General features: G+C 29.7%; 250 protein-coding genes, 2 tRNA genes, 1 rRNA gene and 2 riboswitches (2 of these 255 cut by a window edge). Of the genes, 98 read left to right on the top strand and 155 right to left on the bottom strand.

What is annotated here, in order from left to right; all coding sequences use genetic code 11:
• The 3 genes in view from AC5SL4_RS02175 to AC5SL4_RS02165 are tightly spaced (each overlapping or abutting the next) and all read left to right on the top strand, a layout consistent with a single transcriptional unit that may run on beyond the window.
• Positions 1–8 carry the 3' portion of a DUF3553 domain-containing protein gene (locus AC5SL4_RS02175; RefSeq protein WP_494587507.1) on the top strand. The gene continues 163 nt to the left of window position 1, outside the view, so only the last 8 of its 171 coding nucleotides appear in the window; its start codon lies beyond the left edge, outside the window; it ends in the stop codon at positions 6–8.
• The gene (locus AC5SL4_RS02170) at positions 5–775 is read left to right on the top strand and encodes a 3'(2'),5'-bisphosphate nucleotidase CysQ family protein (RefSeq protein ID WP_027306607.1); all 771 of its coding nucleotides are present in this window, start codon (positions 5–7) and stop codon (positions 773–775) included. Before AC5SL4_RS02175 ends, AC5SL4_RS02170 begins: the two co-directional genes overlap by 4 nt.
• Positions 775–921 (top strand): hypothetical protein, encoded by a 147-nt coding sequence (locus AC5SL4_RS02165; RefSeq protein WP_006997093.1) that lies wholly within the window; start codon positions 775–777, stop codon positions 919–921. The genes AC5SL4_RS02170 and AC5SL4_RS02165 overlap by 1 nt, the downstream gene beginning before the upstream one ends.
• Here the strand turns inward: AC5SL4_RS02165 and AC5SL4_RS02160 are convergent.
• The gene (locus AC5SL4_RS02160; RefSeq protein ID WP_027306608.1) at positions 913–1,467 is read right to left on the bottom strand and encodes a regulatory protein RecX; all 555 of its coding nucleotides are present in this window, start codon (positions 1,465–1,467) and stop codon (positions 913–915) included. The genes AC5SL4_RS02165 and AC5SL4_RS02160 overlap by 9 nt on opposite strands.
• Between AC5SL4_RS02160 and AC5SL4_RS02155 the strand changes: the two genes are divergently transcribed.
• A complete protein-coding gene (locus AC5SL4_RS02155) occupies positions 1,468–1,977 on the top strand; it encodes an ABA4-like family protein (RefSeq protein ID WP_494587506.1) in 510 nt (169 codons plus the stop codon).
• The gene (locus AC5SL4_RS02150) at positions 1,970–2,554 is read left to right on the top strand and encodes a 2-hydroxychromene-2-carboxylate isomerase (RefSeq protein ID WP_027306610.1); all 585 of its coding nucleotides are present in this window, start codon (positions 1,970–1,972) and stop codon (positions 2,552–2,554) included. The genes AC5SL4_RS02155 and AC5SL4_RS02150 overlap by 8 nt, the downstream gene beginning before the upstream one ends.
• Here AC5SL4_RS02150 and AC5SL4_RS02145 read toward each other — a convergent pair.
• Positions 2,551–2,934, bottom strand: coding sequence for a rhodanese-like domain-containing protein (locus tag AC5SL4_RS02145; RefSeq protein ID WP_027306611.1), 384 nt, complete (start codon positions 2,932–2,934; stop codon positions 2,551–2,553). The genes AC5SL4_RS02150 and AC5SL4_RS02145 overlap by 4 nt on opposite strands.
• A gap of 45 nt (positions 2,935–2,979) precedes the next feature.
• Between AC5SL4_RS02145 and AC5SL4_RS02140 the strand changes: the two genes are divergently transcribed.
• Together AC5SL4_RS02140 and bcp are read left to right on the top strand one after the other, a co-directional pair.
• The gene (locus tag AC5SL4_RS02140; RefSeq protein WP_027306612.1) at positions 2,980–3,999 is read left to right on the top strand and encodes a hypothetical protein; all 1,020 of its coding nucleotides are present in this window, start codon (positions 2,980–2,982) and stop codon (positions 3,997–3,999) included.
• 2 nt (positions 4,000–4,001) lie between these two features.
• Positions 4,002–4,469, top strand: coding sequence for a thioredoxin-dependent thiol peroxidase (gene bcp, locus AC5SL4_RS02135; RefSeq protein WP_494575556.1), 468 nt, complete (start codon positions 4,002–4,004; stop codon positions 4,467–4,469).
• 53 nt (positions 4,470–4,522) lie between these two features.
• Here the strand turns inward: bcp and AC5SL4_RS02130 are convergent, their stop codons facing one another.
• The 3 genes from AC5SL4_RS02130 to rseP form a co-directional block, all read right to left on the bottom strand.
• Positions 4,523–5,824, bottom strand: coding sequence for an ammonium transporter family protein (locus AC5SL4_RS02130; RefSeq protein WP_018414013.1), 1,302 nt, complete (start codon positions 5,822–5,824; stop codon positions 4,523–4,525).
• 146 nt (positions 5,825–5,970) lie between these two features.
• On the bottom strand, positions 5,971–6,246 hold the full coding sequence (locus AC5SL4_RS02125) for an HU family DNA-binding protein (protein WP_006997102.1): 276 nt from the start codon (positions 6,244–6,246) through the stop codon (positions 5,971–5,973).
• A gap of 140 nt (positions 6,247–6,386) precedes the next feature.
• A complete protein-coding gene (rseP, locus tag AC5SL4_RS02120) occupies positions 6,387–7,520 on the bottom strand; it encodes an RIP metalloprotease RseP (protein WP_011281967.1) in 1,134 nt (377 codons plus the stop codon).
• 118 nt (positions 7,521–7,638) lie between these two features.
• Here rseP and AC5SL4_RS02115 point away from each other — a divergent pair, with 118 nt between their 5' ends.
• The gene (locus AC5SL4_RS02115; protein WP_018414011.1) at positions 7,639–8,043 is read left to right on the top strand and encodes a carbonic anhydrase; all 405 of its coding nucleotides are present in this window, start codon (positions 7,639–7,641) and stop codon (positions 8,041–8,043) included.
• Positions 8,044–8,071: 28 nt separating this feature from the next.
• Here AC5SL4_RS02115 and AC5SL4_RS02110 read toward each other — a convergent pair whose 3' ends face one another.
• Genes AC5SL4_RS02110 through AC5SL4_RS02100 form a run of 3 tightly spaced genes read right to left on the bottom strand, consistent with a single transcriptional unit; the run spans position 8,072 to position 11,262 of the window.
• Positions 8,072–8,839: an ABC transporter permease gene (locus tag AC5SL4_RS02110; RefSeq protein WP_006997105.1), complete on the bottom strand. Its 768-nt coding sequence runs from the start codon at positions 8,837–8,839 to the stop codon at positions 8,072–8,074.
• Positions 8,829–9,764 carry an ABC transporter ATP-binding protein gene (locus tag AC5SL4_RS02105; RefSeq protein ID WP_006997106.1) on the bottom strand — a complete coding sequence of 312 codons (936 nt, stop codon included), beginning with the start codon at positions 9,762–9,764 and terminating at the stop codon, positions 8,829–8,831. The genes AC5SL4_RS02110 and AC5SL4_RS02105 overlap by 11 nt, the downstream gene beginning before the upstream one ends.
• 49 nt (positions 9,765–9,813) lie before the next feature.
• A complete protein-coding gene (locus AC5SL4_RS02100; protein ID WP_494587505.1) occupies positions 9,814–11,262 on the bottom strand; it encodes a sodium:solute symporter family transporter in 1,449 nt (482 codons plus the stop codon).
• Between the two features lie 153 nt (positions 11,263–11,415).
• Here AC5SL4_RS02100 and AC5SL4_RS02095 point away from each other — a divergent pair, with 153 nt between their 5' ends.
• On the top strand, positions 11,416–12,270 hold the full coding sequence (locus AC5SL4_RS02095; RefSeq protein ID WP_494587504.1) for an NAD(P)-dependent oxidoreductase: 855 nt from the start codon (positions 11,416–11,418) through the stop codon (positions 12,268–12,270).
• A gap of 12 nt (positions 12,271–12,282) precedes the next feature.
• Here the strand turns inward: AC5SL4_RS02095 and AC5SL4_RS02090 are convergent, their stop codons facing one another.
• From AC5SL4_RS02090 to aptA, 3 genes are read right to left on the bottom strand one after another with little or no spacing between them, the layout of a single operon-like run.
• Positions 12,283–12,786 (bottom strand): hypothetical protein, encoded by a 504-nt coding sequence (locus AC5SL4_RS02090; RefSeq protein WP_006997109.1) that lies wholly within the window; start codon positions 12,784–12,786, stop codon positions 12,283–12,285.
• A gap of 12 nt (positions 12,787–12,798) precedes the next feature.
• A complete protein-coding gene (ald, locus tag AC5SL4_RS02085; protein WP_006997110.1) occupies positions 12,799–13,911 on the bottom strand; it encodes an alanine dehydrogenase in 1,113 nt (370 codons plus the stop codon).
• A 42-nt stretch (positions 13,912–13,953) separates the two neighbouring features.
• Positions 13,954–15,300, bottom strand: a complete 1,347-nt coding sequence (gene aptA / locus AC5SL4_RS02080) for an omega-aminotransferase AptA (protein ID WP_006997111.1) — start codon at positions 15,298–15,300, stop codon at positions 13,954–13,956.
• Between the two features lie 205 nt (positions 15,301–15,505).
• Between aptA and AC5SL4_RS02075 the strand changes: the two genes are divergently transcribed.
• The 4 genes from AC5SL4_RS02075 to AC5SL4_RS02060 all read left to right on the top strand — a co-directional run bounded on the left by AC5SL4_RS02075 (position 15,506) and on the right by AC5SL4_RS02060 (position 20,276).
• Positions 15,506–16,447: an ABC transporter substrate-binding protein gene (locus AC5SL4_RS02075; RefSeq protein ID WP_018414008.1), complete on the top strand. Its 942-nt coding sequence runs from the start codon at positions 15,506–15,508 to the stop codon at positions 16,445–16,447.
• An 87-nt stretch (positions 16,448–16,534) separates the two neighbouring features.
• Positions 16,535–17,332: an ATP-binding cassette domain-containing protein gene (locus tag AC5SL4_RS02070; protein WP_011281960.1), complete on the top strand. Its 798-nt coding sequence runs from the start codon at positions 16,535–16,537 to the stop codon at positions 17,330–17,332.
• Between the two features lies 1 nt (position 17,333).
• Positions 17,334–19,247, top strand: coding sequence for an ABC transporter permease (locus AC5SL4_RS02065; RefSeq protein ID WP_011281959.1), 1,914 nt, complete (start codon positions 17,334–17,336; stop codon positions 19,245–19,247).
• Between the two features lie 18 nt (positions 19,248–19,265).
• A complete protein-coding gene (locus AC5SL4_RS02060) occupies positions 19,266–20,276 on the top strand; it encodes an Ldh family oxidoreductase (protein ID WP_271479879.1) in 1,011 nt (336 codons plus the stop codon).
• Here the strand turns inward: AC5SL4_RS02060 and AC5SL4_RS02055 are convergent, their stop codons facing one another.
• Positions 20,277–21,419, bottom strand: a complete 1,143-nt coding sequence (locus tag AC5SL4_RS02055; RefSeq protein ID WP_020169285.1) for an epoxide hydrolase family protein — start codon at positions 21,417–21,419, stop codon at positions 20,277–20,279.
• Between the two features lie 49 nt (positions 21,420–21,468).
• On the opposite strand from AC5SL4_RS02055, the gene AC5SL4_RS02050 reads away from it, so the two are divergent.
• Together AC5SL4_RS02050 and hisD are read left to right on the top strand one after the other, a co-directional pair.
• On the top strand, positions 21,469–22,380 hold the full coding sequence (locus tag AC5SL4_RS02050) for a bifunctional enoyl-CoA hydratase/phosphate acetyltransferase (protein WP_006997117.1): 912 nt from the start codon (positions 21,469–21,471) through the stop codon (positions 22,378–22,380).
• A 62-nt stretch (positions 22,381–22,442) separates the two neighbouring features.
• A complete protein-coding gene (gene hisD, locus AC5SL4_RS02045; RefSeq protein ID WP_011281955.1) occupies positions 22,443–23,729 on the top strand; it encodes a histidinol dehydrogenase in 1,287 nt (428 codons plus the stop codon).
• 1 nt (position 23,730) lies between these two features.
• On the opposite strand, the gene AC5SL4_RS02040 is transcribed toward hisD, so the two are convergent.
• The 11 genes from AC5SL4_RS02040 to AC5SL4_RS01990 all read right to left on the bottom strand — a co-directional run bounded on the left by AC5SL4_RS02040 (position 23,731) and on the right by AC5SL4_RS01990 (position 33,114).
• Positions 23,731–24,336, bottom strand: a complete 606-nt coding sequence (locus AC5SL4_RS02040; protein WP_006997119.1) for a LysE/ArgO family amino acid transporter — start codon at positions 24,334–24,336, stop codon at positions 23,731–23,733.
• A 9-nt stretch (positions 24,337–24,345) separates the two neighbouring features.
• Positions 24,346–25,851, bottom strand: a complete 1,506-nt coding sequence (locus AC5SL4_RS02035) for an ABC transporter permease (RefSeq protein ID WP_018414002.1) — start codon at positions 25,849–25,851, stop codon at positions 24,346–24,348.
• A complete protein-coding gene (locus AC5SL4_RS02030; protein WP_020169282.1) occupies positions 25,844–26,893 on the bottom strand; it encodes a quaternary amine ABC transporter ATP-binding protein in 1,050 nt (349 codons plus the stop codon). The genes AC5SL4_RS02035 and AC5SL4_RS02030 overlap by 8 nt, the downstream gene beginning before the upstream one ends.
• Before the next feature lie 82 nt (positions 26,894–26,975).
• Positions 26,976–27,938 carry an ABC transporter substrate-binding protein gene (locus tag AC5SL4_RS02025; RefSeq protein ID WP_006997122.1) on the bottom strand — a complete coding sequence of 321 codons (963 nt, stop codon included), beginning with the start codon at positions 27,936–27,938 and terminating at the stop codon, positions 26,976–26,978.
• Between the two features lie 101 nt (positions 27,939–28,039).
• Positions 28,040–29,521 (bottom strand): aldehyde dehydrogenase, encoded by a 1,482-nt coding sequence (locus AC5SL4_RS02020; protein ID WP_494587503.1) that lies wholly within the window; start codon positions 29,519–29,521, stop codon positions 28,040–28,042.
• A 42-nt stretch (positions 29,522–29,563) separates the two neighbouring features.
• Positions 29,564–30,517 (bottom strand): hypothetical protein, encoded by a 954-nt coding sequence (locus AC5SL4_RS02015; protein ID WP_027306624.1) that lies wholly within the window; start codon positions 30,515–30,517, stop codon positions 29,564–29,566.
• Between the two features lie 6 nt (positions 30,518–30,523).
• Positions 30,524–31,249, bottom strand: a complete 726-nt coding sequence (locus AC5SL4_RS02010) for a hypothetical protein (protein ID WP_027306625.1) — start codon at positions 31,247–31,249, stop codon at positions 30,524–30,526.
• 2 nt (positions 31,250–31,251) lie between these two features.
• The gene (locus AC5SL4_RS02005; RefSeq protein ID WP_027306626.1) at positions 31,252–32,127 is read right to left on the bottom strand and encodes an inverse autotransporter beta domain-containing protein; all 876 of its coding nucleotides are present in this window, start codon (positions 32,125–32,127) and stop codon (positions 31,252–31,254) included.
• Positions 32,128–32,225: 98 nt separating this feature from the next.
• Positions 32,226–32,357, bottom strand: a complete 132-nt coding sequence (locus AC5SL4_RS02000; protein WP_494574253.1) for a hypothetical protein — start codon at positions 32,355–32,357, stop codon at positions 32,226–32,228.
• Between the two features lie 17 nt (positions 32,358–32,374).
• Positions 32,375–32,695: a hypothetical protein gene (locus AC5SL4_RS01995; protein WP_494587502.1), complete on the bottom strand. Its 321-nt coding sequence runs from the start codon at positions 32,693–32,695 to the stop codon at positions 32,375–32,377.
• 8 nt (positions 32,696–32,703) lie between these two features.
• Positions 32,704–33,114, bottom strand: coding sequence for a VOC family protein (locus AC5SL4_RS01990; RefSeq protein ID WP_011281947.1), 411 nt, complete (start codon positions 33,112–33,114; stop codon positions 32,704–32,706).
• A 75-nt stretch (positions 33,115–33,189) separates the two neighbouring features.
• Here AC5SL4_RS01990 and epsC point away from each other — a divergent pair, with 75 nt between their 5' ends.
• The 5 genes from epsC to AC5SL4_RS01965 are packed head-to-tail and all read left to right on the top strand — an operon-like array spanning position 33,190 to position 35,713.
• Positions 33,190–33,768 carry a serine O-acetyltransferase EpsC gene (gene epsC / locus AC5SL4_RS01985; protein WP_494587501.1) on the top strand — a complete coding sequence of 193 codons (579 nt, stop codon included), beginning with the start codon at positions 33,190–33,192 and terminating at the stop codon, positions 33,766–33,768.
• Positions 33,768–34,772, top strand: a complete 1,005-nt coding sequence (locus AC5SL4_RS01980; protein ID WP_027306629.1) for a cysteine synthase A — start codon at positions 33,768–33,770, stop codon at positions 34,770–34,772. The genes epsC and AC5SL4_RS01980 overlap by 1 nt, the downstream gene beginning before the upstream one ends.
• Positions 34,773–34,786: 14 nt before the next feature.
• Positions 34,787–34,996, top strand: coding sequence for a hypothetical protein (locus AC5SL4_RS01975; RefSeq protein ID WP_027306630.1), 210 nt, complete (start codon positions 34,787–34,789; stop codon positions 34,994–34,996).
• Between the two features lie 49 nt (positions 34,997–35,045).
• Positions 35,046–35,381 carry a DMT family transporter gene (locus AC5SL4_RS01970; protein WP_027306631.1) on the top strand — a complete coding sequence of 112 codons (336 nt, stop codon included), beginning with the start codon at positions 35,046–35,048 and terminating at the stop codon, positions 35,379–35,381.
• Positions 35,382–35,386: 5 nt separating this feature from the next.
• Positions 35,387–35,713, top strand: coding sequence for a DMT family transporter (locus AC5SL4_RS01965; RefSeq protein ID WP_494575529.1), 327 nt, complete (start codon positions 35,387–35,389; stop codon positions 35,711–35,713).
• Positions 35,714–36,049: 336 nt separating this feature from the next.
• Here the strand turns inward: AC5SL4_RS01965 and AC5SL4_RS01960 are convergent, their stop codons facing one another.
• The 20 genes from AC5SL4_RS01960 to AC5SL4_RS01865 all read right to left on the bottom strand — a co-directional run bounded on the left by AC5SL4_RS01960 (position 36,050) and on the right by AC5SL4_RS01865 (position 56,343).
• The gene (locus AC5SL4_RS01960; protein ID WP_027306632.1) at positions 36,050–36,394 is read right to left on the bottom strand and encodes a DUF952 domain-containing protein; all 345 of its coding nucleotides are present in this window, start codon (positions 36,392–36,394) and stop codon (positions 36,050–36,052) included.
• A 219-nt stretch (positions 36,395–36,613) separates the two neighbouring features.
• A complete protein-coding gene (locus AC5SL4_RS01955; RefSeq protein ID WP_011281941.1) occupies positions 36,614–37,174 on the bottom strand; it encodes a DUF924 family protein in 561 nt (186 codons plus the stop codon).
• Positions 37,175–37,981 carry an inositol monophosphatase family protein gene (locus AC5SL4_RS01950; RefSeq protein ID WP_027306633.1) on the bottom strand — a complete coding sequence of 269 codons (807 nt, stop codon included), beginning with the start codon at positions 37,979–37,981 and terminating at the stop codon, positions 37,175–37,177.
• Entirely contained in the window at positions 37,981–38,562 is a 582-nt protein-coding gene (locus AC5SL4_RS01945) for an FMN-dependent NADH-azoreductase (RefSeq protein ID WP_011281939.1), read from the bottom strand. Before AC5SL4_RS01945 ends, AC5SL4_RS01950 begins: the two co-directional genes overlap by 1 nt.
• A gap of 23 nt (positions 38,563–38,585) precedes the next feature.
• On the bottom strand, positions 38,586–39,293 hold the full coding sequence (locus tag AC5SL4_RS01940) for a cytochrome c biogenesis CcdA family protein (RefSeq protein ID WP_011281938.1): 708 nt from the start codon (positions 39,291–39,293) through the stop codon (positions 38,586–38,588).
• A 1-nt stretch (position 39,294) separates the two neighbouring features.
• On the bottom strand, positions 39,295–41,982 hold the full coding sequence (gene ppc, locus AC5SL4_RS01935; RefSeq protein WP_494587500.1) for a phosphoenolpyruvate carboxylase: 2,688 nt from the start codon (positions 41,980–41,982) through the stop codon (positions 39,295–39,297).
• A 9-nt stretch (positions 41,983–41,991) separates the two neighbouring features.
• Positions 41,992–42,837, bottom strand: coding sequence for a fumarylacetoacetate hydrolase family protein (locus AC5SL4_RS01930; protein ID WP_494587499.1), 846 nt, complete (start codon positions 42,835–42,837; stop codon positions 41,992–41,994).
• Positions 42,834–43,703 (bottom strand): NAD(P)-dependent oxidoreductase, encoded by an 870-nt coding sequence (locus AC5SL4_RS01925; RefSeq protein ID WP_006997137.1) that lies wholly within the window; start codon positions 43,701–43,703, stop codon positions 42,834–42,836. Before AC5SL4_RS01925 ends, AC5SL4_RS01930 begins: the two co-directional genes overlap by 4 nt.
• Before the next feature lie 55 nt (positions 43,704–43,758).
• Positions 43,759–44,640, bottom strand: coding sequence for an SMP-30/gluconolactonase/LRE family protein (locus AC5SL4_RS01920; RefSeq protein ID WP_011281934.1), 882 nt, complete (start codon positions 44,638–44,640; stop codon positions 43,759–43,761).
• 1 nt (position 44,641) lies between these two features.
• Positions 44,642–45,484, bottom strand: coding sequence for a fumarylacetoacetate hydrolase family protein (locus AC5SL4_RS01915; protein ID WP_006997139.1), 843 nt, complete (start codon positions 45,482–45,484; stop codon positions 44,642–44,644).
• A 21-nt stretch (positions 45,485–45,505) separates the two neighbouring features.
• Complete coding sequence (locus tag AC5SL4_RS01910; protein WP_011281933.1) at positions 45,506–46,249, bottom strand: SDR family oxidoreductase; 744 nt, start codon at positions 46,247–46,249, stop codon at positions 45,506–45,508.
• 11 nt (positions 46,250–46,260) lie between these two features.
• The gene (locus tag AC5SL4_RS01905; RefSeq protein ID WP_027306636.1) at positions 46,261–48,036 is read right to left on the bottom strand and encodes an IlvD/Edd family dehydratase; all 1,776 of its coding nucleotides are present in this window, start codon (positions 48,034–48,036) and stop codon (positions 46,261–46,263) included.
• A 14-nt stretch (positions 48,037–48,050) separates the two neighbouring features.
• Positions 48,051–48,812, bottom strand: a complete 762-nt coding sequence (locus AC5SL4_RS01900; protein ID WP_006997142.1) for an SDR family NAD(P)-dependent oxidoreductase — start codon at positions 48,810–48,812, stop codon at positions 48,051–48,053.
• Entirely contained in the window at positions 48,813–49,913 is a 1,101-nt protein-coding gene (locus AC5SL4_RS01895) for an ABC transporter ATP-binding protein (RefSeq protein WP_006997143.1), read from the bottom strand.
• Position 49,914: 1 nt separating this feature from the next.
• Positions 49,915–50,817: a carbohydrate ABC transporter permease gene (locus AC5SL4_RS01890; protein WP_006997144.1), complete on the bottom strand. Its 903-nt coding sequence runs from the start codon at positions 50,815–50,817 to the stop codon at positions 49,915–49,917.
• Positions 50,807–51,679 carry a carbohydrate ABC transporter permease gene (locus AC5SL4_RS01885; protein WP_006997145.1) on the bottom strand — a complete coding sequence of 291 codons (873 nt, stop codon included), beginning with the start codon at positions 51,677–51,679 and terminating at the stop codon, positions 50,807–50,809. The genes AC5SL4_RS01890 and AC5SL4_RS01885 overlap by 11 nt, the downstream gene beginning before the upstream one ends.
• A gap of 63 nt (positions 51,680–51,742) precedes the next feature.
• Positions 51,743–53,002, bottom strand: coding sequence for an ABC transporter substrate-binding protein (locus AC5SL4_RS01880; RefSeq protein ID WP_006997146.1), 1,260 nt, complete (start codon positions 53,000–53,002; stop codon positions 51,743–51,745).
• A 200-nt stretch (positions 53,003–53,202) separates the two neighbouring features.
• Positions 53,203–54,105, bottom strand: coding sequence for an ROK family protein (locus AC5SL4_RS01875; RefSeq protein ID WP_011281931.1), 903 nt, complete (start codon positions 54,103–54,105; stop codon positions 53,203–53,205).
• Positions 54,106–54,108: 3 nt separating this feature from the next.
• Positions 54,109–54,855, bottom strand: a complete 747-nt coding sequence (locus tag AC5SL4_RS01870; protein WP_494587498.1) for an SDR family NAD(P)-dependent oxidoreductase — start codon at positions 54,853–54,855, stop codon at positions 54,109–54,111.
• Positions 54,856–54,900: 45 nt separating this feature from the next.
• Positions 54,901–56,343, bottom strand: coding sequence for an NAD-dependent succinate-semialdehyde dehydrogenase (locus AC5SL4_RS01865; RefSeq protein ID WP_011281929.1), 1,443 nt, complete (start codon positions 56,341–56,343; stop codon positions 54,901–54,903).
• A 57-nt stretch (positions 56,344–56,400) separates the two neighbouring features.
• Between AC5SL4_RS01865 and AC5SL4_RS01860 the strand changes: the two genes are divergently transcribed.
• Complete coding sequence (locus tag AC5SL4_RS01860; RefSeq protein WP_236608312.1) at positions 56,401–56,763, top strand: GYD domain-containing protein; 363 nt, start codon at positions 56,401–56,403, stop codon at positions 56,761–56,763.
• Between the two features lie 36 nt (positions 56,764–56,799).
• Here AC5SL4_RS01860 and AC5SL4_RS01855 read toward each other — a convergent pair whose 3' ends face one another.
• Positions 56,800–57,633, bottom strand: a complete 834-nt coding sequence (locus tag AC5SL4_RS01855; protein ID WP_011281927.1) for a phytanoyl-CoA dioxygenase family protein — start codon at positions 57,631–57,633, stop codon at positions 56,800–56,802.
• Between the two features lie 35 nt (positions 57,634–57,668).
• On the opposite strand from AC5SL4_RS01855, the gene moaA reads away from it, so the two are divergent.
• The 6 genes from moaA to msrQ are packed head-to-tail and all read left to right on the top strand — an operon-like array spanning position 57,669 to position 61,418.
• A complete protein-coding gene (gene moaA, locus AC5SL4_RS01850; RefSeq protein ID WP_011281926.1) occupies positions 57,669–58,661 on the top strand; it encodes a GTP 3',8-cyclase MoaA in 993 nt (330 codons plus the stop codon).
• Positions 58,662–59,207 (top strand): cyclic pyranopterin monophosphate synthase MoaC, encoded by a 546-nt coding sequence (gene moaC, locus AC5SL4_RS01845; RefSeq protein WP_011281925.1) that lies wholly within the window; start codon positions 58,662–58,664, stop codon positions 59,205–59,207. It begins immediately after the preceding gene.
• Between the two features lie 2 nt (positions 59,208–59,209).
• Entirely contained in the window at positions 59,210–59,479 is a 270-nt protein-coding gene (locus tag AC5SL4_RS01840) for a hypothetical protein (RefSeq protein WP_011281924.1), read from the top strand.
• Positions 59,479–59,922: a molybdopterin synthase catalytic subunit gene (locus AC5SL4_RS01835; RefSeq protein ID WP_011281923.1), complete on the top strand. Its 444-nt coding sequence runs from the start codon at positions 59,479–59,481 to the stop codon at positions 59,920–59,922. Before AC5SL4_RS01840 ends, AC5SL4_RS01835 begins: the two co-directional genes overlap by 1 nt.
• The gene (gene msrP / locus AC5SL4_RS01830) at positions 59,919–60,824 is read left to right on the top strand and encodes a protein-methionine-sulfoxide reductase catalytic subunit MsrP (RefSeq protein WP_011281922.1); all 906 of its coding nucleotides are present in this window, start codon (positions 59,919–59,921) and stop codon (positions 60,822–60,824) included. Before AC5SL4_RS01835 ends, msrP begins: the two co-directional genes overlap by 4 nt.
• A gap of 24 nt (positions 60,825–60,848) precedes the next feature.
• Positions 60,849–61,418 carry a protein-methionine-sulfoxide reductase heme-binding subunit MsrQ gene (gene msrQ, locus AC5SL4_RS01825; protein WP_011281921.1) on the top strand — a complete coding sequence of 190 codons (570 nt, stop codon included), beginning with the start codon at positions 60,849–60,851 and terminating at the stop codon, positions 61,416–61,418.
• On the opposite strand, the gene AC5SL4_RS01820 is transcribed toward msrQ, so the two are convergent.
• Positions 61,415–61,762 carry a DUF779 domain-containing protein gene (locus AC5SL4_RS01820; protein ID WP_006997157.1) on the bottom strand — a complete coding sequence of 116 codons (348 nt, stop codon included), beginning with the start codon at positions 61,760–61,762 and terminating at the stop codon, positions 61,415–61,417. The two genes, msrQ and AC5SL4_RS01820, sit on opposite strands and share 4 nt — an antisense overlap.
• A gap of 45 nt (positions 61,763–61,807) precedes the next feature.
• Positions 61,808–63,358, bottom strand: coding sequence for an aldehyde dehydrogenase (gene adh / locus AC5SL4_RS01815; protein ID WP_050748707.1), 1,551 nt, complete (start codon positions 63,356–63,358; stop codon positions 61,808–61,810).
• A 297-nt stretch (positions 63,359–63,655) separates the two neighbouring features.
• On the opposite strand from adh, the gene AC5SL4_RS01810 reads away from it, so the two are divergent.
• A complete protein-coding gene (locus AC5SL4_RS01810; protein WP_006997159.1) occupies positions 63,656–63,901 on the top strand; it encodes a DUF1244 domain-containing protein in 246 nt (81 codons plus the stop codon).
• On the opposite strand, the gene AC5SL4_RS01805 is transcribed toward AC5SL4_RS01810, so the two are convergent.
• Positions 63,902–64,402, bottom strand: coding sequence for a molybdenum cofactor synthesis domain-containing protein (locus AC5SL4_RS01805; protein ID WP_006997160.1), 501 nt, complete (start codon positions 64,400–64,402; stop codon positions 63,902–63,904).
• 18 nt (positions 64,403–64,420) lie between these two features.
• Between AC5SL4_RS01805 and AC5SL4_RS01800 the strand changes: the two genes are divergently transcribed.
• From AC5SL4_RS01800 to AC5SL4_RS01790, 3 genes are all read left to right on the top strand, one after another.
• Positions 64,421–65,167 carry a sulfite exporter TauE/SafE family protein gene (locus AC5SL4_RS01800; protein ID WP_006997161.1) on the top strand — a complete coding sequence of 249 codons (747 nt, stop codon included), beginning with the start codon at positions 64,421–64,423 and terminating at the stop codon, positions 65,165–65,167.
• A gap of 29 nt (positions 65,168–65,196) precedes the next feature.
• Complete coding sequence (locus AC5SL4_RS01795; protein WP_494587497.1) at positions 65,197–65,787, top strand: 2OG-Fe(II) oxygenase family protein; 591 nt, start codon at positions 65,197–65,199, stop codon at positions 65,785–65,787.
• 88 nt (positions 65,788–65,875) lie between these two features.
• A riboswitch (SAM riboswitch) is annotated at positions 65,876–65,939 on the top strand.
• Between the two features lie 9 nt (positions 65,940–65,948).
• Positions 65,949–66,857, top strand: coding sequence for a homocysteine S-methyltransferase family protein (locus tag AC5SL4_RS01790; protein WP_494587496.1), 909 nt, complete (start codon positions 65,949–65,951; stop codon positions 66,855–66,857).
• Here AC5SL4_RS01790 and AC5SL4_RS01785 read toward each other — a convergent pair.
• Together AC5SL4_RS01785 and AC5SL4_RS01780 are read right to left on the bottom strand one after the other, a co-directional pair.
• Positions 66,850–67,737: a DMT family transporter gene (locus AC5SL4_RS01785; RefSeq protein ID WP_494587495.1), complete on the bottom strand. Its 888-nt coding sequence runs from the start codon at positions 67,735–67,737 to the stop codon at positions 66,850–66,852. The genes AC5SL4_RS01790 and AC5SL4_RS01785 overlap by 8 nt on opposite strands.
• Positions 67,734–68,213: a YbaK/EbsC family protein gene (locus AC5SL4_RS01780; protein WP_494587494.1), complete on the bottom strand. Its 480-nt coding sequence runs from the start codon at positions 68,211–68,213 to the stop codon at positions 67,734–67,736. The genes AC5SL4_RS01785 and AC5SL4_RS01780 overlap by 4 nt, the downstream gene beginning before the upstream one ends.
• A 146-nt stretch (positions 68,214–68,359) precedes the next feature.
• Here AC5SL4_RS01780 and glnA point away from each other — a divergent pair, with 146 nt between their 5' ends.
• Positions 68,360–69,766: a type I glutamate--ammonia ligase gene (gene glnA / locus AC5SL4_RS01775; protein WP_011281912.1), complete on the top strand. Its 1,407-nt coding sequence runs from the start codon at positions 68,360–68,362 to the stop codon at positions 69,764–69,766.
• A gap of 6 nt (positions 69,767–69,772) precedes the next feature.
• Here glnA and AC5SL4_RS01770 read toward each other — a convergent pair whose 3' ends face one another.
• From AC5SL4_RS01770 to AC5SL4_RS01730, 9 genes are read right to left on the bottom strand one after another with little or no spacing between them, the layout of a single operon-like run.
• A complete protein-coding gene (locus AC5SL4_RS01770) occupies positions 69,773–69,943 on the bottom strand; it encodes a hypothetical protein (protein ID WP_006997167.1) in 171 nt (56 codons plus the stop codon).
• A gap of 58 nt (positions 69,944–70,001) precedes the next feature.
• On the bottom strand, positions 70,002–70,334 hold the full coding sequence (locus AC5SL4_RS01765) for a HesB/IscA family protein (protein WP_020169243.1): 333 nt from the start codon (positions 70,332–70,334) through the stop codon (positions 70,002–70,004).
• Complete coding sequence (locus AC5SL4_RS01760) at positions 70,334–70,630, bottom strand: iron-sulfur cluster assembly protein (RefSeq protein ID WP_011281910.1); 297 nt, start codon at positions 70,628–70,630, stop codon at positions 70,334–70,336. Before AC5SL4_RS01760 ends, AC5SL4_RS01765 begins: the two co-directional genes overlap by 1 nt.
• Before the next feature lie 3 nt (positions 70,631–70,633).
• Entirely contained in the window at positions 70,634–71,104 is a 471-nt protein-coding gene (gene sufU / locus AC5SL4_RS01755; protein ID WP_006997170.1) for a Fe-S cluster assembly sulfur transfer protein SufU, read from the bottom strand.
• Complete coding sequence (locus tag AC5SL4_RS01750) at positions 71,104–72,321, bottom strand: aminotransferase class V-fold PLP-dependent enzyme (RefSeq protein ID WP_006997171.1); 1,218 nt, start codon at positions 72,319–72,321, stop codon at positions 71,104–71,106. The genes sufU and AC5SL4_RS01750 overlap by 1 nt, the downstream gene beginning before the upstream one ends.
• Positions 72,318–73,562 carry a SufB/SufD family protein gene (locus AC5SL4_RS01745; RefSeq protein ID WP_006997172.1) on the bottom strand — a complete coding sequence of 415 codons (1,245 nt, stop codon included), beginning with the start codon at positions 73,560–73,562 and terminating at the stop codon, positions 72,318–72,320. Before AC5SL4_RS01745 ends, AC5SL4_RS01750 begins: the two co-directional genes overlap by 4 nt.
• Positions 73,563–74,297 (bottom strand): Fe-S cluster assembly ATPase SufC, encoded by a 735-nt coding sequence (sufC, locus tag AC5SL4_RS01740; protein ID WP_271480634.1) that lies wholly within the window; start codon positions 74,295–74,297, stop codon positions 73,563–73,565. It abuts the gene before it with no gap.
• Entirely contained in the window at positions 74,297–75,739 is a 1,443-nt protein-coding gene (gene sufB / locus AC5SL4_RS01735; protein ID WP_006997174.1) for a Fe-S cluster assembly protein SufB, read from the bottom strand. Before sufB ends, sufC begins: the two co-directional genes overlap by 1 nt.
• Before the next feature lies 1 nt (position 75,740).
• Positions 75,741–76,166 (bottom strand): RrF2 family transcriptional regulator, encoded by a 426-nt coding sequence (locus AC5SL4_RS01730; protein WP_006997175.1) that lies wholly within the window; start codon positions 76,164–76,166, stop codon positions 75,741–75,743.
• 136 nt (positions 76,167–76,302) lie between these two features.
• Between AC5SL4_RS01730 and AC5SL4_RS01725 the strand changes: the two genes are divergently transcribed.
• Entirely contained in the window at positions 76,303–76,959 is a 657-nt protein-coding gene (locus AC5SL4_RS01725; RefSeq protein WP_494587493.1) for an alpha/beta hydrolase, read from the top strand.
• Between the two features lie 2 nt (positions 76,960–76,961).
• Here the strand turns inward: AC5SL4_RS01725 and AC5SL4_RS01720 are convergent, their stop codons facing one another.
• Positions 76,962–78,089: an anhydro-N-acetylmuramic acid kinase gene (locus tag AC5SL4_RS01720; protein WP_006997177.1), complete on the bottom strand. Its 1,128-nt coding sequence runs from the start codon at positions 78,087–78,089 to the stop codon at positions 76,962–76,964.
• A 44-nt stretch (positions 78,090–78,133) separates the two neighbouring features.
• On the opposite strand from AC5SL4_RS01720, the gene tyrS reads away from it, so the two are divergent.
• Positions 78,134–79,363, top strand: coding sequence for a tyrosine--tRNA ligase (gene tyrS, locus AC5SL4_RS01715; protein WP_006997178.1), 1,230 nt, complete (start codon positions 78,134–78,136; stop codon positions 79,361–79,363).
• Here the strand turns inward: tyrS and AC5SL4_RS01710 are convergent.
• Genes AC5SL4_RS01710 through AC5SL4_RS01700 form a run of 3 tightly spaced genes read right to left on the bottom strand, consistent with a single transcriptional unit; the run spans position 79,360 to position 84,980 of the window.
• Entirely contained in the window at positions 79,360–81,552 is a 2,193-nt protein-coding gene (locus tag AC5SL4_RS01710) for a hypothetical protein (RefSeq protein WP_494587492.1), read from the bottom strand. The genes tyrS and AC5SL4_RS01710 overlap by 4 nt on opposite strands.
• Positions 81,552–82,601, bottom strand: coding sequence for a peptide chain release factor 2 (gene prfB, locus AC5SL4_RS01705; protein ID WP_494574383.1), 1,050 nt, complete (start codon positions 82,599–82,601; stop codon positions 81,552–81,554). The genes AC5SL4_RS01710 and prfB overlap by 1 nt, the downstream gene beginning before the upstream one ends.
• Positions 82,602–82,646: 45 nt before the next feature.
• Positions 82,647–84,980 carry a penicillin-binding protein 1A gene (locus AC5SL4_RS01700; RefSeq protein WP_494587491.1) on the bottom strand — a complete coding sequence of 778 codons (2,334 nt, stop codon included), beginning with the start codon at positions 84,978–84,980 and terminating at the stop codon, positions 82,647–82,649.
• Positions 84,981–85,082: 102 nt separating this feature from the next.
• On the opposite strand from AC5SL4_RS01700, the gene AC5SL4_RS01695 reads away from it, so the two are divergent.
• Positions 85,083–86,942, top strand: coding sequence for an Rne/Rng family ribonuclease (locus tag AC5SL4_RS01695; RefSeq protein WP_494587490.1), 1,860 nt, complete (start codon positions 85,083–85,085; stop codon positions 86,940–86,942).
• Here AC5SL4_RS01695 and AC5SL4_RS01690 read toward each other — a convergent pair.
• A complete protein-coding gene (locus AC5SL4_RS01690; RefSeq protein ID WP_006997183.1) occupies positions 86,939–87,712 on the bottom strand; it encodes a thiazole synthase in 774 nt (257 codons plus the stop codon). The genes AC5SL4_RS01695 and AC5SL4_RS01690 overlap by 4 nt on opposite strands.
• Before the next feature lie 2 nt (positions 87,713–87,714).
• A complete protein-coding gene (thiS, locus tag AC5SL4_RS01685; protein WP_006997184.1) occupies positions 87,715–87,933 on the bottom strand; it encodes a sulfur carrier protein ThiS in 219 nt (72 codons plus the stop codon).
• Between the two features lie 16 nt (positions 87,934–87,949).
• Here thiS and aroQ point away from each other — a divergent pair, with 16 nt between their 5' ends.
• The 3 genes from aroQ to accC are packed head-to-tail and all read left to right on the top strand — an operon-like array spanning position 87,950 to position 90,149.
• Positions 87,950–88,390: a type II 3-dehydroquinate dehydratase gene (aroQ, locus tag AC5SL4_RS01680; protein ID WP_494587489.1), complete on the top strand. Its 441-nt coding sequence runs from the start codon at positions 87,950–87,952 to the stop codon at positions 88,388–88,390.
• Positions 88,387–88,812: an acetyl-CoA carboxylase biotin carboxyl carrier protein gene (locus AC5SL4_RS01675; RefSeq protein ID WP_006997186.1), complete on the top strand. Its 426-nt coding sequence runs from the start codon at positions 88,387–88,389 to the stop codon at positions 88,810–88,812. Before aroQ ends, AC5SL4_RS01675 begins: the two co-directional genes overlap by 4 nt.
• The gene (gene accC / locus AC5SL4_RS01670; RefSeq protein ID WP_006997187.1) at positions 88,812–90,149 is read left to right on the top strand and encodes an acetyl-CoA carboxylase biotin carboxylase subunit; all 1,338 of its coding nucleotides are present in this window, start codon (positions 88,812–88,814) and stop codon (positions 90,147–90,149) included. Before AC5SL4_RS01675 ends, accC begins: the two co-directional genes overlap by 1 nt.
• Here accC and AC5SL4_RS01665 read toward each other — a convergent pair.
• Positions 90,146–90,553 carry a DUF2155 domain-containing protein gene (locus AC5SL4_RS01665; RefSeq protein ID WP_006997188.1) on the bottom strand — a complete coding sequence of 136 codons (408 nt, stop codon included), beginning with the start codon at positions 90,551–90,553 and terminating at the stop codon, positions 90,146–90,148. The genes accC and AC5SL4_RS01665 overlap by 4 nt on opposite strands.
• The gene (locus AC5SL4_RS01660) at positions 90,513–90,872 is read right to left on the bottom strand and encodes an NADH-ubiquinone oxidoreductase subunit NDUFA12 family protein (protein ID WP_006997189.1); all 360 of its coding nucleotides are present in this window, start codon (positions 90,870–90,872) and stop codon (positions 90,513–90,515) included. The genes AC5SL4_RS01665 and AC5SL4_RS01660 overlap by 41 nt, the downstream gene beginning before the upstream one ends.
• Before the next feature lie 115 nt (positions 90,873–90,987).
• On the opposite strand from AC5SL4_RS01660, the gene AC5SL4_RS01655 reads away from it, so the two are divergent.
• Positions 90,988–91,809, top strand: coding sequence for a TSCPD domain-containing protein (locus tag AC5SL4_RS01655; RefSeq protein ID WP_006997190.1), 822 nt, complete (start codon positions 90,988–90,990; stop codon positions 91,807–91,809).
• A 2-nt stretch (positions 91,810–91,811) separates the two neighbouring features.
• Here the strand turns inward: AC5SL4_RS01655 and aspS are convergent, their stop codons facing one another.
• The 3 genes from aspS to AC5SL4_RS01640 are packed head-to-tail and all read right to left on the bottom strand — an operon-like array spanning position 91,812 to position 95,335.
• Entirely contained in the window at positions 91,812–93,596 is a 1,785-nt protein-coding gene (aspS, locus tag AC5SL4_RS01650; protein WP_018413964.1) for an aspartate--tRNA ligase, read from the bottom strand.
• Positions 93,597–94,259 carry a P-loop NTPase family protein gene (locus AC5SL4_RS01645; protein WP_230454305.1) on the bottom strand — a complete coding sequence of 221 codons (663 nt, stop codon included), beginning with the start codon at positions 94,257–94,259 and terminating at the stop codon, positions 93,597–93,599. It abuts the gene before it with no gap.
• Complete coding sequence (locus tag AC5SL4_RS01640; RefSeq protein WP_006997193.1) at positions 94,256–95,335, bottom strand: hypothetical protein; 1,080 nt, start codon at positions 95,333–95,335, stop codon at positions 94,256–94,258. The genes AC5SL4_RS01645 and AC5SL4_RS01640 overlap by 4 nt, the downstream gene beginning before the upstream one ends.
• 11 nt (positions 95,336–95,346) lie before the next feature.
• On the opposite strand from AC5SL4_RS01640, the gene purM reads away from it, so the two are divergent.
• The gene (purM, locus tag AC5SL4_RS01635; protein ID WP_006997194.1) at positions 95,347–96,375 is read left to right on the top strand and encodes a phosphoribosylformylglycinamidine cyclo-ligase; all 1,029 of its coding nucleotides are present in this window, start codon (positions 95,347–95,349) and stop codon (positions 96,373–96,375) included.
• Entirely contained in the window at positions 96,353–96,931 is a 579-nt protein-coding gene (gene purN, locus AC5SL4_RS01630) for a phosphoribosylglycinamide formyltransferase (protein ID WP_006997195.1), read from the top strand. Before purM ends, purN begins: the two co-directional genes overlap by 23 nt.
• Here the strand turns inward: purN and ndk are convergent.
• Both ndk and AC5SL4_RS01620 read right to left on the bottom strand, forming a co-directional pair.
• A complete protein-coding gene (ndk, locus tag AC5SL4_RS01625) occupies positions 96,928–97,338 on the bottom strand; it encodes a nucleoside-diphosphate kinase (protein WP_018413963.1) in 411 nt (136 codons plus the stop codon). The two genes, purN and ndk, sit on opposite strands and share 4 nt — an antisense overlap.
• The gene (locus AC5SL4_RS01620) at positions 97,331–98,788 is read right to left on the bottom strand and encodes a leucyl aminopeptidase (RefSeq protein WP_018413962.1); all 1,458 of its coding nucleotides are present in this window, start codon (positions 98,786–98,788) and stop codon (positions 97,331–97,333) included. The genes ndk and AC5SL4_RS01620 overlap by 8 nt, the downstream gene beginning before the upstream one ends.
• Positions 98,789–98,849: 61 nt before the next feature.
• Between AC5SL4_RS01620 and AC5SL4_RS01615 the strand changes: the two genes are divergently transcribed.
• Genes AC5SL4_RS01615 through rsmA form a run of 6 tightly spaced genes read left to right on the top strand, consistent with a single transcriptional unit; the run spans position 98,850 to position 106,158 of the window.
• On the top strand, positions 98,850–99,986 hold the full coding sequence (locus AC5SL4_RS01615) for an LptF/LptG family permease (RefSeq protein ID WP_494587488.1): 1,137 nt from the start codon (positions 98,850–98,852) through the stop codon (positions 99,984–99,986).
• A complete protein-coding gene (locus AC5SL4_RS01610; protein ID WP_494587487.1) occupies positions 99,983–101,056 on the top strand; it encodes an LptF/LptG family permease in 1,074 nt (357 codons plus the stop codon). The genes AC5SL4_RS01615 and AC5SL4_RS01610 overlap by 4 nt, the downstream gene beginning before the upstream one ends.
• Positions 101,046–103,490, top strand: a complete 2,445-nt coding sequence (locus AC5SL4_RS01605; RefSeq protein WP_494587486.1) for an LPS-assembly protein LptD — start codon at positions 101,046–101,048, stop codon at positions 103,488–103,490. Before AC5SL4_RS01610 ends, AC5SL4_RS01605 begins: the two co-directional genes overlap by 11 nt.
• 6 nt (positions 103,491–103,496) lie before the next feature.
• Positions 103,497–104,414 carry a peptidylprolyl isomerase gene (locus tag AC5SL4_RS01600; protein WP_494587485.1) on the top strand — a complete coding sequence of 306 codons (918 nt, stop codon included), beginning with the start codon at positions 103,497–103,499 and terminating at the stop codon, positions 104,412–104,414.
• Positions 104,407–105,369: a 4-hydroxythreonine-4-phosphate dehydrogenase PdxA gene (pdxA, locus tag AC5SL4_RS01595; protein ID WP_011281885.1), complete on the top strand. Its 963-nt coding sequence runs from the start codon at positions 104,407–104,409 to the stop codon at positions 105,367–105,369. The genes AC5SL4_RS01600 and pdxA overlap by 8 nt, the downstream gene beginning before the upstream one ends.
• Positions 105,370–106,158: a 16S rRNA (adenine(1518)-N(6)/adenine(1519)-N(6))-dimethyltransferase RsmA gene (gene rsmA / locus AC5SL4_RS01590; protein WP_494587484.1), complete on the top strand. Its 789-nt coding sequence runs from the start codon at positions 105,370–105,372 to the stop codon at positions 106,156–106,158.
• Here the strand turns inward: rsmA and gmk are convergent.
• The 4 genes from gmk to fabD are packed head-to-tail and all read right to left on the bottom strand — an operon-like array spanning position 106,147 to position 108,737.
• Entirely contained in the window at positions 106,147–106,779 is a 633-nt protein-coding gene (gmk, locus tag AC5SL4_RS01585) for a guanylate kinase (protein WP_494587483.1), read from the bottom strand. The genes rsmA and gmk overlap by 12 nt on opposite strands.
• A 7-nt stretch (positions 106,780–106,786) precedes the next feature.
• The gene (locus AC5SL4_RS01580; RefSeq protein WP_006997205.1) at positions 106,787–107,026 is read right to left on the bottom strand and encodes an acyl carrier protein; all 240 of its coding nucleotides are present in this window, start codon (positions 107,024–107,026) and stop codon (positions 106,787–106,789) included.
• A gap of 48 nt (positions 107,027–107,074) precedes the next feature.
• Positions 107,075–107,812, bottom strand: a complete 738-nt coding sequence (gene fabG, locus AC5SL4_RS01575) for a 3-oxoacyl-[acyl-carrier-protein] reductase (RefSeq protein ID WP_494587482.1) — start codon at positions 107,810–107,812, stop codon at positions 107,075–107,077.
• Positions 107,805–108,737, bottom strand: coding sequence for an ACP S-malonyltransferase (gene fabD, locus AC5SL4_RS01570; protein ID WP_494587481.1), 933 nt, complete (start codon positions 108,735–108,737; stop codon positions 107,805–107,807). Before fabD ends, fabG begins: the two co-directional genes overlap by 8 nt.
• Positions 108,738–108,823: 86 nt before the next feature.
• On the opposite strand from fabD, the gene rpsF reads away from it, so the two are divergent.
• From rpsF to AC5SL4_RS01515, 11 genes are all read left to right on the top strand, one after another.
• Positions 108,824–109,189 carry a 30S ribosomal protein S6 gene (rpsF, locus tag AC5SL4_RS01565; protein ID WP_006997208.1) on the top strand — a complete coding sequence of 122 codons (366 nt, stop codon included), beginning with the start codon at positions 108,824–108,826 and terminating at the stop codon, positions 109,187–109,189.
• Positions 109,190–109,191: 2 nt separating this feature from the next.
• Positions 109,192–109,470 (top strand): 30S ribosomal protein S18, encoded by a 279-nt coding sequence (gene rpsR, locus AC5SL4_RS01560; RefSeq protein ID WP_271626478.1) that lies wholly within the window; start codon positions 109,192–109,194, stop codon positions 109,468–109,470.
• Positions 109,471–109,929, top strand: a complete 459-nt coding sequence (rplI, locus tag AC5SL4_RS01555; RefSeq protein WP_006997210.1) for a 50S ribosomal protein L9 — start codon at positions 109,471–109,473, stop codon at positions 109,927–109,929.
• 67 nt (positions 109,930–109,996) lie between these two features.
• Positions 109,997–111,415 carry a replicative DNA helicase gene (locus tag AC5SL4_RS01550; RefSeq protein ID WP_006997211.1) on the top strand — a complete coding sequence of 473 codons (1,419 nt, stop codon included), beginning with the start codon at positions 109,997–109,999 and terminating at the stop codon, positions 111,413–111,415.
• Between the two features lie 21 nt (positions 111,416–111,436).
• Entirely contained in the window at positions 111,437–113,821 is a 2,385-nt protein-coding gene (locus AC5SL4_RS01545; protein WP_494587480.1) for an efflux RND transporter permease subunit, read from the top strand.
• A gap of 7 nt (positions 113,822–113,828) precedes the next feature.
• A complete protein-coding gene (locus AC5SL4_RS01540) occupies positions 113,829–114,374 on the top strand; it encodes a CvpA family protein (protein WP_494587479.1) in 546 nt (181 codons plus the stop codon).
• Positions 114,328–115,809: an amidophosphoribosyltransferase gene (gene purF, locus AC5SL4_RS01535; RefSeq protein ID WP_018413952.1), complete on the top strand. Its 1,482-nt coding sequence runs from the start codon at positions 114,328–114,330 to the stop codon at positions 115,807–115,809. The genes AC5SL4_RS01540 and purF overlap by 47 nt, the downstream gene beginning before the upstream one ends.
• An 81-nt stretch (positions 115,810–115,890) precedes the next feature.
• Complete coding sequence (locus AC5SL4_RS01530; RefSeq protein ID WP_494587478.1) at positions 115,891–117,186, top strand: glutamate--cysteine ligase; 1,296 nt, start codon at positions 115,891–115,893, stop codon at positions 117,184–117,186.
• A complete protein-coding gene (gene gshB / locus AC5SL4_RS01525; protein ID WP_006997216.1) occupies positions 117,176–118,105 on the top strand; it encodes a glutathione synthase in 930 nt (309 codons plus the stop codon). Before AC5SL4_RS01530 ends, gshB begins: the two co-directional genes overlap by 11 nt.
• Positions 118,102–118,962 carry a DMT family transporter gene (locus tag AC5SL4_RS01520; protein WP_011281877.1) on the top strand — a complete coding sequence of 287 codons (861 nt, stop codon included), beginning with the start codon at positions 118,102–118,104 and terminating at the stop codon, positions 118,960–118,962. The genes gshB and AC5SL4_RS01520 overlap by 4 nt, the downstream gene beginning before the upstream one ends.
• A gap of 58 nt (positions 118,963–119,020) precedes the next feature.
• On the top strand, positions 119,021–120,343 hold the full coding sequence (locus AC5SL4_RS01515; RefSeq protein ID WP_011281876.1) for an MFS transporter: 1,323 nt from the start codon (positions 119,021–119,023) through the stop codon (positions 120,341–120,343).
• A 24-nt stretch (positions 120,344–120,367) separates the two neighbouring features.
• On the opposite strand, the gene AC5SL4_RS01510 is transcribed toward AC5SL4_RS01515, so the two are convergent.
• Both AC5SL4_RS01510 and AC5SL4_RS01505 read right to left on the bottom strand, forming a co-directional pair.
• Complete coding sequence (locus AC5SL4_RS01510; protein ID WP_006997219.1) at positions 120,368–121,549, bottom strand: BaiN/RdsA family NAD(P)/FAD-dependent oxidoreductase; 1,182 nt, start codon at positions 121,547–121,549, stop codon at positions 120,368–120,370.
• 16 nt (positions 121,550–121,565) lie between these two features.
• Entirely contained in the window at positions 121,566–121,772 is a 207-nt protein-coding gene (locus AC5SL4_RS01505) for a SlyX family protein (RefSeq protein WP_027306671.1), read from the bottom strand.
• A 90-nt stretch (positions 121,773–121,862) separates the two neighbouring features.
• Between AC5SL4_RS01505 and AC5SL4_RS01500 the strand changes: the two genes are divergently transcribed.
• Both AC5SL4_RS01500 and AC5SL4_RS01495 read left to right on the top strand, forming a co-directional pair.
• A complete protein-coding gene (locus AC5SL4_RS01500) occupies positions 121,863–122,348 on the top strand; it encodes a YajQ family cyclic di-GMP-binding protein (protein ID WP_494587477.1) in 486 nt (161 codons plus the stop codon).
• 10 nt (positions 122,349–122,358) lie between these two features.
• The gene (locus AC5SL4_RS01495) at positions 122,359–122,586 is read left to right on the top strand and encodes a hypothetical protein (RefSeq protein WP_006997222.1); all 228 of its coding nucleotides are present in this window, start codon (positions 122,359–122,361) and stop codon (positions 122,584–122,586) included.
• Here AC5SL4_RS01495 and AC5SL4_RS01490 read toward each other — a convergent pair.
• From AC5SL4_RS01490 to AC5SL4_RS01465, 6 genes are read right to left on the bottom strand one after another with little or no spacing between them, the layout of a single operon-like run.
• Complete coding sequence (locus AC5SL4_RS01490) at positions 122,579–123,631, bottom strand: threonine aldolase family protein (protein ID WP_494587476.1); 1,053 nt, start codon at positions 123,629–123,631, stop codon at positions 122,579–122,581. The genes AC5SL4_RS01495 and AC5SL4_RS01490 overlap by 8 nt on opposite strands.
• A 2-nt stretch (positions 123,632–123,633) precedes the next feature.
• Entirely contained in the window at positions 123,634–124,746 is a 1,113-nt protein-coding gene (locus AC5SL4_RS01485; RefSeq protein ID WP_006997224.1) for a serine/threonine protein kinase, read from the bottom strand.
• 3 nt (positions 124,747–124,749) lie between these two features.
• Entirely contained in the window at positions 124,750–125,967 is a 1,218-nt protein-coding gene (locus tag AC5SL4_RS01480; RefSeq protein WP_494587475.1) for an aminopeptidase P family protein, read from the bottom strand.
• A 6-nt stretch (positions 125,968–125,973) separates the two neighbouring features.
• Positions 125,974–126,879 (bottom strand): DMT family transporter, encoded by a 906-nt coding sequence (locus AC5SL4_RS01475; protein ID WP_006997226.1) that lies wholly within the window; start codon positions 126,877–126,879, stop codon positions 125,974–125,976.
• Between the two features lie 48 nt (positions 126,880–126,927).
• Positions 126,928–128,175 carry a molybdopterin molybdotransferase MoeA gene (locus AC5SL4_RS01470; protein ID WP_494587474.1) on the bottom strand — a complete coding sequence of 416 codons (1,248 nt, stop codon included), beginning with the start codon at positions 128,173–128,175 and terminating at the stop codon, positions 126,928–126,930.
• Positions 128,168–128,788, bottom strand: a complete 621-nt coding sequence (locus tag AC5SL4_RS01465; protein WP_494587473.1) for a molybdenum cofactor guanylyltransferase — start codon at positions 128,786–128,788, stop codon at positions 128,168–128,170. Before AC5SL4_RS01465 ends, AC5SL4_RS01470 begins: the two co-directional genes overlap by 8 nt.
• 43 nt (positions 128,789–128,831) lie before the next feature.
• Here AC5SL4_RS01465 and AC5SL4_RS01460 point away from each other — a divergent pair, with 43 nt between their 5' ends.
• Genes AC5SL4_RS01460 through AC5SL4_RS01435 form a run of 6 tightly spaced genes read left to right on the top strand, consistent with a single transcriptional unit; the run spans position 128,832 to position 136,513 of the window.
• Positions 128,832–129,230, top strand: a complete 399-nt coding sequence (locus AC5SL4_RS01460; protein ID WP_006997229.1) for an iron-sulfur cluster assembly scaffold protein — start codon at positions 128,832–128,834, stop codon at positions 129,228–129,230.
• Between the two features lie 2 nt (positions 129,231–129,232).
• The gene (locus tag AC5SL4_RS01455) at positions 129,233–129,709 is read left to right on the top strand and encodes an HPP family protein (RefSeq protein ID WP_020169192.1); all 477 of its coding nucleotides are present in this window, start codon (positions 129,233–129,235) and stop codon (positions 129,707–129,709) included.
• A gap of 4 nt (positions 129,710–129,713) precedes the next feature.
• Entirely contained in the window at positions 129,714–130,556 is an 843-nt protein-coding gene (gene fdhD, locus AC5SL4_RS01450; RefSeq protein ID WP_271616767.1) for a formate dehydrogenase accessory sulfurtransferase FdhD, read from the top strand.
• Between the two features lie 3 nt (positions 130,557–130,559).
• Positions 130,560–132,218, top strand: coding sequence for an NADH-ubiquinone oxidoreductase-F iron-sulfur binding region domain-containing protein (locus tag AC5SL4_RS01445; protein ID WP_018413938.1), 1,659 nt, complete (start codon positions 130,560–130,562; stop codon positions 132,216–132,218).
• Positions 132,218–134,986 (top strand): formate dehydrogenase subunit alpha, encoded by a 2,769-nt coding sequence (fdhF, locus tag AC5SL4_RS01440; protein ID WP_494587472.1) that lies wholly within the window; start codon positions 132,218–132,220, stop codon positions 134,984–134,986. Before AC5SL4_RS01445 ends, fdhF begins: the two co-directional genes overlap by 1 nt.
• A 51-nt stretch (positions 134,987–135,037) precedes the next feature.
• Positions 135,038–136,513: a protein adenylyltransferase SelO gene (locus tag AC5SL4_RS01435; protein ID WP_494587471.1), complete on the top strand. Its 1,476-nt coding sequence runs from the start codon at positions 135,038–135,040 to the stop codon at positions 136,511–136,513.
• 9 nt (positions 136,514–136,522) lie between these two features.
• Here AC5SL4_RS01435 and AC5SL4_RS01430 read toward each other — a convergent pair whose 3' ends face one another.
• Genes AC5SL4_RS01430 through AC5SL4_RS01420 form a run of 3 tightly spaced genes read right to left on the bottom strand, consistent with a single transcriptional unit; the run spans position 136,523 to position 138,667 of the window.
• A complete protein-coding gene (locus AC5SL4_RS01430; RefSeq protein ID WP_494587470.1) occupies positions 136,523–137,059 on the bottom strand; it encodes a class I SAM-dependent methyltransferase in 537 nt (178 codons plus the stop codon).
• A 28-nt stretch (positions 137,060–137,087) separates the two neighbouring features.
• Complete coding sequence (locus AC5SL4_RS01425) at positions 137,088–138,191, bottom strand: NAD(P)/FAD-dependent oxidoreductase (protein WP_011281860.1); 1,104 nt, start codon at positions 138,189–138,191, stop codon at positions 137,088–137,090.
• Between the two features lie 8 nt (positions 138,192–138,199).
• Positions 138,200–138,667, bottom strand: a complete 468-nt coding sequence (locus AC5SL4_RS01420) for a TspO/MBR family protein (protein ID WP_494587469.1) — start codon at positions 138,665–138,667, stop codon at positions 138,200–138,202.
• A 21-nt stretch (positions 138,668–138,688) separates the two neighbouring features.
• Here AC5SL4_RS01420 and AC5SL4_RS01415 point away from each other — a divergent pair, with 21 nt between their 5' ends.
• Positions 138,689–139,450, top strand: coding sequence for an SDR family NAD(P)-dependent oxidoreductase (locus tag AC5SL4_RS01415; RefSeq protein WP_494587468.1), 762 nt, complete (start codon positions 138,689–138,691; stop codon positions 139,448–139,450).
• Here AC5SL4_RS01415 and AC5SL4_RS01410 read toward each other — a convergent pair.
• The 10 genes from AC5SL4_RS01410 to AC5SL4_RS01365 all read right to left on the bottom strand — a co-directional run bounded on the left by AC5SL4_RS01410 (position 139,447) and on the right by AC5SL4_RS01365 (position 150,238).
• Positions 139,447–139,995 (bottom strand): DUF3833 domain-containing protein, encoded by a 549-nt coding sequence (locus AC5SL4_RS01410; protein WP_018413933.1) that lies wholly within the window; start codon positions 139,993–139,995, stop codon positions 139,447–139,449. The two genes, AC5SL4_RS01415 and AC5SL4_RS01410, sit on opposite strands and share 4 nt — an antisense overlap.
• A 13-nt stretch (positions 139,996–140,008) precedes the next feature.
• Complete coding sequence (locus tag AC5SL4_RS01405) at positions 140,009–141,187, bottom strand: class I SAM-dependent methyltransferase (protein WP_494587467.1); 1,179 nt, start codon at positions 141,185–141,187, stop codon at positions 140,009–140,011.
• Positions 141,187–141,954, bottom strand: coding sequence for a DUF1365 domain-containing protein (locus tag AC5SL4_RS01400; RefSeq protein WP_494587466.1), 768 nt, complete (start codon positions 141,952–141,954; stop codon positions 141,187–141,189). Before AC5SL4_RS01400 ends, AC5SL4_RS01405 begins: the two co-directional genes overlap by 1 nt.
• Positions 141,947–143,191 (bottom strand): NAD(P)/FAD-dependent oxidoreductase, encoded by a 1,245-nt coding sequence (locus AC5SL4_RS01395; protein ID WP_271564715.1) that lies wholly within the window; start codon positions 143,189–143,191, stop codon positions 141,947–141,949. The genes AC5SL4_RS01400 and AC5SL4_RS01395 overlap by 8 nt, the downstream gene beginning before the upstream one ends.
• 12 nt (positions 143,192–143,203) lie before the next feature.
• Positions 143,204–146,062 (bottom strand): aminomethyl-transferring glycine dehydrogenase, encoded by a 2,859-nt coding sequence (gene gcvP, locus AC5SL4_RS01390; RefSeq protein ID WP_494587465.1) that lies wholly within the window; start codon positions 146,060–146,062, stop codon positions 143,204–143,206.
• The gene (gcvH, locus tag AC5SL4_RS01385; protein ID WP_006997244.1) at positions 146,063–146,443 is read right to left on the bottom strand and encodes a glycine cleavage system protein GcvH; all 381 of its coding nucleotides are present in this window, start codon (positions 146,441–146,443) and stop codon (positions 146,063–146,065) included. It lies immediately after the preceding gene.
• Positions 146,440–147,546 carry a glycine cleavage system aminomethyltransferase GcvT gene (gene gcvT, locus AC5SL4_RS01380; RefSeq protein ID WP_494587464.1) on the bottom strand — a complete coding sequence of 369 codons (1,107 nt, stop codon included), beginning with the start codon at positions 147,544–147,546 and terminating at the stop codon, positions 146,440–146,442. The genes gcvH and gcvT overlap by 4 nt, the downstream gene beginning before the upstream one ends.
• Positions 147,547–147,623: 77 nt before the next feature.
• Positions 147,624–147,713: riboswitch (glycine riboswitch) on the bottom strand.
• Positions 147,714–147,737: 24 nt separating this feature from the next.
• Positions 147,738–148,619, bottom strand: coding sequence for a DMT family transporter (locus tag AC5SL4_RS01375; RefSeq protein ID WP_011281851.1), 882 nt, complete (start codon positions 148,617–148,619; stop codon positions 147,738–147,740).
• Positions 148,606–149,559: a 5-oxoprolinase subunit C family protein gene (locus tag AC5SL4_RS01370; RefSeq protein ID WP_494587463.1), complete on the bottom strand. Its 954-nt coding sequence runs from the start codon at positions 149,557–149,559 to the stop codon at positions 148,606–148,608. The genes AC5SL4_RS01375 and AC5SL4_RS01370 overlap by 14 nt, the downstream gene beginning before the upstream one ends.
• Positions 149,552–150,238, bottom strand: coding sequence for a 5-oxoprolinase subunit B family protein (locus AC5SL4_RS01365; protein ID WP_006997248.1), 687 nt, complete (start codon positions 150,236–150,238; stop codon positions 149,552–149,554). Before AC5SL4_RS01365 ends, AC5SL4_RS01370 begins: the two co-directional genes overlap by 8 nt.
• A 27-nt stretch (positions 150,239–150,265) precedes the next feature.
• Between AC5SL4_RS01365 and AC5SL4_RS01360 the strand changes: the two genes are divergently transcribed.
• Genes AC5SL4_RS01360 through AC5SL4_RS01350 form a run of 3 tightly spaced genes read left to right on the top strand, consistent with a single transcriptional unit; the run spans position 150,266 to position 152,190 of the window.
• On the top strand, positions 150,266–151,039 hold the full coding sequence (locus tag AC5SL4_RS01360) for a 5-oxoprolinase subunit PxpA (RefSeq protein WP_494587462.1): 774 nt from the start codon (positions 150,266–150,268) through the stop codon (positions 151,037–151,039).
• A 3-nt stretch (positions 151,040–151,042) separates the two neighbouring features.
• On the top strand, positions 151,043–151,534 hold the full coding sequence (locus AC5SL4_RS01355; RefSeq protein ID WP_494587461.1) for a tetratricopeptide repeat protein: 492 nt from the start codon (positions 151,043–151,045) through the stop codon (positions 151,532–151,534).
• Positions 151,535–151,575: 41 nt separating this feature from the next.
• The gene (locus AC5SL4_RS01350) at positions 151,576–152,190 is read left to right on the top strand and encodes a YjbE family putative metal transport protein (protein WP_006997251.1); all 615 of its coding nucleotides are present in this window, start codon (positions 151,576–151,578) and stop codon (positions 152,188–152,190) included.
• A 1-nt stretch (position 152,191) separates the two neighbouring features.
• On the opposite strand, the gene panB is transcribed toward AC5SL4_RS01350, so the two are convergent.
• From panB to AC5SL4_RS01305, 9 genes are read right to left on the bottom strand one after another with little or no spacing between them, the layout of a single operon-like run.
• A complete protein-coding gene (gene panB, locus AC5SL4_RS01345; RefSeq protein ID WP_494587460.1) occupies positions 152,192–152,965 on the bottom strand; it encodes a 3-methyl-2-oxobutanoate hydroxymethyltransferase in 774 nt (257 codons plus the stop codon).
• A 3-nt stretch (positions 152,966–152,968) separates the two neighbouring features.
• Complete coding sequence (locus AC5SL4_RS01340; RefSeq protein ID WP_011281839.1) at positions 152,969–153,388, bottom strand: VOC family protein; 420 nt, start codon at positions 153,386–153,388, stop codon at positions 152,969–152,971.
• 26 nt (positions 153,389–153,414) lie between these two features.
• Positions 153,415–154,980, bottom strand: a complete 1,566-nt coding sequence (gene guaA, locus AC5SL4_RS01335; protein ID WP_011281838.1) for a glutamine-hydrolyzing GMP synthase — start codon at positions 154,978–154,980, stop codon at positions 153,415–153,417.
• On the bottom strand, positions 154,970–155,407 hold the full coding sequence (locus AC5SL4_RS01330) for a tetratricopeptide repeat protein (protein WP_006997255.1): 438 nt from the start codon (positions 155,405–155,407) through the stop codon (positions 154,970–154,972). The genes guaA and AC5SL4_RS01330 overlap by 11 nt, the downstream gene beginning before the upstream one ends.
• Positions 155,407–156,483 (bottom strand): IMP dehydrogenase, encoded by a 1,077-nt coding sequence (gene guaB / locus AC5SL4_RS01325; RefSeq protein WP_006997256.1) that lies wholly within the window; start codon positions 156,481–156,483, stop codon positions 155,407–155,409. Before guaB ends, AC5SL4_RS01330 begins: the two co-directional genes overlap by 1 nt.
• A 37-nt stretch (positions 156,484–156,520) precedes the next feature.
• Positions 156,521–157,132 (bottom strand): RlmE family RNA methyltransferase, encoded by a 612-nt coding sequence (locus tag AC5SL4_RS01320; protein WP_006997257.1) that lies wholly within the window; start codon positions 157,130–157,132, stop codon positions 156,521–156,523.
• Complete coding sequence (locus AC5SL4_RS01315; RefSeq protein ID WP_011281836.1) at positions 157,133–158,044, bottom strand: glycosyltransferase; 912 nt, start codon at positions 158,042–158,044, stop codon at positions 157,133–157,135.
• Entirely contained in the window at positions 158,045–158,848 is an 804-nt protein-coding gene (gene pssA, locus AC5SL4_RS01310) for a CDP-diacylglycerol--serine O-phosphatidyltransferase (protein ID WP_494587459.1), read from the bottom strand.
• A 3-nt stretch (positions 158,849–158,851) separates the two neighbouring features.
• Positions 158,852–159,499 carry a phosphatidylserine decarboxylase gene (locus AC5SL4_RS01305; RefSeq protein WP_011281835.1) on the bottom strand — a complete coding sequence of 216 codons (648 nt, stop codon included), beginning with the start codon at positions 159,497–159,499 and terminating at the stop codon, positions 158,852–158,854.
• Between the two features lie 77 nt (positions 159,500–159,576).
• On the opposite strand from AC5SL4_RS01305, the gene AC5SL4_RS01300 reads away from it, so the two are divergent.
• The gene (locus AC5SL4_RS01300) at positions 159,577–160,791 is read left to right on the top strand and encodes an NADP-dependent isocitrate dehydrogenase (RefSeq protein WP_006997261.1); all 1,215 of its coding nucleotides are present in this window, start codon (positions 159,577–159,579) and stop codon (positions 160,789–160,791) included.
• Here the strand turns inward: AC5SL4_RS01300 and alaS are convergent.
• The 6 genes from alaS to AC5SL4_RS01270 all read right to left on the bottom strand — a co-directional run bounded on the left by alaS (position 160,784) and on the right by AC5SL4_RS01270 (position 167,970).
• Complete coding sequence (gene alaS / locus AC5SL4_RS01295; RefSeq protein ID WP_494587457.1) at positions 160,784–163,453, bottom strand: alanine--tRNA ligase; 2,670 nt, start codon at positions 163,451–163,453, stop codon at positions 160,784–160,786. The genes AC5SL4_RS01300 and alaS overlap by 8 nt on opposite strands.
• 97 nt (positions 163,454–163,550) lie before the next feature.
• Positions 163,551–164,702, bottom strand: a complete 1,152-nt coding sequence (recA, locus tag AC5SL4_RS01290) for a recombinase RecA (RefSeq protein WP_494587456.1) — start codon at positions 164,700–164,702, stop codon at positions 163,551–163,553.
• Between the two features lie 104 nt (positions 164,703–164,806).
• The gene (locus AC5SL4_RS01285; protein ID WP_494587455.1) at positions 164,807–166,105 is read right to left on the bottom strand and encodes a TolC family outer membrane protein; all 1,299 of its coding nucleotides are present in this window, start codon (positions 166,103–166,105) and stop codon (positions 164,807–164,809) included.
• Complete coding sequence (locus tag AC5SL4_RS01280) at positions 166,105–167,031, bottom strand: uridine kinase (protein WP_494587454.1); 927 nt, start codon at positions 167,029–167,031, stop codon at positions 166,105–166,107. The genes AC5SL4_RS01285 and AC5SL4_RS01280 overlap by 1 nt, the downstream gene beginning before the upstream one ends.
• Before the next feature lie 6 nt (positions 167,032–167,037).
• Positions 167,038–167,400: a GFA family protein gene (locus AC5SL4_RS01275; protein WP_018413915.1), complete on the bottom strand. Its 363-nt coding sequence runs from the start codon at positions 167,398–167,400 to the stop codon at positions 167,038–167,040.
• Entirely contained in the window at positions 167,401–167,970 is a 570-nt protein-coding gene (locus tag AC5SL4_RS01270; protein ID WP_018413914.1) for an SOUL family heme-binding protein, read from the bottom strand.
• 165 nt (positions 167,971–168,135) lie between these two features.
• Here AC5SL4_RS01270 and AC5SL4_RS01265 point away from each other — a divergent pair, with 165 nt between their 5' ends.
• Positions 168,136–168,531 (top strand): LexA family protein, encoded by a 396-nt coding sequence (locus AC5SL4_RS01265; protein WP_018413913.1) that lies wholly within the window; start codon positions 168,136–168,138, stop codon positions 168,529–168,531.
• Positions 168,509–169,789 carry a Y-family DNA polymerase gene (locus tag AC5SL4_RS01260; protein WP_006997269.1) on the top strand — a complete coding sequence of 427 codons (1,281 nt, stop codon included), beginning with the start codon at positions 168,509–168,511 and terminating at the stop codon, positions 169,787–169,789. The genes AC5SL4_RS01265 and AC5SL4_RS01260 overlap by 23 nt, the downstream gene beginning before the upstream one ends.
• Here the strand turns inward: AC5SL4_RS01260 and AC5SL4_RS01255 are convergent.
• Complete coding sequence (locus tag AC5SL4_RS01255) at positions 169,782–170,654, bottom strand: glycosyltransferase family 2 protein (RefSeq protein WP_006997270.1); 873 nt, start codon at positions 170,652–170,654, stop codon at positions 169,782–169,784. The genes AC5SL4_RS01260 and AC5SL4_RS01255 overlap by 8 nt on opposite strands.
• Positions 170,651–171,973 (bottom strand): glycosyltransferase family 39 protein, encoded by a 1,323-nt coding sequence (locus tag AC5SL4_RS01250; RefSeq protein WP_494587453.1) that lies wholly within the window; start codon positions 171,971–171,973, stop codon positions 170,651–170,653. The genes AC5SL4_RS01255 and AC5SL4_RS01250 overlap by 4 nt, the downstream gene beginning before the upstream one ends.
• 78 nt (positions 171,974–172,051) lie before the next feature.
• Here AC5SL4_RS01250 and AC5SL4_RS01245 point away from each other — a divergent pair, with 78 nt between their 5' ends.
• The gene (locus AC5SL4_RS01245) at positions 172,052–172,594 is read left to right on the top strand and encodes a TraR/DksA family transcriptional regulator (RefSeq protein WP_494587452.1); all 543 of its coding nucleotides are present in this window, start codon (positions 172,052–172,054) and stop codon (positions 172,592–172,594) included.
• A gap of 34 nt (positions 172,595–172,628) precedes the next feature.
• On the opposite strand, the gene AC5SL4_RS01240 is transcribed toward AC5SL4_RS01245, so the two are convergent.
• Positions 172,629–173,414 carry an MOSC domain-containing protein gene (locus AC5SL4_RS01240; RefSeq protein ID WP_006997273.1) on the bottom strand — a complete coding sequence of 262 codons (786 nt, stop codon included), beginning with the start codon at positions 173,412–173,414 and terminating at the stop codon, positions 172,629–172,631.
• A gap of 134 nt (positions 173,415–173,548) precedes the next feature.
• Between AC5SL4_RS01240 and AC5SL4_RS01235 the strand changes: the two genes are divergently transcribed.
• Positions 173,549–174,880, top strand: a complete 1,332-nt coding sequence (locus AC5SL4_RS01235; protein WP_494587451.1) for a pectin acetylesterase-family hydrolase — start codon at positions 173,549–173,551, stop codon at positions 174,878–174,880.
• Positions 174,881–174,884: 4 nt separating this feature from the next.
• Here the strand turns inward: AC5SL4_RS01235 and AC5SL4_RS01230 are convergent, their stop codons facing one another.
• From AC5SL4_RS01230 to AC5SL4_RS01215, 4 genes are all read right to left on the bottom strand, one after another.
• On the bottom strand, positions 174,885–175,511 hold the full coding sequence (locus tag AC5SL4_RS01230; RefSeq protein WP_006997276.1) for a glutathione S-transferase family protein: 627 nt from the start codon (positions 175,509–175,511) through the stop codon (positions 174,885–174,887).
• Positions 175,508–176,524, bottom strand: coding sequence for an NAD(P)/FAD-dependent oxidoreductase (locus AC5SL4_RS01225; RefSeq protein ID WP_494587450.1), 1,017 nt, complete (start codon positions 176,522–176,524; stop codon positions 175,508–175,510). The genes AC5SL4_RS01230 and AC5SL4_RS01225 overlap by 4 nt, the downstream gene beginning before the upstream one ends.
• Positions 176,525–176,845: a 2Fe-2S iron-sulfur cluster-binding protein gene (locus AC5SL4_RS01220; protein ID WP_011281820.1), complete on the bottom strand. Its 321-nt coding sequence runs from the start codon at positions 176,843–176,845 to the stop codon at positions 176,525–176,527.
• 83 nt (positions 176,846–176,928) lie between these two features.
• Positions 176,929–177,696 (bottom strand): bacteriorhodopsin-like, encoded by a 768-nt coding sequence (locus AC5SL4_RS01215; protein ID WP_011281819.1) that lies wholly within the window; start codon positions 177,694–177,696, stop codon positions 176,929–176,931.
• A gap of 216 nt (positions 177,697–177,912) precedes the next feature.
• Here AC5SL4_RS01215 and AC5SL4_RS01210 point away from each other — a divergent pair, with 216 nt between their 5' ends.
• Positions 177,913–179,808 carry a propionyl-CoA synthetase gene (locus AC5SL4_RS01210; protein ID WP_494587449.1) on the top strand — a complete coding sequence of 632 codons (1,896 nt, stop codon included), beginning with the start codon at positions 177,913–177,915 and terminating at the stop codon, positions 179,806–179,808.
• Entirely contained in the window at positions 179,808–180,140 is a 333-nt protein-coding gene (locus tag AC5SL4_RS01205; RefSeq protein ID WP_006997281.1) for a DMT family transporter, read from the top strand. The genes AC5SL4_RS01210 and AC5SL4_RS01205 overlap by 1 nt, the downstream gene beginning before the upstream one ends.
• Here AC5SL4_RS01205 and AC5SL4_RS01200 read toward each other — a convergent pair.
• Positions 180,137–181,441, bottom strand: coding sequence for a dihydroorotase (locus AC5SL4_RS01200; protein WP_027306699.1), 1,305 nt, complete (start codon positions 181,439–181,441; stop codon positions 180,137–180,139). The genes AC5SL4_RS01205 and AC5SL4_RS01200 overlap by 4 nt on opposite strands.
• 43 nt (positions 181,442–181,484) lie before the next feature.
• On the opposite strand from AC5SL4_RS01200, the gene ygfZ reads away from it, so the two are divergent.
• Genes ygfZ through nadC form a run of 3 tightly spaced genes read left to right on the top strand, consistent with a single transcriptional unit; the run spans position 181,485 to position 184,252 of the window.
• A complete protein-coding gene (gene ygfZ / locus AC5SL4_RS01195) occupies positions 181,485–182,372 on the top strand; it encodes a CAF17-like 4Fe-4S cluster assembly/insertion protein YgfZ (protein ID WP_018413901.1) in 888 nt (295 codons plus the stop codon).
• Between the two features lie 51 nt (positions 182,373–182,423).
• Positions 182,424–183,413: a quinolinate synthase NadA gene (gene nadA / locus AC5SL4_RS01190; RefSeq protein WP_494587448.1), complete on the top strand. Its 990-nt coding sequence runs from the start codon at positions 182,424–182,426 to the stop codon at positions 183,411–183,413.
• A gap of 5 nt (positions 183,414–183,418) precedes the next feature.
• On the top strand, positions 183,419–184,252 hold the full coding sequence (gene nadC, locus AC5SL4_RS01185) for a carboxylating nicotinate-nucleotide diphosphorylase (protein WP_494587447.1): 834 nt from the start codon (positions 183,419–183,421) through the stop codon (positions 184,250–184,252).
• Here nadC and ppdK read toward each other — a convergent pair.
• The 4 genes from ppdK to AC5SL4_RS01165 are packed head-to-tail and all read right to left on the bottom strand — an operon-like array spanning position 184,249 to position 190,658.
• Positions 184,249–186,912: a pyruvate, phosphate dikinase gene (gene ppdK / locus AC5SL4_RS01180; RefSeq protein WP_494587446.1), complete on the bottom strand. Its 2,664-nt coding sequence runs from the start codon at positions 186,910–186,912 to the stop codon at positions 184,249–184,251. The genes nadC and ppdK overlap by 4 nt on opposite strands.
• A complete protein-coding gene (gene glyS / locus AC5SL4_RS01175; RefSeq protein ID WP_494587445.1) occupies positions 186,909–188,978 on the bottom strand; it encodes a glycine--tRNA ligase subunit beta in 2,070 nt (689 codons plus the stop codon). The genes ppdK and glyS overlap by 4 nt, the downstream gene beginning before the upstream one ends.
• A complete protein-coding gene (locus tag AC5SL4_RS01170) occupies positions 188,978–189,862 on the bottom strand; it encodes a glycine--tRNA ligase subunit alpha (RefSeq protein WP_494587444.1) in 885 nt (294 codons plus the stop codon). Before AC5SL4_RS01170 ends, glyS begins: the two co-directional genes overlap by 1 nt.
• Positions 189,852–190,658, bottom strand: coding sequence for a S49 family peptidase (locus AC5SL4_RS01165; RefSeq protein ID WP_006997289.1), 807 nt, complete (start codon positions 190,656–190,658; stop codon positions 189,852–189,854). The genes AC5SL4_RS01170 and AC5SL4_RS01165 overlap by 11 nt, the downstream gene beginning before the upstream one ends.
• Positions 190,659–190,770: 112 nt before the next feature.
• Between AC5SL4_RS01165 and AC5SL4_RS01160 the strand changes: the two genes are divergently transcribed.
• Positions 190,771–191,784 carry a polyprenyl synthetase family protein gene (locus tag AC5SL4_RS01160; RefSeq protein WP_006997290.1) on the top strand — a complete coding sequence of 338 codons (1,014 nt, stop codon included), beginning with the start codon at positions 190,771–190,773 and terminating at the stop codon, positions 191,782–191,784.
• Here AC5SL4_RS01160 and pdxH read toward each other — a convergent pair.
• Entirely contained in the window at positions 191,781–192,407 is a 627-nt protein-coding gene (gene pdxH / locus AC5SL4_RS01155; RefSeq protein WP_006997291.1) for a pyridoxamine 5'-phosphate oxidase, read from the bottom strand. The two genes, AC5SL4_RS01160 and pdxH, sit on opposite strands and share 4 nt — an antisense overlap.
• Positions 192,408–192,440: 33 nt before the next feature.
• Between pdxH and aroC the strand changes: the two genes are divergently transcribed.
• Complete coding sequence (gene aroC / locus AC5SL4_RS01150; RefSeq protein WP_006997292.1) at positions 192,441–193,523, top strand: chorismate synthase; 1,083 nt, start codon at positions 192,441–192,443, stop codon at positions 193,521–193,523.
• Positions 193,524–193,531: 8 nt separating this feature from the next.
• Here aroC and dxs read toward each other — a convergent pair whose 3' ends face one another.
• The 3 genes from dxs to AC5SL4_RS01135 are packed head-to-tail and all read right to left on the bottom strand — an operon-like array spanning position 193,532 to position 196,552.
• The gene (gene dxs / locus AC5SL4_RS01145; protein ID WP_006997293.1) at positions 193,532–195,445 is read right to left on the bottom strand and encodes a 1-deoxy-D-xylulose-5-phosphate synthase; all 1,914 of its coding nucleotides are present in this window, start codon (positions 195,443–195,445) and stop codon (positions 193,532–193,534) included.
• Positions 195,445–196,317, bottom strand: coding sequence for a polyprenyl synthetase family protein (locus tag AC5SL4_RS01140; protein WP_006997294.1), 873 nt, complete (start codon positions 196,315–196,317; stop codon positions 195,445–195,447). Before AC5SL4_RS01140 ends, dxs begins: the two co-directional genes overlap by 1 nt.
• Positions 196,307–196,552 carry a hypothetical protein gene (locus tag AC5SL4_RS01135; RefSeq protein WP_006997295.1) on the bottom strand — a complete coding sequence of 82 codons (246 nt, stop codon included), beginning with the start codon at positions 196,550–196,552 and terminating at the stop codon, positions 196,307–196,309. The genes AC5SL4_RS01140 and AC5SL4_RS01135 overlap by 11 nt, the downstream gene beginning before the upstream one ends.
• A gap of 20 nt (positions 196,553–196,572) precedes the next feature.
• Between AC5SL4_RS01135 and AC5SL4_RS01130 the strand changes: the two genes are divergently transcribed.
• On the top strand, positions 196,573–197,505 hold the full coding sequence (locus tag AC5SL4_RS01130; RefSeq protein WP_494587443.1) for an L-threonylcarbamoyladenylate synthase: 933 nt from the start codon (positions 196,573–196,575) through the stop codon (positions 197,503–197,505).
• A 16-nt stretch (positions 197,506–197,521) separates the two neighbouring features.
• Here the strand turns inward: AC5SL4_RS01130 and AC5SL4_RS01125 are convergent.
• A tRNA-Arg gene (locus AC5SL4_RS01125) sits at positions 197,522–197,598 on the bottom strand.
• A 23-nt stretch (positions 197,599–197,621) separates the two neighbouring features.
• On the opposite strand from AC5SL4_RS01125, the gene AC5SL4_RS01120 reads away from it, so the two are divergent.
• Together AC5SL4_RS01120 and rpoH are read left to right on the top strand one after the other, a co-directional pair.
• Positions 197,622–198,602, top strand: a complete 981-nt coding sequence (locus tag AC5SL4_RS01120; protein WP_494587442.1) for an RluA family pseudouridine synthase — start codon at positions 197,622–197,624, stop codon at positions 198,600–198,602.
• Positions 198,603–198,656: 54 nt separating this feature from the next.
• The gene (rpoH, locus tag AC5SL4_RS01115; protein WP_006997298.1) at positions 198,657–199,538 is read left to right on the top strand and encodes an RNA polymerase sigma factor RpoH; all 882 of its coding nucleotides are present in this window, start codon (positions 198,657–198,659) and stop codon (positions 199,536–199,538) included.
• Here rpoH and AC5SL4_RS01110 read toward each other — a convergent pair.
• The 18 genes from AC5SL4_RS01110 to AC5SL4_RS01025 all read right to left on the bottom strand — a co-directional run bounded on the left by AC5SL4_RS01110 (position 199,535) and on the right by AC5SL4_RS01025 (position 215,251).
• The gene (locus tag AC5SL4_RS01110; protein ID WP_011281807.1) at positions 199,535–200,827 is read right to left on the bottom strand and encodes an adenylosuccinate synthase; all 1,293 of its coding nucleotides are present in this window, start codon (positions 200,825–200,827) and stop codon (positions 199,535–199,537) included. The genes rpoH and AC5SL4_RS01110 overlap by 4 nt on opposite strands.
• The gene (gene thiD, locus AC5SL4_RS01105) at positions 200,827–201,639 is read right to left on the bottom strand and encodes a bifunctional hydroxymethylpyrimidine kinase/phosphomethylpyrimidine kinase (protein ID WP_006997300.1); all 813 of its coding nucleotides are present in this window, start codon (positions 201,637–201,639) and stop codon (positions 200,827–200,829) included. Before thiD ends, AC5SL4_RS01110 begins: the two co-directional genes overlap by 1 nt.
• Before the next feature lies 1 nt (position 201,640).
• Positions 201,641–202,972, bottom strand: coding sequence for a phosphoglucosamine mutase (gene glmM / locus AC5SL4_RS01100; RefSeq protein WP_006997301.1), 1,332 nt, complete (start codon positions 202,970–202,972; stop codon positions 201,641–201,643).
• Complete coding sequence (folP, locus tag AC5SL4_RS01095; RefSeq protein WP_494574171.1) at positions 202,972–203,748, bottom strand: dihydropteroate synthase; 777 nt, start codon at positions 203,746–203,748, stop codon at positions 202,972–202,974. The genes glmM and folP overlap by 1 nt, the downstream gene beginning before the upstream one ends.
• A 280-nt stretch (positions 203,749–204,028) precedes the next feature.
• Entirely contained in the window at positions 204,029–205,915 is a 1,887-nt protein-coding gene (ftsH, locus tag AC5SL4_RS01090; RefSeq protein WP_006997303.1) for an ATP-dependent zinc metalloprotease FtsH, read from the bottom strand.
• 51 nt (positions 205,916–205,966) lie between these two features.
• Complete coding sequence (tilS, locus tag AC5SL4_RS01085; RefSeq protein ID WP_494587441.1) at positions 205,967–207,022, bottom strand: tRNA lysidine(34) synthetase TilS; 1,056 nt, start codon at positions 207,020–207,022, stop codon at positions 205,967–205,969.
• Complete coding sequence (gene ybgF, locus AC5SL4_RS01080; protein WP_278386482.1) at positions 206,982–207,956, bottom strand: tol-pal system protein YbgF; 975 nt, start codon at positions 207,954–207,956, stop codon at positions 206,982–206,984. Before ybgF ends, tilS begins: the two co-directional genes overlap by 41 nt.
• A gap of 86 nt (positions 207,957–208,042) precedes the next feature.
• Positions 208,043–208,585, bottom strand: a complete 543-nt coding sequence (gene pal / locus AC5SL4_RS01075) for a peptidoglycan-associated lipoprotein Pal (protein WP_494587440.1) — start codon at positions 208,583–208,585, stop codon at positions 208,043–208,045.
• Positions 208,586–208,609: 24 nt separating this feature from the next.
• Entirely contained in the window at positions 208,610–209,950 is a 1,341-nt protein-coding gene (tolB, locus tag AC5SL4_RS01070; protein ID WP_494587439.1) for a Tol-Pal system beta propeller repeat protein TolB, read from the bottom strand.
• A 2-nt stretch (positions 209,951–209,952) separates the two neighbouring features.
• The gene (gene tolA, locus AC5SL4_RS01065; RefSeq protein WP_494587438.1) at positions 209,953–210,762 is read right to left on the bottom strand and encodes a cell envelope integrity protein TolA; all 810 of its coding nucleotides are present in this window, start codon (positions 210,760–210,762) and stop codon (positions 209,953–209,955) included.
• Between the two features lie 5 nt (positions 210,763–210,767).
• A complete protein-coding gene (gene tolR / locus AC5SL4_RS01060; RefSeq protein WP_006997309.1) occupies positions 210,768–211,184 on the bottom strand; it encodes a protein TolR in 417 nt (138 codons plus the stop codon).
• A 1-nt stretch (position 211,185) separates the two neighbouring features.
• Positions 211,186–211,860 (bottom strand): protein TolQ, encoded by a 675-nt coding sequence (tolQ, locus tag AC5SL4_RS01055; protein WP_006997310.1) that lies wholly within the window; start codon positions 211,858–211,860, stop codon positions 211,186–211,188.
• 53 nt (positions 211,861–211,913) lie between these two features.
• Positions 211,914–212,408, bottom strand: a complete 495-nt coding sequence (locus tag AC5SL4_RS01050; protein ID WP_271485875.1) for a RuvC family protein — start codon at positions 212,406–212,408, stop codon at positions 211,914–211,916.
• Positions 212,408–213,133: a YebC/PmpR family DNA-binding transcriptional regulator gene (locus AC5SL4_RS01045; RefSeq protein WP_020169140.1), complete on the bottom strand. Its 726-nt coding sequence runs from the start codon at positions 213,131–213,133 to the stop codon at positions 212,408–212,410. Before AC5SL4_RS01045 ends, AC5SL4_RS01050 begins: the two co-directional genes overlap by 1 nt.
• Before the next feature lie 5 nt (positions 213,134–213,138).
• Complete coding sequence (locus AC5SL4_RS01040; RefSeq protein WP_494587437.1) at positions 213,139–213,945, bottom strand: TIGR00282 family metallophosphoesterase; 807 nt, start codon at positions 213,943–213,945, stop codon at positions 213,139–213,141.
• Positions 213,946–214,045: 100 nt separating this feature from the next.
• Entirely contained in the window at positions 214,046–214,489 is a 444-nt protein-coding gene (locus tag AC5SL4_RS01035) for a 5-formyltetrahydrofolate cyclo-ligase (RefSeq protein ID WP_494587436.1), read from the bottom strand.
• 4 nt (positions 214,490–214,493) lie between these two features.
• Positions 214,494–214,940: a cell division protein ZapA gene (locus AC5SL4_RS01030; RefSeq protein ID WP_494587435.1), complete on the bottom strand. Its 447-nt coding sequence runs from the start codon at positions 214,938–214,940 to the stop codon at positions 214,494–214,496.
• Complete coding sequence (locus tag AC5SL4_RS01025) at positions 214,928–215,251, bottom strand: 5-formyltetrahydrofolate cyclo-ligase (RefSeq protein ID WP_494587434.1); 324 nt, start codon at positions 215,249–215,251, stop codon at positions 214,928–214,930. Before AC5SL4_RS01025 ends, AC5SL4_RS01030 begins: the two co-directional genes overlap by 13 nt.
• Before the next feature lie 53 nt (positions 215,252–215,304).
• Here AC5SL4_RS01025 and tkt point away from each other — a divergent pair, with 53 nt between their 5' ends.
• The 13 genes from tkt to AC5SL4_RS00960 all read left to right on the top strand — a co-directional run bounded on the left by tkt (position 215,305) and on the right by AC5SL4_RS00960 (position 225,012).
• Positions 215,305–217,263, top strand: coding sequence for a transketolase (tkt, locus tag AC5SL4_RS01020; protein ID WP_494587433.1), 1,959 nt, complete (start codon positions 215,305–215,307; stop codon positions 217,261–217,263).
• 2 nt (positions 217,264–217,265) lie between these two features.
• On the top strand, positions 217,266–218,273 hold the full coding sequence (gene gap, locus AC5SL4_RS01015; RefSeq protein ID WP_494587431.1) for a type I glyceraldehyde-3-phosphate dehydrogenase: 1,008 nt from the start codon (positions 217,266–217,268) through the stop codon (positions 218,271–218,273).
• Positions 218,273–219,451 (top strand): phosphoglycerate kinase, encoded by a 1,179-nt coding sequence (locus AC5SL4_RS01010; RefSeq protein WP_494587430.1) that lies wholly within the window; start codon positions 218,273–218,275, stop codon positions 219,449–219,451. Before gap ends, AC5SL4_RS01010 begins: the two co-directional genes overlap by 1 nt.
• A 1-nt stretch (position 219,452) precedes the next feature.
• Positions 219,453–220,463, top strand: coding sequence for a class I fructose-bisphosphate aldolase (locus tag AC5SL4_RS01005; RefSeq protein ID WP_494587429.1), 1,011 nt, complete (start codon positions 219,453–219,455; stop codon positions 220,461–220,463).
• A complete protein-coding gene (gene thiE / locus AC5SL4_RS01000; RefSeq protein WP_494587428.1) occupies positions 220,450–221,073 on the top strand; it encodes a thiamine phosphate synthase in 624 nt (207 codons plus the stop codon). The genes AC5SL4_RS01005 and thiE overlap by 14 nt, the downstream gene beginning before the upstream one ends.
• On the top strand, positions 221,070–221,630 hold the full coding sequence (efp, locus tag AC5SL4_RS00995; protein ID WP_018413868.1) for an elongation factor P: 561 nt from the start codon (positions 221,070–221,072) through the stop codon (positions 221,628–221,630). The genes thiE and efp overlap by 4 nt, the downstream gene beginning before the upstream one ends.
• 5 nt (positions 221,631–221,635) lie before the next feature.
• Complete coding sequence (locus tag AC5SL4_RS00990; RefSeq protein WP_011281791.1) at positions 221,636–222,376, top strand: inositol monophosphatase family protein; 741 nt, start codon at positions 221,636–221,638, stop codon at positions 222,374–222,376.
• 35 nt (positions 222,377–222,411) lie between these two features.
• Positions 222,412–222,642 carry a 50S ribosomal protein L31 gene (gene rpmE, locus AC5SL4_RS00985; protein ID WP_006997324.1) on the top strand — a complete coding sequence of 77 codons (231 nt, stop codon included), beginning with the start codon at positions 222,412–222,414 and terminating at the stop codon, positions 222,640–222,642.
• Positions 222,643–223,230, top strand: coding sequence for a DUF1013 domain-containing protein (locus tag AC5SL4_RS00980; protein WP_011281790.1), 588 nt, complete (start codon positions 222,643–222,645; stop codon positions 223,228–223,230).
• 55 nt (positions 223,231–223,285) lie between these two features.
• Complete coding sequence (rpsU, locus tag AC5SL4_RS00975; protein ID WP_006997326.1) at positions 223,286–223,480, top strand: 30S ribosomal protein S21; 195 nt, start codon at positions 223,286–223,288, stop codon at positions 223,478–223,480.
• 6 nt (positions 223,481–223,486) lie between these two features.
• Positions 223,487–223,563, top strand: a tRNA-Met gene (locus tag AC5SL4_RS00970).
• Between the two features lie 7 nt (positions 223,564–223,570).
• Entirely contained in the window at positions 223,571–224,251 is a 681-nt protein-coding gene (locus AC5SL4_RS00965) for a methyltransferase domain-containing protein (protein WP_494587426.1), read from the top strand.
• Positions 224,252–224,283: 32 nt separating this feature from the next.
• Positions 224,284–225,012, top strand: a complete 729-nt coding sequence (locus AC5SL4_RS00960) for a methyltransferase domain-containing protein (protein ID WP_494587425.1) — start codon at positions 224,284–224,286, stop codon at positions 225,010–225,012.
• Here the strand turns inward: AC5SL4_RS00960 and AC5SL4_RS00955 are convergent.
• From AC5SL4_RS00955 to AC5SL4_RS00915, 9 genes are all read right to left on the bottom strand, one after another.
• A complete protein-coding gene (locus tag AC5SL4_RS00955; protein ID WP_494587424.1) occupies positions 225,009–225,707 on the bottom strand; it encodes a transaldolase family protein in 699 nt (232 codons plus the stop codon). The two genes, AC5SL4_RS00960 and AC5SL4_RS00955, sit on opposite strands and share 4 nt — an antisense overlap.
• 6 nt (positions 225,708–225,713) lie before the next feature.
• On the bottom strand, positions 225,714–227,108 hold the full coding sequence (locus AC5SL4_RS00950; RefSeq protein ID WP_494587423.1) for an NAD(P)(+) transhydrogenase (Re/Si-specific) subunit beta: 1,395 nt from the start codon (positions 227,106–227,108) through the stop codon (positions 225,714–225,716).
• Positions 227,109–227,110: 2 nt separating this feature from the next.
• The gene (locus AC5SL4_RS00945) at positions 227,111–227,419 is read right to left on the bottom strand and encodes a proton-translocating transhydrogenase family protein (RefSeq protein ID WP_494587422.1); all 309 of its coding nucleotides are present in this window, start codon (positions 227,417–227,419) and stop codon (positions 227,111–227,113) included.
• A gap of 4 nt (positions 227,420–227,423) precedes the next feature.
• Positions 227,424–228,512: a Re/Si-specific NAD(P)(+) transhydrogenase subunit alpha gene (locus tag AC5SL4_RS00940; protein ID WP_494587421.1), complete on the bottom strand. Its 1,089-nt coding sequence runs from the start codon at positions 228,510–228,512 to the stop codon at positions 227,424–227,426.
• A 9-nt stretch (positions 228,513–228,521) separates the two neighbouring features.
• Positions 228,522–228,632 carry an aa3-type cytochrome c oxidase subunit IV gene (locus AC5SL4_RS00935; protein WP_494587420.1) on the bottom strand — a complete coding sequence of 37 codons (111 nt, stop codon included), beginning with the start codon at positions 228,630–228,632 and terminating at the stop codon, positions 228,522–228,524.
• Positions 228,633–228,637: 5 nt separating this feature from the next.
• Positions 228,638–228,763, bottom strand: coding sequence for a type B 50S ribosomal protein L36 (gene ykgO, locus AC5SL4_RS00930; RefSeq protein WP_006997331.1), 126 nt, complete (start codon positions 228,761–228,763; stop codon positions 228,638–228,640).
• A gap of 12 nt (positions 228,764–228,775) precedes the next feature.
• Positions 228,776–228,890, bottom strand: a 5S ribosomal RNA gene (gene rrf, locus AC5SL4_RS00925).
• Positions 228,891–228,932: 42 nt separating this feature from the next.
• Entirely contained in the window at positions 228,933–229,829 is an 897-nt protein-coding gene (locus AC5SL4_RS00920; RefSeq protein WP_494587419.1) for an NAD-dependent epimerase/dehydratase family protein, read from the bottom strand.
• Positions 229,826–230,686: the 3' portion of a GDP-L-fucose synthase family protein gene (locus AC5SL4_RS00915; RefSeq protein WP_494587418.1), read on the bottom strand. It continues 75 nt past the right edge of the window; 861 of the gene's 936 nt are visible here — the last part of the coding sequence; its start codon lies beyond the right edge, outside the window; the stop codon is at positions 229,826–229,828. Before AC5SL4_RS00915 ends, AC5SL4_RS00920 begins: the two co-directional genes overlap by 4 nt.

Below are 230,686 nucleotides of genomic sequence, written 5' to 3'. Positions count from 1 at the left end.
ATAAATGAACATTGAAGAAAAGAAGAAAATTACTCTTTCACTGATAGAAACTTTTAATAAAGCAAGTCAGGTAGCCTTAGATTTAAGAGGAGCTGGTTTAAAAAAAGAAATTAAGTCAGACAATACTCCTGTAAGTAACGGAGATATTGAAGTTAATAAAATTTTAACCAGTAAGATCCAAGAAATAACTCCAAATATCCCTATTGTTTCAGAAGAGAGTGCAAACCATAAGATGGATAATGATTTAAATACTTTTTGGTTAATCGATCCAATAGATGGCACTAGAGATTATATTAATAACCGTGATGAATTTACTTTAAATGCAGCATTAATATTGGATAAAAAACCTGCTATTGGGATCATAACAGTTCCGGCAAAAAAAAGAGTTTTTTATTCTTACGGTTTGTCTCACAGTTACGAGTTAATTAACAATCAAGAAATTTCATTAATGAATAAAGAGAAAAACTATGTTGGACATACAGCGGTAAGTTATTCTAATGATCTTAAACCTGAAATTTTAAAAATTCATAAAAAATATAAAATAAGTTCTTTTCAAAAAATGAAAAGCTCACTAAAATTTTGTGTTATTGCAGCAGGTGAATTTGATATGTATGTTGCTGAACCAAGAGCTTGTGAGTGGGATATTGCAGCTGGTCATGCAATCCTTGAGCACTCAGGGGGGAAAGTGACTGACTTTAATTATAATGAAATACTCTATGGAAAAACTGAATTTAAAAACCCAAGTTTAATTTTAAAAAGTAAAAACATATTATAATGGATGAGCAATTAAGAATAATTTTAATAATTATAGTATCGGTTTCTATCTTTGGTTTATTAGTTTTTGTATTTGTTAAAAATGTTATTAGAAATAGAATTCAGTCTCTTGTTGAAGAAGAAGAGAAAGAAAAAAAATTAAAGTAATCTAATTATTTTCATATAGTCAGCTTGATCAATATCCATGATCCTTTTAGAGGTTTCAAAATCAAAACCATTTCTTGCTAGTAAAGCAATATCCTTTTTATAAAATAGGGCTCTATTATCCTCTACTCTCGCTGGTCCAATTCTCTTTTTTTTACATATTTTTATTCCAGAAAAAAAATCTTGGTCAGAGTTATCCTCTTTAATCTTATCTATTGTTTCTTTAATGTAGCGATCATTAATTCCTTTAGTCATTAAATAGTTTCTAATTTTATTAACCGAACTGCCTCTTTGGATTAAGCTTCTAGATTTACTTTCAGAATAGAATTTATCATTAATAAACTTAGTTTTTTCAAGATCTTGCAAAACAACATCTATTAAATCTGTAATATCTTGTTTTTTAATATTTTCTAAATTAGCTTTTAAATACTTCTTTAATAGATAGGTTCTAAGCTGTTGTTTAGATGGTGCGTATCTTTCGATATAGGCAAATGAGAAATTTCTCATTTCATCTACCGTTACTTGTAATGTTTTTTTTCTATTTCTCATATGAATCTTAATAGCATGTTGTATAATACACTAAAAATGATCGATCAAATCTATACATATTTTACAATTGAAATGATTTTTCTTTGGTTAAATCTGGGTGTCTTACCTTTTTGGTTAATATTAGTCCTCTTTCCGCAGTCACAAATATGTAGAGTTTTTATCACATCAATTTTTCCTTTTATTATTTTAAGTTTCGCCTACGGTTACTTAACATATTTGCTGTTTAACGAAGGCTATGACTTTGTTAGAAATTTTGAGCTATATTTAGGCTTAGATTCAATTAGTTATTTGTTTAACAATAAATCCTTCTTAATTCTATTTTGGACTCATTTTCTGTCTATTAATCTATTTTGTGGTGGATGGATTGTTAAGGACTCACAAAAATTTGGTATCAATAAAATAATAATGTCTTTTCCGTTATTAATAACATATTTTATTGGTCCTATTGGACTTACTCTTTATTGGATTATAAGAATTTTTTACGCAAAAAGAATTAATCTATATGATTAAGGAAATAGATTTCTATTTTGATTTTATTAGTCCTTACGCGTATTTAGCTTACAAAAAAATCCAAAAGTTACCAAAAGATATTCTAATAAATTATAAGCCAATTTTATTAGGTGGTCTTCATAATTTAGAAGGTATAACAGCACCAGCATTTATCAAACCTAAATTAAAACATATGATTAATGACTGTTTGTTAATTGCAAAAAAAAATAATTTTGATTTTAAATGGAACTCTAAATTTCCTTTAAACTCATTGAATATTATGCGTGGCTATTTAGATATTAGCTCATCAAATCAAGCACAATATATTAAAACAATGTTTGACGCTTATTGGAAAGATGATTTGGATATCTCTAAAGAAGAAATTTTAATATCACTACTTGAGCAATGTAAGATTGATAAAGATATTTTTTTTAAAACAATTAAAGATCCTGCTATTAAAGAAAAGTTAAAAAATGCCACTAAAAATGCCCATGAAAAAGAAGTTTTTGGAGCGCCCACTTTTATTGTTAATAATAAAATATTTTGGGGACAAGATCGATTGGAATTTGCCTTAGATGAATATAATAAAGTAGATTAAACTATTTTAAAATCACTTTGGCTAATTGCTGCAAAGCCACCCTCAATGTGAGAAACATTTTCAAAACCCATTTCTTTTAATGATTTAGCTGCAAGTGCAGATCTTAAACCACCAGCACAAAATAAGACAATTTCTTTTTCCATATCTAGCTTACCATTTTTAAAATAAGGACTCTCAGGATCTAGCCAAAACTCTAACATTCCTCTTGGTATATGGTGAGAATTTTCAACACGTCCTGATTTATCAAGTTCACCCTTTTCCCTAATATCAATTAAGTTACATTTGTTCTCGTTTGATAGTTTTAAAGCCTGCTCAGGACTTATAGTTTTAATTTCTCTTAAGGCTTCAGTTACTAGAGTGTGAGATGATTTTATATTCATATGATAATAATAATATATATAAATAAATAAAAAAATACAAAAATAGTGATCAAAAATTTTAAAAATAAAAATAAAATTAATTTTTTTAAAAAAAATTTTATTAAAATTACAAGAAAACTAGGTTTTGAAATTATCGATCAAAATAATTTCACAATTCCTACAAGCAATACATCTTTAAATAATAATATCAGTGTAATAAACAAAAGAAATATAACTCTACCACTTGGTGAAGTTAAAATTACAAGAAAAGTTAAAAGCTTTTTGATTATATTCAGATCTTTTACCAATGAAAATACACTGCTCAGTCAAAATAAAAAAAGATTATTTGAAAAGCAAAAAAAAGAATACAGTTTAAGATCTTTAAATTCCATATGTATTAATATTAAAAATGCTCAAAAAAAAATGAGTAATATTAAATTTTTTTTAAAAATTATAGATGATAACTCAAAACCTAGCGTAATTAAATTACAGAAAAAAATTGCAACTCAAAACAGTATTTTATTTGAAATATCTAATCTTGATATTAATAAATATAAAAACAAAATGAGATTTTCAAATAATAAAAGAATGCTCGCTCATAATTCACATATTTACCAATCAAAAGAATTTGCTCTTAATTCAAATTATGACTTAATATATTTTGTTGAAGACGACTATTTGCATCATCACGATGCTATTGAAGAAATGATTTTTAGTTATGAGAAATTCTCAACTATCTATAAAAAAGATATAATTATGTGTCCTGCTGATTATCCATTTTTATACAATAAATTTGAGCAAACAAATATTTTAGCTGGTCATAAAAAACATTGGCGTAGAGTAAACGAATCTCTTTGTACGTATTTAATTTCTCATAATATACTTAAAAAAAATTGGAAGACTTATGAAAAAATGTTTTTAAATAATTTTGATCCTTATGAAAAACCTCTTCATTTGCTTTATAAAAAAACACAATGTTTTTCACCAATACCCTCTCTATCACTGCATATGACAAATGTTAATTCTGCTTATGGATTATCACCAATGGTAGATTGGCTTGATGTTTGGAAAAAAAATAAATATTAATAATGTTTAAAATAAATTCTAAAGCACCTTTGTTTAAATTAAACTCAACAGATGGTGAGATTTATTCTTTAAAAGATTCACTTGGCAAATATGTAGTTCTTTATTTTTACCCTAAAGATGACACTCCAGGATGCACAATTGAGACTAATGATTTTAACAAATTATTACCTAAATTTAAAAAACTGAATTGTAAAATATTTGGGATTTCTAAGGATGATCTAAAAAGCCACCACAAATTTAAAGAAAAATTTAAAATCAAATTTGATCTTTTATCTGATGTAGAGCTTAATATTTTAAAAAAATACAAAGTTTGGGCTAAGAAGAAATTTATGGGCAGAGAGTTTATGGGAATAGTGAGAACAACTTTCTTAATTGATCCAAATGGTAAAATAGTAAAAATTTGGGATAATGTAAAAGTTAAGGATCATGCTAAAGAAGTGTTTGATACCCTAAAAAACTCTATAAATTAAAAAGGCCCCAATTAAGGGGCCTATTTTCTAACTATAAGAGAGATAGTTTTTTATTAGTCTCTGATTGCGTAAGCAATTACTCCTGTTTCAGTAACATCTGTACCTTTGGCTTGAGCTTCTTTACTCAATCTAATTCCAAAGAGACTATTCATAATCGACCAGACTATGTAAGCCACTACAAAAACAAAAATATTAATTGATAAAACACCAATTAACTGTGCTCCGAATGTTGCATCTGCATTTGTGATCGGTACTATTAAAGTTCCAAAAATACCCGCAAACATGTGAGCTGGAATTGCACCCACTACATCATCAAGTTTAAATGAAAATAGTAGTTTAGTTCCAAATACAACTATCACACCACCAACAGCACCAATTAATATTGCTGCTAATGGAGATGGTGCTAATGGTTCAGCTGTTATTGCAACTAACCCACCAATTGCACCGTTTAACATTTGTATTACATCAGTTTTACCAAACAATAATCTTGTAACTACGGCTGCAGCTAATACACCACCACAAGCTGCTAAATTAGTATTAATAAAGATTGTTGAAATAGCTACTGCATCAGCAAATGAACCTAACGCTAATTGAGAACCACCATTAAATCCAAACCAACCTAACCATAATACAAACACACCAATAGTTACTAATGGAATTGATGATGCTGCAAATGGTTGAATGGCTTTTGGATTACCTTTGCTATCAAATCTTCCAAATCTTGGACCAAGTATTATAATACCAGCAAGTGCAGCAGCACCCCCAGTTGAGTGAACTAGAGTTGATCCAGCAAAATCAGAAAATCCGATAGTTGCTAACCAGCCTCCACCCCATTGCCATCCCATTACTATAGGATAAATAACACCAGATAAAATTGCTGCAAATAAAAAGAATGGCCACAACTTAATTCTTTCAGCCATTGCTCCTGAACAAATTGAAACTGTTGTTGCACAAAATACCATTTGGAAAAACCAATCTGATCCAGCAGAGTAACCTGCCTCCAGTGAACTAGAGTCTGACCAAGGTGTAAAAGTACCTATATATCCGCCTTCTGGTATACCGTATGCTAAATTGTAACCAACTAACCAAAACATAATTCCTGAAATTGCATACAAACCAATATTTTTTGCACAAATTACAGAAACACTTTTAGAAGTAACCATTCCTGACTCAAGCATTGCAAAGCCTGCCGCCATGAACATTACTAAAAAACCACAAATTAAAAATAGGAGTGTATTAAATACAAACCCTACTTCAGCAGAAATAGTTGTTTCTGCTATTCCAGCACTACTCATGTTTATTAAAAAAAATAAACTAATAAGTGGAACTGATATTTTTTTTATTATTTTTATCATTAAGACCTCCATGTTTAAGTTTTCACTTATATTTTAGATGAACTTAAAAACTAATGTTGATTGGGAAATTTAGGTATGCAGTGATTGCATATAGTAACAGCCTTATTACATTTCTGTAAAAGGCTGTTAATGAATTTACTATTTAATTACTTATTAAATATTTCTTTAAGTGCCTTAGCTGGTAAGAACTTAACTTTTTGAGAAGCACCGATTTGGATTTGCTCTCCAGTTCTAGGATTTCTTCCAACTCTAGCTTTTCTTTTTGCTACTTTGTAAGTTCCAAATCCAGCAATTTTCACTGTATCGTCACCTTTTAAAGCATCTAGAATAGTGTTTGTAATAGTATCAAAAGTACGCTCAGCATCAGCTTTACTTAGGTTTAAAGAACCTGAAAGTTGTGCTATTAATTGTTTTTTGTTCATTTATTTAGCTCCGGTTTTATTGGTTATTTTCACATAATTGACATTAAACCTCATAAATCAAGCTTTTTATTAGTGTCTACTAAAATAAAAACCTCAATATATAGTGATTTGTTAAATAAATGTTGATTTTAAAGGATTATTTAAGAAATATAATTATTAAAAAACTTAAATAAACCAACGTCTTTTAGATCATTAAACGTTGTAAAAAACATCAATGATAGCAATAAAAACATTCCGATTCGAAAAAAACCTTCTTGAGTTTTTTGTGATAATGGACGCCCTAATACCTTTTCAATTCCATAAAACATTAAGTGCCCACCATCTAACATTGGAATTGGGAACAAGTTTATTAACCCTAAACTAATAGAAATATAAGCCATAAGGCTTATAAAAGGTAAAATTCCAAATTCTGCAACTTGTCCGCTAATTTTTGCTATTCGAATTGGCCCACCCAACTGTGAAGTATCACCATTTCCAGTGAGCATGCTTCCAATATATTTAAGAGAAGAAGTGCTTACATAATAAACTTCATTAACCGCATAAAACAGTGCTTTGGTAGGACCGAGTTTAACGTGATTTACCTCATTGTTATAAGCACCAAGTTTAATACCAACCATACGTTTGCTGATTTTGTTTCCAAGATTATCTTCGCCTTCAACAATATTCGGTTTTACTCTAAAGGTTAAATCTTGATCAAATCTATTTACTGTAAAATTGATAAATTCATCAGTAGACATCATAATATATTTTGAAACATCCATAATGCTTGTAACCTCGTTGCCATCAATAGAGACCACAATATCATTGTCTTTAAGACCAGCTACCATTGCAGGACTATCCTTTTGAACTTCGTTAATTACAGCTGGTGTAAAATCTTTTCCAAAAAAGGTATAAACTGAAAAAAATATCAGAATTGCTAATAAAAAGTTAGCTAAAGGACCACCAAATACAATTAAAGCTCGTTGATATAAAGGCTTTAGTACAAACAGTTTATCCTGATCTTCTTTACTATATTCTTTTATAATTTTGTCATTATCAGCTTGGCTATAAACATTTCTATCACCAAAAAACTTAACATATCCCCCAAGAGGTATGACACAAACCTTCCAACGAGTTCCTGATTTATCATTCCAACCAAACATTTCTTTGCCAAAACCAATTGAAAAATCAGTAACTCCTACACCGTATCGTTTAGCAAAATAATAATGTCCATATTCATGGATAAATACCACCACAACAATTAAAGCAATAAAAGGCAATATATAAGATAGCATAATAATTACACTCTAACTGACTTTAAGGCTGTTCTCAATAGTCAATTCATTTAAAAAATAAACAAATTAATGACAAATAAAAAAAAATTTTGTATTTAAATTTTATTAATTAATTTTTATGCAAAAAAAATTTAAAGCAATGGTTCTTTCTTGTATGGATCCAAGGTTCCAATCCCTAGTCTATAAATTTACTAAAAAAAAGAACTTAACTGGAAAGTATAGCTCATTTACTATTGCAGGTGGAGCTATCGGGGTTACTCATAATAAATTTAAAAAATGGCATCAAACATTTATTGATAATTTATCAGCTTCAATTGAGCTTCACAAAATAAGCAAACTCATTGTTATAAATCATGAAGACTGTGGGGCGATTAAAATTGCCGAAGGTAAAAAAGATTTAGATGAAGATGAAATTCACAAAACTTCTTATCAAAAACTAAAACAACTATTAAATAAAAAATTTCCTAAGCTTCGATTAGAATTTCATATCATGAAATTAAATCAAACAATTATAAAACTTTAGTAGTTATTAATCTTAAAATGAAAGCGAATTAACTTTTAATATTATAGCCTTTTTTAAGCAAGATAGACACAAGGGTAATACAAACAATTAAAAAGAAAACCATCGAACTAATACTAATCCAAATATCAAAATCAGAGACGCCGTAGAAAGAAAATCTTAAGCCATCAATTAGATAAACTACTGGATTAAAATATGAAATTGTTTGCCAAAATGGTGGCAGCATATCAAGAGAGTATAAACTGCCCCCTAAGAATACCATTGGAGTAATGACTAATGATGGAATAATCGACATCTGCTCAAAGTTTTTACTAACTACACCAATTAAAAATCCAAATAAAGCAAAAGTAAAAGAAACTAATACTAATAAAAATATCATTAACATTGGATGCATAACACTCACATCAGCAAAAAAAGAGGCGGTTGCATAAATTACAGCACCAACGACTAAAGTTTTAGTGGCTCCTGCCCCTACAAAAGCTAGAACGGTTTCAAGTGTTGAAATGGGTGCTGCTAAAATTTCATTAATAGTTCCATTAAATTTTGGAAAAAAGATTCCAAACGAAGTGTTACTAATTGATTGAGTAAGGAGTGTTAACATTAATAAACCTGGTACAATGTAAGACCCATAACTAACCCCATCAATTTTTTGAATATAATTTCCAATAACTGAACCAAAAACAACAAAGTATAATGATGTAGATATTACAGGTGAGAGAAGAGATTGACCTATAGTTCTTATAAATCTATTCATCTCATGAACATAAATAGCTTTAAAGCCGTAATAGTTAAATTTCATTATTCTCCTTTACTAAATCAACAAATATTTTCTCTAATGTACTTTGTTCTGTTTTTAAATCTTTTAACTTTAAGCCAGTATCTTTTATATCTTGCAATAAATCAGTAATACCCGTTTTTTCAGCCTGAACATTATAAGTATAAATTAATGACATCTGCTCTTCACTTATTTCAAGATTATACTTAGATAAATCTTCTGGAATTTCTGTAATTTTTTTTTGCAATTCAATGGTTAGTTTTTTGTGTCCCATTTTCTTAATTAATTCTTTTTTATCCTCAACTACAATAATTTCACCTTGATTAATTACAGCTACACGGTCCGCTATAGCCTCAGCTTCCTCAATGTAATGAGTAGTTAAAATAATTGTGACGCCTTTTTTTCTGAGGTCATCAACAACCATCCACATATCTCTTCTAAGCTCAACATCAACTCCGGCTGTTGGTTCATCAAGAAATAATATTTTAGGTTCATGAGATAAAGCTTTTGCAATTAAAACTCTTCTTTTCATTCCGCCTGATAATTGTCTTAATCTTTGATCTTTTTTATCCCACAAACTTAAATCTTTTAAAATTTTTTCAATGTGTTCTGGTTTAGGTGCTTTTCCATACAGCCCTCTTGAATAAGATACGGTATCAAAAACAGTCTCAAAAGATTCTAAATTTAATTCTTGAGGAACAAGCCCTATTCTTGATCTTGTCTCTCTATAATCTTTTATAATATCATAATTATCAATTGTGACAGTTCCTGAAGTAGGTTTAACAATTCCACAAATAATACTGATTAAACTAGTTTTGCCCGCACCATTTGGTCCAAGCATTGCAAGAATTTCACCTTGTTTTACTTTAAGGCTAACATTATTTAAGGCTTTAAAGCCATTATCGTAAACTTTTGATAAGTTGTTAATGGATATTTGAATCTCAGACATTTGTTAGGGTGTATATAATTACTTATACACCTTTTACAAATTATTAGGTCTATTTTTTAGATCCTTTTATTTTCCAAAATATTACAGGCAAAAAAGTTGCGATTATAAAAGATAAAAACAACAATGATTGAGAGACAAAAGCTGGAAAAGTATCTGCTGGTAAAATTATACCCACTAACAAACTCTTTGAAAAATCAGGAGCTGGGAATAAAAGAAACCCTCCAATTAACCCAATAATAATTGAAATATATGCCGTTTTTTCATTCAACTTTTTATTATAGAAACTATAAAAAACAGTAAGTACAAACGCACAACAAAATAAATCAGCAAGCAAAAATAAGTATAAAACACTGAATCCTTTTGAAGCAATTACAAAAGCTATAATTGAAAGCACTACTATAAAATATTTTGAAAAAGTTAAATAATTAGTTTTTTTATTTAAATTTAGAGTCGCTTTTCCATCAACCACTATTAAGCTTGATATTGCATTGACCAATGTATCAACAGTACTAATTGTCAATGATAAACCAAGAATTACAATTATTAATGATAAAAATTCTGTCTGTTCACTTAACAATAAAGAGAAGAAACCAAGATCAGGAATAACTTTTGGATTAGCTGATACTGCAACTAAACCACTAAAACCCATAAAAAAAACAATTGGAATAATAACGATGAACGCTACTATTAAACTTTTCTTTAAGACTTCATTATTTTTTGCAGCATAAACTCTTTGCCAATTTCCTTGATGAAAAAGATTAGTTGCAGCAACCGCGATAAAGAACGTTAATCCTGCAGTATAGTTTGGAATATAACTCACACTTAATAAGTGAGGACTTTTTTCTTTAATAAATGAGAAAGAAAACTGATCCCCTTTAAATGATGTTAGATAAAATACTGAAATTAATAATAAAGCTACAATTACTATCATTTGAATATTATCTGTAAAAATTGAAGCTCTTAATCCACCGTATAAGGTGTAAGCAAGCGTTGCGATCAGAATAATTAAAGAGGTGACCCAAAGTTCAGTTCCTGAAATATAATTTATCAATATTGCAACTGCAGTAACTTCAGCACATAAAAAGACGAACATATAAAATACTGTCATAAGCAAAATAAGTTTAAATAAACTCTTTCCAAATCTTTTTCTTAAAAATTCAATTAACGTTGAACCTTTTGGAAAGTCAGTTCTTATTTTTTTTCCAAGTGAAATTAAAAAGATCATAGGAAATGCTGTTCCTAATGCGTAACCAATCACAGCTCCTATCCCACCCCATGTTGCAGCAGATGCTGGACCAAATAAAATCCAAGCCCCAAGCGCAGATGCAATTAGGCTTGTTGTTAGTGAAAAGAAACCAATGTTTCTATTCGCAGTTAGATAATTGTTAATCCCTTGATATTTTTTAGAGTAAATTAATCCAACAATTGTAAAGATTAAGCTTATAGTTATGACAAGTGTTAATGATGTTGATTGACTTATAAAGTATGTTTTATCCATTGTTCTCCCTTTCTGAATTACCGGACAGGTTATTAGGGTTTAATCTCAGTCAGTTACGACACCCCTTTCCCAATACATACATCAGTTGATTAAAAAACAAAACACAAATATCTATTTGATATAATTTATAATTAAGCATAAATTTAATCATTCATGAAAAATGTTGGTTTCATTGGTGTTGGGTATATGGGTTATGGAATAGCCAAAAATATTCTAAAAAATAATAATAATTTATTTGTTATTGCTAATAAAAATAGATCTCCAATAGAAAAAATAGTTAATGAAGGTGCAGTTGAAGTTAAATCATATGACGAATTATGTTCAAAAGATTTAGACTGTCTTTTTTTATGTGTAACCAATACTCCTATTGCTCATTCAATTATTGAAAAAATATTACCTCTATTAAATTCAGATACTCTTATTATTGATATTACTACTCATGACCAAAATGGATCCATCGAAGCTAATAAAATTTTTAAAAGCAAAAATATAAACTACATAGAATGTCCTGTAATGGGAGGCCCCGTTCAAGCTGAAGAAGGTGTCTTAGGTGGTATTATTGGTGGTAGTGAAGAAAATTTTAAGAAAGCTGAGGTATTTTTAAAAGCGTTTTGCAAAGATTACTTTTATTTTGGAGAAGTTGGCATGGGAACTAAATCAAAACTTTTAAATAATTTTTTAACACTGGGTAACGCTACTTTAATTGTTCACATGATAAAAGGTGCAAAAAAATTTGATATTGATTTAAAGAAATTATACGATGTTGCTAAACTTGGCTCTGGAAATTCTGCAGCCTTAAGTAGAATTTTTGATAACCTTTTAAAAGACGATTATACAGGGTTTAAGTTTACTGCAAAAAATTCGCATAAAGATATGTCCTACATTCAAGATTTACTAAAAGATATGCCTGATGCTGAAAAATTAGCCAAAGATACAAAAGATTTTTATAAAGATGCCTTGGATAGTGGTAATGGCGAGCTTTTTATTAGTGAATTAATTAAAAAATAAAATTAATTTTTATTATAAAATTTCTAAAGGCAATGGAGCTTCAGGGTACTTTTGCTTACACAATTTTTCATAGTTTTTGCAAAGAGTACTTACCGTGTCATGTGCTTCATCTTTTGAAGTTAAAAATTTAATTAAAGTATCTCTCTCGAGTTCGATTTCTTTAATATCTGCTCCTCTTAAATATTCACCTGTTTCAACTTCCCAGTAAGTATCATTTAATTCACCAATATCTAAAGTATTAAGTTTATTCTGAAGTTCAATAATAATCTCATCGTCCGTTTTGCTATCTTTCATTGGAGAGTTAACTAATTTTCCTAAACATTTATCTTTAAGATCATCTAAAAAAGTATTGTAGGGTTTACCTTCAGCCAAACCTTGAAAGTGATTGCTTTCAAAGTACTTACTGATTGCAGCATTAGTTGAAATTTTATTTTTACCCTTAGCAACGGCTACTTGAACGTAAACTTCCTGGCTAATGTATTCGTTTAAATAATCTTTAATTTTATCCGATAACATTAGTTAAAAAAATTACAGAGTTTTTAAAGGATCGACATAATCATACCCAAAAACATCAGCCACTGCTTTATATGTTACTTGACCTTTACAAACGTTTAGTCCTGCAAGCAAATGTTTATCATCGCTTAGTGCTTTAGCGTAACCGTTATTTGCAATTTTTACTAGATGTGGAAGTGTTGCATTGTTCAACGCAATTGTTGAAGTTCTTGGAACTCCACCTGGCATATTTGCTACACAGTAATGAATAACATCATCAATAATATAAGTTGGATCACCGTGAGTTGTTGGTTTACTTGTTTCAACGCAACCCCCTTGGTCAATTGCAACATCAACAATAACTGATCCTCTTTGCATTAATTTTAACATTGGTTTAGTAATTAGTTTTGGAGCTTCTGCACCTGGTATTAAAACACCCCCAATTAAAAGATCAGCTTTTGCAACTAATTTATTTAAATCAATTTTATCACTTTGTTCTGGAATAATTTTATCACCAAACATTTCAACCAATTGTTTCAATCTTGCTTCAGACTTGTCAACGATATGAACTTTAGCACCCATTCCAGTTGCAATCACAGCAGCATTTTCACCAACAACACCGCCGCCTAAAATAACAACAGTACCTCCTTCAACTCCAGGAGCTCCTCCTAATAAAAGACCTCTACCATTTTGGTTTTTTTCCAAGCAATGTGCTCCAGCTTGAACTGACATACGTCCAGCAACTGCACTCATTGGTGCAAGTAATGGTAATCTGCCATTATCATCTGTAACCGTTTCATAGGCTATACAAACACCTTTAGATTTAACTAAACCTTCTGTTAATTCTTTAGCTGCTGCTAAGTGTAGATAAGTGTAGACGATTTGATTTTCTCTAATCATCTTAACTTCACCTGCTTGGGGCTCTTTTACTTTAACAATTATATCTGCATCATTGAAAATATCTTCAGCTTTATCAACAATTTTAGCACCTACACTTGTGTATTGATCATTTTCAAAACCAGCTTCAAATCCACCATTATTTTCAACTAAAACTTCATGACCTTCTGATATTAAAGTTTTAACACTTTCAGGGGTTAATCCAATACGATGCTCTTGTGGTTTGATTTCTTTAGGTACGCCGATTTTCATAACCTTCTCTCCTTAATTTAATACTTTAAAATTTTAAAGTTTTTAGTTTTTTTGATTTTTTTGATAGTTAGTGATACCAGTTCTTAACTTTTCAATAATCTCATCAATGTGTTTTTCTTCACAGATGAATTGAGGAGCTATAATTAAACAATCTCCTGTAGCTTTAAAGTTAACACCAGCTTCATAACAAGCTTTAAAACATTCATAACCAGCTTTACCTGGTTTAGTGTTTAGCTTCATGTCTATTCCGCCCATCATTCCATATCCTCTAATATTATCTACAGACTCTAGATCCTGAAGAGAGAATAATCCTTTTTGGAAATAAGGAGATAAATTTTTTGCTCTATTGAAAATATCATCTTTTTCAAAAATTTCCTGCACTGCAAGAGCGGCAGCAACTGCAACTGGAATTCCTGAATAAGTATAGCCATGAAACAATTCAACTGCACCTGTTGGTGAAGCATCCATTACCGCATCATAGATATAATCATTACATGCAACAACACCCATGGGAACAACACCGTTGGTTGTAGCTTTAGCCATTGTCATAATGTCTGGAGTTACTCCAAATTCATCTGCAGCGAATTTAGATCCTGTTCTGCCCCATCCTGTAATTACTTCATCAAAAATTAAAAGTATTCCATGCTTGTCACAGATCTCTCTTAGTTTTTGTAAATATCCTTTTGGTGGAACCAGTGTTCCAGTTGATCCAGCAATCGGTTCAACAATACAAGCAGCAATGTTTTCACCACCAAAATTTTGACAAATAGTTTCTAAATCATTTGCTAAATAGTCTCCAGTTTCTGGTTGACCACTCACAAACTTATGTTCTGGTAAATGTGTATGTCTAATGTGTTGGACACCTGGCATTAAAACGCTTGCAAACGTTTTAACATTATTTACCATTCCACCCACTGAAATACAGCCAATGTTCATTCCATGATAACCACGCTCACGTCCAACAAATCTAAATCTTTCTGCATGTCCTTTTGCTCTGTGATATGCAACAGCAATTTTAATTGCAGTTTCTACAGCTGTAGATCCACAAATTGTAAAAAACATTTTATTTAAATCACCTGGTGTGTGTTTTGAAATTTTTGTAGCTAATTCAAATGAACCACCAAAACCTTGTTGAAATGGTTGTGCGTAATCTAAAGTTTCTAATTGCTTTGTAACAGCTTCTGTGATTTCTCTTCTTCCATGGCCTAGTGGGTTACAAAATAACCCTGAGCTCGCATCTATTTGTGTTTTTCCATGGTGAGTTTTTAAGTAAACCCCCTTAGCTTCTGTAATTAGTCTTGGGTTTGCTTTGAAATCTTTATTAGATGTAAACGGCATCCAATGTTCATTTAATGAATTAGGTACTGAAGTTCTGTTTTCTGAGCTCATAAATATTCTCTCTCTAAGTATGTAGTGTTATAATTTTATTCCTAACTATTAGACTAAATCAAAAGGTTTTCTATAATTATTTTTTTCTTTAAGGCTTATAATTTTACAACTTATAGGTGTATAAAAATTAAAATTTGTTTTACATCAATTCCAAATTCTATTTAAATACAGATAATTTAATTAAATTACTAACAAAGGAATAATAATGAAAAAAATAATTAGTTTTATTCTTGGTGCTGTAGTTGCTCTTAACTTATCAATGTCAGTTGCTAACGCTGCTGCTAAAGAAGTTAGAGTTGCATTCTTTTTAGAATGGCCTACTCCAAACCAAGAAGACAAAGTTAAAAAGATGTTTGATAAAGCTCTAGGTGTTCCAGTTAAATGGACTAACTTTTCAAACGGTGGTGCAATGACTGATGCTATGTTAGCTGGAGATATTGATATTTCTTACTCACAAGGCTTAGTGCCATTTATCAATGCTGTTAAATCAAAAGCTCCGCTAAAACTTGTAGATATTGCTATGGAATACGGAATGGGTGGAACAACTTGTGTTACATCTAATGCTTCTGGAATTACAAAAGCTAACGCTTCTGAATTAGAAGGTAAAAAAGTTGCTGTTCCTCTAGGAACAATGGCTGAGTATGTTTTTGATGAAAGTATGAAAGTTGTTGGCGCTGATAAAAGTAAAATGACAGTTATTCAAATGGATCCTGAAGAAGGTGCTGCTGCACTAGTTTCTGGTGATGTTGTAATGGCATGTTTATTTGGTGGAAATTCTATTAAAGCTGCAACTGCAGTTGGAAGTAGATTACTAACAGTTCAAGAAGCGCGTGATGCTGGTATCTTAGGTATTGACATTACATCTGTTACTGACAAATTTATGAAAGAGAACCCAGGTATGCTGAGAACTTTCATAGAAGTAACTCATGAAGCAAATGCTAGATATGCAGCAGGTAAAAGTGATTTAAATGTTATCGCTAAAGATGCTGAGATGAAGCTTGGTGATATGAAAGAAACTTTAAGCGGATTTAAATTTCTTACACCTGAAGAGACTGAAAAATCTATGACTTCTGGAAATCTAAGTGGATTTTTAAAAGGAATGGGTACTCCTAACGGAGCAGTTGATACAAGCTTTTTACCTCTTTAATTTAGAGAGTTAAATAAATTTAAATAGGCGCCAATTTAATAAATTGGTGCCTATTTTTTTAAAAAAATTCTAATATAGTATTGTCTTATGAGTGATTTAATTTCTCAGAATTTAAACATGATCTTTAAAACTCCTAAAGGAGAAACAGTTCATGCATTAAAAGATGTAAACTTTACACTTAAAAAAGGTGAACTTTTAACTGTTCTTGGTCCTTCAGGATGTGGAAAAACAACTCTACTAAATATTACCGCTGGTTTTCTAAGACCCACTTCGGGCGCTATTGCTCTTAATGGTAATGAAATAGATGGTCCTGGTGTTGAACGAGGAATGGTTTTTCAACAAGGTGCTTTATTTGAATGGCTAACTGTTGCAGAGAATGTTGATTTTGGTTTGAGAATGAAAAAAGAAGACCCAGTTAAAACTGCAAAAAAAGTTGAAGAGTGGTTAAATATAGTAGGTCTACAAGGTTTTGGTAACACGCCTACTTATCAATTATCTGGAGGTATGCAGCAAAGGGTTGCTCTTGCTAGATGCTTGATTAATGACCCTGATCTAATTTTAATGGATGAACCATTAGGTGCATTAGATGCATTAACAAGAGAGAAGATGCAGTCTTTAGTTTTAAAAATTTGGAAAGAAACAGGAAAAACAATTATTTTAATCACCCACTCAGTTGAAGAAGCTTTACTACTAGGTGAAAGATTGTATGTAATGGCACCAAGACCAGGTCGTATCCATAAAGAATATAATCTTCCTTTTGCATCAATGGGTATTGATGGTGATTTAAGAGAGATAAAAAAAACACCTAACTTTGTAAGCACTAGAGAAGAAATTCTAACTATGATTTGGAATATGGAAGAAGAAATTATGGGTAAAGATATTTAGTATGCTAACAGGTATTATAACATTCGTAGTAATTTTTGCAGTTATTGGATCTATTTTGTATGGAAGAAAATTAGCAAAAACTGAAAAATTAGATGCTGTATTTGGTAATCCTGAAAGAGCTAAAGGTGGAGTTCATTGGGTTATTGTTGGTAGTAGTTTTTTACTATTAACTTGGCTTTACTATTCTTGGGATATGGCGAAATCATTTTATCCCCAGTCTGCAAATGAACTTTGTCAGGTTGCAAAAGTAAACGACTCTTTACTTTCGTTAAAATATTTATTTCCAATTGAAGAACGTGAATTTAAGAGTACTTCAATAATCAAAGGTGAAAACAAAAATATACAAAAACTAGCTAATGAAATTAAAAATTCACCCAATATAAGAGAGCAAGACAAAACTACTCTTTTAAAATTTATTGCAAAAACTCAACAATCAATTCCATTGTTAACCAATATTGACCTTTTAGAAGAAGAAACAAAAAGTCAAATTCGAGATTTAACAAATAGAATTACTTGGTTAACAGAAGATTTTCAAAAAATAAGCTATCCACCAATTAAAAGTATTGAAGAAGAGAACGCAAGAATTGAAGCTTTAAAAAAACAAGGGAAATGGGGAGCCTCTGCAACCGCTGTAGAAAATACAGTTGAAATACCAACTATTCCTGAAACAAAAATGGGTTTAAAATTTGATGCAGCTGCAAAAGAATTAACTCTTATTAGTAATGACTTTTTCAAAATAAGAAATCATAACTATAAATATAAACAGTTAATGAAAGAGATTAAGGATGAGATTAAAGCTTATCGATCTAGTTTAGATAATACCCAAGAAGTAGCTTCTGCATTAGCAAAAGATGTTTTAAAAATTGCTCGAAGAATCGAATACGCAAGTATTTTCCCACCTAATACTCTTGATGATATGCAAAAATCAATAATAGAGTTTGATGAAGTTCAAAAGAAAGAACAAGGTGTTTTAAGACTAGTTGATATTTTTTTATTTCCTGCTGGTACAATTGTTTCAAGTGGACCAAATTGTTCTGAACAAGGATCTGGAAGATGGTTACCAAAACCGTCTGATACCTTTAATAAATTTGTGCTACTCCTTAAACCCAGTATTGGATTTAAAAACGTACCTCTAATTTGGTATGAAATGATGGATGTAAGTAAAATAGTTGGTTTTATATTACCTGATTGGATTGCAGATGCTATGCCTGGGGCATATCCAATTCATAATGCTGATGGAACTGTTACTCCAAACTTTAAGAGTAAAGTCTTAAGTGTTGTTACAGGTGAGTTTAAATTATTTAAGATACCAGTTCCGATGGGTCATATCTGGGATTCTTTTTTAAGAGTTCTCCTAGGTTTAGTACTTGGAATTATTTTTGGTGTACCACTAGGATTATTTATGGGTTTAAACAGATTTGCTAAAGGATTTTTTGATCCATTAATTGAACTATATAGACCGGTACCCCCATTAGCTTGGGCTCCTCTAGTTATTACTGTATTTGGAATTGATAATGTTGGGAAAGTTTTCTTATTATTTATGGTTTCATTTTCAATTATGATCATCTCTGCTAGAGCAGGAGCTGCTGGTACGCAGTTGTCTAAAATTCATGCTTCACACTCACTTGGTGCATCTAAATGGCAAATATTAAGACATGTAATATTTCCAAACTCATTACCAGAAATTTTAACAGGGGTTAGAGTTGCTGTTGGAATGTGTTGGGGAACTTTGGTTGCAGCTGAATTTTTAGCCGGTACTACAGGTATTGGATTTGTTGAAAACGTTGCTAAAAAATACTTCCAATATGAAGTTATTTGGATAACTATTTTTGTAATGGGTATGTTAGGTTTATTATTTGATGTTGCTTTAAGAAAAATAATTGACAAAACAATTCCATGGCATGGTAAAGGTTAATCAAACTTTTATTAAACTATGAAATCTTCGAAATTAAAAAGAATTATTAAAGATATCTTTATTAAGTATAAATTAAACAAAGATCATGCCACTATTTGTGCTGAAGCCTTAATCAATGCAGAATTAGTTGGTGCTCCATCACATGGTTTATCTAGACTTAAGATGTACTGTGACCGTATTTCTAAAAAAGTTATTAATCCAAAAGCTAAAATTAAAGTTAAAAAAATTTCTCAATCCATTGCCCATGTTGATGGTAACAATAGTATTGGCTTTGTTGCAGCAGATACCGCTATTAAAACTGCTATAAACAATGCTAAGAAAACTGGAATTGGCTTAGTTGCAGTTAAGAATAGTGGTCATTATGGTTTATCTGGTTATTACGCAGAGCAAGCAGTTAAAAAAGGTTTAATGGTAATGGTATTTACTAATGCACCTCCAGCAGTTGCACCTCATGGGGCTTTAAAAAGTTTATTTGGAACAAACCCTATTTGTTTTGGAACACCTACTGGATCAAAGGTTCCTTTTATTTTAGATACTTCAATCTCAATGATTAATAGAGGAAAAATTAGAGTTGCAGCAAGAGAAGGAACTAAAATTCCTGAGGGAGTTGCTTTAGATAAATTTGGTAAACCAACAACGGATCCTAAAAAAGCATTAGAGGGTGTTCAATTACCAATAGCTGGTTTTAGGGGTTCTGGATTAGCTTGGATGGTTGATATTTTAAGTGGTGTATTAACAGGTGGTAATCATGCAGGTAGAGTTAAAGATCCATTTACTGATTTTAGTGGTCCACAAAATATTGGTCACCTATTTTTTGTTTTAAAGCCTAATTTATTTGTAGGAAATTCTTTCAATAAAAGAATAAAAGACAATATCAAAACTATAAAAAAACTACCTAAGATAAAAGGTGTTAAAGAAATTCTTTACCCAGGACAAAGTAAGTTTAATAGGTTTAAAAGTAATCTTAAAAAAGAAATTAATATTTCAAAAGCTGTTTTAAAAGACTTGGAATATTTACAAAGTATCTAACTATCGTACAGATCTTGAAAACTTTACAAGATCATTAACAAGAAGTTCAGGTTCCTCAAGGGCTGCAAAATGTCCACCCCTCGGCATCTCTGTCCATTGAGTAATATTAAACATTCTATCTACATAAGATTTTGGTGGCCACTCAGACATTTCTGCTGGAAAAATTGCTGCAGCTGTTGGAATTTCTATTTTTTTAAAATCTTTAGGAAAAAAACGTCCACCCTCTTCTCTTCTTCCGTAATAAATCCAAGTAGCTGTGTTGAAAGTTTTTGTAACTACATAAACCATAATATTAGCTAAGAGTGTATCTTTTGAATAAACACTTTCAATATTGTTATCTTTTAAATCAGACCATGAGTACATTTTTTCAATAATCCATGCTGCAATTCCAACAGGACTGTCCATCATTCCATAACTTAAAGTTTGAGGTTTAGTTGCTTGTTGAGTTCTATATCCATCCTGCATTGTTTGGTCTGTATTAAATCTTTGTTGCCATTCTTCCTCTTGTTTTGTTTGTGGACCATCAGGGTGGCGCATTGTTAAACAATTAATGTGAATTGCCTTACATGATTTTGAATGATCATAACCAATCCAGTTTGCAATAGTTGCTCCCCAATCACCTCCTTGTGCTAAATATTTTTTATAACCAAGGTTTTCTGTCATCAATTTATTTAAAGTATTGGCTATTTTTCTTGGTCCCATGGGTCTTGAAGGTCTCCCAGAAAAACCAAAACCAGGTAATGATGGGACCACTACATCAAAGGCATCGTCAATGTTTCCACCAAATTTTTCAGGGTGTGCAAGTCTTTCTATAATATGTAAAAACTCAATTACCGATCCAGGCCATCCATGCATAAGAAGTAAAGGTGTTGGGTTGGACCCACTTCCCTTTTCATGAATAAAATGTATTTCGATATCATCTACAATAGTTGTGAAATTTGGAAATTGATTTATTTCTGCCTCATGTTTTCTCCAATCAAAATCTTTAATCCAATAATTTGAGATCTCTTTCATATAATCAAGATTACTTCCATATTTCCAGCCACCATCATCTGGCATTTCATGCCATGGGTAATTTTTTACTTTAGTGTATATTTCTTGAAGTACTTTATCGGGAATATCTAATTTAAAAGGCTTAATCATTATCAATTTACAGTATATACTTTTTAAAAATTCAGACTAAATATACCTCATGCTTTCAAATAAAGAAATTGTTTGTCCTAATAACCTTCTGGATCATGCACATAAGAAAAAAGGTGTTAATGCTGCAATCGTAAATGCAGGGTTGCCTTTACCAATGCTTTCAGTTCAAGATGCTGTTAATGAAAATTTAATAACACCTATCTTTATAGGGAATAAAAAAGAAATTCTTAAATGTGCTGAAGATTTAAAATGGGATATTTCAAAATTTGAAATCATTGATGAACCTATTGAAAATAATACTGCTGCTATTGCTGCAAAACTTGCTAGCCAAGATAAAGTAAAAATTATTGTTAAGGGTCATATTCATACAGATGTCTTAATGAAAGAAATTTTAAAAAGAGATTACAATTTACTTGGTAAAACTAGACTTAGTCACATATGGCATATGACAAATACTAAAGACGGCAAGCCACTTATAATTACTGATGGTGCTTTAAATGTTTTACCCAACGTAAAAACAAAAATGCATATTTTAAGAAATGTAATTGATTTTTCAAACCGTATAGGAATTGAAAGGCCCAAAATTGCAGTTCTATCAGCAACAGAAGAAATTTTAGATAGTGTACCAAGCTCTATCGATGCAGATGAAATTACAAAACTTGCAAAAGAAGAAAATTTAAATGCTGATGTTTTTGGTCCCTTGGCATTTGATAATAGTATTTCAAAAAAATCTGCCGCTATAAAAGGTGTTAAAAATATTGTAGCTGGTAATGCAGATGTATTGCTAGTTCCAAGTGTTGAAACCGGAAATAGTTTGGTTAAAATGATGATTTATTTTATGGGAGCTTGTGCAGCTGGTGTAGTAGTAGGTGGTAAAGTTCCAATAGTAATTACTAGTAGATCTGATGAAGCACAAGCTAGATTAGCCTCTATTGCTGCAGCTGTTGTTGCTTTAGACTAATTCTTCATTGAAATAATGACATTAATGTTTTAAATAAAGCTTCAAAATTAGAGAGGGAAACAATGGCTATAACGTACTTAAAAAAATCACCAAAAACATCGTCAACAGACGATACTAAAACAACTGGAATTGTTCAGGATTTATTAAAAAATATCGAAACTACAAAAGAACAAGGTTGTATCGATCTTACAAAAAAATTTGATAAGTACGATGGAGAAATCATCGTTTCTAAAGAAAGAATTGAAGAAATTAAAAAAACATTAGATCAAAAAACAAAAGATGATGTTCAATTTTCATATGAAAGAGTTAGAAAATTTGCTGAAGCTCAATTAAAAAATTATGGTCAAGATTTTGAAGTAGAGCTTTCTGATGGACTTTTTGCTGGTCAAAAATTAATACCTGTAAATACTGCTGGATGTTATGTACCAGGAGGTCGTTATGCACACATTGCATCAGCTGTTATGAGTGTAACAACAGCAAAGGTTGCTGGTGTAAAAAACGTTATTGCCTGTAGTCCTCCAAAAGAAGGAGTGGGTGCACATCCAACAATTATTTATACCGCAGATCTTTGTGGTGCTGATGTAATTTTAAATTTAGGTGGTGTTCCTGCAATTGCAGCAATGACTAATGGCTTATTTAATAACCCTCCTGCAGACATTATCGTTGGTCCTGGAAATCAATTTGTTGCTGAAGCTAAAAGAATTTTATTTGGAAAAGTGGGTATTGACTTGTTTGCTGGTCCTACTGAGATTGGAATTATTGCTGACGCTAAAGCTGACCCTGAGATAGTTGCTGTAGATTTAGTGGGTCAAGCTGAGCATGGTTATAATTCACCTTGTTGGTTATACACAACGAGTAAAGAGCTTGCAGAAAAAGTAATGAAAAGAGTTCCAGAATTAATTGCTGAACTACCAGAAGTTCCAAGAACAAACGCAGATGCAGCGTGGAGAGATTATGGTGAAGTTATCCTTTGTGATACTGATGAAGAAATGGCAACTATTAGTGATGAGTATGCTCCAGAACACTTAGAAGTTCAGACAGAAAATTTAGAGTGGTTTCACAAAAGACTTACAAACTATGGTTCTTTATTTATTGGAGAAGAAACAACTGTTGCTTATGGAGATAAATGTTCAGGAACTAATCATATACTTCCAACTAAAGGTGCGGGAAGATATACGGGTGGATTATTCGTTGGTAAGTTTGTTAAAACTTTAAGTTTTCAAAGAATGACAAAAGAATCTACTGAATTAGTTGGTGCTGCAGCTGCAAGAATTTCTAGATATGAAGGAATGGAAGCACATGCAAGAACAGGCGACGTTAGGCTTAAAAAGTACGGTTATTCTAGTTAAATTATATAATTTCCATTAGCACTGTTAAAGCCAAAATAGACATAAAAAGAATAATCAAATAATTTATTCTTTTCCACACTGTTGCACTTTTAAGATATTTAGAAAAATATTTTGAAAGATATCCTATTATAAAAAAAAATAGGAATGAAGAAATGGCTGCCCCAGCACCAAAGTAATACTTATCCACTTGACTAAGGCTTTTAGAGAAGTTTCCAAGGAAAAACACAGTGTCTGAATAAACGTGTGGATTAAGAAAAGTAAAACCTAAAGTTTTAACTACAATGTTAGATAAATTATTAGTTTTACTATCCACATCAAATGAAGTTTCTGAAACTTTAGTTTTAATTTTTCCCCAAATAAAATGTAATAAAAATATTAAAAGTAAAATATTAAAAACTAACTCAATAGTTGGAGTAAAAAAATGATTTAGATACTGAAATAAAAAAATTCCTAAAAAAATTAATAAAAAGTCTGAAATTGAACAAATTAAACATACAATAAAAATATATTGTTTTTTTAAGCCTTGTTCTATGACAAATATATTTTGAGCACCTATTGCAAGAATTAAACTTAACCCAGTTAAAAAACCTAATATTAAATAATCCATTAAGTTTTATTAAACTCTTTTTTTACCCTGAACAACCCTATCAAGTATTAATGCAACAAATAAAATAGCTATACCCGCAAGTATACCTTGTCCAACATTAGCATATTGCAATGCCTCAAGAACATCTTGACCTAAACCTTTTGCACCAATTAGGGATGCTACAACTACCATGGCTAAACTTAACATTACTGTTTGGTTCACACCTGCTAAAATTGAAGGTGTAGCTAGTGGCAGATCTACTTTTCTCAGCAAATACCATTTAGTTGCACCGTATGCGATAGCAGCTTCTCGAATTGTTTCTGGCACTCCACGTAACCCTAAAACTGTAAGTCTTACAACAGGTGTACCACCAAAAATCATTGTAATAATTACTGCTGCAACCTTTCCAGTTCCAAAAAACGCTATTACTGGAATCATAAATACAAAAGCTGGCATTGTTTGCATGAAATCCATTATCGGTCTAATTAATGAATAAAATCTTTGTCGTCTTGCACAGAAAATTCCAAGCGGAATTCCTATTGCTATACTTAAAACTGCAGCAGTTCCTAATAAAGCAAGTGTGGTCATTGCTTTAACCCAGAAACCTAAAAAACCCATGTAACATAAAAATCCTGTAGAATAAATTGCAGCCCTGGGTCCTGCTGATAACCCAGTTAAAGTTACAATTGCAGTTATAATTACAATCCAAGGAGTTTTAACAAACAATAATTCTAAGAAATCTAATACGGACCTAATACCAATTGTTATAGCTGTAAAAATTAAATCTCCTTTAACAACGGCATAATCAAAAACAATTTCTATCCATTTAATTGAAAATAATCTTATTTCAGGATGTGTTGGGAACGTATCCATTATCTGAAGTAAGCCCGGAAAACTGTAATGGATAACTGTAAAAATCATTATAACAGTGGTAAAAACACCACTTAAAATGTAATTTTTCATCTGCATCCCTGGATGAATAGATTTATCGGATAACCATTCAGAATATTTCTTTTCTAAAATTGAATTTGCCAAAACACCCTGAACAATTTTAACTCCTATCAATAAAATAAAACCAAAAATTGCTATCCAAATTGCTGAAGCTTCTATTCTCGTAATTTCATCTAAATAACCTTGCATAGCATCCTCTAAGGATTTTATGTTTCTTTCAAAGACATCAATTTTGTCTGGATTATTTTCTATCGCAGCTTCTAATTGTTTATTTCTAAAGGCTATAGTGCCTTTTACTTGTTCAACTTTAGCAATGGCCTCTGCCGTAATATTACCAAATAAACCTCTGATTATTTGTACTACTGAAAAAGTTTCAATAATTAAAAAAGCTAAAGTCCAATTCCAAATATTACGCATTCCAAACCAAATTGGTCCAAATATGAATGCAAATAAATTAAATGAAAATGAGTAAGTAGGCTTGCTACCAATTTTTTTAAACTCTTTAATATAATAGTCTGGATTACTTTTTACAAAGTCAGTAATTAATTCATCTCTTGATGGGTTTCTGTTTGCTTTATTATCCATCACTGCCCTCTACAACAGCTTTTAATAAGTCTGCCTGTGTTATTATACCAATATTTTTATTTTCATTATTAATTACTAATATCGGCTCATCCTTAATAGAGGATTTTTCTATCAACTTATTTAGTAAATCATTTTCATGAACGCTTTCTAAATTTTTTGATATTAATCCAAATTCTTTTTCAAATTTATCAACAGGCTGCATAATAGATTTTGCTTGAATAATTTTTAATCTAGATATTCCTTTTACAAAATCAGCAACATAATCATCTGCTGGTTTCATTACTATTTCTTCTGGTGTTCCTATTTGGATAACTTTTCCATCTCTCATGATAGCAATTCTATGACCCACTCTTACTGCTTCATCTAAATCATGAGTTATAAATACTGTAGTCTTTTTCATTTGTTTTGAAAGTTTGATAAATTCTGCTTGAAGCTGTCTTCTTATTAATGGGTCTAGTGCACTAAAAGGTTCATCCATTAATAAAACATCAGGATCCGCTGCTAAAGCTCTAGCTAATCCTACTCTTTGTTGCATTCCACCTGAAAGTTCATGGGCAAATTTATTTCCCCAACCTTGAAGTTCCACAATATCTAAAATCTTATTAGCAGCATCCAATCTATCATTTTTACTAATACCTCTTATTTCAAGCGGCATTGCTATATTGTCTAAAACTGATCGGTGAGGCATTAGAGCAAAGTTTTGAAAAACCATGCCTATCTTTTTATTCCTTAAATCTTGTAAACTTTTTGGATCAAACTTCATTACATCTTCATTATCGATCAAAATTTGTCCTGAAGTAGGTTCTAGTAATCTATTAATATGTCTCACTAAAGTGGATTTACCACTTCCTGAAAGACCCATTACACAGAATATTTCTCCTTTTTTAACGTCAAAAGAGACATCTGATACACCAATTACTGAATTATATTTTTCTAAAGCTTCTTGTTTTGAAATACGATTATTTTGAATGGCATTTAATGCTTCCACAGAAGTGTTGCCAAAAATCTTCCAAACATTTTTTATTTCTATAGCTGAGTCCATCAAGTCCGTTCGAAAATTTAATAATTTTTTAAAGAAATATACCCGGCAACAAATTTGGTTGCCGGGTAAAATTTAGTTTAACTTAAAGGCCTAACCAACCATCAACTTTAGACTTATTGTTTTTCATCCATGTTCTAGCAACATCAGCTGGATCTTTTTTCTCAACTGAAATTTGAAAAGCCATTAATGAAACATCGTCTGCTGACAATTGAAAGTTCTTAAAGAAATCAACAATCGCTGGTGACTTTGCTTCTAAAGAAGTTCCCCAACCGATTTGGATTTGCTTAAGAGCATCTTTTGATGCAACATAAGATTTTTTGTACCAATCAGCATCTTCTTTAGGCTGAACCATTTTGTATTTTGCTTCATCGAACTTAGGTTCAGTTAACATAACTACATCAGCCATTCCCCAAATTGCATGTGGCTTGTAACAATAAAATGCATAACCTTCACCTTTTTTAATAGAGTCAAGCACTCTTGCATTTTTTACAGCTTCAGCAGCTCTGATTGCTTCAATGCCTGCATCGTATAAACCGTAATCTCTAAGTTTTACTTGGTTTACATTTGCAGAAGCCCATCCATCAGCACCAATCCAAAACTCACCTTTACCATTTCCGTCACTGTCCATTGCTTTAACAACTTCTGGTCTAGCTAAGTCTTCAATTGCTGTAATATTCATTTTTTTAGCAAATTGTTGAGACACACAATATCCTTGGTTTCCTTCATAAGGTTTTGAACTTAACTTAAGAGTTCCTTTAGGAACTAGATCGTTAGTATAAGCCTGTTGATTAGGTAGCCAGATATCAGGGTGAACTTCTATCTCACCTTTGCTTCTATCAATTGCTGCGTAGATTGCAGTATTATTTCCTGGAACTAATTCTGCTTCTCCACCCATTTTGTCATTAACAACTGCTGCTAATAAATTTGCAATAGCTGTTGCACCTGTCCAACCTGGATCTCCAATTTTAACTTTCTCAGCAAATGTTGAAAAAGTAGCAAATAAAGAAATCAAACCAGCTACAAGTGTAGTTTTTATTATTTTCATTATATCCCTCTCGATTAATTTAAAAAAACTAGCATAACTTAAAACTTTTGAGCAAGTCAAAGAAAATTATCTACTTATAATCCCTAATATTATTTATCTTTTTATGAATGACTAATCCAAATAGTCTTGGTTTGAAGGTATTGGTCCAGAGCTTCTGTACCTTGATCTCTACTTAAAGATCCAGATTGTCTGTATCCACCAAAGGGCGTTTTAATATCTCCTTCAGAAAAAGTATTAACAGAGACAGTTCCACAAGGTAAACTTTTTGCCATATGAAAAGCTCTATCAATATCTTGAGTAAAAACACTTGCGTGCAATCCATACTTTGAATTACTTGCAATTTTTAAAGCTTCTTCATCGCTATTAATTGTAAGAACTCCTAAAACTGGTCCAAAAATTTCTTCTTGAGCAATTGTCATGTTCTCTTTTAAATCATCAAATAGAGTTGGTTTTGCAAAAAATCCTTTTTGATCTTTACTTGAAACTCCTCCAAATAATAATTTGGCACCTTCATCAACTCCTTTTTGAATGTACCCATCAACAGTTGCTAGATGTTTTTTAGAAATCATTGATCCCATATTAGAGCTTGGATCTAATGGATCTCCAGCTTTAAGAGCTTTTACTTTTTTGGAAACTTTATCTAAAAATTCATCTTTAACTTTAGTGTGAATTATTTGCCTCATATTTGCAGAGCAGTTCTGTCCACCATTCCAAAAGGCAGAATTAATTGCATTATCAATTAAATTATCTGTAATCTTTGCATCTTCTAAAACGATGAACGGACTTTTACCACCCATCTCTAAACCAATTGTCTTTAAATTACTTTCACCAGAATATTTCATGAATAGTCCACCTACTTCTGTTGAGCCAGTAAATGAAACTGCATCAACATCATCATGTCTACCAAGTGCTTCACCAACATCACCAAAGCCAGGTAATACATTTAAAACTCCATCTGGAATACCTGCTTCTTTTGCAATTTGAGCAACTCTAATTGCTGTTAAAGGTGTATCTTCTGCTGGTTTAATTATAACAGAGCATCCTGCAGCTAATGCTGGTGCCATTTTCCAAACTGCCATCATTAAAGGGAAATTCCAAGGAACAACTCCTGCAACAACACCTATGGGTTCTTTAACAATTAAACTAGTTAGTGATGGTTCTGTTGGTCCAACTTTACCAAATACTTTATCTATTAATTCTCCATACCACTGAAAATGCATTGGCGCGTCATTTGCAACTTCATTAATACAATCTCCAATTAATTTTCCAGTATCCACACATTCAAGAACTGAATTTTCTTCACCAGTTTGTCTTAATAATTCTGCAAATTTCAGTAAGACATCTTTCCTAAACTCTGGAGATGTTCTGGACCAAATTCCACTATTAAAAGCTTTTCTTGAAACTTTAACTGCTAAATCAACATCTTTATGATTACATTTTGAAACTGCACAAAGGACTTCGCCTGTTGCAGGGTTTATATTTTCAAATTTTTCGCCATCAATGGCATCTACATATTTACCATCAATAAAGGCTCTACCTTCAAATTTTAGATTTTGAGAAATTTTTTTATAGTCGATTGTCATTTAAGATTTAAAGCTAATATCTTAAGTGTGCTAAAGCAAGATTTATTTCATCTCACCAAAGAAACCAAACTTTTTACCAGACTTTGCAAATTTTCCTGTCCAGTCTCTCCAATTACAAGTTGGTGCAATTCTATTTTTATACCACTTGTTAGATTTTTCAGCTTTCTTCATTATTTTAACTAACTTAGGGTGAGTGTATTTTCCAAGATTTCTTTCACACATTATCTCATAAGGATTGTATGGATCTTCTGAGGTTGGTGTTAGATAAACGCTATCTATAAGCTGAGGACATCCTTCAATATTATGGGTATATAAATTTTTATTTAACTTAGTTCCACTACTAAGCATATGATTATCACCACCATTTGAATGATTTGAATAATGAATTTTTCCCATGCCTTTAATACATTTAATTCCCATTAATTGAGTATGCAAAATCTCATGAAGGTTAATATTTAAAAAATCTTTTTCATGTTTCATTACATCTCCAGATCTACCATTACTTTTAACAAATATTCCACCTATTCCAACACCAGCATCTCCACCATGATTTCCTCTATCAACATCGGTCCATAGGAAATATGTTTTCTTTTTATTGTTAAAACCACCAACTTGATTGAAATAATGACCCATTTGAGTGTTAACACTTTTATCTTGTAATTCTTTCCAGTTTTTACTGGTTCTAATAAATGTGATATCTAGTTTTCCATCTTTTCTGTAATCATATCTGTATTTTTTACCTACCCCACCTGAACCCTTATTTGCTTTTGTAGCTTCAAACATTGTATTGTTTACTTTTTCTAAAATACTTTCCATGCTACCATTTATATCTAGCTCTCTGTCTTCACCATCAGATGGCAGTAAATAAATAAAGTGTATTTGATGGTCATCTGTTACATCAGGCTGGTCTTCAAAAAACCTTCCAGGTTTTTCGTCTGCTGCAAAAGTTAAATTAGAAAAAAAGAAGGTTAAAAAGAATACTAATAATTTTTTCAAAGAAAATTACTGACCTTGAACTGTTAGAGTTACTGTAGGTGGTGCAGCTTGAAGTCCAGCATCAGTACAACTTGCATCATCAACTTCATTTACGGCAACTGAAGTGTCAAATGCTACAAAAACTGTAGGGCTTGATCCAGCAACAGGAGTGTAAGGTGATGTTAAAATTTGTCTTGATCTAAAATGTGTATCAGTTGTTCTTACAGTTGCTAATGTAGCCAATGAACTACCGTCAGCATTTGATCCCTCCATCATAGAATAATTTGTAGTATCCTGCGTAAAGTGCGGAACATATAATATTGCAGAGCCCGCTGTACCAGTATGACCAACTGCTGCACCTCCTGCAGAACCACCTAAAGACCCGTTTATACCTGCTTTAGTTTTACAATTTCCTGCAGTTCCTGTTATCGTCATTGCTCTTGACATGGTTGTTTGAATATACGTATAAGTTTTTCCTAATGTAGCTTTTCCAAAATCTGCAACTGTTGCTGCTGTTACTCCAGCTTCTACTGAAGCTATGTCGGCTGTTGCACCATTACCAGTTGTTATATTTATAGGGTTTAAACAATTAGATATTGTGCTTCCAGTTTCACATAATTCAACTTTAGTCATTGTTATTATATATTCTGTTGCAGCTCCTTTAACATTTTCTGCTGCATATAAATTATTCGTAAAGATTAAACAAAAAATAATAATAAATATTTTTGAAATTAAATTTTTAATCATATTCATAATTATTTTTTAGTCATGACGACTGATCCTTGAATTTCCATTACTAATTTATTTCTTCTTCTAACTTTTTCTTTTAATTTTTGTTCCATGTTGCTTTTTTCATACATGTCATTTGATAAGCCGTCAGACATCACCATAGATTTTTCTTTTGGTGGATAAATATAATTAATACTTAAAGAAGTTTCATCATCCACACCATTTAGTGAAGATTTGTCTAAACTTGCAACAACTTCTACTGAGTTTGTTACATCTAGTTCTAGAGAATAAATATTACCTTTTTGATCAGCAGATCCTTTTTCAGCTTCCCATTTATAACCATTATAATTAATTCTAGCCCATGGTGCTCTTGGAATTTGAGATGTTAAGTTAAAATCCCAACCAGATAAAACTTGCTCTCTATCACCATTAACAACTTCAGAGTTTGAAATTTTTGTATAGCTATTTGCACTTAAATCTAAAATTGAACCTTTAGCTTCAATACCAAGGCCTAATCTGTCTTGACCATCTGTCAAATCTCTATCGTAGAAAGTATTTGCGCCAAACATAAAATTTTTATCTTCAGATAGTTTTCTATAACCTAAGCCTATGTTTCCAATAATTCTTCCAGAGCTATTTATCTCTTGGTTCATTAAGCTAAATTGAGTAAAAAAATTAGAATTATCTGTGGCTTCAATATCTCTTACCCCTAATATTGAAAAGTTAAGTTGATCCTCATCACCATCATTATAATCTAAAGATACTTCAGTAATTCCTTCTCCTGGGATTAAATTTGATATTTTTTCAGATACTTTATTTAAAGCTTGAGAGGCTACATCTGCATTAGCTACAGTTGTGATTATTAAACAGAGTGATGTTAAAAATATTTTTATAAATTTCATTAAAAGAATTATTATAAAAATAAAAAAAGATTGATATTAAAAAAAAACCCAGTTTAGGTTTTATAGACCCAAAATAGGTTTTATAGGTATTACAAATATTAGAAATTTAAAACTTTTTCTAAAGTGTTATTTTTTTTTAGATTTTTTAGAAATTTTGAAAGAGTTTTTAATTCAATTTCAGCAAAAGGTTTCATTATTTCTTCGGTTTTGTTTGTTGGTAAAAGACCCATTTTAGTTGAATGACTTATTAATTTTTTTTTTTTAAAATTTCTATTTTTCTTCTAACAGTTTCTTTTGGTAAATTTAAAATATTTGCTACAGCATAAATTGTTAACTTACGTGCTATATAAAACTCCTCTATTTTTGATGTTCTTAAATTTTCCCATACAGCTTCCCAATCTGATCCTAACTTATCACTATGTTTTAAATAATGGGCCCCCATAACAGAAAGTATCATGAAAGAATCGTAATCAATTCCTAACATCTTTTTTAATTGTTGGAATTGGTCTGTTCGAAAATTTATTAAATGATATAAAATTTCACTGTATGCAGCTACTTTTTTTGTCATTTAAAAGTTTAGCCAGGATTTGCAGTTAATGTTTTGATCTCTAAAATATTTTCATTAGGATCTTTTACAAAGAAAGTTTCTTGCTCATATTTTGTTCCTTTAAATCTTAAATAAGGCTCATCATAATATTTAGTATTTTTTTCTCTTAGTCTACTTTTAAGAGCATCAAAATTTTCTCTAGATAAATGTACACCGAAATGAGGAACAGAAACGTTACCCATATCAACATCATGTCTTTCGCTTTCAAGTTTATGCTCGCTTGCGTGAAGAGTTAATTCATTTCCCCAAAAATCTACATCTGCCCATTCTTGAGCCGAGTTATCTAATCGGCACCCTAATATTTCACTGTAAAAATGTTTTGCTTTCTCTAAATCGCCACAAGGTATTGCTAAATGAAAACAGTTGGTATTTTTGTACATGGATTTTCCTCTTTAAATTGCTTATTTAAAGCTTATATAAAGCAATATAAAATTATAATCAACACTAGCAAAAAAATGAACGACTTTTTACAATCTATAATTGACAGAGACCCTGCGGCAAAATCTAAAATAAGTTTAATTTTAACTTACCCTGGTGTTAAAGCAGTTTTTTTTCATAGAATTGCTAATTTTTTTCAACTAGCCAAATTTTATTTGGTTGCAAGAATGATTTCTCAACTCTCTAGGTTTTTTACTGGAATAGAAATTCATCCAGGAGCTAAGATTGGAAAAAATTTATTTATTGACCATGGTATGGGTGTTGTAATCGGTGAGACTTCAGAAATTGGAAACAATGTAACTATTTATCATATGGCAACATTAGGTGGTATTGCTCCAAGTATTAATTCAAATAATCAAAGACAAGTTAAGAGACACCCAACATTAAGCGACTGCGTGGTCGTTGGTTCTGGTGCACAAATATTAGGCCCTGTAATGGTCGGTGCTAATGCTAAAATTGGAGCTAACGCCGTTGTTACTAAAGATGTTCCTGAAAATGCAGTAATGGTTGGAATACCTGCTAAAAATGTTGGAACAGCGACTGAAGAATTTAAACCTTATGCTGTAGAAGAGGTAGATAAAAATACTTCAAACTAATGAAAAATATTCAAGACAACTTTATTTCTGGAATTGGTAATACTCCTTTAATCAAACTTAGAGCTGCATCAGAGATTACTGGTTGTAATATTTATGGTAAAGCAGAATTTATGAACCCTGGTGGTTCTGTAAAAGACAGAGCGGCACTTGCTTTAATTAGAGATGCAGAGACCAAAAAATTAATTTCCAAAGGTGGAACAATAGTTGAAGGTACTGCTGGTAATACTGGTATTGGCTTATGTCTACTTGGTAACTCACTTGGATATAAAACAATCATTGTAATGAATGATAACCAAACCCAAGAAAAAAAAGATCTTCTTAGAAACATTGGTGCTGATTTAAGATTAGTTCCAGCTAAACCTTATAAGGATGATGCAAACTTTGTAAAAGTTGCAGCAAAGCTTGCTGACGAATTAAGACCGTCAAATAACAATGGAGTTGTTTGGGCTAACCAATTTGACAATGTTGCAAATGCTAAGGGTCATTATGAAACAACAGGACAAGAGATTTGGGATCAAACTGAAGGTAAAGTTGATGGATTTGTATGTTCATCTGGAACAGGTGGAACAATTTCAGGAGTAAGTAATGCTCTTAAAGAAAAGAATAAGGATATTAAAATATTTCTATCTGATCCAAAAGGATCTGCTCTTTATAATTATATAAAAAATGGTGAATTAAAATCTGAAGGTGGTTCAATTACTGAAGGAATTGGCTCAAGTAGAGTAACAAAGAATTTTGAAAATGCTAAAATTGATGATGCTTATTCAATTGATGACCATGAAGCACTACCAATACTTTATGATCTAATTCAAAATGAAGGTTTAAGCCTTGGTACTAGTTGTGGAATTAATATTGCTGGTGCAATTAGATTAGGTAAAGAGCTTGGTCCTGGAAAAACTATTGTAACAATTCTTTGTGATAAAAGTGAAAAGTACGCTACTAAAATGTTTAACAAATCTTTTCTTGAAGAAAAAGGATTACCTTTTCCTAATTGGATTGATTAAATTTAAATAAAATTATGACTGGTCAAAGACGTTGGTTAAAAATTTGGGCAAGAACAGTTGGGATGCCCATAGGTATTAATGACAAAGACAAACCTGAATTTTTACCTATAAAACAAAACGATGTTAAAAAAGCATTAGCCTTTAGAACATTTTGGATTCTACTTCATGTCCTAACTTGCCTATTGATTATAGCTGGTAATGGTCGCGTAATGGGTTGGTGGTAATATCTAAATAATTATATACCTCTAACAATATTTCATTTAAGATATTTAGATGAATCTTGCTAGTGGTTACATATTTCTAGTGTTAGCAATAATACTTGGTATTTCCTCTAATGGTTTCTTAAAAGCTACAGAGGGCTTTACAAATATTTACCCTACTCTTTTTTGCATTATTACAATTGTTGCATGTATCTTTTGTTTATCTAAGGCAATGACCATTATACCCGTTGGCTTTACTTATGCTACTTACGGGGGGCTCACTATTACTGCTGTAACAATTTTTGGTGTTGTGAAATATAATCAAACACCAAACCTTTATGCTGTTCTTGGAATATCTTTAATTATTATTGGTGTTATATTATTAAATACAATGGGAAAAACTAATTAATGAATATGACAACTTCCTACTTATTTCTAGCTTTAGCAGTAGTACTAGGTGTTGCTTCAAATAGTTTTGCAAAAAGTGCTGAAGGTTTTACTCTACTTGTTCCAAGTATTATTACGGCAATTACTATAGTTTTATGCATGTATGCCTTATCAATGGTGATGAAAAATATTCCAATGGGAATTACTTACGCATCATTTGCGGGTCTTGCGATTATCTCAACTGTAGGTGTTGGCATAATCAAATATAATCAAGTTCCAAATCTTTATTCGATAGTTGGTTTATGTTTTATTATTGTGGGTGTACTAATGGTAAATCTTTTAGGTAATAATTAATAAAATTATTTAAATAAAATTAGTTAGAAGAATTTCTAAAATTATCGAAATCCTACAGTTTTGCTAGGTTGCATTCAATAAATATATTTAACATAAAGTGAAATAAATATTTTGAATAGAGTATTCAAAAATGCTAATATATGAATATCAATAAAGGAGGATGATTATGAATTTATCACCACCTGACACATAACTGGTGTGATTAAATAATCAAAGACTAGATAAGACCATAGAAAATAAAAAATCTATTATTATAGATTTTAGCGTAAACCGCTGACTTATAGGGGAACTCTTTTGGAGTTTACCGAAAGGGTGACCCCCTTAAAAAAAAAGCGGTCAAAAAATATTTGGCAACACATGATTGCCTTCATCATCTAAAGTAATATCAAATTCATTTACTACATTAGAAATATCTAGTGGTGAATATAAATGTGGAAACATATTTCCATCTGATGCTTGTTCCCAAACTAAATGATCTAGTTTTAAAGTATCTACCTTTAATAAAATTAAATCTTTTTGGTTTTGGTAAAATTTTTTAAGAGTTCCGGCAACTTGATCATCACCTGAAAAATGAATATAGCCATCTTCCAAATCTTTTTTAGAACCTGTTAATTGACCTTTGCTCTTAATTTCATGCCATTCAGATTTGGTACATATTTTATAAACAAATTTGAAATTCATTTAAAATTTATATTATTCAGTGGGGATATTAACAATAAGAAACTTCCCTCTTTCGAGGGAAGCTAATATTAACTATCTAATAGAGAGAGAAGATAATGTTAATTTTTGAATTTTGTAGGCTCCTTATAGACGGCACTTTAAGATATTAAAATGACTTATTGTCACTACAGCAATGCAGAGATTGAATAGCTTATTTTATTTGTTCATTTAGTGAACATTTTACCAGGATGAATTTGGTTGAGCTAGAAACTCTATTTCCTCAGGAGTAGATTTTCTAACTAACACTAAGTTTCGATGAGGATATCTATGAAATTTCTTTATTACTAAGGTGTGATCTTTCCAAGATTTTTTTATAGAGATTAAACCTGGATGATCTTTTAAGAATTTATCTAGTAGATAATAGGCCATATCATGATCTGTGATCTCTTCACTGTGAATTAGTGGTAATATCATAAACAATCTTTGATCTTGATCCATTTCATCTAAAAAGCCTGCATAAACAGAATCGTTAACTATCAACCTTGCTTTATGATCTTGGATAAAAGCTTTCGGATCATCTCTAAACATATTTCTTGAAAATTGATCAAATAAAATAACTAGAGCTAAAGAACCAAGGGGACTATCTTGCCAATCATCATACTCATTTGAACCTGCTAACTCATAATCTTTTAAAAAATTCTTTTTTATTAGCGCATCAAAATCTTTATGTCTTTGAAATCTTTTTTTTGGTGGGGTTTCTTTAAACCAAAAATCTAATATCTTTTTAGTTCTTGTATGCATTTATTTTGAAACTGGTTTTAAAAGCTTAAGCATTTTATTATGAATAGATTGATTAGCTGAAACTAAAATATTTCCAGCATTAACTGCGTCTCTATTATCCCATGTTGAAACAATACCTCCTGCAGCTTTTATAATTGGCATCAATGGGTGAATATCCCAAATTTTATTAGTAGCCTGAAAGACAACATCAATTTTCCCCTCACATAAATGGGAGTAACTTAATGCGTCTGCAGTTGGAAATTGCATTAATTTTAAAACTTTTGGAATTTTCATTTGTTGTTTAAGAGAGACCGCTCCATGAAATGCTCCTGATACTTTTATCGTACTAAATGGTATATTTTTTGAAACAGAGATTTTTCTTTTTTTACCCTTTTCAAAAACAAAAGAATTTTTATTATCAAAATTTAAATAATATTTATTTAGTATTGGAAAGTTTGCTAAACCAATAACGGGTATACCTTTAAAATTTAAAGATATCAAATTACTCCATGTTGGATTGCCTATTACAAATGATCTTGTTCCATCAATTGGGTCTATGACCCATGTGTAATCACTAGTTGATTTTTTGTGACCAAACTCTTCACCTATAACTTGATGACTTGGAAATTTTTTTTTTATCTTTAATCTAATAAATTTTTCAAATGCTTTGTCAGATGTTGTTACTGGGTCATAGCCTTTACCTTTAAGTTTGTTAGATATCATGAAAGTTTTATTAAGTTTTGAAAAATAAAATTTATTTAAGTCTTTTGCTAAGGTATTTAGAAAGTTAGAATATAACTTGTAATCCTTTTTATTTAATAAATTCATTAAATTATATTTTCAATTTGTTTTTCAGCTTCTTTAATTGATTTCTCATAATCTAACGCCATTTGATCAGCACTTATTACTTCAACTTTTTCAATTCCAAAGAAATTTAATATAAATTTTAACCATGGAGTTAAAAAATCCTCTGAGCTATTTAATTTAGTTCCACCTGAAGTAATTACTAAATAAGCTTGTTTATTTTTAAGTAATCCCTCTCTTCTCCCATTAGGTTTAAACTTGAAAGTTTCACCAATTCTTGCTGCTAGATCACACCAAGCTTTAAGAGTTGCTGGAGGGCCATAGTTATAAATTGGCGCTGAAATTATAATGATATCACTTTCTTTTAATTCACTTACAAGTTTATCTGATAGTTCAAACATTTTTTTATGCTCTTCAGTTTGGTCTTTTTCTGCAATCTTCATTCCAGACTCAGTTAAACCACTAACAAAAAGCATATCGTCATCTAAATCTCTATAAATTACTTCATCGCCTGGTTTTTTGATTTTATTTAATAATTTTTTTGCTAATGCTCTTGAACTTGATCCTTCTTTTCTGGCACTTGAGTCAATTTGATAAATTTTCATAAGTATAGATTGTTATTAACCTATTAACCGAAGTTTTGCAAAAAGGGTAAATAGTTTAAAATATAGTAGCCAAGAACTTGTAATTGATTTGTTAAAATTAAAATTCCTGTAATTAAAAGTATTATACCACCACCTTTTGTGACTAAATTAATATTTTTTTTGAAGTTTTTTGAAAATAATAAAAACTTTTGCATCAAATAACCTGATAAAATAAAAGGTATCGCTAACCCAAGTGAGTAAAAACTTAAAAGTAAAATTGCTTTGTAAATAGTTTCTTCTGTAGAGGCTAAGGCAAGTATCGACCCTAAAATAGGCCCAATACATGGTGTCCATCCAAAGCCAAATGCCATTCCCACAATAAATATAAAGAAAATATTATTTGATTTTTTTGTATAAAATTTCTTTTCAATGTTAAGAAATTTAATATTTAAAACACCAATTAATTGAAGAGAAAATATGATTATTATAACTCCAGCAATAATTCTTAAAATTTGAGAATTTTGTAAAAGAATTTGCCCCAAAAAAGAAGCAGTTGCACCAAAGATAATAAATACAAAAGAAAACCCTAATGAAAAAACTATCAACGGTAATAAATCAATTTTCTTTTTTTCTAGAATTTCACTTAATGTACTGCCAGTAATAAAGGAAACATAACCAGGTATTAAGGGTAAGACACATGGAGACAAAAAGCTGATTAAACCAGCCCCAAAAGCTATAATTAATTCAATCATATTACCCTGTGTTTTTCATGGCTGCAGATATACCAGCAATAGAAGTCATTAACGCATCATCAAGATATTGTTTTTTATTTTTATTTAATTTTTTTAATGTAAGTTTATTCATAACTATTGATTGAGTTATGTGTAACACCTCAGAATAGATATTTCTAATAATAACAGATGTTCTAAATACCTTTCTTTGTTTTCTTATTTGAGATGGCGTGATTACTTTATTTAATCTTTTTAATGTTTCAAATTGCAATCTTAACTTTTTTCCTACTATTTTAAGCTTTTTATCTGCTAGTTGGTTTTCATATACTTTTGATATTTCTGGATCAACTTTAGAAATTACCATATCTAAAATATCCATTGTTGAATTAAAAAAAGGCCAGTTTTTTTCCATATCTACTAATGTTTTTTTAAATACCTTGGATGACGCATAATTTAACGCTTCTGTTGTGCCAAGCCATGCAGGTAAAAATAATCTAATTTGTGTCCATGCAAAAACCCAAGGGATAGCTCTTAAACTTTGTATGTTATCAACATTTTTTCTTTTTGAAGGTCTAGAACCAATTGAAAGTTTACCCAAAGCTTTGTGAGGGGTTACAGTTCTAAAATATCTTATAAAATCTGATTTTTCATTAATGTTACTTCTGTAAGATTTCATAGAAATTTCTGACATTTTTTCAATTAATTGTTTCCATTTTACCTTAGGTTCTGATGGAGGGTTTAATGTTGCTTGAACCACCGCACCTATATAACTACATAAATTATATTTTGCTAATGGTTCATAACCATATTTTTGTTGGATAACCTCACCTTGGTCTGTAATTCTAATTTTTCCATTAACTGAATTTGCTGGCTGTGATTTTAATGTTGCTTGAATTGGTCCTCCACCACGCCCTGCAGATCCACCTCGTCCATGAAAAAAAGTAATGTCAATTTTATACTTCTTGGCCAATTTCAAAATTTCATCTTGTAATTTATATTGATGCCAACTAGCAGATAATTTACCAGCATCTTTACTCGAGTCTGAATAACCAATCATAATTTCTTGTTTATAATTGATCGATTTTCTATACCAAGGCAACGAAAATAAACTGTTCATTATTGATTTGGCATTTCTCAAATCATCCAAAGTTTCAAATAAAGGAACTACTCTTAATTTATTGACAATTTTGGCTTCTTTTTGCAAATAGGCAACAGATAATATATCTGATGCCGCTGAAGTCATTGAGATAACGTAAGCACCCAAACATTCTTTAGGTTGATCAACAAGTACATTAAATGTAGACCAAACTTCTTTATTTTCTTTGTTTTTAAGTAAAGAATTTTTTATTAAATTTTTTTTACTTTTAATTCTTGAAGAAAGAAAAGCAAGTTTTTCACTTTCATTCCATAAAAAATAGTCTTTATTGTATTTCTTTTTTACAATTTCTGAGATTAATTTGGTATGTCTTGATGATTCTTGTCTAATATCTAATTTAGCTAAATTAATTCCAAAACATCTAGCCCTTCTAATTAAGTCCAGTAAATCACCTTCAGCAATATTTTCACTTTGGTTTTGGATTAGTGAGTCTCTTACAACTCTAAGAGGTGTTAAAATTTCACCAGTATTAGATAAAAGTTTTTTATGATCCAATGGTTCTTTATTAACCAGATGTTCTTTTATCAAAATATGTGTTGCTCGTAATTTGTCCCTCAATGGTCTTAAAAAAACCCTATAGGGTTCAAATGTTTTACCTGTTATATTTAATATTTGTGTAGAGCACTTTTTCATAGACAATGAACGTATTAAATTCGTTAATTGTTTTTCATATAGTTTTGCAGCTTCCCATCTAGATAAAAGTAAGGCTTCGCTAGTAACTTCTGCTGTAACATTTGGATTGCCGTCTCTATCACCACCCATCCATGATCCAAATTCAATTGGATTAAAGTTTCTAGGAAGTGATTTTCCCATATTTTTAAGAAAGATGTTATTTAGTCTTCTATATACTTTGGGAATAGAGTCCCAAAGACTGTCTTCTATTACTGCCAATCCCCATCTTGCTTCTTCAGACGGTGTAGGTTTCGATCTTTTAAGCTCATCAGTGTTCCATATAATGGTTATTTCATTATATAAATCTTTATCTAAGGTTTTTAATTTTGATAGATTTTTTTTATATAAATCTCTTTGTTCTAAAATTTTTATAATTTTGTTATATTTTTGTATTAGTGTTCTTCTTTTAACTTCTGTTGGGTGTGCTGTTAAAACAATTCCAATATTTAGTTTTTTTGCAACATCATAAATTTTTTTATTGGTAATCTTTTTATCTTTAAAAAGTTTTTCAAATATTTCTTCAATAAAAATATTTTTATTACTGTTTTTTTTATTATTTTCATATTCATCAAGTTTTCTTGATGCATCTGTAGTTTCTGACAGATTTATAAAGTTCATGAAATGATTAAAAGCCCTTGCTAACTTAAAGGTATTTTCAGGGTTTAGATTTTTAATTTTATTTAAAATATTTTTAAAGGGATCTTTGACGTGCTTATTGGCTAAATTTGCCTTGGAAAGTAATCTCGTATCTTCTACTAATTTAAAGAAACTTGGCCCCTCTTGTTTTTTAATTACCCTACCTAAAACATCACCTAGATATCTAACATCTTCTCTTAGTGATTTTGTCGGAATTCTTTCGTAATAAAGGTCTCTTTTAATCATCTTACTTAATTATTGTTCTAGAATAACTTTAGAATTTTGCACACCCAAACTATCAACATTTAGTCTCATCTCGTCACCTTCCCTAAGAAAAACAGGAGGATCCATTCCAAGACCAACTCCAGGAGGGGTGCCAGTTGTAACTATATCACCAGGCATTAACGTTATAAAACTTGTAATATGAGCTACCAAAAAGTTAAAATTGAAAATCATCTGATTGGTGTTACCTGTTTGATGTCTGTGACCATTAACATCTAGCGTTAAATTTAAATTATTAACGTCTTGAATTTCATCTTTGGTCACCAAATAAGGTCCTAAAGGTCCAAATGTATCACCAGATTTACCCTTTACCCACTGACCTCCTTTTTCTTTTTGCCATTCACGTTCGCTGATATCGTTACAAATACAATAACCAAAAATATAATCTTGTGCATCTTTTTCTAAAACTCTTTTTGCTTTTTTTCCTATGACAAAAGCAATTTCAACTTCATGATCTAATTTTTTTGAAGTCTTAGGAATAATCACATTATCGTTTGGTCCAACTATAGAATGAACTGACTTATTAAATAGAACTGGGTTGTCAGGTGTTTTTGCTCCTGTTTCTTTTGCATGCTCAACATAATTTAAGCCAATTGCAAAAAAATTTCCTGGTTTAGAAATACAAGACCCTATTCTTTCATTTTGATTTACCTCTTCCAGGTTCTCTAAATTTATATCTTTAATTTTATCTAAAGTTTCAAAATTAATAGTTTTTGAATTTAAATCTTTAATAATCGATGATAGATTTCTATATTTTCCATTTCTATCTAGTGCTACAGGAATTTCTTGACCTGCCTTTCCAATTCTTAAAAATTTCATTTTTTATTTATTTTTTCTATTGCTTTATATAAAGAGCTATGATCTGTATTTCCCTGACCATCTGCTACTAAATCTTTATACATTTCTTTAACTAAACTAGAAATAGGCAAATGAGTTTCAGCTGCTTTTCCAGCATTAATAATGTTAGTCATATCTTTTAGTTGTGTTGTAGTTTTTCCTTTTGGGGTAAAATCTTTGTTGATCATTCTTTTTCCATGAGTTTGCAATATTTTACTATCAGCCCAACCCCCTGATAAAGCTTCAATCATTTTATTTGGGTTAGTGCCTGATTTCTCACATAATGTAACAGCTTCTGCTACAGCTCCAATGGTAACACCAACAATTATTTGATTTGCTAGTTTTGAAATTTGACCAGAGGAAACAGGTCCAACTAAAGTTGGGTTGCCTAATATTTTAAGAAGATCATAACATTGTTTAAATGTTTCTTCATCACCGCCTACCATAATAGCAAGAGAGGCTTCTTCTGCACCAATTGTTCCGCCAGATACAGGTGCATCTAAATAATTAATATTTTTTTCTTTTAAAATCTTAAAATATTTTTTTGTAATAACGGGGTTAACTGAGCTCATATCAATTACAGTCGCTCCCTCTTTAATATTAGATATAAATTCATCACTGCCCATTACCTTTTCTACTGCAGCATCATCTGTAAGCATCGTAATAATTACATCAGAATTTGTAACAACGTCTTTGATGGATGTGGATATTTCTGCTCCAAATTCTTTTAATCTATCTGCTTTATCTTGAGATCTATTATAAGCTCTTAAGTTAAAGCCTGATTTAAGAAGGTTTTTTGCCATTGGAAACCCCATAAGACCAATTCCAATAAAGCTAATATTCTGCATATGATTTATTATATCCTATAATATTTTTAAACTACACTTAATCACTTTGTAATTTTTATATTTTAAAGGATTTTGACTTAATCCCCTTAACATTTGTTTTAATTTTAAAAAAAGAGCCTGAAAGTTTATATTTCTTAATTTCATTTTTAGTCATACCCTTTAAGGCAGTTGATATATAAATTTCATTATTACTCAATCCACCAAACGTACAATTAGTAATATTTTTTGCTGGTAATTCAATTTTGTGAATTTTTTTACCTCTTGAATTATAAACAGAAATACATGCTCCACCATAATGACAAATCCAAACATTTTTTTTTGAATCAATTGTCATTCCATCGGGTGAGCCATCTATTTTTGAAAATTTTAAAAATTTTGTCTTTTTAATTATCTTGTGTTTTTTATTTATTCTAATTTTATAAATTGTTTTACTTCGACTATCAGTATGTAAGAAGTTTTCAGAGTTAATAAAAGCAGGACCATTTGTAATATAGTATTTTGTATCGACTTTATGAATATTAAGTTTTTTATCTAAGCAATATAAAGATCCATTTTTAATGTTTCTCTCAAGATTATCCATAGTACCAAACCACAATCTACCTTCAGGATCAATTTTTCCATCATTTATTCTATTTAGAGGTTTGTCTTCTTCAATTGGAATAGATCTAATAGTTTCTTTATTTTTTAGATTAACAATTCTAAGCTCTGATTGTAAACCAAGTATAAAGATATCTTTTTTAATGTGAGCTAGAAACCCAATTTCTTTATTAATCTTTATAATTCTTCTTTTATTAGTTTTAACATTTAAAGTAAAAATCTTTTTTTTCTTAATATCAACAAAGTAAATTGAATTATGTGATGGCACCCATAAGGTGCCTTCACCTAATATTGTTTTCGAATTCCATATAACTTTGGGCTTTGAAGTTATGATATTCAAATTATTCAGCTACAACTTTTGAGTTTTGTTCACCTAAATTATCAATTGATAATCTAATTGTGTCACCTGCTTTTAAAAATACCTGTGGTTTTTTTCCCATACCTACTCCTGGAGGTGTTCCAGTCGTAATGATATCACCCGCTTGTAACGTCATGTACTTACTTAAATATGAAACAATAAAGAACACATTAAAAATCATTTTATCTGTGTTTCCAGTTTGCATTCTTTGCCCATTAACATCTAAGCTTAAATTAAGACTGTTAATGTCGGAGATTTCATTCTTGGTAACTAAATAAGGTCCAATTGGTCCATAAGTATCATGTGATTTTCCTTTAACCCATTGTCCCATTTTTTTAAGTTGCCATTCTCTTTCACTCACATCGTTTACTAAACAATATCCAAGAATGTGATTTTCAGCCTCTTTTTCACTAATATTTTTAGTGTCTTTTCCGATAATTATTCCCAATTCTACTTCCCAATCAAGCTCTTTTGAATCTTTTGAAATTTCAATATCATCGTTAGGACCATTAATTGAGCTTGTCGCTTTCATGAATACAATAGGTTCTGATGGAGCATCCATACCAGATTCTGCTGCATGGTCAGAATAATTTAAACCAATTGCTACAAACTTTCCTGGCTTATTAATACAAGCTCCTATTCTCTCAGAATTTGAAATTTCAGTTAAACTTTCTAAATCTATACTTTCTAATTTTTTAATAGTTTCAAAATTTACAGTATCTGAATTTAAATCAGTAATATGAGAACTTAAATCTCTAAATTTTCCATTTTTATCTAATGCTGCTGGTTTTTCTTTTCCTTTAACACCTACTCTTAATAGTTTCATAATTTACCTTTTCTTAATTTATTAAATTGAAATTCCACCATCAACAGAAATTGTTGTTCCTGTAGTAAATGTTGCATCGTCTCCAGCTAAATAAACTGCTACAGCAGCTATTTCTTCTGCTGTTCCTAGTCTTCCCATTGGTTGTCTTGCTATAAAATCTTTCTTTGCTTGTACCGGGTCCGGGCTTTGATTAACTCTATCTTGCCAAGAAGGTGAAAATACTGTTCCTGGTGCAATAGAATTGCATCTAATATTTTGTTTTACAAAATCTGCAGCTATTGATTTAGTTAAGCCAATTACTGCTCCTTTTGTAGTTCCGTAAACAAATCTATTTGGAAAACCTTTAAGGCTAGAGGCGCATGACGAAACGTTAATTATACTTCCACCATTTTGCTTAACCATTAAAGGTAAAATTGCTTTACACATTTGATACATAGATTTGACATTTACATCAAAAGAAAAATCCCAATCTTTTTCTTCACATTCTAGAATAGTTCCATGATGAACAAAACCTACTGCGTTGAATAAAACATCAACTTTATCAACACTTTTCATAAATTCTGAAATAGCATTATTGTCTGTTGAATCTAAAGTTTGAACTTTAATTTTAGGATATTCTTTATTTAATTCAGCTAAAGTTTTATTATTTAAATCTGTTGCAGTTACATTTGCTCCTTCATTATGAAGTGCTATAGCCGTTGCTTTACCAATTCCCTGGCCTGCAGCTGTTACAATAATATTTTTACCTTCTAGTCGATTGCTCATGTTTTTCCTTTTTAATGTGAATGCCTGGGCATCCCTTTTGTGTTTGTTATATCTAAATATAAAGATTCAGTTTCTAGGCAAGCACCCGTTTCTAATTGACCTACCATTTTTCTGGAAATTTCCTGCCATGGTGTTTGGTTTGTTAATACTGGGATCTTGGTATTTTTTTTTCTATCTGAGATCTCAGTCTCTGATACTAATAAGTCAATTCTTCTATTGTTAAGATCAATCTTAATTTTATCTCCTGTTTGAACTATCAATAAATCCCCACCAATAGCCGATTCTGGTGAAACATTCAAAATAGATGGACTTTCTGAAGTGCCACTTTGTCTGCCATCTCCTAATGTTGGAAGAGTGTTAATCCCTTTTTTCAATAATCTATCTGGTGGCTGCATATTTACAACTTCAGCGGAACCTGGATAACCTACGGGTCCACAGCCTCTAATCATCAAAATTGATTTTTCATCTATATTTAACTTTTCGTCGTTTATTCTTGAATGGTAATCCTCTGGTCCTTCAAATACTACGGCATTAGCTTCAAATACATTTTTATTTTTTGGATCTGATAAATATCTTTTTCTAAACTCATCACTAATAACTGATGTTTTCATAACAGCAGAACTAAAAAAATTACTTCTCATAACGATATAACCTGCATTTTCTACTAGTGGATTTTCAAATGATTTAATAACATCACTATCTACATCTATTTTAATCTTTAAATTTTCTTCTACAGTTTTCCCTGATACTGTAAGTACGTTTTTGTGTAATTTATTATTTTTTAATAATTCTTGCATAATTGCAGGAACCCCTCCTGCTCTATAAAATCTTTCCATCAAATGTTCGCCAGCTGGCTGACAATTTACAAGTAATGGGATATCGTGACCTATTGTTTGCCAATTTTCTATATCTAATTCTAAACCCATATGTCTTGCTATTGCTGTGAGATGTGGTGGACAATTACTTGAAGCTCCTATTGCACTTGCAACTAATATTGCATTTTCGAATGCTTCTTTAGTCATGATTTTTGAAGGTGTTAAATCTTCATGAACCATATCAACAATTCTTTTTCCTGTTTCAAATGAAATTTGTGATCTTTCCCTGTATGGAGCAGGTATAACCGCACAGCCTGTTAAAGACATTCCTAATGCTTCTGCAATAGAGTTCATAGATGAAGCTGTTCCCATTGTATTACAATGACCTATGCTTGGTGCTGATGCAGCAACCATGTCCATAAATTCATCATATGTAATTTCTCCTTTTGCGTGCAGTTTTCTCGCTTCCCAAACTACAGTTCCAGAACCTACTTTTTTTCCTTTATAACTTCCATCAAGCATCGGACCACCTGATAAAACTATTGCTGGTATATTTACAGTTGCCGCAGCCATTAATGCTGCTGGCGTAGTTTTATCACAACCAGTTGTTAAAATTACTCCATCTATAGGATAGCCAAATAAAACTTCTACTAAAGACAAGTAAGATAAGTTTCTATCCAAACCAGCTGTAGGCCTTTTACCTGTTTCTTGAATAGGATGAGTTGGGAATTCAATGGGTATTCCTCCCGCCTGTCTAATCCCATCCTTAATTCTACTACTTAATTCTTGAAAATGTCTATTACATGGTGATAGATCACTACCAGATTGAGCAATTCCGATTATAGGCTTTCCAGATTGCAATTCTTGTCTTGTCATTCCATAATTTAGATATCTTTCTAAATATAGAGCAGTAAGAGCTGGATCATTTGGATTATCAAACCACTGTTTGCTTCTTAATTCTTTTTTTTTCATTTTTGTGAATTTTATTATAACCAACCTTTATCGACTACATAATCTTGATTAGTACATCCAGATGAAGCATCAGAACCAAAAAATAGAACTGTTTTAGCTATATCTGAGGGCATTAACTTATGTTTTAAACACTGTTTTTTTAACATATCTGCCTCAGACTCAGGTGTTAACCATTTCTCAACTTGTCTCTCTGTCATCACCCAACCAGGAACTACTGAATTTACTCTTATATCAAACTCACCAAGGTCTCTTGCAAAAGATCTCGTTAAACCCACAACGCCAGATTTAGCAGCAGTATAAGCAGCCATTCCACCTTGTCCAATCATCCATGAAACAGACCCAATATTTATAATGGAGCCACTTTTATTTGCTATCATTGCTTTTTTAACTGACTGAACTGTAAAAAAATAATGTCTTAAATTAATATTCATTCTTTCGTTCCAAAATTCCTCAGTTACTTCATCGATAGAATGTCTCTCATCATTTGCTGCATTATTTACCAAAACATCGATTGCTCCATTATTATCAATAATTTTTGATATAGTATTTTGTAAATCTTTTATATTTAATAGGTCACACTTTATAAAAGTAGGAACAGAAAAATTTTTATTTTTACATTCTAAAACTAATTTATTTGATGCTTTCTCATTTATATCTATAAAATATACTTCTGAACCTTGTTCACAGAAATGCTCTACGATAGAGGCACCAATACCAGAACCGCCTCCAGTTACAAAAACTCTTTTATTTTTTAAATCTTCATAAATAGCTGTCATTTAAATCCTCTTTTTTGAATCTTTATCAAATAAAGAAATTTGAGATGTATCAATATTTAATTTTAATTCTTTATTTATTTCTATATCAAATGTAGATGCAAACTTACCAAGAACTTGTTGTCCAAGATAATCAAACGTTACTATTTGCTCATGACCTGTGTATTCTAAAAGCTCCGACTTTAAATCAATTTCAAAACAATCAGGATTAATTTTATCAAAGTAAATGTGTTCTGGTCTAATTCCTAAATAAGTAGTTAGTTCAGTGTTTTCAAATTTATTTTTAAAAGAGTAGTTCCCAACTGGTATTTTAATACTATCATTTGAACCATTGGGCATAAAAATAATATTATTATCATGTTTCTTTAATTTACCTTCAATCAAATTCATTGATGGAGATCCAATAAAATCTGCAACAAAGACACTTTCAGGTTTATTGTAAATATTTTTAGGTGTATCACATTGTTGAATTAATCCATGATCCATAATTGCAATATTTGTACCTAAGCTCATAGCTTCCGTTTGATCATGTGTAACATAAACTATTGTAGTTCCAAGTTTTTGATGTAGTTTTTTTATTTCTCTTCTCATTTCAACTCTTAATTTTGCATCAAGATTTGATAACGGTTCATCAAATAGAAAAATTTTGGGGTCTCTTACTAACGCTCTACCCATTGCAACCCGTTGACGTTGACCACCAGATAATTGAGATGGTTTTCTGTCTAACAGTTGTGTTATTTGTAATAAATTAGAAACATCATTTAATGCTTTTTCTATTTTTTCTTTTGGAGTTTTTCTTTGTTCCAGTCCAAAGGTAACGTTTTTTCTAACAGTCATTGCTGGATAAAGAGCATAAGACTGGAACACTAAAGCAATATCTCTATCACTTGGCTCCATATTATTTACATTATGATCGTCTATCAAAATATCCCCGCTATTGGATGTTTCTAGACCTGCAATTGTATTTAACAATGTAGATTTTCCACACCCAGATGGTCCTAAAAGTACAAGAAATTCACCGTGTTTAATATCTAGATTAATTCCTTTTAAAACTTCAGTTTTTCCAAAGTTTTTATTGATGTCATTAATTTTTAAAGTTGCCATATTATCCTTTCACTGATCCTGCTGTTAGTCCTTTAATAAAATAATTTCCAGCAAGAATATAAACTATTAATGTTGGAACACCTGTAATAATTGCTGCTGCCATATCTACGTTATATCTTTTGACAGCTGTACTTGTTAATACCAAATTATTAAGGGCTACTTGAATTGGTGCTGCTTCCCCAAATGAAAAAGTAGCTCCAAATAAAAAATCATTCCATACTTGTGTGAATTGCCAAATGACAGTTACAACTAGTATAGGAATAGAAATTGGTAGGATAATTTTAAAAAATATTTTAAAGAATCCTGCTCCATCAATTCTTGCAGCTCTTACCATTTCATCTGAAATAGATACATAATAATTTCTGCAGAATAATGTTGTAAAACAAACTCCATATACTACATGAACTAATATTAGCCCACTTATTGAATTTGACATTCCTAGGACACCTAGAGTTCTAGCCATTGGTAATAATATTGCTTGATAGGGTATAAAAGTTCCAAATAAAAATAATAGAAATATATATGAATCTCCTTTAAATCTCCATTTTGTTAAAGCGTAACCGTTAATAGCTCCAAGTAAAGTTGATATTATAACTGCTGGGACTACTAACTTAATAGAATTCCAAAAATAAGGTTTAAGAACAACATCACCTCCTGTAAATCCAGCTCCATCCCAGGCCTGTTTCCAAGCATCAAACTTAATAGATTCTGGTAAAGAAAATAAATTACCCTGTCTAATTTCTGGCATAGTTTTAAATGATGTTACAATCATTACATATAGTGGAGTTAAATAATAAAATACAAAAATTCCTAATATAAAATATAAAATCCATCTATAGATAATATTTTTTCTTTTAGAATTTGCTTCTAATCTATTAAGATTTAATTTTTCTTTATCTTGCATTTTCCCTCTTTAATTCTGAATACAAATACGGCACAACAATTGCAGATACTGTTAAAAACATCATTATCGCACTTGCAGATGCTAGTCCCACTTCACTTCTATGAAAAGCCATAGCAGTCATAAACACTGCGGGCATATCTGATGAAATTCCTGGCCCACCTGAGGTTAGTGCTATAATTAAATCATAACTCTTGATTGATAAATGAACCAAAATTACTATTGCACTCATAAAAACTGGTCTCATCATTGGAAGAATAATTTTACTATAAATTGAAAAAATTCCTGCACCATCTATTTTTGCAGCTTTAATAATTTCATCATCAACCGATCTCAGGCCTGCTAAAAAAATTGCCATAATAAATCCGGAAGATTGCCATACACCGGCTATTACTATCGTGTAGATTGACATTTCTGGTGTTACTAACCAATCAAATTTAAAGGTTTCAAAACCCATATCATTAACAAACTTTTCAATGCCTAGTGTTGGATTTAGAACCCATTTCCAAGCTGTTCCTGTCACTATGAACGATAAAGCCATAGGGTATAAATAAATTGTTCTTAAAAAACCTTCTGCTCTAATCTTTTGGTCCAGTAATATTGAAAGAAGAATTCCAATAGCAATACATAAGATTATAAATAACACTGTAAATATTAGTAAATTTTCAACTGCTACATGCCATCTTGGCATATTCCATAATCTAATATACTGATCTATCCCCCAAATTTCGTACCTTGGTAGCATCTTAGATTTTGTAAAAGAAATATAAATCGTCCAAAAAATAAAACCATACACAAACCAAGATAAAATTCCAAGTGATGGTACTAGAACTAATTTAGGTAAATTTTTTTTTAACCAAAACATATTTTTAATTAGATCTGCGCTATCATTTTTATGAAAGCGCAGATTTTAACGTACTTTTTTTTATTATAGCGAAGCCTTAACTGCTGCAGCTAGTTTTTTAGCAGCATCAGATGAAGACATATTTGAATTGAAATGCTCAGTAACTACATCTTGAATAGCACCTTTTTGTGCAAGTCTTAATGCCATACCGTGAGCAAAACTTGGTAGTAATCCACCCTTAGAACCAGCAGTTTTTAAGTCTGCGTTTGATTTTTTAGCACACATATCAAACTCATCCATAGAAACATCTAATCTTGCAGGTATCGAACCTTTATAGATGTTGAAAACTTTTTGGAAGTTTTTTCCCATCATTAAGCTAGCAAGTAGTTTTTGACCTTCAACTTTATCTTTACCTTTAACTTTGTAGAAAATAAATGAGTCTACATTGTAAAGATATCCATTGTTAGATGGAGTTGGCGCACAGATATAATCTTTTCCTGGTGCCATGTTGTTAGCAGCAAATTCACCTTTTGCCCAATCACCCATGATTTGAAAAGCAGCTTTGCCTTCCATTACCATACCAGTAGCAACGTTCCAGTCTCTACCTGGAGAACCAGCATCAGTGTAACCTTTAAGTTTTCTCATTTGATCAAACACTTTAGTCATAGTTGATCCACCTAACGTAGCAGCATCTAAATCTACAAAAGCTTTTCTGTAGAAATCATTACCACCGACACCAAGAGCTACAGCTTCAAATACTGTTGCATCTTGCCAAGGTTGACTACCATGAGCTAAAGGAATAATTCCATTTGCTTGTAGTTTATCCGCAGCAGCATTAAACTCTGCCCAAGTAGAAGGCATTTTAATACCATTAGAATCTAGAACTTTTTTATTAGCCCAGATCCAGTCAATTCTGTGAATGTTTACAGGTGCAGCACAATACGCTTTACCATCATCACATTTCATATGACTAGCAACTTGCTTACTTAAAAGATTGTCCCAACCCTCTTTTTTTGCAACAGCATCAATGTTGTAAGGTGCAACTACACCCTCTTCATCGTACTCTTGAATTGTAGGACCTTTAATTTGAGCTGCTGCTGGTGCATCGTTAGCAACTATTCTAGCTTTTAGTGTTTGCATTGCTGCATCTCCACCACCACCAGAAACAGGCATGTCTAACCAAACTCCATTTTGTGCAGCAAACTCATCTTGTAATACTTTTAAAGCTTTTGCTTCACCACCACCTGTCCACCAGTGCAATACCTCAGCCTTAGGTGCTGCAAATGAAACACTTGGAGTAAGAGCTAGAGCTATTAAAGCAACTATCAGTTTCTTCATTTTCATTTTATTTTCCTCTTTTTAGTTAATATAATTAATCGATTAATTAATTTAAAAAATTAACTTATTAAAAAAACAAAAAAACCTAAACAAAAAACTTTTTCTACAACCTAAGATTGATTTAATTATTTTTAAATTAAACTATGTTTTATTTGAATAAAAAATTTTATAAAAAAAATTTTTTCACTTTTTAATAGATATAAAATTTAATAGCTTGATTTTCTACCTAATCTTGCCGCACCCCTAACTCCACTGGCATCTCCATATTTGGGTTTTAAGAAAACACCTTCATATTCTTTGCCTATAACATATTTTTTAGTTAAGTTTTCTATCTCATCAAAAAAATCTATTTCATTTGTAACACCACCACCAAATATAAAAACATCTGGGTCAAGAATATTAACTATAGTAGCTAAAGACATTGCAAGATTAGTCTTAAATTCCTCTATCATTTTTTCTGCATCTAATTCATGTCTTCTATAGAGTTCAAATATTTCATTAGCTTTCAAATTTTTTTTATACTTTTTATTAAATCTTTTAGCCAACCCTAATCCTGATACAAAACTTTCAACCTCTGCATCTCTTAGATTTAATGTCTTAAGCTCCTCTTTTTGGGCAGCCATAAATGGTAGCTGATTGTGACCCCATTCCCCAGCAACACCATTAGGTCCTGAAACAATCTGTTTATCTATAACCAATCCACCTCCCGCACCAGATCCAAGAATAATTCCATATACAATTTTATAATGTTTGCCAGCACCATCTATTGCTTCAGATAATGCAAAACAATTTCCATCATTTTCACAAAAAACTTCTCTATTTAGAGCTTCACGAAGACTTTTTTGAAAAGGTTGTTTTTCAATCCAAACACAGTTAGGCGCATTTTTAACTAGTCCTGTTTGTGGAGAATGAACGCCTGGATGACATACACCAACTGGTAATGTTTTATTATGTTTTTTTTCTAGCTCAACTACAACATCTTTTATGGTTTGAACTATTGAAAGGTAATCTTTTGGACAGTCTCTTCTACTTCTGTCAACTTCTTCACCGTTATCTTTTAAAATGACACTTTCTATTTTTGTGGCACCAACGTCAAATCCAATTTGCATAACTTAATAAGTTGCTCTTCCACCACTTAAATCAAAAACTGCAGCAGTTGAAAAAGAATTCTCTTCTGCAGCTAACCAAGTAACTAATGACGCTAACTCATCAACTTTAGCAAATCTATTTCTTGGAATTTTAGAGAGCATATAATTTATATGTTCCTCAGTCATTTGATCGAAAATTCTAGTCTTAGCTGCTGCTGGCGTTACAGCATTAACGGCAATATTTTTATCAGCTAATTCTTTACCTAACGATTTTGTAAGTCCTATAACACCCGCTTTTGCGGTGCTATATGCACTAGCATTCGGATTACCCTCTTTTCCTGCAATAGATGCAATATTTACTATTCTTCCATAATTATTCTTAATCATGTGAGGTGCTATTGCTTTACAGCAATAAAAGACTGAATTTAAATCTAAGTTCATTACTTTTAACCATTCATCATTTGGATAATTCCAAACTTGTGTATTTTTACCGGCCATACCCGCATTATTTACAAAAATATCTACATTTTTTTCTTTAGTACTTAGTTCAATATTTTTTGTTATGTCACCGAAGTTAGTGACATCAACTATTTGATGGCTACATTTTTCAGATGAAAGCTCTTTTAATGCTTCATCAACAGCTTTTTGATCAATATCCCAAATTATAACTTCAGCACCAGATTCTAAAAATCTTTTTGTAATTGCAAAACCAAAACCTTGTGCGCCACCTGTTACTATTGCTTTTCTACCCTTTAAATTATAATTATTCATAAATAAAACTTTTAATTTAGGATTTATTTAATTCAACCTTATTTACTAGCCCTTAATACCCATATGAGTATATTTAACATTTAGATAATCTTTAATTGCGTTAGAGCCACCTTCTCTACCATAGCCAGTTTGTTTTATTCCACCAAATGGAGCTTCTGCAACTGCTACAACACCAGTATTCACACAAGCAATGCCTGCTTCCATTAATTCAGAGGCTCTATAAGCTTTATCCATTGAATTAGTACAAATATAACTACAAAGACCTAAATCATTATCATTTGCTCTTTCAATAACTTCATCAAAAGATTTAAATGACAGCATTGGAACTAATGGCCCAAATGGTTCTTGTTTCATGATCGTAAAGTCATCTTTAACATCATCAAAAACAGTTGGCTCATAATAAAAACCTTTATTAAATCCTGCAGGCCTCTTACCTCCCAATAAAACTTTAGCTCCTTCTTGTTTCGTTTTTTCAACTAGCTCTTCAACTTCATTTAGTCTTTTTTGCGTTGTTAACGGTCCTAGTTGTGTATCTGGATCCATACCATTACCAATCTTAAGTTTTTTAGTTTTTTCAATAAATAAACCAACGAACTCATCTTTTTTACTTTCCTGAATGTAAAATCTATTAGGTGAAATACAAACTTGACCATTATTTCTAAATTTAGCAGCAATAGCTATGTCCGTTGCTTTATTTAAATCAGCATCATCAAATACAATGAAAGGAGAATGACCACTTAACTCCATTGTTACTCTTTGTAATTTATCTGCAGCTTGTTTTAAAATTATTTTACCAACTCTAGTTGAGCCTGTAACTGAGATTTTTTTAATAATATCAGATGAAATTAATTGTGACGCAATTGCAGGTGGATCACCTGACAAAAGATTAACTACACCAGCGGGTATTCCGCATTCCCTACAAATATCGACTAATTCCATAACCACACCTGGTGTAATTGTGTCTGGCTTGATAATTACTGAACAGCCCGCAGCTAATGCTGTAGAAATTTTTCTAGCAGCTAATACAAGTGGAAAATTCCAAGGTGACAAAGCAGCCACTACTCCAATCGGTTGATAATAAACATGCACTCTCGTGTCTTCAAATCTACTTTCTACAATTTGTCCATAAATTCTTTTTGTCTCTTCAGCATTCCATTCAAAAATATCTGCAGCACCATTCGTTTCACCAACACCTTCTGCTAAAGGTTTTCCATTTTCTAAAGTCATCCATTTAGCAAGTACATCTTTTTTTTCTCTTACCATGTCAGCAATTTTTCTAAGCGTATAAGCTCTTTGCCATGGTGGAGTTTTTCTCCAAATAGCTAATCCCTTTTCTGCAGATTTTAATGCTCTATCCACATCAACAGGTGTTGCTTTTGAAGCGTGGCCTAAAACTTCTTCTGTTGCAGGATTGATAACTTTATAAGTTTCCTTGTTAGAAGAGGGCGACCAATTGCCATCGATAAATTGTCCAAATTTTTCGTACATAATTTGCTAAACCTTGAGTTGATTTTTAAAAAATAAATTTTTAAATTTTTAACAAATATGATTAGATCTTACAAATTAATAAAGGAGAAAGTTATGAAAAAATATATTGTAATGGGTAATTATACAGCAAAGGCCTTCCAAGGTTTTATGAAGGACCCTAAGCAAGATAGATCAACTGCGGTAAAAGCATTAACTGAAGCAGTAGGAGGGAAATTTGAATCTTTTTATATTACGAGAGGTCCTTATGATTTCGTTGCTGTCACTTCAGGAGATATGCCTTATGAAAATTTTGCTGGTATAAAATTAGCTGTGGAAGCAAGCGGAACAGTAGAGAATATGGTTATTCTTGAAGAGATGAATATGAATAAAGCTGCCGAGATTGCCGCTAAAGCTATGGCTGGCTACAAACCTGCTGGTTAATTATTTATGTTAACTTCCAGTGTAAAAAGCTTGAAGTTAGCTAGTTTCAAATAAAGTTGGAAACATTTTTCCAGATAAATCATCACCATTTTTATAACCATTATCTTCCATAATAACTCTTTCTTCTCTGGCCCAATCTCCTCTATAAATAATTCTAGAATTTTCTTTTGCCATTCTTAGTGTGTATCTATGAATATCTTTTTTGGGTGTGACAGTATTTAATCCTCCATGTAGTGTTCTAATATCAAAATAAATACAGTCACCAACTTCCAGATCCCATTGTAGAAATTCATAATTATCTTTATTTTCTAATATGTTAGGAGTTAATTCATATTTTTTTCCATTAACAATCCCTGGTTCACCATCAACTTCATGGCCGTCATTAAACCGCGTTCTTAGGAATAATTTATCCCATAAATGTGAACCTTTAACCCATGCTATACCATCCTCTTTTTTTATTGGTTCAAGTGGTAACCACAATACACACATAGATCCTTCAAAATCGAAATATGATATATCATGATGAAAAGGTGGTGATGACTTCGACCCAGCTTCCCTGAAAAACCAATTATCCATCACTAAGTTAATCTTTTGTGCTTCTAAAAGTTCTGCTGCAATTTTTGGAGTTGGTGAATTAAATATAAAATCTTTGAATTCTTCATGTAAATTCCAGGTCCAAAAATCCTCATAATATCCTGGTAATTTTTGATCTTTTGTATGATTTACAAATCTTGGACTAGGACTTTCTTTACCTTTTTTGATTCCTTTTTTTAACTTTTCAATCCATGCGTTATCAAATTTACCTTTGATTAAGACAGCTCCGTCTTTTTTAAATAGATCCAGTTCCGATTTGGTAATAATTTTGCTCATATATTATTATTATAATATAATATAATAAATATAAGATGAAATTACTAAGTGATACTTTTGGAAGAAAATTTCCCTACATAAGACTATCGATCACAGACGTCTGTAATTATAAGTGCTCCTACTGTTTGCCACAAGGTTATAAAAAAACGCCTGGAGACACGAGAAGTTTTATGTCTGCTCAAGAAATATCCAGATTAACAAAAGCATTGTCTGAATTAGGTGTTTGTAAAATTAGATTAACCGGTGGAGAACCAACAGTTAGAAAAGACTTTTTTGATATCTTAAAAGATATGAAGCAAAATTCCAATATACCCAAAGTAACAATGACAACTAATGGTTATCGTTTGGACAAAATTGCAGAACAATTATTTGAAGCTGGTTTAGATGGAATAAATATTAGTATTGACAGTTTAAATAGAGAAACTTTTAAAAAACTAACAGGACATGACAGGCTTAATGAAATTTTAGAAGGCATAAAGATTTTACAAAAACTAGATTTTAAAAATATAAAAATTAATGCCGTTTTACTCAAAGGTATTAATGATACCCATGAAGAGTTTAAAAAATTTGGAAATTTCATAAAAGATAACAATATTGATTTTAGATTTATAGAATTGATGCAAACTGGTGATAATTTAGAATATTTTAAAAAAAATCATGTTTCCTCTAAATTATTCAAAGATTATTTAGAGAAAAATAACTGGATACCGCAAACTTATGGGAAAGATGCGGGTCCTTCATTAAATTTTATACATCCAAATTTTAAGGGTAAATTTGGATTAATTGCTCCTTATACTAAAGATTTTTGCCAAACTTGTAATAGATTAAGAGTTACCTCTAGAGGTGATTTAAGATTATGTTTGTTTGGTAATACCGGAATTAGCATCAGGCATTTATTGCAAGATGATGCTCAAAAAGATGAACTTGTAGATCTTATCATAAAACAATTGCATCTTAAAAAAGAGTCACATTATTTAGAACTTGGAGATACTGGAATTACTCCAAATTTATCTAGTACTGGAGGATAAATGGCAAACTTAAAAGTGATAAACGAAGAAAAATTAAAAGACTGGGCTAAAGAAATTTTTAAAAAAAATTCTTTTAACATGATTGATGTTTCATCAAAAAAAGAAACATTTAGAAGAGCGTTAGCTTCTGGTAAAATTTATGTAGGAAAAGAAGTTTTTAATCTAATTAGAAATAAAGAAATGCCTAAAGGTGATCCGATCACTTTAGCTGAAGTTTCAGCAATTTTAGGTGTTAAAAAAACTAGTGAATTAATTCCATTATGTCACCCACTTCCAATAGATCATACTGCAACAAAAATTATCATGCATGAAGATGATAGCTCTTTAGAGGTTTTTTGTGTTGTGTCAGCTGTTGCAAAAACTGGTGTTGAAATGGAAGCTATTATGGGAGTTAATGCTGCATTAATTACAATCTATGATCTTAGTAAAATTGTAAACCCACATCTTAGAATTGATAATGTGAAATTATTAATTAAAGAAGGTGGAAAAAGTGGTCTATGGATCAATCCTGATGGACTACCAGAGTTTTTAAAAGATATTTTTTAAACATGAAAATTAAACTTGAGTTATTTGGAGCAAGTAGAGATTTTAGCAATAAAGATTACTTAGAATTTGATCTTAAAGAAAAAATTGAAATCAAAGATTTAAGAAGAGAAATCATCGATTACTTGGATATTAATTTTAAAGGTAATGAAGATTTTATAAAAATAGTTAAAAGCTCTGCTTTTTGCTCTGAAGATAATAATATTGTTAATGATAATTTTAAAATTACAAAAGATCAAAAAATTGGGATTATACCTCCAATAGGCGGTGGCTGATGTTACATGCAAAAATTATAGATATTGAAAAAAATAAAATAAAAACTTCTGAAGCAGAAGCATTTATCAAATCATCTACATACGGAGCTTCAATTATTTTTACAGGAAATGTAAGAAATATTAATGAAAATAAAGAAGTTATTGGTATAGCTTATGATAGTCATGACGAACTAGTACTAAAAAGTTTTGAAGAAATTTATAAAGAGACTACAGAAAAACTTAAAATTATAGATAAAGCAGTCTTTATAGAGCATATAAAGGGCTATGTGGGGCTTGGAGAAACTAGTATAATTATCGCAGTTGCCTGCAAACATAGAGATGAAGCTTACGTATTATCTAGGTATATAATTGAAGAAATCAAAAAAAGATCACCTATTTGGAAAAAAGAACATTATAAAAATGATGAAAGTGAATGGTTAAAAGGTAATCCTATTAAAAAATGAAAAAATATAAACATTCAGAAATTACACCAGAATTAATTTACAATAAAAGAAGAAAATTTATTAAATCAATTGGGCTTGGTGTTGGTTCAATATCTTTGAGCAGTATACCATTCTTAAACAATGCTTATTCACAAAATAAAACTAAGCTAACATCATATGAAGATATTACGACGTATAACAATTATTATGAATTTGGTACCAGTAAAAGTGATCCTTATAGAAATTCACAAGAATTTATTACTAAACCTTGGAGTGTAACTATTGAGGGGGAAGTAGAAAATCCAGTTACGATTTCAGCTGAAGAAATAATTTCTTTATTTCCTTCGGAAGAAAGAATCTACAAACTAAGGTGTGTTGAGGGTTGGTCAATGGTTATTCCTTGGATGGGATTTTCTCTAAGTAGGTTACTTAGTAAAGTATCTATTAAAAATACTGCAAAATTTGTTGAATTTGAAAGTGTTTATGACCCTGAACAAATGAATGGCCAAAGATACCCTGTTCTAAATTGGCCTTATAGAGAAGGATTAAGAATTGATGAAGCTATGCATCCTATAACAACAGTTGTTACTGGGCTTTATGGAAAAACATTGCCTAATCAAAATGGAGCTCCATTAAGAATTTTTGTTCCTTGGAAGTATGGTTTTAAAAGTGCAAAAGCAATTGTTAAAATAAAATTAGTTGAAAATATGCCTACATCATCTTGGATGAGATCGTCCCCAAGAGAATATGGATTTTATTCAAATGTTAACCCAAATGTTTCTCATCCAAGATGGTCACAAGCAACAGAACGTGTCATAGGTGAAGGTATTTTAGCTCCTAGGATTGAGACTGAAATGTTTAATGGGTATGGTGATGAAGTTGCACATTTATATTCAGGTATGGATTTAAAGAAAAACTTTTAGATACATAAATTTGTTTTATAAAACATGCAGAAATATATAAAAATACCAATTTTCTTTTTTTGTTTACTGCCAATATTAATCATTGTTTATCAAATTATTTTTAATCAATTAGGTCCAGAACCTGTGAAAAAAATAACACATGTAACTGGTGAGTGGACACTTCGTTTTATCATAATAACTCTTGCAATGACTCCTTTACAAAAATTTACTGAATTAAATTTTTGGATTAGCTATAGGAGAATGTTTGGGTTGTTTGTTTTTTTTTATGCATCAGCACACATGATGACATATGTTGGCATAGATTATCGTTTTGATTGGTCTAGTATTGGAGATGATATTATAAAAAAAAAATTTATATTTGCTGGATTTTTAGCTTGGCTTTTATTAGTGCCACTTGCTCTTACTTCATCTAAACGAATGATAAGGTTGTTGAGAGATAAATGGAAAAAACTACACAAGCTTGTTTATATAATTTCTTTATTAGGAATTATTCACTACTTATGGTTAGTTAAAGTAGTTACAGTTGAACCCTTAATCTATCTTATTATTATAGTAATTTTACTTACACTAAGAGTTAAAATGAAATTTAATTAATTAATTGATTTTTTTTCAGGAACGCAAATCTCAGATCTTGTTAAAAATCTTCTGCCAGTTCCATTGTCTAAAGAAAACATTCCACCCATACCTTGAATGCAATCAATAATTAAATCTGTATTTTTCCATGCTTCATGTTGAGTTTCACTTATGTAAAAAGGAATACCACCAATTTTTCCAACTAAAACATCGTCATCACTTACTAAAAATTCTTTAACAGGGTAACACATTGGAGCACTTCCATCACAACATCCACCAGATTGATGAAAGAGTAATTCTTTACCATGATCTTTCTTTAGATCTTCAATTAGTTCTAAAGCTGAAGGGGTTGCTGAAACTTTCATAGTTATATGGCCTGTAGTTTAATACAGGCCATTATAATATATCTGTTAAAAGAAGCCTAATTTTTTCTCACTGTAAGACACGTGTAAGTTTTTCACCTGTCTATAATGATTAAGCATCATTTTATGTGTTTCTCTACCGATTCCAGATTGTTTGTATCCTCCAAAAGCAGCATGAGCTGGATAAGCATGGTAACAGTTAGTCCAAACTCTACCAGCCTGGATTCCTCTTCCCATTCTATAAGCAATATTCCCATTTCTAGTCCAAACACCTGCTCCTAAACCATAAAGAGTATCATTAGCTATTTCTAATGCATGAGCTTCATCTTTAAATTTAGTAACAGATACAACTGGTCCAAAAATTTCTTCTTGGAAAACTCTCATAGAGTTATTGCCTTCAAAAATAGTAGGTTGGATATAATTTCCTTTTTCCAAACCACTGTTTAAGTTAGCAACTTCACCACCACATAGAACTTTAGCACCTTCTTTCTTACCTAAATCTAAGTAAGATTTTATTTTTTCCATTTGTTCTAATGATACTTGAGCACCAATCATAGTTTCCATTTTTAGAGGATTGTCCTGCTTGACTGCTTTCGTTCTAGCAACTGCTCTTTCCATGAACTTATCATAGATAGATTCTTGGATTAACACTCTACTAGGACAAGTACAAACCTCACCCTGATTAAGGGTAAACATTGCAAAACCTTCAAGACATTTATCGAAGAAATCATCATCTTGATCCATGACATCCTCAAAGAAAACATTTGGAGATTTTCCACCTAATTCTAAAGTTATTGGAATTAAGTTTTGTGATGCATATTGCATGATTAAACGTCCAGTTGTAGTCTCACCAGTAAAAGCAATCTTTCTAATTCTTTTAGATGAGGCTAATGGTTTACCTGCTTCAAGACCAAAACCACTTACAACATTAACAACTCCTGGAGGCAATAAGTCTCCAATAAGCTCCATTAATAGTAAGATTGATGCCGGTGTTTGCTCAGCTGGTTTTAAAACTACACAGTTACCTGCAGCAAGTGCTGGTGCAAGTTTCCATGTTGCCATTAATAATGGAAAGTTCCATGGTATAATCTGTCCAACTACACCAAGTGGTTCAGGTATATGATAAGAATATTCACTATTACTTATCTCTGAAACCGAACCTTCTTCTGCTCTGATTACTCCAGCAAAATATCTCCAATGATCAACAACTAATGGTAAGTCAGCTGCCATACACTCTCTAATTGGTTTTCCATTATCTAAACATTCAGCAGTAGCTAATAGTTCAAGATTTTTTTCAATAACATCAGCTATTTTAAGTAGTATGTTAGATCTTTCAGTTATTGATGTAACTCCCCAAGTAGGAAAAGCAGCATGTGCAGCATCTAATGCAGCTTCAACATCTTTTGCATCTGACCTTGGAACGGAACATATAACTTCATTATTGATTGGACTTACGTTGTCAAAATATTTACCTGATTTTGGTTCAACGAATTTTCCTCCTATAAAATTTCCATATTTTTCTTTAAATGGAAATTTGACATTTAAGTGAGACGTATCTAGTAACGGAGATCGTCCACCTTTTACTGTTTCTGTGCTCATTTTTATCCTCTCTCTTTTATTATTATTCTTAAGCTTATTTTTTTTGATTGGTTTGTGTAACTTCTTTTTAGTCACACTCTTTTTAACTTTTTTAATAATCTTAGATTTTTTTTTAACTTTAGGTTTTGACTTTTTGGCTGTTTTCTTTTTTTTACCAGCCATCTTTTTTTTAATAGCCATAAAATATTTAAACAAAAAAAGATGATAATATCTATATTTTAAACATTAATTTTTCTACTTAAGATTGAATGCAACCTACATCTTGTGCTTAATTGAAATGTGTCTAATATTTTAATTATGAGAGAAGATAAAAAACAAGAATTACAGTCTGCTACATTTGAAAGATTGCTCAAACATCTAGATGAACGAAAAGATGTTCAAAATATAGATATTATGAACCTTGCTGGCTTTTGCAGAAACTGTTTATCAAAATGGTACCGAGAAGAAGCTGAAAAAAAAGGTATTGAAATTTCAGAGCTTGATGCACGCGAACATGTATATGGTATGCCTTATCCTGAATGGAAAGAAAAATATCAAAAATAATTATTTTTCCTTAAGTCTTGGAAATAGTTCTACAAAATTACAAGGTTTGTGATTTATATCTAACTGATGTTTTAAAATTCCATCCCAAGCATCAGTAACACCACCTGAAGATCCTGGTAGAACAAACACATACTTACCATTAGCTAGTACTGCACAAGCTCTAGATTGAATAGCAGATGTACCAACTGTTTTTAAACTTATTGTTCTAAACACCTCTCCAAAACCTGGAATATGCTTGTCAGCTATCTCGTTTACTGCCTCTGGTGTAATATCTCGACCTGTAAGCCCAGTGCCCCCTGTTGTAATTACAACATCTATTTCTGATTGATTAATCCAATCTTTAAGGATTTTAATGATGTCATCTTTGTTATCTTTACAAATTTTTCTATCTATTAATTTATGTTTAGCCTCTTCTATTTTTTTTACTAAGATCGCACCAGACTTATCGTTCTCAAAAGTTCTGGTGTCCGTAACAGTTAAAAGTGCTATATTTACAATCATAAATTTAAAATAATTATTATGATTATATTATCATTTTTATTTCTTCTAACAGCAACTTTATATTCAAGTGTTGGCTTTGGTGGTGGCTCTACCTATCTAGCCCTTCTATTAATTTGGGATATTCCTTACTTGATCTTTCCTGTAATTGCTCTCTTTTGTAATATTATTGTCGTATCAGGAAATTGTATAAATTATATTAAAGCTGGAAATATTAATTTTAAGATCCTTACCCCATATTTGATATCATCTGTGCCACTTGCATTCATAGGAGGATCTTTATCAGTAGATAAAGAAATTTTTGAAATTTTACTTTTTTTAGTCTTAGCACTAGCAGGAGTTCTACTTCTCATGAAATTTCAATCTTTTGATCAAAAAATTGAATTTTATAACAAGATACCAAAAATATTATCGATATTAATTGGTGCATCTATTGGATTTGTGTCTGGTGTGGTTGGAATTGGTGGTGGAATTTTCTTAAGCCCTATATTGTTATTAATTAGAGTAGATAAAGCAAAAAACATTGCAACAGCAGCATCATTATTCATACTGATTAATTCTTTATCAGGACTTGCTGGCCAATTTACAAAGGCATCAACAATAAATGGAATTTATGATTATTGGCCATTATTTCTGTTTGTTTTAATAGGCGGCCAGCTTGGAAACTATTTAAATCTTAAAATTTTTCCTGCAAGAATATTAGCTCTAGTGACATCGGGACTTGTCATATTTGTCGCTATTCGAATGGGACTGAAGTTGTTTGCATAACAGAAGTATTAAATTATTATAGAAAGATTATGAAAACATTTAGAGCATTTGGACCCACTATAGGAAAAACAAAGTTATCCAAAAAAATTATTACTATATTAAATAATCACATTGATAAGTCTCAATTATCTAAAAAAAATGATTATAGCCCTAAACTTGCAAGTCAAATTAAGAATGAAATTAAGATACCTAAAACTTTAATTAATAAGAATTTGTCTAAAGAATTAATAAAAAATATTAAAGTTTACCTTGATAAGTCAGGTGTTAAAAAAATTAAAGAAATTAAGATAATAAATCTATGGGTGGTTAGGCAATTAAAAAATGAATATAATCCAATTCATTATCATGAAGGACAACTGTCAGGTGTTGGCTATCTTAAAATCCCAAAAGATATGAATCAAAATAAATTAGTTAAGAATAAAAAGATTAAAACTAATGGAACTATTGATTTTATTAATGGTCAAAAAAACTTTTTAAGTAAAAGTATCTATAATTTAAACCCTAAATTAGGAGATCTATTGATTTTTCCAAATTATTTAATGCACACAGCTTATCCATTTAACGTTGATGGTGAGAGAAGATCCTTCTCATTTAATGCTAAAATATTATTCAAGAAGTGATTTACTAATCAGTCTAATAGATATATAAATATTTTACCGATTTGATCCATATTGCAGGTACTAACTGCTAAAAAGGAAATCATTATATAATTGGTAAAGGTAGTTGAACTGTATTGTGCACCTGGCATAGAGCCAAAGCACTAAAAAAGTAAGGAATAAAAATGGATATTAATTTTTTTAAAACAACACGAATTTTAGATGGTGGTATGGGACAAGAATTGTTGGCTCGTGGTATGAAGCCAAACGGCACATTGTGGAGTGCAAATGCTGTTTTAAAAGAAGAATACCATCAACTCTTACTAGACACACATTTAGACTTTATTAAAGCGGGTGCTGAAGTTATTGTTACAGCAACCTTTACTACTAGACGAATAAGATTACGTGATAATAAAATTGAAGATAAGTTTGAATACTTAAACAAAAAAGCTGGTGAAATAGCTCAGAAAGCTAAAGAACAACATCCTAATGTGTTAATTGCAGGCGGTCTTCCACCTCAATATTTAACATACGAAGAAGATACAAGACCAGATGATGAAATTAAGCAAAACTTTTATGATCAAGCAAAATTATTAGATCCTTATATTGATTTTTTTTACTTAGATGTTTTGTCTAGTGTAAAAGAGTTTAAATTAGCAATTGAAGCAATTAAAGAATTTAATAAGCCATACTTAATAGGTGCTCACATTTCTGAGGGAATAAATCTTCCAAGTGGTGAAAAAATATCAGATATTATTAACAATATTAATCATAATAATTTACTAGGATTAATTTTATCCTGTGTTTCTCCTGAAAACTTTTATGAAAATTTAGAAGAAGTAAAAAATTTAGGTGTTCCGTTTGGATTTAAGCTTAATGCTTTTGTGACAACTAATCCTAAAGATGGTTATACTAATAGTTATAATGTCAGTAAAACTGGTAACCCAAATGAATTTTTGGGTCAAAGAAAAGATTTAACACCCGAATTGATGGCAAATTTTGTTAAAAAATTTAAAAATGCTGGTGCTACTATTTTAGGTGGATGTTGCGAAACAAGACCATCTCATATTAAAGAAATGGTTCAGTTTAAGTAGTTTTTTTTTGATCTGCTTTTTTAACAAAGTAAATTCCAACAACAACTGCTAATAAAGATAATAAAATTTTAGGTGTTATTATTTCTTTTAAAAAAATATAACTCAATATAGTACCGAATATTGGAATTAAGTAAGAGACTTGTGATTGAAATATAAGACCATTATCTTTTAGAATTTTAAATCTTAGCAACCAAGCAACACCTGTTGAAACCATTCCTAAATAAACTACTGATATTGTAGATTCAATGCTTGGAATTAAATTCCATGGTTTTTCAATAAAATAAACAAATGGTATTAAGATTAGGACGGCCCAAATTAATATAGAACCTGTTACATTTTCATTCTTTTTCTTACTAATTTTAAGAGTTAAAACTCCTCCAATCACATAACAAGTTGACCCAAGTAATATTAATAACGCAGAAATAAAATTACTATCATTTATTAATAGATTATCTGAAAACAAATAAATAATTCCTGAAAAACCAATTAGTATTCCAAAAGTTTTAACTAAATTGAACTTTTCGTTTTTTGTATAAAAGTGACCCAATATTGTTGAACTCAAGGGTGTTGTTGACATTAAGATTGCTGCCAAATTACTTTGTACAGATTTCACACCGTAAGCTATTAAGAAAAAAGGTAATACTAAATTGACAAAACCTATTATAGCAAACCAATACCAATCTTTGGAAAATGCTTCTATCTTAATTTTTTTATAAAAGCATAATAATAATACTGGAATTGCTCCAAAAAAAACTCTCAAGAATGCAATTGTAATTGGTCCAAAAGATTCTGTTGCAATTTTGATATTAAAAAAAGCTGATGCCCATATTAAAGCTAAAACTACTAATAATGTATAATCAATTAACCTAGGTTGTCTCATTCAATTATATCTTCAACATTTCCATTCGTAATTTTTTGAATACCGTTATAGTTTATTTTAAATACACAGTTTGGATGTCCTGCTGCTGCAAACAATTCATTAAACCTTTCTAAAGAATTGTCTATTATAATTTCAATTTTTTCTAAATGCCCAACAGGTGAGACACCCCCTATTGTATAGCCAGTTTGTGTCTTAACTTCTTCTGGTGATGCCATTGAAATATCTTTTTTATCTTTAACTTTTTTTAGTTTATTTAATGAACACCTCTTATCGCCTGCTACTAAGCATAATATAAAAGTATTTTCCGCTTTAAATAATAAGCTTTTGACAATTGCACCTACATCACAAGCTAAAGCTGTTGCTGCATCCTGTGCTGTTCTTGCTGAATTTTCTAAAACTATTACCTCTAAGGATTGGTCAAAGTTTTTAAGAAATTTTTCAGCTCTTTTAACAGGTTCTTTATCTAATAAGCTCATATTTCAACTAATAATTGATTGATAATTTAACAAATAATGTTGTAATTCATATGTAAAAAACGCATAGGTGATATTTATTATTCAAGCAATATTATTAAAGAAACATTTGTTATTAATTGACCACAAAATTTAAAAAAGGAGAAACTATGACTGCTGCCAATGTTCTAAAATTCATGAAGGAAAAAGAAGTTGAATTTGTTGATTTAAGATTTACTGACCCTCGAGGAAAACTTCAACATTTAACAATGGATCACACTATCGTTGATGAAGAAATGTTAAATGAAGGTGTATTTTTTGATGGTTCATCTATTGCTGGTTGGAAGGCAATTAACGAGTCTGACATGATTTTAATACCTGATACTTCTAGAATGATTATGGACCCTTTTACATCTCATAATACTCTAATCCTTTTTTGTGATATTTTAGATGCTGTTAAAAGATCTCCTTATGAGAGAGACCCAAGAGGAACTGCTAAAAAAGCAGAAGCATATTTAAAAAAATCTGGCATTGGTGATAAAGCCTTTTTTGGTCCTGAACCTGAATTTTTTGTTTTTGATGATGTTAGAATTAATAATGATCCAAACAACACTGGTTTTAAAATAGATAGTAAAGAAGGTCCTTATAATTCTGGAACAGAGTATGCAAATGGAAATATGGGTCATAGACCTCCAGTAAAAGGTGGTTACTTTCCAGTCCCTCCAGTTGATAGTGAACAAGATATGAGAGGTGAATACTTAAAAAGTTTAAAAGAGGTAGGTATTAAAGTTGAAAAACATCACCATGAAGTAGCACCAAGTCAACATGAACTTGGTATGTACTTTGGAACACTTGTTGATCAAGCTGATAATGTTCAATTATATAAATATGTAGTTCAAATGGTTACACATTCATTTGGAAAAACAGCAACTTTTATGCCAAAGCCGATTGCAGGAGATAACGGTTCAGGTATGCACATTCATCAATCAATTTGGAAAGACGACAAACCAGTTTTTTCTGGTGATGCTTATGCAGGGTTATCTGAAACAGCACTTCACTATATTGGTGGAATTTTAAAACATGCAAAAGCAATTAATGCTTTTTCAAATGCTACAACAAATAGTTATAAAAGATTAATTCCAGGTTTTGAAGCCCCTGTTCTGCTTGCTTACTCTGCAAGAAATAGATCTGCTTCATGTCGTATACCAATTTCATTAAGTAAAAATGGTGCAAGATGTGAAATAAGATTTCCTGATGCTTCAGGAAATCCATATTTAACTTTTGCTGCTATGCTTATGGCTGGTTTAGACGGAATTAAAAATAAAATACATCCAGGCGAATCTTTTGATAAAGATCTTTATGAATTACCTCCCGAAGAAGTTAAAAACATTCCAACTGTTTGTGGATCATTAAGAGAAGCAATGGAAAGTTTAGATAAAGATAGAGAATTTTTAACTGAAGGTGGTGTATTTACTGATGATCAAATTGATGCTTACATTGCATTAAAATTTGAAGAGATACATAGATTTGAACACGCACCTCATCCTGTAGAGTTTGAGATGTATTACAGCAGCTAAGACTAATTACTGTCTAGTTGTTGCGATTGTATCTTTGTTAATTCCTTTTTTGACAACGTAATCCTGTGTGCCATTAGCACCAGTGTTTACTTCTTTTCTAAGAGTCTTGAAAAAAGTTCTTTCTTTCAGTGACTTTTCTAGAGATTTAACAAGATTTTTAAATTCAAATTTATTCATAACTAATTGATACCATAGATATGTGATATTTGCAATACTGATATGCGTTTAGGTAATGTTATACTTTAAATGACTCGCCACAACCACAACGTTCAGATTCATTGGGATTATTGAATACGAATGATGATGAAAATTCTTCTTTTTTATAGTCCATTTCAGTGCCTAATAAGTACATAACAGCTGCAGCATCAACAAAAACCTTAACACCCTTATCTTCAATTATTTCATCTGAAGGATTTATTTCTTTTGCATATTCCATTACATAAGACATGCCAGCACAACCACCAGATTTAACTGCAACTCTAACACCAATTGAATTCGACTCAACTCCAGACATAATTTCTTTAATACGACTTGCAGCATTATCACTTAATTTAATGATAGGGTTCATTATAGATTTAACTCCAATTTAGCAGCTTCAGACATCATTGATTTTTCCCAAGGTGGTTCAAAAACTAAATCTAGATCAACCTCTTCAATGCCTTCTACTTGCATTGCACTATCCTTAACTTCCTGCGGTAAGCTTTCTGCAACAGGACAATTTGGTGTAGTCAAGGTCATTATAATTTTAGCTTTAGACTCGTTTACTTTAACATCATAAATTAAACCTAATTCATAAATATTGACCGGTATCTCTGGGTCATAAATTTTTCTAATTTCTGCTATCACTTGTTCTCTTAAATCCATAATTTAATCTAATTTTTCAGTATTAATTTCTTCTTGAGTATTGTCAATTGCAGAAATTAAGGTATGCCATGATAAAGTCGCACATTTTACTCTCATTGGATATTGTTTTACTCCTGACAAGCACATTAATTTAGTTTTTTCATCTTCTTCTAGGTTTTTTGATTTTAGCTCAGGGTTTTCTTTAATCATACCTAAAAAGTCATTTACAATTTCTTTAACTTCCACTTCTTCTTTGCCTTTAATTAAATCAGTCATAATTGATGCTGAGGCCATTGAAATTGCACAGCCACTACCTTCAAATGAAATATCTTCTACTTTTTTATTTTCATCAAGTTTTAAAAATATATGTACATTGTCACCACATAATGGATTCTTACCCATTGCATCTTTATTAAAATTTTCAGTTTTTCTTAAGTTACGTGGATTTTTACCATGCTCTAAAATTATTTCTTGATAAAGTTCTTTTATATTCATTAGAGATTAAAAATTTTCTTACAGTTATTGATAGAATTATTAAGTTGATCTAAATCATCTTTTGTATTGTAAACACCTAATGAAGCACGTGCACTTGCAGGTATTCCTAATTTGTCATGTAGGATTTGACAACAATGATGACCTGCTCTAATAGCAACACCATCTTCATCCAATATTGTAGCTATGTCATGTGGATGAACACCTTCTATAGTAAAAGATAAAACTGCTGATCTATGTTTTGGGTTACCAATTAATTTAACTGAATTATTTTTTCTTAAAATTTCTTGACCATATTCGATTAATTCTTGCTCATGTTTAATCATGTTTTCAATTCCGATTTTTTCTAAAAATTTTATAGATTGATCAAATGCTATAACTTGTGCTGTAGCCATTGTTCCGGCTTCATATTTATTGGGTAAATCACCATATGAAATACTATCTTTTTTTACATCTTGAATCATTCCACCACCACCTTGATAGGGTGGTAATTCCTCTAGCCACTTTTTCTTTGCATATAAAACACCAAGACCTGTTGGCCCGTACATTTTATGGCAAGAAATAGCATAAAAATCACAGTCTATGTCTTGCATATCAAGTTTTAAATGAGGAGCACCTTGGCATCCATCTACTAAAACCGCAATACCTTTTGAATGAGCAAGTTCTGTTATTTCTTTAACTGGTAAAACTGATCCCGTTACATTTGATAAGTGTGTAATAGCAATTAATTTTGTTTTTGATGTAATTTTTTTTTCAATGCTTTCTAAAGTAATCTCTCCATCATCATTAATTTCTGCAAACTCAATCTTTATACCTTTAGATTGTCTTAAAAAATGCCAGGGCACGTAATTAGAATGATGTTCAAGTTCTGTTATAAGTATTTCATCCCCTTCATTTAAAAATTTTTGACCATAGGTATTAGCTACAAGATTAATTGCCTCAGTCGCACCTTTAGTGAATACAATTTCATTTTTATCTTTAGCATTAATATATTTTTGAACAGAAGATCTTGTATTTTCATAAAGATTAGTTGCAGCTACCGCTAAGTAATGAACGCTTCTACCTGTGTTTGAAAATTCATTTGTATAAAAATCATTAACTCTATCAATTACAGATTGTGGTTTTTGAGATGAGTTAGCACTATCAAGATATACAAGATCATTATTATGAACTTTATTATTAAATATTGGAAATTCTTTTTTAATATTTTCTATACTCACTCTACAACTCCCATCATCTCTTTGATTAAATTTTTGATTTCTAAATCAGTAATTTTTTCAACTGCATCCATTAGAAAACCATTAATCAATAATTCTTTTGATTGCTGATAACTTAGACCTCGAGACATTAGATAAAATATCGAGTCTTCGTCTAGGTTACCTGAAGTTGATCCATGTGAGCATTTTACATCATCTGCATAAATTTCAAGTTCAGGTTTACCATCGAATTCTGTATTTTCATTTAAAAGTAAAGCTTTACTTAGTTGGTACCCATTTGTTTTCTGTGCTTTTTGATCAACAAAAATTTTACCTTGATAGATACCTTTAGAATTGTCATTTAAAACCGTTTTGATTAATTGATAGCTTTTTGTATTTTCTGCTAAATGATTTATGTTCGTTTTAATTTCATGATGTTGTAAGTTTTTTAAATTTATCACACCATTAATAAATGCTGAACTGTATTGATCATTTAAATTACAATTTACTTCATTTTTGATAAATTTAGATCCTGTTGAAAAAATAAAATTTTCAGAAATACTATTTTTTTCAAGATTAATATTATTATAAAAATATTTAATATTAGAATTGGTTTTATGATCAATTTTGTAGCTTTTAAGGATTGCATCTTGAGCAATATCAAAATTTTGATTTATATTAATGAAATTATTTTGAGACTGATCATCGAATATAGTAACTAATTTCAAGTTACTATTTTTTTCTAACTTAATATCTGTTCTTAAATTGAGTGCAGTTGAATTAACATTCTCAGTAGTTATATTGTATAAAACTAGAGGTTTATTTAATGAATAATTCTCTTTAACGGTAATACCTATATGTGCGCTAGCAAGAGCATGATTTAATGATACTAATGGATTAATTCCATTGATATTATTACTTAAATCTAAACCATTATTAATTAATACTTTAGTGTCATCCTCGTACTTAATGTCTACTTTTGAAATAACTCCATTAATAAAAATTATCTTATTATGTTCAAACTTATTAATTAAAGATAATTGATCTTTAGGTTCGTAAGTTTTATCGTTATAAAAACTTAAATTTTTAATATTAGATGATATTATTTGATTTAAATCTGAAAATTTCCAATCTTCAATTCTTTTATTTGGAAAGCCTTTATCAATAAAATTTGTTAAATTTTTTTTTCTAAACTCAATATTGCTTTCAGAAAATTTTAAATTTTCTGTCATCTTATTGAAATCTGATTTTAGTTGTTCAATCATTTAACTAAGAGTTTCGTAACCTTTGCTTTCTAATTCCATTGCTAATTCAGATCCTCCAGATTTAACAATTTGACCATTAATTAAAACATGAACAAAATCTGGTTTAATATAATCAAGTAATCTTTGATAGTGGGTAATGATTAAAAAAGAACTATCTTTACTTCTTAATGCATTCACACCCTCAGATACTATTTTTAAAGCATCAATATCAAGCCCAGAATCTGTTTCGTCTAAAATAGACAGCTTAGGATTTAGGATAGACATTTGAAGTATTTCATTTTTTTTCTTTTCTCCACCAGAAAACCCTACATTTAATTGTCTGCTTAATATTTTTTCATCAAATTTTAATTCTCCAGCTTTTTGTTTAACTAATTTTAAGAATTCAATAGCATCTAGTTCTTTTTCACCTTTAGCTTTTTTAATTGCATTTAAAGATGTTTTTAAGAATATATTAGTATTAACCCCTGGTATTTCTAATGGATATTGGAATGCTAAAAATATTCCTTTATGAGCTCTTTCTTCAATCTCTAATTCTAAAAGATTTTCATTAAAATACTTTACTTCACCAGTTACAGTGTATCCTTTTTTCCCTGAAAGAACATTTGATAGAGTGCTTTTTCCAGATCCATTAGGCCCCATAATTGCATGCACCTCTCCTGGTTTAATTTCTAAATTTAAACCTTTTAAAATTTCTTTATTATCAATATTCGCTTTAAGATTTTTAATTGTTAACATTAACCAACACTCCCTTCTAAACTTATTCCTACTAATTTTTGAGCTTCAACAGCAAATTCCATTGGCAATTGTTGCAGAACCTCTTTGCAAAAACCGTTAACAATTAAACTAACAGCCTCTTCTTGATTTAAACCTCTTTGATTACAATAGAATAATTGTTCATCGCTAATTTTAGATGTGGTTGCTTCATGCTCAATATTTGAGCTAGAATTTTTATTCTTTATGTATGGAACAGTATGCGCTCCACACTTATTACCCATCAAAAGAGAGTCGCATTGAGTAAAATTCCTTGCATTGTCAGCATTTTTTGCAATATCCACTAAGCCTCTATAAGTATTATCTGCAAATCCAGCTGAAATACCTTTTGATATTATTTTGCTTTTTGTATTTTTACCCAAATGAATCATTTTAGTACCTGTATCTGCTTTTTGATGATTGTTTGTTATTGCTATTGAGTAAAATTCTCCTACAGAATTATCACCCATCAATATACAGCTTGGATATTTCCATGTAATTGCTGAACCTGTTTCAACTTGTGTCCAAGAAATTTTTGAATTTTTTCCTTTGCACAAACCTCTTTTAGTTACAAAATTATAAATTCCACCTTTTCCATCTTTGTCTCCAGGATACCAATTTTGTACAGTTGAATATTTTATTTCAGCATCATCTAGTGCAACTAATTCTACATTTGCTGCATGTAATTGATTTTCATCTCTCATTGGTGCTGTGCATCCTTCTAGATAACTTACATAACTTCCTTTATCTGCAATGATTAAAGTTCTTTCAAATTGACCTGTTTCAGTAGCATTAATTCTAAAATAAGTTGACAGTTCCATTGGACACCTTACTCCTTCAGGAATATATACAAATGAACCATCAGTAAACACTGCAGAGTTAAGTGTTGCAAAATAATGATCTGATATTGGAATTACAGACCCTAAATATTTTTTTACTAATTCAGGATGATCTTGTATAGCTTCTGACATAGAGCAAAAAATAATTCCTTTTTTATTTAACTCACCCTTAAAAGTGGTTGCAACAGAAACTGAATCAAATACAGCATCAACTGCTATTCCATTAAGTCTTGCTTGTTCTTGAAGAGGTATTCCAAGTTTATTATAAGTTTCTAATAATTTTGGATCTAATTCGTCTAAACTTTTTGGTTTGTCATCCATGCTTTTCGGTGCTGAATAATAATAAAGATCTTGATAATCTATTTTGGGATATTTAGGTTTTTGCCAATTGGGTTCTTTTAATTGCTTTAATCTTTCAAAGGCTTTCAATCTCCAATCAAGCATCCATTGTGGTTCTTTTTTAATATTTGAAATAAACTTAATTACTTCTTCATTTAAACCCTTGGGTGCTCTAGTATTTTCAATATCAGTTGAAAATCCATATTTATAATCTTTTAATTTTTCTATTTCTTTTTCTCTTGCATCCATTTTAATTTCTACTTTCTGAAGAATTGCTTATAAGATCTTTTAAATTTTTTTGTTCGAAAAAATGATTGATATGAACTTCAAGTTCGTCCCATAAATTATGAGTGATACATTTCGTAGTCTTACTATTGCATCCTTTTTTAGATTCCTTCTTGCATTGAACAGTTTTAACTTCTTCATCTACGGCACTAAGTATGTTTGCTAATTTAATTTCTTCTGGTTCTTTGTTTAAGATATAACCTCCATTAGTACCCCTAATACTTTTTACGATATTATATTTTTTTAACTTAGAAAAAATTTGTTCTAAAAAATCCAAAGAAATACCTTGTCTTAACGATATATCTCTTAAAGATACTGGATTAACACTATTGAACTTAGCAAGATCAGCTAAAGCCATTACTGCGTATCTACCTTTTGAAGTTAATTTCATATTATCCTTATTTAAGTAGGCTTTTTATACAAACCTGACTAAATTAGTCAAGTATACAATACATAAAAAAGATAACATATTGTCGCTCAGTTATGATATGTGTATTTTTTTTTGAGAATAATAATCAATATCATTTATGGACAATAAAATAGTTGAAGTTTTTATACCTGGGCCTGCTGGAAGAATGGAGGCAAAGTATTACAAAAGTGAAAAAATTACATCACCAATAGCGTTAGTATTACAACCTCATCCTCAATATGGAGGAACAATGAATAATAAAGTTGTGGTTGATACGTTTCATACTTTTATGGAAAATGGATTTTCTGTATGTAGAGTAAATTTTAGAGGTGTTGGAAAAAGTGATGGTGAATTTGATAATGGTCAAGGTGAGCTAGCTGATGCTGCTGCAGCATTAGATTGGTTAGAGCGTGAAAATTTTGATAACTCACAATGTTGGGTTTCAGGATTTTCCTTTGGGTCTTTAATTGCAATGCAATTGTTAATGAGAAGACCAGAAATAAATAGATTTATTGCAATTTCGCCACAACCAAATGTTTATGACTTTTCATTCTTATCTCCATGTCCAACTTCAGGTTTAATGATTTATGGAAAAAAGGATGAGTTAGTTCCCTTAGAACATATTACAGATCTAGATAAAAAATTGAGTGCCCAAAAAGGTATTAAAGTTGACTTTCAGGCTATAAATGATGCTAATCATTTTTTTACTAAAACAGAAGACGTATTAGTAAAATGTTTAGATAAATATATCAAAAAAGAATCTGCTTTATTTTAATCTTAATAGTTTTTAACTAAAACCCCACCTATTGACGGTTTTTTGACATTTGTAGTATTGGGGAATGAAATTACTTTTTTAAGTGCAGACCTAATTGCAAGATAAGCAAAAGCTTGAGACTCGATGAAATCACCATCAATTTTATAATCATCAATTATTTTTAAATAAATATTTTTTGGTAGTCTTTTTCTTATGCTCTCCATTAATGAAAGGTTTTTTCTTCCACCACCACAAACTATTATTAATAACTTTTTATTTTCTTCACTGTTGATTGATTTTAAAATTGATTGATAAATTATTATTGCTGTAAAATCTACTAATGTAGATAAGCCATCCTCATATGTGAGACCTTTTACAAAACTTAAATCAAAATCTTTTATATCAAATGAAAGTTTTTTTTGATTACTTATATTGTCAAAATTATCAATCGCTTGATTTAGAATAACTTCACTTGTTTTTCCTATATTTGATGCTTTTCCATTTTCATCATATTTCATTTGTGTGTGTCTTCTAACCCATTCATCTAAAAGACAATTACCAGGACCTACATCAAAACTTTTTAAATCTTCATTATTTTTTGAGATAACAAGAGTAATATTTGCGATACCTCCTATGTTTAAAACACAAGCAGGTTTCTCTATTTTATTCTGGTTTATAAGTAAGTTGTGAAAGATTGGAGCCAATGGAGCTCCTTGGCCTCCATTATGAATGTCATTTTCTCTAAAGTTATAAACTACATTTTTTTTTAAAAGACTTGATAGTAAATTGCCATCTCCTATTTGTTTTGATATTTTTTCCTGAGCATTGTGAAAAATTGTTTGACCGTGAAACCCAACTATATCTACATCTACTCCTGCATTCTTTATAATTTCTTTGCTAATTTTTGCATGAAATAAGGTAATTTTTCTCTCAAGCTCGTTAATTTGATAAGAATTATCTTGTAAATCTTTTATTGAATTTATTTTATCTCTTAGATTTAGTAAGTTTGAGTAAATTAACCCATCATACTCAAAATATTTATCAAATATAGGCTCATAGTTACTTTCACCATCTGATTTAATAATTGATGCATCAACCCCATCCATAGATGTGCCACTCATTAACCCTAAAGAAGTATAAAATTTTTCCATTCTTATTTTTAAAGTAAATATTGTATATTCTAGATAGCATATTTATGAATAAATTTTTAAAAGAATTTAAAGATCGTGGTTTCTTTTACCAGTGTACAGGTGAAGAAAATCTATCTCAATTATTAGATAAAGAAAAAATCAGAGCTTATATTGGTTTTGATTGTACAGCTGAAAGTCTTCACGTTGGTAGCTTACTTCAAATTATGTGTCTTAGATTGCTCCAAAAACATGGCCACCAACCAATTGTTTTATTAGGAGGGGGTACTACTAGAATAGGTGATCCATCCGGAAAAGATAAAACTAGGACAATTTTATCTGAAAAAGAAATAGAAAAAAATATAAATAATATTGAAAAAATTCTAAAAAATTTTTTAGATGATAAAGATCCAGAGACAAAACCTATATTTGTTAATAACTACACATGGCTTAAAAATTTAAATTATATTTCTTTTCTAAGAGATGTTGGAAAACATTTTACTATTAACAAAATGTTGAGTTTTGATAGTGTCAAAATTAGATTAGAGAGAGAGCAGTCATTAAGTTATATGGAATTTAACTATATGATTTTACAAGCATACGATTTTTTAGAATTAAACAAAAAAGAAAAATGTATGCTTCAAATTGGTGGCTCTGATCAATGGGGTAATATCGTTAATGGAGTTGATCTTATAAAAAGATATTCAAATAATCATGTTTACGGTTTAACGACACCTCTTATTACATTAGCCTCAGGTGCAAAAATGGGTAAAACTGAATCTGGAGCTGTTTGGCTAGATAAAAAATTTCTTTCATCATATGACTACTGGCAATTTTGGAGAAATATTGATGATCGAGATGTCTTAAAGTTTTTAAAAATTTTTACAGATATTAATGTTGATGAAATTGAAAATATTAAAGATGACAATATTAATGAGTTAAAAATTTTACTTGCCAACAAAGCTACTTCTATGTTGCATGGAGAAGATGAGGCAAGTAAATGCCAAGAAACAGCCAAACAAACATTTTCTGAAAATTCGTTAGGTGATAATCTGCCAACAACTCACATTAATAAAAAAATGTTAGATGATAATATAAGTATTCTAGATTTGGTAATTTTATCAAAATTAGAAAGTTCTAAAAGTGAAATTCGAAGATTAATTAAAGGGAATGGAATTAAAATAAATGGTCAGGCTATTTCTGATGAAAAGTTTTTAATTACTGAAGATTTATTTAAGAGTAGTTTAATTAAACTTTCACTTGGCAAGAAAAAACATATTAAAGTTGAGTTAATTTAGTTCTTTTTAATTTTTTCTAAAGTTCTTGTTATAAATCTAGGTGTTAGTGTTTTAATTGGATTAACTGTTGTTGATAAATTCTTTGGAGGTCCTTTTATTTTAAAACTTACACCAAAAACACCTTCTCCCGTTTTTTCTCCTATTAGTATTTTACCCAGTAGTGGAATTGAGGCTATAGATCTATTTATAGTTGTTGCTGGAACCAATGTTCCTCTTAAGCTAACCAATTTCTTTGATTTAATATAACCATCCATTAATATAGAAATAGCAGGTCCAATTGCATACATTTCTTCAATATTAGTAAGACCTTTTTGACTTGAATATCTCATTTCAAAATCGGTAAATCTTATTCCCTCACCCGTTAAAAGATCTGCAATACCTTGAAGTGACGCTAGGCTTAAAAGCTTAGCAAAAACAGGTACCTCTTTAACTTTAAAGTTATCAATAATTAATACAGAATTAGAAACACCATCTTTTTTTATAGAATTAAAATTTAGATAACCTTCTTCAAATCCTTTAATGAAATCATATCTTTTAATCAAAGGTTTTGGGTAGTTTGAAAAGAATTTTGTAATAGTTTCATTTTGGTTATTAGTTTCAATAGATAAGTTCATTTTTTTATTGTTAGAAAAAGTAGATGCTAGATTTAATTTATCTAATTTATTATTTTTAAAAGTGAAGTATCCAGCTAAATTTTTAGTATAATCGTTTTTATTTATATAAGTTGTACCTATTTTAATATTAAATTTAGAATTAAAATTTTCAAAAATTGTAGTACTTTCATCATCACTCATGCTCTTGTTAATTAACTGTGTTGCATCAAAACTTTTACCATTTATGGAAAAATTAGATTTATTTTTTTTTAGCTCTAAATTGTTAAGAAGATCATTTTTATTTCGATAATTAAGTTTAATGTAACTTAAATCTTTAACTTTAAAATTTTTACTAAACATTAAATCTTTAATTAAAATTTGATTATTCTTTTCTGTTATAGAAATATCATTTAATATCAATTCTTTATTTTTTTTGTAAATACCTTTTAATAAAATTTCTGAACTGTTTCCTTTTTTCTTTTTATAATCTAAAAAATTTATTGTTAATGGATTATTTTTAATATTAAGGTTTGTATTAAATGTTATTTTTCTATCATCTTTAATAACGTTGTAAGATAATTGTTCAGACTCGTCTCCAATATAGATATCTCCATCTCCCCTAATATCCAATATACCTTTTATTAATTTAATTTTAATTTTATGATCTTTAAATTTAATTTGCTCTGCATAATTAGGTAAAAAAGTTTTTAAATTAAGGGGATTTTTAACTATTTGAAAATTTTCTAAGTTCAAGATGGTCTCTAGTTTTAAATCTTTTAATTTTAATTTTTTGTTAATATTGAAAGAAAAAATATTTACAGAATTAAAGTCAATTTTTTCTATCTCTATATTGTTTGGTAAATCACCAAATATAGGTTTTAATTTTTTTATATCAAAATTTTGTTCTTTATTTGCCACTTCTCCATCAACAAAAAATATATCTTTCTTTTTTTCAATTTTGATTAAGGGCGATTTTAATTTTATACTATTAAGATTTGTTTCTATCTTTTTTAATGTTAGTTGATTGTTGCTTATATTAAATAAAAGGTTTAAATCATCAATTTCAACCTTGTTAAAAATATTAAATTTTGCTTTTTTGACAGTCCCATTTATTTGATAATTGTTTTTTATTTCTCCATCTGAATCAAATTTAAGATTTATTTCTGTAGAAATTAATCCCTCTTTAGTGATGTTGTCTAAAACAAAAAGTTGTGGTGATCCTTCAACTGTTCTTGTTAATGAGATTAAATCTTTGATTTTAATTTCTTTTGTTGAAATTTTTAAATCATCAATAGAAAACTGATTACTTATAAAAGATTTTAATGAAATATTGCTAGTAATGTCTTTTAAATCTAGACTTTTATCTTCCAATAATATTTTAGGGTTTTTTGTTGAAATATTGATACTAAAATTCAGTGGGTTTAATAGATAATTAACCTCATTTAATGAAAGGTTAATTTTTTTATTAATTTTTGAAACATTCTTTATAATTTCTTTATTAAACTTGTCAGTTTTTACTCCATAGAGGCTCAAGTAAATAACAATTGTTGCAAGCGTTAATATTAATATTACAAGAATTTTAACTATTTTTTTCATTATTTAACTTTATATAACGAACTTTCTAAAAAATCATCAATCTCACCATCTAAGATTTTATCAGGATTTGAGCTTTCAAAGTTAGTTCTATTATCTTTTACCATTCTGTATGGGTGAAGTACATAAGATCTAATTTGATGACCCCAACCAATTTCTGACTTGGAAGACTCTACTGTTTGGCTTTCTTGTTCTTTTTTTTTTAATTCAAAATCATATAGTCTTGCCTTAAGCATATTCATACAGGTATCTTTATTTTTATGTTGTGATCTTTCATTTTGACATTGAACTACTATTTTAGAAGGTAGATGGGTTATTCTTACCGCACTATCTGTAGTATTCACATGTTGCCCTCCTGCTCCACTTGATCGATAGGTGTCAATACGTAAATCTTTTTCATTAATTTCTATTTCAATATTTTCATCTATGACGGGATAAATCCAGATACTTGCAAAACTGGTATGTCGTCTAGCTCCAGAATCAAAAGGAGATATTCTAACCAACCTATGAATTCCTGACTCAGCTTTTAACCATCCGAAAACATAATCACCCTCAATTTTAATAGTTGATGATTTTATGCCTGCTTCCTCTCCCTTATGTTCGCTAATTAATTCTGATTTAAAATTCTTAATATCTGACCATTTTAAATACATTCTTCTTAACATTTCTGCCCAATCCTGGCTCTCTGTTCCACCAGCACCGGCATGAATTTCTATATAGCAATCTAAACTGTCAGTTTCATTTGACAAAAAACATTTAGTTTCATTTTTTTTAGCTAATTTTTTTAAATTTTTAATACTCTCAAGAACTTCGTTTATGACAGATTGATTTTTTTCTTCTAAAGCAAGTTCGTTCAATTCATCAAGATCAATTATCGATTTAGATGAATTTTCATATGAATTTATTAATTCTTCATATAATTTTTTTTCTTTAATAACTTTCTGAGAATTTGCTTTATCTTGCCAAAAATTAGTTTCTAATATTTTTTGGTTATTCTTTTCTAGTTTTTTATGAATATCATTTTTTTCAAAGGTACTCCTTAACTCTTTGATTGATTTTTTCTATTTCAGATTTGTAATTTAAATATTCATTGTCCATTAGTAGAACCTTAATATATTATTATTTTTTAATCTATTATTAATATCTTTATTTAATAAATTTTCTACTTTCACTTCTTTATAAGCTTCAATAATTGTTCTTCTTGTTCCAATTTCAGCTTTTTCTCCTGTAATAGGATCAATAACTTTCATTAAAATATTTTTTGCAACTTTAAACGGTCTTGCATCTTCTTTTTTTACAGCTTTTTTTACAAAGCTTTTAAAAATTGGTAATGCTGTTTTTGCTCCTGTTTCATACCTTCCAAGCGATCTTGGATTATCTGAACCTACATAAACTCCTATTACTAATTTTGAAGTAAATCCTATAAACCATGTATCTGTATTTCCATTTGTTGTGCCTGTTTTTCCAGCCAAATCCAAATTTAAATCTTTTAAATTTTTTCCTGTTCCATTTTGAACAGTTCCCTCCAATATCGAGGTCATTTGATATGCTGTTTCTGGGGAAAATATTTGCTCAAAACTGTCCTTTATATTTGGATAATTGTCACTTAAGTGAGATATTTGATCACAATTTATACACTCTCTCATTTCATTATTAAAAATTGTAATCCCTTCACTGTCTTGAATTCTATCTATCATTATTGGTTTAACTAATTTTCCTCCATTAATAAATGAAGAGTATGCTGATGTTAGCTTCAATAAAGTTGTCTCTGCAGAGCCTAATGAAATTGATAAAAGCTCGCTGGGATTTTCATAAATACCAAGTTTTTTTGAAAAATTAACAATTTTTTTAACTCCAAGATCTTGTGCAATTCTGACAGTCATCAAGTTTCTAGATTTTTCTAACCCCATTCTAAGTGTTGATGGTCCATAAAATTTTTTACCGTAGTTTTCAGGTTTCCACATTTTTAAATCAGATCCTTGCTCTAAAACTAGTGGTGCATCTAGAATTAAAGTTGATGGTGTATATCCATTCTCAAGAGCTAAAGCATAAACAAAAGGTTTGAAAGCAGAACCTGGCTGCCTTAGTGCTTGTGTGGCTCTATTAAATTCACTTTTTTTAAAGCTAAATCCACCGCTTAGAGCTAATACCCGTCCAGTAAAAGGGTCCATAACAACAATCCCTCCATTAACTTCTGGCAGTTGCCTTAAGGCAAATATATTTTTATTTATGTTTTCAGTATAAATAACATCCCCAATTTTCAATATTTCATCAAAATCTTTTTTTATCCACGAGATGTTTTCGTACTTAATAATTCCTTTTTTTTCATATTCCGATTCAATTTCTATTGAAAATTTATCTATCTTTTTAACTATTGCTAAATCCCAATTAATTGATCTTTCTAATCTAAATTTATCTAAATCTTTATTCCATTTTTCTAAATTTTTAATATTAGTCAATGGACCACGCCACCCTTTTCGTTTATCGTATTCGATAAGACCTTGTCTCAATGAGTCAGTTGCAATTTTTTGCAAGCTAATATTAATAGGTGTACTTATATTTAATCCTTGTTTGTAAACTTTATCAAATCCTAATTTTTCAACTACATCTTTTCTAATATCTTCTACATAATAGTTAGTATCTTCTGTAAATATTTTTTTTCTTTTTTTTAATATTATTTTTTTCGACAAAAGCTCTTTTTGATTTTGTTTGCTTATATAATTATTTTCAAACAAATTGTTTATAACTAAATCTCTTCTAAATTTTGCAAGTTCTATATTTTTATACGGGTTATATCTACTTGGAGCCTTTGGCAGAGCTGCTAATAAAGCTGCTTCTTCATAATTCAATTCACTAATTGATTTGTCAAAATATTCTAAGCTAGCAGATGCAACGCCATAAGTACCTTCACCCAGATATATTTGATTTAAGTATAGTTCTAATATTCTTTCTTTTGAAAGAGCTCTTTCTATTCTAAAGGCAAGAATTGCCTCTTTAATTTTTCTATTTAAACTTACTTCGTTTGTTAATAAAAAATTTTTTGCCACTTGTTGAGTTATTGTTGATGCACCTTCCAATCTTCTTGATGCAACTACATTGGAAATGTTATTAATTATTGCTCTTAACACTCCTTTGGCATCTACTCCTGGATGCGAATAGAAATTTTTATCTTCTGCAGATAAGAAAGCATTAATCACTTTTTCTGGTATTGATTTATAGGGTACAAATATTCGTTTTTCTGATGAAAAATCATTCACCAACTCACCATTCCCTGAGTAAACTTTACTAGAAACTGATGGTTTATAATTTTTGAGGAATTTATAATCTGGCAAATTGTTAGAAAAAGCCCACAAAACAGCTAATACAGAAAATGCAGATAACAAACCAACGCTTAAAACTACTATAAATATATTTTTAATTATTCTATGCATTTTAGTTTAATATATATAAGAATTTGTTAAAGTTAAGGCATCAGAATTCAAACAAAATTTAAAATTATTTAAATATAAAATGAAACAATTAATCAAAAATATATGGAAAAAAATTTATACATTGATGCTTCGCATCCAAATGAAACAAGAGTTGTACTTAAGTCAGGTGAAAACATTGAAGACTACGAGTACGAAGGCTTAAAAAACAATTTAATAAAAAATAATATCTACCTTGGCAAGGTAAGTCGAGTAGAGCCATCTTTACAAGCTGCATTTATTGATTTTGGAAGAGATAGACACGGTTTTCTATCCTTTAACGATATTCAATCTGACTATTATCAAATACCTCAGAGTGATTTAGCAAAAATAAAAGAAGAAGAAGAAAAAGCCAGAGAAGAACTATTAAAAAAAAGTGAGTTAGAAGAACAAAAAAATATTAACGAGGGTAATCTTGATATTAATGATCCAGTTGAAGTAAAACTTGAGTCTGAATTTGAAACCAATGATCAGGTAGCAGAAGGGAGTGATACTCCAATTACAGATACCACTCAAGTAGATGAAGATAAAGAGCAACCTTCGCCTGTATTACACGGTAGAAAACCTGAAACAAGATTTAGATCTAAAAGATATAAGATTCAAGAAGTTATAAAACCTAATCAAGTAATTTTAATACAAGTTTTAAAAGATGAAAGAGGACAAAAAGGTGCTGCGTTGAGTACTTTTATTTCTATAGCAGGTAAATATATTGTCCTAATGCCCAATACACCAAAAGGTGGTGGCATATCTCGTAAAATATTTAACCCAGGAGAAAGAAAAAAAATTAGAACTATTTTAAACGATATAGTTATTCCAAAAGAAATGGGGCTTATTGTAAGAACTGCAGGATCAAACAAAACAAAAAATGATATTGATCATGATCTTCAAACTTTGATTAAAACTTGGAATGAAATTAAAGAAAATGCATTAAACTCTATAGCTCCATCATTAATCCATCAAGAAAGTGATATTATAAAAAGAACTTTGAGAGATATGTATGATGAAAGCACAAATAGTATCGTCATTGAAGGTAATGAGGGTTACAAAAAAGCCCAAAACTTTATGAAGTTAATGATGCCCTCTCATGTAAAAAAAATAAAAAAATATAGAGAAAAAGTTCCTTTATTTTTTAAAGAGAACATTGAAGAAAAATTAAATCAAATTTATGACTCAGAAATAAAACTAAAATCAGGAGGTTACCTAGTTATAAATCCAACTGAAGCACTAGTTTCAATTGATATAAATTCAGGAAGCTCTATTAAACAAAAAAATGTAGAAAGTACTGCTTTAGACACTAATCTTGAGGCAGCAGAAGAGATATCTCGACAAATAAAAATAAGAGATCTGTCTGGTCTAATTATTATTGATTTTATTGATATGTTGAGTTTTGGAAATAGAAGGTTGGTTGAGAGAAAACTTAAAGAACAATGCAGAACTGATAGGGCAAGAATTCAAATTGGAAGAATTAGTACATTTGGACTTTTAGAAATGTCTAGACAAAGATTAAGGGAAAGTGCTGTAAAATGGAAAGTTACACTTACAGATGAGTCTTTTGCGATGAAGATTCTTAAATTAGTCGAGGTTAAAGCTGTTTTAACAAAAGCAAAATTTGTAGAACTTAAGATTTGCGAAAAGATATCGGACTTTATGAAAGAAAACTTTATTGAAGATTTAAAGTATTTTGAAGAAAAAAACTTAATTAAGATCGATATAATTGCAGATAACAGTCTTATTATTCCTGAATACATAATTGATCTTCAAAACAAAACTAAAAAAACAATAGAAATAGTTCAACATATAGAAAAGTTAAAAAACCTAGAAGAGCAAAAAAAAGAATTTAAATCTTTTGAAAGTCCTATTAAAAAAAAGCCTTATAAAAAAAAACCTTTTTTTAAAAAGAAATTTTTTAAAAAACCAGTAGCCTAGATAATTCCAGTTTTTGGAGAAGATGCGCTTCCATATATAGATTTTTCTATACGACCTGCTAAATAAGATTGTCTTCCTGCAATTACTCCATTTTTAAATGCCAGTGCCATTTGAAATGGTTTTTTAGCTTTGGCAATTGCAGTATTAGCCAACACTCCATCACAACCTAACTCCATGGCAATAGCTGCGTCTGACGCTTGTCCTAAGCCAGCATCAATTATCAAAGGAAGCTTTGTTTGGCTTCTTATTATTTTTATGTTTGTTGTATTTTGAATTCCAAGGCCAGATCCTATGGGTGCTGCGAGAGGCATAATTGCACAAGCTCCTACATTCTCTAATCTTTTAGCCATTAAAGGATCATCATTACAGTAAACCATTACTCTAAATCCTTCTCTAGTTAAAACTTCTGTAGATTTTAATGTTTCAATCATATCTGGAAATAAATTTTTTTTATCTCCTAAAACCTCAAGTTTTACCAGTTTCCATCCACCAATTTCTCTTGCTAAACGTAATGTTCTAAGAGCCTCTTCAGAATTAAAGCAGCCAGCAGTGTTTGGTAAGTAAGTTATTTTTTTTGGATCAATGTAGTCCATCAATAAAGGTTTTTTTTTATCAGAAATGTTTACTCTTCTCACAGCAACAGTAACAATTTCTGCTCCAGATAATTTAATAGCTTTCGCACATTCTGCCATACTTTTATATTTTCCAGTTCCAACTATTAATCTGGAATTAAATTTTTTTTTATCAATTATTAATTTATCGTTAACCAATTTTATCCACCTCCAATAAAATGAACAATTTCTATTTTGTCATTATTTTTTAGTTTTATAGTTTTTAGATTATTTTTATCTATTATTTCTTGATTTAATTCAATTGCTACTTTTTTAAGAGGTATTTTTAGTTCTTTTAAAAAAATTAAGAGGCTTAAATTTTCATTTATTGTTGAAAATTTACCATTTAATTTAATTTTTATTTTTTTTATTTTTTTCATAATGTATAAGAATTTGATGAGTAATAATATTATAATTATTAATGGTCCTAATCTTAATCTATTAGGTGAAAGAGAACAATCACAATATGGATCAATAACATTTGATAAGTTAAAAGAAAATTCTTTAGATAAAGCTAAAGATTTAAATATTAATTTAGAATTTTCCCAGTCAAATATAGAAGGCGAAATAGTTACAACCATCCAAGAGGCTAAAAGTAAATTTGATGGTATAATTATTAATGCTGCAGGTTTTACACATACATCTGTAGCTATCAGGGATGCTTTAGATATTTATAAAAAACCAATTATTGAACTTCACATATCAAATATATATAAAAGAGAAGAATTTAGACGCAAATCTTTAATCAGCGATATTGCTACTGGTGGAATTTTTGGTTTAGGTGATAATGGTTATATTTTAGCCATAATTGCAATGCAAAACATGTTACAGAAATGAAAATAGATAAAAATATCATTAAAGAATTAACAGACTACTTAAATGAATTCAATTTAACTGAAATTGAATACACTGATAAAGATACTAAAATAAAAGTATCAAAATCGAATCCAGCTAGTTCAAATCAAACTGTAAGTGTTTCTGCTTCAACACCAGCCCTTGATACAGTTAAGTCAACTGTTGTGTCTGGAACTGAAGTTAAATCTCCTATTATTGGTACAGCTTATCTTGCTGCAGAACCTGGTGGTAAAAAATTTGTAGAAGTTGGTAAAAAAATTAAAAAAGGTGAAACGGTTATGATAGTTGAGGCTATGAAAACTATGAACCACGTTCCATCAACAGCAGATGGAATTATAAAAGAAATCTGTGTAGAAGATGGCCAACCTGTTGAATACGGCCAAACTATTATCATCGTAGAGTAATGTTTAAAAAAATTCTAATTGCAAACCGAGGGGAAATTGCAGTCAGAGTTATAAGAGCTTGCAAAGAATGGGGTATAGCAACTGTCGCTGTTCATTCTGATGTTGATAAAGATAGTATGCATGTAAGACTGGCAGATGAAAGTGTATGCATTGGCTCACACCAACCTGCAAATAGTTATTTAAATATCCCAGCTTTGATGTCAGCAATAGAACTTACAAAAGCAGAAGCGGTTCACCCTGGATATGGTTTTTTATCTGAAAATGCAAATTTTGCTAAGGTACTAGAGGAAAATAATATTAAATTTATTGGTGCTTCTTCTAAACTCATAGAGATGATGGGAGATAAAATTCAAGCAAAAAAAATTGCAAAAGAACATGGTCTACCTGTTATTGAAGGTTCTGAAGGCGGAATAACAGACATAAAGGCAGCCAAAGAACTTTGTAAAAAAATAGGCTTTCCAGTTCTGATTAAAGCATCCGCAGGTGGTGGAGGCAAGGGAATGAAAATCGTTCGTAAAGAAGAAGAATTTGAAACATTATTTTCAACAGCAAAGTCTGAAGCACAAAAATATTTTGGTAATGATGAAATTTATATTGAGAAATTTTTCCAAGATCCAAGGCATATTGAAGTTCAGGTATTATCTGGAAAAAATAGAACAGTACATTTACATGAAAGAGACTGCTCAGTTCAAAGAAGACATCAAAAATTAATAGAAGAAACTCCTAGTCCAGTTTTAACAGATCAGATCAGAAAAGATCTTTTTGAAAGAACTGTAAATATGGTTAGTAAAATTGGTTATGAGGGGGCTGGAACTGTTGAATTTATATATGAAGATGGAAAATTTTATTTTCTAGAAATGAATACCCGAGTTCAAGTGGAGCATCCTGTAACTGAAATGGTAACTGGTATTGATATTATTAAAGAGCAAATTTGGATAGCATACACTGGTGAAACAGCTTTAAAACAAAGTGACATTAATCCTAGGGGGCATGCAATAGAATGTAGAATTAATGCAGAGGATGCGAGTAAAAATTTTCAACCTTCACCTGGAACTATAGGAATGTGTCACCAACCATCAGGTTTTAGAACAAGAGTAGATGGTGCAATTTTTCAAGGTTATAAAGTTACACCATTTTACGATAGTATGATTTGTAAAGTCATCACTCATGGCAGAAATAGAACTGAAGCAATACAAAGAATGAATCGATCTTTAGATGAATTTGTCATTGAAGGAATAACAACAACAATACCTCTTCATAAAATTTTACTAAATCATAAAAAATTTATTGAGTCAGACTTTAATGTTAGCTGGCTAGATAATGAAAAAGTATTCTAATAACATCTTGTTAACCAAATATCATATACTGGATGATCAAAAGGATTTACTGCAGGACTAGATGAAAAGGTCCACCCATTAAATATAAACACTTCGTTGTTATCATTATTAATCGTATCTTTAACCTGAATATAAGATGTAATTTCTGGGTTGTCATCAAATTCAGAGTTTTTGCATTTGAGACTTTTTATTAATAAACTTTTAAATCTTAGCTCCTCTCCTATCTTTAATTTTAAAAGATCGGTCTTTGAACTTACTTTATCTAAAATCTTTATTTCAACAAATTTTCCTTCACTATTTTCATTAGCTACTAGGGGTGATGATATGCTTGTTAAAAAAAAATAAATTAAAATAAATAAGAAACTAACTTTTCCAGATTGTATATTTTTTTTTAATAGGATCATTATTTTTATTAGGATGATAGGCATTCTCAGTACCCGTTTGATTTGATTGATGCGGTTTTTGCCAATCATATTTTTTCAATTCATGATTGTTTTCAATTCTATTATTAGTGAAATGCATCCAAGAGTACCATTCATTAGGGATTTTCGATGCATCAATTTCATCATTGTAAATCACCCATCGTTTTCCAGATTTACTTTCGTAATATTTGTTGCCACTAGAATCTTTTCCAGCAAGTTTTCCGTAAAAAATAGTTTTTAATTTTGTACCTAGTGTTTCTTGGTTCCACCAAATGAAAATTTTTTTTAAAAGTGTCAACATATTATTTTATTAATTCTTCAATCCTAAATTGTATTATTTAAATTAGACTAAAGTAAGGATTTGTATATAAATTAATTATCTTACGATTCAAAATAAAAAATTAATTAAAGGAAAAATGGCAAAATATTTAGTAGAAACTTATTATACTTGTAGCTTTAAAGTTAATCATTATCTGGATGATATTAATGAAACAGAGTTGGCAAATCTTGAAAAACGGGACGATGGAAAATTTGAAGTTTTAGACGTTAAACTTGATACAAGAAAAACAAAAAGTTTAGATGCAAATAATAAAGTAACCGAAACTAAAAAAATAGATATTATTACTGAGCAAAGCAAACCTAAGGTCATTTCAAAAGAAAATAATACTAATTTTGTTAAAAAAATTAACGAGGGTGTCAGTAAAAGATTTAGTATGCCTGATAGAAGAAAAGGTTACATCCAAAAAGCGACAATTGGTGACCATAAAGTTTATCTCCATACTGGTGAATATGAAGATGGTAAAATTGGAGAAATTTTCATAGACACAAGTAAAGAGGGTGAGCTGGTAAAAGCTTTGATGAACAATTTTGCAATAGCAATTTCACTTGGACTTCAATATGGCGTTCCTTTAGATGAGTTCATCAGTGCTTATGTTGATACTAAATTTGAACCATCTGGAAAAGTACACGGTAATGACAGAATAATGAGTGCTTCTTCAATACTTGATTATATTTTTAGAGAATTAGCAATTTCATATCAAAATAGAGAAGATCTTGCTCACACTCCATCAATTGGTGGATCAGATAGATCTTTACCTGAGGAAGAAAATACTGAGGATCAAAATCAATTACTTAAAATTATAAAAGATGTTACTAGCAAAGGTTTTGTTAGAAATAACTACAAAAAAAATCTTGTTGATTTATCTGACGTTAAGATAAGTTTAAAAGGTAAAAAGTAATATTATTTTTTCAGTTTTAAAGCTAAACCAAGCTCTTTAAGTTGCTCTTCGTTAACGTTTGATGGAGCGTTCATCATTAAATCTTGAGCATTTTGATTCATTGGAAACATTGTAACTTCTCTAATATTCTTTTCATTAGCTAATAACATTACAATTCTATCGATACCAGGTGCTATACCACCATGAGGTGGGGCTCCATAACTTAAAGCATTGATCATTCCACTAAATTTTTCATCAACTTGTTCTTTTTGATATCCAGCAATAGAGAAAAGTTTATACATCAATTCAGGCACGTGATTTCTAATTGCACCAGAAGATAGCTCTATCCCATTGCAAACAATATCGTACTGATAGGCTTTAATATTAAGTGGATTATCAAAATCAATATCTTTTAAGTCTCCTTGAGGCATTGAAAATGGATTGTGACTAAATTCGATTTTATTAGTTACTTCATTTTTTTCAAACATTGGATAATCAACAACCCAACAAAATGCGAAAGTATTTTCATCAATTAATTTTAAATCTTTAGCAATTTTATCTCTAGCTAAAGAGGTTATTTTTTCAACATCATTTATTTTTCCACAAGCAAAAAATATACTATCCCCTATTTCAGCTCCAGTGATTTTCATAATTTCCTCTAGTGCTTCTTTAGAAAAAAATTTTCCCACCGGTCCTTTTGCTGAAATATTTTCTTCTTTTTCAATTGTAAAATAAGCAAGACCAGACGCCCCTTGTTCTTTTGCCCACTTATCAATATTATCAAAAAAACTCCTAGGTTTATCTTTTGTATTTTTTGTTACTATACATCTCACTTTAGAACCAGATTTTACAAGCTTTTTAAATATCTCAAACGTAACATCATCACGTGTAAAAATGTTTGATAAATCTGAAATTATTAATGGGTTTCTTAAATCTGGTTTATCTGATCCATACTTAAGCATAGATTCCTCATAAGGTATTCTTGGAAATTTTTCATACATCAATTTTTTTTCAGAAAATTTTTTAAAAACATTGACTATTAATTTTTCAACAACTTGAAAGACATCTTCTTGTTCAACAAAAGACATTTCTAAATCAAGCTGATAAAATTCACCTGGACTTCTATCTGCCCTTGCATCTTCATCTCTAAAGCATGGAGCTATTTGAAAATATTTATCAAAACCAGAAACCATTATAAGTTGTTTAAATTGTTGTGGCGCTTGTGGCAGTGCATAAAATTTTCCAGGATTTAGTCTACTTGGTACTAAAAAATCTCTTGCACCTTCAGGGCTAGAGGATGTTAATATTGGTGTTTGGAATTCTAAAAACCCAAGTTTAGACATCTCGCCTCTAATAAAAGAGATAACTTTTGACCTTAAAATAATATTGTCATGAATTTTTTTTCTTCTTAGATCTAAGAATCTATACTTGAGTCTAATTTCTTCAGCATACTCTTGATCACTAAAAACTGGCATTGGTAACTCCTTGCAAGTACCCAACACTTCAAATGAATTTATATTAACCTCAATTTCTCCAGTTTGAAGATCGGTGTTAATAGTTTCTTTTGTTCTCTCTACAACCTTACCATTTATCTTAATTACGCTTTCTAATTGAATTTTTTCTAATGAATTAAAATTTTCGTTACTTTTATCTATGATGCATTGAGTCATTCCATAATTGTCTCTTAAATCTATGAATAGTAAATTTCCATGATCTCTTTTTTTGTTTATCCAGCCTGATAAAACAACATCTTTACCACTACTATCTATTGTTAACTCACTACATGTATGTGTTCTATATTTATTCACTTATTCCTCAAGAGCTTCATTAATAATTTTAAAATCGATAGATTTCTTTTTTTTTAAACTAATCTTGTCAATTTTATATATGAATTCAAATATTTTGCCATACGATCTCTCAATTCTTTTAATAATAAAGTTAATCAGCTTTTTATCTAAAGTAATTTGTCTGTCTGATAAATTTTTTAATATTAATGCAAACATTAGCTCATCGTCAGGGTTTTGAATATTTGCAAAAAGACAGTTCTTTGTTCTAGATCGAAGATCTTCAAGTTCAAAATTGATCTCAGATATTGGTTTCATTGATGTGACTATCAAAAACTTATTATCTTGATCTATTATATTAAAAAGTGAATAAATCAGCTTCTCATTTATATTTAAATTTAAATCCTCTAAAACAATATTTTGGTAAGGTTTAATGGATTTAATATTTTCGTCATTTAATGAATTAACATCAATCCTAATGCCATTAAATTTTTTCAAAAAAATATTAACCAGGTGACTTTTTCCTGAAAATTTTTCACCATTAATGTTTAAAAAATTTTTTTCCCACTTTGGCCATTTGTTAATCATTTCAAAAGCATAAAAATTACTCTTTCCAACATAAAAATCATCATCTTTAAAGTTTTGTTCATAATTAAAATCTAATAATAATTGATTTAAATTTTTCATTTTAATATCCACATATTATTCTTCATTTCTAATTCAAGGTTCTTTTCTTTCATGTCATTTAAAAATATATTAGGTGTGCCATTATAAGTAATTTTATATTGAATAATCTCACTATTAAAATTCAAAATACTAAAGTCAGAAACTAGATCTAAACTATAAAGCACCTGTTCCAACTCTATAATTTTTTTAGTTTTTTTGGAATTAATAGATATTGTTATAGGAAGTTTTATGGAAGTATTAATTTCATTATTTTTTTTCCATTGATCTTCATAAAGCTGTTTTAAATTTTCAACAATATTAGAAAAGTCATTATTATTCAAAATATCTAATTTGGGATAGTTCTTATTTTGAATTTTCAAGCTGTTATTTAAGTTAATTTTTGAAAGTGTTCTTATTCTGTTGCTTTCTTTGTATATTATTAAAATTATATTATCTCTAATATCATATTTATTAATTAGATTTGAAAAATCATAAGTTTCAATATCTTTTGAGATTTTTTGTAACTCTATCAAATCTTCAATATCTTCACTCGGTAATAAATAATCTAACAAATCATAAGAGTTTTTTTGTTCATTCCATTTATCGTAAAAAATATTGTTATTAAAAAGATATATATTGTTATTTTTAGTTTCTATAAGGATGGGAAATAATAAGACCTTATTTCTTTGGGGTATGGATGGAAAAATATTTTTATTTTCTAAAAATTTAAGAATTTTTTTTTTATTAAATGTTGTTTCTAAATTTGCAAAATACTCATTATTTATAAATTTTTCATCACTAATGGTGAAAGAGTCAATCATGCCCTTAATTTCTTTTATAGAAACATTTTTAATCTTTTTTCTATTACCAGAGGTTGTAATCATTGAAATCAAATCAGAAAAGGAAGTTTGAAATCCTTTGTCAATAACGTTATTTTTTTCAAAATTTAATTCAAATGGAGAGGATATTTCAATTTTAGATACCCTAAATGCATTTGCATTTGAATAAGTTGTGGAAAAAAATACTATTAATAGAGAGAATGAAATAAAATAAATATATACATTCAGTAATTTATAAAATTTATTAATTATTTGCATATACTATACTAATGAAAAAAGAAAAATTTACCTATGAAAAAAGTGGTGTAAACATAAATGCTGCTGATAATTTTGTTAAATTTATATCGTCAATATCATCAAACAAAAAAGGCCAAAAAAAGTTTAATAATATTGGTGGCTTTGGCTCTATAACTAATATTCCAAAAAATCTTAAAAATCCTAAAATTGTAGCTTGCACTGATGGTGTTGGTACAAAAGTAGAGATTGCCAATTTACTCAATAAATATGACACAATTGGCATTGATTTAGTTGCCATGAGTGTAAACGACCTAATTGTTCAAGGAGCAAGACCACTTTTATTTTTAGATTATATTTCTATTAATAAAATTGATTTAAATAAATTAAAATTGATCCTCAAAGGAATAGTAAGAGGCTGTAAAATTTCAAACTGTGAATTGGTTGGTGGCGAAACAGCAGAAATGCCAGGTACCTATGAAAAAGGTAAATTCGATATAGCAGGTTTTGCAGTAGGTTTGGTTGATGAAAAGAAAATACTATCAAAGAAGAATATAAAAAAAAATGACTTAGTGCTGGCTATACCATCTAGTGGTGTTCACTCAAATGGTTATTCTTTAGTTAGGCATGTGCTTAATAAAAAAAAGATTAATTTAAAAAAAAATTCATTTTTAAAAAAAGAATTACTAAGACCTACAAAAATTTATGTCAAAGAAGTTCTAAATTTAATTAATAACAATCTTTTAAATGGGTGTGCAAATATTACTGGAGGTGGACTAGCAGATAATATTAAGAGAGTTATTCCAGATAAATTAGTCGCTGATTTAGATTTAAATAAAGTTAGAACTAAAAAAATTTTTAAATGGTTGAAGCAAAATAACATTGATGACGAAGAAATGTTAAAAACATTTAACTGTGGAGTTGGTTTTTGTTTAATAGTTAATCCTAAAAATTTAAATAAAATTACTAAATTTTTTACAAAGGAATTTAAACCCTATGTTATTGGAAAAATAACTGCAGGAAAATATAAAGTTAAACTTAATGGTAAAATTGACTGGTCCTAAAAAGATTAAAACAGCAGTATTTATATCTGGAACTGGAAGTAATTTAAAAAATTTAATAAAATTTTCTAAAATAAAAAATTCACCTATATCCATAGATTTAATTTTTTCAAATACTTCAAAAGCCAAAGGTTTAAAGTTTTCAAATCAATTTAATATAAAAAAATATGTATCAAGCTTTAAAAACTATAAAATAGCTGAAACAAAAATATTAAATTTATTAAAAAAAGAAAATATAAAGTTTATTTGCCTTGCAGGCTTTATGAAGATTTTATCTAAAAGTTTTATTAAAAAATTTAATGGAAAAATAGTTAATATGCATCCTTCTTTACTGCCAAAATATAAAGGGCTTGATACTCATTTTAAAGCAATACAAAATAAAGATAAGGTAGCTGGTTGTACTGTTCATTTTGTAACAGCAAAGCTTGATTCAGGAAAAATAATTCTGCAAAAGAAAGTTAAAATTTCAAAAAAAGATACTTCTATTTCTTTAGCTAAAAAAGTTTTAAAACAAGAGCACAAGCTCTATCCAGCGGCTATAAAAAAATTATTTAATTAATCTTTAAAGAAAAAATTAATTTCAATTTTAGCGTTTTCAACACTATCAGAACCATGTACAGAGTTTTTATCAATAGAAATTCCATATTTTTTTCTTATAGTGCCTTCTGCAGCATCTTCTGGTTTAGTTGCACCCATTAATTCTCTGTTTCCTAAAACTGCATTTTCTTTTTCAAGTATCATCACGACAATTGGGCCTGAAGACAAATAAGCGCATAAATCATTATAAAAAGGTTTAGTTTCATGAACTTTATAAAATTGTTCTGCTTCTGCTTTTGTTATCTGAATTTTTTTATCTTTGATAATTTTAAAACCTTTATCTGCAAACATTTCTTTGATTTCGTTATCTAAATTTCTTTCAACAGCATCAGGTTTAATGATTGATAGTGTTTGTTCTATATTACTCATAATTATCCTCTATTAGTTGGTTTAATAATCTTACTCCATAGCTAGTTGCACCGCCTGAATTTAAAGCACCACCATATTTTGAAAATGCCATACCAGCTATATCTAAGTGAGCCCAAGGCGTTTTATTTAAAATAAATCTTTGTAAAAATTGTGCTGCAGTTGTAGATCCTGCACCACCTACATAATTAATATTTTGCATATCTGCATTTTTTGAGTCTATAAGTTTGTCAAAGTTTTTATGCAATGGCATTCTCCATAATTTTTCTTCAACTTTATCACCTGCTTCTAATAATTGTTTTGACAATTTGTCATCGTTTGAAAATAGTCCTGCATATTCAGAGCCTAATGAAACTATAATAGCCCCTGTTAAAGTTGCTAGATCAACCATAAACTTAGGTTTAAATTTTTTCTCAGTAAAAGTTAAAGCATCAGCCAAAACTAATCTACCTTCAGCATCTGTATTTAATACCTCTATTGTTTTACCACTATAAGATTTTACAATGTCTCCAGGTCTTTGTGCGTTTCCACTAACCATATTCTCAACAAGCCCTACAACACCAACAGCATTTATTTTTGCTTTTCTTATTGCTAAATTTTTCATTAAACCCACCACAGTAGCTGAGCCTGCCATATCATAAGTCATATCTTCCATAAACTTTGCTGGTTTTAAAGAGTAACCTCCAGTGTCAAAACAAACACCTTTTCCAACAAAAGCTAAAGGATTGGAATTATTTTTTGCTCCATTCCATTCCATTGTTACAAGATATGATCCTCTAATACTACCTTGCCCTACACCAAGTAACGCATTCATTCCAAGTTTTTTTAATTTTTTTTCATCATAGATATTTATTTTCAATCCAAATTTTTTAAGTGTATTTATTCTTTTTGCATATTCATCAGGGTGTAAAACATTTCCTGGTTCAGACACAAGGTCTCTTGCAAAAAAACTTCCTTCTTCTAGAGCTTTAAATCTTAAATGATCTTGAGTAGATATTTTATTTTTGTTTCCTATAACATTTATGAGAACAGTTTCTTTGTTTTTTTTAGATTTATAAATATTAAATTCATATGATTTTAATTTAAGTCCATGCAGAAAGTAACCAACAAAATTTTTAATTTTATTATTAATTGTATCTGAATTTACAAAGTATTCTTTTTTCTTATCATTATTAATATAACTATGAAATTTAGCTCCTAAATTTTCTATATCTGATATTTTTATATCTTTCTTAATGGATACTAAAAATACTGTCTTTTTTGAATTAACTTCAAAAGAAAGTAAATCTTTTTTCAAATCACTATTTTTTAATAAATCAGATATGTAAGAAAATTCTAAATTTGATAGATATTTTTTTAAATTGTTAATATTGAATTTTTCATCAACAAATAAGACAAGGTTGGCTAAGTCTTTTTTTGAACTTATTTTTTTGTAATTAATTTGAATAGTCATAAATTTTAAATACACTCTATGCGAGTTGAGTGGTATATAAGAGCTAATTTACTGTATTTCAATGAAAAAAATTGTTTATAAAAAATTATCTAAAGATTGTGTAAATTTTTTCTTATTAGTTGTATTTACCATCAGTATAATTATTTGGGTATTGCAGGCAGTTAATTATCTCGATTTTGTTATAGAGGACGGTCATGGTTTTCTTGTATATTTTAAATATACATTACTTAGCTTTCCTAAAATAATTAGTAGAATCTTTCCCTTTGCTATATTTTTGGCATTTTCATACATATTATTAAAGTATGAGAATAAAAATGAGCTAGTTATATTTTGGAATTTTGGAATTAAAAAAATTAATTTTATAAATTTTTTTATAAAATTTTCTCTCTGGTTCGTACTTATTAGTTTATTATTGAATGCTGTAATAACTCCTTTTGCTCAAGATAAAGCAAGATCCTTTATAAGATCATCTAACTTAGATTTTTTTGAAAGTGTTCTCAAGCCTAAAAAGTTTATAGATATTATTGGAAATTTGACAATTTACTTTGATGAAAAAAATAAAAAAGGTGAATTAATAAATATATTCTTAAATGAAAAAACAGATATTAATAACTCACAAACTACTTTTGCTAAAACTGCAATAGTAAATATAGACAATAATAAAAAGATATTAACATTATATGATGGTAAATCTATCAATGTCATAAATGGGAAAATTTCAGAATTTGAATTCTCAAAAATTGATTATAATATTTCAAAATTTAATTCTAACACAACTACCTACCAAAAGACACAAGAAACAAAAACAATAAATTTAATTAAATGCTCTTTATTTTTTAATGGTTCAATAATTAATTCTACAAATATAGAAATAGAAAATATTAAAAACTGTAGATTAGATAATTTAGAGAATGTCTATAAAGAGCTATACTCAAGATTGGTAAAACCTTTATATATAACTTTTCTAATTTCAATTTCACTTTTATTTATATTAAAATCTAAAAGTGACCATTCATTTAATATTAATAAATTTAAGATTTATTTATTTGCTTTTCTTTTTATTATTTTTTTAGAATCATCTTCAAAATTAATAAGTACGAATTTAATGCAGAACATATTTCTTTCAATTTTTCCATTAATCTTAACATTAATTATCTATCTCTATTTTGTAATAAAATTAAAAATTAATAAAGTATGAAAACCTATATTAAATTTTTAATTAACCTTTTTAACATTTCATTATTAAAAATTTTTATTACTTTTTTTATTATCATTTTAATTACAAATATCCTTGAACAAATTGAATTTTTTAAAAATATAGATTTAAGTTTTTTTTATCTTTTCTTTTTGTCTCTATTAAATACACCTTCGGTCTTATTTGAAATACTTCCTTTTATTTTTTTGTTGGGCACTCAAGTATTTTTTATTCATCTTATTGACAAAAATGAACTACAGATCTTTAAGTACTCTGGTTTAAATAATATAAAAATCATAAAAATTTTAGGTTTATATTCATTTATTCTTGGAATTATTATGGTTATTTTTTTTTATAACGGATCATCTATTTTAAAAAACTCATATCTATTAATTAAAAATAACTATTCAGATGATAATAAGTATTTAGCTGTTATCACTGAAAATGGTCTTTGGATCAAAGATGAAATAAATGACAATATAAACATAATTAATGCCCGCCAGGTCAACAATGAATTTTTACTCAATGTTTCCATAACAAAGTTCAATAAAGATTTTGATTTAGTCGAAGTATTACAAAGTGAAAGAGTTGATATTACATCAAAAAAATGGAAAATATTTAATCCAATAACTCTAAAAGGTAATTCACAAAGTACTTTGAATGAATTGATATTACATTCAAATTTTGACTTACAAAAAATAAATAGCTTATTTTCAAACCTTTCTTCTTTAAGTATAATTGATTTAATTACATTAAGAAAAAGTTATATGTCTTTAAATTATTCTGTAACTGATATAAATTCTCACTTATTGAAAATTGTCTCTTATCCGGTTTACTTAACTCTAATTACAATTTTTTCTGCTATTATTATGTTTACCATTGGCTACCAAAAAAATACCTTTTATAAGATTACATTAGGAATTTTTTTGTCTGTAATTATTTACTATATTAATAATTTTTTAAGTGTCCTAGGCACAAATGAAAAAATTCCTGTAACACTTTCAATTTTTTTGCCTTTAATTATATTATCAATAATAAATTTCATCTCTATAATAAAGTTAAATGAAAAATAAATTTATAACTTTCTTTCTTGTGATCTTATTTACTATATCTAACTTTAGTCGAGTTCTTGGAGAAGAATTTATTTTTGAAATTTCTGATTTAGAAATTACTGAAAATGGAAATATATATAAAGGCAATAACAGGGGTACAATTAGAACTGATAGTCAGCTTAAATTAATATCAGACAACTTTGAGTATTTAAAAGAAATCAACAGACTGGAAGCAAATGGTGATGTTCAGCTTTTTGATTTAAATAACAACATAACTATTAACGCTCAACAAATTTTTTATCTTAAGAATGAAGAAAAAATTTTCACAGTAGGTAAAACATTAATTAAAATTTCAAATAAATACGATATTGAAGGTTTTGATTTAATTCTTTTTAAAAATAAGATGATTTTATCATCTAAAAAAAATGCAATTATTACCGATAATGAGTCTAATACCTATAAACTTGAGCAGTTTCAATACTCTATTAATCAAGAAATTCTTAAGGGTGAAAATATAGTAGCTATAACTAGTGATAAAGAAAATAAAAGTGATGAATTTTTTCTTAAAACTGGTTTTTTTGACTTAAAAAAAAATGAATTTTTAGGAAAAGATATTATTGCAAACTTCCACAAAGATTTATTCGGGGATAACGAGAATGATCCAAGAATAAGTGCAGTTTCAGGATTTGGAGACAAGATTAATACCTACTTTAAAAAAGGTGTTTTTACATCATGTAAAAAAACAGATAAATGCCCCCCCTGGAAAATTACATCAGATGAAATTCACCATGATAAAATTAAAAAACAGATTAATTATAAAAATGCTTGGTTAGAAATATATGATTTTCCTGTTGTTTACTTTCCTAAATTTTTTCATCCAGACCCATCTGTAAAAAGACAATCTGGTCTTTTAATGCCTGAATTTGGTAGCTCAAATAATCTTGGTAGCTCAATTTATGTGCCGTATTTTTTGGCCATATCTGATGATAAAGATCTAACAATAAAACCAAGGCTCTTTGAAGATAACAAATTTTTATTACAAAATGAGTATAGACAAAAAACAAGGAATTCACTTACAATAGCCGATTTTAGCTTTGTTAATGGCCATGACTCTAGTTCTCAAGACACGGGAGGTACAAGGTCTCATCTTTTCACTAATACGTTAGTAGATTTGTCGTTGGACAACTTCAAAAAAAGTATGCTTCAAATTAACTATCAAAAAGTATCAAATGATAACTATTTGAAGTTATTTGATCTACAATCTCCTCTTCTACTAGATGACAACAGTGTGCTTGAATCTAAAATTAAATTTGATCTAGAGCATGAAAGTTATGATCTAACAACCTCATTTGAAATGTACGAAACTTTAAATGGCTCCAATAGCGATAGATATCAATATGTGCTACCTAGTTATAATTTTTCAAAAAATTTTAGTTTTAATAATATTGATGGCAGTTTTAATCTCAATTCATATGGAAATAACACTTTAAATGATACGAATGTTGTTGGATCTACAATTTCAAATGATTTAATTTACTCTGCTTTAAGTAAATTCTTTGATAATGGAATTAAAACAAATTTTGAAATTGCTTTGAAAAATATCAATACTGTTGGTAAAAATAACCCTACATATAAAAATAGTCCACAATCAGAATTAATGAGCGCATATACATATAATGCTTCATTGCCACTAATTAAAAAAAATTCCACAACATTTGATACTTTAGAACCAAAGCTGTCTTTAAGGTTTAGCCCCCATGAAATGAAAAACAATAAAAACGAGTCTAGAAGAATTGATATTAGTAATGTTTTTTCTTCTAATCGATTAAGTTTAGGAAACTCATTTGAGTCCGGTGAGTCTATTACATTGGGCTTAAACTTCAAAAAAGAAAAAGTTAACGTTGATAATAAAATAGATAAAATTGAAGAATATATTGATTTTAAACTTGCATCAGTTTTTAGATTAGATGAAGAAAAGAATATACCTACAAGTAGTACTTTAAATAAAAAAAACTCCAATATATTTGGGGAATTTAATTTTAAACCTACTAGAAATATTTCATTAGGCTACAATTTTTCTTTAACAGATGATTTGAATACTTTTGAATACAATTCTTTAATAACTAAAATAGAATTTGGAAATTTTATTACTCATTTTGATTATTTAGAGGAAAGAGGTGCTGTTGGCAGTACAAATATAATTGAAAATACAACAAAATATAACTTTGATGATCAAAATTCTATATCATTTAACACAAGAAGAAATCGAAAGCTTGATTTAACAGAGTACTATGATTTGGTGTATGAGTATAAAAATGATTGTTTGGTTGCAGGTATAAAATATAAGAAGAATTATTATAATGATGCTGATATTAAACCAGTTGAAGAATTATTTTTCTCTATAACTATTGTTCCACTTGGAACTTTTTCACCAGATAAAATGGCTTTAAAATAGGATTATATGAAAAAGAAAATTTTAATATTTTTATTTGTCATAATATGTTTTCATGCTCAATCAATTGAAACAAAAATAATTCATAATATTCAAGACGAAATTATAACTAACATTGATATTAAAAATGAATTTAAATATCTTGTGGCTCTAAATAATTCTTTAAAAGAGTTAGATCAAGAAAAGATATTAAATATTTCTAACGAATCAATAATAAGAGAGAAGATAAAAAAAATAGAAATATCAAAAAATTTTAAAGAAATAAAATTAAATGAAGACTATTCTGAACTTTTACTAAAAAATATTTATTCAAGGTTAAATCTAAAATCAATAAATGAATTTGAAATTTATTTAAAAGATTATGATTTAAAAATAAGTGATATCGAAAAAAAAATTACTATTGATGCTTTGTGGAATGAACTAATTATAAAAAAATATTCATCTAAAGTTGTAATTAATGAGGCTGTATTAAAAGAAGAGCTTCTAAAAAATAACAAAATTGAATCAAAAGAATATAATTTATCTGAAATTATCTTTGAAGTTAAAAACAAAGAAGAGATCGAAAAAAAATATAAAGAAGTTGTTAAAAGCATAAATGAAATAGGTTTTGAAAATAGTGCTGCAACATATAGTTTTTCTGATTCAGCTAAAATTGGTGGTGATATTGGTTGGATCAATGAAAATTCACTTAATAATAATATTAGAAAAAATATAAGCAGCTTAAAAGTGGGAGAATTTACAAAACCTATAATTTTATCAAACGGTATATTAATATTAAAATTAATAAATATAAAAAGTTCTGAAACTACTATTGATATTGAAAATGAATTAAAAAAAGCAATTAACTATGAACGTAACAGACAGTTGAATCAATATTCAAAAATTTATTATAACAAGATCAAAAAGAATCTAGATTTTAATGGGTAAGGAACCAATAATAATAGTGGGTGGAGAGCCCAACAGTATTTTTTTAGAAATTTTTTTTAAAAGTTTAAAAACTAATATTTATAAGTCACCCTTAATAATCATTATTTCTAAAAAATTACTTCAAGAACAGATGAAAAAATTAGATTTTTATTTCAAAATAAATGATATTGACAAGGAGTTAAAAGATTTCTCCAAACTTACTAATAAAAAAATTAATTTAATTAATGTTGATTATAAATTTAAAAAATGCTTTGAAAAAATTACTAGTAAATCTAATAAGTACATAGATGAAACTTTTAAAGTTGCTTTAAATTTTATGAAACAAAATAATTTATCCAAATTTATCAATGGTCCTGTTTCCAAAAAGTCTTTTTTAAAAGGTAAAACTTTAGGTATCACTGAATATCTTGCAAAGAAAACCAAAAAAAAAGATGTTGCAATGTTAATATTTAATAAAAATTTATCTGTTAGTCCTCTTACAACCCATCTTGCTTTAAAAGATGTTCATAAAAAAATAACAAAACAAAAAATATATACTCAAGTTAACCTGATTAATAAATTTTATAAAACAAAATTTAATAAACTACCAAGGATTGCAATAACTGGGTTAAATCCCCACTGTGAAAGTAATTTTCAAAATTCTGAAGAGGATAAAGTTATAATTCCAGCTATTAAGAAATTACGATTAAAAAATAATAAAATTAATGGTCCATTTCCAGCTGATACTATCTTTACAAAATTTTTATTAAAGAAATATGATGTAATTATTGGTATGTATCATGATCAAGTACTTTCTCCTATGAAGGCTTTATTTGGTTTTGATGCAATTAATATTACTTTAGGCCTACCATTTACTCGTATTTCTCCAGATCATGGACCAAATTATTCAATGCTGGGTAAAAATTTATCTGATCCAAAAAGCTTAATTCAGGCCTTAAAGTTTTTGGATAAATAAGTGTTCATAAAAGCAAAAAAAAGCCTTGGGCAAAATTTCTTAATAGATAGAGAAGTGCTTGAAAAAATTGTATCTATAACCGATATTACTAACAAGGAAGTCTTAGAAATTGGACCAGGTAGTGGAAATCTAACGACATATATTTTAAAAAAGAAACCAAAGAAACTCTATGTTGTAGAAAAAGATGATGATTTAGCCATATTACTAAAGGAAAAGTTTGATACGGAAATTAAAATCATCAATGATGATATCTTAAAAGTATCTGAAAGTACTATCTCGGATCAAAAACTATCTGTCTTTGGTAATTTACCTTATAACATTTCAACAGAAATCTTATCTAAATGGATTCTTAATATTGGATCAAATTTTTGGTTCGATAGTCTGGTTTTAATGTTCCAAAAAGAAGTTGCTGATAGAATTATATCTAAATTTAATAACTCTAATTATGGCAGACTATCAATTTTATCTAGCTGGAAATTAAATGTAAAAAAGATATTAGACATTAAACCACAAAGCTTTTCACCAAGACCTAAAATAGATAGTTCTTTACTTTTATTTACTCCCAAAGAAAATTTTTTTAAGTTGAAAGATCCTAAAAACCTTGAAAAAATTACTAGGATATTCTTCAGCCAAAGAAGAAAAATGTTAAAAAAACCCTTTAACCAAGTTTTTGATAATGGAAAAGAAGTTGCAGAAAAATTTGGTATTGATCTTAATCTTAGACCTCAAAACCTTGAGCCAGAAGTATATTTTAAACTTGTAAAAGAATATGAAGACTTAAAAGGTTAGTTTTTCAACATGTTTTCTAATGAAATCTTTATCGTAGTCTTTCGAGCCATTGTTAATTTCGGCATCAATTAAACTGCTAATTTTAGAATAACATTCTTCTAGATTGTCATTAATAATTACGTAATCATAATTAATCCAATGCAAAACATCTCTGCTAAACTCTTTCATGCGTTCTTCTACTATTAGTTTATCTTTCATGTCTCTATTTGATAGTCTTTCAAATAGTATCTCTTTGCTAGGAGGTAAAATAAAAAAAGTAATTAATTTATAATTTAATTTTTTATTCTTGATTTGATCAGCTCCTTGCCAATCAATATCAAATATTACATTTTTACCTTTTTCTAATTTTTCGATTACTGGTGTTCTGGTTGTTCCATAAAGATGATTAAATACTTTTGCGTACTCTAAGAATTCTTCATTTTTTATTAAATTTTCAAATTTATCATGATCAACAAAGTAGTAATCTTTGTCTGCAATTTCGTTAAGTCTAGGTTTTCTTGTGGTATGAGAAACTGAAATATGAAAATTTTTATTTTTAGAGAGGAGTTTTACTAAGGTTGTTTTACCTGCCCCAGATGGGGATGATAAAATTACCATTATCCCATCTTTTTTTATGGACATTTAATTTCTAGTTTGCTTTTCCTGCTATAAAGTTAACAGCGTCACCTACAGTAAGAATTTTTTCAGCTTCACTATCTGAAATTTCTGAACCAAATTCCTCTTCAAAAGCCATTACTAACTCAACTGTATCTAAACTATCTGCTCCAAGGTCATCTATGAAGCTTGAATCGTCTAATACTTTAGCTTCATCAATACCTAAGTGATCTGCTACAATTTTTTTAACTTTGCTTGAAATATCTTCTGACATAATGTTCCTTTTTGTTATATTTCGTTATTAGTTCAAAAAGTAGTTTTGTCAACCCAAATACATGCCCCCATTAATATGTAATGTTTCTCCATTAATATAGTCTGACTGATCTGAGCTTAAGAAATTAACTGCATTAGCAATATCTTCAGGTTTACCCAGTCTATTAGATGGAATTTTAGCAATTATTGTTTCTTTAAATTTTTCATCTATTTGATCTGTCATAGCAGTGCTTATAAAGCCTGGGGATATGCAATTAACATTAATATTTTTTTTTGCGTATTCAATAGCTAAGCTTTTTGACATTGCAACTATACCTGCCTTAGATGCAGTATAGTTTGCTTGTCCAACATTACCAGTATGTCCAACAACAGAGGTTATATTGATAATTTTTCCAGATTTATTTTTAAGCATCTTTTTAATCGAATATTTACACATTAGAAATGTAGAAGTTAAATTAATATTTATAACTTTTGACCACTCTTCTAAGCTCATTCTAATAGTTAAATTATCTTTTGTAATGCCTGCATTATTAACAATGCAATCTAAAGATCCACCTAGTTCTTTGGTAGCATTTTCTATAAATTCCTCGATTTTATCATGTTGAGAAATATCAAATTTAAGAATTTTTATATTACTAAATTTTTCTTTTAACTCTTCTAGTTTCTCAATTCTTGTACCCGTAGCTAAAATATTTGCACCATTATGGTTTAACTTCTCAACTATTGAATTACCAATTCCACCTGAAGCACCTGTGATTATAATATTTTTATCTTTTAAACTACTCATTGATATTAATTAACTTTATATCCTCTTCTGAATTTATTGCACTAACTTTAACATTTTTGTCAATTCTCTTTATTAATCCAGATAAAACTTTGCCTGGTCCTATTTCAATAAACTCTGTAACACCCTTCTCAATCATTAATAAAACACTCTCACGCCAACGAACACTACTTTCAATTTGTTTAACTAGTAATTCTTTTAGTTCATTCGAATTAGATATTTCTTTTCCTGTTACATTTGAAATAAGGATGTTTTTAGGTTCGTTAAAATTTAATTTTGCTATTTCTTCTTTCATTACAAGTGTTGCATTATTCATCAATTTACAATGAAACGGAGCACTAACCGGTAATTTGATATTTTTAATATTTGAAGCTTTCAAATCAACCATAATTTTCTCCAGGTCTTCAATTTTTCCACTTAAAACGATCTGACCTACAGAATTGTCATTTGCAATAAAGCATTCGTATTTATCTTTATTCTCATCAATAATTTTTTTTATTATTTTAATTTCAGAGCCCAAAACTGCAACCATTCCACCCACTCCTTTTGGAACAGAGTTTTGCATCGCACTACCTCTAATTTTTAATATCTTTAAAGTATCTGAAAATGACAATGACCCAGCTGCGGTCAATGCAGAGTACTCTCCTAAAGAATGTCCTGCATAAAATTTTGCTTTATCTAAATCAATTTTAAACTCTTCTTTGATTAACTTAAATATTGAATAACTGAGCAAAAATATTGCTGGTTGTGTATTTTCAGTTAAGTCTAATTCTTCCTTAGGACCATTTAAAATAAGATTTGATAGTGAGAAACCAAGAGTATCATTTGCTTCCTTGAATAGATCTTGAACTAAGCTATATTTGGCATGTAGGTCTTTACCCATTCCTACTAATTGTGAGCCTTGACCTGGAAAAATAACAGAAAACATTTAAATATCTAAAGTTTATTATGGTTTTAAGTGTTGTAATTCAATAATTATAATAGTATATCCTCACTTTTTATTAAAGAACAATTATGAATTTATACGAACACACAATAGTTGCTAGACAAGATACTAGCCCAGCGCAAGTTAAGCAATTAACTGAAAAATATTCTAAAATAGTTGAAAAAAATGAGGGAGAAATAGTACAAACTGAAGATTGGGGTTTGTTAAATTTAGCTTACATTATTAAAAAGAATAAAAAAGGCATCTATATGCACTTTAAGATTAAAGGTCCTGGAAAAATTATTGATGAATTGGAAAAAAATGAAGCAATTGATAAAAATCTTCTAAGATATATGACGGTTAAAGTTAAAAAATTTAATTTAGAAGCTAAATATTTTTCAAAGAAAGATGAGTACGAAAAAAAAGAATATAAAAAAGAATATAATAGAGACTAATTATGCCATCAAAAAAAAGAGCAGGAAATAAAAAAAAAGGTAGTCAAAGTAATTTTGCAAAACTAAGTATTTTTCAACCTAATAAATACAAATTTAAAAAAACTTGCCCTTTATCTACTAAGGGTGCTCCAGAGGTTGATTATAAAAACATCAGATTGTTAAAAAAATATATGTCTGAAAATGGTAAAATTTTACCATCAAGAATTACGAATGTTTCACAAAAAAAACAAAGAGAGCTTTCTCTGTCTATTAAGAGAGCTAGAAATTTAGCGTTAATTTAAATGAAAGTTATACTTTTAGAAAACTTAAGAAGAATTGGATCTATTGGAGAAATCATAGATGTTAAAAGAGGGTTTGCTAGAAACTTCTTAATATCAAATAAAAAAGCTCTTTATGCCTCAAAAGAAAATATTGCAGAAGTTGAAAAAATTAAATCTGAGCTAAGTAAAAAAGATACTGAAAAGAAAAAAGAAGCTCAAAAAATTTCTGAACAAATTAACAATAAAGAATACGAAATTAAAAAATTAAGCACTGAAAATAAAGAATTGTATGGATCAGTTAAACCAACTGAAATTTCAAAACTGATATTAGAAAATGACAAACTAGATATTAAACCTTCAATGATACAACCAATAACTGAAATTAAATCAATTGGTAAATTTAAGGTTAAAATTATTCTACACTCTGAAGTAGATTCTGAAATTACTATTAATGTAGTTACAGCTGATACTATTCAATAATTATACAATTTTTTCCCCAGCATATATTTGTTATTTTTTTAAATCTTAATTGAGATAAGATTTGTTCATGGAAAATAACCTCAGCCTAGTTAAAGATACTTTTAAAGAGCTTCCAAACAATATTGAAGCAGAACAGGCAGTAATTGGATCAATACTAGTTCAAAATGAAACATTTGATGAAATAAATACTATTGTTTCTAGTGTTAACTTTTATGACCCCATGCATCAAAGTATTTTTTCAGCAATTGAAAGCCTAATTTACAAAGGGATGCTCGCAAACCCCATAACTTTAAAAAATTATTTTGAAAATGAAAAGGACGAATTAAATGTTCCTGAGTATTTAGTAAAAGTTACAAAATTTTCTACTCCTCCAAGACAAGCAATAGAATATTCAAGAATAATTTATGATATGTTCGTGAGACGTGAATTAATTAAGATATCTGAAAATACTATTGACGCTGCAAAACTAAATGCACTTGATGTTAATGGCCAAAATATAATTGAAAATTCAGAAAGGTTATTATTTGATCTTGCTGAAAAAGGTTCTTTCAATTCATCACTTATTAAATTTGATGAAGCGATGAAACAAACTATTGAGATGGCCTCAGCTGCTTATCAAAATGATGAAGGCATTGTTGGTGTACCTACTGGTCTAAGAGACCTAGATGATAGACTGGGTGGGCTTCATAATTCAGATTTAATTATTATTGCAGGTAGACCTTCAATGGGTAAAACTGCTTTAGCAACAAATATAGCTTTTAATGCTGCTCAAAAACTACAAGAAAGTGGAAAGAAATCTGCAGTAGCTTTCTTCTCATTAGAGATGTCTTCTGAACAATTATCAACTAGAATTTTAGCAGAACAATCTAGAATTAAATCAAACGATATAAGACGTGGAAGAATTTCTGATGAGCAATTTGATAAATTTATTGAGACATCAAAGAATATTTCTGAACTTCCTTTGTATATAGACGAAACACCAGCTATCAGTATCGCTGCTATGAGCAACAGAGCAAGACGTATTAAAAGATTATTTGGTTTAGATTTGATTGTTGTAGATTACATTCAATTGATGAGAGGATCTGGAAATAATAGAGATGGTAGAGTTCAAGAAATTTCTGAAATCACTCAAGGCCTTAAGGCAATGGCAAAAGAACTTAAGCTTCCAGTAATTGCTCTATCACAGTTGTCAAGAGCAGTAGAACAAAGAGATGATCATAAGCCCCAGTTATCAGATTTAAGAGAGTCTGGATCAATTGAACAAGATGCTGACGTTGTAATGTTTGTATATAGAGAGGCCTATTACTTAGAGAGAAAAGAGCCTAGACCTGCAACTGTTGAGCATGCTGAATGGCAAGCAAAAATGAATGAAGTGTCAAATCTAGCAGAGCTTATTATTGGAAAACAAAGACACGGCCCAACGGGTAATGTTATGGTAGAATTTGAAGCAATGTTTACCAAATTTAAAGATACTCAAATTAACTAATATCCAATATATTAGCTGTGAATGTTGTCTCTATTTTATCAAAATATTGTTTTAAAAAATCCTAAATCAATTTTTATATTACTGTTAATTACTCTCTTAAGTTTTGGGTATTTTTCTAAAGATTTTAGACTAGATGCCTCATCTGATACTTTGTTAATTGAAGGGGATCCCGATCTTGAATACTTGAAAGAAGTCACTGAAAGATATGGCTCTAAAGAGTTTTTAATCCTAACTTATTCTCCTAATGAGGGAATGGTTACTGAATCTTCTATTAATAATCTTTTAAGTTTAAAATATAAAATTCAAAGTCTAGATTGGGTTCATAGCGTTATTACACTACTTGATATCCCTTTATTAAATAATTCAGAAGCACCTCTTCAAGAAAGACTAGAAAGTTTTAAAACTTTAAAAGATGAAGGTGTTGATACTGAAAGAGGATTTAATGAAATATTAAATAGTCCAGTTTTTAGAAATTTTGTAATAAGTGAGGATGGTAAAACAAGTGGCATTATTGTTTATATAAAAAAAGATGAACTAAAAGATATTGAAAATAAATCAGCTCAAGAAATTGAAGAATATAAAGATACTTTAAAAAAGAAAAATCATGAAAATATCACCCAAATAAGAGGGGTTATTAAGTCCTATGGAGATGTTGGAAAAATATACTTAGGAGGTATTCCAATGATCACTGATGACATGATGTCATTTATTAAAAGTGATATTATTGTTTTTGGTCTAGGAGTTCTTTTATTTATTATTGCTACTCTGTGGTTTATATTTAGAAAACTAATATGGATTATTGTTCCAATTAGTAGCTGCTTTTTTTCAGTTTTAATTATGACGGGTCTGCTTGGTCTTTTAGGCTGGAAGGTTACCGTTATATCCTCAAACTTTATTGCTTTAATGTTAATTCTAACTATGGCAATGAATATTCATATGAGTACCCGGTTTCTACAATTAAGAGAAGATTTTCCAAATTTAGCTAATTTAAAAATTATTATAATGACAACTAGTAAGATGTTTTGGCCTATTATTTATACAGTTCTTACAACTATATGTGCTTTTCTATCTTTAGTATTTAGTGGCATAAAACCTATTATTGATTTTGGGTGGATGATGACTTTAGGATTAATAACCTCTTTTATAATCACATTTACTTTACTCCCTACTCTATTGAGCTTTATGTCTAACAATAAAGTAAAGATTAAAGAAGATACAGATTCTAAAATTACTTCTTTTTTTGGTAAAATTTCTATTAACAATAAAAGTATAATTTTTTTAGTAACAGGTTTGGTTATTGTCTTAAGTGTTGTTGGCATAAGCAAGCTTGAAGTTGAAAATAGTTTTATAAATTATTTTAATAAGAATACTGAAATCTATAAAGGCATGAAACTTATTGATGAAAAACTAGGTGGCACGACACCTTTAGAAGTTATATTAAAATTTCCTGAAAATATCATAGTAGAGACTACCGAAGATGACGAATTTGAAAACTGGGATGATGAAGGCAGTAAAGATGATGAAAAATACTGGTTTACAAAAGACAAAATTGAAAAAATTCAAAATGTTCATAATTATTTAGATAATCTTCCTGCAGTTGGAAAGGTTTTATCATTTAGTTCAATTATTGAAGTTGCTACACAGTTAAATAATAATAAGCCCCTTGGAACCTTAGAAATGGGTGTGCTTTATTCAAAAATTCCAGAAACTATAAAAAAAGATATTATCGATCCTTATATATCCATAAAAGATAATGAGGCTAGGATAAGTCTTAGAATTATTGACTCACAGGATGGTTTAAGAAGAAATGATTTAATAAACCAAATAAATTATGACCTTGAAAATGAATTAAAACTTAGCAAAGAAGAGTTTAAACTAGCGGGTGTTTTAATTTTGTTTAATAATTTACTCCAAAGCCTTTTTAAATCTCAAATACTCACATTAGGTTTAGTAATGGTTGGAATTTTTGCAATGTTTATGATTTTATTTAGAAATTTTAAACTATCTCTTATTGGTGTTGTTCCTAATTTTATTGCAGCTTTCTTTATTTTAGGAATTATTGGCCTGCTTGGAATACCCCTTGATATGATGACTATTACTATTGCTGCAATCACAATAGGAATAGCAGTAGACAATAGTATTCACTACATTTATAGGTTTAAAGAAGAGTTTTTAAAAATTAAAGACTATAACAAAACACTAAAAGTTTGTCATTCAACAGTGGGTGTTGCAATCCTAAATACTTCAATAACCATTGTCTTTGGTTTTTCAATTTTGGTTTTCTCTAAATTTATACCCACAATTTATTTTGGTGTGTTTACTGGTTTAGCAATGTTACTTGCAATGATTTCAGTATTAACTTTACTGCCCTCTCTTATTTTAATAAGTAAACCATTCGGAAAATAATATTATTATGCTTGATGCTTTAAAAGATTTTTATCAAGTGGTGTCTTTAATAGATCTAATATTTCTAATCATTACAATTTTTTCAGTTATCAAGTGTTATAGTAAAGGTTTTGTTTTAAGTTTATTGTCAGCTTCAAAATGGGTATTGGCTTATGTTGTAACTTTACTTCTTTTTCCAAAAGCTAAGCCTTATTTTAAAAATATAATTGATAGTGAATATGTTTTAGATATTGTGCTCGGCATAACTATTTTTATTTTAGTGATCTTTGTTATTCTTATTACAAATAAAGCCATTAGTAAGACGGTAAAATTTGTTGGTCTTGGAAGACTCGATTCCCTATTTGGGTTATTTTTTGGATTTATCCGAAGTTATGTAATCTGTATTTGTTTATTTTCAGCTATAGATATTGTGTATAATTATAGTAAATGGCCAATTAATACTGATAAATCATACGCCTTCCCATATATTGAAAAAGGTAGTAATTATTTGTTGAAAGAGTTTCCAAATGAAAAAAACTATCAAGATTCCAAAGAAAAAATTCAAGATTTATAATCCCAAATTAAAAGAAGAATGTGGTGTCTTTGGCGTAAGTAACAATAAAGATTCAGCCGCACTAACCGCTTTAGGATTGCATGCTCTACAACATAGAGGTCAAGAAGGTTGTGGAATAGTTACATTTGATGGAAAAAAATATTACTCTGAAAAAAGATTTGGCTTAGTTGGAGATAATTTTAATAAAGAGAAAGTGTTAAATAGTTTGCCTGGTGATTATGCTATTGGTCATAACAGATATAGTACAACTGGTGAAAACACTTTAAGAAATATACAGCCTTTTTTTGCAGATACAAATGCTGGAGGTATCGGTGTAGCTCATAATGGAAATTTAACTAATTCAATAACTCTTCGAAATAGATTGGTTCAAGATGGTGCAATATTTCATACTACATCTGACACAGAAACAATTGTTCAATTAATTGCTAAATCAAAAAGAAACAAAACAATTGATAAAGTTATAGATGCCATATTCCAAATACAAGGTGGTTACGCGCTTGTCATGCTAACACAAAATACTTTAATTGGTGTAAGAGATCCTCATGGAATCAGACCGTTAGTGATTGGGAAAATCAAAGATAGCTATGTCTTTGCTTCTGAAACATGTGCGCTAGATATAATTGGTGCAAAATATATTCGAGATGTAGAAAATGGTGAGGTTGTTTATATAGAAAATAATGAACTAAAAAGCATCAAACCCTTCCCTGCTAGAGAAGTTCGTCCGTGCGTTTTTGAGTATATTTATTTTGCAAGACCAGACAGTTTACTAAATGGTAAATCTGCTTATGAACATAGAAAACAATTTGGGATTGAACTTGCAAAAGAAAACAAAATCAAAGCAGATATTGTAGTTCCTGTACCAGACTCTGGTAATGCAGCAGCCCTTGGTTTTGCTCAACACTTAGGAATTAACTTTGAATTAGGTTTGATTAGAAATCATTATGTTGGTCGAACTTTTATTGAACCTAGTCAAAAAATTAGAAGTCTTGGTGTGAAATTAAAATTAAATGCAAATCAATCAACTATTAAAGATAAAATAATTATTTTAATAGATGACTCACTTGTAAGAGGGACTACTTCTCATAAAATTGTGAAAATGTTATATGATGCAGGAGCCAAAGAAGTTCATGTAAAAATTGCCTGTCCAGAAATTAGGTTTCCTGATTTTTATGGTGTGGATACTCCTACTAAAAAAGAGTTACTTGCTGCAAATAAAACTAATGACGAAATTTGTGAATATATTGGTGCTAAATCATTAGATTTTTTATCCTTAGAAGGTGTTTATAGAGCAATGGGTTTTAACAAAAGAGATAATAATTATCCTCAATTAACAGATCATTATTTTACAGGTGAATATCCTGTTAAACCTATAGATGAATTAGGGGATGATAAGATCACTCAATTATCATTACTAAGCACCGCTTCAAACAATTAAAGTAATCAATACAAAATTTTCAAACAGAAGAGCTAAACATAAAGACTTTAAAATGAACTTTAAATCCTTATATATAAATCAATGATCACTCATAAAGAACATATAATCAAATATTTTGAGTCTGGAATTAAAGATGTTAAAAATTTTAAAATTGGCATTGAACATGAAAAATTTTTATTTGATGAAAAAACAAACAAAAGAGTAGATTACCCTACTATCCTTAAAATGTTTTCACTACTAAGTGAATTTGGCTGGAAGCCAATAATGGAAAAAGAAAATATTATTGGATTACAGAAACAAGGAAAAAGTATTACTCTTGAACCTGGAAATCAAATTGAGTTATCAGGTGATAAACTAAATAATATCCATGAAGCTTGTGCTGAATCTCATGATTATTTATTTGAGTTACAGCAAGTAACAAAAAAATTAAATTTAAAAATTGTTAGTGCTGGTTTTGATCCAATTTCATCCCTTAATGAAGTTCCTAATAATCCAAAACAAAGATATCAAGTAATGACTAGGGATATGCCCAATGGTGGTTCTTTAAGCTTAGATATGATGTATAGAACTTGCGGTACGCAACTTAACTTAGATTACGATTCTGAAAAAGATTTTATTAAGAAGTTTAAAATAATTAACTCTATAGTTCCAATATCTATTGCACTATTTGCAAATTCTTCAATAGTTGAAAAAAAAAATAGTGGTTATAGCTCTTATCGATCTAAAGTTTGGCAAGAAACATCAAGAGGGGGTTTACCTGAAGTTTTTTTTGATAATATGAATTTTGAAAAATATGCAGATTTTTCAATAAACTTTCCTTTATTATTTGTTCAAAACGAAAAAGAATATTTATCAGGAAGCAATTATTCATTTTCAGATTTCATGAATGGAAAAATTAGTGAAATTAACAACCGACTTCCAACTGAAGACGATTTAACCACTCACCTAAGTACAATTTTTACAGAAAATAGACTTAAGAAATATATAGAGTTAAGATCAATGGACACTTGTGGTTGGGATTGTTTGTGTTCTGGACCTGCTTTTAATACTGGAATATTATATGGAAATTTAGATGAGGCTTACGAATTAATTTCTAAGTGGGATAAGAATAAAATAATTAATGCTTATTTAGAGGCACCTAAAAAAGGGTTTAACACTGAGTTGATGGGAAAAGACCTATTACATTGGTCATCCTTGCTCCTTGGGATTTCTAGAAAAGGATTATTAAACAGAGACATTTTGAGTAAATCTAATGATAATGAGGCTAAGTTTTTAAATCACTTAGATAAACTGATTGATAATAAGACAACAAACGCAGATCATATGATAGATAAATTTTCTAAGAATGAAAATTTAAACGATTTATATGACAAATAAGATAGTTGCAATTCAAGGTGATCATCCTTCAAAACTAAAGCCTCTAACGGATACTAGTATATTTCTAGCCATTGAAGCACAAAGGTTAAAATACAAAATTTTTTATTATGAACCTAAAGACCTTTCAATTATTAACGATAAGGTCGTAGCGAATGGATTTTACGTAGAGTTTAATTATTCAAATAAGCGTTATTTTAAAATATTAAACCAACAAAAACTAGAACTTACACAATGTAAGTATATTTTGATACGGCAAGATCCTCCTTTTAATTTAGAATACATTTCAACAACTTACATTTTGGATAAGATAAAAAATAAAGTTAAAATTATTAATAATCCAACCTCTATTAGAAATATCTCTGAAAAATTATACTCAACATCTTTTCAAAAATATATGCCAGATACAATTTTCACAAAAGATATAAATGAAATTAATAAGTTTTTTTCTAAAAATAAAAAAATGATTATAAAACCTATTCATAGTTTTAGTGGAAATGATATTCACTTATTTCAAAATAAAATAAATAAGAAATTGATTATAAATTTTATAAAAAAACATGGACATATTATGTGTCAAAAGTTTTTACCAAAGATTAAGTTTGGAGATAAAAGAGTTTTTATAATTAATGGTAAAGTTTGCGGTGCGATCTCTAGAGTTCCAAAAAAAGGATCCTTTTTAAGCAACATGAGTAAAGGAGCGATACCTATCTCAGCTAAATTAACAAAATTAGAAAATAAAATTTCAAATATAATTGGTAAAGATCTTAAAAAAAATGACATCTATTTTTCTGGTATTGATTTTATCGACCAAAAATTAAATGGAGATATTAATGTAACCTCTCCTACAGGATTAAAATCTTTTTATGATCTTACAAGCATTAATCTTGCAAAAACATTTTGGAAAGGATTAAAAGCTTGAACAAATTATCCGACCAGCAAAAAGGATCTTTACTCGCATTTGTTGCAGTAATGTTTATTACTCCCGATAGTTTATTTATAAGACTTTCTAATGTTGATACTTGGGGGCTTGTTTTTTATCGAGGCCTTATTCCTTTCATCACTGTATTTTTAGGAATGTTATTAATTTATAAATTAAATTTCTTTAAAATGCTTTTTTCAAGTGGCTATCATGGCTTACTTTATATTGGTACTTTCTCTGTAACTAATATTACCTTTGTTGTTTCAATACAAAATACCAATGTTGCAAACACATTAGTTATGATTGCAATGGCTCCTATGTTATCTGCAGTGCTTGGTGCAATATTTTTAAAAGAATTACCTGATAGAAAAACATGGATTACAATATTTGTAACTTTTACTGCTGCTATTTATATATTCTACGATTCAATACAATTAGGTAACTTTTTTGGAGATATATTAGGCCTAATAACTGCTTTAGGTTTGGCAGTTGGAGCAGTTACTATTAGATCCGCAAAGGATAAAAACTTAATCCCAGCAGCTGTTGTTGGAAAATTAATTGTAGCAATGTTTGCACTTCTGTTCATTGAAAGCTTTGCACTAGTTGATAGTGATCTAATTATTGTTCCTTTAATGTGTGTTATGTGTGTTGCTATACCTTTTGTGCTAGTGACTATAGCTCCAAGGTTCATACCTGCAGCTGAAGTAAACCTATTCTTCTTACTAGAGACTATAATTGGTCCTATTTGGGTGTGGTTAATTATTAAAGAACAACCCAGCCTTGAGACTATCCAGGGTGGTGCCGTTATCATCACAGCGATTGCCATTCACTCTTTTATTAAACTAAGAAATTCATAATTTTATCATAATAAAGACTTGATTTACATCTAGATCGCAAATAAGTACGGTCAGTTTTATGAATAAAGTTTTAAAGAACTCTTGGGCATTGTTTTTAGGTATTGGGTTCTTAATGATGGCCTATGGATTTCAAGGGTCCCTATTAGGTGTAAGGGCTGTTCAAGAACAATTTAGTCTAACGGCAACTGGGTTTATGATGTCAGGTTATTTTGTTGGGTACTTTATAGGTGCAATGACAATTTCTAATCTTATTTCCAAAGTAGGTCATATTAGAGTTTTTGCAGCTTTTGCGTCTTTAGCATCTTTGGTTATCTTGGTTCACTCAATATTTATTAATCCTTATGTATGGTTTATTCTAAGAGTTTTAACAGGAATAAGTATGGTTTGTATTTATACTGTTGCTGAAAGTTGGTTGAATGACAGATCAAGCAATAAAAATAGAGGAAGTATTTTATCGATTTATATGGTTATTTTATATGGATCAATGGGTATAGGAATGTTTTTATTGAACTTTAGTAGACCTGAAAATTATCAACCCTTTATATTGGTTTCAATTATTACGTCTCTTGCCCTTATACCTATTCTCTTAACTAAAAAAAAACCACCTACATTTAAAAAAATTCAAGGTATGCCTTTAAAAGAACTTTATGAAACTTCACCATTTGGAATGGTAAGTGCTCTTTTTTATGGAACAATCCAGTCTGCACTATTTACATTGTTAGCAGTATATGCGGCCTCAATGAATTTTACTATTTTTCAAATATCACTTGTGACTTTTCTTTTAGCAATTTCTGGTGCTATCTCTCAATATCCTATTGGAAAACTTTCTGATAAATATGATAGGAGAAAAGTAATAATAATTTCAACATTTGGTGCATCTTTATTTGCTTTACTTGCTATTCTATCATCAGGTCAGATGTACTTACCTGGTGAACTTGCCACAAGTAAAGTATGGTTTTTTATTTTTTTAATTTTATTTTCAATTTGTAGCTTACCAATGTTCTCTTTGATTTGTGCGCACACTAATGACTATATACCAAAAGAAAAATTTGTAGCAGCTGGAGCTGGTATACAATTTACATTTGGCTTGGGTGCTATGAGTGGTCCATTCCTTTGTTCAATATTTATGAATATTGTTGGCTCTAATGGTTTTTTTGTATTTTTACTTTTCTTTCATGCTTTAATAGGTGTGTTTGGTATCTACAGAATGAGGGTTAGAGAAACAGTTGAAAATCCTGATTCTCAGTTCGTTGCTATGCCATCTACTATCACGCCAGCCGGAATCGAATTAAATCCTACTACCGAACATATTGATGAACCTTATTCTGATAAAGTAAAAGAAATACTGGATAGAAAAGGTGTTGAATATAAAAAAAACTGAGATAATTCCACCAATAACTAGTCTTTAAGCATATTGACCTGCCACATATCCAGAAGACCAAGCCCATTGAAAATTATAACCACCTAAATGACCAGTAACATCTACAACTTCTCCGATAAAAAATAATCCAGGGTGTTTATTGGACATCATTGTTTTAGAAGAAATTTCTTCAGTATCAATACCACCCAAAGTTACTTCAGCAGTTCTATAACCTTCGGTTCCTATTGGATTTATCACCCACGCGTTTATAGAATTACTCAAACTAGTTAATACTTTGTTGGATAATTCACATATATTTCCATTAACATTATTTTCATTACAAATTATATGAGCTAACCGTTTAGGGAGAATTTCAGAAACTATAATGCCTATATCTTGTTTAGGACTAGAGATCTTTCTATCATTTAGAAATTTATCTACATCAAGTTTTGGTGATAAATTAACTTTGATATTATCTCCTAATTTCCAATAAGAAGAGATCTGCAATATAGAAGGTCCGCTCAAACCTCTATGAGTAAATAACATTCCTTCCTCAAAAAAAGTTTTTTTAAATGAAACAACTGCTTCAACAGATAATCCAGTAAGTTCCTTACAAATTGCTAGTATTTTTTCACTAAATGTTAAAGGAACTAGTGCAGGTAATGTTTCAATAACTTTTAAACCAAATTTTTGAGCAATATCATAGCCAAATTTACTTGCTCCAATTTTTGGAATAGACAGACCGCCTGTTGCAATAATCAATGACTGACTGAAATATTTATCACTTCCAACAACTATAAAATAGTTATCATCTTGTTTGTCTATATCATCAATAGTTGTATCTTTTTTTAAAACTACTTTTGCCATCTCGCACTCTAAAAGTAGCATATCTATAATTTGTTGAGCACTTTCATCACAAAAGAGCTGTCCTAATTTTTTTTCATGAAATTTAATATTATGTTTCTTTATTAAATCTATGAAATTATTTTGGGTGTATTGTTTTAAAGCTGATATTACAAATTTAGGATTGTTTGAAATAAACTTACTAGGATGAGTATGTATGTTGGTAAAATTACATCGTCCACCACCTGATATTCTAATTTTTTCTCCTATTTTTTTTGCATGATCGACTAAAAGAACTTTTCGTCCCCGTTTGCCAGCTTCTATAGCACTCATCATGCCGGCGGCACCCGCACCTACTACAATAACATCAAATTGTTCTGTCATGGATTAATAATAAAGTTTAATAATGTGGGGGTTTTTTATCAATCATAACCATACCCGCTTCATCACTGCTCTCTAATTCGTTAATTCTTTTTTCAAGATTTGAAACTTGTTTTTTTAAAACTGATACTTCTTTTTGTTGAGAATACATTTCATCACTCATTTGCGATATTTCATTTTGAAGAAAGCTGATCTGTTCTTCTAATTTTTTAACTAAATCTTCCATATAATTGCAACTTAAAAGAGTTTCAAAATAAATCAAATAGTCAATTATGAAAATTTTTGTTAAGGTCAATTCATTATATAATAAAAAATTATGCCTTCATTTGATGTAATCAGTAAAGTTAGTTACCCTGAGTTTGATAACGCTCTTGCAAACTGCCTTAGAGAAATTGGTAATCGATTTGACTTTAAAGGGCTTCATATCTCAATTGAAAGAAAAGATAAGATTATCACCACCTTAGCTCCCGATGAGCTAAAATTAAAACAAGTTAATGAATTATTACAGGTTCATCTTATCCGACGAAAAGTAGATCCAAGAGTATTATCAGTTAAAAATTCAGAAAATGCTGCAGGTTCATCAATTAGACAAGTTAGTGAACTCCAAGAAGGTATTAGCCAAGAAAATGCTAAAAAAATTATTGCTGAAATAAAAAAACTAAAACTTAAAATTCAGATAAAAATTCAAGGTGAAGAGTTACGTGCTGAAGGAAAAAAAAGAGATGATCTTCAAGAAACAATGTCAGCAATAACTGCTATTGATATTGGTCTTCCCGTAGAATTTGTAAACTTTAGAGATTAATCTCATTTTGATGAACAAAGAAAACGCAAGTAAACTCTGGAAAATTATTCAGGAAGCTGGCGATTATTTACTAGGTCAGTTACCAAGCCATCCAAATCATCCTAAAGGAAGAAACCCCTACGCCCATGTTGCTTTATGTGTGAAAGAGAAATTTGAGAACTCTTATAAAGATATACCTGACGAACAATTTGATGAAGTTGTTAAATATATTGAATTTTTAAAACAAAATCCTAGTTAGATTTTTTTAAGGTCTCTAATAATTGATCCACATCACTCTCTTGAGTATTCCAGGCAGCAACTAATCTAACTGCTTGTCCATCAAGCTCATCTTCATTCATTTTGTAGCCTTCATAATTTAAATGCTCAATCATATTTCTTGGAAATTTTGCAAAAACTTCGTTCGCTTCTGTTGGGTATGCTAGTTTAATACTATTATGTTTTGCTAATCCTTCACTTAATTTTTTTCCCATCTTATTTGCATGTCTTGCATTCCTTAACCAGACATCATTTGAAATATATGCATCAAGCTGAGCAGATACAAAACGCATCTTAGATAATAAATGCCCTGCTCTTTTCATTAAAAAAGCAATATTACCAACTAGATCTTTATTAAAAAAAATAATTGCCTCTGCTGCAAGACAACCATTTTTGGTTGCTCCAAATGATAAAACATCAATGCCTGATTTCCAGGTCATCTCAGCAGGAGTACAATTTAATGCAGTTAAAGCGTTTGCAAATCTTGCTCCATCCATGTGCATGTTTAAGTTATGCTTATGTGTAATTTCAGAAATCTTTTTAATCTCATCTAATTGGTATACTTCTCCTGTTTCACAAACTTGAGTAATGCTTACTGAGGCAGGTTGAGTATGATGCACAATGCCCTTACCAGTAATAGACTGATCTAATTCTTCAGGTGTTATTTTTCCATTTATTCCATTTAAAGTAACTAATTTTCCACCCCCTGTATAAAACTCAGGTGCCCCACATTCATCTGTATTAATATGAGAAAGTTTATGACAATAAATATTACCATATGATGGTGTCATTGTTGCTAAAGCTAATGCATTAGCAGCTGTTCCTGATGCTGTTGGAAAAACAATTACCTCTTTTTCAAATAATTCTGAAAACTTTTTTTGTAATTCAGCTGATATTTGGTCATTACCATATGGAGTACTATCACCATCATTAGCTTTCAATACTGCGTCTAATACCTCAGGACACGCACCTGCTACATTGTCAGAGGCAAATTTTATTCGCTCTCTTTTTGTTTTAACTGTTGCCATATTTATTGTTTTGGAAAATAATCTTTTAATTCACCTTCACGGTAAACATCTGCTGTACAACAATGAAGACCTCCACCAAATGCATAAGCATCTCTTAATTCAACAGGGATTACTTCCATTCCTAATTTATCTAATTGTTCTGCCTGATATACTTCACTTTTTTCAACACAAACAGTTTTTGGATCCAATACTAGGACGTTCATTGATAACCAAGTTGAAGAATAACATAATGGTGGTGGCTCATTATGTGCGGGTTGTGCGCTATCAATAATTTCCCATCCATTATTTTCAAATAATTTTCTTTGTTCTTTTGGCAATCTTCTTTGAGGATTATTAATGATTAATCCTTCTTTAATAGGAGTAAAGGTTGCATCGATATGAATTGGATAAGGGTCACCTGGAAAATTAACAGCATGAACTCTATGATCTTTAAAATGTCTTTTAAGCCAATCAATTCCTTTAAGATTAGTAGTAAATCCATGCTGAACTACTAAATCTTTTCCAAACCTTAAAACATCTGCTGCATCAAATAATGGTTCTTCTTCAGTTGTTACAAAAAACTTATCTTCAGTCCACTCTAATCTTTTTTGAATACCAATTTTATCTGATAAATAATCTTTCCTATAATCTGCATCAGTTAATCTTGGTTTTGGCGCAGACTCGTGTCTCATATTAGGGTCATCATTATAATATTTCTGTAATAATGGTCGGTAACAAAGGTACTCGAACCATCTACATCTATAACTCATTGTCGCCTCTAAAATTTCACTACCCACAGTTAACAACACATCTCGTGGTGGCATGCAGCCAAACATTGTTTCCGCTTCCCAGTCTGGTGTGGATGTTTTTTGACTAAAATCTATTGGGTCTGGTCTATCTACCTTGATACCTCTTTTTTCAAGCATGTTTGAAAAATTGTCTAAAAGTTCATTTGCCTTATCAACTGTATCTTTTGTTCTTGGTCCAAACTGACCTCGCATGTCACTGTCCTCTGGAACTTTTGCATCTAATGCAGGTTCTGGTGCTGGAATACAAGTGCCATCAGCTTTGCCAACAATTACATGTTTTAAAGGATCCCATTCATTCCAACTATTAACTACAGTTTTTTCACTCATAATTTATGATTTGATAATATTATGTTCTGGACCAAAGGGAAACTTAGTAATGTTTTCAGCATTATCTTTTCCTATAACCAAGATATCATGCTCTCTATATCCACCAGCTCCTGGTTTACCCTCTGGTATCATGATCATTGGTTCCATAGAAACCACCATGTTTTCCTCTAATACGGTATCTATATCTTCACGTAATTCTAATCCTGCTTCTCTTCCATAGAAATGAGATAAGACACCAAATGAATGACCGTAACCAAATGTTCGATAATGAAGATAACCAAGCTCAGCAAATAGTTCATTCAACTCATGACAAATATCAGAACATTTTACACCTGGTTTAATTAACTCTAGTCCTCTTTTATGAACTTTAACATTTGCTTCCCAAGCTTTTAAGGATGCATCATCAATTTTATCTAAAAAAAGAGTTCTCTCTAAAGCTGTGTAGTACCCTGAGATCATAGGGAAAGTATTTAAAGAAAGAATATCTCCTGATTTTAATTTTCTATTAGTTTTTGGGTTATGAGCACCATCCGTATTAAGTCCCGACTGAAACCAAACCCAGGTATCCATATATTCAGCATCCGGATACGTTTTTGCAATTTCACGTTCCATTCTATCTCTACCGGCTATTGCAATTTCAAGTTCGCTTTCTCCAACTTTAATATTTTTGACAATCTCTTCGCCCCCAATATCGGCAATTCTTGCACCATTTTTAATAATTTCTATTTCTTCGGCAGATTTAATCATTCTAAGTTGCATTAAATCTTTTGAAACATCACTGAAAACTGAAAAAGTAAAAATAGACGTAAGCTTTTCTTTAACATCTAAGGTTACATGATCATTTTCAATACCAATATTCTTAGGAGGTTCGTCTCTTCCAATAATTGAAACAATTGCTTTTAAAAAATTATCTCTTTTCCAATCAGTATAAATAACATTATTACTATGAGATCTACGCCAAGGTTGACTAGCATCAATGTTTGCTGAAATTGTTGAAATTTTATTAGCAGTTACTACACAGCCATAAGGTCTACCAAAAGAACAATAAATAAATCCTGTATAGTAAGCAATGTTGTGCATTGAAGTTAAAATAATCATATCAAGATTATTTTTACTCATTGTGGTTCTTAATTTAGTTAATCGACTTTGATATTCTTGATCTGTAAAAGGTAGTTTAGCCTTTTCACCATTCTTTAGAGTAAAAAAATTTGGTCTTTCCATTTTTGATTAGTTTAGAGCAATAAATCGTCTATTAGTTTTAATTGTAAGACTATAATAAATGATAGACATAAAAAGAAAGAAGCCACCTATTATCGTATTAGTCGATGGGATCTCATTAATTCCTAAAATTGGAATCCATACCCAAAAAATTCCTCCTATAACTTCAGTTAGTGACAATAAAGTAAGTTCTGCAGCAGGGATTGCTTTTGATCCAATAGAATATAAAATTAAACCCATACAAACTAACGTTCCATGTATAGAAAATAGTGCTCCGTTATAACTTGAAGACAAGAAAACCATATCATTAGATAAAATAACTATTGCAGCAACTACAAAGCAAAAAAGACCTGCAAAAGCAACTGTTGTAAATTTTGGAGTTTCTTTTTTCCATCTTAAAGTCACTGAAAAAACAGAAAACCCAATTGAAGAAGTCATTCCAAAAATAAGCCCTAATAAAGAATTTTTTTCAGTATTACCAATGGCTATAATTATTATTCCAACTGTTGCAATAAATATAGCTATCCAAACATTAAGTGAAATTTTTTCTTTTAAAAATAAGAAACCTAATAAAGCTGTAAAAAATGGCATTGCAGCTAAACAGAGTAAAGTAACAGCCGCACTAGTATTTGTTATTGAATAAATAAAGGTAATCATTGCAATACCTAATCCAGTTCCACCAATAACACCCGACATTCCAATCTTTAAATAATTCTTATAAAAATCTTTTCCCTCTTCAAAAAAAAGATAAAGATTTAAAATCAAAAAAATTGTAAGACCCCGTGCAAAAATATATTGCCATGGAACTAAATTGGGTTGATCCATGTATCTTACAACCAAAGGTCCAAAGGACCATATAAGACCTGCTAATAAAACTACTGGAATTGCAATTTTTTCATTTTTTAGCTCAATCATAATTCGATACTTAATGCTTATTAATTGGCACTACAATAAAAATGAGATCTATTTAAAAATATTAATATTTGAACCAATTGGAGAATAGCAATCAATAAGTTCGCTCTTTTTAAAATTTGACTGACCATGTTTAAATAGGCCCCAAATATTAGACTCTACAAAAGATTTTATTCTAAAAGATTCCTGACCTTTGAGTACCTTGATTTCTAAATTTCCATTATGAGTTGTAGTAAGCCTTGCTTTTATAAATCTAGTAAAATTTTTTTTCTTAAAGAAAGAATTTTTTAACTTAGCTTTAAAAGGTTTTTCCTCCTTAACTCCAAGGATATTTAAAATATAGGGATATACAAAAAATCTAAAGCAGGCGGAAGAAGAAATAGGATTACCTGGAAGCCCAAAGAAAGCCTTTTCACTTCCTTTAAATTTAGCAAATAAAATTGGTTTACCCGGTCTAATAGCCACCCCTTTGAAAAAATTTGATAAATTAAATTTTTTTACTACAGAGGGGATAAAATCATGTTTACCTGCTGAAACAGCACCTGAGGTAACTATGATATCTATTTTTGATCTAAGATTTTTATCAATTTGTTTTTTAAAAAAATGTTCATCTTTATCTCTCAAAATTCCACCTTCTATATAATTAAACAAAAAATTATTAGATAAAGATTTTATATAATGACTGTTTGAATTTCTAACCTTCCAATCAGCAATATCTACGTTATTTGAAATTTCATTTCCTGTTGAAAAAAATAAAATATTAAGCTTCTTTTTAACCTTAATGCTTTTAATACCTAATGTTTTAAAGGCTAAGATATGCGATGGCTGAATAATAGTTCCTTTATTAATAACTAATTCCTTTTTTTTATAATCAGATCCTGCATGTCTTATATGTTGATTAGTTTTAATCTTTTCATTTATTACGATAGACTTTTTATTGTTAGTAAACACAATTTTTTCTATGGGAATAATGGTGTCAAAATATTTAGGAATTAGAGCACCCGTCATCACTTCAACAGCTTGAAATTTTTTTACTTTATTTAATTTAGGATTATCACCTGCTGATATTGATTTTAAAATTTTAAATTCTTTAGGATTTTTTTTATTAATCGTAGATGTATCTTTAGAATTAATGGCAAAACCGTCAAATGCAGCATTAGTTCCTGCAGGATAATTCACAGGACAATAAATATCTTGAACATTAATTCTATTTAATGATTTTGATGTGTTTATGACTTCATCTTTAATGTTTATTTTTGATTTTATTAAAATATTTTTTGCTTTTTTGTAATCAATCATTTTTATCAAGATTTAAAATAGTTTGAGCAACATCAAGGTCTTCTTTGGTATTTATATTAAAAAAAGGATCGTAATTTTTTATTTTAATATCAATTGTACTCACACCAACTTTATTAGCCCATTCCTCAACTTTTCGATAATTATTTATTATTAAATCTTCTTCTAATTCTTCCATTAAATCAATTGACCATAAACCAAAAATATTATGTCTTTTTTCATTAGATTTAACAAAATATAAACTGCTTTTACTTTGTTCAATTCTTGCTTTGTATTCTTCAATAATAATTGGATCAAAAAATGGAGTATCAGATGGAAAAGTTGCAATCCATTTGTATGATTTTTTATTTTCTTTTATCCACTTCATGGAACTTAGCACTCCTGCTAAAGGTCCTAGATCATTAAAACAATCTGGAATTATTGTGGTATTTTTTGCTTCTTCTATCTTCAATGGATTACTTGAGACAATCAATATTTCTTCAAATTTATTGCTAATTTTGAACAAAACATGCTCTAGCAATGTTTTGGATCCAAGTTTTACGCAATTTTTATCTTGCCCAAATCTTTTTGATTTTCCACCTGCTAGTACAACAGCTAAAATATTGTTATCATTCATAAATCAAAATATAAAACATTAATCTCTTAATTAAAGAATTATAATGGACCTAAGAATTCTCGAAATTGCATCTAACACAGCAAATCACAAAATAGTTAAAAATCATACCCATCACTCAAAAAATAAAAACCCCTTGTGTGGTGACGAAATGGAAATCAGATTAATTGTGAAAAATGATAAAATTAAGGATATGGGTTACCAGTGCCGTTCATGTGTATATTGTCAGGCATCAGTTAGTATGCTGTCTCAAAAGATTATTGATCAAAATATAAGTGATATTAAGTCTCTTATTATTTCAATTGAAGGTTTGTTTAATGAAACAGATATTAAAATTGAAAAAAAATGGAATGATTTCAAAGAAATTATGAATAAAGATAATATCTCAAGAAAAGAATGTCTTTTATTACCATTTAAAACAATATCGAAGGCATTGAAGTTTTAATCATGATTAACATTACTAAAGAAAAACTTTTAAAAGCATCTATTGCAGGAGTTTTATCAACTATTACTATTGGGTTTCTTACGCTGCTCACATATAAAACTACAATGGGGTTATTTTTAGCGGCCTCTTTTGGTTCTTCAATGGTATTACTATACGGATTTCCTGAAAGCCCATTCGCTCAACCTAAAAATATATTCTTTGGTCATTTCTTAACTGCACTAATAGGAATTTTGTTTATAAACTATGTTGATCTACCAATATTTATAAATATTGCCTTGGCAGTTGGGTTCGGTATTTTTTTTATGATTGTGTTAGATGTTGTTCATCCACCAGCAGGTGGAAACCCTATTATGGTCATCATTGGAGGTGTTTCATTTGAATATTTAATAAATCCTATAATTTTTGGTTGTCTAATAATTTTAATTTTTGGAATAATCTTAAATAAATTTATTTTAAAAAAGAACTACCCCTTAAGTTAATCCAATGAACTCAAAATATAAAATACAAAAATATAAGTCTAATAATTTAAATAATGTAGAAGACTTAATCTCTATTGAAGAACCTTTAGAAATTTCAATTAAATTTAAAACTAAAGAAACTTGGATACAAAATATAATCTCTATAACAATGAGAACGCCAGGTAATGATGAAGACCTAGTTAGAGGTTTTCTTTTCAACGAAAAAATTATTGAAAAAAATGAATATATTGAGAAAATTGAGAGTGTTGGAGATTATGTAGGTGAATATAAACTTCAAAATAAAATTGTTGTCACATTAAACAATTCTGAAAACATAGATATTGATAAGATTAAAAGAAATTTTTTAACAAATTCATCTTGCGGTGTTTGTGGTAAAACCTCTTTAGATTCATTAGAGATTATCAAAAAAGATAAGGTCTTAAAATCTTTACCTAAAATCTCTAAAGAAATAATTATCAAATCTCCTTCTGTGCTAAGGGATAATCAATCAGAGTTTTCTAAGACAGGTGGCATTCATGCTAGTGGCCTATTTACAAGCGATGGTGGAATAGTGTGTATAAAAGAGGATGTTGGTCGACATAATGCTCTTGATAAACTAATTGGTTATTCATTAAATAAGGGATTATTAACTCCCTCTTCACAATTTATAACGTGCTCTGGAAGACTAAATTTTGAGCTAGTTCAAAAGGTTTTAATGACCAATATTGGTATTCTAATTGGAGTTGGTGCGCCAACAAGTCTAGCGATCGATTTAGCTAATAAGTTTGACATTACATTGATAGGTTTTGTAAAAGAAGATAGTTTTAATATTTATAGTAACGAAGACAGAGTGATAATTAAAGGTTAATAAGTGTCAAAAAATATAAGTAATTTATCCGGCAGAATAGGTTTAAAGAATAATCTGTTCGAAAAAATATCTGAACGATCATTAAAATCAAATAATGCTGATGGTATTAAGGAAATTGCAAAAGAATATAACATGGGTGTCTCAACTATTCATGGTGCAGAAAGTTTTTATGAATTTTTAAGACCCTCACATAGAGAAAAAAAAGCTTTTGTTTGCAATGGAAGTGCTTGCATGTGTGCTGGTACTCAAGAGCCGCTTAAAAAAAAATTACAAGAAAAATTAGGTGACGATAAAGTTGGTGAAATGTTTTGCCTTGGTCACTGCTATGAAAATAATGCTTTCCATTATGATGGTGAGAATTATGCCGGAAACGATATTAATAAGATTGATCAAATAATTAAAGGTGAAGACATAGTTCAAGAAAAATTCTTTTCTAAAAGTTATGCCTCAACTAGTTTTTTAATGGATGACAAACTTTCTAATTTAGATCAATTTAAGGAACTTTTAAAAAAATTTATTGCTACTGACAAACAAGAAATAACTAAATCCCTTCTAGACTCTAATTTAACTGGCAGAGGTGGTGCTGGTTTTCCTACTGGTATGAAATGGGATTTTTGTAGAAAAGCTCCTTCTGAAAAAAAATATGTTATATGTAATGCCGATGAAGGTGACTCAGGTGCTTTCTCTGATAGATATTTATTAGAAGATCAACCATTAAAAGTTTTATTTGGAATGGTTATTTGTGGTTATGTTATTGGTAGTGATGAAGGTGTTTTATATATAAGAGGAGAGTACCCAAAATCTATAGAAGCAATTAATGGAGCAATTAATTCTTTAAAAAAAGCAGGCTTACTTGGTGAAAATATTTTAGGAACTAAATTTTCTTTTGATTTAAATATTTGTATTGGTCAAGGTGCTTATATTTGTGGAGAAGAAACAGCATTGATTGCATCAATTGAAGGAAGAAGAGCTGAAGTAGATGTAAGACCTCCCTTCCCTGTCACTGAAGGTCTTTACAAGAAACCAACAGTTGTAAATAATGTTGAAACATTAGCTGCAGCTACGGGTATACTTATTAATGGAGCTGATAAGTTTTCTGCAATTGGAAATAAAAAATCTGCTGGAACCAAATTAGTTTGCTTTGATAGTTTTTTCAATAATCCAGGTGTTTATGAAGTTGAAATGGGAACACCAATGAAAAAAGTTTTAAATGATATTGGTGGTGGTTTTAAAGAGCCCATTAAAGCATTACAAATTGGAGGTCCATTAGGAGGTGTAATTCCTATTACCGAGATTGAAAAATTAAATTTAGATTTTCAAGAATTTACTGCCGCAGGTTTTATGTTAGGACACGCAAGTATAGTAAGTATTCCAAAAGACTTTCCTATGATTGAATATATCCATCATTTATTTGAGTTTTCTGCCGAAGAATCATGTGGAAAATGCTTTCCTGGAAGACTTGGTTCTTACAGAGGTAAGGAAATGTTTGATCAAGCAAAGAATAAAACTGCTAAGATTCCATTAAAATTACTAAATGAGCTGCTTGTAACTATGCAAAAAGGCTGTTTATGTGCTTTGTGTGGAGCAATTCCTACTCCCATCATGAATATATTAAAATATTTTGGTGATGAAATGAAGGATGATATGGTGAAAGATAATTAATGAGCTCAGAAAAAAGAAAAATCGCCTACATAGATGGAAAGCCATATGAAATTGGTCCAAACCATACGTCTGTTTTAAATTTTGTAAAAAGTTATTTAGGTGAAAAAAAAGTTCCAACTCTTTGTGATGATCCAAATTTAGCCCCTTATGGTGCTTGTAGAGTTTGTTCTGTAGAGGTGGCTCTTGTAAAAGATGGTCCAACTAAAGTTGTAGCATCATGCCATACACCAGTTGGTGAAAACCAATACATTTTTACAAATAATGAAAATTTAACGGCTTTAAGAAAAAATATTGTTGAACTAGTTTTAACTGACCACCCAATGGAATGTGGAACTTGTGAAGTAAATAATAATTGTGAACTACAAGATGTTGCAAATGATTTAGGTATATCAGATCATAGATATAACACACCAAAACAACATAAAGATATTCCAAGAGACACCTCTCATGATTACATGAGAATGAATTTAGATAACTGTATTAACTGTGGAAGATGTGTTCGTGCTTGTGACGAAATTCAAGGATCTTTTGTTTTAACAATGAGTGGTAGAGGATTTGAATCTAAAATCACAACTGACAACGATGCATTGTTTGGAGATTCGTCTTGCGTATCTTGTGGTGCTTGTGCACACACATGTCCAACAGATGCTATCTCTGATGTTTACCAATCAAAATCTGTTGCAGTAGATAAAAAAGTTAGAACAACTTGCTCTTACTGTGGTGTTGGATGTAATTTAGAAGCATCAATTAAAGATAATAAAGTTGTTGCAATATCTACGCCTAAAGAATCTGAAGTTAATGCAGGTCACACTTGTATTAAAGGAAGATATGCATTTGGATTTTACGATCATCCAGATAGGTTAAAAACTCCTCTAATTAAAAGAAATGGAAAATTTGAAGAAGCATCATGGGATGAAGCATATGACTTTATTAAAAAAGAATTAAATAGAATTACAAAAGAAAGTGGCCCTGATGCTGTAGCTGGAATTTCTTCTGCAAGATGTACTAATGAAGAAAATTATGTTTTTCAAAAAATGATTAGAGCTGCAATTGGAACTAATAATATTGATTGTTGTGCAAGAATTTGTCACTCACCAACAGCTTGGGGAATGCAACAAACTTTTGGAACTGGTGCTGCAACTAATTCTACAGAAGATATTTATCACGCAGATTTATTTATGGTTATAGGAGCAAATCCTACAAATGCTCACCCTGTTACTGGAGCAAAAATTAAACAACAAGTAATGAAAGGAAAAAAACTAATAGTTTTAGATCCTATTACTACTGAATTAGCAAAACTTGCTGATTATCATATTAAACTTAGACCAGGAACAAATGTGGCTGTTTTAAATATGATGTTACATTTTATATTAAAAGCAAACCTTTATGATAAAGATTTTGTTAGAGATAGAACTGAAGGTTTTGCGAATTTCATTAAAGAAATTGAGAGACAAGATATGGATCATCTAGCGAAAGTCGCTGGTGTTGATAAACAGTTAGTTAAAGAAGCAGCAATTGCTTATGCGACAGCTAAAAACTCTATGGAATTCCACGGTTTAGGAGTTACTGAACAAGAACAAGGATCTAAGACGGTGATGTTAATTGCTGATCTTGCAATGATTACTGGAAATATTGGTAGAAAAGGTGTTGGAGTTAACCCATTAAGAGGACAAAATAATGTCCAAGGTGCAGCTGATATGGGTTGTCAACCTCATCAAGGTGCAGGTTATTTTGAAGTAGCTGATGAAAAAGTTCAAAATTTCTACACTGAAAAATATGGAGTAGTACACCCAACAAAACAAGGACTAAAAATTCCAGAAATGTTTGATGGGGCAATTAATAAAGATGTGAAAGCTGTCTGGATTATTGGAGAAGATATAGTTCAAACAGATCCTAATAGTGCACATGTTGTAGATGCCATGAATTCACTTGAACTATTAGTTGTACAAGAAATTTTCATGAGTGAGACAGCAAAACTTGCAACAGTAGTATTGCCTGGAACAACTTTCCTAGAGAAAAATGGAACTTTTACTAATACAGAAAGAAGAATTCAAAGAGTAAATGCAGCGGTACCTCCTCTGCCTGGTACAAAGACAGATGGAAATATTGTAACCGATATGATGCAAAAACTAGGTTTTGATCAGCCAACTTATGATGCTGATCAAGTTCTTGCAGAAATTGCAGATGTGGTTCCTTTTTTTAAAGGTGTAACAAGAGAAAGACTTGGTAAGATGGGATTACAATGGCCTGTTCAAGAAGATGGGACAGATACTCAAATTTTACACCAAGAAACTTTTAAAATTGGAAAAGGACAACTTAAAAACTTCGATTGGAAGGAGTCTAATGAGATAGCCACGAATAAGAAAGATTATCCATTAATTTTAACAACTAGTAGAGTTCTTCAGCATTATAACGCTGCTACTATGACAAGACGTACTAAAAATATTAATATAGTTTCTGAAGATTTATTATTAGTTCACCCTAATGATGCTAAAAAAAGAGAATTAAATACTGGTGATATTGGCAGACTTTATTCTGGCAGAGGTGAAGTGGCTTTAAAAGTTGAGGTTACTGATAAAGTTAAAGAAGGAATTGTATTTACAACATTCCACTTCCCAGAACATATGGTTAACATGGTAACTGGTCATGGAAAAGACGAAGAGACAATGTGTGCAGAGTACAAAGTTTCTTCTGTAGAAATACAAAAAATATCCAATCAATTTAAAACTGTTGTTGAACCTAAAGAAAATCAAGCAGAGCTTTCTTAATAATCGTATTTTATAGGAGCTTTAGAAAATTATAAAGTTTATAATTTTAAAATGACTAATTCAAATATAGATATTGATAAAGCAGGTTGGTCATTTGATAACACATATGCAAAATTACCTGAGGATTTTTTAATTAAACAAGCTCCTATTCCAGTAAAATCTCCAGAACTTATAATTTTAAATAAAAATTTATCTAAAGATTTAAGTTTAGATTTTACAAATATTAAAGAAGAGAATTTATCTCAATTATTTTCTGGAAATTTATTGCCGACAGGTTCAAATTCAATTGCACAGGCATATGCAGGTCACCAATTTGGTCATTTTACAATGTTAGGTGACGGACGGGCTATTCTTATGGGAGAACATTTATCAAAAAACGGTGATAGATATGATATTCAATTTAAAGGTTCTGGAAAAACACCTTATTCAAGAAGTGGTGATGGTAGAGCAGCGCTTGGACCGATGCTAAGAGAATATATCATTAGTGAGGCAATGCATGAGCTGGGTGTGCCAACAACCAGAAGTTTAGCTGTTGTTAAAACTGGGGAAAATGTAATTAGAGAAACACTTTTACCAGGTGCTATATTAACTAGAATTGCTGCTAGTCATATCCGTGTAGGAACTTTTCAATACATTGCAGCCACTCAAAAGGAACAAAATTTAAAAGTTCTATTTAATTACGTAATCAATCGACACTATCCCAATATAAAGAATTCTAAAAACCAAGCTTTAGATTTGTTGAAAACAATAATGGATGTTCAAATTAATTTAGTTATTAATTGGATGCGTATTGGTTTTATTCATGGAGTGATGAACACTGATAATGTATCGATTTGTGGTGAAACAATTGATTATGGCCCTTGTGCTTTTATGGATGCTTATAATCCAGATACAGTCTTTAGTTCGATTGATCAACAAGCAAGATATTCATTCTCAAATCAACCAAAGATTATTAAATGGAACTTAGCAAGGTTTGTTGAGTGCATCATAACACTCATAGATAGCAACAAAGATAAAGCTATAGAAATTGCAACTGAAGTGATTAATTCATTTGAAAAAATTTATGAAGAAAAATGGCTGAATATGATGCGAGACAAATTAGGTTTATCTGGTGAAGGTATAAATGATCAAATTTTAATTATGGAGCTTCTAACATGGATGCATAAAAATAAGGCTGATTACACTAATACTTTTTGTTTTTTAATGAATGAAAAGTTTTCTAATAATGAAATTTATAATGATGAAAACTTTCTTATTTGGAAAGAAAAATGGAAGAGCCGCTTAAAATTAAATAATAATAATCAGGAAAAGTATTTAAAACTAATGCATTCGGTAAACCCAATAATTATTCCAAGAAATCATAAAGTTGAAGAAGCTTTAGCTGCTGCAAACAATGGTAATTTAGAAGTTATGAATAAATTATTAGCCGTTTTAAAAAAACCATACAAAAGTCAAAATAGTATTATTGATTTTCAGTCTCCTGCACCGTCTAGTGATAAACCTTATCAAACATTTTGTGGAACTTGATCTTTAGATTTATTTAAAAGCGATAATATTTAAACTGATTGGAAAACCATAAGGTTTATAATTACTTGTATCTTCAAATATATTGAAATTTATTACTTTTTCAATTTTTGTAAATTTAGCCTTTTCGAGAGCAGACTTTAAAAAACCAAAATTCCAACCAAAATAATGAAAATCATGATCATCGGTTTGACCTCCAAAGATCATTCTTAATACATGCATTTTTATTTCACCTTCAGTTTTTTCAATTTTAGTTGCATAATCTTTTAGTGGCATTAAAAAAAATTTAAATAAAACGTCTATGTCTGGAACTGACACATAAAACTTTCCACCTGTTTTTAAAACTCTATTTATTCCGCTTAAAGTACTTATAATTTTTTTTTGTGGAACATGCTCAAAAACATGGCTAGCATAAATTTCATCAATTGACTCTTTTTCAAATTGACTTAAATCAGAAATATCACCAATAAAATCTACACCTTCTTTATTTTGAATATTTAATATTTTCCATCCATTTTTTTTAATTTTACCACCAATATGAAGTTTCATAAAAAACTATACCATTTTTTATAAAAATTTATAATACATACGGTTCTGGTCTTGCATTATTATCAAGAACTCTTTCAACAGAAAAATCACTTATATCAATTGTTTGATAAGATCCTGTGGAAATTAATTCAGTTAATGCTCTTCCTATTCCAGGGGCTTGCATTAATCCTCTACCGGTAAAACCTGAAGCCATATATACATTTTCGTATTTAGGGTGTTTACCAACTACGGCATTGTTGTCTAATTTATTACAATCATAATAACCAGCCCATCCACCAGTTAATTTTAATTCTTCAAAAGCAGGAATTCTTTGTGCTAATGCAGGCCATACTAATTCTTCAAAATCATTCCAAGCTGGTTCTAGATCAGTAGCATCAAATACTGAATTAGGTGAACCTGCTAAATACTCTCCACCCTCAGGTCTCCAGTAAACGCCCGTTGTTAAATCTCCTGTTAATGGCATTTCTTTAATATATTTAGGACATTTAACTCTAAAAACTGTGTGTTTTTGGGGAACTACCGGAATATCTTTTAATAATTCTTTAGTCCAACATCCTGCTGCCGATATAATTGTTTTAGCTTTGATATCAGAAATATTTTTTACTTCGCCTTTAATAAATTCAGCACCTAATTCAATTGCCTTACTTTTTAAGGCGCTATGAAACATGAAAGGATCAATCCATCCCTCACTTTGGTTGTCAGTATAAGTTGCTGTTTCAATACCTTCACTATTTATATAAGGAAATATTTTTGATAGTTCAGAACCTTTGATATTTTTAGTTCCAGCTTCACAAGCTTCATGATTTTTTAAGGCTTCATATTGTTCCTCAGCATGCTCTGGACCAAACATTAACAAGTATCCATTTGTAACCATGCTTGCTGTAGGGTTTGGATTTTTTTCAGTTTTAAGTAATTCTGGTATTTGAAAAATAAATTCTCTAGCAAACTTTCCAAGTAATATGTTTTCTTTTTGAAAAAACTGTCTTCTAAATCCACCAAGGGACAATGGAAATGAAGCTGTTTTATAAGTTGGGTCTCTTTCTATAACTTTTACTTTTCTACCTTCTTTAGATAAAAAATAAGCTGTAGCAGTTCCAATTATTCCACCACCTACTATTACAACATCATCCATAATTTATTTTAATTTAATATGATTAAACTTATATTAAGAAGTAAAGCAAAGACACACCAAAGTAAATAAGGAATCATTAAATAATAACTATACAAGTTGACACGCTTAAATCTAATTATGAGAATAATTATCAATAAGATTAAAATTACTAATACAATCATAGCTAAAACTATTTTATGAAAAACAAAAAAAACTATACTCCAAGTTGTATTAAAAATTAAATGAATGAAATAAAGGTAAATAGTGTTCATGTCTCTATTTTTACTATGCCAAAATTTCCAGATAGCAATTGTCATAAAAAAATAGAGTGTTGTCCAAACTGGTGCAAAAATCCAATCTGGTGGATTAAATGAAGGTTTGATGATTAAAGAATACCAAGGCTCTTTAAAACCTACAGTAGCTAAACCTCCTATTGCAGATGCAGAAAAAGTTACAAGAGCAAACAATAAAAAAGATAAGAATTTGTTTTTTAACATATTTCTATTATACAATAGAATATGGAAGATAAAAAAGTTATTTGGATAACAGGTGCAAGTAGTGGAATTGGTAAGGCTCTTGCAATCAAATTTGCAGAAAATGGGTGGATGGTTGCTGCATCTGCAAGACGTGAAAATTTATTAAATGAACTTAAAAAAATTAATCAAAATATATTTCCTTTTCCTTTGGATGTTACTGAAGTAGATGCATGTAAATTAGTCGCAAAAGACATAATCAAACAATTTAATAATATTGATATCTGTGTGTTCGGTACTGGCATGCATGATCCAAAATCAGAGAAAAAATTTAATTTAGACAAGATAAGAGAAATAATGGAAGTTAATTATTTTGGAACCATGAATTCAATTAATTCAATCTATGATTATTTTTCTGAGAAAAAAAATGGCCAAATATCTATAATTTCTTCAGTTGCGGGCTATAGAGGATTACCTGCAGCTGGTGCATATTGTGCTTCAAAATCAGCACTTACCAGCTTTGCTGAAAGCTTAAACTTTGATATGAGAATGAAGAATGTGCGTGTTTCGTTAATCAGCCCCGGTTTCATAAAAACGCCTATGACTGATCAAAATAATTTTCCAATGCCCATGATCAAAACTCCAGAATTTGCTGCAGATGAAATTTATAAAGGATTAGTAATCAAAAAAGGTTTTGAAATACATTTCCCCAAAGCCTTTACCTATTTTTTAAAATTCCTTCAAATGCTACCTAGTAGTTTATATTTTAAACTAGTTGCTAGAGGTATGAAGAAGATTGATTATTAATTTTTTTTAAAGAAAACTGTCAATTCACCAACTTTAAATCCAAACTTTGTAAGTGTAGCTCGATTAATTGCAACATCTTCATCCTGTTTAAAAATCCAATCATCAAAAGAAACTTTAATATTCTTTCCTTTAAATGGGACCATTAAATCGTACTCAAATTTAAAAGCTGATCCATATTGATAACCTTTAGCTGTACCCACGACATCGGGTGCCGTTCCTTCGTAATAATTTTGATCAATCTTTTTGATTTTCCATATACGATTTTGTTTTTCTCCGTCTGTCCAATAAAAATCTTCTTTAAGAGTTAAAATATCTCCCTCAAAACTACCTGTCATATCAGCTTTAAACTGTCTAGTAACTTTACCACTACGGTCTTGTAGTAGACCCCATGCTTTAACCGGACCATTAAAATATTGCTCTATAGTCATAGTTGGTTCAGTGTTTTTAAAATCTGTCGGTTTCATAGAGTTATTGTTTATACAACTTGCTGTAAAGAATAAAGCAAATATTAATACTGTTAATCTAATTATCTTTAAGTTTATCATGTAGCTCCTATAGTTATTTATTTTGTAGTGAAAATTGAATTAAGTCTATGTTTTTTGATTTAAAACCAGCTTCACAATATGAAAGGTAAAATTCCCACATTTTTTTAAATTTTACATCAAAGCCTTGTTTTTTAATTAAGTCCCATTTTTTATTAAATATTTCTCTCCAAATAATCAAAGTCTCGGAGTAATGATTTGCATATGAATTATACTCACCAAATTTTAATCCATTTTTATCAACATAATTTTGTAATTCACTTTTTGAGGGTAAAAAACCACCTGGGAAAATATATTGTTGTATAAAATCTTTTTTATTTTTATATCTATTAAATAAACTATCATCGATAGTTATGGCTTGAATGCCCACGGTACCCGAGGGTGTTAAATTATTTTTAATTGTATTAAAATAACTATCTAAATAGTTTTGACCTACAGCCTCAATCATTTCTATTGATGCAATATGATCATATTTATCCTTTAAATCTCTATAATCTTTAATTTGAATATTTACTTTTTCATTAAGTCCACATCGATGAATTCTCTCTTTAGCAAATTCATATTGTTTTTTGGAAATAGTAATACAATCTAATTTAACATCATAATTAGTACCTAAATACTCAGCAAAACCACCCCAACCACAACCAATTTCTAAAATTTTATTACCACTTGAGGGTCTTATAAGATCAATTAGTTTTTGATATTTATTGTTCTGAGCTTCAAAAAGTTCTTGTTTGGGGCTTTCAAATATAGCACTGGAATAGGTTAAAGTTTTATCAAGCCATAATGAAAAAAAGTCATTTCCTAAATCATAATGTTTGGCAATATTTTCTTTACTTCTATTTTTAGTATTTTTTATAATTTTATTTTTAATAAAATTAATAAAAGGCAAATCGAAGATTCCAGAAAATTTATAAATGGTTTTTATATTCTTTGCTGTTAACTCAATCAAATCAGAAAGATTATTTGTTATAAAAAGATCTTTCATATAAGACTCTCCCAAACCAATACTTCCACTTTTAATCAAATTATAATTTAGGCTTTCATCTTTAATTTCTAAAAAAACTTTTAAATTTTCATCAGGGTTGCCAAACTTTAAAACTTCACCATTTACTTTTTTAATTTCAAGAAAACCATGTTTAATATTTTTTAATGCACTAAACACAATCAAATCTGAAATTTTGTAAATTAACATTAGTTTTCGATAGTAATATTATTCTTAATATTTAATTTTTTTTTTATAAATTTAATTCTTTTTGTCCATAATTTAAATGCCTCATAATGTATCGCTATAATGATTTTGAATGTCATTAATGGATGTTTTAAATAAGATTTAAGTAGGTTTCTATTGGTCAATTCACTTTTAATACCATCTTGTGAAGCGTATAATACTTTGCCAACTGGATCATTCAGATCAATTATTACAGATATTTTATTACCAGGTTTCAATAGTCTAAAAAAATAAATACAATTCATTTCTATAAATGGAGATACATGAAATTTCTTCTTACACATATGTTGAATCAGATTTTGGTCTTTTTTAGTTTTAAAAACATAAACATGTTGTTCGCCAAATGTGTTTTTTACTTCATATAAAATAGATATTAGATCAAAATTTTTGTCGTAGACATAAAAAACACTTAATGGATTAAATACATATCCAAATATTCTTGGGTAACATAAAAGTTTAATATGAACATCGTTAGTTTCAATATTATTTTTTCTAAGATTATCTAAAACCCATTCCTTAAGAGAGCTCCCATCTCTTGCTCCATGGTCTTTATCAAAGAAACTAATAATATTTAGTTTATTGTATGAAAATATCTTTAAAGTTTTGTGTAGTAAATCTATTTCCGATAAATCTATAAGAAGCGAAAATACATTGTAATTAAAACTATGAATTTTGGGCTTAAATCTTTTATGAATTACATTTCCTGTATAAATATAAGAATTTTTAATCATTAAGTGTTTTTAGCATATCAATAGAGGACTTTATTCCATCCTCGTGAAAACCATAACCAAAATAACTACCACAAAATAAAATATGTTTTTTATTTTGAATTTTATGCAGGTTACTTTGATTGGTTAATGCTTCTGTATCGTAATAAGGGTGAGTAAATGCTACTTTTTTAAATATCTTATCATTTGGAATTTCTTTAAATGGATTAATTGTTAAAAAAATATTTCTATCTATCTTTAAATTTTGTAACTGATTTATCCAATATGTTACAGCTGTCTTTTCATTATTATTTGAGTCCATTGAAGAATTCCAAGCACACCATGCTTTTTTATTTTTAGGCATAACACTTTCATCAAAATGTATTACTGCAGTGTTTGCTCTATATTTAAATTTTCTTAATATTGACTTCTCGTCTAGTGTTGGATTATCAATTATCTTTAATGCTTCGTCTGCATGAGTTGCTATTACAACTTTATCATATTCAAAGAACTCATTTTCCTCCCCATAAAAAATTTTAGCACCTAAATCATTTCTAGTGATTTTATTTATATTGTAATTCTTAAAATGTTCTCCACTAACTTGGCCTATTATCTTATCGACATAAGTTTTGCTTCGATTTGTAACCGTAAACCATTGAGGTCTATCTTTAATTTTAAACAGTCCATGATTCTTGAAAAAGCTTAGAAAAAAAGATAATGGCATTTGTTTCGCTTCATATGGAGGCATCGACCATATAGCAGATACCATTGGTATAATATGATAATTAATAAAATATTCTGAAATTTTTATTTCTGTTAAATACTCCCCTAATGTTATCGAACTAATTTTTTTAATTTCTATTTTTTCACAGTTTTTATAAAAGCTTAAAATTTCAAAAAACATTTTTAAGAATTTTGGATTAAATAAATTTTTTTTATTAGAAAAAATTCCACCTAATCCTTTTCCACAATATTCTAATCCACTATTTTCTACAGTAACAGAAAATGACATATCACTTTTTTCAATCTCTATTTTATTTTCTAAAAAAAAATTAATTAAATTTGGATATGTTTGCTTATTAAAAACCATAAATCCAATATCTATTGGAATTTCTTTGTTAGGGTTGTAAGCAACCTTTATTGTATTTGCGTGACCCCCAAATTGATTTTCTTTTTCAAATAAATCAACTTTATGTTTTTTAGATAGGTAATAAGCAGCACTTAATCCTGATATACCAGCACCTACTACAGCAATTTTCATCTTAGTAAATATCTAAGCAGCTGTGTCTTCGTACTCTTCCATAGATGGACATGTGCAAAACAAGTTTTTATCTCCATAAACATTATCTACTCTACCAACTGGAGGCCAATATTTATTTGTTCTTAAAAACTCTGAAGGATAAGCGGCCTCTTCTCTTTCATACTTATGATCCCACTTATTGGATGTTAATTCAACGTGAGTATGTGGCGCATTCTTCAATGGGTTGTCAGTCTTGTCATATTCACCCGACTGAATTTTATCTATTTCTTGTTTTATTTTTATAAGAGTAGAACAAAATTTATCAATTTCACTCAAACTTTCACTTTCTGTAGGTTCAATCATCATTGTACCAGCAACAGGCCAAGACATTGTTGGAGCATGGTAGCCAAAATCAATCAATCGCTTTGCAATATCTTCTTCAGTGATCCCTGTTTCACTTTTTATCGTTCTAATATCAATGATACATTCATGAGCTACATTGCCACTTTTACCCTTATATAAAATTGGAAAAGAGTCTTTTAATTTGTGGGCAATATAATTTGCATTTAGTATTGCAACTTGTGATGCTTTTCTTAAGCCTTCAGAACCCATCATCTTTATATACATCCATGAAATCGATAAGATACTTGAGCTACCCCAAGGAGCTGCAGATACCGCTCCCATTCCAGTCACTGGACCACAATCTTTTATCACAGAATGTTTTGGCAAAAATATTTCTAAATGTTTTTTACAGGCTATTGGTCCCATACCAGGTCCACCACCACCATGAGGTATACAAAATGTTTTATGCAAATTTATATGACAAACATCTGGTCCAAAATTTCCTGGTTTTGCAATACCTACTAATGCATTTAAGTTAGCTCCATCCATGTAAACTTGTCCACCATGATTATGAATTAACTCACATATGTCAGTTATTTTTTCTTCAAATACACCATGTGTTGATGGATAAGTGACCATAAGGGCAGCTAAATTTTCTGAATGTTCTTCAGCTTTATTTTTTAAATCTTCATAGTCTACGTTTCCATATTGATCACATTTAACAACAACTACTTTCATACCAACCATTTGAGCACTAGCCGGGTTTGTGCCATGCGCTGAACTTGGAATTAAACAAACATTACGATTCGTTTCACCATTTTTTTCATGAAATTTACGTATTACCATTAGACCAGCAAACTCTCCTTGAGCACCAGCATTTGGTTGCAATGAAACTCCAGAAAATCCAGTAATTGATCTCAACCAGTTTTTCAAATCTGTAAATAATTCTCTATAACCATCCATTTGCTCTACAGGAGAAAAAGGATGTGGCTGTGAAAATTCTTTCCAGGTAACTGGTATCATTTCTGCAACTGCATTAAGTTTCATAGTGCACGAGCCTAAGGCAATCATAGATTTATTTAAAGCAATGTCAGAGTCTTCTAATTTTTTTAAATATCTAAGCATTTCTGTTTCCGAATGATAACTATTAAAAACTGGATGATCTAAATAAGTTGAAGTTCTTAATAGGTTTTTTGGAATATTAGATAAACTTTCATTCATATTTTCTTTAATTGTTTCTGAACAATTAAAGATTTTTAGTAACTGATTTGCTCTATAAAGATTTTTTCTCTCATCAAAAGATACTGCTAACATTTCAGAACTCACTTTTCTGATGTTCACTCCTTGATCTAAAGCATTTTTGTATATCTTCTCTGTTTTATCTAGAGTTTTTATTGTAACCGTATCAAAAAATTCATTTGAATAAAGTTCATAACCAGATTGCTTTAGTTTATCTGCAAAATTTTTAGTTAATTGAGAGACACTTTCTGCAATTTTTTTAATTCCTTGTGGACCATGATAGACCGCATATGCTGCAGAAACTATTGCCAATAATGCTTGTGCAGTACAAATATTACTTGTAGCTTTGTCTCTTCTTATATGTTGCTCTCTTGTTTGAAGGGCAAGTCTATATGCTTTTTTCCCATGTCTATCTACTGACACACCTACTATTCTGCCTGGCATTGATCTTTTATATTCATCTTTTGTAGCAAAAAATGCTGCATGGGGACCACCATAACCCATTGGAATTCCGAAACGTTGAGAGCTACCGACAGCAATATCGGCACCTAACTCAGCAGGTGTTTTTAGTTTAGCGAGTGCTAGCAAATCACATGCTAAAACTGCTTTTCCATTAAATTTATGTATTTTACTAATAGCCTCACTTGGGTCTTTAATATCTCCAAGAGTTCCTGGATATTGAATGATACCACATATAATATTTTCTTTAATATCTTTATCTTCGTCACCAACTATTATTTCTAGGCCTAAAGGTTCAGCTCTTGTTTTAATCACATCAATTGTTTGAGGATGACAATTTTTTGAAACAAAAACTTTTTTAGACTCAGACTTAGATATTCTATAACTCAATCCCATAGCTTCCGCTGCAGCTGTTCCTTCATCTAAAAGAGAGGCATTAGCGATATCCATTCCAGTAAAGTCAATTATCATTTGTTGAAAATTTAATAACATTTCCAATCTGCCTTGTGCTACTTCTGGCTGATAAGGGGTATAAGAAGTATACCATCCTGGATTTTCTAAAATATTTCTAAGTATTACATAGGGAGTATAAGTTCCATAATAACCCATTCCTATAAAGCTAGAATAAATCTTATTTTTTTTAGAAATATCTTTTAATTTTCTAAGTGCTTTATATTCAGAATTTGGATCACCAATATCCAAATCATCTTTAAGAAGAATTTTTTCTGGTACAGTATCTTTTATTAAATCATCAAGATTTTGGTATCCCAACTCTTTAAGCATAACATTTTGTTCATCAATAGATGGACCTATATGTCTTTGTATAAAATCTTTTTGAGCATTCTTTAACATTTAACTACCACTTTCTTTTGAAAATTTTTCGTATTCTTCTTTATTCATTAATGAATCCATTTCAGACTTATCAGTAATTTTTAATTTAAAAAACCATGCTTCATTTTCTGGATCAGAATTAACTTTTGCAGGATCGTCAACAATGGCTTGGTTATTTTCGATAATTTCTCCAGATACAGGAGTATAAATATCACTTGCAGCCTTTGTAGATTCTACAACTCCAGCATTGCCATCTTTAACTACAGAAGATCCTATTTCTGGTAACTCTACGAAAACAATATCTCCTAGCATTTCGGTTGCATGTTGTGTAATTCCTACAACAGCAGTGTCTCCATCTAACTTTATCCACTCGTGTTCTTTAGAATATTTTACTTCACTCATTTACTAGCTCCTTTCACATAACTTTTTTTATAAAATGGCAAATTACTTATAATTGCCGGATATTTTTTTCCTCTCACTTCTAAAAAAACCTTAGTATCAATTTTAGAAAATGAATTTTCTACATAACCCATTGCAACTGGGGCCTGAACGCTGGGTCCAAAAGTTCCACTTGTAATTTCCCCAATATTTTTATCATCCTCACTAAATATTGAAGTTTTTTCACGGGCTATAATTCTTCCTTCTGGCTTAATACCTACGCGGATTTTGTTTACTCCTTTCTCGATTTGAGATTTAATTTTTTCACATCCAATAAACCCACCCTCAAGAATTCTATTTTTTGATATCGCCCATTTTAAATTTGCTTCTACTGGGCTTTTATTAATATCCATGTCATGACCATACAAACAAAGTCCCGCCTCTAGTCTCAAGGTATCTCTGGCACCTAATCCAATTAAATTAGCCCCTTCATCTATGAGTTTTTGCACAAACGCTTCTGCGTTCTCATTTTTGATAGATATCTCAAATCCATCTTCACCGGTATAACCTGATCTTGTGATATAAATATCCTCTTTAAGATAATTAAACGTATCACCATTCATAAATTTTAGATCTGATACTCCATTGATTATCTTTTCTAGTATTTGGACTGCTTTAGGGCCTTGAATTGCTATAAGCGATAGCTCTTCACTTAAAATCATTTCATACTTATCTTCTAACAATTTAGTTAAAAGTTTAAAATCTGTACTCTTACAAGCAGCATTTAATACAATGTTAAAACCACCTTCAACTTTTGTGATAATTAAATCATCATAAATTCCTGCTTCATCATTCATTAAAAAACTATATTTGGATTGATTTAATTTAGCCTTACTCAATTCAGCTGGAAAAATTTTTTCAAGATCTTTTGCCAACTTATCATCTCCTTTAATGAATAACTGACCCATATGGGACACATCAAAAATACCTGCATTTTCTCTTGTACTTTTGTGTTCCTCAATAATTCCTTTAGAATATTGAATTGGCATTTGATACCCAGCAAATGGAACAAACTTAGCTCCATGCTTTTGATGTAAACTGTAAAGTGCGGTTTTTAAAATATCCATATTAACTTACTGTACCCATCTGTATGTTTGCCTGAGAGTTTTATTCCGTCGGCGAGAACTTAATCTCTTTCCAGAGTTAATATGTTACGGTCCTTTTGCCTGAGAGATTCCTGGGTGGTTGCTCCTTCGGCGCTACGATTGTTTGTAGTCTCTCCCGTATATAAGAATAATCTACCAGATATGTAACAGAGTCAATTAATAATTTTTTCTTTTTTATTTGAAAAAAGTAGTGAGTAAAATTGCAATAATACTGCAAAAAGAATTACTCCTCCTCCGATTAAAGTAAATAAAGAAGGTCGTTCAGCTGCAAATAAAAAGGCCCACATTGGCCCCAACACAGATTCGGATAACATGATTATACCAACCATTGCAGATGGTGTACTACGTGCACCCATAGTTATAAATATAAAACCAAATCCTACTTGAAAAAAACCTGCTGTAAAACCTAAAAATATATCATGTGAAGAAATCATAAGCTTCTCAGATAATAAAAATCCAATAAAGCATGAACTCACACCAGCTATAAATTGAGCTGGCACCATGTCAACTGTAGGAAATTTTCTAACAATTATAATTAAGACTGCAAATGTAATTGGCATGCTAAAAGCCGCTAAGTTTCCAGACATCTCTCCTGGTGATAAAGAATTACCTACCATTAATAGGACACCCGTAATTGCTAAAATAATTGAAGCTAAAGTAATAGATGAAATTGTTTCTTTTAAAAATAAATAACCAAATATTGCTAAAAAGAGTATTTGCGTCGAAATAATAAAATTAGTATTGGCAACAGTTGTATTATACATCGCAAAGACGTACCCACAAAAACCAAATGATAAAATAACTCCGCCAATAAGTCCTGGTAAACCTGAATCGTAAAACGCTTTAAATAATTTTTTTTTATAAGTAATTATTAAAAAAAGTAAGACTGTAAGCGAAAAAAATAAAGATCTCCAAAATAATATTTGCCATAATGTTGATCCTTCAAATGATTTAACAATTAAGCCTCCAAAGCTTAAGCAGCAAGCTCCCATAAAAACTAATATAGGACCTGGAATTTTATTAATTACATTCATTTAAATATTTATTTGTATCTTCTGTATATGCTTTAAATATATTCTGAGCTTCTTCAAGACTTACTTCCTTAAAATTTATAATAGTGCCTGGTGTCAATTGACCTACTCGATCTAAGTCTGCTGAAATAACAACACCTATTTTGGGATATCCACCTATAGTTCCGTGATCAGACAACATAACAATAGGGTTTCCATCAGCAGGTACTTGTATTACTCCTTTTACAAGACCTTCAGATTTTATATTAGAGCCAACAATGTTTTCTAACTTGGGACCACTTAGTCTAATACCCATTCTATCTGCTAATTTAGTAACTGAAAATTCTTTGTTAAAAAAATTATTTTGAGCCTCTGTTGAAAAATAATCAAAATTAGTACCCTTAATAACTCTAATTATATTATCTGGAACTTCTTTATAATTAATTTCTGTTTCTTCAATTTTTTTAAAATCTGAATTTTTTATAAAAATTTTATCTTTTATAGAATATTTTTTTCCATTATTTGGACCAACATTTGCCTTGGTATTTATAGAATAACTATTCCATGTTTTGTTCAATTCTAAACCCCCACTAATTGATAAATATCCATAAGCAGTATTTTTTGTTGATATTAAATCAATTTGATCTTCGTCTTCTAAAATATAGTTTTTATAACAAACACCATTTTCAATGTTTGAATTTTTTCTAATTATCTTGAAAAGCACATCCCCAGTAACACTAAGATTAATTTTCCCATTTTTTAATTTTAGAAGTGGACCCTGATAAGCAAATTCAATAACAGCTTCATCTAAATTATTACCAACTAACTTATTGCTTAGTTTATAATTTCTTTGATCAATTGCCCCACTTACAGTAATACCCACATAATACATGTGATTTCTTCCTCTATCCTGAATGGTTGTGTTAACTCCTGATCTTATAATTTCAAAATATGAATTACTCATTCCAGTCTAGATACTCCTCCTTAGAAATTTGATAAAAGATCACTTTGTTACCTGGTTTAATTAAGGTTGGATCTAATAAATTTGATTTATCAAAAACCTTTTTTGGTGTGTTGCCGATAATATTCCAGCCACCAGGGCTTTCAAAAGTGTAAATATTTGTAAATTGTTCGGTTATGGCCACAGAGCCTTTTGGAACTTTTACTCTTGGCGTTTCCAATCTATCGCATCTGATACCTTTATTAATATCTCCTAGAAAAGGCATGCCAGCAATAAATCCTGTCATGTAGCAAAAATATTCCTTACCAAAATATAGTTCTAATATTTTATCTTTATCTATATTCAATTTTTTAGTTAGCCTCAAAAAATCTAGTCCATACTCATCATCACAACAAACTGGTATTCTAATTTTTTGATTATTATCTTTAATATCTCTACTAATAGTTAAACCTTCTATAAAATTTTTGATTTTTTTATAGTTGGTTATAGATAAATCAAAATTAATGATTAATTTATTATAAGAAGGTGTTAAATTAATTATTCCTTCAATTTTTTTATCTTTTATTAATTTTGATATATGGTGAAAATAATCTATGACATTTGCATTTATTTTTTCATTAACCTCTGAGCCAAAATCACAATATACTGCCGCATCACCAAGATTTGATATATTTTTAACCATGCCATGTTATACTAGAGAGTAAAGAGTATGGAAATTAATATCAATTGTGATTTAGGAGAAAAATCTAAGTTTCATTCTATCGAGAATGATCCAGAATTACTCAATATTGTAAATTCTGCCAACATTGCATGTGGTTACCATGCAGGTGATGAACAAACAATGGAGATGGTTATTCAAATTTCAAAAAGAAATGGTGTTAGCTTGGGTGCCCATCCATCATTTAAAGATCCTGAAAACTTTGGAAGAAAAAGAATGAATTTAAGTTCCTTAGAAATAAAAAAACTAATTTTCGACCAATATGAAATATTACAAAAAATTGCTCAAAAATATAATGAAAATGTTACTCATATTAAACCCCATGGGGCTCTTAATAACATGGCTTGTGAAGATCTGGAATTAGCCACAACTCTAGCTGTGGCCATTAAAGAGATTAATAAAGATATTATTTATCTGGTACCAACAGGTTCGCAAATGGAAGTTGCTGCTAAGAAAAATGGTTTGAAAATAGCTTGTGAAATTTTTGCAGATAGAAATTATGAAGATAATGGAAATTTAATTTCTAGAAGTAAACCAAACGCTTTAATCACTGACCCTGAATTAGCAAAAAATCATGTGTTGAGTATGGTTAAAAATCAGGCAATAAATTGTCTCAGTGGTAAACAGATACCTTGTGAGATTGACTCGGTTTGTATACATGGTGACAATGAAAGCTCATTGGCAACTGCAAAATCTATCAGGAATAATTTGGTTGATAATGGCTTAGAACTAAAACCTTTAAATAAAATGGATAAATTTAATTAAAATATGAAAAAACTTATTTATACTTTACTAATAATTATAGCACTCACTAATAATTCATTTGCAGCAGGAAGTAGCAGTGATAGCGATTCTACTCCTAAAGCTTCAGACTACACAAAAGCAAAAAATTTAATTGAAGCTGCTAAAAAATATGAAAAAAAAGGAAAAATTGACAAAGCACAAGAAAGATATGCTAAAGCACAGAAACTTCTTTTAAAATCTAATGATAAAAAACCATTACAGACAGATACTTTAAATTATTTAGGTTTTACTACTAGAAAACTTGGAGATTATGAAAAAGGTGAGAAATTTTACTTACAAGGCCTAGAAATTGAACCTAATCATAATGGAATAAATGAGTACCTTGGTGAGCTTTATGTAGTTACAAACCGAATAGATATGGCTAAAGAAAGGTTAGAAGTTTTAAAAACCTGTAACTGTGAAGAATATGAGGAGCTAAAAGAAATTATCGACGGTTCAAAGAAGTCTAAATATTAAAACATTGAATTAAAATAATTATTTAATATTATAAAAAAATCTTGATCGAAGAATTCATAATTTTAACTCAAATCATCTTTATTGATATCATCTTAGCAGCTGATAATGCTATTATCATTGGATTAATTGCTGCTAACTTTGTACCAAAAAATAGAAAGCAAATAATTCTCTGGGGTGTAGCTGGAGCTTTAGTTTTTAAAATTATTTTTGCTCTTTTTGCTACTTACTTATTTGAATTTTATTATATTAAAATTTTAGGTGGACTACTTCTAATTTGGATTGTTAATGATTTAAGGAAAGATTTAGTTGAAATGAAGAATAAGATTAAATCACCAGTAAAAAAATCAACAGAACCTTCATTTGTAAAAAGTATTTATAAAGTTTTATTTGCAGATATTACAATAAGTTTTGATAACGTTATTGGGGTAGTTGGTGCTGCAAAAGGTCATTTTGGTTTCATGATATTTGGTCTTGTTTTATCTGTAGTATTAACTGGAGCATTAGCTACTTATTTAGCTAATTATATTCAAAAAAACTTATGGATAGCCTATGTAGGGTTAGGTTTTATTTTAATTGTAGCTCTTCAATTAATAATTGGTGGTTTAAATGATTATGGCGTCTTATCAATTAACGAAACATTCAAACAATATTTTTAATTTAGTATGAATGTTTTTTAGTAGGAAACTTACTTCTTATTACATCTTTCTTAAACTTTAGTGCAGCATCATTTATTTGTTTTTCAATATTTGAATACCTTTTCACAAATCTAGCTTTAATTTTATTCAGACCTATCAAGTCGTCAGTAACTAAAACTTGACCATCACAATGTACTGATGCCCCAATTCCAATTGTAGGAACTTTAACAGTTTTAGTAATTTCTTTTGCTAACGAGCTTTCAACACACTCTAAAACTATTGAAAATACACCAGCATCTTCTAAAAGTTTAGAATCTCTTAAAATAATTTTTCTTTCTGCTATTTCTTTTCCTTTAAATTTAAAATTTGTTGCAGATTGCGGTAGAACACCAAGATGCCCCATCACAGGAATTTTATTCTTAATTAAAGTTTTAATTATTTGAATTACTTTTTTACCCCCCTCAAGCTTGATTGCATCACACCTCGTTGTAGAGATTATTTTTTTTGCATTACTTAAGGCTTCCTTTGAGTTACGGTAAGTATTATGAGGCATGTCTACTACCATTAAACTTTTTTTAACACCCATTCTTACACTTTTAGAATGTTCAATCATCATATCCAATGTCACTTTTTTTGTAGAAGAAAAACTATAAAGTACAGAGCCAAGGGAGTCGCCTACCAATACAAGGTCACAGTGTCTATCTATTATTGATGCTATATTTTTAGAGTAAGCAGTAAGACTTATAATTTTAGTTTTATTTTTTTTTTTAATAAAGTTTAAGATTTTTTTATTCATTTTTTACCAAACACCTTCATTTTTCATTGAGGCCCAAGGTTCTTTAATTTCTAAATTACCCTCTTGTAAGATTTCTATAGAAATATTGTCTGGAGATCTGACAAATGCCATATGACCATCTCTAGGTGGTCTATTAATTGTATATCCCATATCTTGAAGTCTCTCACATGTTTGATAAATATTTTCAACACGGTATGCTAAGTGACCAAAATTACGAGATCCATCACCTAACTCATCACCATCCCAATTGTAGGTTAGCTCTAGTTCGGCTTTTTCATCGCCAGGTGCTGCTAGAAAAATTAAGGTAAATCTACCTTGCTCATTTTCCATTCTTCTAGTTTCAATTAAACCTAATCCCTTACAGTAGAAATCTAATGATTTTTCAACGTCTGAGATTCTGATCATGGTGTGTAAATATTTCATAATATTATGTACTCTATAGTAAAGTATTACTCTAATTCAATGGTACTAGGTGGTTTTGAAGTAACATCATAAACAACTCTGTTTATACCTCTAATATTATTAATAATTTGATTAGAGATTGATTGCATAAAACCTTTAGGAAAATCAAAAAAATCAGCAGTCATTCCATCTTCAGAGGTAATTGCTCTTAACAAACAAATATGTTCGTAAGTTCGATTATCACCCATAACACCCACAGTTTTTACTGGTAGGAGTGCAGCATATGCTTGCCAAATTTTATCATATAACCCATGCTCTCTTAAAGCTTTTATAAAATAGAAATCAGCCTCTTTTAAAATTTTAATTTTTTCATTGGTTATAATACCGGGCATTCTAATAGCTAGACCAGGACCGGGAAATGGATGTCTAGAGATTATGTCATTAGATAAATTAAGTTCTAATCCTAATTTTCTAACTTCATCTTTAAATAAAAATTTAAGAGGTTCTACTAATTTTAATTTCATTCTTTTAGGAAGGCCCCCTACATTATGATGTGATTTTATTTTTGAAGTTTGACTACCAGTCACAGATTTACTTTCAATTAAGTCTGGATAAAGAGTGCCCTGAGCAAGAAATTTAACATTCTTAATTCTATTAGCATATCTTTCAAATATTTTAATAAATAGATTACCAATGATTTTTCGTTTTTTTTCAGGATCAGATACATTTGTTAATTTTCTAATAAATTCTTTTTCTGCATTAACATAAATCAAATTAATTTTTAATTTTTTCTTAAAAGTATTAACTACTTGTATTTCTTCATTTTTTCTTAAAAGGCCATTATTAACAAAAATACAAGTTAAATTTTTTCCAATTGCTTTGCTTAATAATTGTGCAACCACACTACTATCCACACCACCCGACAATCCACAAATTACTTTGTTGTCACCTACTTGGTCTTTAATTTCATTAATTAATTTTAATTTTTGATCTTTTGATGACCAGTTTTTTTTAATTTTACAAATAAGAAAAACAAAATTTCTTAATAAAATTTTACCTTTATTAGTGTGTGTTACTTCAGGGTGAAATTGTACACCATAAAAATTTTCTTTAATATTTTCAATAATTGTTAATTTAGAGTTTTTTGTAGAAGCTATAATTTTAAAATTTTTTGGCATCTTTGATACTTGATCAGCATGGCTCATCCAAACATCACTTCTATTATTTTTATTAAAAAAATTCTTAGTTAAAGTACTATTGGATACTTTGTTTATAGTGGCTAAACCAAATTCTCTATGTTTTGATTTTTTAACTTTGCCACCTAATAGTTTTGACAATATCTGATGTCCAAAACATATACCCAGGATTGGAATTCCAAGTTTTAATATCTTCTTATCAAATTTAAATTTATCATTTTCATAAACATTAAGAGGTCCACCAGACAGTATTATTCCAGCAATATTATCTTTTGTAATTTGAGCTATTTTTATTTTTTTATGACTTACAATTTCTGAAAAAACCCCTAATTCCCTTACTCTTCTTGCAATTAATTGTGTAAATTGAGAACCAAAATCGATTATTAAGATTTTACTTAAATTATTACTAAGACTCATTTTTAGGTTCCAAATTCTTTAAGGATTCTAAAATAGAATTTTTCTTATCACACAATTTATTGCAAATTTTTGAAAAATTATCTGCTAGTTCTTTTACTTTGGAATAATTAGATCTTTTTAACTCTATTTCCATAAGCATGTAGTTTGCTTCTTCATTTTTTGGATCAAGTAATAACACTGTATCTATATTTTTTTGTTCTTCTCTTTTGTTCTCTTCAAAATTATAAATTTTTGCTAAATACAAATATGAATCTTTGTCCTTAGGGTTAAAAACAATACTTCTTTGAAATAAAAATTTAGATTCTTCATATTTTTGTTCATCGTATTTATTTTTTCCTTCTTCAAAAAAGTTATTTTCTGCAAAAGAAGAACTTCCAAAATTTAAAATTATAAATAGGACAATTATTAATTTATTTATTGTTCTCATTAATACTTGCTCTCATTTTTAACTTGATCAACATTATGAACCATACTTTCATAAAAACCAGCCTTAGTTATTTTTACAAAATTTGGTTTATTTTTAAGGTTTGGTACTTTTTTTGCACCTAGATATCCCATAGATGATTTTAATCCTCCAATTAATTTATAAATTATACTTTTCACATCACCTTTATATTTCACAAAACCTTCTACTCCTTCTGGAACATATTTAGATATATCTTTTTGTTTGGTTTGAAAATATCTATCAGCTGATCCTTTATTCATCGCACCAACTGATCCCATTCCTCTAAAACTTTTAAATAACTTACCATTTTTTTTAATTAGTTTTCCAGGTGTTTCTAAGCTTCCTGCAAACAAAGATCCAATCATTATAGCATCGGCACCTGCTGACAATGCTTTAGCTAAATCACCTGAATATTTAATTCCACCATCTGAAATTATTTTTACTTTATTGTTTTTAACACCTTTTTTAACTGCAAGGATCGCACTTAATTGTGGTACACCAATGCCTGCGACTAGCCTAGTTGTACAAATTGATCCTGGCCCTATTCCAACTTTAATAATATCTACTCCTAATTTTATTAAAAATTTTGCTGCTTCAGCTGTTGCAATATTTCCAGCACATAGAGTTGTTTTGTTTGTTTTTAATTTTTTTATAGCTTTAATAATTTCAGCTACTTTTTTGCTATGTCCATGAGCTGTATCCACAACAATTAAATCAACTTTTTCTTTTAAAATAGCCTCAGCTCTTTTAAGTTCTAAAGGACCAGCTCCAACTGCCGCACCAACTAATAAGTTTAATTTTTTAACTTTTTTAATTTCTTCAACTTGTTTTTTAATATCCAAATTTCTATGAATTACACCAATGCCTCCTGCTTTAGCTATTGCTATAGCCATTTTACTCTCAGTAACTGTATCCATTGCAGAGGATAATAAAGGTATTTTTAATGTTAAATTAGATGATAATTTAGTGCTGGTATCAACTTCAGAAGGTAAAACTTCTGAGTATTTTGGTGCCATTGTAACATCGTCAAAAGTGAGAGCTTCTTTTATAGGATCCATAATCATTTATATATGATTCCCCTCAAAAAAAAAGTCCCTATCTTAAGATTTTACAAATAATAAAACTTTCCTTAGATTCTTTTCTGCTAGACTTGGGTTTAAACACCTTCACTTCTTTAAATAATTTTTTACCCAAAGCAACAATTTCGTTAAATGATGAGCCTAGAAAAATCTTAGAGACAAATCGTCCTTCTTTAACCAACATTTCTTTGGAAAAATTCATAGCCTCCATTGCAAGTTCACCAGTATAAATTGCATCTATATCTTTTATACCCGTTGTATTTACAGCCATATCAGAGACAACAACATCCACTTTTGATTTGAATAAAGCTTTTATTTTTTCTTGAGATTCTAAATCAGTAAAATCACCTTTGATTTGGATTGTATTCTCAATTTCTTCCATACCTTTTAAGTCGATTGAAACCAACCTTCCACTTTTTACTGTTCTTGAAATATATTGAGACCAGCTACCAGGTGATGCCCCTAAATCGATTACAGATATTCCATTTTTAAATATCTTAAATTTTTCATCTATTTCTATTAATTTATATGCTGATCTGGCTCGATACCCGTCTACCTGAGATTGTCTAACATAAATATCTCTTTTTTGTTTATTAATCCAGTTTTTAGAAATTCTATTTTTTTTCAATTAACGACCAAACCTTAAGCTTTTTAATAAAATTTTACCCTCTAAAGTTTTTATATCTATCTTTACTTCTCTATGTAATCTCATGTCTTTATCTCCATCCCAAATACCTGATGCAAGATGTATTATACCCAGTTTATGATTGGGCAAGTAAGGCTCCACAAAGCTTTTTTCTTTTTCATTAAATTTTGGTAAAAGATTACTAACTAACCAATTGCAATTATGAGGTAGGAACTCTGTTTCTAAATCGTCAATGTAAACTGACATGTTAATAGCCAATTGTTCTGAACCAAAAATATTTCCAGCTTTAAGTGTTTGTTCTAAATTTTTTTGCCAAGTCGTCCAGCCATCTGAATTTTTTTCTAAGGAAAAAACACCAATATTAATATGTGGAGCAAAAGCAAGCTTCCGCGCTTTATCTATTCCAATTTTTGACTTTATTGCATGTTTAAAATTTTGAGATTTAATTATTGCTAATTGTCCAAATATCCATTTAACTTTAGACATTATTTTATATCCTGGTGTAAAGGTTTGAGTAATTCCTAATTTTCCATTTTCACAGGCCTTAAAATAAAGCTCTATTGAATTCCAATCCCCTACCCAAGCGTCACAATCTATCCATAAGAATTTTTCATAACTAGGAAAATATTTTGGTAAGAAAGCCCTAGACACTTGACTCTTTAGCCATTCTCTTCCTTTTACTTTAAATGCTGGAACATCAATATCCCATTCAGCTGATTTAATTTCATCTACTTTTTTAGATAATATATTTCTTTGTTGCTCGGATAAACCTGCATCTAAAATGCAAATTGCTGTATCTTTGCTTTGTTCAAAACTTTTAATAGAATCGACCAATTCATTAAGTAATTCAAAGTAATTTGAGTCTGCCAGAGATACAATTACATTTTTTTTCATCTATAGAATGTCTTCAAGGTCTTCTTTAGTGTCACTTTCACCATTTAAAATTTTCTGTTTATAAATTTTTTGATAACTAAAATATCCAACTGGAATTAAGCAAATATAGATTAATCCACAAATGACCAAAACTTTAAATGTGTATATTAATAAAAGTCCAAAAAATAAAACAACACCAAACAATGCAAAAATTGTCAAGTGACGAGGAATAGAAATTTTTTTAAATGCAAATGTAGGTACTTTACTGATCAATAAAAATGATATCAAAATAAACAGTATTGGTACTACTATATCGTAATTAATTTTGACTAAATTTATTTCGCTTAGACTTAATATTAAAGGCATCAATACCAAAATTCCACCTGCAGGTGACGGCACACCCTCAAAGTAATTATCTTTCCATGATGGCTCAGAGTTTGAACTTACATTAAATCTTGCAAGTCTAAGAGCAACACAAACTACAAAAATCATTGTGAGTAACCAGCCAAATTTACCTAAATTATTTAAAGACCAAAAATACATTATAAAAGCTGGAGCTACTCCAAAGCTAATTAAATCTGCTAATGAGTCTAATTCTTTTCCAACTAAAGAAGTTCCTTTTAACATCCTTGCAACTCTGCCATCTAATGCATCAAAAATTGCGGCAAAAATAATAGCTATAATAGATAATTCAAACTTTTCATCTAATGCAAATTTAATGGAACTTAATCCAATACACACATTTATTAATGTCAGTGCATTAGGCAAAAGCATTCTAGCTTTTTTATCTGATACTATTTTAAAATTATTTTTTGGTTGTTCCATAAGCTACTTTTTAGCTAATAGTGTTTCACCAGCAATTGTTTTTTGTCCAACTTTAACCAACGATTCATAATTCTCAAAATAAACGTCAGCTCTACTTCCAAATCTAATCATACCAATTCTTTCACCTTGTTGTAATTGTTGATCCTTTGAAGATTCGCAAACAATTCTTCTGGCAATTAAACCGGCGATTTGAACAACTATTATTTCTTCGCCATGAGTATTTGTTATCTTGTAATAGTTTCTTTCATTGTCTTCACTTGCTTTATCAAGTGATGCATTTAAAAATTTTCCAGGCTTATAAAGTATTTCTGAAATTTTACCTTCACAAGGAGTTCGATTTACGTGACAATCAAATACGTTCATAAAGATACTAATCTTAGTAAATTTTCTATCTTCTAAACCTAATTCTTTTGGACCATCTACTTCATGGACCATCAAAACTTCACCGTCAGCAGGACTGGTTAGATAGTTTTCATCATTTATTGAAATTCGCTCTGGATCTCTAAAAAAATAATAAACCCATATCGATAATACTAGACCAATTAATCCTAGAAAAGTGCTCAGGACATATAAAAATATTGTTACAATGATAGCTATCGCTAAAAATTTGTAACCTTCAGAATGAATTTTTGGGAAAATTTTCTCTAACATAAGCTTCTATTTGATAATTTTTTATTAATATGTATATAAAGCACTAAATTACAATTACTAATATATATTATTCATTTATGGCTAAAATAAAGGTTAAAAATCCAGTTGTTGAACTAGACGGTGATGAGATGACTAGAGTCATTTGGGAATTCATCAAAAGTAAACTGATTTTGCCTTATTTAGATTTGGATATTAAATACTACGATCTTGGTATGAAAAGTCGTGACGATACCGATGATCAAATAACAATAGATTCTGCTAACGCAATTAAAGAACATAGTGTTGGTATAAAATGTGCAACAATTACTCCGGATGAAGCACGAGTTGAAGAGTTTAAATTAAAAAAAATGTGGAGATCTCCAAACGGAACGATACGAAATATTCTTGGAGGTACAGTTTTTAGAGAGCCTATAATTTGTAAAAATATTCCAAAACTTGTTCCAACTTGGACAGACCCCTTAATTATTGGAAGACATGCTTTTGGCGATCAATATAGAGCAACAGATTTTAAAGTACCCGGTAAAGGTAAAATGGAAATAAAATGGACTGCAGAAGATGGCAGTGATGAAATTAAATATGAGGTCTTTAACTTTCCTGGACCAGGAATTGCTTTATCGATGTACAATTTAGATAAATCTATAGAAGACTTTGCAAGATCTTGCTTTAACTATGGAATAATTAAAAAATGGCCCGTTTATCTTTCTACTAAAAATACTATTTTAAAAATTTATGATGGTAGGTTCAAAGATATCTTCCAAGATATTTTTGATAAAGAGTTTAAATCTGATTTTGATAAACTTAACATTACTTATGAGCATAGACTAATTGATGACATGGTTGCTTGTGCTATGAAATGGAGTGGTAAATATATTTGGGCTTGTAAGAATTATGATGGAGATGTTCAATCTGATACTGTGGCTCAAGGTTATGGATCATTAGGGCTAATGACAAGTGTTCTTCTTGCACCAGATGGAAAAACTATGGAAGCAGAAGCGGCTCACGGAACTGTAACTAGACACTACAGAATGCATCAAGAAGGTAAAGAGACTTCTACAAATCCAATTGCTTCAATTTTTGCTTGGACTAGAGGTTTGGCACATAGAGGAAAATTAGATGGTAATGAAGATTTGATTAAATTTTCAACTACATTAGAAAAAGTTTGTATTGATTGTGTTGAAAATGGATCAATGACAAAAGATTTGGCAATTTTAATTGGGCCCTCAAGTAATTATCTAACGACTAATCAATTTTTAGATGAATTAGATGGTCAGCTTAAGAAAAAGCTTAATTAATTAGTTTTTTAATATTTTCAAAAGACTCTTCAATTTTATCAGGCAAAGTTCCTCCAGCTTGTGCAAAGTCAGCTCTGCCACCACCGCCTTTACCCCCAATAACTTCTGAACCAGCTCTAACAATTTTAACAGCATCAAACTTTTTTTCTAATGTTTTGGTAACACCTACAGCTAAGCCAACTTTATTATCATTGATTGCATAAATTATAACTAACCCTTCACCAATTTCTTTTTTGCCTTCATCGATTAGCTTACGTAAATCCTTAAATGGTAAATCCATAATATTTTGAAATCTAACTTTAAATCCATTAATAGTTTGATCGTTGATTTTATTTTTATCTTTATCTTTTAATATTGAAATAACTGAAAGTTGATCAAATTGTCTATTAAGGTCTTTTATTAAAGTTACTTGATCCTTGTTTTGAAGATTAGGTTTTCCTCCTAATTTAATAATCTTTGTCTCTAATTCTTTTATAACTGCCTCATTTTTTTGATCCGACAAATTGGATTGGTTTTCTTTTTCTTTTAAAAAATCAGTTAACTGCACATCTCTTAATGCTTCAACTCTTCTTACGCCTGCAGCAATAGATGATTGGCTAATAATCTTAAATTTTCCAATATCAGCTGTGTTTACAACGTGAGTTCCTCCACATAATTCAGTTGAGAAAAATTTACCTTCTTCATCTCCCATAGACAAAACTCTAACTTCGTCACCATATTTTTCCCCAAATAATGCTAGGGCGCCATTTTCAACAGCTTCTTTAGGTGTCATTATTCTTGTTTTCACCTCTGACTTTTTTTCAATTATTGAGTTTACATAATATTCAATTTTTCTAATCTCTTCATCTGAAATAGGTTTCATATGACTAAAATCAAATCTTAATCGATCAGATTGAACTAAAGATCCTTTTTGGGTTACATGCTCACCCAAAACCCTTCTTAATGCTTCGTGCAACAAATGAGTGGCAGAATGGTAAGCTCTAATATTATTTCTTCTCTGTGTATCTATTTTTAATTCAACACTGTCTTTTAGTTTAACTGAACCTTTTTTAACTTTTCCGTAATGAGCAAATAAATCCCCTAATTTTTTTTGAACATCAGACACTTCAAATTCAAAAATCTCTTTAGAGATTATTCCAGTATCTGCAACTTGTCCTCCTGACTCTCCATAAAATGGTGTTTGATTTGTTATTATAATGCCTTCATCGTTTTCTTGTAGATCTTGAACCTCTTTATTATTTTTAAGAATTAAAGTGACTACACCTTCTGCTTTATCTGTAGAATATCCTAAAAAATCAGTTGCCCCTAAACGATCTTTTATATCAAACCAAATTTGATCTACCGAACTATCCCCTGATCCTTTCCAATTTTTTTTTGCTAATTTTTTACTTTCTTTCATTAATAAATCAAACTTCTCCCCATCGACAGTCATTGATTTATTTTTCAAAATATCTTCTGTTAAATCTAATGGAAAACCAAATGTATCATAAAGCTTAAATGCCGCTTCACCAGGCAATATCTTTTCTACTTTCTCTAGCTCTTCATTTAATATTTTTATCCCTCTATCTAATAAAACCAAAAACTTTTCTTCTTCTGTTTTTAATGTTTCTTTTATTAAAGATTGTGCTCTTTCAAGTTCTGGATAATTATTAGACATTTCTTCTAGAAGCGTTTTAAAAATATTATAGAAAACTGGTTTTTTAGAACCAAGTAAATGTGAGTGTCTCATTCCACGTCTCATAATTCTTCTTAGAACATAACCTCTTCCTTCATTAGAAGGTAAAACTCCTTCTGCTAATAAAAATGAACTTGCTCGTAAATGATCTGCTATTACTCTAAAGCTTGATTGATTGTCATCAGTTACTTTAACGTTTAATGTGTCAGATGCAGATAGTATTAGTTTTTTAAAATGATCTGTTTCGTAGTTATCGTGTGTTCCCTGTAATAGTGCCGCTATTCTCTCAAGACCCATACCCGTATCCACAGATGGTTTTGGTAAATTTATTCTCTTATCTTTTGAAATTTGCTCATATTGCATGAATACTAAATTCCATATTTCTATAAACCTATTACCATCTTCGTTTTTAGTGCCAGGTAAACCACCCTCTAGATGATCACCGTGATCATAAAATATTTCAGAACATGGTCCACAAGGCCCTGTATCACCCATTGACCAAAAGTTATCTGACGTTGCTATCTTGATTATTCTATCATCACTAAAACCAGCTATTTTCTTCCAAAAGTTAAATGCTTCTTCATCGTTATGATAAACTGTTACATAGAGACGATTTTTATCAATTCCGAACTCTTTAGTTATTAAATTCCATGCGTAACTAATTGCCTCTTCTTTAAAATAATCTCCAAATGAAAAATTTCCAAGCATTTCAAAAAATGTATGGTGTCTTGGTGTATAACCTACATTTTCAAGGTCGTTATGCTTACCACCTGCCCTTACACATTTTTGCGAAGTTGTTGCTCTTACATAGTCTCTTTTCTCTAATCCAGTAAATACATTTTTAAATTGTACCATTCCTGAATTTGCAAACATTAATGTCGGATCATTATTTGGAACTAAATTACTAGATTCAACAATCTTGTGATCATTTTTTTCAAAATAATCTAAAAAAGTTGTTCTGATTTGATTTAACGTTTTGTCAGCCATATAATTAAAATACAGCTTTTTTATTTGATGTCTAGATAAGTGTAGGGAAAAAAGGCGCTTAAATTAAGCGCCTTTTAATAATTAAAGATGACTTTAACTAATTCTTTTTAGATGGAGATGTTACTTCTTCCTTTGTTTCCAGTTTAGGCTCCTCTATTTGATCTTTTGCTGCTTTTTCTGGATCTAGTGGATTACCTTCAATTTTTTTTGCTATCACTCCAGCCTTTTCTCTAATTGCCATTTCAATTTCTGCAGCAATTTGAGGATTTTGCTCTAAATAAATTTTAGCATTTTCTCTTCCTTGGCCAATTTTTTCACCTTTATAAGCATACCAAGCTCCAGCTTTTTCAACAATGTCAGCTTTTGCACCAAGGTCAACTAATTCACCTACTTTACTAATACCTTTGCCGTACATTAGGTCAAATTCAACAACTTTAAATGGTGGTGCTACTTTATTTTTAACCACTTTAACTCTTGTTGAGTTACCAATAATTTCATCTCCATTTTTAATGGCACCAATTCTTCTAATGTCCATTCTAACAGATGAATAAAACTTAAGTGCATTTCCACCAGATGTAGTCTCTGGACTTCCAAACATAACTCCAATTTTCATTCTAATTTGGTTAATAAAAATCATCATTGTGTTCGTGCTTGAGATTGAGCCTGTTAGTTTTCTTAAAGCCTGACTCATTAATCTTGATTGAAGTCCTACATGGTGATCTCCCATTTCTCCTTCAATTTCAGCTCTAGGTGTTAGCGCTGCAACAGAGTCAATTACGATAACAGAAATCGATCCTGATTTAACTAAAGTATCAGCTATTTCTAGAGCTTGTTCACCAGTATCTGGTTGTGAAATTAATAATTCTTCAGTATCTACACCAAGTTTTTTTGCATAAATTGGATCTAAAGCATGCTCTGCATCTATAAATGCACAAATTCCTCCAGCTTTTTGAGCTTCTGCTAATACTTGCAATGCTAAAGTTGTTTTACCAGATGATTCTGGTCCATAGACTTCAATAACTCTTCCTTTTGGTAAACCACCTATTCCAAGCGCTACATCTAAACTTAATGATCCAGTTGAAATAGACTCGACGTCCATCGCTCTTCTTTGGCCAAGTTTCATTACTGATCCTTTTCCAAAATTATCGATAATTTGGCTCATTGCCGCGTCCAAAGCTTTGTTTTTTTCGTTGCCTTCTGATTGTTGCGCTTTTGTAGATTTAACTACTTTTAGGTTGTTTTTAGTCATTTTATGCCTTTTTTATTAAATAATTAGTGTTCGAATCGTCTCTTAAATGTACACATTTTGTTCTTATTTTCAATAGTTATTTTTTTTATAATAAAATGGCTTAATTACTGTATTTTTAAGTAATTGCTATTCAACAAACCAATGGCTTGAAGAAGTTTAAATTGTGAAAGTAAATAATTTCTTTCAGAATTTGCTAGGCTTATTTTTGAGTTTAATAAAATTGAGTTTGACTGAATAACATCAAGTGTAGATCTTCCAAGACCTGTTTCATATTCAACTGTTATTCCTTCGTTTGCCGTTTCTGCAGCTTTAACTTGCGCAGTAACTGAATTCAATAAACTTTTTGATACTTGAAAGCTTGACCATGCACTTGCAATATTTGCATCATTTGTTTTTAAGGTATTATCTAATAATAATTTTTTTCTATTTTTCAAATTTTTACTTTTATTTAATGAGGCAGTATTTTTTCCACCATTAAAAATTGGCCATGAAATAGTTGCTTTTAATATTTCTTTATCACGCTCTCCAATACTTGAGCTTACATTGTCTGATTTTGAACTATTAAAGGATAAAGATGCAGACGGTGATAGATCAGATCTAGCTATAGTTACATCTTGTTCAGATTGTTCATACTCTAACCTTGAAATAATTAAATTTGGATTAGTTGTTTTTGAAATTTCAATTGCTTCATTTAAATTTTTTGGTAATTCAAAAGTTAAATCTGAATTCTTGCTCAAAGTATTAGTATTTACAATTGGGCCTATAATTTTTTCATAGGTTAGCTTAGCTGTAATTGTTTCATTTTTTGCTTGTAAAAATTGTGCTTGTGCACCTGCAAGTGAAGACTCGGATTGTGCTAAATCAGATATAGTAATTTGACCTCTTTCTAATCTTGCTTGATTGGTCTCAACTTGCCTCTTTAACAGGTTAACGTTATCTTGATTAATCTTAAGTTTTTCATCAGAAAAAACTAAACCTGAATAAGCTTCAATAGCTTGGTACAAAATCTCCTGTTCGGTTTTTAAAAGTTTTGCCTCAGCTAAAGTTAATCCAATTTTACTTTTTTCCATGCTAGCTATACCTGCAAATCCTTGGAATAATTTTTGCTCAATATTTATTGATTGAGTTTTTGGATCGACATCAGTAAAAGATGAATTGGCACCTGTTCCATCAGTTAACTTTTCTGTATTTTCTTGGCTCTTAGAACCTGACAGTGTTACACTTGGTAAAAATTCACTTCTTGATATTTTTACATCTTCTCTAGAAACTTGAATATTTTCACGTTCTGCATTTAATACCGGGTTTTCATTGTACGCTTGTAACAATGCTTTTGATAAAGGTACTGAAAAAGCTTTTCCATTAAAAAGAATAATAGCTAAAGATATTAATATTATTTTTTTCATTATTTTCTAAATTTTATTTTTTCAATCTGATGATTACTATTTAAATTCATTATAACTGATGAGCTTTTTATCGCATCTTTAAACATTTGTTGAGTAATTCTTTGATAAGTCTGCATAAAGTTTATCACATCTCCACTGCTCATAATCTTTAGGTTTTTCTTGTTTTTTGTTTGAACCCAGAGCTTTCGCTCCTGTTTTAATCTCCATTCTCTTAATAAGCTAAAGTTTTTAGCCTTTAGATACAGTAATCCATCTAATTGTTTGAATAAGGTTTTGTATTTAGTTTTTAATTGATTGTTAACATGGGTTCTCCATTTAGTTCCTTGATCATAAACTTTTTCAAGTGAGTTAATTGGTTTTTTAAGCTGGCTACTTGATTGGGCTCTTGCTCCAACACACCAACCTTCAAAAATGACCACATCAGGCTTTGTTTTGATTTTATACCACAAACTCTTTTGGCACCTATCATCTATTGCTTTATTAAATGTTGGAATTTGTAAACTTTTAAAGTTTTTATCTTTAATCTGTTTAAAAAAATTTAACATTAAATCTACATCGTGAGTTCCTGGTACTCCTCTTGTCATTAATAAAGGGTGTTTATTTTTAGACAATAATGTTCTGTCTTTTCTTGTTTTATAAAAATCATCGATAGAAACTTTAAAAACATTTAACTTAAAATATTTTTTTAAAATTAAAGTTAAAATTGATGAGATAGTTGTTTTGCCTGACCCTTGTCCTCCAGCTAAACCTATCATTAATGGTTTTTTTTTATTAACTTTTTTTGCTATCCAAAAACTAACAGGTATTAAAAAAGATTTGATCATCTTATCTTTATTTTTAAATTTATCCTTCTTAGTTTCTTGAGAAGAGATAAATTTAAAACAATCTTTTTTTACTTTTTTAAAACAATCATTAACTGCTTGCATAAAAAATTACTTATTGTCTAGAGGATGATTTTGCCCATCATTGACTGCAACATTTTCTAATTCAAACGTATTTATTTCATCTACGCATCCAAGATTAAATCCTGTCATAGCTGGGTTGGCTCTTGGATTATGATGTGTGTAAATTCCACAGTTCGAACAAAAATAGTGTTTCGCAATTTTTGAATGAAATTGATAAAGTTTTAACTTATCTTCACCTTTAATTATTTTAAAATCTTCGTTCTTAACCATAGACATTATTGCTCCTTTTCTTTTACAAATAGAACAATTACATTTTAAAACTTTTTCTAAGTTATCAGGCACGTTTATTTCTGCTTCTACTTCTCCACAGTGACATGTTAGTTTTTTCATTTATATTTCTCCTTTATTTTTTATATTTATTTCAAACATTGCTTCATTTCTTCTATTCATGGGTAGTGTGAAAGGTCCATCGTAAGTTGCTTTAATAGGTGGGCTCAAAATTATCATATTATCTTTTTTTAATTCATTTTCTAAAATACTTTTATGCTTAATAAAATTTTTATCAGAAGCCCTTCCTGAGTATCTAATAACCGCATAATAACCACCTTTAATATTTAATATTTTAACATCTGGATTAGACGGGCTCGGTATGTTTTCTTTATTAAATCTTGAAGGTAAATAAAATTGCATGGTCATATTTCCTTTTTTTTGCATTTGGGTGACTGGTGTTGTCATCTTAATCTCTTCATTTTTATCATTGTTGCCTGATATGTAGTTAAATAATTTTCTAAAACTGTTACCTTCATTTGATATATCTGTTTCAATTGCTAAACGATCAGAATATTTTCTGATTTCATAAACTTCATTTTTTTTCACTACTTCATAGTTTGCTTCTTCATAAGACATACTGTTAGAAGTTATAATTAAGCCAAGAAACACAATTGATAGAAATTTTTTCATTTTAATATGAAGCTTAAACTATCTCTGGTTGAAGTTATCCACAAGAGCACAAAATGTAGTTTCAATGTTCACGTTTTGATTCACCTTTGATTCAGTTACAGACTCAAAATACAACCTATTGCGTGTACTGTATAACTAGTCTATAAATTAGAACAAAACAAGAACATGAAATTAACTATTCCCTTTTACTTGCATAAAGCTGGAGCTGGCTTTCCCTCTCCTGCAACAGATTACATTGAAGAAGATGTAGATCTTAATGTTCACTTAATCAAAAATGTTCCTGCAACTTTTATCATTAGAGTTCAGGGAAAATCGATGACTGATGTTGGTATTTATGATGGTGACTTATTAGTTATTGATAGAAGCTTAAAACCTAAAAATTTTTCAACAGTGGTTGCAAATGTTCACGATGAGTTAGTTGTTAAAAGTTTTGTTAAATCAAAAGATGGTCAATTTTTAACATCAGGTTCAAAAAATATTGAAGATAAAATAATTATTGGAGATGAAACTGAAGTGTTTATTTGGGGAGTTGTGACTTATGTCATCCATTCAACGTACTAAGAAAATAGCATTAGTAGATTGTAATTCATTTTATGTTTCCTGTGAAAGATTATTCAATCCTAAGATTAGAAATAAGCCAGTTGTCGTATTGTCGAATAATGATGGCTGCATTATTGCAAGATCAAATGAGGCAAAGTTTCTTGGTATTAAAATGGGTGAGCCTTACTTTAAAGCTAAAGAAATAATACTTAAAAATAAAGTTTATGTATTTTCTTCAAATTATTCTTTGTATGGAGATTTATCTAGAAGAGTGATGAGAACTTTAAAAAGATTTAATCCTGAGTTAGAAATATATTCAGTAGATGAAGCTTTTTTAGATTTGAGTAATTATCCAGATGATGAGGTAGAAGATGTGGGAAAAGAAATTAGAAGCATTGTTTTACAATGGACAGGAATTCCAACTAGCATTGGTATTGCTAAAACAAAAACACTAAGCAAAATTGCAAATCATATAGCAAAGAAAAAACAATCTGGTGTTACAAACTTGATAGGAATTGAAAATATTGATCCACTATTAGAAAAAATAGATATCAACGATGTGTGGGGAGTTGGTAAACAGATGACAAAATTTTATCATCAAAATGGAATTTATAATGCCAAACAATTAAAGAATATGTCAAACACTTGGATTAAAAAAAGTTCTAACGTTTTAAGTTCTAGAACGGCATTAGAACTTAGAGGTATTCCTTGTATACCGTTAGAAACTAAAACTTCAAAAAGAAAAAGTTGTGTAGTGTCAAGGTCATTTGGTACAAGGGTTGAAAAGTTTCAAGAGTTAGAAGAGGCAGTTGCAAGTTATTGTTTAAATGCTTCAGAAAAAATTAGATCAGAATCTTTAATAGCAAAATCAATAACTGTGTCTGTTAGAACAAGCCCTTTTCAAAATAGAGGGGTGTATTATTCAAATGCTAAAACTATAGATTTTCCAATAGCTACCAATAATAGTATTGAAATAGTTAAAACTGCTTTGATTGCATTAAATGAAATCTTTATTAATGGATACAGATATCAAAAAGCAGGCATAACATTGACTGGTTTAGTTAGTTCAAGTGGCAGTAAAAATCTATTTTCCACTGAAAAAGATGAGAAAATTAAAGGCTTAATGAGATCTATTGATAGTACAAATTATAAGTATGGACGATCAACATTAAGTTTAGCTAGCGCTGGAGTAAATAAAAAATGGAATATGAGAAGAGACCACTCTTCAAAGATAGATACAGCTAATTTTCATTCGCTACCAATAATAAAAGCTATTTAAGTTGATCTATGCTGCTAATATTTTCTAAAGAGTTTTCAAATTCTAAAATACTTTCTCTCTGAGAAAGTATAATTACTGAAATCATCATAATAATAACTCCTATAACAGGCAATAATGTAATCCATGATAGATTACCGGCAACTAAAAATAAGTAAGCAATTAAAAAAAATATAGATCTAATCAATAGTGTCATTTTAAAAACAGCTATAATTGATAGTGAGTGTTTTAATAAGTTAATAAAACTCATTTTCGATGGACCAAAAAATCTTTTACCTCTTATTGATGGGATAGATTTTCTATCTTTAAATAGTTTAGCAACAGCACCTGAAAAACTACTCCATGTTGCTTTATCTTTTATCATTTTATTAACTGCAAATTTAGGTAAGCAAATAAAATTACCAAACTTAATAGACTGTCCGGTGAAAACAAAAGTTAAATATTTGTGTAAAAGGTAACAAAGTTTAAAGAAAGAACCTTCAGATCTTTTTACTCTATTAGCTGTAATAACTTTATCAGGATAGTTATTTATCTTATTAATAAGAAGAGTTATTTCTTCCGGTCTATCTTCACCATCTCCATCCATTGGAATTATATAATCGTAATCTTCATGCTCAGCAATATATCTTAAGCCAGACGCATTACATCTAGCATGTCCCTTATTTGTTTTCATGTTGATTATTTTGATAGACTTAAGGTTATTAAAATTAAAATCATTGGTAGGTTTTTCTTCCGTAGAGCAATCGTTTACAATTATAATTGAGAATTCATGTTTTAAATCTCTAACTTGTAAGTCTATATCTTCTAAAAGTTTAAAAGCTGACTTCCAATCATTATATATAGGGATTAAAATTTTTATCTTGCTCATCTATTTCCTACACAAATATTATCAATGCAAATATATTTCGACAATGAATTAAGCTTATCTTTTGTAATAAGCCCTTCCCAAACGGGTCTAGAATTTAGGTGATATGACAAATTTCCAGCATGCCATTCATCGCCAAGGACAACATTAATTGGCAATGTATAATTTTGCTTCCATAAGTATTCAGTTTTAATTGCTATTTCTTTACCTAAATAATCTGTTCTTTTGTCAGTTTCAGTAATTGAAATATAAGCATAAGCAAAGGGTGAAAAAATAAACAAGATCAAAAATATTGATATAAACCCATTTAACTTTTTAAGATTTATTTGTGCTTGAAAGATATAGATAATAAATACACCAAAAAATAAATAAAATGGGGTCATCCACATTGTTCTTATTTTAGACCCTGTTAATAAGGAGGTTAAGAACATTAATCCAATTGGAATTAGATTAATAAATATTAAGAACAATAGCTTCTTATCTTTTAAAGTTACTTTTAACTTAATTTTTTTTATTAAAAAAAATGACATTAAAAAAAATGGAATTAGTATTCCTATTTGTTTACCTAAAAATATTAAAGGGTAAGTTATATGATCTAATAAACTTGAAGTCTCAAGCCCTGTTCTGGCTAGCCCATATGTAATCGTAATATAATCATTATTAGTTAACCAAATTAAATGAGGAATTAATAAAACAATAAAGACCTCAAAAGATATTAGATATTTAAAATCAAATTTTTGATATTTTTTTACAAAAATTATATAAAAAAATAATAGGACTATTGATATTAGAAGGTAAACAAAAAGATATTTTGATAAAAAACCTATGGCTGCAAAAACTCCAAGCAAAAAACAATCCTTAAAGTTTATTGCTTTTTTATCAAATATTTTCCAAGAATAATAAACACACAACGACCAAAAAGGTAATTGGCAAACATTCACATTAAATTCAGGTGTTGTAAAATTATAGAAATAAATACCCTCTAAAAGAAGTACCGATATTAAGCTTAAAGTTTTATTCTTAAAAAGTTCTTCAGCAAATTTAAAAACAATAATAAATGCAGTTACTACAAACAATTGACTTAACAAGTAATAAACCCAGTCCTGCGAACCAAATGCTTGATAAATAACTTCTGGAAAAAATGCACTCGCTGGTGGATGTTTATTAAATCCCCAATCTAAATTACTTCCCCAAGCCAAGGCTTCAATTGTATCAAGTGGTAAATTGTTATTTGTTAATGTTGGAATCAATGTCCATAAAATTAAATGAATTATAAGAAAACTATAAAACAATTTATTTATATTGTTTTTATTGATTAACATTTCATTGATTTTATATGAATTAAGCTTGCTTGACACGTATTAATTGCTGAATATACTCCGGCCACTAAATTTATACATATGCCTAAAATCTCAAAACCATCTACTAAAAAGACAATAGCTAAAACAAAAAAAGTTGCTGCTGTAGTCAAAAAAGCCACTAAAGTAATAAAAAAAAATAGTACACCTGAAATCAAAGTAAAGACACCAATTAAAATTTCAAAAACATATATCCCAAAAGAAACAGAAAAATATATGTGCGATAAACATTTATCTTTTTTTAAGATAAAACTTACTGAATGGAAAAAAGAATTGGTAAAAGCAAATAATGAAGCTCTTTACAATGGGTCAATGGACGACAATAGTGTTTCAGCAGATATTGTTGATCAAGCAAGTTCTTACACAGATAAAACTGTAGAAATGAAAGCAATTAATAGACAAATCAAATTAATTTCTAAAATTGACCAAGCTTTAATAAGAATAAAAGATAAAACTTTTGGATTTTGTGCAGAAACTGCTGAACCAATTGGATTAAAAAGATTGATGGCAAGACCAGTTGCCCATCTTTGTATTGCTGCTCAAGAAAAGCATGAAAAAGATGAAAAAGTATACGCTGACGACTAAAACTTCAAAATTAATACTTAAGACCTCTTTTTCATTAATACTCTAGTTTATTGCCAACTTCTATCTTACCATCATTTAAAGCTGTTAAATATATCCCCATATCAAAGTGATTATAAATTTTTTTTAACGATTGAAGAAAATTAAAATAACTATCATCAGTTTGTGGCTTTAAATTAATTGCTACACATCTTGGTATATTTTTTTCAACTTTAAAAGAAACGTTATTAATTTTAATTATTTTACCAATCCATTCACGTTCTTTCCAAGGCTTAATTCCATCAATACAAATATTTCCCCTAAATATTGAGGCTTCAATCTTTTTATTAGTTTTTTTCTCAAAATCATTGATGCTTTGAACATTTAAAAGTGAAATTGAATTAACAAAATCTACTTTATTTGAAATTGATGTATCAAAAAAAGGAAATTGATTGTTTTGCATCAAAACTATTGGTTGTTCTAGGAAGTTTTCTAATTCTATGATTTTTTTTGAAAGTGCTTCTCTCTCACTTAATTGATTGATGTCTATAGTTAAAATTTCTTGATCCTTAAGTGTCAATGTTAACTTTTGATCTTTAAATAAAAAATTATATTTATTCAAGGCAGGTGAATTTTTAAGAGTTAAAATTTTATTCCATTTACCTTTTCTTTCATCTGGATTTTTTTCAAATAATTTTGCCTGTTCCAAATCAAGATTTTTAGCAAATGCAAATACTCTGTCTCCAATAATTCCAATATTTTTTTTGATTTTACAACTTTCAATCATCTGAAATGAAACAGATTTAACTGGACAGTAATTTATTGAAGAAATTGTTGCGTTCATATAAAGTTTAAAAATAATATGGCTTATCTTTCACCAAATCAACTTAAACAATATGAAGATGAAGGATTTGTTTCTCCAATTAATATTTTTTCAAAGGAAAAAGTAAAAGAAATAAGAAGGAGATTATTAATCTTATGAAAAAAATAATTTTTATATTAATGGTATTAATCTTTAAATTAAATTTCCTACAAGCAAGCGAGTTGAATTTTATTAATAATCATAACGCAGTTTGTAATAACGGGGAACAAGCTACTTTTACAATTAAAAAAGGTAACTCAAATAAATGGGTTATTATTTTACCTGGTGGTGGAGTGGCTAGAAATAATGATGAATATATTAATCGATCTCAAAACATGAAAGAGCCAGAACAAAAAGCCCATATTTTCAATCAAGGAATAGAAAAAGATCTTGAAAAAAGAGATTACAATATGGTTTTTATTCCATATTGCTCAAGTGATCTTTTTCAAGGAAATCATATCAATTTGATTAATAATAAAGAAGTTCCATTCAAAGGTCGTGTCATTTTTGAGAGTGTAATTGACCAGATTTATTCAAAATTAAAAAAAGCTGATGAGATTATTTTTGCAGGTTATTCGGCAGGAGCAATTGGAATTGGATTTAATGCAAAAAAAATAAGTGAATTTAAAAATGTACGAATAATTGTTGATAGTTTTTGGTTCGATAATGAAACTAAAAAATTTTATCAAGATTTTGAAAAAAAACATGACAGAAGTTTTTTATACAGAAGTTCTATGAAGTTGTGCAATGATAGCTGGGTATCTTGTTTCCCTTCTCGAGAAAATTTTGAAAAAAATAATATCAATGATGTATTTTTAATTTGGAATATAGGTGACAAATACGCAAAAGGTGTAAAAGATAAAGAAGCAATTAAAATAGCTATTAAAAAAGATATAGATTTCTATAACGCTGGATTCAGTATTGAAGCTGAGGAAAGAAAAGTATCAGGTTTTGAAGATTGGGGGCATGTCTTAGCTTGGGATGATAAAACTTATAAAAAAAATTATTTTAATATTAGTCTCCAAGAAGCAGTCACTAATTGGATGGATAAAAAAAGTAATACTAAAGTAATTGAACACTTCTCTAAAAATGAAATAAAAACTAAAAAAAAATCAAATCTATATGATGGAAAGTATAAATTTAAATTATATAGATCATCAGAAGAAAATAAAACCAAAATTGGAAATGGTAAACTTGAAGTAAAAGATGGAGAATTATTTTTTTTAGTAAAAGAAAGTAAGCTTAAAACTGGTCCAAAAGAATTTTTAAAAACAGCCATGATATCAATAAATAAAGATGGGGTATTAGATGGATCAATTAAGCTTGATATTTTGGATGGTAAAGATCGATCTGAATATTATCATTTTAATGGAAAAATTAATAAAAAAATATGGGGCACTTCTACAAAAGAAACTTTTTTTAAGGTTTATATCGAGATAAAAAAATAAAATTTTATATTTTTGGAATTTGACTACCGATCTTATAAAGATCATACCCTTTTATAACAGCTTCTCTTTTTGCAATATCTAAATACCATCTAGTTAAGTTGTTATAATTTTTAAGACCAATATCATGCCATTCATGTCTTGCAATCCATGGCCAAGTTGCAATATCTGCAATCGTATATTCGTTTCCAGCTAAGTATTTTGATGAAGATAATCTTTCATCCAATTCGCCATAAATTCTTTTTGTAATTTTAAAATATCTTTCTTCTCCAAATTCACTTTTACCAGGATTATAATGATGAAATTGATGATGTTGCCCGATCATTGGTCCAATAATTCCCATCTGTGCCATCAACCATTGATTTATAACATTTCGATCTTTTACTTCATAAAATTTATTATATTTTTCTGCTAAATATATAAGTATTGCTCCAGACTCGAATAATGACTGTCCATTTTCGTGATCTATAATTACTGGTATTTTTCCAAACGGGCTTATCTTTTTAAAATCTGTTTTAAATTGTTCATCTTTTGACAGATCAATTTTAGTAATTTTAAAATCACAACCTATTTCCTCTAACATTATTGTAATTTTTTTTCCGTTTGGAGTATCTGCTGTAAATAATTCTATCACTTTTTAACGCCAAGTCTTTCTTGGGCTGCCTTTGATGTGGTAGTAAATTCAAATCTTAATTTTTCATCAGGTCTAGCATATTTAAAACATCCTCTAGCAGCTAAAGCTCCTTCATGAAATCCTGAAAGTATTAATTTTAGTTTTCCAGGATAGGTACAAATATCTCCAATTGCAAATATACCGTTTAGATTTGTTTCAAAATTTTCTGTGTTAACAGGAATTGTTTTTTTATCTAAGTTTAAACCCCAGTCTACAATAGGACCAAGCTTCATAATCAGTCCAAAAAAGCCCAAAACATAATTTGTTTCTAACTCTTTTAAACTTTCATCGTCATGTTTTATTTCTATTGATTTAATATTTTGCTCTCCCTTAACTGAGTTTAATTGGTATTTAGTATAAATTTTTAGTTTTCCAGATTTTTCTAATTCTTTAATTTTATCTATACTCAATTGAGCTCCTGTAAATTCATCTCTTCTGTGTATTAAGTTTACATATGAGCTTTTTGATAATTCAATTGCCCAATCTAATGCTGAATCTCCTCCTCCAAATATTGAAATTGTTTTATCCTGAAAAATTGTTTTATCTTTAATTGAGTAAAATAAAGATCTATTTTCATATTTTTCACATTCTTTTGGCGAAAATTTTCTTGGCTCAAATGATCCCACTCCACCAGCAATAATTATATTTGGTATTTCAAACTCTTTATTTTTATTTGTTTTTACAATCCACTTATTATTAACTTTATTAACTTCTTCTACTCTTTCATTAAGATGAAATTTAATATTAAAAGGCTTTATTTGTTTGATTAAATTATTAGTTAATTCTTCTCCAGTACATTCTGGAACTGCTGGAATATCATAAATTGGTTTGTCTGGATAAAGTTCAATACATTGGCCTCCAATTTTATCTAAATTATCAACTATCTCACAATTCAATCCAATTAAACCTAGTTGATGAGCACAAAATAATCCTGTTGGACCTGCGCCAATTATTAATGCATCTGTTTTAATCATTTAACCTTGTTTTGATGGAATGCTAACTGTTAGTCCATCTAATTCATCTGAAACTAATATTTGACAACTCAATCTACTGTTTTGTTTTGGTTCAAACGCCATATCTAACATATCTTCTTCCCCATCTTCTTTTTTTGGAAGTTTGTCAAACCATTCTTCTTTGACATAAACATGACAAGTAGCACAAGCCATTCCACCACCACAATCAGCATCAATTCCAGGAATGTCGTTTTGAACAGCGCCCTCCATTACACTCAATCCATTGGAGACTTCTATGGTATGAGACTTTCCATTATCTTCTAAGTATGTAATCTTTGGCATATATCTAAATATAATGAGATAAAAAAAAAGGGCAAGTATGTAAAAACATACCTGCCCTTCTTCTAATTATTTAACGAGTAAAACTACTTAGCTCTACCAGGTTGAGACATTGCTGCTGCCCAAATGATTAGACCAAAAGCGATCTTGTTCAAAAAGTCAGCTGCGTTGTAAATCACGTTTAGTGAGCTTGCGTCCATTCCACCAGTCATGTAACCAAATACATAACCTAATGGGTAGATAGCCCAACCAACTGTAACGATCATTCTCATTGCACCAAATGCAGTAACAAGAGCCTTGTTTCCACTTTTCGCTGCATTTTTTCCTGCTTCGCCTGAGAATACTTCATAAAGAATGTAGAACCATCCAGCCATACCGATTACAAAACCAAGTGTAGTGTTGATGTATCCTGCTTCTCCTAAGTATCCACCGATTAACATTACTAAAGTACCAATCATCAATCTCCAGAATATTCCAGAGTTTGCTTTATTTACTGCTGCAAGAACAAAATAGAATTCTAACATCAATAATGGAACTGTAATTAACCAGTCAATATATCTGTATACTGTTGGTGACTCACCAGTCATAACCCACACATCTCTCATGTACATGTAGTGAATAAATGCAATACCAGTAACTAGTCCTGCAACAGTGATTGAAACTCTCCAGCCAGCTGGAACCGATGCTCTTTCAATAAAAAAGAATGCCGTTGACGCTAATAACGCCATTGACACAAGCCAGAATGAAATTCCAACAAAGTCATCAGAAGCTAACAGTGTAGTTTCTGCGTTTGCTACACCTGAAACACCCATTAGGGCTACAGCTGTAAGAGCAAACAATTTTAGTTTTTTCATAAAAAACTCCCTCTTTCGTTAGTTTTTAACTTTTTAGTTTATATAAACTAGACTTAAACAAATGCTTAAGTCATGTTGAGGATTAACTATCAAAATAATTAAGTTTTTAGAAGGTTTAATTGCCTCTAATTTGTATTGATTTTACTTACTTTTTGAATTTTAATACAATTTTTAATTTAATAAATCTTAAAATATCAAAATAAAGAATCATTAGAGATGAATAAAAAATTCAGTGAAATTTATCAAAACTCCATAAAAAACCCTGAAGATTTTTGGCAAGAAGTGTCTAACGATATTTTTTGGTTTAAAAAACCAACAAAAATTCTAAACAAATCTAATCCTCCTTTTTATAAATGGTTTGAAGATGGGGTGACTAACACCTGTTATAATGCTTTAGACCTTCATATCGATGAAGGTAGAGGTGAAAAATTAGCTTTAATCTATGACAGTCCCATAACTGGCAACAAAAAGCAGTTCACCTATAAAGAATTAAAAGAAAAAGTTTCAAAATTTGCAGGAGCTTTAAAAAACCAAGGGGTTAATAAGGGAGATAGAGTTATAATTTATATGCCCATGATCCCAGAGGCAGTTATTGCAATGTTGGCTTGTGGAAGAATTGGAGCAATTCACTCAGTGGTATTTGGTGGTTTTGCATCCAGTGAATTAGCAAGCAGAATCGATGACAGTAAAGCAAAAATATTAGTTACGGCTTCGTGTGGTTTTGAACCAGGAAGAACTGTTGAGTACAAACCTCTAGTGGATGAGGCCATAAAAATGGCATCTCATAAGATAGAAAAATTAATCCTGTTTCAAAGATCTGGTAATGAAGCAAGTATAAATGCTCCAAAAGAAATTAGTTGGGATGAAGCACTTTCAAATGCAAAAGAAGTAGATTGTGTTGAAATGAATTCAAATGATTTAGCTTATATTTTATATACCTCAGGAACTACGGGTGTTCCAAAAGGAATAGTTAGAGATATTGGTGGTCATATAGTTGCTCTAAAATGGACTATGAAAAATATTTATAATATTGATGCGGATGATGTCTGGTGGTCAGCAAGTGATATTGGCTGGATAGTTGGTCATTCTTATATAGTCTATGCTCCTTTGTTTAAAGGTTGCACCACAGTACTATTTGAAGGAAAACCTGTTGGCACTCCAGATGCTGGTGCTTTTTGGAAAATAATTTCTGATTATAAAGTAAAATCACTTTTTACTGCACCAACTGCTTTTAGGGCTATTAAAAAAGAAGACCCTGAGGGAAAGTTTTTTTCTAAGTATGATTTAAGTAAATTTGAGTCATTGTTTTTAGCTGGTGAAAGGGCGGACCCAGATACCATTAAGTGGGCAGAAAATTTATTAAAAGTTCCTGTAATTGATCATTGGTGGCAAACTGAAACTAGTTGGGCAATTAGTTCTAATTGTACAGGAATTGAAATGATGAAAACAAAGTATGGCTCAGCTTGTAAGGCTGTTCCTGGTTATGACGTTCAAGTTATGAAGCCAGATCAAACTTTAGCAAAACCTAATGAGATGGGAGATATAGTTATAAAATTACCTTTGCCTCCTGGGACTTTTCCAACATTATGGAATGCAGATAAAAGATACAAAGATAATTACATGACCAACTATGATGGTTACTATGAAACTTATGATGCGGGTCATATAGATGAAGATGGTTACATTTGGATTATGTCTAGAACAGATGACATTATTAATGTTGCAGGTCACAGATTATCAACTGGAGCAATTGAAGAAGTTTTATCAGAACACCAATCAGTTGCTGAGTGTGCAGTATTAGGCGTTGCGGATAAACTAAAAGGACAATTGCCAATTGGTTTGGTCGTTCTTAAATCTGGTGTTGAAAAAGATCACGCAACAATTTCAAAAGAGTGCATTCAGATGGTTAGAGATAAAATTGGTCCTGTTGCTGCATTTAAGATTGTAATTGTTATTAAAAGATTGCCAAAAACAAGATCTGGAAAAATATTAAGAGGAACAATAAGAAAAATTGCTGATGGGGAAGATTATAAAATGCCAGCAACTATTGATGATCCTGCAATTTTAACTGAGATAAAAGAAGACTTAATGAAAAATAATATTCTTAAATAATGATAAAGACATATTTATTTTTAACTATTGCAATTTTTTGTGAGGTAGGTGGAACAATGTTATTACCCGTGTCACAAAATTTTACCAAAATAATTCCAACCACAACACTTGCAATTTTGTATCTATCTTCATTTTACCTTTTAACATTTGTGGTTGATAAACTTCCTATCGCTATTGTTTATGCAACATGGAGTGGCCTTGGTATATTTACAATTGCAATATTAGGATATATTTTCTTCAAACAATCACTATCATGGCAGGCTGTTTTAGGGTTATTCTTTATTGTTACTGGTGTTGTTCTGGTAAATAGCTTTACTATAAAAACTATTTAAAATTTTAAAGGCTTACCATCAGGTTCTCCCAATATCTTACCATCTCTCATTTTGATTTGGCCAGCAATAATTGTTGACACGGGAGTTCCCTTAAATTCATACCCATCAAAAGGTGACCAAGCACATTTACTTTCAATATTTTCATTTTTAATTGTAATTTTTTTATTCATATCAACAATTGTAAAGTCTGCATCAAATCCTTCTTTAATAAAACCTTTATCTTGAATGCCAAAAATTTTTACTGGATTTTCACATATAGAATTCATTAATTGTTCTAAACTTAATTTTCCATCATTAACATGGTTTAACATAACTGGTAAAAGTGTCTGAACACCTGGCATTCCAGATGGTGAATTGGGATATTTTTTTTCTTTATTTGCTTTTAAATGTGGAGCATGATCAGATCCAATTGTGTCATTAAGATTATTTTTTACTCCATACCATAACCTGTCATAGTGAGACTTATCTCTTATTGGTGGGTTCATTTGAGCATATGTTCCAAGTTTATCATAACAATCTGGGGCATAGATTGTTAGATGTTGAGGTGTTATCTCAAATGTGATGTTACCTTTGTGCTGCGATAAAAAATCAATTTCTTGTTTGGTTGTTACATGAAGGATGTGTGCTTTTTTTTTATATCGCTCAGCTATTCTTACAATTCTTCTAGTCGATGAAATTGCACATTCTTCACTTCTCCAAATTGGATGTGAGTGAACATCTCCATCTTTAATTAATTTTTTATTCCTATTTAAAATTTCTTCATCTTCAGAGTGAACTGAAACAACTTTAGAGCTACTTTTAAATACTTTCTCAATATCTTCTTCAAATTGAACCAATAGATTTCCTGTCGAAGAACCGGCAAAAAGCTTAATTCCACAACATCCTTCTAAGTTTTTTAAGTCTGCTAACTCATCAGCGTTGTCTGGTGTTGCGCCAAAATAAAAAGCATAGTTGCAATACATTCTATTTTTTGCAAGATCTAATTTCTTTTGAAATTCAATTTTATTAGAAGTTGGTGGATTAGTATTTGGCATTTCAAAAACACTCGTTATTCCTCCAACAATTGCTGCCTTACTTCCAGAATGAAGATCTTCTGTGTCAGTTGATCCGGGTTCCCTAAAATGAGTTTGAGTATCAATACATCCTGGTAAAACAGTTAATCCCTTGGCATCAAAAACTTCTTTTGCTTCACTATCAATTTTACCAATTTCTATGATTTTACCATCTTTGATTGCTATATCTTGATCTTTAAGATCTTTATCTATGTAGCAAGAACCGTTTTTAATTATTAGATCTAACATTTATGAAAAAAGTAATTATATTATATTAAGACATCAATCAATTATGAATAATCAAAATGTATACATTTTAGAAGATAGAGGAATTCTGTATATAAACGGTGCAGATGCTAAAGAATTTTTACAGAATATGATTAGTAATGACATTAATAAAGTAAGTGAAGACAGTAGTTGTTTTGCATCACTATTAACTCCTCAAGGAAAATTTCTTTTTGCTTTTATTATCATAAAACACAAGTCTGGCTACTTCATTGACTGTGAAAAATCTCAAACAGAAGCACTTTTCAAACAACTTAGTGTCTATAAACTTAGATCAAAAGTTGAGATTATGAATCTTAGTAACGAATTTGTTGTAGCCGCGTTTAATAAAGAAAAATTTTTAGAATTTGAAGGATCAAAAGATATTGCTGGGAACACAATTAAATATAGAGAAGATTCCATCTTGTTAGACCCAAGAAATAAAGATTTAGGTGCAAGGCTTATCATCAATTTAGAAAAGCTTTATCTGTCTTTAAAAAAATTAGAGCTAAAAGATTCTCCAATTACTGAATATTATAAATTGAGTCATCAATTAGGAATTCCTCAAAAAAACATGAATGAATTACAGAATAAGCTATTTGGAATTGAATGTAACTTTGAAGAATTGAATGGAATAGACTTTAAAAAAGGCTGTTATGTTGGGCAAGAGAATACTGCAAGAATTAAATTAAAAAATAAACTTTCAAAAAGATTATTACCTATTTATTTAATTGAAGGAGAAATAAATCAAGATGATTTAATCTATAATGGTGATTTTGAGATAGGAAAAGTTTTAATAAGTAATGAATATCCTTTTGCTTTAATTAAATATTTGGATGATAATTTTAATCAAGAAAATGAGTTTAAAAGCAAAAACGCTAAGTTAAAAATCAAAATTCCTAGTTGGATTAATTAGTGCGTCAGAATAAATGCATGACAAGATTGTATCAAATTGATAGGTTTTAATATGGAGTTTACTGAAGAAGTAAAAAAAGCAACCGATCCAATTTATCAAAAAATCTCTAAGGTTTTACCTGAGATTGAATGGTCAGTTCATGCTCCCTATATTCATAGAATTAATCAATTAAAAAAAGAAAAAAATGCGGTTATTCTTGCGCATAATTATCAAACACCGGAAATTTATCACGGTGTAGCAGATTTTGCAGCTGACTCTTTGGCTCTAGCAGTAGAAGCTTCAAAAACTTCAGCAGATATTATTGTAATGGCTGGTGTACACTTTATGGCAGAGACAGCAAAATTAATGAGTCCACAAAAAAAAGTTTTGTTACCCGATATGCTTGCAGGATGCTCCTTGTCATCCTCTATTACAGGTAAGGATGTAAGATTATTAAAAGAAAAATATCCAGGTGTACCTGTTGTTTCCTATGTAAATACTTCGGCAGATGTTAAAGCTGAAACTGACATTTGCTGCACATCAGCTAATGCCGTTAAGATTGTTAATTCTCTTGGTGTTAAAAAAGTTATATTTCTACCCGATGATTATTTAGCTAAATATGTAGCTTCTCAGACGGATGTTGAAATTATTGCTTGGAAAGGGATTTGCATTGTTCATGACCAATTTAACGAAAAAGAAATTCACGATATAAGAAAAAATAATCCAGGAATAAAGATTATTGCACATCCTGAATGTCCACCCGATGTAATTAAAGCAAGTGACTTTGCTGGTTCAACTTCAGGAATGATCAAATATGTAGAGGAGAATCAACCTAAAAAGGTAATGATGGTTACGGAATGTTCTATGAGTGATAATATTCAGGTAGAAAATCCTAATGTTGAATTTATTAAACCATGCAATCTATGTCCTCATATGAAAAGAATTACTCTACCAAAAATTTTGGCCTGTTTAGAAAATGAAACTGGTGAGATAATTATGGATAATGAAACTATCAACAAGGCAAGAATACCTGTTGAAAGAATGACTGCTATTGGCAGATAATAAATGTGCCTAAAATTAAATTAAGCAACTATTATATCAAGAATAAAGTTAAGCTTGCATTAAATGAGGATCTTTATCCAAATGGAGATATTACTTCAAGTTTAGTTAAGAATAGTAAAGTTATAAAAATCAAATTAATTTCAAACCAACAAGCTGTAATTGCTGGCTTAGAGTTTGCTAAACAAACCTTCAAATTAATTGATAATAAAATTAAATTTATTATTAAAAAAAAAGAAGGTTCAATAGTCAAAAAGAACGATGTAGTAGCAACAATTGAAGGTAGGGCTGAAAATATTTTAATTGGTGAGAGAGTTGCTTTAAATTTTTTAAGTCATATCTCTGGAATTGCTACTAAGACTAATCAATTTGTTAAATTAGCTAATAAAAAAACTAAAATTTGCTGTACTAGGAAAACAATTCCAACCTTAAGAGTAATACAAAAATATGCCGTTACGTTAGGTGGTGGTACAAACCATAGGTTTAATTTAAGTGATGAATTTCTTATTAAAGACAATCATATTGCAAGCTCTGATATTAAAACTTTAGTATCTCTTGCAATCAAAAATAAAAAAGGAAGAAAAATTACAGTAGAAGTTGATAATCTAAATCAGCTCAAAAAAATAATGGGTTTAAAATTTAATACTGTTTTGTTTGATAATATGAACAATAAAACACTCAAGGCAGGTGTTAGAATGGTTAAAAAACATTATGAAACAGAAGCTTCTGGGAACGTTAATTTGAAATCTATTAAAAAAATTGTAGCAACGGGTGTCGATAGAGTTTCAATTGGAAGTATCACTCATAGTGTACCAGCTATAGATTTTAAATTTGAAATCTAATTTTTTTTAGAAAGTTCAGCTTGTGCAGCAGCTAATCTTGCTACTGGAACTCTATATGGTGAGCAAGAAACATAATCCAAACCTGCATTAGCACAAAAGTGAATACTTTTAGGGTCTCCACCATGTTCTCCACAAATTCCAAGTTTAATTTTTTTATTAGTTTTTCTTCCTTTTTCAACTGCAATTTCTATTAAATCACCTACTCCGTCATCTATAGAGATAAATGGATCTATAGAAAAAATCTTATTCTCAAGATAATCATTTAAAAATTTACCACTATCGTCTCTACTTAAACCGAATGTTGTTTGAGTTAAGTCATTAGTTCCAAAACTAAAGAACTCAGCGTGTTTAGCTATATCATCAGCTTTAATTGCTGCTCTTGGTAATTCAATCATTGTACCAACTAAATAATCTATTTTAATTTTTTTATCCTTTTGAACTTCTTTTGCAACTCTGACTACTAAATCTTTCATTATTCTAATCTCAGCTTCAGTTGATACTAAAGGGATCATAATTTCTGGAAATGCCGACTTAATTTTTTTTATCTTAAGTTCAGATAAAGCCTCAAAGATTGCTCTACATTGCATTTCATAAATTTCTGGAAAAGAAATTCCTAATCGACACCCTCTATGACCAAGCATCGGGTTTTGTTCATGTAACTCGTTAATTCGAGACTCAATTTCTTTTAATGGTAACCCCACAACTTTTGCAACATCATTAATTTCTTTTTCTGTTTTTGGAAGAAACTCGTGTAATGGTGGATCTAACAGTCTCACTGTGACAGGAAGACCATTCATAATTTTGAATATTTGTACAAAATCTTTTTTTTGATGTGGTAAAAGTTTTGCTAGCGCCCTGTTTCTATCTTCTGCTGTTTTTGATAAAATCATTTCTCTAACAGATAAAATTCTCTCTTCATCAAAAAACATATGTTCGGTTCTACAAAGTCCTATGCCTTCTGCTCCAAAGTCTCTTGCAGTTTTTGTATCTAATGGTGTTTCTGAATTCGTTCTTACTTTTAGTTTTCTAAAATTATCTGCCCAACTCATTAATTTGGAAAAGTCTCCTGAAATTTCTGGTTTAACCGTTGGCACTTCTCCTAGGATAATTCTTCCTGTTGAACCATCAATTGTAATAATGTCTCCCTCTTTAATTTCAATAGAAGAAGTTTTAAAGGTTTTCGCTTCATAGTTAATATCAATCTCACTAGAGCCAGAAACGCATGGTCTTCCCATTCCTCTTGCAACCACTGCAGCATGACTAGTCATCCCACCCCTTGCTGTTAAAATTCCTTTTGCAGCATGCATTCCATGAATATCTTCAGGTGACGTTTCTACACGTACTAAAATAGTATCTTGCATGACATTATTTAATCTTTCTGCTTCCTCTGATGTAAAAACAACCTTACCACTTGCAGCCCCTGGAGATGCTGGCAAACCGTTTGCTATAACGTTTAGTGTGCTTTTTTCGTCTAATGTAGGGTGTAACAATGTATCTAAAGAAGCTGGATCTATTCTCATTACTGCTTCTTTTTTAGAAATCAATTTTTCTTTAACCATATCAACTGCAATTCTAACAGCTGACTTTGAAGTTCTTTTTCCTGATCTTGTTTGTAGCATCCACAATTTATTATTTTCAACTGTAAATTCTACGTCTTGCATATCTTTGTAGTGTTTTTCTAAAATTTTTAAAATCTTATCTAATTGTTTAAATACTTTTGGCATAGCCTCTTCCATCGAAGCTTCTTTTGCTTTTGCATCTTTTCTTGCTTTTTTGGTTATATACTGAGGGGTTCTTGTACCTGCCACCACATCTTCTCCTTGAGCATTAATTAAGTATTCACCATACACTTCATTAACCCCATCTGATGGATTTCTTGTAAAGACAACACCAGTTGCACAATCATTACCCATATTGCCAAATACCATTGATTGAACATTAACTGCAGTTCCCCATTCAGCAGGAATTTGGTTTAGTTTTCTATAAACTTTTGCTCTGTTACTTTCCCAAGATAGAAATACCGAACTAATAGCTCCTAATAATTGATCATATACGTTCTGGGGAAATTCTTTTTTGGTTTGATTTTTAATAACTTTTTTAAAATCATTAATTAATCCCTCCCAATCATCTGCATCAAGATCTGTATCTAAAAGAACACCTTTGGTTAACTTGTAATTTTCAATTAATTCTTCAAAGTGATAGCCCTCAACACCCATAACAACATTGCCATACATCTGAATAAATCTTCGGTAACTATCTTTTGCAAATCTGCTATTAGAAGTTTTTTTTGATAGTGCAAGAACGGTCTTATCGTTTAATCCTAAATTCAAAATTGTGTCCATCATGCCAGGCATTGAAACTCTTGCACCAGATCTAACAGATAATAATAAAGGATTTTTTAAATCACCAAATTTTTTCCCTACTTCTTTTTCGATAATTTTTAATTCCTTTTTTATAATATTAACAATTTTTGAATTTAATTTTTTTTTATCTTTATAAAATAATTCACAAACTTTTGTTGAAATTGTAAATCCAGGAGGAACTGGCAGTCCCATTCTGCCCATTTCAGAAAGGTTTGCCCCTTTTCCACCTAAAAAATTTTTAGGATTTTTAATTTTTTTTGAATCTTTTGATTTAAAATTTAAAATTAGCTTATTCACTGTTTGATTTCTATATTTGAAAAATTTATGTAATTATCAAATGTTCTACATAACATTTGTAAAAGTTCCAATCTGTTTTTTTTAATATTTTTATCATCATCATTGACCTTAACATTGTCAAAAAACTCTGAAGTTGCTTTTTTAGCGCCAGCAAGAATTTCGAGTGTTTCTCTGTAGTTTTCATCTTTGCCAATATTTGTAAAATATTTTCTTATTTCATTAATTTTTTTAAATAGGTTTTTTTCATAGTCATTTTTAAAAATACCAGGGTCAGTTGTATTTGACAGTTCAAGATCTGTATTTTTCAACTCACTCTCAAGTATACTGTAAGCTCTTTTGTAGCTTGTAATAATGTCCCCTCCTATAACTTTGCTAATTAGCCCATTAAGTGTTGAAGCTTTTTTATATATTTTGTTCATATGATCTAATCCATGTGCTTTTATACTGGCTTCTATTATCTCTGGTCTAATCTTTTTCTCTTTCATGTAGTATTTTAATCTGTCCATTAAAAAATCGGATAATTCTTTTTGAGATGACTCGTTTGAAAAAATAAACCCTTGGTCTTTATGTAGTGAAGTGGAATAACTAATAAGATCTTTAATCTTAAACTCTTTATTATTATCAATTAATAGCTTTATTACACCAAGTGCAGACCTTCTAAGCGCGTAAGGATCTTTTGAGCTAGTTGGTTTTTGGTTAATTCCAAAAAAACCTACCAAGGTATCAATTTTGTCAGTTAAAGCTAAAGCAATACTAAACGGTTTCTTTGGAGTTTTGCTATCAAGACCTACTGGTTGATAATGTTCACTTATTGCTAGCGCTATCTCTTTATCAAAACCTTGCACTTCAGCAAAATGTCCACCCATAATTCCCTGAAGCTCAGGAAATTCACCAACAATATCAGAAACTAAATCAACTTTGCAAATCGATGCTGATAGTTCAACTTGATCTTTGCTAATTAATAATTCATCAGAAATTATTCCTCCAAGTTTTCTCATTCTTTGAATTTTGTCAAAATAAGACCCAAGACCTTTAAAATAATTCATATTTTTTAATTTTGAAACTTGTTTAACTAAATTTTGAGATTTATTTTTTTCCCAAAAAAATTGAGCATCGCTTAATCTTGCTTCTACAACCCTTTCATTACCCATCTTAATATAACCTTTTTCATCATTGTTATTTGCCACAACTAAAAATTCATTGGTAATTTTTCCTTTTTTATCAAATGTTGGAAAATATTTTTGATGGTATTGCATTGTAATAATCAAAATTTCTTTTGGAATATTCAAAAATTTCTGATCAAACTTGCACACTAAAATATTTGGTTGCTCAACAATATCTGTAACTTCATCTAAAAGTTTATTATTAGGCTCGACAATGAAATTGTTTTTTCTAGATATTTTTTCAATTTCTTTAACAATAAATTCTTTTCTCAATAAGTGATCTATAATTATGCCAGACTGACTAAAGAAATCTTTATAACTTTTAAAATTTTTAAATATTTTTTTTTTATCTTCAAACTCTTTGTCAATAAATGTTGAGTTAGAGGCTATTAAATGATGAAATTTAAAATTTAAACTTTTATCATCAAAAACTGCTAGGATAGATTTTAATGGTCTCGCCCAACTAAGGTTATAGTTTCCCCATGTCATAGATTTTTTCCATTGTAATTTATCAAGGATTATAGGTGTATATTCTTGAAGTAAATCTATGGTATTAATTTTACTTGATGCTTTCTTGAAAAAATAAAATTCTCCTTTTTCCAATGTTTTTTTAAGAAGATCTTTTTTTTCTATTTGATTTGACCTTAAAAACCCCTCAATAGCTTTTTCTGGAGCTTTAACATTTGGTCCTTTTATTTCTTCAGCTTTTTGTATTATTTCTTTAGATAGGCCTTCAAATAAAATTATAAGACGATTTGGTGTTGAAAATGAAGAACTTTTTTTGAACAGAATTTTTTTTTCCTCAAATAAATTTTGAAAATTTTCTAATAAAACATTACGTGAGTTACTCTGCAAACCAGCTGGTATTTCCTCACTAAACAACTCTATAAAAAAATCTGACATTAATCTGTTTGACTGCTTAACCAACTTTCGGCAACTGCTTTTGTAATGTCTCTAATACGCCCTATATAACCCGCTCTTTGAGCAACACTTATAACTCCTCTTGCATCTAAAATATTAAATGCATGGCTTGCTTTTAGACATTGATCATATGCAGGTAATGAAATTTTTTTATCTACCAATGCTTTTGCTTCAAGCTCAAACATATCAAACATTTTGAATAGATTTTCTGTATTGGCATGTTCAAAATTATATGCTGAAAACTCTTTTTCAGCTTGAAGAAACACATCCCCATATTTTTCACCTTCATCATTCCATATTAGATCATAAACATTTTTCATTTGTTGAGTAAACATGCAAATTCTTTCAAGACCATATGTTATTTCAACTGAAACAGGTTTACATTCAAATCCAGCCATTTGTTGAAAGTATGTAAATTGAGTAATTTCCATTCCATCACACCAAACTTCCCATCCTAAACCTGCCGCACCTAAAGTTGGACTTTCCCAATCGTCTTCAACAAATCTAATATCATGTTCTTTATGATTAATACCGATTACAGCCAAACTATTTAAATAAAGTTTTTTGATATTATCTGGTGAAGGTTTTATTAAAACTTGGAATTGATAATAATGCTGTAATCTATTTGGGTTTTCTCCATATCTTCCATCAGTGGGTCTTCTTGATGGCTGAACATAAGCTGCTTTCCATGGCTTAGGTCCTAATGATCTTAAGGTTGTAGCAGGATGAAAGGTTCCTGCACCAACTTCTATGTCATATGGCTGTAGAAGAATACATCCCTGTTTGCTCCAATATTTTTGAAGATTCAAAATAGTATCTTGAAACGATTGAAATTTAGGTTTTATAATTTTTTCCTTAGAAGCCATATCTTTGCCAGATAGATCTTTCCTCTAAAATATTTGCTAGTTGATCTATTTGATTGCTAGATGAAGATAATTTCTTACTTAACCAACCCTTAGATTTTTCAAATTTTTTGATAATCACATCTTCACCAAATTTTTCTTTTAAAATTTCATTAGCATTACCAAGTCCATCAATTAGGCCTAGCTCTTTTGATTTACTACCCGCCCAAAACTCTCCTGAGAACAATTCAATCCCATCCTTTTTAAGTTTAGATCCTCTGCTTTCTTCTACAACTTTAATAAAATCTTTATGCAGATCTAGTTGGATATTCTTAAGTCTCTCAATATCTTCTGACTTCTCTTCTTGAAAGGGATCTAATGAGCTTTTATTTTTTCCAGCTGTATGAACTCTTCTTTCTACACCAATTTTTTTAATTAGTTCTGTAAATCCAAATGATGAATAAATAACCCCTATTGATCCAATAATTGAACTTGAATTTGCATATATCTCATCTCCTGCACAAGCTATTAAGTATCCACCAGAAGCTGCAACATCTTCCGCGAACACTATTACTTTTATTTTGTTTTTCTTAGCTTGAGCTCTAATAAATTTGTAGATTAAATGTGATTGGACTGGCGATCCACCCGGTGAATTTATAGTAATTGCCACTGCTTTTGCTTTTTTTAGTGAAAAAGCCTTTTCTATAATCTCTTCTTGTCCTGCAAAATCTATGCCCTGTTTAAACTTTCCAGCATTGCCAATTACACCATTTAGCTTGATATGAGCTATTATTTTTTTCTTTTTAAAAAAAGAGAACATTGTTAATCCTTATAGAATTTTTGATTTAATATAAAGCCTACTTATAGTTGAAGATTAAGGTGCGTCAATTGATAAGTAATAAATATAACTTAATTATACTAACTTATTTTTTATGGGAACTGTAGTTCAACTTAGAAACCAAATAAATAATTCATATTATCAGCTAAAAGATTCTGTTGATGAAAAATTAGTTTTAGTTGAAGAAAAGATTAAATCAAAACTCTTGAGTGATGTAGACCTCGTTCAAAAAATGACTGAATATCATATCGACACTGGTGGAAAAAGATTAAGAGCCCTACTAACACTTGGGTCAGCTAAGTTATGTGGCTACACTAAAGGAGGTCGAGATATTAATTTAGCAGCATGTGTAGAAATGATACATGGGGCCACTTTAATGCATGATGATGTCATTGATCTTGGAAATATTAGAAGAGGTAAAAAAACATTAAATTCAATTTGGGGAAATCACTCTTCTGTATTAATTGGTGACTATCTTTTAAGTAGATGTTTTGAAATGATGGTCGATGATGGTAATATAGAAGTTTTAAAACTTTTATCCTCAACTTCGTCAAAGATCGCTCAAGGAGAGGTATTACAACTACAACACAAAGGTGAAGTAGACATGTTGGAGGAAACATATTTTAAGATTATTACAGCAAAAACAGCTGAACTTTTTTCTGCAGCAACTAAGGTTGGTGCAATTTTATCTAATAAAGAAACAAAAGAAAAAGAGGCACTAGAGTTTTATGGAAAAAACTTAGGCTTAACATTTCAAATTGCTGATGACACATTAGATTACAATTCTGATCTAAAATTTTTTGGTAAAAAAATTGGTAAAGATTTTCTTGAGGGTAAAATTACTTTACCTGTTATTTTATTATTTCAGAATGTATCATCAATAGAAAAAGATAAGTTAAAAAATATTTTTAAACAAGAAACAAGATCAAATGAAGATTTAAATTTAACCTTAGAGCTTATTAAGAAATACAACATAATAAATGAATGCTACAAAAAAGCTGAACATTTTATTAACCTTGCATCAAATTCTTTAACTGTATTTAAGGATAGTGATGAAAAAAAGATTTTAGAGAGTCTTACATCATTTAGTCTGCAAAGAACCTTTTAGGGGCTTAATAAAGATTTAACCCAGTTTCCCTCGGTATCTTTAGTATATTTAAGTCTTTCATGAATTCTGCTCTCTCCATCTAACCAAAATTCTATACTTGTGGGTATCAAATTCCAACCTGACCAATGCTCTGGTCTTGGTACATCATTTTTATTACTATATTTTTTTTTATATTCTTCTATTGAGTTTAAAAGTTCATCTCTATTATTTATTACAGTGCTTTGTTTTGAGGCCCATGCACCAATTCTACTCTCATAACCTCTACTGCTATAATATTCATCTGCCACTTTATTAGAAACTTTTTGCACCATTCCATTAATTCTTACTTGTCTTAGAAGGCTTTTCCAATGAAAACACATGGATGCTTTTGGGTTATTTTTTAATTCATTTCCCTTCTGACTATTTAGATTGGTATAAAAAACAAATCCATCTTTGTTAAAATCTTTTAATAAGACCATTCTAATTGATGGAAAATTATTTTGATCTGATGTAGCTAAAGCTAGTGCATTTGGATCATTTAACTCTGTTTTTTTTGCTTCATTCATCCAAACTTCAAATAAATCTATTGGATCAATTTTATCTAAAAAGCATTTATTAAGGCCTAATGAGTTTTTTTGATTCATAATTTTAACAAAATAATCTATATACTATAGATAATGTCATTTAATACTTTTGGAAAGCAATTTCGTTTCACAACATGGGGAGAATCTCATGGCCCAGCATTAGGTTGTGTCGTTGATGGTTGTCCACCAAATATAAACTTAAAAGAGCAAGATATTCAAGTTGAGCTAGATAAAAGAAAACCAGGACAATCAAAATTTACAACACAGAGAAAAGAAGATGATAAAGTACAAATTTTATCAGGTGTATTTGAGGGCAAAACGACTGGAACACCTATTTCTTTAATTATTTACAATCAAGATATGAGGTCAAAAGATTATGGAGATATCAAAGATAAATTCAGACCTGGACACGCTGATTTTACGTACTTTAAGAAATATGGAATAAGAGATTACCGTGGCGGTGGAAGATCCTCTGCAAGAGAAACAGCTGCAAGAGTTGCTGCGGGTGCAATTGCTAAAAAAGTTTTAGAGAATAAATTAGGTAAAAAATTTAAAGTTGTAGGGGCTGTTACTCAATTAGGAATATTGGGATGTGATACTAGAAAATGGAACGACCTAACAATTAACAAAAATCCCTTTTTTTGTCCTGATAAGAATATGCTGAAACTTTGGGAAAAATATTTGTTAGATATAAGAAAGTCTGGATCATCTTGTGGAGCAGTTATTGAAGTAAGAGCCAGAGGAATTCCTGTTGGTTTAGGTGCTCCAATTTATTCTAAATTAGATATGGATATTGCCTCTGCAATGATGAGTATTAATGCTGTTAAAGGTGTTAATATTGGATCTGGAATGAATTCTGCACAATTAAGTGGAGAACAAAACTCAGATGAAATTTCACAAAAAGGTAAAAAATTAAAATTTGATTCTAATAATGCAGGTGGAATTCTTGGTGGTATTTCAACAGGACAAGAAATTGTTGTTTCATTTGCTGTTAAGCCAACATCATCGATTTTAACAACTAGAAAAACTATAAATAAGTTTGGAAAAAATACTACTATTTCAGTTAAAGGTCGGCATGATCCTTGTGTTGGTATTCGTGCAGTTCCTGTAGGGGAAGCAATGATGAATTGTGTTTTGTTAGACCATTACTTAATGAACAAAGCTCAGTGTAGCTAATTTTAAATTTAATTTTTAACTACTTTTATCGACTCTTTTGTAAATAAGATGTCTAGTATTTTTTTTGATATTTGAGATGCGTTAAGACCAGCAACATCATACATTTTTTTTGGACTATCTTGTTCGATGAAAATATCAGGCAATATCATGGTTCTAAATTTTAAACCTTTATCAAATATACCTTTTTCTGATAATAAATTTTCTACGTGAGAGCCAAAACCTCCAATAGATCCCTCTTCTACAGTAATCATAACCTCATGTTCTCGCGCACATTTTAAAATAAGTTCTTGGTCCAAGGGTTTAGCAAAACGAGCGTCAACTATCGTTGACTCAATTCCTTTATTTTTTAATTCTGCTGCTGCAATTTTACATTCTTCCAATCTAGTTCCTATACTTAAAATACAAACCTGTTTCCCTTCTTGAATAACTCTTCCTTTTCCAATCTCTATGTTCTCATCTATTGATGGTAATTCCACTCCTATGCCATTTCCTCTTGGGTATCTAATAGCACAAGGTTTGTTATTGATTGACATCGATGTATTTATCATTTTAACTAATTCTGCTTCATCACTAGGTGCCATTACTATAAAATTAGGAAGAGTAGAAAGATAAGTAATATCGAATGAGCCAGCATGAGTTGATCCATCAGCACCTACTAAACCTGCTCTATCTATAATAAATCTCACAGGTAAACTTTGAATAGCCACATCATGAACCACTTGATCATAAGCTCTTTGTAAAAAAGTCGAATAGATTGCAACATATGGCTTATAGCCTTCAGTGGCTAACCCTGCTGCAAAAGTAACAGCATGCTGCTCAGCAATTCCAACATCAAACATTCTTTTTGGAAAATCTTTGGCAAAAATATCCATACCCGTTCCACCTGGCATAGCAGCAGTAACTCCTACAACTTTACTGTCTCTTTCTGCATGTTTCACTAAAGTGTTTGCAAAAACCTTTGTATAAGCTGGAAGATTTGTTCCACTTTTTACCTGTTCGCCAGTTACAACATTAAATTTTGAAACACCGTGATAATGATCACTAGCTTTTTCAGCATAAGAATATCCTTTACCTTTTTGAGTTTTTATATGAATCATAATTGGACCTTGATGCTTTGAGTCTCTTGCATTTTTTAAAATTGGTATGAGTGTAGACAAATCATGTCCATCTATTGGACCAACATAATAAAAGCCTAAAGAATTAAAAAGAGTACCACCAGTTACAGCTGATCTTAAAAAATCCTCAGCTTTTCCAGCTTTAGCACTAAATCTTTTAGAAAAAGCAGAAACTATTAATTTAAAAGTTTCCCTTAAACTGAAATAAATTTTTCCTGTTAACAGTTTAGCTAAATAAGTTCTCATAGCACCTACTGGTTTTGCAATCGACATATCGTTATCATTTAAAATAACAATCATTTTAGTTTTTGAAGCACCTGCGTTATTCATAGCCTCATATGCCATACCCGCACTAATTGCTCCATCTCCTATAACTGCGATTATATTACTTGATTTATTTGATAACTTATTTGCTTCTGCCATGCCTAGAGCTGATGATATTGATGTTGAGCTATGTGCTGCACCAAATGGATCATACTCACTTTCAGATCTTTTTGTAAAACCAGACAATCCATTACCTTGTCTCAATGTTTTAATTTTTGATTTTCTTCCAGTCAAAATTTTATGTGGATAAGTTTGATGACCCACATCCCAAATTAGTCTGTCATTTGGAGTATCAAATACGTAATGTAAAGCTACGGTTAGCTCAACAACCCCAAGACCTGCACCTAAGTGTCCTCCTGTTTCAGATACTGCATCAATCATCTCTTTTCTAACTTCGTTAGAAACTTCTTGAAGATCGTTCTCTGATAATTTTCTTAAGTCAGAAGGAAAATTAATATCTTTGAGAAATTTATAGTTTTGCATTATTTATTTCTTTTTAAAATGTAGTCTAGGGTTTCATTTAAACTGTTAGTGTTTGAACTATATTTATTTAAATCTTTAATTATTTTAGACTTAATTTTATCAGCATATTTAATAGCATTTTGATATCCTAGTAAACTGATTAAAGTGGCTTTACCTTTTTTCTTGTCCTTACCGGTTAACTTACCAGCAATAACTGTAGAGCCCTTAAAGTCTATTAAATCGTCAGCAATTTGAAATAAAAGTCCAATATTTGACCCTATATTTTCAAAAAACTTTATTTGTGTATTACTTTTTCTCTTAATAATAACTGGGACAGTGCAACAAAAGCTAAAGAGCTTGCCTGTTTTTTTTATTTCCATGTCTATAATTTTACTTTTAGAAACTTTTTTCTTTTCAAAACTAAGATCTAAATATTGACCACCAGCTATTCCTAGATGTCCAGAAGTCTCTGAGAGTTTTTTTATTAGATCTACTTTTATTTTTTCATTTAACTTTAAGCTCGAACTAACCAAGATTTCAAAAGCCATTGTTAAAAGTGAGTTTCCTGCTAGTACCGCTGTTGATTCTCCAAATTTAATATGTGTAGAAATTTTTCCTCTTCTTATTTTATCATCATCCATGCAAGGTAAATCATCATGTATTAATGAATAAGCATGAATACATTCAACTGCAGCACCAATAGAAATTAATGTTTTATAATTAATTTTAAATATAGCTCCTATATCAATTAAAATTTTTGATCTAATTTTTTTTCCACCAGGAAATAACCCATATTCCATAGCAGCTATTAATTCTGTTCTTTTTTGTCCTTTAATAAATTGCTTTAAAAATAAGTTTGTATCTTTTGCTATTCTAGCAAGTTTATTTTGCATTTTTTTTTGAATTTATATTGTTAATTTTTTTTTTTGTTTCTTCATTGATCATTTTTGAAGTTTTATAGAATTTTTTTTCAATAATATTATTTAATTTTAATAATTGCTGATATGAATCAATTGAATTCTGCAAGTCTTTCTCCGACTCCAAAGATTCAATAATATTGTTTGCCTCTTTTGTTAACTCCTCAAGAGATAGTGTGTTATTATCAAGTGGTAAATTTTTATCTTTCATATAATAATAATTATTAATACATGAAATCTAATCAATCAAATATCAAAAAAGCAAAAAAATACCTTGATAAAAATTACTGTATTGGCGTACCAACTGAAACCGTTTATGGTCTAGCAGCTAACGCATACAAGAATTCAGCGGTAAAAAAGATTTATAATTTAAAAAAGAGACCAAAAAACAACCCTCTAATAGTACATTATCACGATATCGATTCTCTTAAAAAAGATTGTTTAATAAATGATAATTTTATTAAACTTTATAAAAAATTTTCGCCTGGCCCAATAACATACGTATTACAATTAAAAAAAAACTCTAAGATTTCAAAATATGTAACTAATAATAAGAAAAGTTTAGCAGTAAGATTTCCAAAACATACAATATTTAAAAATTTACTAAAACAGCTAGATTATCCATTAGCTGCACCTAGTGCTAATATTACAACTAAAGTAAGTGCTGTTAATGCAAAAGATGTTAAAGAAGAATTCGGTAAAAAAATTAAATATATTTTAGACGGAGGTACTTGCGCTATTGGAATAGAGTCTACAATAGTTAATCTTACAGCTAAACCAACTATACTGAGATTAGGAGGTCTAGATATTTCAAAAATTCAAAAAGCTTTAGGTTTCAAGATAAATATATCTACCAATCCTAAGAAAAAAATAGCTCCTGGTCAATCACGGCTACATTACTCTCCTGGTATTCCTTTAAGAATGAACGTCACAAAACCAAAAAATGACGAAGCTTTCATAATAATTAAGAAAAAGAAAACTAAACCCAAAAATTATTTTTATTTAACTTCGAAAAGTAATTTAGATGAAGCAGCAAAAAAGCTTTATTCGTGTCTAAGAAAAATAAAAAATGAGGGTTATAACTCGATTGCTGTGGAAAAGATTCCTAATATAGGACTTGGTAAAGCTATAAATGATAGATTGCGGAGGGCATCAAAGTATTAGACATTTTGTTTGGTTATGGTGCGCCTGCTAGGAGTCGAACCCAGAACCTCCTGATCCGAAGTCAGGCGCTCTATCCAGTTGAGCTACAAGCGCATATAGTATTAATATTACATTTTATGGAAAAAAACATTAATTTAATAGTTGGTGAAGATGAAAATAATCTCAGGCTTGATGTATTCATCAATAAAAGAGAAAACTTAATTAGCAGATCCAGAATTAAGAATTTAATTCTTAAAGAAAAATTAAAAATAAATGATCAAATTATTAATAGTCCCTCAAAAAAAGTACTGAGTGGAGATGAGATAAATCTTCAAATTCCAGAACCTAAAGAAGCATCATTAAAGCCATATAATTTTAAGTTACAAATTGTTTATGAAGATGATGATTTGCTAATAATCAATAAACCAGCAGGTATAATTATGCATCCAGGTGCAGGAAATTATGATGAAACAATTGTTAACGCCTTAATGCATTATAACAAGGACTCGTTATCAACAATAGGTGATGAACTAAGACCTGGCATAGTTCATAGGATTGACAAGGATACTTCTGGATTAATAGTTATTGCTAAAAATAATGAAACACACGAAAACTTATCACATCAATTTAGTGAGCACACAATTACAAGAGTTTATCAGCTTTTAATTTGGGGGAAACTAAGACCGTCCTCTGGAAAAATTGATACATTTATAACTAGAAGCTCAAAAAATAGACAGATGATGGAAGTCAGCAATTCTAAAGGCAAAAGAGCAATCACTAATTACAAAACAATTGAAATTTTTGAAAATGATAAAACTCCTACATTAAGCTTAGTGGAATGCAGATTGGAAACTGGAAGAACACATCAAATAAGAGTTCACATGACACATATGGGTAATAGTATTATGGGTGATGGAAAATATAAAAAAAAATATAAAAAACTTAAAAATATCAATACTAATTTAGAAAATTTAATTTATAAATTAGATAGACAATTTTTGCATGCTCAAACATTGGGGTTTATTCACCCAAGAACTAATGAGAAAATGGTTTTTACCTCAATTTTGCCACAAGAACTTGAAAATATTTTAGTATTACTTAGAAATACCGGCAAATAAAACCTTGAAATAATACTATAGTCAATTAAATAAATACAACTTATGAGTACTACAATGAATAGTAATCTTCCTGCACTTTCTAATGAAGGTGGTTTATCAGCTTATCTGGAACAAATTAAAAAATTTCCTATGCTGGCAGCAGAAGAAGAATATATGCTTGCAAAAAATTGGAAGGCAACAGGAAATGTTAAAGCTGCAGAAAAACTTGTTACTAGTCATCTAAGACTCGTTGCAAAAATTGCGATGGGTTACAGGGGATACGGTCTTCCAGTAAATGAAATGATTTCAGAAGGAAATGTTGGGCTAATGCAAGCTGTTAAAAAATTTGAACCTGAGAAAGGATTTAGATTAGCAACTTATGCAATGTGGTGGATTAGAGCTTCTATACAAGAATATATTCTAAGATCTTGGAGCTTAGTAAAAATAGGAACAACAACTGCTCAAAAAAAATTATTTTTCAATTTAAAGAAAATTAAAAATCAAATCGCTCCTCAATCTGAAGGTGATTTAAGACCTGAACATGTAACTGAAATTGCAAACAAGTTAGATGTCAACAAAGATGAAGTAATTTCAATGAACAGAAGACTATCTGGCAAAGAATTTTCTTTAAATGCACAAGTTGGAGAAGATGGTGATGAGTGGCAAGACTGGTTGGTAGATAAAGAGCTTGATCATGATCTTAAATTTGCACATCAAGAAGAAATGGGTCAAAGACAAAACTTACTTAAAGATTCTATAAAAATTCTTAATGAAAGAGAAAAAGAGATTTTATACTCTAGAAGATTAAATGATGAACCTACAACACTTGAAGATTTAAGTAAAAAATACAAAATTAGTAGAGAAAGAATTAGACAAATTGAAAATAAAGCATTTGAGAAGCTTCAAAAACACATGTTATTGTCTGCTAAATCTAAAAATCTACTTCCAGTAAACTAAACCTCAAAGGGGTTTTCTAAAAGAATAGTATCTTCTCGTTCAGGGCTTGTTGAAATACTTGAAACTTTTGTTCCAATAAAATCTTCTAATGCATAAATATAATTTTTTGCATTTTCTGGTAAATTTTCAATATTCTTTATTCCTTGTGTGGAACTTTTCCATCCAGGAAAAGTTTTATAAATTGGTTTAATTTTTAACTGATCCTCAACTGCAGCAGGTAAGTAATCCATTTTTTTGCCATCAAGCTCATACTCGACACACATCTTAATTTCATCTAATTCATCTAAAACATCTAATTTAGTTAATGCTATTCCGTCTATGCCTGAAATTTTAATTGTTTGTCTAACCAAAACACCATCAAACCAACCACACCTTCTTTTTCTACTAGTGACCGTCCCAAATTCTTTTCCTCTTGAACCAAGCAATTCTCCAATATCATCTGTTAACTCAGTTGGAAAAGGTCCTTCACCAACTCTGGTAGTGTAAGCTTTTGTTATTCCAAGAACATAATGAATAGAATTAGGACCACAACCAGTTCCTGTTGCAGCCGCAGATGCAACAGTATTGGATGATGTTACAAAAGGGTAGGTTCCATGATCCACATCTAGTAGTATTCCTTGTGCACCTTCAAATAATATTCTTTTTTTTTGTTTCTTAAATTCATCAATTCTAAGCCAAACAGGTTGAGAAAACTTTAATATTTCTGGAGCAATTTTTAAGAGTTCTTCTTTAAGTTTATCTTTTTCAAAAATTTTTTTACCTAACCCTTTTCTAATTGCATTATGATGAAGAAGCACTGTTTCCAATCTATGGTCTAGATTAGTCTCAGATCTTAGATCCATAACACGGATTGATCTTCTTCCCACTTTATCTTCATAGGCTGGCCCAATTCCTCTTCTTGTTGTTCCAATTTTTCCTTTTCCAGCAGCATCTTCTCTTATTTCATCCATCTCTCTATGAAATGGTAAAATAAGATTTGCAGATTCTGAAATTATAAAATTATCCACATTAACCTCAACACCCTTAGATTTAATTTCCTCTATTTCCTCTAATAGTGCCCACGGGTCAACAACAACTCCATTTCCTATAATAGAAATTTTATTTTTTCTTACAATTCCAGAAGGTAGTAATCTTAATTTATAAGTTGTTCCATCAATTACTAATGTGTGTCCAGCATTGTGTCCTCCTTGAAAACGAATAACAACATCTGCTTGGTCTGATAGCCAGTCGACTATTTTACCTTTTCCTTCATCACCCCATTGAGATCCAACAACTACAACATTTTTCATTATCTAAATTTTTTTTCTATTGTTACTGAACTTAAATGGTTGATAGGCCCATGACCTTTACCGAATTTAAGGTTTGAATTTATTGAATTGTGTACATACTTAGTTGCAAGCTCACAAGATCTCTTTAAGGTTTTTCCACATGAAAAGAATGTAGAAATAGCAGAAGAAAGGGTGCAACCAGTGCCATGTGTATTCCTGGTTGTAATTCTTTTATTTTTTATAATGAAAATTTCATTTTTGTTTACAAAAATATCTTGGACGATTTTAGATTCTAAATGACCACCTTTTATAAAAACATTTTTTGCTCCTAATTTTATTAGTATGCTGGCAGCAAAAATCATATCTTCTTTTGTTCTTATTTTAGTTTTAGTTAATATTTCCGCTTCTGGAATATTTGGAGTAATTAGGCTAACTTTTTTAATTAGTTCATTTTTTAATAACTGAATTGCCTTATCATCAATAAGTTTTGCGCCACCTTTAGCTACCATAACAGGATCTAAAATTATTTTTTTTACTTTAATAAGATTTAATGAATGAATTACTGATTTTATTACTTTTGTAGAATGCAACATTCCAATTTTTATGGCATCAGGTTTAATGTCTTTTGAGGTAAATTCTATTTGATTTGAAATTTCCTTTGGATCAATTGGTACTATTGATTTTACACCTGTTGTATTTTGAATTGTGACAGCTGTTATTGCTGTCATGGCATACGAACCTAAAGCTGTGATAGTTTTAATATCAGCTTGGATGCCAGCACCACCAGATGAATCTGATCCAGCAATAACTAATATTTTAGATTTTGGTTTCAATTTATTTAATTTTTCTTAAAATGATTTTCAAACATTTTTGAAGCAATTTAATATTATCACTCTCTCCCATTACTCTGATTTTAGACTCCGTTCCTGAGCTTCTAACTAATATTCTACCTTGACCTTTAATTAATTTTTCTGCTAATTTTATAGAATTTTTAATATCAATATTTTTAATTATATTTTTGTCTTTAACATCAATATTTTCTAATATTTGTGGAGTTTTATTAAAGGTATTAAAAAAACTACTAGCTTTTTTTCCTTTTCTTAATGAAAATAAAACTTCTAAAGCAACTAATAAGCCATCTCCAGTAGTTGCAAATTTGCCTAGAATAATATGCCCTGATTGTTCACCACCTAAATTAAAATTATTTTTTTGCATTTTCTCTTTTACAAAGCGATCTCCTACATTTGATCTTAAGAATTTTATATTATATAGTTTAAAAAACTTTTCTAATCCATAGTTAGACATTAAAGTGCCAACTACACCTCCTTTTAACATTTTTTTTCTTTTCCATCTCATTGCTATTGCAGCAATTATTTGATCTCCATCAATTACAATACCTTTTTCATCACACATAATAATTCTATCGGCATCTCCATCAAGTGAAATTCCTATATGTGCTTTATATTTCTTTACTGCTAATCTGATTTTATTTGGAAAAGTAGATCCACAATTTTTATTAATATTAAGACCATTAGGATTTATTCCGATTGAAAATACTTTAGCACCTAAAGATTTTAATAATTCAGGCCCAGCCTTGTATCCAGCCCCATTTGCACAATCAATCACTATTCTTAAACCTCTTAGGTTAAAATCTTTTGGTAAATTATTTTTTAAAATTTTTATATAATCTTTATTTGCATTTTCTAACCTTTTTACACGACCCAATTTTTTTGGTTTTGATAAAGATTTTTCAATTTTTTGATCAATTAAAGTTTCAATTTTTTTTTCAATTTTATTTGACAGTTTTAACCCATCTGGTCCAAATAATTTTAACCCATTGTCATGATATGGATTATGAGATGCTGTAATCATAATTCCCATGTTAGCTTTCATACTCTTTGTGAGCATTGCTAAGCCATTAGTTGGAAGTGGGCCTAATGTATAAACGTGCATACCAGCCGATGTAAGTCCTGATACTAACGCAGGTTCCAAACTATACCCTGAGAGTCTCGTATCTTTAGCAATTATTGCTATTTGTTTCTTTTTTTTTTGAGTTTTAAAGTAAGTTCCTGTTGCAAGACCAAATTTAAAAAACATGTCTCCATTAATATTTTTACTATTAACGGCACCTCTTATTCCATCTGTTCCAAAATATTTTTTTGCCATTAGTTTTTAATTAATTCTTTAAACACCTTTATACTTTGTCTTAATTCATTCACATCATGAATTCTTAGAATTTGAACTCCTTGCATTATTGCATACATGGAAGAAGCTACTGTTCCACCTAATCTTTCCTTGCTATCATTTTTTCCAGATAAATCCTTAATAAATTTTTTCCTAGAAAGTCCAAGTAATATAGGAAAACCAAGAGTATGAAAAATAGAAACGCTTCTAATTAAATTCATATTATGTTTCAAATTTTTTCCAAAACCAATTCCTGGATCAATTACAATATTATTATGTTTTATACCCATGGATCTTAAAAATTTAATCTTTTGTTCAAAAAAATCATAAATATCTAATAATTCATTTTTGTACTTAGGGTTTTTTTGCATTTTTTCTGGTGTACCTTGTGAATGTTGAATGACAAATGGAGTTTTGCTTTTTATCAATACCTTAACTGTTTTAGGGTCATAACTTAGACCTGACACGTCATTTATAAGTTTAACTCCTAAATGAATCCCTTTAATCATAATTTCTGATTTTCTTGTATCTAATGATAGTGGAATTTTTTTATTAACATCTTTTAATATTTCTTTTATTCTATTCCATTCTTCCTTTTTACTTACAGGTTTAGATCCAGGTCTTGTTGATTCTCCACCAACATCAATAATATCTGCTCCAGATTTAAATAAATTCTTTGCATGAGATATTCCTTTTTTCTTTTTATTAAATTTACCCCCATCAGAAAAACTATCCGGTGTTAAATTTAATATACCCATTATATTAGGTATTTTATTAAAATTTAAACTTGAAAAGTTTTTATTTTTTTTAACGATAGTCTTGAGATCTTTATTAATTTTTTTTTTCAGTAGTTTGGGTAATTTTTTTATATCTTTAAGATCAATTTTTTTGATAGAAGTTCGTGTAAGAATTTCAATTTGTCCAAAAGAAATTTTCTTATTACCATTTAGTGGAAGATTTTTTTTTTCTAACTAATTCAATTGAAAATTGACCATAAGCAAAATTACACGCTCTTGTGTAATATTTTTTCATTTAGTTTTAATGAACTATTTTCGGCTTAAGACCCATTGAACTTAAAGCTGAACCTTTATCTTTATCTTCAACTTTTAAATCCTCTTTATTGCTTGGATATATATTTTTATTTATCAGGTTTTCAATTTCTTCACCTGTAAGTGTTTCATATGTTAAGAGAGCTTTAGCTAATTTATGTAGATCGTCAATTTTTTCAGTTAAAACTGTTCTTGCTCTTTCATAACCTTTATCTACAATTTTTCTAATTTCTGAGTCTACTTTCTTTGAGGTTTCTTCAGACATATTTTGAGTTCTCGCAACAGACCTTCCTAAAAATACCTCTTCTTCATTCGAACCATAGGCAACTGGTCCCAACTCTTTACTAAGGCCTGCTTGCATTACCATAGCTCTTGCTCTTTGAGTTGCTTGTTCAATATCACTAGATGCACCAGTTGTAACTTTATCTTCTCCAAATATGATTTCTTCTGCTACTCTTCCACCCATAGCTATAGCTAATTGAGCATGAAGCTGTTCTCTTGTTTGAGATAGCTGATCTCTCTCAGGTAGTTGCATAACCATTCCTAAAGCACGACCTCTCGGAATGATTGTTGCCTTATGAATTGGATGAGCCGCATCCTCATTAATAGTTACTATTGCATGTCCAGCTTCGTGGTAAGCTGTTAATGTTTTTTCTTCTTCTGTCATGACCATGGATCTTCTTTCTGATCCCATCATCACTTTATCTCTTGCTTCTTCAAACTCAGTTAGAGTAACTAGTCTTTTATTTTTTCTTGCAGCAAGTAATGCCGCTTCATTAACTATATTTGCTAAATCTGCACCTGAAAAACCTGGGGTTCCTCTAGCTACTGTTCTTAAATTTACATCAGGTGCCATTTTAATTTTTTTAACATGAACTTTTAATACTTTTTCTCTTCCTATTATATCTGGAAGTCCAACAACTACCTGTCTATCAAATCTACCTGGTCGTAATAATGCTGGGTCTAATACATCAGGTCTATTTGTAGCGGCAATAATTATTACACCTTCATTCGTATCAAAGCCATCCATTTCAACTAATAACTGGTTTAAAGTTTGCTCTCTTTCATCGTTACCTCCTCCAAGACCAGCACCCCTGCTTCTTCCAACAGCATCTATCTCATCTATAAAAATAATACACGGTGAATTTTTTTTACCTTGTTCAAACATGTCTCTAACTCTTGAGGCTCCAACACCCACAAACATTTCAACAAAATCTGATCCTGATATTGTAAAGAACGGAACTCCTGCTTCCCCAGCTATAGCTCTAGCAAGTAAAGTTTTACCTGTTCCAGGTTGGCCAACTAATAAACATCCTCTTGGTATTTTTCCACCAAGTCTACTAAACTTTTTAGGATCTTTTAAAAATTGAACAACTTCTTCTACTTCTTCTTTAGCCTCTTCTACTCCAGCGACATCATCAAAAGTAACTTTACCTTTTAATTCATTCATCATCTTTGCCTTAGATTTTCCAAAACCCATGGCTCCACCTTTGCCACCCTGCATCTGTCTCATAAAGAAAATCCAAACAGCGATTAGTAACAACATCGGAAACCACGACAATAAAACACCAAACAAAGACGGCATCTTATCTTCTAAAGGAGCTGCTGATATACTCACACCTTTTTCAGATAGCTTCTCAATTAAATTTGGATAGTTCGGTGAATAAGTAGAAAAAGTATTTCCATTAGCTAATACTCCTCTAATATTGTTTCCTTGAATATCAACTTTTATAACTCCACCATTATCAACTTCTGATAAAAATTCTGAAAATATAATAGAATTACCTTTGCCCACATTAGCTTGAGGGTTCTTAAACATATTATAAAGGCCTATTGTTAGAAAAACAATTACTGCCCACATTGCTAAATTCTTCATATTCATACTTATAAGATAATAATTATTATTAATTAAACAAGTGTCAAATTGTTACAAAACCTTAACTTTATTAGTGTTTTCCCTTGAAATTAATATGGTCTCGTTAACTCTTTCAACAAAACAACCTCCTAAAGTTATTTTTGAAAATGTCTTTAGGATAATTCGGTTAATCAGTTCATTAATACTTTTTCCTCTAACAGGATAGTATTTTTTTCCTATTTTTTGAATAACAAATGTCAAAGATCTAAAAACAACTTCATGCGATTGATCAAAAAAATTATGACTTAAAATATAAGTATCTTTTGTTTTAATATGTGTAGAATTATCCTTCAAATTCTTGTTAACATAAAACTTAATTGATTTGTCTGAGTCTCTTAAATTATCAATGGTTAATTTTAGTTTTTTTAAGTCCAATCCCTCTTTTTCAAGAGACTCTAATAAAGTTCTAATTCTTGTTCTTTTATATATCTCATTAATATTAGATGGATCTTTTATAAAAAATTTAAATACTATTTTAGAAATATTAATTAAATCATTTTTTTTTAAGTTTAGTAATGGTCTTAAAATATTTAGATCTTCATCTTTATATTTTACACTTTTGTTAAAAGATACCAATCCATTTAGTCCACTCCCTCTAACCACTCTAATTAAAAAATTTTCAACTAAATCATTTGAATGATGTCCTAATAATAAGTGCTTAATATTATTTTTTTTACATTCTTTTGATAGTAAAGAATATCTTGCTTCTCTTGCTAAAGATTGAATATTTCTAGAAGGTTTTTTACCTTTCCAGATTAATATTTTGCATGTAATACCAATTTTTTGTAAAATTTTTTTTACTAACGTTGCTTCCTTTGTCGACTCATTTCTAAGTCTATGATCAACTAAAAAAAATTTAACTTTTATTTTATTTTTTATTGAATAGCATTTAGCCAAGTAAGCCAATGCTAAACTATCGGGTCCACCCGAAACTGCTACTGCTAAATTTTCCTCAGAATTTAAAGAGGAGGAGAATTCACTATAAACTTTTGAGATTTTTCGATCTTTTAAAAAACTAAGAATTTGTTTATGAGTTTTGTTTTGAACACTCAAACTTTTTTGATTCATATTTTGCTTTTTGAAGCACAGATTGATTTGCTTTAGGATATTGCTCTTCAACCCCCACAATCATTTTACAACCTTGCTCTTTTTCTCCTATTTGAACCATTGATACACCAAGTTTTAATAAATTTATAGGAGCCTTCTCACCTTTTGGATATTTTTGATATCCTTCAAGATAAGCAGTAGCTGCATCTGTATAAAGCTGTCTTATTCTAAACGTTTCAGCATACCAATATTGAGCATTACCTGCCAATTTATGCTCTGAATTATTTATCACAAATTCTCTAAAAGCTCTCTCTGCAGTGCTGTAATCACCTACCTTTAAAAAACTAGTTGCAAATTCATATTGTTTTTCTGGAGTAGCATTTGGAAGTATATTTTTTTCTGATTCAAAGTTTTCTGTCACTATTGACGAAGTAGTTTCTACTGATTGTATTTGCTGACTAGTTTCTTCACTTTCTGTATCTTTATATGAAATAGACCCTAAGTCTTGAGGTTGTGAAGAGCCTGGTAAAGTTTTGTCTACTTGTTCCTTTGGTATTGAAGTTAATTTTTTTCCAATTTCTCCAGATGATAAAGCATTTTCCAGATCTTGAAATCTAATTTGGTTATCTGCTTGAACCTTAGAAAGCCTATTTGATAATTTATCTAACTTGAAATTAATTTCTTCAAACTTATTAGTCAGTTCTTGAAATTGTTTTTCAACATCAGACAATTTTAGAAGATGTCTTGTTAAAACATCCTCAGAGTTTTCGTTTGTGCTTGTTTGACTATTTGAATTAATTGACCCTGAGTAAACAGCTTTTTCCAGGGTTTTTAAATCTTTTTGAATTAACTCTAAAATTTCATTTACATTATGATTGTCAGCAAAAATAATATTTGGAAAAAATATAAAGACTAATATTAATTTTAATCGAATTATTTTTTTATAATTAAACATAATAAATTGAGTAGTAATTATAATGATGGCAAAAAAAAGACCCTATTCACAAATGTGATAGGGTCTTTTATAATTTATTAAATTGATTAGTTCGCTTTAACAGTAACTGATCTTCTATTTTTAGACCATGCTAAAGGGTTAGATCCAGAATCTACTGGTCTTTCTTTACCATAACTTAATACAGAAATTCTGTCTGAAGAAATTCCATAAGTCATTAAATAGTCTTTTGCTGAATTAGCTCTTCTTTCACCTAATGCTAAGTTGTACTCTCTTGTACCTCTTTCATCAGCATGACCTTCTAATACAACATTAATATCTGAATTTTTTCTTAACCATGCAGCTTGTTTTCTTAAAGTTTCTCTTGAAGCTGTTGTAAGTATAGTTTCATTTGTTGCAAAGAAAACTCTATCTGGAACACCAGAAGCTAAATATTCTACAGAATCTGTTCCTGTATAAACATCACCTTGCATTTGTCCTGTTGTTGTTTTTTTTGTAGCACAAGCAGTTAATACTAAACTTGCTAAAACAATTAGAAATCCATTTTTTAAAATCTTGCTTAAGTTCATTGTTGCTCCTTGATCCTTGTTTTGTAATACTTTATATTTTTCATATTTAATTAGACCTTTCAAGTTAAAAATCAAGTAAAATTAAGACTAATTGCTTAATAAAGACGACCAAGATGGGTCAGAAGCATCAGTTTCGGTTTCAACCATCTTTTCATTATACCCTGTTAAATCAATAGACCATAATTTGGCTGAAAATCCTTCTCCTTTAGAGTTGGTCTTAGTTTCTCTATAAAAGATAAGAACCCTTCCATTTGGTGACCATGATGGAGCTTCTTGATAAAAGTTCTCTGTTAGCAGTCTTTCACCAGTTCCATCTGTTCTCATTACTCCTATATAAAATTTTCCTTTATGAAGCTTTGTAAATGCAATTAAATCACCTCTTGGAGACCACACTGGAGTTCCATACAAACCATTCCCAAATGAGATTCTCTTAACATTTTTTCCATTACTATCCATTACATAAATTTGTTGGTAACCACTTCTGTCTGAGTTAAAAGTAATTTGTTTTCCATCTGGTGAGTAAGAGGGTGATGTATCAATTGATGGATGATTAGTAATTCTTTCAACAATTCTGTTTTCAAGATCCATAGTATAAATATCAGAATTGCCATCTTTAGCAAAACTCATTATAATTTTTTTTCCATCAGGTGAAAACCTTGGAGCAAATGTCATTCCAGGAAAATCTCCGACTACTTCTTGCATTCCAGTTTCAATATCTAATAAATATACCCTAGGTAAATTTCTAAAATAAGAAAGATATGTGACCATCTGATTTGTTGGGCTAAATCTTGGTGTTAAAACTAATTCATTTCCAAGTGTTAAATATTTATTATTAAAACCATCTTGGTCCATTATTGCTAATTTTTTTATTCTTTTAGTTTTAGGACCTTCTTCAGAAACGTATATTATTCTAGTATCAAAATAACCTTTTTCTCCAGTTAAGCGTTCATACACCTTATCTGTAATAATGTGACCTACTCTTCTCCAGTTACTAGGAACAGTAGTAAATGCTAAAGCCATCATTTCTTTTCCAGCTAAAACATCCCATAATCTAAATTCTACTCTTAGTTTTTCATCTACAAATGTAACCTTACCTGTTACTAAAGCTTGTGCTTTAATTAAATTCCAATCCTCAAACCTTGGTTTTAAATTAGCTACATCTGGTTCTTGAAGAAATGCATTTTTGTCTAGTGGATTAAATAGACCAGATTGTCTTAAATTATTCTCAACAACTGTTGAAATTTCTGATCCTAAATCTTCTTGTTTTAAAATTTTTTTAAAATTTTCTTTTGATTTATTATCTATTGATAGAGGGGATACAGCAACTGGTAAAGGATTTAAATTTCCTCTAGTAATATCAACTTCAATTAAAGCAAAAGCTTTAATGGGAATAATAATAAATAATATAAATAAATATCTTAATAACATTTTTATCCTTCTAACATTTCTCTAGCATCAAAGTTCAGCTGCATATCTTTCCATCTTTCATAACCTGTACTAGGTACTCTAAGAGGTTGGCAAAGCTTTATAGCTCTTAATGCGCTTTCAGCTAACACTTTATAAAATCCTTGTCCAGGCCTATTCATTCTAGCATGATCAAGAATCTCTGTTTTTATAATAGAACCATCTGGCTTTAATTGTAACTTAATTCTAACTAATAAATCTTCGTTAAACGGCAACCCTAAAGGAATACTCCAACAACCAAAAATTTGAGCTTTTAGTGCATCTTCTTCACTTAAAGTTAATCCAGAAAAATCCATATCTTTATCCTGATCTTGGGTAACTTGATTAGATTTTTTATTTGTTTCTGCACTCTCAGTCTTAGATTTATCAATTAATGCAGCAATACTATTAGTGTCAAATAGTTCTTTTTTTTCAAATTCTGAAATTTGTTTAATTTCTGTTTCTTCTTTTTCAGGGTTTTGTTTTTCATCTTTAATTTTCTTTATTTTTTCTATTTTTTCATCTGGCAATGGCACAGCATCAGGCTTTTGTTTTTTTATTTTTTTTGGTGGTGCCTGTTCAGAAACTAATTTTTTTTCTTTTTCTTTGACTTTCTCTATTATTTTTTTTGCTTTTGGTGCAAAAGGAATATTAGTTTTGTCTGTGATTTGAATCAGCTCAACCGATATAATCGGAGGAAGATCAATCGGTTTTTTAGCAAGGAATGGTAAGCTCATAGCTGTGATTATCACAAGAAATATATGAAACCCAAAAGAAATAACAATATTTCTATTCACTTTAGTTACCTCTCTTTATATGGCTCAGAAATTAATGCTACTTTAGTAAAGCCAGAGCCAGATAGCATTCCCATTATTTCTAAAACTCTACCATAGTTGATCGATTTATCTCCTCGAACATAAATTCTAGTGTCTGTTCTATTTTTAGATACAGCTAAAATCTTTGCAATAATTTTATCATACTCAACTTTAGATTCTTGAATAAATATTTCACCTTTAGAGTTTATAGATAATGTTAATGGTTCTAATTCTTCAGGTAATGAATCAGCAGAGCTTTCGGGTAGATCAACTTGTATTCCAACTGTTAATAATGGTGCTGTTACCATAAATATAATTAATAACACCAACATTACATCAACAAATGGAGTAACATTTATTTCACTCATAGGCTCTTTTGATGAACGTTTGAGATTAAAGGCCATTTTATATTATTGATAAAAATCTTTTAGAAAAATTTTCTAATCTTTGTGAATATTTTTTTGAGTCGTTATTAAATTTATTATAAGCAACAACTGCAGGTATTGCAGCTAATAATCCAAGAGCAGTTGCAAATAAAGCTTCAGCTATTCCTGGCGCTACAATTGCCAAACTTGTATTTCTTGAGATTGCTATAGATTGGAATGAGTTCATTATTCCCCATACAGTTCCAAATAAACCTATAAAAGGTGCCGTCGAACCAACTGTTGCTAAAAAAGTAAAACCTTTGTCTATTTTTGAAATTTGTTTTTCAATATTAACCTCGAGTATGCTTGCCATTCTTTCATTTAGGTTAGTTTTACTTTTGGCTTTTAATAAACTTTGCATTGTATCTTTAAACAACAAGGCCGTAGGGTTTTCTACATCAGCTGGCAAACTATTGTAAAAAGATTCTGCTGATTTTGATTTCCAAAATTTTTCTTCAAATTCCTCAGACTCTAAATTAATTTTTTTAAACAGTCTAAATTTTTCAATAATAACGGCCCATGAATATATAGAGCAGCCAATCAACATAAGTATTACTGACTTTACAATAAAATCTGCTCTTAAAAATAAACTCCACAAGGAAAAATCAGTATTTGAGGCAAGGCCTACTGCTTGAGATGTAATATCAGCTTCCATATTGAAGGTTTCACACTTAAATGTGTCATGAATTTGACTTTTAAAGTTTTTATTTATTCTTCTAGTTTATAAGTTTCGTAATAAAAGCTAGCAATCAATATCGCATCAGCTTTATTTGAGTCTTTTTTTCTTGATAACTCTGATGAAAAATAAGGAAATACCTCTATTGCTTTTGTTCTACTAGCGTCTTTTTCTGAATTAATAAGGTTAAAATACTTTTTCCATTTTGTCGGTCTTACAAAATACATCGGTAATTGCATTGCAGAACAAATTCCTTTTAAAATACCAAACGATTGTCCAAAATTAAACATACTAGTAACACCTTGACCTGGCATAGCTGATACCTGTTCAATTATAACTTTGATATCTTCCTTCTTTATGTCTTTAATTCTTGAAGAGATTTCATAATAAATTTGAGCACCATTAACTTGTTTTTTATTTTTTTTTCCTTCAGGCATATTGGGCATTTCAATAACATCAATTATTTTACCATCTTGAAAAAAACAAATAGAACCTGTTATGCCTGGGTCTATTCCAATAATAAGCATTAGTTATTCTTAAAATTTATATTTGAATAAACACTTTGAACATCATCATCATCTTCTAATGTTTCTAAAAACTCTATTGCAGCTTCCACTTTATCTTTTTCAACATCTACACTATTTAAAGGAACCCATTCAATCTCAGTTGAAATAAAATTTGCAATTGTTTTTTCTAAATTTTTTTTTACATTATAAATTTCACTCATAGGACATTGAATTTCATGAAATTCATCATTTGAAATACACTCATCTGCACCAGATTCAATTGCTAGTTCAAAAATTTGTTCATCTGAGATTTCTTTTTTATCAATTTTAATAATCCCTAACTGATTAAAGTTATGTGAAGCAGATCCCTGAGTTCCTAAATTGCCACCACTTTTTACAAATATAGATCTAACATTGGAAGCTGTTCTGTTTTTATTGTCAGTTAACGCCTCTACAATCACGGCTATTTTATCTGGACCAAATCCTTCATATCTTAAATTTTCATAATTTGTTTCAGAATTAACCGAAGATTTGGCAATAGCTCTTTCAATATTATCTTTTGGCATGTTGGCTGATTTTGCTGCTTGAATTGCAGATCTAAGTCTTGGGTTCATCGCAGGATCTTTATCACCTAGTTTTGCTGCTACACTTATCTCTTTAGATAATTTTGAAAATACTTTAGATCTTTGTTTGTCTGCTTTTCCTTTAGAGTGTTTTATACTTGCCCATTTTGAATGACCCGACATAATAATTATTGAGAATTTTTTAATTCTCCTCCATGTATAAAATTTTTTACAGTTTTAGCTAACCCTGTTTCTACATCACATTCAACAATCACACCACACAAACTAGCTTCACCAATTGCTGGAAAGTGCTTTGTGGACTTTTTTTTTAAAAATCTATTAATTGAATTTTCTTTATTCATTCCAATAACTGAGTCATAATCACCACACATTCCTGCATCAGTTTGATAAGCAGTACCACCTTTTAATATTCTAGTATCATTTGTTGGAATATGCGTGTGAGTTCCAATAACCAATGTTGCTTTACCATCAAAAAAATGTCCCATGGCTGATTTTTCACTTGTTATTTCACCATGAAAATCGACTAATAAAAAATCATAATCTTCTTTAAGCTTATATTTTTTCATAAATTTTTCAGCTGCTTCAAATACATCTTCACATTTCTTCATAAAAACATTTCCCATTAAATTAAGTACCCCCACTCTCATCTCATTTTTAGCAGTAAATATTCCAAAGCCTTTTCCTGGAGATGGTTCAAATAAATTTTTAGGTCTAAGAAGTCGATTTTCTTTTTCAATATGAGACATTGTTTCTTTCTGATCCCACACATGGTTACCCGTTGTAATAACATCTACACCACAGTTAAAAAAATCTTTACATATTTCCTCTGTAAGACCAACACCTGAGTCAGCTGCATTCTCACCATTAACAACTACAAAATCGATTTTTTCATCTTTAATTTTTGATAGTAAATTATTCAAAACCATCGAGCGTCCTGAAATGCCAACTACATCACCTAAAAAGAGTATTTTCATTTTATAATATTTTTATTTGTTACAATATAATCTAATTTTTGATCATACATATTAGTTGGCACTTTATCAATTTCTTGAATTGAAAAAGCTAAACCTATCTTTATGATATTTTTTTTTTTGATAATTTTTCAATTAATCTATCGTAGTATCCACCACCATATCCAAGTCTGTTTAATTTTTTATCAAATGCTACCAAGGGAATTAATAAAACGTCAGGGTATACTATATTTTTAGCTTCTGGTTCAGGTATTCCATATTTATTTATTTTTAAAGGCTCAGAAAATGACCATGAATAAAAATCCATTTGAAAGTTTTTCTTAATTATGGGCAAAGAAATATTAAATTTATTCTTTTTAAATTTTCTTAACAGTGTTAAGTCATCTATCTCAAAGTTTACCGGATAGTATCCACCTATAATAATCTGATTGGTTATCTTTTCTTTTTTAAGAATTTCTATAATTTGCTTGAAGTTGAGCTGAATATTTTTTGTATTAAATTTTTTTCTTACTTTAAGAATTTTTTTTCTTAATTCAGATTTTAACACAAATCTACTGAATTGGATTTTCTAAATTTGCTTTTTCAACAAAATTTTCAATTTCATCTGCTGCAGCTTCGATTATTTTTTCATAATCTTCTTTATTTTTTTCTATTTCTTTTTTAAAACTTTCATGATCTTGTTGAAGTTCCTTCATCTCTTCTTCTTTTCTATCTCTGTAATCATAAACTAATGATTTCAATTCTCTAAATTTATTTGATAAATTCTGTAATTCAGTTTTTTTTTGTTCTACCTTTTTTTTAGTTTCAAAATATTCATCCATTATTTGAACTGAAGTAATCAATAGAAGTTTATTTTCCCCTATGTTTCCAAGGTCATTCTTTAAATTGCTAAATTTTTGATTAATATGAGTTAACAATTCTTCTAAATGCTCTTCCTGTCCATCATCACAAGATAGTAGAAAATCTTTGCCATTAAATTTAATATTTACATTTGCCATTTGTCTATTTCTTCTAATAAAGTATCTGTTTCTTGATTTAATTCATCTATTTTTTCTGAAAATTCTGTCTCTTTTTTTTGTTCTTCTATTTTTTGCAGGTTAATATCTTCTAATTTTTGATTAAGAGCTTTAAATTCACTTTCTAAATTTTGATATTTTTCTTCTATTTGTTTTTTTTCAATTTCTAATTGATTTTTTTGAATGTTTAAGTTTTCTAAATTAGACTTTAGCGTTGGGTTTTGTAAATTCAAACTCTTCAATTTATTAAGTGCAAAACTGAGCTTTTTTTCTTTTTCACTGTCTGTTTTCATATATATATATTTATATTATTAAATTGAGTCTTCTAAGTCTAGATAGGATATTTTTGAACAAATTACATAAAGATTTATCAAACGCAATAAGGTTTTTATCTATAGATGCTGTGCAAAAGGCAAATTCGGGTCATCCTGGAATGCCGATGGGTATGGCAGACGTAGCAACAGTTTTGTTTAAAAATTTTCTTAGATTTAATCCAAAAAATCCTAACTGGATAAATAGAGACAGATTTGTTTTATCTGCTGGTCATGGATCTATGCTTCTTTACTCTTTATTACATTTAACTGGGTACAAAAGTATTTCTTTGAATGATATTAAAAATTTTAGACAATTAAAATCTATTTGTGCGGGTCATCCTGAGTATCACCTTGGTACTGGTATTGAAACTACGACAGGTCCTCTTGGACAAGGAATTGCTAATTCAGTTGGTTTCGCTATTGCAGAGGAAATTTTGAAGAAAAAACTTGGTAAAGAAATAATAAACCATAAAACTTATGTTTTAGCTGGAGATGGATGTTTAATGGAAGGCATTAGCCATGAAGCAATGAGTTTAGCAGGACACTTAAAGCTAAAAAATCTAGTTATGCTTTTTGACAATAACTCGATATCAATTGATGGACCAACCAGTTTGGCAGTTTCAGATAATTTCAAAAAAAGATTTGAAAGTTATGGTTGGGATTACATACTAATCAATGGTCATAACGAAAGAGAAATTTTTTCTGCATTAAAAAAAGTTCAAAATGCTAAAAGACCAACAGTTATTTCATGCAAAACAAAAATTGGTTATGGTTCACCTAATAAATCTGGTAAAGCCTCTTCGCACGGTAGTCCAATTGGTTTAGATGAAATCAAATTAGTTAGAAAAGTATTAGATTGGAAACACAAACCTTTTGAAATTCCCAAAAGTATTTTGAATGAATGGAGAAAAATTGGTAATAAGGGTGCAAAACTTGATTCTGCATGGAGTAAAATTTATAAAAGAAAAAAAAATTTAGTAGATAAAGTCTTTAAAAATAATTTCTCTAAAGCTTTAAAAAGTGAAAAACAAAATTCTCTTAGAGAAAACAAAAGTCTAGCCTCTAGAAAAGCCTCTGAGTTAACTCTTAATGCTCTTACGAGAGAAAATAATATGTTAATTGGTGGTTCAGCTGACTTAGCGGGATCTAATAACACCAAAACCAAACATCATAACCCTATTAATTCTGTTAATTTTAATGGTGATTATATCCACTATGGTGTTAGGGAACACGCCATGGCAGGAATAATGAATGGTTTAGCACTTCATAGTAAATTTATTCCATATGGGGGAACTTTTTTAATATTTTCTGATTATTGCAAACCTTCCATTCGTTTATCTGCTTTGATGCAGCAACGTGTTATTTATGTGATGACCCACGATTCAATTGGTTTAGGGGAAGATGGACCAACACACCAACCTATTGAACAACTGTCTGGATTAAGATCTATTCCTAATTTAAATGTTTTTAGACCAGCAGACAGAATGGAAACTATCGAGTGTTGGGAACTAGCATTAAAAAATTCGAGGACACCAAGTGTGTTATCTTTAACCAGACAAAATCTTGAACCTATTAGAAAAAAATATTCAAATATAAACAAATGTTCTTTAGGTGCTTACGAGGTTTTAAGAACTAATAAAAAAATTAGTTTAACAATATTTGCTAGTGGTTCTGAGGTTAATTTAGCAATTGAAACTAGCCATAAATTAGCCAAAGATAAAATTTATTCTAAAGTTATATCAGTACCATGCCAGGATATTTTTGATTTGCAGTCAAAAGCATATAAGAAAAAAATTCTTAATGAAGCAAAATTTAAAATATCTATTGAAGCAGCTTCAACTGATTGCTGGAAAAAATATATTGGAACTGAGGGTTTAGCTTTTGGAATTGATACATTCGGTAAAAGTGCACCCTACAAAGAAATTTATAAATATTTTGGATTAACAGTTCAAAATATTTCACAAAAAACAAAAAAACTAATAAAGAGTTAAATATGACAATAAAAGTTGGTATCAATGGAATGGGAAGAATTGGTAGAATGGTAATTAGAGCTATCATTGAAAGCCAAAACAAAAACATAAAAATCAAACACATCAATAACCGATCAAATTCTGAAGCCAGCTGTTCTTTAATTAAATACGATTCTATTCATGGTAAATTTAATGCAGATTTAGATTTTGATGAAAAACATTTAATTATTGATAATAATAAAATAACATTTTCACAAGAATCTAATATTGAAGATATTAACTGGAAAAAATTTGATGTTGATTATGTTTTTGAATGTACTGGAAAATTTAATTCAAAAGAAAAATTATTAGCTCATATAAAAAATGGCGCCAAAAAAGTTATAGTTTCAGCTCCATGCAAAAATGCAGATAAAACAATTGTCTATGGTGTAAATGAAAATATTTTGACAAAAGATGATCAAATTATTTCTGCAGCCTCTTGTACAACTAACTGTCTTGCACCTGTTGCTAACATTTTAAATGAAACTTTTGAAATTGAAAAAGGGTTTATGACAACTATTCATGCTTTCACAAGTGACCAAAGAATTTTGGACAATTCCCATAAAGATCCTAGAAGAGCAAGATCTGCTAGTCAATCGATTGTACCAACTTCCACAGGTGCTTCAAAAGCAATCGGTGAAATTATACCTTCATTGAAAGGAAAACTTGAAGGCATTGCAATGAGAGTGCCAACTCCTAATGTTTCCCTTATAGAGCTAGTTTTTTGTACAAAAAAAGAGATGAGCAAAGAGACAATTAATGAGGCATTTACTATCGCCTCTAAAGAACAATCAAAGAAAGTTTTAGAAGTTACATTAGAAAAATTAGTTTCAATTGATTTTAATCATAATTCAGCTTCAGCAATTGTTGATTTATCTTTGACTAATGTGGTTGGTAAAAATATGGGAAAAATTTCAGCGTGGTATGATAACGAATGGGGCTTTTCAAATAGAATGTGCGACATAGCAGAACATCTTCATCAAGTCTCTTAATGAGAAATATTCAAGACGAAACTAATCTTAATCAAAAAAAAATATTACTTAGGTTGGATTTAAATGTTCCATTAGATAATGGAAAAATTACTGACACCACTCGAATAGATAAAATTTTACCTACTATTAATTTTTTATTAAAAAATGAAGCAAAGATAATTATACTATCTCATGTGGGTAGACCTAAAGGCAAAGTTGTAAGTGAGCTCTCTCTTAAACCAATATGTGAAGATCTAAAAAATAAACTAAACCAAAATATAAAATTAATTTCAAAAAATATAAAAGAAATTAAATCTAATGATTTATTTAATGAACATAATGAAAAAATTGTAATACTTGAAAATCTTAGGTTTTATGAAGAGGAAGAAAAAAATGAAAATGGTTTTGCTAAACATTTAGCAAGTCTAGCAGATATTTATGTTAATGATGCTTTCTCATGTTCGCATAGAGCACATGCTTCAATTTTTGAAATCACTAAATTTATTCCTTCTTACGCTGGCCTTCAATTAAATTTAGAAATTGACGCACTAACTAAAATTACATCTGAAATTCAAAGACCTATAACATGCATCATAGGTGGTTCTAAAATATCATCTAAAATTAATATCATTAAGAATTTAATTGCTAAATTTGATAATATTATAATAGTTGGTGGGATGGCTAATAATTTACTTAGATATAAAGGATATGAAATTGGAAAATCTATTCAAGAAGATAATTGTGATAAAATTATTGAAGAAATATTTTCTTTATCAAAAAAAGAAAAATGTAAGATAATTTACCCTGAGGATGTTGCTGTAGGGAAAAGCTTAGATGGATCAGCTAAAATAAAGGAACTAAATAATATTTCTAAAGACGAGTTAATTTTAGATATTGGTCCCAAGACAATTAAAGCTATTAATTCATTAATTGAAGAAAGTAGTACTATCTTATGGAATGGGCCTGCAGGTTATTTTGAAAATCCTAACTTTGCCAAAGGAAGTATTGAAATAGCAAAAAAAATTATTGAAAAAAATAAGAATAATACAATTTACTCAGTTGCAGGTGGTGGTGATACTGTTTCTCTTTTAAATGGTATTGGGGCAATTAATAATTTTAATTTTGTTTCAACTGCGGGTGGTGCTTTTTTAGAATATCTTGAAGGTAAAGAACTTCCTGGTATAAAGGCTCTGAATTAAAATGTCAGAACTTAATAAAATTGCATTAAAAATATTGTCTAATGGTAAGGGAATCCTTGCTGCAGACGAAAGCAATGGAACCATGACCAAAAGATTAGAGTCAGTTAATGTACCTTCCAGCCCAGAAAATAGACTTTTATTTAGAGAAACTCTCTTTTCATCAAGTGGTATGAAAGATTTTATTGGTGGTGTTATTCTATACGATGAAACCATCAATCAAACATCTAACTCTAAGCAGACTATTCCAGAATTAATTTCTAAGTCTGGAGCAGTTCCAGGAATTAAAGTCGATACAGGTGCAAAAGTTCTAGCAGGGTCTAATGAGGAAAAAATTACAGAAGGTTTGGATGGCTTAAGAGAAAGACTAAAAGATTATTATAAACTTGGTGCAAGATTTACAAAGTGGAGAGGTGTTTTTAATATTTCAGATAAATATCCAAGCAAATTATCCATGCACTCCAATGCTCATGCACTGGCAAGATATTCAGCTTTAGTCCAAGAATGTGGAATGGTTCCAATTGTAGAACCTGAAGTATTAATGGATGGAGATCATTCTGCCGAAACTTGTTTTAATAAAACTTCTGAAGTTATTAAAAAATGCTTTGAAGAATTAATGATTAATAAAATAGATTTAAGTGGAGTAATTTTAAAGCCTAATATGATTTTAGCTGGAACTACTGCTGATAAGAAAATATCAAGTGAAGAAGTTGCAAAGCTTACCCTAAAATGCTTAAAAGAAAATGTACCAACAGATGTACCAGGAATTGCTTTTTTATCTGGTGGACAAACAGAAGTAGAAGCAACAGAAAATTTAAACTTAATTAATAAGTATAATGATACAAATTTTATTATGACTTATTCATATGGTAGAGCCTTACAACAAAGTGCACTTAAATTTTGGTCAAAAGATATTAACAATACTAGTGGCACTCAAAAAGTCTTCAACCACAGAGCAAATATGTGCACGCTTGCAGCTCAAGGTAAATGGTCAAAAGAACTTGAAGCAGAATAAAATAAATAAGAAATTTATTTATCTTATTTCTCCAAATAAAATATCTAATATAAATTTTTACGATGATTTAGCTCTAGTATTTAGTTCAAAAAAAATAAGTTTCTTTCAGCTAAGAATTAAAAAAGAAACAAATTTAAATAAAATAATTATTGGAAAAAAAATTAAGAAAATTTGTAACAAGTACAAAGTTAAATTTTTAATCAACGACGACCCTCTACTTGCTAAAAAACTAAATGCAGACGGTTGTCATTTAGGTCAAAAAGATATGGACTTAATAAAAGCTAGAAAAATATTAAAGAACAAAATTATTGGTGTGACCTGTCATAATTCTATAAATCTAGCAAAGAGAGCAATTAAAGATGGTGCTGATTATTTAGCTTTTGGTGCATTTTATGCAACTAAAACTAAAACAGTTAAATATAGAGCCAGTTTAACTGTATTAAAATCTATAAAAAAAATAACCTCCTTACCAATTGTAGCTATTGGAGGTATAAAGCTTAGTAATTATAAAAAACTTTTATTGAATAAAGCTAACTTTTTGGCTATTTCAGGCTACATTTGGAATAATAAAAAATACAAACCATTAGAAGCTATTAGAAAATTAAAATGAAATTATACGCAAGTGAAATTAGAGTTGGAATGTTAATTGAATATAAGAATGATCTTTGGCAAGTTTTAAAGACACAACATGTAAAACCTGGAAAAGGTGGTGCCTTTGCTCAAGTTGAAATGAAAAGTGTGAATAAAAATACAAAATTAAATGAGAGATTTAGATCAAGTGAGTCTGTTGAAAAAGCTTCATTAGATGAAACAAAATTTAATTATCTTTATAGCGATGAAACTGATTATTATTTTATGGACCCAAAATCTTATGAACAAATAAATATTAAAAAAGAAACAATTGGAGAAAAAGGTAAAATGTTAACTGAAAACTTAGAAGTCAGTATAAGTTTTTATAATGAAAAACCTTTAACAGTTGAATTGCCTAATCAGGTAACGTGCACAGTTGATACAACTGATGTTGCTTTAAAGGGGCAAACAGTTTCTTCTTCTTATAAGCCCGCAACTTTAGATAATGGAGTGAATATTCAAGTCCCTCCATTTATTGAAAGCGGAGATAAAATCATAGTCGATACGAGAACTATGGAATATGTCAAAAAAATATAAATTATATGCAATCAATATCTGCCAATCTAAATGTTATGATAAAGGCTGCAGAAAAAGCGTCTAGAGCTTTAATTAGAGATTTTGGAGAAATAGAAAAACTACAAGTTTCAATCAAAGGACCTACTGATTTTGTATCAAATGCTGATTTAAAAGCTGAGAAAATAATTATAGAAGAGTTAAAAAAAGCAAGACCCTACTATTCTATTATTAGTGAAGAAGAAGGTTCTGAAACTAATAAAGATAAAGAACATACATGGATAATAGACCCTATAGATGGCACTACTAATTTTTTGCATGGTGTTCCTCACTTTGCAATTTCAATTGCTTTAAAATCTGGTGATGAAATAGTTTCAGGATTAATTTATGATCCTATAAAAGACGAAATGTTTTATGCTGAAAAAGAAAGTGGAGCGTTCTTTAATAATCAAAGAATTAGAGTATCAAAAAAAAGAGAGCTTAATAGTTGCTTGTTTGCTACAGGCGGCATAACTAAAAATGAAGTTGATTTGCCTTTAAGAAAATCTGGAAGTGCAGCACTTGATATTGCCTATGTTGCAGCTGGTAGGTATGATGGTTATTTTCAAAATGATTTAAATTTGTGGGATATAGCTGCTGGTATAATATTGGTAAAAGAAGCAGGTGGCTTAATTAATGAAATTGACCTCTCACAAAATAAAAACATCAAAATAAGAGCTTCTAGTATGGCAATTAATGACAAAATGCTTGAAAAATTAAAGAACTTTTAATTGTTTTATAAAATTCTTTTGCTATAAGTCTCGATATGAAAAAAGACATACACCCAGACTATCATACGATTAAAGTAGAAATGACTGATGGAACTCAATTTGAGACAAGATCAACTTGGGGAAAAGAAGGAGAGGTTTTAAAATTAGAAATCGATCCAAAATCTCATGCTGCTTGGACAGGTGGAAAACAAAAATTAATGGACAAGGGTCGTGTGAGCAAATTCAATAAAAAATTCCAAAATTTCAGATCAGAAAAGAAAGATTAAATGTCAAACGTACCATTAATGCCAATGGCAACTGCTGTTTGGTTAGTAGAAAATACAACACTTACTTTTAAACAAATTTCAAAGTTCTGTAATTTACATGAGGTTGAAGTGCAAGGTATCGCAGATGGTGAAGTTGCAAAAGGAATAATGGCTTACAACCCCATTATATCAGGTCAACTTACTAGAGAAGAAATTGAACTAGCATCTAAAGATGAAAACAAAGAATTACAGATAAAAAATACTGATATTGAAATTTCAACTGAGGATAAAAAAATTAAAAAATATATTCCATTATCTAAAAGACAAGATAAACCAGATTCAGCTTTGTGGTTAATTAAACATCATTCATTACTAAAAGATTCACAAATAGCAAAACTAGTTGGAATAACCAAGGCTTCAGTTACTGCAATTAAAAATAAAAGTTATTGGAATTATAACAATTTAAACCCTAAAGACCCTGTAGCATTAGGGCTGTTCTCTCAAAAGGATCTAATTGAGGCTATTGAAAAAGCTGAAAGAAGAATAAAAAGGGAAAAAAAAGAAAAAGAAAAAGCAAAACTAACAAGAGAAGTTTCAAACATTGAATAATTTTAATAGACACCAAAATTATATGATGGTACTTAAACATTCTTAAAAAATATTTATGAAAATAGAAGTTAAAGATAACAACATTGAACAAGCACTTAGAGTTCTTAAAAGAAAATTGCAAAGAGATGGTTTTTTTAAAGTAGTAAAATTAAAAAGCGTTTATGAAAAACCTTCTGAAAAGAAAAAAAGAATTCTACAAGAAAATATTAAAAGAGTTAAAAAGCTTAATAAGCTTAAAAATAGAATTTAAATATACCGCGGGGTGGAGCAGTCTGGTAGCTCGTCAGGCTCATAACCTGAAGGTCGGCGGTTCAAATCCGTCCCCCGCAACCAATTTCTAATGCAAAAAAATCAAGACACCATATATGCAATAAACCATTATAATTTTTTTGATAAAATTGTTTTAAGAAAAAGATTAGAAATATCTAATATTATAAACAATACAATTAAAGACCTTCAAATACATGATGCATTAGATATAGGAACAACTAGTGATGATAAAAATGCAAGCAGCAATATTGTAATCAAAAATATAAAAAATATTAATGAATTTAAATGCATTTCTGATCAAATAGTTAACTCTGATTTTTTCAATAAAAAAATAAAAAAATCTATTACAGAGGAGTTTTCAGAAAATGAGCTTATTAATTTTTCTTCTGATCTTGTCGTATCAAATGCAACTATTGAACATGTGGGTAACACACTAAATCAAAAAAAAATGTTAGAAAATGTCATTAAATTAACAAAAAAAATTTTTGTAATTACAACTCCAAATAAATTTTATCCAATAGAATTACATACCAAAATTCCTTTAATTCATTGGTTGCCAAAGTCTATTTATAGGAAAATATTAAAATTTTTAGGGTTATGTTTTTATGCTAATGAAGAAAACTTAAATCTTCTAAGTGTTAATGAACTAAAAAAGATGCTTGATAATTATAAAATAATATATGAAATAAAATTTATTAAATTATTTTTCTTTAAATCAAATATAATTATTATTGGAAAAAAATTTAATTAATTAAAAAAATACTAAAAATAATTACAGTAACTATGAATAGATGGCATTTTTATAAAAAAAACTTTATAAATTACATAAACATAGACTCAAATTTTTTATTGATTAGTGCTTCCTTACATGAAGTGAAAATTTTAAAAGACTTAGGGTATTTAAAGTTCAGCATAACTTATCACGACGACGACGAAAAAAATCAATTTTTAGATTATGGGTTTAGAGAAAATATAAATCTTTTTAAATCTGATTTAAGAAACTTAGCATTTAAAGATAAATCATTTGATTATGCTATTGCGAATGCAACAATTCATCATATTGATTTACCTCATAAAGCGATAACAGAGCTATATAGAGTTGCAATAAAAGGCGTATTGATAATTGAATCCAATGATAGCTTGATTATGAGATTGGCTACAAAAATTAAACTAGCAGAAGAGTTTGAGGTTTCATCGATTAATGAAGATAAAAATTCAGGTGGTCTGTTAGATACTGCCATTCCTAATTATGTTTATAGATGGACTGAAAAAGAAATTTTAAAATTATTAAAATCATTTGATCCAAAAAATATTAATTTTGTAAATTTTGACTATGCTAGTGATTTAACAAATTTCAAAAACAGAGACAGCTATATTGAAAATATTCTTTTAAAGACTTTAATTATAGCTGGAAAAGTTTTCTTTTTCTTTTTTAAGAAACAACAAAACTGTATGTCAATATTTGTTGATAAAACTAAAATAAAAAAAAGATGGCCTAATAAAAATTACTAGATTTTAAAATTAGATTTTTTACTATCATCTAAAAAAGCTTTGACGGTTTCTTTCGTAAGTTGGTCAAAAGTTTTTCCAAAATTTTCTATTTTTTCAATAGTTGTTGGTGGGATAGTTATAATATGACAGCCCAATTGTTTTGCTTGTAAATAATTATAGGGCTCTCTAACACTTGCCCAAAGTATTTCTACATTCTTAAATTTTTTCGCCATTGATATGCTTTTTTTAAATTCTGGAACTGGATCTTTACCAGAATCTCCAGCTCTACCTGCAAATATTGAAATTATAACTTTAGTCTTCTTATTAATTAATTTAAGAATTCTTTCCGTTTGTTTTGCGTTATATATTGCTGTGATGTTGATTTTAATGTTTAAATTATTAAGCTCTTTAATAATTTTACCCATAAAAATACCTTTAGAATTGGCAACCGGTACTTTTACATAAACATTCTTTCCCCAGGTATTAATCTGAAGAGCCTGTTTTTTAATTTCTTTATATGTGTCTGCAAATACTTCCAATGAAACAGGTTTATTATTACAAATTTTTAATATTTTTTTAGAATAAGATTTATAATCCTTTGCCCCAGCTTTTCTCATTAAACTAGGATTTGTTGTAAAACCTTTTACAATTTTTTTTCTATTAAACTTCTTTATTAAATCTAATTCTGCAATGTCACAAAATATTTTTGTTGTCATTATTTTTTAAAGATTTTTAGTGATGTCCTCGGTCATTTTTTTAGCATCAGCAAATAACATTAGCGTGTTATCTTTATAGAACAAGTCATTGTCAATTCCAGCATATCCAGGAGATAAGCTTCTCTTTACAAATAATACTGATTTGCATTTTTCAACATCTAATACGGGCATTCCATAAATTGGGCTTTGTGGGTCAGTTTTTGCAACAGGATTGGTTACGTCATTCGCGCCAATTACAAATGCAACATCAGCATTAGCAAAATCATTGTTAATTTCTTCAAGTTCAAAAACTTCATCATAAGGGACATTTGCTTCAGCTAATAACACATTCATATGCCCTGGCATTCTTCCTGCAACTGGATGGATTGCATAGGTAACTTTAATATCGTTTTTTTTTAATGTATCTACCATCTCTCTTAGTGCGTGTTGTGCTTGAGCAACCGCCATTCCATAACCTGGAACAATTATAACTGACGATGCATTTTTCATTAAGAAGGCTGCGTCTTCCGCATTACCACTCTTAACTGGTCTTTGTTCTTTATTTCCAATTGATGCCGACTGTTCTGTTGCGCCGAATCCTCCTAAAATTACATTAAAGAATGAACGGTTCATGCCTTTACACATTATGTAAGATAAAATTGCACCTGAAGATCCAACAAGAGCACCTGTTATAATTAATGCAGTATTTTCTAAAGTAAAACCAATTCCTGCAGCAGCCCAACCAGAGTATGAATTTAACATTGAAATTACTACTGGCATATCTGCTCCACCAATTGGGATAATTAATAAAAATCCAATTAAGAACGAAACTGCTATTAATATCCAAAAAAAATTAGATGTCTGTGATGAGCAAAGTAAATAAGTTAAAATTAGAATTGAAATTAATAATGAAGCGTTAAGAAAATGCTGTCCCTTAAATGTGATTGGTGACCCCGACATTATTCCTTGAAGTTTTAAAAAAGCAATTATTGAGCCAGAGAATGTTATAGCACCAACTGCAGCTCCGATTGACATTTCAATTAAACTTGCAAGTTTAATAGCACCTACTGATCCTAGATTAAATGCTTCAGGGTTTAAGAAAGCTGAGATTGCAACAAAAACCGCTGATAATCCAACTAAACTATGAAATCCTGCCACTAATTCTGGCATAGCAGTCATTGCTATCTTATAAGCAATGAATGCTCCTATAAGACCACCTACTATTAAAAAAATTAACACATAAATTAGTCCGCTAGAAAAACTTCCAACAGATAAAAAAGTAACAGTAATAGCTATAACCATTCCTAAAATTCCAAAAAAATTACCCTGTCTTGAGGTTTCTGGCGATGAAAGACCTCTTAATGCCAATATGAATAGAACCCCTGAAACTAGATAAAATATTGCTGATAAATTCGCTGACATAATTATTTATCTTTCTTCTTTTTTTTATACATCTGAAGCATTCTTTGAGTAACCAAAAATCCTCCAAATATATTAATGGCGGCAAGAGATATTGCTAAAAAACCAAGAATGTTAGAAATTGTAAAAATATTGTCTACACTTCCTGCTAAACCTGCAATTATAGCACCAACAATAATTACTGACGATATAGCATTAGTTACTGACATTAATGGTGTGTGCAAAGATGGAGTTACGCTCCATACAACATAATAACCAATGAAAATTGATAAAATGAATATGCTTAATCTAAATATAAAAGGGTCTATTTCCATAAATCTATTTAATTAATGTTTTGTTAATTATTTCATCTTCTAAATTAATATTAATCTTTTTATTTTCTTTATCATATAAATTTGACACAAAGTTAAATACATTTTTTGAATATAAGTTCGAAGCCGAAACAGGAAGCTTATTTAGAATATTTGTTTCACCCATAATTTTTACTCCATTTTTAACTACAACTTTATCGACTTCAGTAAACTCTGCATTTCCACCTTGAATTGCAGCCAAATCATAAATAACAGAGCCTGATTGCATATTATCAATCATAGAACCTTTGATAATTAATGGAGCTTTTTTGCCTGGAATTAAAGCAGTACAAATTACAATATCAATTTTCTTTAAAGTTTCAGCTAATAAATCTTCTTGTTTTTTTTTAAATTCTTCAGAAGCTTCTTTTGCATAACCCCCTTCGGTCTCTAAATTTTCAGATCCTTCAACAGTTAAAAATTTTCCACCTAAGCTTTCAACTTGTTCTTTTGAAGCCATTCTAACATCTGTTGCAAATACTATGGCACCCATTCTTTTTGCAGTTGCAATAGCTTGAAGACCAGCCACACCTGCACCAACCACTAACACTTTTGCTGCTGGGATAGTGCCAGCTGCTGTCATCATCATTGGTATTGCTTTTTCAAAATTTGCAAATGATTCAATTACTGCTTTATAGCCAGCAAGATTAGCTTGTGAGGAAAGAATATCCATTGATTGAGCTCTAGTTATTCTTGGTAACATTTCTAAAGAAAAAACATTTATATTTTTTTTGGACAAATTTTCTATTTTTTCTTTATTATTATAAGGATTAAATACTCCAATGAGTGTTTGGTTTTCTTTTAAATTTGATAGATTTTCATCAGATGGTAACCCTAACTGAATAATAATATTAGCTTTATTTAATATCTCTGTTTCGTTAGTAGAGATCTCAACACCTAACTCTTTGTAGTCACTATCCTTAAAACCTAGATGCTCACCATATTTTTCAACTAATGTAATTTGAAAGCCAAGAGTTATATATTTTTTTGCAATCTCAGGAGTGATAGCAATTCTTTTCTCTACTAATTGATTTTCTAAAATTGAAGCAATTCTCATAGGAGAATTCTACAGCAAGAATATTGCCATTAAAACTAAAACAACTATAACAGCGACAGTTCCCCACAACACAAACTTTGTGAAATTATTCCAGGTACTCTTATGGTCTTGATTGTCCATAAAAATTACTTCTGTCTTGCTTTAAATTTTGGGTTTGTTTTATTAATTATGTAAACTCTACCTCTTCTTCTAACGAGTTTAGAATTAAGGTCTCTTTTTTTTAATGATTTTAACGAACTTTTAATTTTCATAATATTTTTTATAGCCGGCAATGTCCTACTCTTCCGTGTCTTAAGACAAAGTACCATTGGCGCTGAAGGGCTTGACTTCCGAGTTCGGAATGGGATCGGGTATTACCCCTTCGCAATAATCACCGGCGAGAGTGTTATACCTAAAATAAAAACATTGTAAACCAAAGAATTAAGGTCTTTTTTGAGAGTTTTTAAGGATATTTATGATGTGATCTTTAAGGTTGATTTTTCCAAATATTTTGTGAACTTTATTTGATAAATTCATACTCGTTAAAGCTGAGGCATATCTTTCGCCTTTTCTTGATGGAAGAAACTTAATTTTACTATTAAACATTTTTGCAACTTCAATAATTGTGTGGCTTTGTTTATGAGACACACTGTAGTGTTTACACATATTTTTTTTCCACGCAAAATAACACCCCTCAACTGTATCAAAAACATGTGTAAATCTTCTAGATTGCGATCCAGGTCTAACTATTGTTAATGGCATTTTTTTTTTAAACTGATCCTCAAATATTCCAATCACTGTAGCCATAGAACCTTTTTTTATTTGTCCAGGTCCATACACATTATAAAAATAAATTATTTCATACTTAAAATTAAACCATTTTTTTAAATTTTCTAATAATTCTAAATTTTTAGCTTTAGTAAAAGCATAAGGAGATAAATTTTTATCATCACCTTTATTTCCTATGCTTGCTGATGTGGCTGAATATATAAGTTTAATTTTATTTAAAAGACAAAAATTAAACACTTCATTTGAACCAATCGTATTAGCGTCAATGCAAGTACTCATCTTTAAAAAACTTTGATATATTCTAGAAAATTCTCCAAAGTGAAAAAGTGAATGAATATTTTTTTTATATAAATTTAAAGTTTTAGAAATTTTTTTAGTATCTGATTTTATATATTTTATTCTTTTATCTTTAATTTCATTTTTTTTGTTACCAGTAGAATAATTGTCTAAACTGATGATGTTAAACTTGGTTTTATTTATAAGATATTTGATTAAGTTTGAGCCAATAAAACCTACTCCTCCAGTTACTACTATATAATTTTTTTTCATTTATTAGATTTAGAGAAGTATGATTTTAAAGTTAAATCAAAGCCTTCGTCTAAATCAATTTTGGGTTTCCATCCATAACTTAAGGCTATTGAATTATCTATAATTTTTCTTTGTGTTCCATCTGGTTTAGATTTATCTAAAATAATCTTACATTTAAAATTAATTTTTTTTAAAATAAATTTTGCATATTGAAATATACTTTTGTCATGACCAGTTCCAATATTGATTAAAGAGTCTTTTGTTTTTTTATTTAAAAAATAAATACACGCATCAGCCAAATCATCTACATACATTAATTCTCTTTTGGGTCTTCCTGATCCCCATAATGTTAGTTCATTTTTTTTATTTTTTTTTGCTGTTAAAGCTTTTAAAATTAAAGCTGGGAAAAAATGCGATGTTTTAAGATCATAATTATCATTTGGACCATATAAATTACACGGCATTAAGCATTTATAGTTGGTTTTGTATTGGAAATTATAACTTTCACACATTTTAATACCTGCTATTTTTGCAATAGCATATGGTTCATTTGTTTTTTCTAGTTCTCCAGTTAATAAATATTTTTCTTTAATTGGTTGTTTGGAGTTTTTTGGATAAATGCAGCTAGAGCCTAAAAAAATTAATGATTTTATTTTATTCTTATAACAAGCATGAATAATATTATTTTGAATTGCTAAGTTGTCATAAATAAAATCAGCTTTATATTTATTGTTTGCAAAAATACCCCCTACATGACCTGCAGCATTAATAACTGCATCAATTTTTTTTTTTTGGAAAAAATTAAATACTTCCTTTTGATTTCTTAAATCTAGCTTTTTTTTTGTAACTGATATTATATTTTTATACCCTCGTTCAGT

It is taken from the genome of Candidatus Pelagibacter sp. PS_02 (assembly GCF_059418065.1).
The sequence above is the reverse complement of the archived record's forward strand: the minus strand, read 5'-3'. Positions and strand labels throughout refer to the sequence as shown.

Coding starts and splice junctions, on each gene's coding strand:
- AC5SL4_RS02170 (WP_027306607.1), top strand. CDS start 5: ATGAACATTGAAGAAAAGAAGAAAATTACTCTTTCACTGATAGAAACT.
- AC5SL4_RS02165 (WP_006997093.1), top strand. CDS start 775: ATGGATGAGCAATTAAGAATAATTTTAATAATTATAGTATCGGTTTCT.
- AC5SL4_RS02160 (WP_027306608.1), bottom strand. CDS start 1,467: ATGAGAAATAGAAAAAAAACATTACAAGTAACGGTAGATGAAATGAGA.
- AC5SL4_RS02155 (WP_494587506.1), top strand. CDS start 1,468: ATGAATCTTAATAGCATGTTGTATAATACACTAAAAATGATCGATCAA.
- AC5SL4_RS02150 (WP_027306610.1), top strand. CDS start 1,970: ATGATTAAGGAAATAGATTTCTATTTTGATTTTATTAGTCCTTACGCG.
- AC5SL4_RS02145 (WP_027306611.1), bottom strand. CDS start 2,934: ATGAATATAAAATCATCTCACACTCTAGTAACTGAAGCCTTAAGAGAA.
- bcp (WP_494575556.1), top strand. CDS start 4,002: ATGTTTAAAATAAATTCTAAAGCACCTTTGTTTAAATTAAACTCAACA.
- AC5SL4_RS02130 (WP_018414013.1), bottom strand. CDS start 5,824: ATGATAAAAATAATAAAAAAAATATCAGTTCCACTTATTAGTTTATTT.
- AC5SL4_RS02125 (WP_006997102.1), bottom strand. CDS start 6,246: ATGAACAAAAAACAATTAATAGCACAACTTTCAGGTTCTTTAAACCTA.
- rseP (WP_011281967.1), bottom strand. CDS start 7,520: ATGCTATCTTATATATTGCCTTTTATTGCTTTAATTGTTGTGGTGGTA.
- AC5SL4_RS02115 (WP_018414011.1), top strand. CDS start 7,639: ATGCAAAAAAAATTTAAAGCAATGGTTCTTTCTTGTATGGATCCAAGG.
- AC5SL4_RS02110 (WP_006997105.1), bottom strand. CDS start 8,839: ATGAAATTTAACTATTACGGCTTTAAAGCTATTTATGTTCATGAGATG.
- AC5SL4_RS02105 (WP_006997106.1), bottom strand. CDS start 9,764: ATGTCTGAGATTCAAATATCCATTAACAACTTATCAAAAGTTTACGAT.
- AC5SL4_RS02100 (WP_494587505.1), bottom strand. CDS start 11,262: ATGGATAAAACATACTTTATAAGTCAATCAACATCATTAACACTTGTC.
- AC5SL4_RS02095 (WP_494587504.1), top strand. CDS start 11,416: ATGAAAAATGTTGGTTTCATTGGTGTTGGGTATATGGGTTATGGAATA.
- AC5SL4_RS02090 (WP_006997109.1), bottom strand. CDS start 12,786: ATGTTATCGGATAAAATTAAAGATTATTTAAACGAATACATTAGCCAG.
- ald (WP_006997110.1), bottom strand. CDS start 13,911: ATGAAAATCGGCGTACCTAAAGAAATCAAACCACAAGAGCATCGTATT.
- aptA (WP_006997111.1), bottom strand. CDS start 15,300: ATGAGCTCAGAAAACAGAACTTCAGTACCTAATTCATTAAATGAACAT.
- AC5SL4_RS02075 (WP_018414008.1), top strand. CDS start 15,506: ATGAAAAAAATAATTAGTTTTATTCTTGGTGCTGTAGTTGCTCTTAAC.
- AC5SL4_RS02070 (WP_011281960.1), top strand. CDS start 16,535: ATGAGTGATTTAATTTCTCAGAATTTAAACATGATCTTTAAAACTCCT.
- AC5SL4_RS02065 (WP_011281959.1), top strand. CDS start 17,334: ATGCTAACAGGTATTATAACATTCGTAGTAATTTTTGCAGTTATTGGA.
- AC5SL4_RS02060 (WP_271479879.1), top strand. CDS start 19,266: ATGAAATCTTCGAAATTAAAAAGAATTATTAAAGATATCTTTATTAAG.
- AC5SL4_RS02055 (WP_020169285.1), bottom strand. CDS start 21,419: ATGATTAAGCCTTTTAAATTAGATATTCCCGATAAAGTACTTCAAGAA.
- AC5SL4_RS02050 (WP_006997117.1), top strand. CDS start 21,469: ATGCTTTCAAATAAAGAAATTGTTTGTCCTAATAACCTTCTGGATCAT.
- hisD (WP_011281955.1), top strand. CDS start 22,443: ATGGCTATAACGTACTTAAAAAAATCACCAAAAACATCGTCAACAGAC.
- AC5SL4_RS02040 (WP_006997119.1), bottom strand. CDS start 24,336: ATGGATTATTTAATATTAGGTTTTTTAACTGGGTTAAGTTTAATTCTT.
- AC5SL4_RS02035 (WP_018414002.1), bottom strand. CDS start 25,851: ATGGATAATAAAGCAAACAGAAACCCATCAAGAGATGAATTAATTACT.
- AC5SL4_RS02030 (WP_020169282.1), bottom strand. CDS start 26,893: ATGGACTCAGCTATAGAAATAAAAAATGTTTGGAAGATTTTTGGCAAC.
- AC5SL4_RS02025 (WP_006997122.1), bottom strand. CDS start 27,938: ATGAAAATAATAAAAACTACACTTGTAGCTGGTTTGATTTCTTTATTT.
- AC5SL4_RS02020 (WP_494587503.1), bottom strand. CDS start 29,521: ATGACAATCGACTATAAAAAAATTTCTCAAAATCTAAAATTTGAAGGT.
- AC5SL4_RS02010 (WP_027306625.1), bottom strand. CDS start 31,249: ATGAATATGATTAAAAATTTAATTTCAAAAATATTTATTATTATTTTT.
- AC5SL4_RS02005 (WP_027306626.1), bottom strand. CDS start 32,127: ATGAAATTTATAAAAATATTTTTAACATCACTCTGTTTAATAATCACA.
- AC5SL4_RS02000 (WP_494574253.1), bottom strand. CDS start 32,357: ATGGGTCTTTTACCAACAAACAAAACCGAAGAAATAATGAAACCTTTT.
- AC5SL4_RS01995 (WP_494587502.1), bottom strand. CDS start 32,695: ATGACAAAAAAAGTAGCTGCATACAGTGAAATTTTATATCATTTAATA.
- AC5SL4_RS01990 (WP_011281947.1), bottom strand. CDS start 33,114: ATGTACAAAAATACCAACTGTTTTCATTTAGCAATACCTTGTGGCGAT.
- epsC (WP_494587501.1), top strand. CDS start 33,190: ATGAACGACTTTTTACAATCTATAATTGACAGAGACCCTGCGGCAAAA.
- AC5SL4_RS01980 (WP_027306629.1), top strand. CDS start 33,768: ATGAAAAATATTCAAGACAACTTTATTTCTGGAATTGGTAATACTCCT.
- AC5SL4_RS01975 (WP_027306630.1), top strand. CDS start 34,787: ATGACTGGTCAAAGACGTTGGTTAAAAATTTGGGCAAGAACAGTTGGG.
- AC5SL4_RS01970 (WP_027306631.1), top strand. CDS start 35,046: ATGAATCTTGCTAGTGGTTACATATTTCTAGTGTTAGCAATAATACTT.
- AC5SL4_RS01965 (WP_494575529.1), top strand. CDS start 35,387: ATGACAACTTCCTACTTATTTCTAGCTTTAGCAGTAGTACTAGGTGTT.
- AC5SL4_RS01960 (WP_027306632.1), bottom strand. CDS start 36,394: ATGAATTTCAAATTTGTTTATAAAATATGTACCAAATCTGAATGGCAT.
- AC5SL4_RS01955 (WP_011281941.1), bottom strand. CDS start 37,174: ATGCATACAAGAACTAAAAAGATATTAGATTTTTGGTTTAAAGAAACC.
- AC5SL4_RS01950 (WP_027306633.1), bottom strand. CDS start 37,981: ATGAATTTATTAAATAAAAAGGATTACAAGTTATATTCTAACTTTCTA.
- AC5SL4_RS01945 (WP_011281939.1), bottom strand. CDS start 38,562: ATGAAAATTTATCAAATTGACTCAAGTGCCAGAAAAGAAGGATCAAGT.
- AC5SL4_RS01940 (WP_011281938.1), bottom strand. CDS start 39,293: ATGATTGAATTAATTATAGCTTTTGGGGCTGGTTTAATCAGCTTTTTG.
- ppc (WP_494587500.1), bottom strand. CDS start 41,982: ATGATTAAAAGAGACCTTTATTACGAAAGAATTCCGACAAAATCACTA.
- AC5SL4_RS01930 (WP_494587499.1), bottom strand. CDS start 42,837: ATGAAATTTTTAAGAATTGGAAAGGCAGGTCAAGAAATTCCTGTAGCA.
- AC5SL4_RS01925 (WP_006997137.1), bottom strand. CDS start 43,703: ATGCAGAATATTAGCTTTATTGGAATTGGTCTTATGGGGTTTCCAATG.
- AC5SL4_RS01915 (WP_006997139.1), bottom strand. CDS start 45,484: ATGAAACTATTAAGAGTAGGTGTTAAAGGAAAAGAAAAACCAGCAGCA.
- AC5SL4_RS01910 (WP_011281933.1), bottom strand. CDS start 46,249: ATGAGCAATCGACTAGAAGGTAAAAATATTATTGTAACAGCTGCAGGC.
- AC5SL4_RS01905 (WP_027306636.1), bottom strand. CDS start 48,036: ATGAAAAAAAAAGAATTAAGAAGCAAACAGTGGTTTGATAATCCAAAT.
- AC5SL4_RS01900 (WP_006997142.1), bottom strand. CDS start 48,812: ATGACAGCTATTTATGAAGATTTAAAAAATAAAAGAGTTTTTGTAACT.
- AC5SL4_RS01895 (WP_006997143.1), bottom strand. CDS start 49,913: ATGGCAACTTTAAAAATTAATGACATCAATAAAAACTTTGGAAAAACT.
- AC5SL4_RS01890 (WP_006997144.1), bottom strand. CDS start 50,817: ATGCAAGATAAAGAAAAATTAAATCTTAATAGATTAGAAGCAAATTCT.
- AC5SL4_RS01885 (WP_006997145.1), bottom strand. CDS start 51,679: ATGTTTTGGTTAAAAAAAAATTTACCTAAATTAGTTCTAGTACCATCA.
- AC5SL4_RS01880 (WP_006997146.1), bottom strand. CDS start 53,002: ATGAAAATGAAGAAACTGATAGTTGCTTTAATAGCTCTAGCTCTTACT.
- AC5SL4_RS01875 (WP_011281931.1), bottom strand. CDS start 54,105: ATGCAAATTGGATTTGACGTTGGTGCCACAAAAATAGAAAGTGTCATT.
- AC5SL4_RS01870 (WP_494587498.1), bottom strand. CDS start 54,855: ATGAATAATTATAATTTAAAGGGTAGAAAAGCAATAGTAACAGGTGGC.
- AC5SL4_RS01865 (WP_011281929.1), bottom strand. CDS start 56,343: ATGTACGAAAAATTTGGACAATTTATCGATGGCAATTGGTCGCCCTCT.
- AC5SL4_RS01860 (WP_236608312.1), top strand. CDS start 56,401: ATGATTAGATCTTACAAATTAATAAAGGAGAAAGTTATGAAAAAATAT.
- AC5SL4_RS01855 (WP_011281927.1), bottom strand. CDS start 57,633: ATGAGCAAAATTATTACCAAATCGGAACTGGATCTATTTAAAAAAGAC.
- moaA (WP_011281926.1), top strand. CDS start 57,669: ATGAAATTACTAAGTGATACTTTTGGAAGAAAATTTCCCTACATAAGA.
- moaC (WP_011281925.1), top strand. CDS start 58,662: ATGGCAAACTTAAAAGTGATAAACGAAGAAAAATTAAAAGACTGGGCT.
- AC5SL4_RS01840 (WP_011281924.1), top strand. CDS start 59,210: ATGAAAATTAAACTTGAGTTATTTGGAGCAAGTAGAGATTTTAGCAAT.
- AC5SL4_RS01835 (WP_011281923.1), top strand. CDS start 59,479: ATGTTACATGCAAAAATTATAGATATTGAAAAAAATAAAATAAAAACT.
- msrP (WP_011281922.1), top strand. CDS start 59,919: ATGAAAAAATATAAACATTCAGAAATTACACCAGAATTAATTTACAAT.
- msrQ (WP_011281921.1), top strand. CDS start 60,849: ATGCAGAAATATATAAAAATACCAATTTTCTTTTTTTGTTTACTGCCA.
- AC5SL4_RS01820 (WP_006997157.1), bottom strand. CDS start 61,762: ATGAAAGTTTCAGCAACCCCTTCAGCTTTAGAACTAATTGAAGATCTA.
- adh (WP_050748707.1), bottom strand. CDS start 63,358: ATGAGCACAGAAACAGTAAAAGGTGGACGATCTCCGTTACTAGATACG.
- AC5SL4_RS01810 (WP_006997159.1), top strand. CDS start 63,656: ATGAGAGAAGATAAAAAACAAGAATTACAGTCTGCTACATTTGAAAGA.
- AC5SL4_RS01805 (WP_006997160.1), bottom strand. CDS start 64,402: ATGATTGTAAATATAGCACTTTTAACTGTTACGGACACCAGAACTTTT.
- AC5SL4_RS01800 (WP_006997161.1), top strand. CDS start 64,421: ATGATTATATTATCATTTTTATTTCTTCTAACAGCAACTTTATATTCA.
- AC5SL4_RS01795 (WP_494587497.1), top strand. CDS start 65,197: ATGAAAACATTTAGAGCATTTGGACCCACTATAGGAAAAACAAAGTTA.
- AC5SL4_RS01790 (WP_494587496.1), top strand. CDS start 65,949: ATGGATATTAATTTTTTTAAAACAACACGAATTTTAGATGGTGGTATG.
- AC5SL4_RS01785 (WP_494587495.1), bottom strand. CDS start 67,737: ATGAGACAACCTAGGTTAATTGATTATACATTATTAGTAGTTTTAGCT.
- AC5SL4_RS01780 (WP_494587494.1), bottom strand. CDS start 68,213: ATGAGCTTATTAGATAAAGAACCTGTTAAAAGAGCTGAAAAATTTCTT.
- glnA (WP_011281912.1), top strand. CDS start 68,360: ATGACTGCTGCCAATGTTCTAAAATTCATGAAGGAAAAAGAAGTTGAA.
- AC5SL4_RS01770 (WP_006997167.1), bottom strand. CDS start 69,943: ATGAATAAATTTGAATTTAAAAATCTTGTTAAATCTCTAGAAAAGTCA.
- AC5SL4_RS01765 (WP_020169243.1), bottom strand. CDS start 70,334: ATGAACCCTATCATTAAATTAAGTGATAATGCTGCAAGTCGTATTAAA.
- AC5SL4_RS01760 (WP_011281910.1), bottom strand. CDS start 70,630: ATGGATTTAAGAGAACAAGTGATAGCAGAAATTAGAAAAATTTATGAC.
- sufU (WP_006997170.1), bottom strand. CDS start 71,104: ATGAATATAAAAGAACTTTATCAAGAAATAATTTTAGAGCATGGTAAA.
- AC5SL4_RS01745 (WP_006997172.1), bottom strand. CDS start 73,562: ATGATTGAACAACTAAAATCAGATTTCAATAAGATGACAGAAAATTTA.
- sufC (WP_271480634.1), bottom strand. CDS start 74,297: ATGTTAACAATTAAAAATCTTAAAGCGAATATTGATAATAAAGAAATT.
- sufB (WP_006997174.1), bottom strand. CDS start 75,739: ATGGATGCAAGAGAAAAAGAAATAGAAAAATTAAAAGATTATAAATAT.
- AC5SL4_RS01730 (WP_006997175.1), bottom strand. CDS start 76,166: ATGAAATTAACTTCAAAAGGTAGATACGCAGTAATGGCTTTAGCTGAT.
- AC5SL4_RS01725 (WP_494587493.1), top strand. CDS start 76,303: ATGGACAATAAAATAGTTGAAGTTTTTATACCTGGGCCTGCTGGAAGA.
- AC5SL4_RS01720 (WP_006997177.1), bottom strand. CDS start 78,089: ATGGAAAAATTTTATACTTCTTTAGGGTTAATGAGTGGCACATCTATG.
- tyrS (WP_006997178.1), top strand. CDS start 78,134: ATGAATAAATTTTTAAAAGAATTTAAAGATCGTGGTTTCTTTTACCAG.
- AC5SL4_RS01710 (WP_494587492.1), bottom strand. CDS start 81,552: ATGAAAAAAATAGTTAAAATTCTTGTAATATTAATATTAACGCTTGCA.
- AC5SL4_RS01700 (WP_494587491.1), bottom strand. CDS start 84,980: ATGCATAGAATAATTAAAAATATATTTATAGTAGTTTTAAGCGTTGGT.
- AC5SL4_RS01695 (WP_494587490.1), top strand. CDS start 85,083: ATGGAAAAAAATTTATACATTGATGCTTCGCATCCAAATGAAACAAGA.
- thiS (WP_006997184.1), bottom strand. CDS start 87,933: ATGAAAAAAATAAAAAAAATAAAAATTAAATTAAATGGTAAATTTTCA.
- aroQ (WP_494587489.1), top strand. CDS start 87,950: ATGAGTAATAATATTATAATTATTAATGGTCCTAATCTTAATCTATTA.
- AC5SL4_RS01675 (WP_006997186.1), top strand. CDS start 88,387: ATGAAAATAGATAAAAATATCATTAAAGAATTAACAGACTACTTAAAT.
- accC (WP_006997187.1), top strand. CDS start 88,812: ATGTTTAAAAAAATTCTAATTGCAAACCGAGGGGAAATTGCAGTCAGA.
- AC5SL4_RS01665 (WP_006997188.1), bottom strand. CDS start 90,553: ATGATCCTATTAAAAAAAAATATACAATCTGGAAAAGTTAGTTTCTTA.
- AC5SL4_RS01660 (WP_006997189.1), bottom strand. CDS start 90,872: ATGTTGACACTTTTAAAAAAAATTTTCATTTGGTGGAACCAAGAAACA.
- AC5SL4_RS01655 (WP_006997190.1), top strand. CDS start 90,988: ATGGCAAAATATTTAGTAGAAACTTATTATACTTGTAGCTTTAAAGTT.
- AC5SL4_RS01645 (WP_230454305.1), bottom strand. CDS start 94,259: ATGAAAAATTTAAATCAATTATTATTAGATTTTAATTATGAACAAAAC.
- AC5SL4_RS01640 (WP_006997193.1), bottom strand. CDS start 95,335: ATGCAAATAATTAATAAATTTTATAAATTACTGAATGTATATATTTAT.
- purM (WP_006997194.1), top strand. CDS start 95,347: ATGAAAAAAGAAAAATTTACCTATGAAAAAAGTGGTGTAAACATAAAT.
- purN (WP_006997195.1), top strand. CDS start 96,353: ATGGTAAAATTGACTGGTCCTAAAAAGATTAAAACAGCAGTATTTATA.
- ndk (WP_018413963.1), bottom strand. CDS start 97,338: ATGAGTAATATAGAACAAACACTATCAATCATTAAACCTGATGCTGTT.
- AC5SL4_RS01620 (WP_018413962.1), bottom strand. CDS start 98,788: ATGACTATTCAAATTAATTACAAAAAAATAAGTTCAAAAAAAGACTTA.
- AC5SL4_RS01615 (WP_494587488.1), top strand. CDS start 98,850: ATGAAAAAAATTGTTTATAAAAAATTATCTAAAGATTGTGTAAATTTT.
- AC5SL4_RS01610 (WP_494587487.1), top strand. CDS start 99,983: ATGAAAACCTATATTAAATTTTTAATTAACCTTTTTAACATTTCATTA.
- AC5SL4_RS01605 (WP_494587486.1), top strand. CDS start 101,046: ATGAAAAATAAATTTATAACTTTCTTTCTTGTGATCTTATTTACTATA.
- AC5SL4_RS01600 (WP_494587485.1), top strand. CDS start 103,497: ATGAAAAAGAAAATTTTAATATTTTTATTTGTCATAATATGTTTTCAT.
- pdxA (WP_011281885.1), top strand. CDS start 104,407: ATGGGTAAGGAACCAATAATAATAGTGGGTGGAGAGCCCAACAGTATT.
- gmk (WP_494587483.1), bottom strand. CDS start 106,779: ATGTCCATAAAAAAAGATGGGATAATGGTAATTTTATCATCCCCATCT.
- AC5SL4_RS01580 (WP_006997205.1), bottom strand. CDS start 107,026: ATGTCAGAAGATATTTCAAGCAAAGTTAAAAAAATTGTAGCAGATCAC.
- fabG (WP_494587482.1), bottom strand. CDS start 107,812: ATGAGTAGTTTAAAAGATAAAAATATTATAATCACAGGTGCTTCAGGT.
- fabD (WP_494587481.1), bottom strand. CDS start 108,737: ATGTTTTCTGTTATTTTTCCAGGTCAAGGCTCACAATTAGTAGGAATG.
- rpsF (WP_006997208.1), top strand. CDS start 108,824: ATGAATTTATACGAACACACAATAGTTGCTAGACAAGATACTAGCCCA.
- rpsR (WP_271626478.1), top strand. CDS start 109,192: ATGCCATCAAAAAAAAGAGCAGGAAATAAAAAAAAAGGTAGTCAAAGT.
- rplI (WP_006997210.1), top strand. CDS start 109,471: ATGAAAGTTATACTTTTAGAAAACTTAAGAAGAATTGGATCTATTGGA.
- AC5SL4_RS01550 (WP_006997211.1), top strand. CDS start 109,997: ATGGAAAATAACCTCAGCCTAGTTAAAGATACTTTTAAAGAGCTTCCA.
- AC5SL4_RS01545 (WP_494587480.1), top strand. CDS start 111,437: ATGTTGTCTCTATTTTATCAAAATATTGTTTTAAAAAATCCTAAATCA.
- AC5SL4_RS01540 (WP_494587479.1), top strand. CDS start 113,829: ATGCTTGATGCTTTAAAAGATTTTTATCAAGTGGTGTCTTTAATAGAT.
- purF (WP_018413952.1), top strand. CDS start 114,328: ATGAAAAAAACTATCAAGATTCCAAAGAAAAAATTCAAGATTTATAAT.
- AC5SL4_RS01530 (WP_494587478.1), top strand. CDS start 115,891: ATGATCACTCATAAAGAACATATAATCAAATATTTTGAGTCTGGAATT.
- gshB (WP_006997216.1), top strand. CDS start 117,176: ATGACAAATAAGATAGTTGCAATTCAAGGTGATCATCCTTCAAAACTA.
- AC5SL4_RS01515 (WP_011281876.1), top strand. CDS start 119,021: ATGAATAAAGTTTTAAAGAACTCTTGGGCATTGTTTTTAGGTATTGGG.
- AC5SL4_RS01510 (WP_006997219.1), bottom strand. CDS start 121,549: ATGACAGAACAATTTGATGTTATTGTAGTAGGTGCGGGTGCCGCCGGC.
- AC5SL4_RS01505 (WP_027306671.1), bottom strand. CDS start 121,772: ATGGAAGATTTAGTTAAAAAATTAGAAGAACAGATCAGCTTTCTTCAA.
- AC5SL4_RS01500 (WP_494587477.1), top strand. CDS start 121,863: ATGCCTTCATTTGATGTAATCAGTAAAGTTAGTTACCCTGAGTTTGAT.
- AC5SL4_RS01495 (WP_006997222.1), top strand. CDS start 122,359: ATGAACAAAGAAAACGCAAGTAAACTCTGGAAAATTATTCAGGAAGCT.
- AC5SL4_RS01490 (WP_494587476.1), bottom strand. CDS start 123,631: ATGGCAACAGTTAAAACAAAAAGAGAGCGAATAAAATTTGCCTCTGAC.
- AC5SL4_RS01485 (WP_006997224.1), bottom strand. CDS start 124,746: ATGAGTGAAAAAACTGTAGTTAATAGTTGGAATGAATGGGATCCTTTA.
- AC5SL4_RS01480 (WP_494587475.1), bottom strand. CDS start 125,967: ATGGAAAGACCAAATTTTTTTACTCTAAAGAATGGTGAAAAGGCTAAA.
- AC5SL4_RS01475 (WP_006997226.1), bottom strand. CDS start 126,879: ATGATTGAGCTAAAAAATGAAAAAATTGCAATTCCAGTAGTTTTATTA.
- AC5SL4_RS01470 (WP_494587474.1), bottom strand. CDS start 128,175: ATGATTGATTACAAAAAAGCAAAAAATATTTTAATAAAATCAAAAATA.
- AC5SL4_RS01465 (WP_494587473.1), bottom strand. CDS start 128,788: ATGAATGATAACAATATTTTAGCTGTTGTACTAGCAGGTGGAAAATCA.
- AC5SL4_RS01460 (WP_006997229.1), top strand. CDS start 128,832: ATGGACCTAAGAATTCTCGAAATTGCATCTAACACAGCAAATCACAAA.
- AC5SL4_RS01455 (WP_020169192.1), top strand. CDS start 129,233: ATGATTAACATTACTAAAGAAAAACTTTTAAAAGCATCTATTGCAGGA.
- fdhD (WP_271616767.1), top strand. CDS start 129,714: ATGAACTCAAAATATAAAATACAAAAATATAAGTCTAATAATTTAAAT.
- fdhF (WP_494587472.1), top strand. CDS start 132,218: ATGAGCTCAGAAAAAAGAAAAATCGCCTACATAGATGGAAAGCCATAT.
- AC5SL4_RS01435 (WP_494587471.1), top strand. CDS start 135,038: ATGACTAATTCAAATATAGATATTGATAAAGCAGGTTGGTCATTTGAT.
- AC5SL4_RS01430 (WP_494587470.1), bottom strand. CDS start 137,059: ATGAAACTTCATATTGGTGGTAAAATTAAAAAAAATGGATGGAAAATA.
- AC5SL4_RS01425 (WP_011281860.1), bottom strand. CDS start 138,191: ATGGATGATGTTGTAATAGTAGGTGGTGGAATAATTGGAACTGCTACA.
- AC5SL4_RS01420 (WP_494587469.1), bottom strand. CDS start 138,667: ATGTTAAAAAACAAATTCTTATCTTTTTTATTGTTTGCTCTTGTAACT.
- AC5SL4_RS01415 (WP_494587468.1), top strand. CDS start 138,689: ATGGAAGATAAAAAAGTTATTTGGATAACAGGTGCAAGTAGTGGAATT.
- AC5SL4_RS01410 (WP_018413933.1), bottom strand. CDS start 139,995: ATGATAAACTTAAAGATAATTAGATTAACAGTATTAATATTTGCTTTA.
- AC5SL4_RS01405 (WP_494587467.1), bottom strand. CDS start 141,187: ATGTTAATTTACAAAATTTCAGATTTGATTGTGTTTAGTGCATTAAAA.
- AC5SL4_RS01400 (WP_494587466.1), bottom strand. CDS start 141,954: ATGATTAAAAATTCTTATATTTATACAGGAAATGTAATTCATAAAAGA.
- AC5SL4_RS01395 (WP_271564715.1), bottom strand. CDS start 143,191: ATGAAAATTGCTGTAGTAGGTGCTGGTATATCAGGATTAAGTGCTGCT.
- gcvP (WP_494587465.1), bottom strand. CDS start 146,062: ATGTTAAAGAATGCTCAAAAAGATTTTATACAAAGACATATAGGTCCA.
- gcvH (WP_006997244.1), bottom strand. CDS start 146,443: ATGAGTGAAGTAAAATATTCTAAAGAACACGAGTGGATAAAGTTAGAT.
- gcvT (WP_494587464.1), bottom strand. CDS start 147,546: ATGGATATTTTAAAAACCGCACTTTACAGTTTACATCAAAAGCATGGA.
- AC5SL4_RS01375 (WP_011281851.1), bottom strand. CDS start 148,619: ATGAATGTAATTAATAAAATTCCAGGTCCTATATTAGTTTTTATGGGA.
- AC5SL4_RS01370 (WP_494587463.1), bottom strand. CDS start 149,559: ATGAGTAATTCATATTTTGAAATTATAAGATCAGGAGTTAACACAACC.
- AC5SL4_RS01365 (WP_006997248.1), bottom strand. CDS start 150,238: ATGGTTAAAAATATATCAAATCTTGGTGATGCGGCAGTATATTGTGAT.
- AC5SL4_RS01360 (WP_494587462.1), top strand. CDS start 150,266: ATGGAAATTAATATCAATTGTGATTTAGGAGAAAAATCTAAGTTTCAT.
- AC5SL4_RS01355 (WP_494587461.1), top strand. CDS start 151,043: ATGAAAAAACTTATTTATACTTTACTAATAATTATAGCACTCACTAAT.
- panB (WP_494587460.1), bottom strand. CDS start 152,965: ATGAATAAAAAAATCTTAAACTTTATTAAAAAAAAAAATAAAACTAAA.
- AC5SL4_RS01340 (WP_011281839.1), bottom strand. CDS start 153,388: ATGAAATATTTACACACCATGATCAGAATCTCAGACGTTGAAAAATCA.
- guaA (WP_011281838.1), bottom strand. CDS start 154,980: ATGAGTCTTAGTAATAATTTAAGTAAAATCTTAATAATCGATTTTGGT.
- AC5SL4_RS01330 (WP_006997255.1), bottom strand. CDS start 155,407: ATGAGAACAATAAATAAATTAATAATTGTCCTATTTATAATTTTAAAT.
- guaB (WP_006997256.1), bottom strand. CDS start 156,483: ATGGATCCTATAAAAGAAGCTCTCACTTTTGACGATGTTACAATGGCA.
- AC5SL4_RS01315 (WP_011281836.1), bottom strand. CDS start 158,044: ATGAAAAAAAATGTAATTGTATCTCTGGCAGACTCAAATTACTTTGAA.
- pssA (WP_494587459.1), bottom strand. CDS start 158,848: ATGGAACAACCAAAAAATAATTTTAAAATAGTATCAGATAAAAAAGCT.
- AC5SL4_RS01305 (WP_011281835.1), bottom strand. CDS start 159,499: ATGTTAGAGAAAATTTTCCCAAAAATTCATTCTGAAGGTTACAAATTT.
- AC5SL4_RS01300 (WP_006997261.1), top strand. CDS start 159,577: ATGGCTAAAATAAAGGTTAAAAATCCAGTTGTTGAACTAGACGGTGAT.
- alaS (WP_494587457.1), bottom strand. CDS start 163,453: ATGGCTGACAAAACGTTAAATCAAATCAGAACAACTTTTTTAGATTAT.
- recA (WP_494587456.1), bottom strand. CDS start 164,702: ATGACTAAAAACAACCTAAAAGTAGTTAAATCTACAAAAGCGCAACAA.
- AC5SL4_RS01285 (WP_494587455.1), bottom strand. CDS start 166,105: ATGAAAAAAATAATATTAATATCTTTAGCTATTATTCTTTTTAATGGA.
- AC5SL4_RS01280 (WP_494587454.1), bottom strand. CDS start 167,031: ATGCAAGCAGTTAATGATTGTTTTAAAAAAGTAAAAAAAGATTGTTTT.
- AC5SL4_RS01275 (WP_018413915.1), bottom strand. CDS start 167,400: ATGAAAAAACTAACATGTCACTGTGGAGAAGTAGAAGCAGAAATAAAC.
- AC5SL4_RS01270 (WP_018413914.1), bottom strand. CDS start 167,970: ATGAAAAAATTTCTATCAATTGTGTTTCTTGGCTTAATTATAACTTCT.
- AC5SL4_RS01265 (WP_018413913.1), top strand. CDS start 168,136: ATGAAATTAACTATTCCCTTTTACTTGCATAAAGCTGGAGCTGGCTTT.
- AC5SL4_RS01260 (WP_006997269.1), top strand. CDS start 168,509: ATGTCATCCATTCAACGTACTAAGAAAATAGCATTAGTAGATTGTAAT.
- AC5SL4_RS01255 (WP_006997270.1), bottom strand. CDS start 170,654: ATGAGCAAGATAAAAATTTTAATCCCTATATATAATGATTGGAAGTCA.
- AC5SL4_RS01250 (WP_494587453.1), bottom strand. CDS start 171,973: ATGTTAATCAATAAAAACAATATAAATAAATTGTTTTATAGTTTTCTT.
- AC5SL4_RS01245 (WP_494587452.1), top strand. CDS start 172,052: ATGCCTAAAATCTCAAAACCATCTACTAAAAAGACAATAGCTAAAACA.
- AC5SL4_RS01240 (WP_006997273.1), bottom strand. CDS start 173,414: ATGAACGCAACAATTTCTTCAATAAATTACTGTCCAGTTAAATCTGTT.
- AC5SL4_RS01235 (WP_494587451.1), top strand. CDS start 173,549: ATGAAAAAAATAATTTTTATATTAATGGTATTAATCTTTAAATTAAAT.
- AC5SL4_RS01225 (WP_494587450.1), bottom strand. CDS start 176,524: ATGATTAAAACAGATGCATTAATAATTGGCGCAGGTCCAACAGGATTA.
- AC5SL4_RS01220 (WP_011281820.1), bottom strand. CDS start 176,845: ATGCCAAAGATTACATACTTAGAAGATAATGGAAAGTCTCATACCATA.
- AC5SL4_RS01215 (WP_011281819.1), bottom strand. CDS start 177,696: ATGAAAAAACTAAAATTGTTTGCTCTTACAGCTGTAGCCCTAATGGGT.
- AC5SL4_RS01210 (WP_494587449.1), top strand. CDS start 177,913: ATGAATAAAAAATTCAGTGAAATTTATCAAAACTCCATAAAAAACCCT.
- AC5SL4_RS01205 (WP_006997281.1), top strand. CDS start 179,808: ATGATAAAGACATATTTATTTTTAACTATTGCAATTTTTTGTGAGGTA.
- AC5SL4_RS01200 (WP_027306699.1), bottom strand. CDS start 181,441: ATGTTAGATCTAATAATTAAAAACGGTTCTTGCTACATAGATAAAGAT.
- ygfZ (WP_018413901.1), top strand. CDS start 181,485: ATGAATAATCAAAATGTATACATTTTAGAAGATAGAGGAATTCTGTAT.
- nadA (WP_494587448.1), top strand. CDS start 182,424: ATGGAGTTTACTGAAGAAGTAAAAAAAGCAACCGATCCAATTTATCAA.
- glyS (WP_494587445.1), bottom strand. CDS start 188,978: ATGTCAGATTTTTTTATAGAGTTGTTTAGTGAGGAAATACCAGCTGGT.
- AC5SL4_RS01170 (WP_494587444.1), bottom strand. CDS start 189,862: ATGGCTTCTAAGGAAAAAATTATAAAACCTAAATTTCAATCGTTTCAA.
- AC5SL4_RS01165 (WP_006997289.1), bottom strand. CDS start 190,658: ATGTTCTCTTTTTTTAAAAAGAAAAAAATAATAGCTCATATCAAGCTA.
- AC5SL4_RS01160 (WP_006997290.1), top strand. CDS start 190,771: ATGGGAACTGTAGTTCAACTTAGAAACCAAATAAATAATTCATATTAT.
- pdxH (WP_006997291.1), bottom strand. CDS start 192,407: ATGAATCAAAAAAACTCATTAGGCCTTAATAAATGCTTTTTAGATAAA.
- aroC (WP_006997292.1), top strand. CDS start 192,441: ATGTCATTTAATACTTTTGGAAAGCAATTTCGTTTCACAACATGGGGA.
- dxs (WP_006997293.1), bottom strand. CDS start 195,445: ATGCAAAACTATAAATTTCTCAAAGATATTAATTTTCCTTCTGACTTA.
- AC5SL4_RS01140 (WP_006997294.1), bottom strand. CDS start 196,317: ATGCAAAATAAACTTGCTAGAATAGCAAAAGATACAAACTTATTTTTA.
- AC5SL4_RS01135 (WP_006997295.1), bottom strand. CDS start 196,552: ATGAAAGATAAAAATTTACCACTTGATAATAACACACTATCTCTTGAG.
- AC5SL4_RS01130 (WP_494587443.1), top strand. CDS start 196,573: ATGAAATCTAATCAATCAAATATCAAAAAAGCAAAAAAATACCTTGAT.
- AC5SL4_RS01120 (WP_494587442.1), top strand. CDS start 197,622: ATGGAAAAAAACATTAATTTAATAGTTGGTGAAGATGAAAATAATCTC.
- rpoH (WP_006997298.1), top strand. CDS start 198,657: ATGAATAGTAATCTTCCTGCACTTTCTAATGAAGGTGGTTTATCAGCT.
- AC5SL4_RS01110 (WP_011281807.1), bottom strand. CDS start 200,827: ATGAAAAATGTTGTAGTTGTTGGATCTCAATGGGGTGATGAAGGAAAA.
- glmM (WP_006997301.1), bottom strand. CDS start 202,972: ATGGCAAAAAAATATTTTGGAACAGATGGAATAAGAGGTGCCGTTAAT.
- folP (WP_494574171.1), bottom strand. CDS start 203,748: ATGGGTATATTAAATTTAACACCGGATAGTTTTTCTGATGGGGGTAAA.
- ftsH (WP_006997303.1), bottom strand. CDS start 205,915: ATGAAGAATTTAGCAATGTGGGCAGTAATTGTTTTTCTAACAATAGGC.
- tilS (WP_494587441.1), bottom strand. CDS start 207,022: ATGAATCAAAAAAGTTTGAGTGTTCAAAACAAAACTCATAAACAAATT.
- ybgF (WP_278386482.1), bottom strand. CDS start 207,956: ATGTTTAATTATAAAAAAATAATTCGATTAAAATTAATATTAGTCTTT.
- tolB (WP_494587439.1), bottom strand. CDS start 209,950: ATGTTATTAAGATATTTATTTATATTATTTATTATTATTCCCATTAAA.
- tolR (WP_006997309.1), bottom strand. CDS start 211,184: ATGGCCTTTAATCTCAAACGTTCATCAAAAGAGCCTATGAGTGAAATA.
- tolQ (WP_006997310.1), bottom strand. CDS start 211,860: ATGGAAGCTGATATTACATCTCAAGCAGTAGGCCTTGCCTCAAATACT.
- AC5SL4_RS01050 (WP_271485875.1), bottom strand. CDS start 212,408: ATGCTTATTATTGGAATAGACCCAGGCATAACAGGTTCTATTTGTTTT.
- AC5SL4_RS01045 (WP_020169140.1), bottom strand. CDS start 213,133: ATGTCGGGTCATTCAAAATGGGCAAGTATAAAACACTCTAAAGGAAAA.
- AC5SL4_RS01040 (WP_494587437.1), bottom strand. CDS start 213,945: ATGAAAATACTCTTTTTAGGTGATGTAGTTGGCATTTCAGGACGCTCG.
- AC5SL4_RS01030 (WP_494587435.1), bottom strand. CDS start 214,940: ATGGCAAATGTAAATATTAAATTTAATGGCAAAGATTTTCTACTATCT.
- AC5SL4_RS01025 (WP_494587434.1), bottom strand. CDS start 215,251: ATGAAAACAGACAGTGAAAAAGAAAAAAAGCTCAGTTTTGCACTTAAT.
- gap (WP_494587431.1), top strand. CDS start 217,266: ATGACAATAAAAGTTGGTATCAATGGAATGGGAAGAATTGGTAGAATG.
- AC5SL4_RS01010 (WP_494587430.1), top strand. CDS start 218,273: ATGAGAAATATTCAAGACGAAACTAATCTTAATCAAAAAAAAATATTA.
- AC5SL4_RS01005 (WP_494587429.1), top strand. CDS start 219,453: ATGTCAGAACTTAATAAAATTGCATTAAAAATATTGTCTAATGGTAAG.
- efp (WP_018413868.1), top strand. CDS start 221,070: ATGAAATTATACGCAAGTGAAATTAGAGTTGGAATGTTAATTGAATAT.
- AC5SL4_RS00990 (WP_011281791.1), top strand. CDS start 221,636: ATGCAATCAATATCTGCCAATCTAAATGTTATGATAAAGGCTGCAGAA.
- rpmE (WP_006997324.1), top strand. CDS start 222,412: ATGAAAAAAGACATACACCCAGACTATCATACGATTAAAGTAGAAATG.
- AC5SL4_RS00980 (WP_011281790.1), top strand. CDS start 222,643: ATGTCAAACGTACCATTAATGCCAATGGCAACTGCTGTTTGGTTAGTA.
- rpsU (WP_006997326.1), top strand. CDS start 223,286: ATGAAAATAGAAGTTAAAGATAACAACATTGAACAAGCACTTAGAGTT.
- AC5SL4_RS00965 (WP_494587426.1), top strand. CDS start 223,571: ATGCAAAAAAATCAAGACACCATATATGCAATAAACCATTATAATTTT.
- AC5SL4_RS00960 (WP_494587425.1), top strand. CDS start 224,284: ATGAATAGATGGCATTTTTATAAAAAAAACTTTATAAATTACATAAAC.
- AC5SL4_RS00955 (WP_494587424.1), bottom strand. CDS start 225,707: ATGACAACAAAAATATTTTGTGACATTGCAGAATTAGATTTAATAAAG.
- AC5SL4_RS00950 (WP_494587423.1), bottom strand. CDS start 227,108: ATGTCAGCGAATTTATCAGCAATATTTTATCTAGTTTCAGGGGTTCTA.
- AC5SL4_RS00945 (WP_494587422.1), bottom strand. CDS start 227,419: ATGGAAATAGACCCTTTTATATTTAGATTAAGCATATTCATTTTATCA.
- AC5SL4_RS00940 (WP_494587421.1), bottom strand. CDS start 228,512: ATGAGAATTGCTTCAATTTTAGAAAATCAATTAGTAGAGAAAAGAATT.
- AC5SL4_RS00935 (WP_494587420.1), bottom strand. CDS start 228,632: ATGGACAATCAAGACCATAAGAGTACCTGGAATAATTTCACAAAGTTT.
- ykgO (WP_006997331.1), bottom strand. CDS start 228,763: ATGAAAATTAAAAGTTCGTTAAAATCATTAAAAAAAAGAGACCTTAAT.
- AC5SL4_RS00920 (WP_494587419.1), bottom strand. CDS start 229,829: ATGAAAAAAAATTATATAGTAGTAACTGGAGGAGTAGGTTTTATTGGC.